The following is a 228,556-nucleotide window of genomic DNA, read 5'->3' as shown; positions in this document are numbered from 1 at the left end:
GGCCGCGTACCTCCCGGAGCTGTACGAGCCCCGCGTCCGCTGCACGGGTGCCGCCGTCGGCTACAACCTCGCGGGGGTCCTGGGCGGCGCGCTGACCCCGATCGTCGCCACCGCTCTCTCCGACGGGGGCTCGGGTCCGCCCTGGGGCGTCGCGGCCTATCTGACCGTGGTCGCCCTGGTCAGCCTCGGCTGCTTCGCGCTCCTTCCGGAGACGCTGCCGTCCAAGGCCGGGGCCGAGCGGCGGGCGGAGCCCGAGCCGGCCTCGGCCTGAGGACGGGGACCCGGCTGACGGGCGAAGGAGAGACGGCGACGAGAGACGGCGACGGCCGGCCAGGGAGTCCCCGGCCGGCCGTCGCCGTCTGCGTGCCGCGTGTCGTGCGGGTCAGGCGCCGATGCTGTCCTTCTTGGCATCGTCGACGCCGTCGGCGTCGGTCACGCCCTCGGCCGCGGCTCGCTCCGCCTGCCTCTTCGAGGCGATCAGGCTGGTGATCGTGGTGATGACCAGCACACCGCCGATGAAGGCGAGCGAGAACGGGATGCTGATCTCCGGGACGTGCACCCCGGACTCGTGCAGGGCGTGCAGCACGAGCTTGACGCCGATGAAGCCGAGGATCACCGACAGGCCGTAGCTGAGGTGGACCAGCTTCTTGAGCAGGCCGCCGATCAGGAAGTACAGCTGCCGCAGACCCATGAGGGCGAAGGCGTTCGCCGTGAAGACGATGTACGGGTCCTGGGTGAGGCCGAAGATCGCCGGGATGGAGTCGAGGGCGAAGAGGATGTCGGTGGTGCCGATGGCCAGCATGACGACCATCAGCGGAGTCATGATCCGCTTGCCGTTGTTCCGGATGAAGAGCTTGGTGCCGTGGTAGCGGTCGGCGACGCCGAACCTCTTCTCGGCCATCTTGAGAAGGCGGTTCTCCTCCCAGTCCTCCTCGTCCTCGTCCGCGCGCGCCTCCTGGATGAGCTTCCAGGCGGTGTAGATCAGGAACGCGCCGAAGATGTAGAAGACCCAGGAGAAGCTCGCGATGATCGCGGCGCCCGCGGCGATGAAGATCGTGCGGAGCACCAGGGCGATCACCACACCCACGAGCAGCACGCGCTGCTGGAGGTGCGAGGGAACCGCGAACTTCGCCATGATCAGGACGAAGACGAACAGGTTGTCGACACTGAGCGACTTCTCGGTGATGTAGCCGGCGAAGAACTCTCCGGACGCCTGGCTGTTGCCGAAGAACAGCAGGCCGAGACCGAAGAGTGCGGCCAGCACGACCCAGACGACCGTCCAGATTCCGGCTTCCTTGACCGACACGTCATGGGGCTTGCGCCCGATGAAGAAGTCGGCAGCGATCAGGGCGGCGAGACCGAGAATGGTCACTACCCACAGGGTGGTTGAAACGTCCACTGCGCCTCCGGCGTCGTACGGCTACTGATCAGCGTCGTCGCTGCCGGAGGTCTCTTCCACCCGGGCGACGGAGTCGCCACCGGGCCGACGCCCCGGGATCGGATCATGGATGATCCGTCCGTATTGACGGGTACGCCGCGCATGGGGAGTACTCCCCTCCGCACGAAGAAGACTACCCGAAAACCCAAGAGAAGGTAAAGGGAAGGGTAAAGGGCCGCCAAGAGGCCAGGTCAGAGCTGTCGGTCCGTCAGGGCTCTCAGGGCCGCTTCCCGTGGCGCGCCGCCGCCACCTGGCCGAGGACCTGGCGGAGCACCGCGCTGCCCGGCGGGAGCATCGGAGGCTCGTACGACCAGGCGTGGCCGACCCACGGGTCGGCGAGGTGGTCGTCCGGGACGGGGGTGAGCCGGAGCAGCGAGCGCCACAGCGGGTCGAGCAGCGGCCCGTACGCGGACGCGTCCTCCCGGTCCGCCACCATCAGCAGATGGACGCCGACCGACGGTCCCTCGTCGGCGAGGTACCGGAGGCGGGTGACCGCCCGGTCGTCGAAGCCGTGCGGGAAGTCGTGCACGAGCAGCAGCTGCCGGGCCGCGTCCAGACCGGGCGGCAGGGCGTCGGAGGCTCCCGCCCGCACCGCCATCTGCAGCAGGTCGACCCGCTCGGTCAACTGCTCCAGGACCGCCGAGACCCCTGCCGCGCCCCTGGCCGGCGGGGCCGCGAGGACACCCGACTCCACGAGGGGCGCGAGCGCGGCGGTGCCCGCGCCGGCCGGGTCGACGACATGGACGGTGAACGCGCCTGCCGGGTGCGCCGCGAGCAGCCGCGCCGCGTGCGCGACCGCGCAGTCCAGGGCGAGCCGCCGCAGTTCGACCTCGTCGAGGAGGCCGGCGGCCTCGGAGTGCCCTCGGCCGCTGTCCACCCAGAGCCCCCGCTCCAGCGGCAGCCGGACGAGCATGGGGATCCGCAGATCCGTCCGCTCGGGGAGGTGGAGGTCGCCGAGGCGGACGGCCATCGGCTCCTCGGCCGGGGCGCGGTAGGCCTGCCAGACGGGGTTCTCCCAGCGGGCGAAGGCGACGGGCAGGGCGGGCTCGACGACCTCGGACTCGGCCGCGAGCTGGGCGAGGTCCCGGTCCAGGACCTCCTGTGCCCGCGCCACCAGCTCGTCGTGCCGGGCACGGGCGGCGGCCCGCGCGGCGTCGTTGGCGCCGTCGGCTCGGGCACGGTAGTCGGAGAGCGTCTGGTCGAGCTCCCGGTCGAGCCGGTTCTCGGCGAACTCGCAGGCGCTGCGATAGGCGGCGGCGGTCCGCGCCAGGTCCTCGAACATGCCCCACACCTGGTTGTACAGGCGCTCGTCCATGGACCAGCCCGCCGCGTCCCCGGCGACCGGCGCGGGTGGCCCCTGCCGGGGCTCGGACTCGGGTACGGGCGCGGGGCCGGGGGCCGGGGCGGCCTGGCGACGGGGGTGGGCGTAGTTCACCGGACCGCCGCTCGGCGCCGGGGCGGGCGTGCCGGTGCCCGACGGCGGGGTCGGCGGCGGGCTCGCCGGGCCGGCCGGAGCGGCCGGAGCGGTCGGAGCGGGCGGGGCCGGGTCCGTCACCGGTGCCGGTGCCGGTGCCGTGTGGCGTACGCGGTCCGCCTCGGCGGCGTGCTGGGCCGGAGCGGCGACCGGGGCGGGCCCCGGCGCGACGGTCTCCAGGATCGCCGCGGCCAGGTCGGCGGGGCGCTCCAGGCCCTGGTCGCCCAGGAGGGCGGCGAGCCCGCCCTCGTACCCCTGACCCATGGCGCGGACCTTCCAGGCGCCCTGGCGGCGGTACAGCTCCAGGGCGACGACGGCGGACTCGCTGTCGAGCCCGGTGATCGTGAAGGTGGCGATCTCGGCGCCGTCGGGGCCGGCGACGGCCACGAACGGGGCGGCGACCGTGCCGAAGCGGGCGGCTCCGCCCGCGCGCGGGCCGGGCAGCGCGAGGAGCACCGTGACCCGGTGGACGGCGCCGGGGACGGCCTCCAGGTCCACCGCGAGGCGGTGGTCGGCGGCGGCCTGCCCGGGGACGGCGATGCCGGGCAGGGAGGGCGCTCCGGGGTGGGCGATCCACTCCACGCCGGGGACCCTGCCCTGCTCGTCGCCGAGGGTGGCGCCGGCGAGGACAGGGTGACCGGCCGACACCCGGATCTCCAGTCGGGTGTCGGGCAGGGGGTGGTTCTGCCCCCGGACCAGCTCGGCCGTCATCGACTCTGTCCCCTCGGCTTTTCGGCGTGTGCGACTGTTCGGCGTTCTCGGCTGTTCGGCGTTCTCCGCGTTTCACCGGTGCGGTTCATGCGGGACAGCTCCCGGTGGCCTGCCGCCGCCGGGAGCTGTGGGTGGGTGCGGTGCGCTCCTGCCTACAGGTGCGGCAGGATCGCGGGCATCAGGTCCTGGAAGGTGCGGCCGTTGGCCGGGTTGCCCAGGGCGGTCATCTGCCAGCCGGAGCCGACCCGGTGCACCTTCGCCATGATCTGCGCGGTGTAGTTGCCGCCACCGTCGAGGGTGTAGCGCGCGAGCTCCTGGCCGTTCGTCTCGTCGACGATGCGGCAGAACGCGTTCTGCACCTCCTGGAACGTCTGGCCGGTGAAGGAGTTCACCGTGAAGACGATCTGGTCGATGTGGACCGGGACCCGCTGGAGGTCGACGAGGATCGCCTCGTCGTCCCCGCCCTGGCCCGCGCCGCCGACCAGGTTGTCGCCGGTGTGCTTGACCGAGCCGTCGTCGCTGACCAGGTGGCGGAAGAAGACCACGTCGACCGGCTGCTTGTCCGCGAAGAGGACGGCCGAGGCGTCCAGGTCGATCTCCTGGGTGCGCTTGCCGAAGAGGCCGCGGCGCGGCGCGGCCTGCCAGCCGAGGCCCATCCGCACCTGGCTGAGGCTGCCCCCACCCTGCTTCTCCAGGCTGATGGCCTGACCCTTGGTCATGTTGACCGACACGCGTTGCCCCTCTCGTTAGCGTTCCCCGCGACCGCCGTTCCGGTGCGTGCGGTTGCCGAGCACATTACGCAGCACCACTGACAGCGCGGAGGTGCGGTCCGGTTTTGTGTCGGTCTTGCAACACACCGGACCGCGTGCCGGACCCCACCCCCGATCCCCCGCCGGACCGCGTCCGGTCAGGCGAGTCCCGCCTCCTTCATCTGGCGCAACTCCTTCTTCAGCTCTCCCACTTCGTCACGGAGCCGGGCGGCCACCTCGAACTGCAGCTCGGCGGCCGCGGCGCGCATCCGGTCGGTCATCTCCTCGATGATCGCGGCCAGTTCGGTGGCGGGCCGGTCCCCGAGTTCGACCGTCGAGCCGGCCTTGCCCTTGCCCTTGACGCCGTGCGCGGCGAGCGAGGGGACGGGGGCCTTGGCGCCCTTGCCCTCCTTGCCCTGGCGGTAGCCGGTGCCGAGGAGTTCCTCGGTGTCGATCTCCTCGCGCGCGATGGTCGCGACGATGTCGTTGATCTTCTTCCGGAGCGGCTGCGGGTCGATGCCGTGCTCCGTGTTGTACGCGATCTGCTTCTCACGGCGCCGGTTGGTCTCGTCGATGGCCTGCTCCATCGCCGGGGTGATCCGGTCCGCGTACATGTGGACCTGGCCCGAGACGTTTCGCGCGGCACGGCCGATCGTCTGGATGAGGGAGGTCCCGGAGCGCAGGAAGCCCTGCTTGTCGGCGTCGAGGATGGCGACGAGGGACACCTCGGGGAGGTCGAGGCCCTCGCGGAGCAGGTTGATGCCGACGAGGACGTCGTACTCGCCGGCGCGCAGCTCGCGCAGCAGCTCGATCCGGCGCAGGGTGTCGACGTCGCTGTGCAGGTAGCGCACCTGGATGCCGAGTTCCAGGAAGTAGTCGGTGAGGTCCTCGGCCATCTTCTTGGTGAGGGTGGTGACGAGGACGCGCTCGTCGCGCTCGGTGCGCAGTCTGATCTCGTGGACCAGGTCGTCGATCTGCCCCTCGGTGGGCTTGACGACGACCTCGGGGTCGACGAGTCCGGTGGGGCGGATGATCTGCTCGACGAAGCCGTCGCCGCGGGAGAGTTCGTACGTTCCGGGTGTCGCGGAGAGGTAGACCGTCTGGCCGATGCGCTGCTGGAACTCCTCCCACTTCAGCGGGCGGTTGTCGAGGGCGGAGGGAAGACGGAAGCCGTGGTCGACCAGGGTCCGCTTGCGGGAGGCGTCGCCCTCGTACATGGCGCCGATCTGCGGCACGGTGACGTGCGACTCGTCGATGACGAGCAGGAAGTCCTCGGGGAAGTAGTCGAGGAGGGTGTTGGGCGCGGAGCCGGGCTCGCGGCCGTCGAAGTGCATCGAGTAGTTCTCGATGCCGGAGCAGGAGCCGATCTGGCGCATCATCTCCAGGTCGTACGTGGTCCGCATGCGCAGGCGCTGGGACTCCAGGTGCTTGCCCTGCTTGTCGAGCTCGGCGAGGCGGCCCTCCAGCTCGCGCTCGATGTCGTTGACCGCGCGCTCCATGCGCTCGGGGCCGGCGACGTAGTGGCTGGCGGGGAACACGTAGAGCTCGCGGTCCTCGCTGATGACCTCGCCGGTGAGCGGATGGAGGGTGGAGAGGGCCTCGATCTCGTCGCCGAACATCTCGATGCGGACGGCGAGCTCCTCGTAGACCGGGAAGATCTCGATGGTGTCGCCGCGGACGCGGAAGGTGCCGCGGGTGAACGCCAGGTCGTTCCGGGTGTACTGGATGTCGACGAAGCGGCGGAGCAGCTGGTCGCGGTCGAGCTCCTCGCCGACCTTGAGCGGGACCATCCGGTCCACGTACTCCTGGGGCGTGCCGAGGCCGTAGATGCAGGAGACGGAGGCGACCACGATGACGTCCCTGCGGGTGAGCAGGGAGTTCGTCGCGGAGTGGCGGAGCCGCTCCACCTCCTCGTTGATGGAGGAGTCCTTCTCGATGTACGTGTCCGACTGCGGGACGTACGCCTCGGGCTGGTAGTAGTCGTAGTACGAGACGAAGTACTCGACCGCGTTGTTCGGCAGGAGCTCCCGGAACTCGTTCGCCAGCTGGGCGGCCAGGGTCTTGTTCGGCGCCATCACCAGGGTGGGGCGCTGGAGCTTCTCGATCATCCACGCGGTCGTGGCGGACTTTCCGGTGCCGGTGGCACCGAGGAGCACGACGTCCTTCTCGCCCGCGCGGATACGCCGCTCCAGGTCGGCGATGGCCGCGGGCTGGTCGCCGCTGGGCTGGTACTCACTGACGACCTCGAAGGGCGCCACCGAACGTTCGATCTTGGAAACGGGCCGCATGCAACCACCGTACGACCCGGCACTGACACTCGGGTGGTGATCGGCCCGGCAGCCGGCCCTCCGTCACCAGTCCTGGGAGCGGTGGCCGCCCCTCGGGACGCTCCTGCGGGCCCCGCGCCCGGCGGGCCGGGCCGTCCAGTTCGCGGGCTCGCCGTAGGACGGCACGTGGCGCGGGGCGGGCACGCCGGGGCGGTGCGGGCGGCGGGCGGCGGGGCCCTGCCAGTCAGGGTCGCCCATCACGAGCAGCGGGTCGAACATGACGACGACGGCGGCGAGGATGAGGAAGACCGCCGGGCCGATCAGCATAGGCAACAGCAGCGAGGTGGCGGTGTCGCCGGTGCCCTTGACGGGTTCCGCGCCGTGCAGGTGGACGCTGACCGCCGACATGGCGGTGTAGTGCATACCACTGACGGCGACGCCCATCACCAGGCTCGCACCGAGGCTGGCCAGAAATCCATGTACGGAGACGGCCGCCCAGAGGGCCGTCGTGGCCGCCACGACGGCGATGACCACGGACGTCGCGACGGTGAGCGTGTCGTACTCGATGCGCCCCTGGAGACGCATCCCGGCCATGCCCAGATAGTGCATGGTGGCCACGCCGAGGCCGGTGATGGTGCCGCCGGTGACCAGGGTGAGGGCGGTCGCCCCCCGGTAGCCGACGATGAAGATCCCGATGCCGACCATCAGGACGGCCACGCCCAGGCTGGCGAAGGTGATGGGCAGGTCGTAGTGGATGGGGGCCTGCTGGACCGAGAAGCCCATCATGGCGATGAAGTGCATGGTCCAGATGCCGGTGCCGATCGACGTGGCGCCGAGGGCGAGCCAGCCCGCCTTGAAGCTGTCACGGTGGCGGAGCGATCTCGTGGTGCAGCGCAGGCCGAGGGCGCCGCCCAGGCACGCCATGAGAAAGGCCGCCACCGGAGTGACGATCCCGTAGCTGAATCCGTCGACCGTGCCCTGCATGAGCGTGTGTCCTCCACCCCTGGTGCCACGTCGTCCGAAAACAGTCGGCACCGCTGGGTAGTACTACCGGGGCGAGATTATGGCGCGCCGCGAGCCACGCGACCACGTGACCGGGGAATTTCCGCTCGTGAGACCTGAGCGAGACCGGTTCGTGACCTTGCGCCGGTCTTCCGGGCCCCGTTGTCGGTGGCGGGTCGTACCGTGGGCGGCATGGACATCGAAGCGGGGCCGGAGTGCGCCGGGCGGGCCGTCCCGGTGGAGTGGACGGTCATGGAGTGCCCCATCGGGCCGCTCTTCCTCGCCGCGACCGAGCGCGGGCTCGTGCGGGTCGAGTTCCACGCGGACGCGGCGCGGCGGGACCGCATGCTCGACCGGCTGGCGGCGCAGCTCGGCGCGGAGCCGGTGGAGCGCGCCTCCGGGCTGCTCGCGGGCGCGATACGCCGGCTCGACCGGTACTTCGCGGGCGAGCCGGGCGAGCTCGACCTGCCCCTGGACTGGAGCCTGACCGCCGGCTTCAACCGGCAGGTGCTGCGCGAGCTGGCGAGCGGTGTGCCGTACGGCACGGTCGTCGGGTACGGGGACCTGGCCCGACGCGTGGGGCAGCCGGGGGCGGCACAGGCGGTCGGCGCGGCGATGGGCTCCAATCCGCTGCCGGTCGTGGTGCCGTGCCACCGTGTGGTGGAGAGCGACGGCGGTCTGGGCGGCTTCGGGGGCGGTTTGGAGACCAAGCGGCAGCTCCTCGCGCTGGAGGGCGTGCTGCCGACGCCACTGTTCTGACGGCCTCTCCCGAACGGCGGGGCCGGGGGGGCCGGGGGCGCCGACCTCGGGGCCGGGGGCCCCGACCTCGGGGCCGGGGCGCCGACCCCGGGCCGGGGCTCGGCGGCCTCGCCCGGGAGGCGTTCCCATCAGGTGGGACGGCTGGCACACTCACGTAAGTGACCCACACCCCCGGTGCCCCTGACGCCACCCTGCCCGGACACATACCCGGCCCCACCCCCGTCACCGACGCCGAGCTCCCCGCGCTGCGCCGGCGCGTCCAGGCCGTGCTCCTCGCCACCCAGATCCTCGGGGGCCTCGGCATCGCCACCGGCGTCGCGCTCGCCGCCGTGCTCGCCAGGGACGTCAGCGGTTCCGAGGCGCTGTCCGGTCTCGCGTCCACGGCGACCGTGGCAGGGCCCGCGCTGCTCGCCATGCCGCTCGCCGCCCTGATGGCCTCGCGGGGCCGCCGGGCCGGTCTCGTCCTGGCGTACCTCATCGGCGCGGTCGGCGCCGGCGTCGCCGTGCTGGGGGCGGTCGCCGAGAGCTTCCCACTGCTGCTCCTCGGCCTCGTCGGCTTCGGTGCCGGCTCCTCGGCCAATCTGGCGGCCCGCTTCGCCGCCGCCGACCTCGCCGAACCGGACCGCAGGGCGCGGGCCATCTCCACCGTGGTGTGGGCGACGACGATCGGGGCGGTCCTCGGCCCGAACATCGCCGCGCCGGCCGGGAGGAGCGTGGCCGGTCTGGGCATACCCGCCACCGCGGGCCCCTTCGTCTGGGCCGCCGGAGTCTTCGTGATCGCGGCGGCCGTGGTGGCCGTGCTGCTGCGCCCCGACCCCCTCCTCACCGCCCGCGCGCTCGACGGGACGGGCGCGGGCGAGGCACCGGAGGAACGCTCCCTGCGGGCCGGGATGAAGGCCGTGCGGGAGTCCCCGAAGGCCCGGCTCGCGGTGGTCACCGTCGCCGGCTCGCACACCGCGATGGTGTCGATCATGTCGATGACCCCGGTGGCCCTCACCCACCACGGGGCGGACATCCAGCTGATCGGGCTCGTCATCAGTGGGCACATCGCGGGCATGTACGCCTTCTCGCCCCTGATGGGCTGGCTCTCCGACCGGCTGGGGCGGCTGTCGGTGATCGGGCTCGCGGTCGGCCTCATCGGCGTGGCGGCGCTCGTCGCGGGCACCGCGGGGCCCAGCCACGGCCGTACCGCCCTCGGCCTGTTCATTCTCGGCCTGGGCTGGTCGGCGGGTCTGGTGTCCGGCTCGGCACTGCTCACGGACTCGGTGCCGCAGGCCGCGCGGGCGGCGGTCCAGGGGCTCTCCGACTTCATCATGAACACCGCCGCCGGCGTCGGCGGTCTCGCGGCGGGCCTGATCGTGGCGCAGGCGGGCTACGGGCCGCTGAACGCGATCGCCGCCTGCCTGCTGCTGCCGATGGCGGCGCTCGCGATCCGGGGCTCGCTCCGGAAGGCGTGAGGCTCCGCCCGGGCGGCCGGTGCGTCACCGCGCCGGTGCGTGCGGAACCGCCGTCGGCCGGTGCGGCACCTCCGTACGTCCGTCGGCCGGTGCGTCACCTCCGTACGGCCGGCGGTCCGTGCGGCACCGCCGTCGGTCAGTGCGGCGCCGCCGGGGAGGACGCCCCGCTCGCCAGTCGGCGCGGGGCGCCCGTGCCGTCGGCCGGGACCGACCAGACCGCTCCCCCGTAGCCGTACGCGAGGGTGCTCCGGTCCGTCCAGAGCGCCTGGTCGTCGATGCCCCGCCGCTCGGCGACCGCGTGCTCGCGTCCGGTGCCCAGCTCGTACACGTACAGCCGCCACGGCTCGCTCGGGCCGTCGGAGACCCGCTTCTTGAAGGCGAGCCGGGTGCCGTCCGGGGAGAGCGACGGGCATTCGACGTTCTCCCGCAGGGCCTTGGCGGACCAGTTCCGCATGTCGCCCTCGACGAGATGGGTGCGGCCGTCCGTCGAGACGGTCGCGTAGAAGCGGTTGTCGTCGGCGGCGAAGCTGACGCCCCAGTAGTTGACGTCGGGGGCGTGGTACCGGCGGCCGCCGAGGGTGAGCGGGATCTGCTCGATGTTCTTCACCAGGTAGCCGGTGCGCAGGTCGAGGATCGAGGTCCGGGTGGAGAAGGACGAGCGGGCGTACGAGTCGCCGGTCGCGAACATGGTCCAGGCGAGCATGTTCCCGGAGGCCGAGACCCGGGCCCGGCTGGGGATGCCCGGCAGACCGATCCGGCGGACCTCGCGCAGCCGCCTGTCGAGCACGAGGACGTACGAGCGGGCCGGAACGCCCGGCCTGCGCTGGAGGCAGAGGGCGGTGGGCCCGGCCGCGTGGAAGCGGTCGCAGGTGGGGCCGCCCACCTCCCGGCCGCCGGGCGCGGACGGGTCCACGCGCGCGACGCGGCCGCTGGCGGTGTCCCGCGCGTAGAGCGCGCCGGTGGCGCGTTCGAGGGTGAAGCCGGGGTCGGCGGTCCCGGCGACCGCGGCCTCGCGGCCCGAGGCCGCGCGCAGCGTGTAGGCGGTGGCGCCGCCGCCGAGCAGCAGAAGGGCGAGTACGAGGATCCACACGCGCGTACGGGTGGACGGGCGGGCACCGGTCGGTTCGGACATGGGTCAGTCGCTCCTCTCGGAGGGCTCGGAAGGAGTCGTGGGCAGCAGCCGCGCGGCGCAGCACAGCGCCGCCGTGAGGGCGAGCAGCGCGGCGACGAGCGCGGTCTCCGGCCCGCTCGCGGTCCAGGCGGCGCCGAACGCGACGGCGGCACCGAGCCGGGCCAGCGCCTGCGCCGTCTGGACCACGGCGAGGCCGCTCGCCTGCCGGCCCTCGGTCAGGAAGGGGCCCGCCAGGGCCATCAGGACGCCGTCGGTGGCGGCGTAGAAGACCCCGAGCAGGAGGAGGACGCCGAGGAGCACCACGGGGTCGGGCAGCGGGGCGAGGAGCAGTCCGTAGGCGAGGAGCAGGGCTCCGTGCCCGTACAGGAGCGGTGCTCGCCGACCGATCCGGTCGGCGAGGCGTCCGGCGGGGACGGCGAGCAGCAGGTAGACGGCGGCCGCGCCGAGCGGCAGGAACGGGAACCAGGTCGCGTCGAACGCGAGCCGTCGCTGGAGCAGCAGGTAGAGGAAGGCGTCGCCGATGGTGGCCGCGCCGAGGATTCCGGCGCAGATCACGATCCGTCGGTAGCCGGGCGAGCGCAGCCCGCCGAGCAGCCCGTCGAGCAGCCCGCTGAACCTCCCGCCGCGGAACCCGCCCCGCGCGCGTGGTTCCGAGACCTCCCCACGCGCGCGTGGCTCCGCCGGGACGGCGGGTGCCTTCCGGTCGCCGCGTGTCCGCCCGGGAACGAGCAGCATCCACAGCAGGACGCCGAACGCGCCGACGCTGAAGCTGACGGCGAAGACGGCGTCGTACGCGTCGGCCGTCGCCCACAGCAGGGCGAAGGCGGCCAGGGGGCCGAGGAGGGCGCCGGTGGTGTCCATGGCCCTGTGCGTACCGAAGGCGCGGCCCAGCTCCTCGGGCGGGCTGTGCAGGGTGATGAGGGCGTCGCGCGGGGCGGTCCGGACACCCTTGCCGAGCCGGTCGGCGGCGATCGCGGTCGCGATCCAGCCGGTCGCGCCGCCGGCGAGGAGGAGGCCGAGCCGGGAGCAGGCGGACAGGGCGTAGCCGAGCCCGCCGACCTGCTTGTGGCGTCCGCCGCGGTCGGCGGTGGCGCCGCCGAGGAGCCGTACGAGCGCGGTGGCGCCGGTCGAGAGGCCGTCGAGCAGCCCGAACTGGAGCGGGGAGAGACCGAGTCCGAGGACCAGGTAGAGCGGCAGGACGGCGGTCACCATCTCCGAGGAGACGTCGGTGACCAGGCTGACCGCGCCGAGCGCGAGGACGGTGCCGGGGACGCGCCGCCGGACCCCCGAAGGGGCGGGCGGCGCGTCGGGGCGACCGGTGGTCGCGAGGTACATCAGTGGCAGGTGTAGGTCGGGCCGGAGTCCTTCACCTGGTTGTCGGTGCCGACGTACTGCCAGGTGTAGGTGGTGTCGGTGAGGTCCAGCTTCAGGACGCCGTACGGACCGCTGATCCGCTTCTGGCTGTTGGGCTGGACGGTCTCGATGTCGTAGGGCTCGGCGCCGCCCATGCCGCCGACGATCTCGACGATGCCGTCGGCGGTGGCCCGCCCGTTGGGGTCCTGCGGGGCGAAGCGCTCGTAGTGGTGGTCGTGCCCGTTGAGCACCAGGTCGGCCTTGGCGTTGTAGAGGATCTGCCAGACGGGTTTGGAGACGGGGTCGTTGCCGTGGCCGCCGGAGGAGTACAGCGGGTGGTGGAAGTAGGCGGCGACGCAGCCCTTGGTGTTCCGTGCGAGGTCGTCCTTGAGCCACTGGATCTGGGTGGCGTCGTCGAAGGAGTTGGAGTCGAGGGCGACGAAGTGCCAGTTGCCCTGGTCGTAGCTGTAGTACGGCTTGCCCTGCGGGTAGGCGATCGCGCCGAAGTACGACTTGTAGCCGGCGAGCGGGCCGGCGGGGTCGTAGGTCTCGTGGTTGCCGGGCACGGGGCGGGTCTTCGCCTTGAAGGCGCCCCAGGACTTGTCGTAGTAGTTGCGGAAGTCGGAGAGCAGGGCGTCGTCGTACTGGTTGTCGCCCATCGTCAGGTAGAAGGACGGCGCGATCCGCTGCGCCAGGGCCGCGGTCTTGGGGTGGGCGCAGGAGCTGCTGGAGGCCGTGCACTGGGCGGCGATGTCGCCGGCCGCGACGACGGTGAAGGCGCCGGTGGGCGGCTCCGTGGTGCCGGTGGTGCCGTAGACCTCCGCCGAGAAGAGCGAGTAGCCGTACGAGGTGCCGCGCGCGGTCCCGTACACGCGGAGGTAGCGGCCCTGGCCGGTGAGTCCGGTCCAGTCGTCCGTGCCGCCGTTCCCCGCGGTCTCGTTGGCGAGGCGGGTCCAGGTGGTGCCGTCGGTGGAGATCTCGACGCGGTAGGCCTTGGCGTACGCGGCCTCCCAGACGAGCTTGACGCGGGAGACGGTGGCCGAGGGGCCGAGGTCGACCCGGATCCACTGGGGGTCGACGCCTTCGGCGCTGGCCCAGCGGGTGGTGGAGACGCCGTCGAAGGCCTTCTCCGGGCCGAAGGTGCTGTCCTCGACGGAGGATGAGGTGGCCGGTCGGCCCTGGGATATCAGGACGTCGGCGGCGGCTCCTGCCCGGTCCGGGAGGGCGAGCAGGAGCCCGCCGACGAGCAGCAGCACGGCGGCGAGGACGAAGGGGAGTGGGGTGGTGGTGCGGCGTGGTGGGGCGGAGGCGTTCAGGCGCATACCTGGGCTCCCTGGCCTGGAGGGTCGGCGAGAGCTGGACACCGGTGCGGCGCACCACGGACCTGCCGGGCGGCGGCGGGCCGGGGCGCCCGTGCCGTGGGGTACGGACACGGGCGACCGGCCGGGTGGCGATTCGGGCGCCACACGGCGGGGTGGTGCTCGGCGGCCGGGTCAGAGCTCTCGCTGAGCGCGTCACGCCCCTTGGGGTGGGGCGCCGCGCCAAGCCGCTGCCGGGATGCTAGCGGATAGGAAGGTTTCCTACCAGACCTCGACTCGGGCCCGCACGACGCGACTTCGCAGGCGCCAGAGCCGTCAGAGGCTGATGTGGTACGCCTTGCGCAGGGTCTCGTGGACGGTCCAGGTCGTCCGGTCCCCCTCGCGCAGCACACAGGCGTCGCCGGGCCCGATCTGCAGGGTGTCCCCGCCCTCGACGGCGACGGTCGCCCGGCCGGAGACCACCACGAAGAGCTCGTTGGCCTCGGTGTCGGTCACGACGCCGGGCGTGATCTGCCAGATGCCGCGCAGCTGCTTTCCGTCGGCGGACTCCCACAGCACCTTGCCCGTCACCTCGGGCGTACCGGAGATGATCTGGGCGGGGTCGAGCGGCTCCGCTTCCAGCTCCGCGTCGGGGATGTGCACGGCGAAGGAGGGCTGGTCATGTGTCGTCATGGGCGGTGACTGTAGCGGGGGTGCAGGGCCGCTCCGAGGCCGGGACCGGATGGACGGAGCCCCTCCGCTTCGCCTCCCACCAGGCGCGATGCCCGGAACCCGACGCGTCGACGAAATCCGCACGACCCCTTCGGCGCAGCGCCGGACGGGTGGCGCGGCCGCCCCGGACGCCCCTCCGGGCAGCCCGTGACGGAATCCGAAGGCGCTCCCGCGGTGTGGCCGGAGCTCGCCAACGAGGTTTGCGGGGCCTGTGGTCGCGCCAGGAATGGGACATGTCCACACAGGTGTCCGAAGAGGTACGCGAGGCGCTCCACGAGGGGCGTCCCGTGGTCGCGCTGGAGTCGACGATCATCGCCCACGGCCTGCCGCGCCCGCGGAACCTGGCGGTGGCCCTGGAACTGGAGGAGCTGGTGCGGGCCGGGGGCGCCGTCCCCGCCACCATCGCCGTGGTCGACGGCACGGCCAGGATCGGCCTGGACCGGGCGGCCCTGAAGCGGATCGCCGAGGACCCGGCGGTACGGAAGCTGGGGCACCGCGACCTCGCCCCGGCCCTGGCGACCGGCGTGACCGGGGCGACGACGGTGTCGGCGACGGCCTGGCTCGCGGACTCCGCCGGCATACGGGTGTTCGCGACCGGAGGCCTGGGCGGCGTCCACCGCGCGTGGACCGACACCCAGGACGAGTCCGCCGACCTGCGGCTGCTCGCTCGTGTCGGCACCACCGTGGTGTGCGCCGGGGTCAAGTCGATCCTGGACGTGCCCGCGACGCTCCAGCGCCTCGAGACGCTCGGTGTGACGGTCGTCGGGTACGGAACGGACCACTTCCCCGGCTTCTACCTCGCCTCGTCGGGCGAGCCGGTCGACTGGACCCTGCGGAGCCCGGAGGCGGTGGCCGGGGTGATACGGGCCCAGGACCGGCTCGGCGGGCCCCGGGCGGCGCTGATCGTGGCCAATCCGGTTCCGGTGACGGAGCAGTTGGATCCCGCGCTGCACGACCGGGTGCTCGCGGGCGGACTGGCGGCGGCGAAGGAGAAGGGGATCACCGGGCAGGCGGTGACGCCGTTCCTGCTCGAATACCTGACGGTGCACACGGAAGGGGCGTCCCTGGAGGCCAACCTTGCCGCGGTACGGGGCAATGTGCGGCTCGCGGCGAGGATCGCGGCGGCGTACGGCGCGGGGACGGACGGCGCGGACGAGACGGGGACGGGCGGCGCGGGGACGGCGCCCGGGCCCGAGCCCTCGCGCGGCTCCGGATCCGCGCCCGGCCTGGGCGGCCGGTGAGCCGGGCGGCGGGTGCGCTGCTCGTCGTCGGGGACGTGGTCACGGACGTCGTCGCCCGGCACCGGACCCCGCTGGCGCCCGCGACCGACACGGCGGCGGAGATACGGACCCTCCCGGGTGGCGCAGGGGCCAACGCGGCCTGCTGGGCGGCACGTTCCGGGTGCGCCGACGTGCGCATCCTCGGGCGGGTGGGGACGGACGCGGCCGACTGGCACGAGCGGGCACTGCGACGCGCGGGCGTGCGTCCCCTGCTCGTACCGGACGCGGAGGCGGCGACGGCCAGCGTGATCGCCCTCGTGGACTCCTCGGCCGAGCGCACCTTCCTCACCGACAGCGGCGCCGCCCTGCGACTCTCCCCCGGCGACTGGTCGGCAGGCCTGCTCGACGGCGTGGCCCGGCTGCATCTCTCCGGCTACCTGTTCTTCGCCGCGCCCAGCCGCGAGACGGCCCGGCTGGCGCTGAGGGACGCCGGGGAGTCGGGGGTGCCGGTGAGCGTGGACCCGGCGTCGGCGGGGTTCCTGGCGGAGCTCGGGGTGGACCGGTTCCTGGCGGCGGCCGACGGCGCGGAGGTCCTGCTGCCCAACGCCGACGAGGCCAGGTCGCTCACCGGGCACGACGAACCGGAACGGGCGGCGGCCCAGTTGAGCCGCCGGTTCCCGCTGGTCGTGGTCACGCTCGGGGCGGCGGGCGCGCTGGTCGCCGAGGACGGCTCGGTGACCGCGCGGGTGACGGCTCCCGCGGTCCGGCCGGTGGACTCGACGGGCGCGGGCGACGCGTTCACCGGGGCCTTCCTGGCGGCCCGGCTCGCGGGCGCGGACCCGGCGAAGGCCGCCGAGGCGGGCTGCCGCGCGGGCGCGGAGGCGGTCACGGTGGTGGGCGGGAGACCGCCGGCCGCCCCACTGGGCGACTGACACGAGGAGAGCGGCGAAGCCCCCTCGCCCGTCCGACCCTGATCAGGGGGTGTCGCCGAACCCCGTCCAGGCCGGGTGGCGCGGGTCGTCCGCGCGGACGACCACGTCCGCCGCGTCGCCGGGGCCGACCTCCGTCTCGTACCGGGCGAAGGCCGGCAGCGTCCAGGCCTCCTCGGTGCGCCGGGCGAGGGCGGCGGCCGAGAGCCGCAGGTGCACGGTGAGGTCAAAGGGGAACCAGTGGCCGAGCAGGAACGGGCCGTGCAGCACGAGCACCCCGCCGGGCGGCAGCGTCACGTACGGGCTGCGGGTCGCACGGTCCTTCACCGGGTCCCAGAGGTCGGGCAGCACTCGCCCGGTGCCGCCCGGCTCCAGCGGCCCGAAGACCTCCCGCCACAGCGCCCCGTTGTCGGTCCACCCGTCGTAGTACGCGTCCGGGTCCTGCTTCCCGTACTCGTACCGCAGCGACGCGGGCCGCAGGAAGCCGCCGGTCCCCGCGACGAGGACGGAGCGCCCGCGTGTCCGCAACGCCCCGGCGAGCTGTTCGGCGAACTCGCCGCCGGGCGCGGCGGGCGGCCCGTCGACGGCGACCTTGAGCCGGCTGCTCCCGTCGGCCGGTGTGGTGCCGTCGAGCCGGCGGGCGAGCGCCTCCGCCAGCCGTTCCCAGGTGATCGCCTCGTATCGCATCCCGCTCATCCCGCTCGACCCGCGTCTCCCGACCATCCTGCCCGCATGTCCGGCGGCCCGTCGTCGCCTGGGCCGCGGAGGGGTACTCCGAACCGGTCGGCCAGGGCCCGTGCGGTGGCGAGGGGCTCCGCCCAGTCGACCTGCTGCCACTGGGCCAGTGGGTGCGGCCGTTCCGCAGGGCCGGGGAGGACGGCGCCGAGCAGCAGGATCCAGCCCCAGGTGTCCCCGTCCCACTCCAGTTCGAGGGCGACGGGCGGACGGGGCAGCTCCGAGGCCCGCCCGGCGAGCGCGTCCACGTCCTGGCGCGGGAGCGGTACGAGCCGGTCGGCGAGGATCTCCTCGCGTACGGCCCCGAGGACGACGCAGTCGTTCAGGTCGGGCCGGGGGAGAACGCCCGCCTCCCGGATCTCGCGGACCGCCATGATCCGTCTCCGCCGGATCACCAGGGCGTCCACCCGTTCGCGGGTCTCCCACGGCAGGGCCAGCCACAGTTCGTGCGCCTTCTCGTACACCACGGCTTGACCTTGTCACTGGCGTCACTGTTTGACCATCGGATTCATGAACACCACCACAGCCACCAGGGTCGTCGTCGTCACCGGTGCGGGCAGCGGCATCGGCCGGGCCGCCGCCCGCGCCTTCGCCCGGCAGGGGGCGACGGTCCTCGCCGTCGGCCGCAGGGCCGAGCCGCTGCGGGAGACCGCCGAGGGGCATCCCGGCATCCACCCGTACGTCGCCGACGTCACAGCGGAGGGCGCGGCCGAGGACATCGCCCGCGCCGCCGTGACCGGCCACGGCCGTCTCGACGTGCTCGTCAACAACGCCGGGATCTCCCTCGGCGGCCCGCTCGGCACCCTCGACCGCTCCGTGATCACGCCGCTCCTGGAGACCAACCTCGTCGCCCCCGTCCTGCTGACGCAGGCCGCCCTCCCTTCGCTCAGGAGGTCGCGGGGCGTCGTGGTGAACGTGACGACGACGATCGGCCAGCGCGGCTGGCCGGCCAACTCCGTCTATCCGGCGACCAAGAGCGCCCTGGAGACGCTGACCCGCTGCTGGGCGGTGGAGCTCGCGCCCGCCGGCGTCCGGGTGGTGGCGGTCGCCCCCGGTCCGATCGAGACCCCGATCGCGGACCACATGGGCCTCTCCCCCGAACAGTCGAAGGCCTTGCGGGCCTGGCAGCTCGCGCACGTTCCGCTGGGCCGGATCGGCCGTCCCGAGGAGGTCGCCTGGGCGATCACCTCGCTCGCGGCGCCGGACGCCTCCTTCCTGACCGGCACCGTCCTGCCCGTCGACGGGGGTGCGCTGGTCGCGTGATAGGAGTGGTCGGGGAGGTGGCGTCCTTGCGCATCGGTGAACTGGCCCGGCGGACCGGGGTGTCGCCGCGCGCCCTGCGCCACTACGAGGCGGCGGGCCTGATCGCGTCGACCCGCGCGGCCAACGGATACCGGGTGTACGGCGAGGACGCCGTGACGCGCGTGTCGAACATCCGGTACCTCCTGGACGCCGGCCTCACCCTGGACGACGTGTCCGCGTTCCGTCCCTGCCTGGACGGTGACATGCCATCGGCCCCGCCGTCCGCCCGCGGCCTGGAGATCGCCCGCGATCGGCTGGCCGTGCTCGACGCCCGGATCGCGGCACAGACCGAGGCCAGGAACCGGCTGGCCCGACGCCTGGGCATGGGGTGGGACCGGGCCTGACGCCCGCGAAAGACCGATGCCCGGGGGGCCGATGCCCGGTCACGGCGGATACCCGGGCACGGCGGAACCCCGGTCACGGCGGATACCCCGGTCACGGCGGGACCCCGGGACGGACCGACGCCCGGGGAAGGACCGACGCTCGGGGACTGGCTCATCCCTGGTCCGGCTACGACCGGCCCGCCCGCACAGGCCGTTCCAGCACCGCGCGCCCCGACTCGATCGCCTCGGCGAGCGTCGACTCCCCGCCCGCGAGGGCCCGGCACGTCGCCCCATCGGTCCGCAGCCGGGCGTCGGCCACCTCGGCCGTACCGGCGCCGTACACCCCGTCCCCGTACGACACCGTCCCGTCGCCCCCGACCCGTACGAAGAACTCGCCCTCGTCCAGGGTCACCTGGACGACGCCGGCGCCCAGCCCGGCGAGCGCGCCGAGGAGCGGGATCGCGTACCAGTGGGCGCGGACGGCGTCGGTGGGCCGAGGTTCGCCCAGGTCGGGCGCCCCCCAGGCGGCGAGGGTGCGCAGCACGGGCAGCAGGTCGCGGCCGCGCGGGGTGAGCTCGTACACGAACGCCGAGGCCGGCGGCGGCAGTCGGCGGCGGGTGACCAGCTCGGCGCCCTCCATGTCCTTGAGACGGCCGGCGAGCATGTCGGTGCTGACGCCCGGGAGATCGGCGTGGAGGTCGGTGTAGCGGCGCGGCCCGGCGAGGAGTTCGCGGACGACGAGCAGGGTCCAGCGGTCGCCGACGAGGTCGAGGGCGCGCGCGGCGGCGCAGTGCTGGTCGTAGCTGCGGCGGCGTGGCTGACGTGGCATGCGACGCAGTCTAGACATGTTGTTGGACTTTCCAAGCTCGAACTTGGTAAAACCAAGCAACACTGATTCCGGGGACTTGGGGAGGTCGGACATGGAGTTCCGGCAGTCGAGCAAGCTGAGCGAGGTCTGCTACGAGATCCGGGGCCCGGTGATCGAGCACGCCAACGCGCTGGAGGAGGCGGGCCACAGCGTCCTGCGCCTCAACACCGGCAACCCGGCGCTCTTCGGCTTCGAGGCGCCCGAGGAGATCGTCCAGGACATGATCCGGATGCTCCCCAAGGCCCACGGGTACACCGACTCGCGCGGCATCCTCTCCGCCCGCCGCGCCGTCGCCCAGCGCTACCAGTCCATGGGCCTGCAGGACGTGGACGTCGACGACATCTTCCTCGGCAACGGCGTGTCCGAGCTGATCTCGATGGCCGTCCAGGCCCTCCTCGAGGACGGCGACGAGGTCCTCGTACCGGCCCCGGACTACCCGCTGTGGACGGCGGTGGTCACGCTCGCGGGCGGCAGGCCCGTGCACTACCTGTGCGACGAGTCCGCCGACTGGTACCCGGACCTCGACGACATGGCGTCGAAGATCACCGACCGCACCAAGGCCATCGTGGTCATCAACCCCAACAACCCCACGGGCGCCGTCTACCCGAAGGAGATCCTGGAGGGCATCTTCGCGCTCGCCAGGCGCCACGGCCTGATGGTCCTCGCCGACGAGATCTACGACCAGATCGTCTACGACGAGGCCGTCCACCACCCGGCCGCCTCCCTCGCCCCCGACCTGGTCGTCCTCACCTTCGGCGGGCTCTCCAAGACGTACCGGGTGGCGGGCTTCCGCTCCGGCTGGCTGGTCGTCACCGGGCCGAAGGAGCACGCCAGGAACTATCTGGAGGGTCTCACCATGCTGGCCTCCATGCGGCTCTGCCCCAACGCCCCCGCGCAGTACGCCATCCAGGCCGCGCTCGGCGGCCGGCAGTCGATCCACGAGCTGACCGCACCGGGCGGCAGGCTGCGCGAACAGCGCGACCGGGCCTGGGAGAAGCTCAACGAGATCCCCGGCGTCTCCTGCGTGAAGCCCAAGGGAGCGCTGTACGCCTTCCCGCGCCTCGACCCCGCCGTGCACAAGATCCACGACGACGAGAAGTTCGTCCTCGACCTGCTGCTGCGCGAGAAGATCCAGGTCGTCCAGGGCACCGGCTTCAACTGGCCCCGCCCGGACCACTTCCGCATCCTGACCCTGCCGTACGCCGACGACCTCGACGCCGCGATCAGCCGCATCGGCCGCTTTCTGAGCGGCTACCGGCAGTGACGTGACAGCCCCTCGACTGTCATGATCTGAAGGCCTGAAGATCCTTCGGGCCGATGACAGGACGGCAGGACGGGAGGGGGCGCCCGGTCATGGATGTGGCGCTGATAGCGGTGGCGGGAACCCTCTTGGGCGTCATCGCCACGCACTGGTTCCAGGGGCGGGCCACCGAGCGCACCGCCTCGCTGGCCCGGACCGAGCAGCTCCGCCAGGAGCGGATCACGACCTACAGCGCCTACGCGGGCGCGGTCGTCGACTACCGGCACAGCCAGAACGACCGCTGGTTCCGGGCGGCCGAGGAACCGGGCTCCGAGGAGGCGGAGGAGTCCCGGCACGCCTCCTACCGCCGGCGCACCGCCGCCCGGCAGGCCCTCTTCCGCGTGCAGTTGGTGTGCGACGACCCGCACGTCCGACAGCTGGCCGAGGCCGCCTTCGAGCAGACCCACTCCATGCACGAGGCGCGGGGCGAGTCCGAGCGCGCCCGCCGCTCGGCGGAGGCGAAGGAAGCGCTCGCCGAGTTCATCGCCGCGGCCGCGCCCGGCGTGCGCTGAACGGGACCCGGATGGACCTCGTCGCACCCGTGGTCGTCGAGCCGCTCAAGCGCCGCCGCTGCTCGGAATGCCGGCAGGGGCCCCTGGAGCGGATGATCGTCGAGTTCAACGCCCCCGTCTGCCTCGACTGCGCCGACCTCGGACATCTCGTCTTCCTGCGGCGGGGCGACACCGCGCTCACCCGCCGGGCCCGTGAGGGCAGCACGCTCTGGGCCGTGGTCGTACGCCACAACCGCCGCCGCACCCGGTACGAGCGCCAGGGCCTGCTCGTCGAGGAGGCGGCCCTCGCCGCGGCGGAACTGTCCTGCCTCGCGGACGCGGAGGCCCGGGCCAGGCGCCGGGCGCGGGACGCCGTACGGCGCGCGGCGCTCGACGTGGAGATCACCGAGGTCCTCCGGGCGGAGATCCTGCGGCTCTTCCCGTCCATCCCGGCGGACCGGGCCACGGAGGTCGCCGTCCACGCCTCGGCGAAGGGCAGCGGGCGGGTGGGGCGCACGGCCGCGGGCCGCTCCCTCGACCGCGGCGCCGTCACGGCCGCGGTGCGCGCCTCCGTACGCCATCTCGACACGCCGTACGACACCTTGCTCATGCAGGGTGTTCCCCGGCACCAGGCCCGGACGAGGGTGGCGCCCGCCATCGAGGCGGTGCTCCGGGCCTGGCGTCGCGGCGGCGGGGACGCCGACGGCCGGGGGCGGCGCGGCTGACAGCTCGGATGTCAGCCCGTGTCGGCCCGGCCGTGGGAGCGGAACCGTCAGGCCTGGTCCCCGGCGCGGCGGGCGCGACGGTACAGCAGGGCTCCGCCGAGCAGCAGCGCGGCGCTCGCGGCGCCGGTGTACCCGATGCTCTCGGAGCCGGTGGAGGCCAGCGCGACGGTGCTCGTCTCGCCCTGCGGAGCGGGGAGCGGGACGGGCTTCGCCGTCTCGGTCTCGGTCTCCGGCTGCGGAACCGGCACGTTCCGGACGGGGGTCTGCGGGCGCGGCGTCGGCGTCTCGACCGGCGGCGTGGGCTTCGAGGGGCCGTTGACCGACGTGTTGCCGAAGACCGGGTTGAGGATGCCCACCACGTTGACCGAGTTGCCGCTGATGTTCACGGGGAGGTCGACGGGCAGCTGGATGCCGTTCCCGGAGAGCACGCCGGGAGAGCCCGCGACGTGGGTCTCGGCCGTGGACCCGCCGCCGTCGGCGGAACCGCCGTCGGAGGACCCGCCGCCGTGCGAACCGCCCGCCTGCTCTCCACCGCGCGGGGTGCCGGGCTCGTCCTTGTGGGTGCGGCCGCCGTCCTCCGAGCCGTAGCCGTCGGGCTCCTTCTCGGCGGAGCGGTTGGCACAGCCGTTGCCGAAGGCCGGATTGAGCAGGCCGACGACGCTCACCGTGTTGCCGCAGACGTTGACCGGCACGTGCACCGGCAGCTGAACCGTGTTGCCGGAGCCGACGCCCGGCGAACCGACCGCGGCGCCCTGCGCGCCGGAGTCGGCGTGCGCGGCGCCGGCCGAGAGGGCGATCGCCCCACCCGTGACCAACAGTGTGGCCAGACCACTTCGGCGAATCTGCCTCATGGCTTCCTGCCTTCCGGAGGTGTGCGGGCAAGTGCCCGTACCGGAATCAACGCGACAAACGCACGTGCCGGATCCGGCCGTTGACGGGTTTCACTCCATCGAGTGGGACCCGTTCGAGTGTGGGTCAGCGCCCCAGAAGATCGGTGAGGGCGCCGACCGGGTCGTGATCGGGGGCACCGTGCGGCCACCAGTCCTCGCGGCCGGCGTCCGACTCGTAGCCGTACCAGAGGCCGTCCCGGCCGAGGCGGAGCTGGAGGGAGTCGGTGGAGAGCCGGTTGCGCCAGGGACGGAAGGCGGGGAAGTCGGCGGCGATCAGGGCGGGTCTGGCACGGTCGAACGGACCCGCCGGGGGATCCCACGGCTCCTCGAGTACGGCGAGACCGGCGGCACCGCCCTGCCGCCAGGCGGCGACGGCCCGGGCGAGGTCGGTGGGAGTGCGGTCCAGCGCGTACGCCAGGTCCCGGTAGAGGGCGCGGGTCGAGGCGGTGAGACCGGAACCGGGATGCGCGGCGGCCAGCCGTACGGCGTCCTGCCACGGCGTGAGCGCGGCGACCGGATCGTGCCCGGTGGTGAGGAACACGTGGGCCCGGACGGCGGCTTCGGAGGCGAGGAGGTCGAGAGCGAGCGGGTCGGGGGCATCGGGGTCGGGCGGGAACACGGCCGGGCGGCCGGGCCGGTCCGGAGCCGGCAGCGGAGGGGGCAGCGGCAGCCCGGCCCGCTCCGCCGCGTCGAACACCGCGCGGGCGGGGACGGTGGGCATCGGGGGTGCGGCGGCGGTCGTCTCGGCGGCGGACAGGGCGGCGTTGCGCCGGGTCAGCTCGGCGAGCAGTTCCTGCTCCCCGCGGCCGCGCATCAGGAAGAGGACGAACGGGTCCTCGTCGAGGAGGCGGGCGGCCTGGTAGCAGAGGGCGGCGGCGTGCTTGCAGGGGTAACCGTCGTCCGGGCAGGAGCAGTCGGGGACGAGGTCGCCCGGTGCGGGCAGCAGTCCGGTGACCGCCTCGAGGGCGTGCGGCACGTCCTTGTCGAGCAGGGCGGCGATGTGGTCGGGGCGGGCGGTCGCCTCGTCGAGGACCCGCTCCCAGCCGTCGTCGCCGAGGGTCCGCATCCTGATCTCGGTGCGGTACGGGCGGGGCCGGCTGCCGTGGACGTAGGCGACGACCCGGCCCGGGGTGACGGTGATCGCGTCGACGTGGCCGCGCCTCGCGTACGCCTTGCCGCGGGCGAGGCGGGCCGGGTCGAGGGCGGTGCCCTCCAGAGCCTCCACCCAGGCGTTGCCCCACCAGGTGGCGGCGAACCGCCCGTCGGGGGCCTCCCTGGGCGCGACCTGCGGGAAGCTGCGGCGGCGGTCGTCGTGGCGGGGCGCTGCTCCGCGCGCGCCCCGTGGGGTGGTCACGAGGGCCTCCTCAGGGACACCAGGTCGGCGAGCTCCCGGTCGGTCAGTTCGGTGAGGGCCGCCTCGCCGGAGCCGAGGACGGCGTCGGCCAGCGCCCGCTTGGCGCGGAGCATCTCGCCGATCCGGTCCTCGACGGTGCCCTCGGCGACGAGCCGGTGGACCTGCACCGGCTGGGTCTGCCCGATGCGGTAGGCCCGGTCGGTGGCCTGCTCCTCGACGGCCGGGTTCCACCAGCGGTCGTAGTGGACGACATGGCCGGCCCGGGTGAGGTTGAGGCCGGTGCCCGCGGCCTTGAGGGAGAGCAGGAAGACGGGGACCTCGCCGGCCTGGAAGCGGTCGACCATCCGCTCCCGCTCGGCCACCGGGGTGCCGCCGTGGAGGAGTTGGGCCTGGATGCCGCGCGCGGCCAGATGGTCGGCCAGGAGCCGCGCCATCGTCACGTACTGGGTGAAGACGAGCACCGAGCCGTCCTCGGCGAGGATCGTGTCCAGGAGCTCGTCGAGCAGGGCGAGCTTCCCCGAACGGCCGGCGAGGCGCGCGGTGCCGCTGCCGCGTGGCGCCTCCTCCTTCAGGAACTGCGCGGGGTGGTTGCAGATCTGCTTGAGGGAGGTCAGCAGCTTCATGACGAGACCGCGGCGGGCGATGCCCTCGGCCTCCTCGATCCGCGCCATGGTCTCGCGGACGACCGCCTCGTACAGCGAGGCCTGTTCCCGGGTGAGGGAGACGGGGTGGTCGGACTCCGTCTTCGGCGGCAGCTCGGGGACGATGCCGGGGTCGGATTTGCGGCGGCGCAGCAGGAAGGGCCGGACGAGCCGGGCGAGCCGCTCGACGGCCTGCTCGTGCTCGATCTCCTCGTGGTTCTCCACGGCGCGGGCGTGCCGGGAGCGGAAGGCCTTGAGCGGGCCGAGGAGACCGGGTGTGGTCCAGTCGAGGAGCGCCCAGAGTTCGGAGAGGTTGTTCTCCACGGGGGTGCCGGTGAGGGCGACCCGGGCGGGCGCGGGGATCTCGCGCAGCGCCCTCGCGGTCGCGGAGAACGGGTTCTTGACGTGCTGGGCCTCGTCGGCGACGACCATCCCCCATTCCCGTCCGGCCAGTTCGGCGGCGCTCGTCCGCAGGGTGCCGTAGGTGGTGAGGACGAATCCGCCCTCGGCGCCGTCGAGGTCGCGCTCGGCGCCGTGGAAACGCCGGACGGGCACGTCGGGAGCGAACTTCCCCACCTCCCGCTGCCAGTTGCCGAGCAGCGACGCCGGGCAGACGACGAGGGTGGGGGCTCGCCGGGCGCGGCGCAGGTGGAGGGCGATGAGGGTGACGGTCTTCCCGAGGCCCATGTCGTCGGCGAGGCAGCCGCCGAGGCCGAGCGAGGTCATCAGGTCCAGCCAGGCGAGTCCGCGCAGCTGGTAGTCGCGGAGGGTAGCGGTGAGGCCGGGCGGGGCCTGCACGTCCTCGGGGCCGGCGAGGAGCCGGTCGCGGAGCGCGGCGAGCGCCCCGACGGGGACGGCGGGCACGATCTCGCCGTCCACCTCCGCGGTGCCGGTGAGGGCGACCGCGAGGGCGTCGACCGGTTCGAGCAGGCCGAGTTCCCGCTTGCGGGCCTTGCGGACGAGGTCGGGGTCGACGACGACCCACTGGTCACGGAGACGCACGATCGGCCGGTGGGCCTCGGCGAGGTGGTCCATCTCCCGCTCGGTGAGCGGGTCGCCGTCGAGGGCCAGCTGCCAGTTGAACCGCAGGAGTTCCTCGCTGTCGAAGAACGCGGTGCCGTCGGTCGCCGAGCCCGGCGCGGCGTGGCCGGCGCTGACGACGGCGGAGGCACTGAGGGAGCGGGCGAGCTCGCGCGGCCAGTGGACGGCGACCCCGGCGTCGGCGAGCCGGGCCGCGGCCGGGCCGAGCAGCTCGTACAGCTCGTCCTCGGTGACCGCGAGGACGTCGGGCACGTCCCGCTCCAGGAGCCGGGCGAGCGGCGGCCAGACGCGGGCGGCCCGGCGCAGGGCGAGGACCGCGTCGATCCGGGCGCGGGGCCCGAAGTGCTCGCCGTCGCCCGCCCAGAGGGCCGTGGCGTCGATGACGAGGGTGGGGTCGGCGAGGCTGTGGACCTGGAGGAGCGCGGCGGCCGCGTGACGCTCACCGCGCGGGGTCCGGCCGGCGCCGTCGGCATCGTCCGCTTCGTCGCCGGAGGCGACGTCGAACAGTTCGTAGGGGGAGAAGTCCAGGCGGAGCGAGACCCGCACACCCGCGTCCATCCCGGCCGCCGCCTCGGCGGCCCAGGCACGCGCGCGGGGCAGATGCTGCGGGGCACGGGCGGCGAACGGCGCGCCCACCGCGTGGGCGGCGGCCGGGGTCCTCGGCAGGGTGTCGGCGACCGCGTCGAGGAAGGCGCGGACGAGGGCCTCGGGGTCGGGCAGCCGCAGCGGCCCCCGCCCGGGGACGGGCACGGCGTGCGCCTCGTACGGCAGGGCGGCGGCCACGGCCCGCAGATGGGCGATGTCGTCGGCGTCCAGGGGGCCGGCCCGCCAGGCGTCCAGGTCGTCGGCGGTCAGACCCGGCAGCATGCGGCCGCGGGCCACCAGATGCAGGGCGTGCAGGGCGGCGGCGCCCCAGCCGGCGGTCGCGGGGTGGGCGGCCGGGTGGCGTCGGGCCGCGACGAGAAGGGGCAGCGCGGCGTCGACCGGGAGGACCAGGGCGGGGACGGACCGGCTCCGGGCGCCGCTGCCGTGCCGTCGGGCGACGGTCAGCTCGACGCGCTCCGCGCCGCTGTCCGCCGGGTCCGGCAGCGCACCGCCGTCGGGGGCCCAGAAGGCCACCCGGCCCTCACGGGGCAGGGCGGCCGGCAGGAAGACGGCGGCGCTGGTCGTCCAGGTGTGTGCCACGGCTCCGCGCTCCTTCCTACTGGGTGACGAGTGTCGACTGGATCTCCGACCTTACGGCGGGGGTCTGACAACGGCCGCCAGTCGGGTTCGCCCGAGCGGCCCAGCAGCGGATGACAGGGGGCGTCGGGCGCGCGAGGGTGGCGTGAACCGGGTGCACCGGAGCTGCCGCCGGAACACCGACCCGGACTCCGACAGAAGAGGAACCGCCATGTCCGTTCGCCGGCGTCTCACGACCGCCACCGGGGCCGTGCTGCTCACCTTCGCCGTCGCCGGCTGTTCGAGCCTGGGCCGCACCATGGTCGGTACGCTCTCCTACGAGACGGAGCGTGATGTCGTGGTAACCGTGACGAGCCCCTCGGTGAACGGCTGCCACCGCCTCCTCGCCCCGAGCGGGGTGCACCGGGTCGAGAACAACACCCTGGTCGACATCAGGCTGTTCCCGACGCCCGACTGCCAGGGGAAGCACAACATCTACCTCCCCATGAACACCAGCTACCGGGTCGCTCCGGGCGCCCTGCCGTGGCGCAGCTACAGCGTCATCCACTAGCCGGTTCCCTCCGGCCCGTCGCAGGGTCCATCCTGGAAGAGCCCTTCGGGGCTCGGACGGAGGTGGACCGCCATGCGTTCCGGGAACGAACCGGCGACCGCGCGCAGTCCCCTGCGCATGCGCTTCTGGCTGGGCCTGTGGGGACTGCTCTGGGCCGCCTTCGGCACGACCGTCTTCTCGCTGCTCGGCCAGCCGGGATGGGCCGCGGCCTGCGGCGTGCTGTTCCTCGTCGTCCTGATCGACCTGGCGATGGTCGTGCGCCACATCCGCCAGGGCCCCCACTGGCAGCCGGGCCGGAACATCCCGCCGTACGAGCCGGATCACGGCGGTAGGAAGCGCTGAGCGGCCGCGTCGAGCCGACTCCCCGTCGAGCCGACGCCAGGCTTCCGACTCCCGGCGTCCGCTCTCCGCTCTTCCCGCTCCGCGCCTACTTCTCCGTGTCGAACCCGGCGGCCTGGAGGTATTCAGGCTTCGGGTCCAGCGCGGCCGCGAGGCGGAAGTGCCGGGTCGCCTGGGCGGTCAGGCCCGAGCGCTCGAAAGTGCGGGCGAGGGCGAAGTGCGCGAACGCGTTGTCCGGCTCGCGCTCCAGGACCAGCTCGAACTCCAGCTGCGCGGGTCGCAGCTGCGCGGCGGCGAAGAAGGCGCGGGCCCGCAGCAGGCGCGCCGCCGTGTTCTCGGGATGGGCGGCGATCACCGAGTCCAGGAGCTTGACGGCGCCACGCGGGTCCTTCGCGGCCAGCAGGTGCTCGGCTGCGCGGAAGTCGATGACGTGCGTTTCCGGGTTTCTGTCGGCCACCATGGCATCCTTCCCCTCGATCCGGTGGTTGAACACCGGACCGGGCACCCTCATTCCACCGACGCGCGGCGCTCCAGCTCGTCCCAGACCTTCCGTACCTGCGGTTCGAGCGCGTCGAGCGGCCCGTCGTTGTCGATGACGAGATCCGCGACAGCCAGCCGCTGCGGACGCGTGGCCTGCGCCGACATCCGGGCCCGCGCCTCGGACTCGGCCATGCCCCGGAGCCGTACGAGCCGGTCGAGCTGGGTCTCCGGGGAGGCGTCCACCACCACGACCAGGTCGTACAGCGGCGCGAGCCCGTTCTCGGTGAGCAGGGGCACGTCGTGGACGACGACGTCCCCCGTGTCCGCCCGGCTCTCCAGCTCCGCCGACCGGGCCCCGACCAGCGGGTGCACGATGGCGTTGAGGGCGGCGAGCCGGTCCGCGTCGGCGAAGACGACGGAGCCGAGCTTCGGCCGGTCGAGCGTCCCCTCCGCGGTGAGGACGTCCTCCCCGAAGGCCTCCACGACGGCCGCGAGCCCCGGCGTACCGGGCTCGACGACCTCGCGGGCGATCCGGTCCGCGTCGATCAGCACGGCCCCGTAGGAGACGAGCAGCCGTGACACTTCGCTCTTGCCGGCGCCGATCCCGCCGGTCAGGCCCACCTTCAGCATGAGCGGCAGCTTAGGGCCTGCCCCGGGCGGGTCAGGAGTCGCCCTCCCGCTCGGCGAGGAAGCGCTCGAACTCGCGGCCCAGCTCGTCCGCCGACGGCAGGTCGACGGGCTCGGCGACCAGGCTGCCGCGGGTCTCCGCACCGGCCGCCGCGTCGTACTGGTGCTCAAGGCCCTGCACGAGCGCGACCAGTTCCTCGTCGCCCTCGCCGATCTGGCGGTCGATCTCGGTCTGGGTGCGACGAGCCTCGGTCCGCAGCGCGTGCGCGACCGCGGGGAGGACGAGCCCGGTGGCGGCCGTCACGGCCTCGAGCGCGGTCAGCGCCGCGTCCGGGTACGGGGAGCGGGCGACGTAGTGCGGGACGTGCGCCGCGACACCGAGGGTGTCATGGCCGGACTCGGTGAGCCGGTACTCGACGAGGGCCTCGGCGCTGCCGGGGACCTGTGCCTCGTCGAAGGGGCTGCGGTGGCCCGGCATGAGGTCGGTGCGGCTGCCGTGCGGGGTGAGGCCGACGGGCCGGGTGTGCGGCACTCCCATGGGGATGCCGTGGAAGTTCACGGAGAGGCGCACGCCGAGGCGCTCGATGATCTGCCGGACGGCGGCGGCGAAGCGCTCCCACTCGACGTCCGGCTCCGGGCCGGAGAGGACGAGGAAGGGGGCGCCGGTGGCGTCCTGGACGAGGCGGACCTCGATGGACGGCGTCTCGTACGCGGTCCAGCGGTCACGCCGGAAGGTCAGCAGCGGGCGGCGGGCGCGGTAGTCCACGAGTCGGTCGTGGTCGAAGCGGGCCACGAGCTGGTGAGGCAGGGTGTCGAGCAGGCCCTCGATGATCTGCTCACCGGTCTCCCCCGCGTCGATGTAGCCGTCGAAGTGGTACAGCATGACCAGCCCGGCCGACTCCTGCGCCAGTGCCAGGTCGACGACAGCCAGGCCTTTGGCGTCCCATTCGTACAAATCCTGGGGATCAAGCACGATTACCGCTCCTCCTCGTGTTCTCTCTGGAAACGTCTCGCGCGGCGGCGCCATTCCCGGACGGCGCGATCTTCCCGCACGGGCGCGGCCTTCTGGGCGAGGAACAGGGCCTTCGGGACAAGGCCTTCGGGACGGGCCATGTGGGGCGAGCCCTGGCGGACGAGGCCCGTAGGGCGAGGCCCGTGGAGGAGGAGGAGGAGGGGCGTCGAACGCCCCGGACCATGACCGAGGCCCGCTCCCCCGAAGGGAAGCGGGCCTCGATTCGCTAGCGGCTAGCGCTCAGCGGAGAGCCTGTTCAGCTCTGGCCGCCGGCGAGCTTCTCGCGGAGGGCGGCGAGCGCCTCGTCCGACGCCAGGGCGCCGGAGTTGTCGTCCGACTCCGAGGAGTACGAACCACCCGAGATGCCCGCACCGGCGTTGCCACCGGCGGCCGGGGCGGCAGCGCCCTCGGCAGCGGCGGCCTCGTCGGCCTCGCGGGACTTGATGACCTGAGCCTGGTGCTGCTCGAAACGAGACTGCGCCTCGGCGTACTGGGTCTCCCAGGCCTCGCGCTGGGTCTCGAAGCCCTCGAGCCAGTCGTTGGTCTCGGGGTCGAAGCCCTCGGGGTAGATGTAGTTGCCCTGGTCGTCGTAGGACGCGGCCATGCCGTACAGGGTCGGGTCGAACTCGACCGAGGCCGGGTCGGCACCGAAGGACTCGTTGGCCTGCTTCAGCGAGAGGCTGATGCGACGACGCTCGAGGTCGATGTCGATGACCTTGACGAAGATCTCGTCGTTGACCTGGACGACCTGCTCCGGGATCTCCACGTGGCGCTCGGCCAGCTCGGAGATGTGGACCAGACCCTCGATGCCCTCGTCCACGCGGACGAACGCACCGAACGGAACCAGCTTGGTGACCTTACCCGGGACGACCTGACCGATCTGGTGGGTCCGGGCGAACTGCTGCCACGGGTCCTCCTGCGTCGCCTTCAGCGACAGGGAGACACGCTCGCGGTCCATGTCGACGTCGAGAACCTCGACGGTGACCTCCTGGCCGACCTCGACAACCTCGGAGGGGTGGTCGATGTGCTTCCAGGACAGCTCGGAGACGTGCACGAGGCCGTCGACGCCACCCAGGTCCACGAAGGCACCGAAGTTGACGATCGAGGACACGACGCCGGAGCGGACCTGACCCTTCTGGAGGGTCGTGAGGAAGGTCTGGCGAACCTCGGACTGGGTCTGCTCCAGCCAGGCACGGCGGGACAGGACCACGTTGTTGCGGTTCTTGTCCAGCTCGATGATCTTCGCCTCGAGCTCCTTGCCCACGTAGGGCTGGAGGTCGCGGACGCGACGCATCTCGACGAGGGAGGCCGGCAGGAAGCCACGGAGGCCGATGTCGAGGATGAGACCACCCTTGACGACCTCGATGACGGTACCGGTGACGATGCCGTCCTCTTCCTTGATCTTCTCGATGGTGCCCCAGGCGCGCTCGTACTGGGCGCGCTTCTTCGAGAGGATCAGGCGGCCTTCCTTGTCCTCCTTCTGGAGAACCAGGGCCTCGATCTCGTCGCCGACCTTGACGACCTCGTTCGGGTCGACGTCGTGCTTGATCGAGAGCTCGCGGCTCGGGATGACACCTTCGGTCTTGTAACCGATGTCGAGCAGGACCTCGTCCCGGTCGACCTTCACGATGACGCCGTCGACGATGTCGCCGTCGTTGAAGTACTTGATCGTCTCGTCGATCGCGGCGAGGAAGGCTTCCTCGTTACCGATGTCGTTGACCGCAACCTGCGGGGTGGTGCTGGTGGCGGTGGTCTCGGTGCTGCTCGTCATGTGGGAAAGGGCTCCGGTTACGGACAGAAAGTCGTAGGTACTGCTACGCCGAGAGCCCGTATCGCACCAAGAAGCCGGACAGCCAATGAGGCCCCCATCCCGCGAAGGGGAGGAGCCTCGAAAACCGAGGGGACATACAACAGGTACGAGCGCGGCCTGCTCCGTCTGAGGCGCGCAGGCCCGCAGCGCAACCTTTAGCATACGGGGGCGGCCGGACAGGGTCAATGCGCGAAGCGCGCACCCGGGGCAGATCCACTCAACTCCGGCACCAACTTGTGTCCTTCCACGCCTCATCGGCGGGATCCGCGCACTGCGGCACTGAGCGCAAACTACATCGGCGGGCGAGATGAACCAAGAGTACGAACACGAAGTCCCCTCCGACTCGGCCGAGGAGGAGGCGGAGGCGACCCGGCGTGACGCCGGGGACGCGGAGAGCAGTCGGGCGAGCCGCGGCTGGTGGGACAGGAACGCCGACGAGTACCAGAGCGATCACGGATCGTTCCTGGGCGACGACCGGTTCGTCTGGGGTCCGGAGGGGCTCGACGAGGCCGAGGCCGGACTCCTCGGGCCGGCCGCCTCGCTGAAGGGCCTCGACGTCCTGGAGATCGGGGCGGGCGCGGCGCAGTGCTCGCGCTGGCTGGCGGCTCAGGGGGCGCGGCCGGTGGCCCTCGACCTCTCGCACCGACAGCTCCAGCACGCGCTGCGGATCGGCGGGGACGTGCCGCTGGTGGAGGCCGACGCCGGTGATCTGCCCTTCAGGGACGGCTCCTTCGACCTGGCGTGCTCGGCGTACGGCGCGGTGCCGTTCGTCGCGGACCCGGTGAAGGTGTTCCGGGAGGTGCGGCGGGTGCTGCGGCCGGGCGGCCGGTGGGTCTTCTCGGTGACGCATCCGATCCGCTGGGCGTTCCCGGACGAGCCCGGTCCCGAGGGCCTCTCGGTCGCGGCCTCCTATTTCGACCGCACCCCTTATGTGGAGCAGGACGAACAGGGGAACGCGGTGTACGTGGAGCACCACCGGACGATCGGCGACCGGGTGCGGGACGTGGTGGCCGGCGGGTTCCGTCTGCTCGACCTGGTGGAGCCGGAGTGGCCGGCGTGGAACAGCCAGGAGTGGGGTGGCTGGTCCCCGCTACGGGGGAATCTGATCCCTGGCACGGCGATCTTCGTCTGCGAGCGCGCGGAGTAGGGGCACGGAGTGAAGGCACGGACTAGGGACTCGGAGTAGAGGCACGGAGTAAGGGCAAGGGGGCAAGCGGCACCACCACGCTTGTCCTATTAATAGGTGGGTCCTGTGGATGACGGGACCCACCTTTCTCGCGCCTCGTACGAGACTGAGTGCGTGATCCGAAACGACGCTCTCGACCGTCTCCCCGTCCGCCATGCCGTCCCCGAGCTGCTGGCCGCGCTCGACCGGCGCGGTACGGCCGTGCTGTCCGCGCCTCCCGGCACGGGCAAGACGACGCTGGTGCCGCTCGCGCTCGCGGGTCTCATAGGGGAGGGACCGCGGCGTCGGGTCCTGGTGGCCGAGCCACGGCGGATGGCGGTGCGGGCGGCGGCCCGGCGGATGGCGTGGCTGCTCGGTGAGGAGGCCGGCGGCACGGTCGGCTTCTCGGTGCGCGGCGAGCGGCGGACCGGCCCCTCGACCCGGGTCGAGGTGGTGACCACGGGCATTCTGCTCCAGCGGCTCCAGCGCGACCCGGAGCTCGCGGGTGTCGACGTGGTGCTGCTCGACGAGTGCCACGAGCGGCATCTGGACGCCGACACGGCGATGGCCTTCCTGGTGGACGTGCGGGCCGCCCTTCGGCCGGAGCTGAAGCTGATCGCGGCGTCGGCGACGAGCGACGCGGCGGCCTGGGCTGATCTCCTCACGGTCCTGGACGGCGGCGGGCCCGCGCCGGTGGTGTGGAGCAGGGGCGAGGGGCACGGCTGCCGGGTCTTCTTCGAGGCGCCGCCGTCGCGCATCCGGCCCGCCCACGGCACCTGGGTGGATCCGGCGCTGCTCCGGCATGTCGCCGCGACGGTCCGGCTCGCGCTGGAGCGGCACGAGGGGGACGTCCTCTGCTTCCTTCCGGGGACGGGGGAGATCGCGCGGACGGCCGGGATGCTGGCCGGCGTCGACGCGGAGGTGCTCCAGTTGCACGGGCGGGCTCCGGCGGCGGTGCAGGACGCGGTGCTGCGCGGTACGGAGCCGGGCGGGCTGCGGCGGGTGGTGCTCGCGACCTCGGTGGCGGAGTCCAGCCTGACGGTGCCGGGGGTGCGGATCGTCGTGGACTCGGGTCTGGCCCGAGAGCCCCGGATGGATCACGCCCGCGGTCTCGGCTCGCTGGCGACGGTGACCGTCTCGGAGGCGACGGCGACCCAGCGCATGGGCCGGGCGGGCCGTGAGGCCTTCGGTTTCGTCTACCGCTGCTGGGCGGAGGCGAGCGACGGGGGGAGGCCGCGCTTCCCCTCGCCGGAGATCAAGGTCGCCGACCTGGCGGACTTCGCCCTGCGGGCGGCCTGCTGGGGCGACCCGACGGCGGAGGGGCTCGCGCTGCTCGACGCGCCGCCCGCCGGCGCGATGACGGCCGCACGATCGGTCCTCGGCTCGATCGGAGCCGTGGACGAGGCCGGGCGGGCCACCGATCGAGGGGTACGGATGTCCCGGCTCGGTCTCCATCCCCGGCTCGGCCGTGCCCTCCTGGACGGTGCGCCGGAGGTCGGGGTGCGGCGGGCGGCGGAGGTGGTGGCCCTGCTCAGCGAAGAGCCGCCGCGCGACTACGGGGACGACCTGGCGGCGGCCTGGCGCGCCGCCCGCCGGGGCGCGGACGGGTACGGCGCCCGGTGGAAGGCGGAGGCCCGCCGACTGGAGCGGTCGGCGGCGGAGGCGGTGAGCGGCGGCGCCTCGGGGGCTTCGGGTGAGGCTGCGGGGGCGGCGGGCCCCTCTGGGGGTTCGGGTGAGGCTGCGGGGGCTGCGGGCCCCTCTGGGGGTTCGGGGGCTGCAAAGGCAGCAGGGGGTTCGCGGGCTTCAGGGGCCTCGGGTGCTTCTGCGGCTTCGGCGCGCCACGGCGCCGCCGGTGTTCCGGCGGGGCCGGCGACCGGGGACGACGCGGTGGCCGGGCTGGTGACGGCGCTCGCCTTTCCCGAGCGGGTGGCGAGGGCGCGGGAGCAGGGCGGCTATCTGATGGTGTCGGGGAGCGGGGCCCGGCTCGGTGAGGGTTCCGCGCTGCGGGCCACCCCGTGGCTGGCCGTGGCGGTGGCGGACCGCACGGCGCGGGACGCGACGGCGCGGGTGCGGCTGGCGGCCGTGGTGGACGAGGACATGGCGCGGCGGGCGGCCGGGCATCTGCGGGCCACCGGCGAGGAGGTCCACTGGGAGGACGGGGACGTGGTCGCGCGGTCGGTGGACCGGCTCGGCGCGGTCGAGCTGACGGTCCGGCCGCTGGGTGCGAAGGCGGATCCCGCGCTCGTGCGGGAGGCGCTGCTCGAAGGGCTGCGGCGCGAGGGGCCCGGGCTGCTGCGGTGGAGCCGGGAGGCCGGGGAGCTGCGCGCCCGGCTCGCCTTCCTGCACCGGGAGGTGGGGGAACCCTGGCCGGACGTGGCGGACGAGGCGCTGGTCGAGCGGGCCGGGGAGTGGCTGGAGCCGGAGCTGTCCCGGGCCGCGCGGCGCGCCGATCTGGGGCGGGTCGACGCCGGTGAGGCCCTGCGGCGGCTGTTGCCCTGGGCTTCGGGCGAGGCGGGCCGGCTGGGGGAGCTGGCGCCCGAGCGGATCGAGGTGCCGAGTGGCTCGCGGATCCGGGTCGAGTACGGCGGCGAGCGGCCGGTGCTCGCGGTGAAGCTGCAGGAGATGTTCGGGCTCGCGGAGACGCCCCGGGTGGCGGGGGTCCCCGTGCTCGTCCACCTCCTCTCCCCCGCGGGCCGGCCGGCGGCGGTCACCGCCGACCTGGCGTCGTTCTGGCGGGACGGCTACCGGTCCGTGCGGGCGGAGCTGAGGGGGCGGTATCCGAAGCACCCGTGGCCCGAGGACCCCTCCGCGGCGGAGGCGACCCGGTTCACGAGCGCGCGGCTCAGACGGGAGGGGTGAGCGGGGCGGTGGCGGGTTCCGCGGCCGGGCGGCGGGAGCGGGCCTCCAGCCAGAGCGCGAGGGCGAGGAGGAGCAGCGCGAGGAAGGTGAGGCTCCAGGGGACGTAGGAGACGAGCAGAAGGACCGTGAGGCGGTTGGAGGCGACCATCTCGCCGACGCTCTTGATGTAGTCCTCGCGCATCTTCACATGGCCCTCGAAGACGGTGAGGGTGTCGACGCCCATCAGCGCCTTGGCGTTGCGGAGCTCCTCCTTGTGGATCTCCTCGCCGTTGACGGGGGCGCCGGTGACGGGCTCGATCCAGAACATCCGCTTGGTGGTGTACCAGCGGGTGAGTCCGGATTCGGCGATGACCTCCGGGGGGATCTTGACCGGCATGGACTTGGGCATGGGGACCTTGGTCCAGGGGATGGTCTGCTCGAAGTAGTAGACCTCCATGCCGCGGAAGGTGCGGGTGCCCTTGTAGTGGATGGGGGACGAGGTGCGGGTCTGGGCGTCGAAGTACTGGTAGTCCCGCTTCTCGGTGAGGAAGGGCCATTTGAACTCGATGCCCTCGCGCCGGACCGGGTCGCCGTCGACGGACTCGCCGGTGGCGTTGACCGGGTCCTGGGTGTGGGCGTCGAAGATGTACCGCTCGGGGACCTTGGAGACCATCTTGCCGTCGGGGCCCGTGATGTAGGCGAGGGCGTCCCAGACGACGACGTCGCGCCCGGCGTCGCGTTCGATGCGCCGCGACTCCTCCACGTTGCCCTTGAGGGTCTGGATGATCGTGATCTTGTCGACCTTCTCCGCCTTGAGCGTGGAGTAGTCGAGCAGGGTCGCGGGCTGCGCCTCCAGGACGGTCTCCTGGTACTGGTTCGGCGGGATCTTCGCCAGCCGGGGGAAGGCGTACCAGCGCAGGGTCGGGGCCATCGCGACGCAGAAGACGGCGAGGGCGAGGAGGACGAGGCTGGCTCGGCGGCGCACGGTCGCCCCCTACTTCTTGGGGCCGGGATCGGCGGTCAGCAGGGGTTTGGGCGAGGTGGGCCCGTCGGGCGGCAGATCGACCACGGAGACGAGGAGGATGAAGAGGAGGACTGGGGCGAGTCCGATGGCGGCGGCGACGAGGGCACGCATGGTCGGCCTCCCGGGGTGCGATCTGATAGGTCGTCAGGGCGGGGGCACCGTAGCAACGCGACCGCGAGATGAGAACACGTTGCACCGCCCTGCCCGGGGATCCCGGTGGCGCTCCCCGGCCCCGGCATCCCGAAGGCCCGCTCGCCCTCCCGGGGAACGCGAAGCGCCGCTCCGCCGCCCGGTGGGGGCGGAGGAGCGGCGCGTGGGGAGGAGGGGGATGCGCGGGCGGGTCAGGCCGAGGGCGAGGGGGAGGCCTCGGGCGAGCCGGTGCCGGAGGAGGTCGGCTCCGGCGTCGGGCTCGGGCTCGGGGTCGGGGTCGCGGTGGGCGCGGTGACCGTCAGCTTGATCTCCGTGGTGCCGCCGCCGGGCGCGGTGAGGCGGAGCACGTACTCGCCGGCCTTGTCGCCCGCGAGGATCGCTGGCAGCGCGATGAGGCCGTTCTCATCCGTCTTCAGGACGAGCGTACGGACCCCGTCCTTGAAGGACGGGCCGTCGGCGCTCTCCTTGGTGCCCGCGGCGTCGGCGATCACGGCCGTGACGAGCACACCGGGGGCGAGTACGCCCTTGTCGGTGGCCTTCACCTGGACGGACTGGGCGAACGTGGTGCCGGTGGTGGCCGCCAGCGGGTCGCCGCCGACCCGGGCGAGGGCGTCCGCCTGTCGTTCGGTGACGGTCGCGGTGAACGTGGCCGCGTCCACGCCGCGGCCCACGACGGTGGCTTTGACCGTGAACGACCCGGTCTTCTCGCCCGCCCGCAGGGCGGGGGCGGCGGCGAGGCCGGCCGAGCCCGTGGTGACGGTCGCGGTCGTCGCGCCGCCGGAGAAGCGGGTGCCGGTGGTGCCGGTGATCTCGAAGCGGATGCTCACACCGGTGATCGGCGCGCCCGCGGCGTCGAGCGCCGCGACGGTCGGGGTCTTGGTGAAGGCGTTGCCGGTGGTCGCGGTGAGGGGACCGGAGGAGACGGCCGCGAGACGCGCGACCTTGACGGCCGGCGGAACGGTCGGCGGAACGGTCGGCTTCGTCGGCGGCGTGACCGGGGGCTTCACCGGCGGGGTCGGCTTCGTCGGCGGCTTGGTGACCTCCGAAGGCCCGCCGGGCTTCGTGGGGTCGGGCTTCGGCTCGGACGGCTTCGGGGCGGGGGTCGTCGGGGCCGGCGAGAGGGGCGACGTGGGGAGGGGGCGGTTGTCCTGGCCCCGGTCGTCGCTGCGGTCGACCGGCAGCACTCCCGTGCCGTCCGGGACCTGGTGGGTGCCGCGCCGGTAGTACTCGAACCACGACGTGACCGTGTTCAGGTACTCCGTCGAGCGGTTGTAGCTGAGGATCGCGCGGTCGAGGTCGGCCTTGAGCGCGAGGTTGCGGTCGTTGGCGCAGAGGTAGAGACCGGCGGCCTGCGCGGCGTCGTAGATGTTGTTGGGGTCCTTCTTCCCGTCGCTGTTCGCGTCCTGGCCCCAGGTGGCCCAGGTGGACGGGATGAACTGCATCGGGCCGACGGCGCGGTCGTGGGTGCGGTCGCCGTCGAAGGCGCCGCCGTCGGTGTCGGAGATGTTGGCGAATCCGACGCCGTTGAGGATGGGGCCGAGGATCGGCGAGAGGGTGGTGCCGTTCGCGTCGACCCGGCCGCCGCGCGCCTGTCCGGACTCGACCTTGCCGATGCCGGCGAGCAACTGCCAGGGCAGGTTGCAGCCGGGGGCGGTGGAGCGGATCGACTGCTCGGCGCGCTGGTAGGCGGCGAGCACGGACGCGGGTATGCCGGCCTGGGCGGGCCCGGTGATCACCGGCAGCTTGACGGGGGGCAGTCCGGGCTTGTTCGGCGTGTTCAGCGGCGGCAGCTCGGTGTAGTACGGCGAGTTGCCGGTGGCGGAGCCGTCACCGGCCGGCGGCGCGGTGTCCCCGACGCCGATGGCGCGGTCACCGCCGGCGTTGTCGGTGGGCGGCGGGGTCATCTCCGGCGCCTGTGAGGCGGCGAGCGCGGCGACCGCCGCGGCCACCACCGCACCACTGGTTGCCCCCTTGCGCAGCCTGCGGCTCAAGTGCGCTGACATGTCCGTGGTCCCTTCCCCCTCGACTGGGGTCCCGTGCTCCCCGCGCGAGACCTCTGGCGACCCTATGCCAACTCCGGCCCGCCGGGCACCGGCGCCTGACCGCCTTTCACGCTTTCGTCACCTCTCGGCCGCCTGACGACTTCCCAGGTCGGACACGGAGAGCGACGGGGCGGGGGGCCGGCGCCGCCGGGCGGGAACCGGGCGGAGGGTCGAACACCTCTTGCACTGCGGCCGGTGATGTACTGCGGCCGTCGCCACCGGAACCTGGGGGAACACCCGTTGCCGTTCACGCTGAGCCATGCCGCTGCCGTGCTGCCCGGACTGCGGCGGGACGGGACGGCGCGCGGACCGCTGGTCGCGTCCGCTCTCGTCGCGGGCTCCTTCGCGCCCGACATGACCTACTTCGCGGCGACGGCCGTCCCCGGGGCGATGGTCTTCGGGGACGTCACCCACTCCCCCGTCGGGATCGTCACGGCCGACGTCCTGATCACCGCCGTGCTGGTGGCCCTGTGGCTGACCGTCCGTGAGCCGCTCGTCGCGCTGCTGCCCGCCCGGTGGCGCGGGCGGGTGTACGGGTTCGTCCGGGGCGCCGTCTGGCGCGACCGGCACCCGGCCGTGCTCGCCGGGTGGTTCGGCCTCTCGGCGGTCGTCGGCTCGACCACCCATGTCGTGTGGGACTCCTTCACCCACCTTGACCGCTGGGGGACCCGGATGATCCCGTTCCTCGGTGATGTCGTGGCCGGGTTCCCCGTCTATCTCTATGCGCAGTACGGGGGTTCGGCGCTGGCGCTCGGACTCCTGGTCCGGTTCACGGCGCGGGCGCTCCGCTCCGCCGCGGGCGTGGAGCTGCCGGCCGGGGTACGGGTCCCGGGCCGACGCGGGCGGCTGCTCGCGGCCGGGCTCATCGGCGGCTGCGTCCTCGCCGGGACGGCCCACCGGGTGCTGCGCTGGGCCGCGTACTGGGGCTGGGGCCGGATCGAGACGCCCCTGGACGTCATTCCGACGGCCTGCTTCGGGGCCGGTGCGGGGCTCGCCGTCGGGCTCGTGCTGTACGGGACGGGGGCCCGGCTCCTGGGTTCGCCGCCCCCTGCGCGGCCGGAGGCTCCGGCGCCCCCTCCCCTCGTGTCGGGAGAATCGGGAGAATCGGGAGAATCGAGAGAAGGGGACCGCAGCACGTGTGACGTGCGGTCAGGCGCCGAGGGCCAGAGCTAGGCCCGGCAGGGGGCGCCGGGCGCCCCCTGCCGGGGTGGGTCAGTGGGCCGCCGAGTCCCAGTCGTGGCCCACGCCCACCGAGACGTCCAGAGGGGCGCGCAGGTCGGCCGCGGCCGACATCTGTTCGCGGACCAGGGTCTCGACCTGCTCGCGCTCGCCGGGGGCGAGTTCGAGCACGATTTCGTCGTGGACCTGGAGGAGCATCCGGGAGGCGAGGCCCGCCTCGGTCAGCGCCCGGTCGACGCCCAGCATGGCGACCTTCACGATGTCGGCGGCCGTGCCCTGGATCGGGGCGTTGAGCGCCATCCGCTCGGCGGCCTCGCGGCGCTGGCGGTTGTCGCTGTTCAGGTCGGGCAGGTAGCGGCGGCGGCCGAGCATGGTCTCGGTGTAGCCGGTGGCGCGGGCCTCGTCGACGACCCGGCGCAGGTAGTCCCGTACCCCGCCGAAGCGCTCGAAGTAGGTGTCCATCAGGCCGCGGGCCTCGCCCGGGTCGATGTTCAGCTGCTGCGAGAGACCGAAGGCGGAGAGGCCGTAGGCGAGGCCGTACGACATGGCCTTGATCTTGCGGCGCATCTCGGCGTCGACGGCGGACCGCTCGACGCCGAAGACCTGGGAGGCGACGGTGGTGTGGAGGTCCTCGCCGGAGGTGAAGGCCTGGATGAGGCCCTCGTCCTCGGAGAGGTGGGCCATGACGCGCAGCTCGATCTGGCTGTAGTCGGCGGTCATGAGGGCCTCGAAGCCCTCGCCGACGACGAAGCCGTGCCGGATGGCGCGGCCCTCGTCCGTCCGCACCGGCACGTTCTGCAGGTTGGGGTCGGTGGAGGAGAGGCGCCCGGTGGCGGCCACCGTCTGGCTGAAGGTGGTGTGGATGCGCCCGTCGGCGGCGATCGTCTTGATCAGGCCCTCGACGGTGGAACGCAGCCGGGCCTGCTCGCGGTGCCGGAGCATGATCACGGGCAGGTCGTGCTCGGTCTGGCCGGCCAGCCAGGCGAGCGCGTCCGCGTCCGTGGTGTACCCGGTCTTGGTCTTCTTGGTCTTCGGCAGGTTCAGCTCGCCGAAGAAGACCTCCTGGAGCTGCTTGGGCGAGCCGAGGTTGAACTCGTGGCCGACGGAGGCGTGCGCCTCCTTCACGGCCTGCTGCACGGCGCCGGCGAACTGCTGCTCCATGGCCTCCAGGTGGTCGCGGTCGGCGGCGATGCCGTGCCGCTCCAGACGGGCGAGGAGGGCGGAGGTGGGCAGCTCGACGTCGTGGAGGAGCTCGCGGGCGCCGACCTCGCCGAGCTTCTCCTCGAAGGCCGCGGCGAGGTCGAGGACGGCCCGCGCCTGGGTCATGAGCGCCTCGGCCTCGGCGGTGTCGTCGGCGCCGAAGGCGAGCTGGCCGTCGGCGGCGGACGCGGGGGCGAGCTCGCGGTGGAGGTACTCGACGGACAGCGCGTCGAGCGCGAAGGAGCGCCGGCCGGGCTTCACGAGGTAGGCGGCGAGGGCGGTGTCCATGGTGACGCCCGCGATGCTCCAGCCGTGCTCGGGGAAGACCCGCATGGCGGCCTTGGCGTTGTGCATGGCCTTCGGCCGGTCGGGGTCGGCGATCCAGGCGGCCCAGGCCTGCTCGTCGGCCTCGTCGAGCGCGCTCGGCTCGAACCACGCGGCGGCGCCTCCGGCGGCGGCGAGGGCGATCTCCCCGACGTTCCCCGTGCCGAGGGCCCAGCTGTCGACGGTGGCGATGCCGAGGGTCTCGGTGCCGTGCTCGGCGAGCCAGGGGGCGAGCTCGCCGGCGCCGAGGACGGTGCCGTCGATCTCGACGCCCGCCTCGGGGGCGGGGGCGGTGTCCTCGGCGGCGCCCGGGTCGACGGCGAGGAGCCGCTCGCGCAGCGAGGGGTTGCGGATCTCCAGGGTGTCGAGGACGAGGGCGACGGCCCCGCGGTCGTACGGCTCGCGGGCGAGGTCCGTGACGCCCTTCGGCAGCTCGACGTCCGTGACCATCGCGGTCAGGCGGCGGTTGAGCTTGACCGACTCCAGATGGTCGCGGAAGTTCTGGCCGGCCTTGCCCTTGACCTCCTCGGCGCGCGCGACGAGCTCGTCGAAGGAGCCGAACTGGTTGATCCACTTGGCGGCGGTCTTCTCGCCGACGCCGGGGATGCCGGGCAGGTTGTCCGACGGGTCGCCGCGCAGGGCCGCGAAGTCGGGGTACTGCGAGGGCGTGAGGCCGTACTTCTCCTGGACCTTCTCCGGGGTGAAGTGGGTGACCTCGGAGACGCCCTTGGTGGGGTAGATCACGGTGGTGCGCTCGGAGACCAGCTGGAAGGAGTCCCGGTCGCCGGTGAAGATCCGGACGTCGAAGCCCTCGGCCTCGGCCTGAGTGGTGAGGGTCGCGATGACGTCGTCCGCCTCGAAGCCGTCGACGGCGAACCGCGGCACGTTCATGGCGTCGAGGAGCTCGCCGATCAGCTCGACCTGCCCCTTGAACTCGTCGGGGGTCTTGGAGCGGTTCGCCTTGTACTCCGGGAACTCCTCGGACCGCCAGGTCTTGCGGGACACGTCGAAGGCGACCGCGAAGTGCGTGGGCGCCTCGTCGCGCAGCGTGTTCGCCAGCATCGAGGCGAACCCGTAGATCGCGTTCGTCGGCTGCCCGGTCGCGGTGGTGAAGTTCTCCGCGGGCAGCGCGAAGAACGCCCGGTACGCGAGCGAGTGCCCGTCCATGAGGAGCAGGCGGGGGCGGGTGTCTGCGGGGTTCTTCGATGCTGTCTCGGCCACATGACGATCCTGCCACGGACGACTGACAATCCCGCCCACTCCTCCCGTCCGCACCGGCGGGGTGCCGGGCTGTCACCGCCGCGTGACAGGATCGGAGACGTACGCCGCAGGATTACCGCTCAAGGGAGAGCGCGATGGTCAGCAAGCCGCCGGTCGGCGACCCGGTCCAGGACGCACCGCAGGTCACGCCGCCGCAGCACGCCGCCGCCGGGCTGCCCGCCATCGGGCACACCCTGCGGATCGCCCAGGAGCAGATGGGGCTGCGGCGCACCGCGCGGACCCTGCTCAAGGTCAACCAGAAGGACGGCTTCGACTGTCCCGGCTGCGCCTGGCCCGAAGAGGACAAGCGGCATGTGGCCGAGTTCTGCGAGAACGGCGCGAAGGCGGTCGCCGAGGAGGCGACGCTGCGCCGGGTCACTCCGGAGTTCTTCGCCGCGCACCCGCTGGCCGACCTGGCGACCCGCAGCGGGTACTGGCTGGGGCAGCAGGGCCGGATCACCGAGCCGATGCTGCTGCCGGAGGGCGGCGACCGGTACGAGCCGGTGAGCTGGGAGCGGGCCTTCGCGATCCTGGCGGAGGAGCTCCGGGCGCTCGCCTCCCCCGACGAGGCGCTCTTCTACACCTCGGGGCGGACGAGCAACGAGGCGGCGTTCCTGCTCCAGCTCTTCGCCCGCGAGTTCGGCACGAACAACCTGCCGGACTGCTCCAACATGTGCCACGAGTCCTCGGGGTCGGCGCTGACGGAGACCATCGGCATCGGCAAGGGCAGCGTCTCCCTGGAGGACCTGCACCGGGCGGACCTGATCATCGTGGCCGGGCAGAACCCGGGGACGAACCATCCGCGCATGCTGTCGGCCCTGGAGAAGGCGAAGGCGGGCGGCGCGCGGATCATCTCGGTCAATCCGCTGCCCGAGGCGGGCCTGGAGCGGTTCAAGAACCCGCAGACCCCGCGGGGCATGCTCAGGGGCGCCGCGCTCAACGACCTCTTCCTCCAGATCCGGATCGGCGGCGACCAGGCCCTCTTCCGGCTCCTGAACAGGCTGGTCCTGGAGACGGCCGGGGCGGTCGACGAGGAGTTCGTCCGCGAACACACCCACGGGTACGAGGAGTTCGCGGCGGCGGCCAAGGAGGCCGACTGGGACGAGACGCTCGCCGCGACCGGTCTTGACCGTGCCGAGATCGAGCGGGCCCTGGAGATGGTGCTCGCCTCGGAGCGGACCGTGGTGTGCTGGGCGATGGGCCTCACCCAGCACAAGCACTCGGTGCCGACCATCCGCGAGGTGGTCAACCTCCTTCTCCTGCGCGGCGCCATCGGCCGGCCGGGCGCCGGGGTGTGCCCGGTGCGCGGCCATTCGAACGTGCAGGGCGACCGCACGATGGGGATCTTCGAGCGGCCCGCGCCCGCCTTCCTCGACGCCCTGGACAAGGAGTTCGGGATCGTCTCGCCGCGCCACCACGGCTTCGACGTGGTCCGGTCGATCCAGGCGCTGCGGGACGGCGAGGCGAAGGTGTTCTTCGCGATGGGCGGCAACTTCGTGGGGGCCACGCCCGACACGGAGGTGACGGAGGCGGCGATGCGCCGGGCCCGGCTGACCGTCCACGTCTCGACGAAGCTGAACCGCTCGCACGCGGTGACGGGCACCCGCGCGCTGATCCTGCCCACCCTGGGCCGTACCGACAAGGACGTGCAGGCGGGCGGCAAGCACTTCGTGACGGTCGAGGACTCGATGAGCCAGGTGCACGCCTCCCGGGGCAACCTGCCGCCCGCGAGCCCGCACCTGCTGTCCGAGCCGGCGATCGTGGCGCGGATGGCCCGCGCCGTCCTCGGCGGCGGATCGGCCACGCCCTGGGAGGAGTTCGAGGCCGACTACGCCACGATCCGGGACCGCATCGCGCGTGTGGTGCCCGGCTTCGAGGACTTCAACGCCCGTCTCGCGGCGAACCCGGGCGGCTTCCGCCTGCCGCACGGCCCGCGCGACGAGCGCCGCTTCCCGACGAAGACCGGCAAGGCGAACTTCACGGCGGCGCCCGTGGAGTACCCGAGGGTGCCGGAGGGGCGGCTGCTCCTGCAGACGCTGCGCTCGCACGACCAGTACAACACCACGATCTACGGCCTCGACGACCGCTACCGGGGCATCAAGGGGGGCCGTCGGGTCGTCCTGGTCCATCCAGAGGACGCGGCGGCGCTGGGCTTCGCGGACGGGTCGTACGCGGATCTGGTGAGCGAGTGGACGGACGGCAGCGAGCGGCGGGCGCCCGGCTTCCGGGTGGTGCACTACCCGACGTCCCGGGGGTGCGCGGCGGCCTACTACCCGGAGACGAACGTGCTCGTGCCGCTGGAGTCGACGGCGGACGTCAGCAACACCCCCGCGAGCAAGTCCGTGATCGTCCGTCTGGAAGAATCCGCATCCGCCTAAGCGTTTGCTCAGGCAGCTCAGGAAGACCAGCCGTACGAAGACGTACGCAACGAACGGAGCCGGGCATGGGTGAGCAGCAGCACGTGAAGTTCCCGCAGGAGGTCCTCGACGAGTACGCGGCGCTGGGTGTCGACCTCCCGGCGCTCTTCTCGGCCGGGCACCTCGGCAACCGGATGGGCGTCCAGATCCTGGAGGCCTCCGCCGAGCGGGTCGTCGGCACCATGCCCGTGGAGGGCAACACCCAGCCGTACGGTCTGCTGCACGGCGGCGCCTCTGCCGTGCTCGCCGAGACGCTGGGTTCCATCGGCTCGATGCTGCACGGCGGGGTGTCGAAGATCGCGGTGGGCGTCGACCTGAACTGCACCCACCACCGCGGGGTGCGCAGCGGTCTGGTGACCGGTGTGGCGACGCCGGTGCACCGCGGGCGGTCGACGGCCACGTACGAGATCGTGATCACCGACGAGCACGACAAGCGGGTGTGCACGGCACGGCTGACGTGTCTGCTGCGTGAGGTCACCGCGAAGGACGCGTCCAACATTCCGGACACCTCGAACGCCTGAGCGGTGACATACGGGGCCTGACCAGCCACGCACGACCAGGGGGCGGCACCCGCGGGTGCCGCCCCTTCGGCGTTTCCACCCTCACCCCGCCCCGCGTTTCGTCACGCTGTGTCACATACACAAGGGGCCCCGCCGACCGAACCGGAGGGGCCGGTTCGTCCGCTCAGGTTTCTGCCGTTGTCCGATATCCGGAGAGTCCGCTGAGCGGACCGTCAGTACCAAGAATCGCTCAAGCCCCTTAGCGGAACTGCGCGTTCTCACTATGTGAACACCGCATTACAGCCCCCTATGCCCCGGTTTTCCCACCCGACGCGCACACTCTTTCCCCGTCGGCATAACAAGACAGTCACATCCTGACCTCGGCGCTCCCCGACCCTCCCCACCTGCGCTTAGAGTCACCGCCAGTCACCGCGCCGCCGGGCGCGTTCTACTGCACGGCCCTGTACCAACCCCAGTACGGCCCGGCGTTCCAAAACGGCACCCCTCGCTCCGCAGCTTCACGGCACCGCCTCATCCGAGGGGGCCGCGCCAGGGAAAGGACCCTTCGTGCGAAACCGTTCGATGCTCATACTCACCACCGCGGTCACCGCGGGAGCACTCACCCTCACCGCCTGTGGTTCGCGCGACGACAAGGGCGCCGAAAAGGGCGGCGGCGACAGCGGCAACGTCACCGTGACCATCGGTCTCGACGCGCCCCTCACGGGCGAGCTGTCCGCCCTCGGCCTCGGCATCAAGAACTCCGCCGACCTCGCGGTCAAGACCGCCAACGAGAAGGCCTACGTCAAGGGCGTGACCTTCAAGCTGGAGTCCCTCGACGACCAGGCGCAGCCCTCCGCCGGCCAGCAGAACGCCACCAAGTTCGTCGCCGACAAGAGCGTCCTCGGCGTCGTCGGCCCGCTGAACTCCTCCGTCGCCGAGTCGATGCAGAAGGTCTTCGACGACGCGAAGCTGGTGCAGGTCTCCCCGGCCAACACCAACCCCGCGCTGAGCCAGGGCATCAACTGGAGCACCGGCGACAAGAAGCGGACCTACAAGTCCTACTTCCGCACCGCGACCACGGACGCCATCCAGGGCCCGTTCGCCGCCCAGTACGTCTACAACGAGGCCAAGAAGACCAAGGCCTTCATCATCGACGACAAGAAGACCTACGGCGCCGGCCTCGCGGGCACCTTCAAGGGCGAGTTCGAGAAGCTCGGCGGCAAGGTCCTCGGCACCGAGCACATCAACCCCGACACCAAGGACTTCTCCGCGGTCGCGACCAAGGTGAAGAGCTCCGGCGCCGACGTCGTCTACTACGGTGGCGAGTACCCGGCCGCCGGCCCGCTGGCCAAGCAGATCAAGGAAGCCGGCGCGAAGGTCGTCGTCGTCGGCGGCGACGCGATCTACAGCCCCGAGTACGTCAAGCTCGGTGGCGCCGCCGCGACCAACGGCGACATCGCCACCTCCGTCGGCGCGCCGATCGAGTCCCTCGCCTCCGCCAAGGACTTCCTGGCCAACTACAAGGCCAAGGGCTACAAGGAGGCCTACGAGGCCTACGGCGGCTACGCGTACGACTCCACCTGGGCGATCATCGAGGCCGTCAAGAAGGCCACCGAGGACAACGGCGGCAAGGCCCCCGAGCGCGCCAAGGTCGTCGAGGCCATGCAGGGTGTCTCCTTCGAAGGCGTGACCGGCAAGGTCTCCTTCGACGAGTTCGGTGACACCACCAACAAGCAGCTGACCGTCTACAAGGTCGAGGGCGGCGCGTTCAAGCCGGTCAAGTCCGACACCTTCGGCGGCTGATCAACCTCTCCACTCCGCACCACCAGCACCACTCAGCACCACTTTCACCGCGCGGGGGGCCGCACCTGGCTCCCCGCGCGGTGTCACATCCGTCGAAAGTCTCGGAGGACAATGCGGTGAACGAACTGCCGCAGCAGCTGGTCAACGGCCTGCTACTGGGATCCATGTACGGGCTCGTCGCCGTCGGCTACACGATGGTCTACGGCATCGTCCAGCTCATCAACTTCGCCCATGGCGAGATCTTCATGACCGGCGGCTTCGGGGCGCTCACGGTCTGGCTCATCCTGCCCGGCGGCACCAGCATGTGGGTCGCGCTGCCCGTCATGATCATCGGTGCCGTGATCGTCGCGACCACCATAGCCGTCGGAGCGGAACGGTTCGCCTACCGCCCGCTCCGCGGCGGCCCACGCCTGGCCCCCCTCATCACGGCCATCGGTCTCTCGCTCGCCCTGCAGTACGCGGTGTGGGTGTGGTACCCCGAGGCGAAGTCCGCCCGGACCTTCCCGCAGATCCCCGGCGGTCCGATCGAGCTCGGCCCGGTCACCATCCAGACCGGCGACGTCTTCCTCCTCATCGCCGCCCCGATCTGCATGGCCGTCCTCGCCTTCTTCGTCATGCGCACCCGCGTCGGCCGCGGCATGCAGGCCACCGCGCAGGACCCGGACACCGCCAAGCTCATGGGCGTCAACACCGACCGCATCATCGTGATCGCGTTCGCCCTCGGCGCCGCGATGGCCGCCGTCGGCGCCGTCGCCTACGGCCTCAAGTACGGCGTCGTCGACTACAAGATGGGCTTCCTCCTCGGCCTCAAGGCCTTCACAGCCGCCGTCCTCGGCGGCATCGGCAACATCTACGGAGCCATGATCGGCGGAGTCGTCCTCGGTATCGCCGAGACCATGGCGACGGCGTACATCAGCCACATCCCCGGTATGGAGCAGCTCGGCGGCCAGTCCTGGGCCGACGTCTGGGCCTTCGTACTCCTCATCGTCGTACTCCTCGCCCGGCCCCAAGGCCTCCTGGGCGAGCGCGTCGCGGACAGGGCGTGAGCACCATGACCACCATCTCCGAGAACCCCCAGGCAGCACCGGTCTCCAAGCAGGACGAGGCCACCGGCCTCATCGGCTTCGTGCCGGCCAAGGCCGCCCGCGCCCTCACCCTGGGCGGCGCCGTCCTCACCGTCGCCAGCTGTTTCCTCTCGTGGACCTGGACGCCCACGTTCCCCGGCGACCTCACGTACTACGGCTCCCCCGCCGGCCTCCAGCTCCAGGTCCTGGTCCTGGGCCTGCTCACCACCCTCTTCGCCCTCTCCTCCTACGGCGTCAAGGGCACCCGCTGGCTGACCCCGGCCGGCGCCGACGCGGCCCTCAAGTTCGCCGCGCTCGCCGCCTTCGGCACCACCTGGTACACCGTCGCCGCCATCAGCATCTCGCTCGGCGGCCCCGTCAACCTGGAGCCGGGCGGCGCCATCGTCGCGCTCGCCACCCTCCTCACCCTCCTCGGCGCCCTCGCCCTCCCCTTCGAGCGGCCCAAGGTCCACCCCGTGGACCCCGAGGACACCGCCTGGGACCAGTTCAAGCACCGCGCCGGCAACGGCTGGACAGTCTTCAAGGGCGCCTTCGCCACCACCGGCACCGCCCGCAAGCTGCCCCCGATGCACTCCTCCGTCGAGATCCTGATCATCACGGGCATCCTCGCCGTGGCACTCGGCGTCTTCACCTACGGCGTCGGCACCGAATACGACGAGCTGTTCCTCGGCTTCCTGATCACCGCCGGACTCGGCTTCGCCGCGGTCAACAAGTCCGGCCTCACACAGCAGGCCACCCAGCTCACCAAGAAGCACCAGAACCTCACCATCGCGGGCGCGTTCACCGCGGCGGCGCTCTTCCCCTTCACCCAGACCGACGACCAGTACGCGACGCTCGGCGTCTACATCCTGATCTTCGCCACGGTCGCCCTGGGCCTCAACATCGTCGTCGGCCTCGCCGGTCTCCTCGACCTCGGCTACGTCGCCTTCCTCGGCGTCGGCGCCTACGCGGCCGCCCTCGTCTCCGGCGCCCCGACCTCGCCGTTCGGCGTCCACTTCCCCTTCTGGGCCGCCATCCTGGTCGGCGCCGGAGCCTCCCTGGTCTTCGGCGTCCTCATCGGCGCCCCGACCCTGCGCCTGCGCGGCGACTACCTCGCCATCGTGACGCTCGGTTTCGGTGAGATCTTCCGCATCGCCGTCATGAACACCGACGGCACCTCCGGCCCGGACATCACCAACGGCTCCAACGGCATCGCGTCCATCCCGAACCTCAACATCTTCGGGTTCGACTTCGGCGCCGAGCACTCCATCGCCGGATTCACCATCGGCCGCTTCGCGAACTACTTCTTCCTGATGCTGCTGATCATGGCAGTCGTCGTGCTGGTCTTCCGGCGCTCCGGCGACTCCCGCATCGGCCGCGCCTGGGTCGCCATCCGCGAGGACGAGACCGCCGCCCTCGCCATGGGCATCAACGGCTTCCGCGTCAAGCTCATCGCCTTCGCCCTCGGCGCCTCACTCGCCGGCCTCGCCGGCACCGTGCAGGCCCACGTGACCTACACCGTGACCCCGGAGCAGTACCTCTTCGCCGGTCCGATCCCGCCCAACTCCGCCTTCCTGCTCGCGGCCGTCGTCCTCGGCGGCATGGGCACGATGAGCGGTCCGCTGGTCGGCGCCTCGCTCCTCTTCCTCATCCCCAACAAGCTCCAGTTCATGGGCGAGTACCAGCTCTTCGCCTTCGGCGTCGCGCTGATCCTGCTCATGCGCTTCCGCCCGGAAGGCATGATCGCCAACCGGCGCAACCAGCTGGAGTTCCACGAGAACGACGAGACGCCCGCCACGCTCGCCAAGGCAGGTGCCTGAACCATGACGACCACCACGAAGACCGCCGACGCCACCGCCGCGCCGACCGCCGGCGAGGCCGTGCTCGACGCACGCGGGGTCACCATGCGATTCGGCGGCCTCACCGCCGTACGCGACGTGAACCTGACCGTCAACAGCGGCGAGATCGTCGGTCTCATCGGCCCCAACGGCGCCGGCAAGACCACCTTCTTCAACTGCCTCACCGGCCTCTACGTCCCCACCGAGGGCGAGGTCCGCTACAAGGGCCAGGTCCTGCCGCCCACGTCGTACAAGGTCACCGACGCCGGCATCGCCCGCACCTTCCAGAACATCCGCCTGTTCCACAACATGACGGTCCTGGAGAACGTCCTCGTCGGACGCCACACCCGCATGAAGCAGGGCCTCTGGTCGGCACTGCTCCGCCTCCCCGGCTTCAAGAAGGCCGAAGCCGAGGCGACGGACCGGGCCATGGAGCTCCTGGAGTTCATCGGCCTCCAGGACAAGGCGCAGCACCTCGCCAAGAACCTCCCCTACGGAGAGCAGCGCAAGCTCGAGATCGCCCGCGCCCTCGCGAGCGACCCCGGTCTCATCCTGCTCGACGAGCCCACCGCCGGCATGAACCCGCAGGAGACGCGGGCCGCGGAGGAACTCATCTTCGCCATCCGGGACATGGGCATCGCCGTGCTCGTCATCGAGCACGACATGCGGTTCATCTTCAACCTCTGCGACCGGGTCGCCGTGCTCGTCCAGGGCCAGAAGCTGATCGAGGGCGACAGCCAGACCGTCCAGAGCGACGAGCGGGTCATCGCCGCGTACCTCGGCGAGCCCGTCGCGGACACGCCGGCGGAGGAGGCCCCCGCGAAGGAGGCTCCCGCGAAGGCCGCGCCCGCCGAGGACACGCCGTCGGAGGACGACGCCCCCGAGGCCCCCGAGGCGACCGAGACCCCCGAGGCCACCGCCGACAAGGCACCGGCCACCGAGGAGACCTCCTCGCAGGACACCACGCAAGACCCTGCTTCGGGCAAGGAGAACGACGCATGACCGCACTGCTCGAAGTCGAGGACCTGCGCGTCGCCTACGGAAAGATCGAGGCCGTCAAGGGCATCTCCTTCTCCGTCGAAGCCGGTGAGGTCGTCACCCTCATCGGCACCAACGGCGCCGGGAAGACCACCACCCTGCGGACCCTCTCCGGGCTCCTCAAGCCGGTCGGCGGCCAGATCAAGTTCGAGGGCAAGTCCCTCCGCAAGATCCCCGCACACAAGATCGTCTCGCTCGGCCTGGCCCACTCCCCCGAAGGCCGCCACATCTTCCCCCGCATGACGATCGAGGAGAACCTCCTCCTCGGCGCCTTCCTCCGGAAGGACACCGCGGGCATCGCCAAGGACGTCCAGCGCGCCTACGACCTCTTCCCCATCCTGGGCGAACGTCGCAAGCAGGCCGCCGGCACGCTCTCCGGCGGCGAGCAGCAGATGCTCGCCATGGGCCGGGCCCTGATGTCCCAGCCCAAACTGCTCATGCTCGACGAGCCCTCCATGGGCCTCTCCCCGATCATGATGCAGAAGATCATGGCGACCATCGCCGAGCTCAAGGCCCAGGGCACCACCATCCTGCTCGTCGAGCAGAACGCCCAGGCCGCGCTCGCCCTCGCGGACCACGGCCACGTGATGGAGATCGGCAAGGTCGTGCTCTCCGGCACCGGCCAGAACCTGCTCCACGACGAGTCCGTCCGCAAGGCGTACCTCGGCGAGGACTGACCCACCCGGCCGGTCCGCACCGAGAACAGAAGGCCCGCCCCACAGTGACGTGGGGCGGGCCTTCTTCGTACGTGTACGGGGGCGGGCGGGGCTACTGCCCCTTGGCCGCCTTCTTCTCCTCGGCGTCCTCGATCACGGCCTCGGCAACCTGCTGCATGGACATCCGCCGGTCCATGGAGGTCTTCTGGATCCAGCGGAACGCGGCCGGCTCCGTCAGCCCGTACTGGGTCTGCAGGATCGACTTGGCGCGGTCGACCAACTTGCGGGTCTCCAGCCGCTGCGAGAGGTCGGCGACCTCCTGCTCCAGAGCGCGCAGTTCGGAGAAACGGGAGACGGCCATCTCGATGGCCGGCACCACGTCGCTCTTGCTGAACGGCTTCACGAGGTACGCCATGGCGCCGGCGTCCCTGGCCCGCTCGACGAGCTCGCGCTGCGAGAAGGCGGTGAGCATGAGGACCGGGGCGATGGACTCGCCGGCGATCTTCTCGGCCGCCGAGATGCCGTCGAGGACGGGCATCTTCACGTCGAGGATGACGAGGTCGGGGCGGTGCTCGCGGGCCAGCTCGACGGCCTTGGCGCCGTCTCCGGCCTCGCCGACGACCGTGTAGCCCTCTTCCTCCAGCATCTCTTTGAGGTCGAGGCGGATGAGGGCCTCGTCCTCGGCGATGACGACGCGGGTCGTCAGCGGCGGGACGTGCGACGCGTCGGCGTCGTCGGCGGGCTGGGGCGACTCGGGGGCGGTCACGGGGGCTCCTCGTTCAAGGCCTCTTCCAGGCGGATACAGCTCACCAAGAGCCTACCTAGCTGCGGTATGGTGGACGCGCAGAGGGTCAGGGGAAACCTTTGATTCCGCGGGCCCCGGTAGCCCAATTGGCAGCAGGCAGTGGATTCAAAACCCACACAGTGTCGGTTCGAGTCCGACCCGGGGCACTTTTCCTTCGATTCGAAGGTCGACGAGCAGTCAGTGATCGTCACCCACACGCGTGAACCCTGTCGATCCCCACGCAACCACACACGCGAATCAGCAACCCTCGACCGTGTGTACGACATCGGAACGCACCAACGGGCACTCACTCTTCTGCGAAGCGGCGCAGCGAACGCGGCTGTCGCCCGGACACTGAACATCCCACCCGGCACGATCAGCTCCTGGAAGCACGCGGACCGCGCGAAGCGCGGCGAGTGCCCGGGCAGGGTTTACCGACCCCTCTGCCCACGGTGCGACGGACGCCGGCTCGATGAAGCCGCGTACGCGTATCTTCTCGGGCTGTACCTCGGTGACGGGTACATCAGTCACCCCCGGCAGCACCGGGTGCCGAGCCTGCGGATCACACTCGACGACGCCTGGCCCGGAGTGCAGCAGGAAGCCATGACGGCCGTACGTACGGTGTTCCCCGACAACACGGCCTCCTGGGCACGGAAGACCGGGTGCAGCGACGTCAAGGTGCACTCCAAGCACCTGACCTGCCTCTTCCCGCAGCACGGCCCCGGCCGGAAGCACGAACGGGCCATCGTCCTCGAACAGTGGCAGCAGGAGATCGTCGACGCTCACCCATGGTCGTTCATCCGAGGACTGATCCATTCCGACGGGTCGCGCATCGTGAACTGGACGGAGAAGACCATCGGCGGGCGGATGAAGCGGTACGAGTACCCCCGCTACTTCTTCACCAACACCTCGGACGACATCGTTCAGCTCTACACCGACACGCTGGAACGTGTCGGTGTGGCCTGGCGGAGCAGACGCCGAGCAACCGGGGCACACGATGTCTCCGTCGCCCGCAAAGCCTCCGTCGCCCTCATGGACGCGCACGTCGGCCCCAAGCACTGACCCCTACGTCAGCGGGTCCCCGATGTGGTGGACCCGTACCAGGTTCGTCGAGCCCGCGACTCCCGGCGGGGAGCCGGCCGTGATCACCACGATGTCGCCCGGCCGGCAGCGGCCGATGCGGAGGAGCTCCTCGTCCACCTGGGCCACCATCGCGTCCGTCGAGTCGACGTGCGGGCCGAGGAAGGTCTCGACGCCCCAGGTGAGGTTGAGCTGGGAGCGTGTCGCCGGGTCCGGGGTGAAGGCGAGCAGGGGGATGGGTGAGCGGTAGCGGGAGAGGCGCTTGACCGTGTCGCCGGACTGGGTGAAGGCGACGAGGAACTTGGCGCCGAGGAAGTCGCCCATCTCGGCGGCCGCGCGGGCCACGGCGCCGCCTTGGGTGCGGGGCTTGTTGCGGTCGGTGAGGGGCGGGAGGCCCTTGGCGAGGACGTCTTCCTCGGCGGCTTCGACGATGCGGCTCATGGTGCGGACGGTCTCGATGGGGTAGCGGCCGACGCTGGTCTCGCCGGAGAGCATGACGGCGTCGGTGCCGTCGATGACGGCGTTGGCGACGTCCGAGGCCTCGGCGCGGGTGGGGCGGGAGTTGTCGATCATGGAGTCGAGCATCTGGGTGGCGACGATGACCGGTTTGGCGTTGCGCTTGGCGAGTTTGACGGCGCGCTTCTGGACGATCGGGACCTGTTCCAGGGGCATTTCGACGCCGAGGTCGCCGCGGGCGACCATGATGCCGTCGAAGGCGGCGACGATCTCCTCGATGTTCTCGACGGCCTGCGGCTTCTCGATCTTGGCGATGACGGGGAGCCGGCGGCCCTCTTCGTCCATGATCCGGTGGACGTCGTCGATGTCGCGTGCGCTACGGACGAAGGAGAGTGCGATGACGTCGGCGCCGGTGCGCAGGGCCCAGCGGAGGTCTTCGATGTCCTTCTCGGAGAGGGCGGGGACGGAGACGGCGACGCCGGGGAGGTTGAGGCCCTTGTTGTCGGAGACCATGCCGCCTTCGATGACGACGGTGTTCACTCGGGGTCCGTCGACGGAGGTGACTTCGAGGGTGACGCGGCCGTCGTCGACGAGGATGCGTTCGCCGGTGGTGACGTCGTCGGCGAGGCCGGAGTAGGTCGTTCCGCAGGTGTGGCGGTCGCCTTCCATGGGCTCGACGGTGATGGTGAACTCGTCGCCGCGTTCAAGGAGTACGGGGCCTTCGCGGAAGCGGCCGAGGCGGATCTTCGGGCCTTGAAGGTCGGCGAGGACGCCGACGCTGCGGCCGGTCTCGTCGGAGGCTTTGCGTACGCGCTGGTAGCGCTCCTCGTGCTCGGTGTAGGAGCCGTGGCTGAGGTTGAGGCGGGCCACGTCCATTCCGGCCTCGATCAACGACTTGATCTGGTCGTATGTTTCGGTGGCGGGCCCAAGGGTACAAACGATTTTCGCTCGGCGCATGGGTCGAGCCTAGGCCTTACCCACCAGTAGCGAGTTGGCGGGACATGACTACTCAACAACCTTTCCGTGAAAGGCTGTTGACAAGTCTTGAATCTGTGCGCCGGGGTGCTCCGATGAGCGATTTCGGCGCCCCGGCGCCCCCTGTCTCAGAGTGCGGGCGGCCTCATCGTGAAGCGCGCCACGACCTCGGCGGTCACTGTCTGGCGCTGCGGTTCGAGGTCGAGCGGCGGGGCTTCTCCGACCCCCTCCGCCGCGTACGCGACCGCGGCCGAGCCGAAGGCGGCCCGTCGCGGCATGAGCGGCTCGGCGACGCCCGCGTCCGACAGTTCGAGGAGTGAGGAGAGCGAGGTGCCGAGCGCCTCCGCGTAGGCCCGTGCCCGCTGGACCGCCTCCGTCACCGCGAGCCTGCGGGCCTCCGCGTAGGCCGGGGAGGCCGGGCGGAGGAACCACCACGGGCCGTCGACGCTGGTCAGTTCCAGGTCGGCGAGCCGGGTCACCAGCTCCCCGAGCACGGTGAAGTCGGTCAGTTCGGCGGTGACCCGCACCCGCCCGTGGAAGGCGTGGACCCGCTCCCCCCGTCCCTTGCGGGTGAGCTCGGGGGAGATCGAGAAGCTGCCCGTCTCCAGTTTCTCGACCGCGGAGCCCTGTGCCTTGATGAGGTCGAGCACCAGGGCGTTGCGGCGGGTGAGGTCGGTGAGCGTCGCGGACCGGTCGGGTCCTCGGGCGGAGACGGCCACCCAGATGCGGGCGAGCTCCGGGTCGACCTCGAGCCGTCCTTCTCCGCGAACCGTCACCTGGGGTGCTTCCGGGGTCGCGTGTTCCTGCGTCACGTCCTGACTCCTCCGTGTTCGGCAGCGATCGTCCACCGAACACTTTCCCACTCCGTAACCCGAAAGCTCTGTCGCCGACGTGGCTGTCCGGGTCAGAATCTACGCGCGTTGTGCGCCACGGTCGGCGCCGACGGCACAGAACCACAAGGGGAGAGAACACATGCCGCTGAACCGCAGGACGTTCCTGGAGCGCTCGGCCGCCGCCGGGGCCGGAGTGGCCGTCGCCGGAGCCGTCGCCGTTCCCGCCGAGGCCCACGGGGGCCACGGCCGGCCGCGTCCGCGGAAGCGGTACTCGTTCACCGTGATGGGCACCACCGACCTGCACGGCAACGTCTTCAACTGGGACTACTTCACGGACAAGGAGTTCGACGACAAGGCGCACAACGACGTCGGCCTCGCCAAGATCTCCACCCTGGTCGACCAGGTCCGCAGGGAGAAGGGCCGCCGCAACACCCTCCTCATCGACGCGGGTGACACCATCCAGGGCACGCAGCTGTCGTACTACTACGCCAAGGTCGACCCGATCACCGCCCGCCGCGGTCCGGTCCACCCGATGGCCCAGGCCATGAACGCCATCGGCTACGACGCCGCCGCGCTGGGCAACCACGAGTTCAACTACGGCATCCCGGTGCTCCGCAAGTTCGAGGAGCAGTGCGACTTCCCGCTGCTCGGCGCCAACGCGCTGGACGCCAAGACGCTGCGCCCTGCTTTCGCCCCGTACAGCATGCACCGGCTGCGCACCCCGCACGGCAAGGACGTCAAGGTCGCGATACTGGGTCTGACCAATCCCGGCATCGCCATCTGGGACAAGGCGAACGTCAGCGGCAAGATGGTCTTCCCCGGACTTGAGGAGCAGGCCGCGAAGTGGGTGCCGAAGCTGCGCTCGATGGGTGCGGACGTGGTCGTCGTCTCGGCGCACTCCGGGTCCAGCGGCACCTCCTCGTACGGTGACCAGCTCCCTCACATCGAGAACGCGGCCGGGCTGGTCGCCGAGCAGGTGCCGGGCATCGACGCGATCCTCGTGGGTCACGCGCACACCGAGATCCCCGAGTACCGGGTGAGGAACAAGGAGACCGGCAAGGACGTCGTCCTGTCGGAGCCGCTGAAGTGGGGCCAGCGCCTCACTCTGTTCGACTTCGACCTGGTGTGGGAGAAGGGCCGCTGGACGGTCGAGAAGGTGGCCGCGCAGGTCCTCAACTCCAACACGGTGGCGGAGGACCCGGAGATCACCGGGCTGCTGGGGGACGAGCACAAGAAGGTCGTGGCGTACGTCAACCAGATCATCGGCACTTCCACGGCGGCCATGACCACGGCCGACGCGCCGTGGAAGGACGAGCCGATCATCGATCTGATCAACGTCGTCCAGGCCGAGACCGTGAAGGCGGCTCTCGCGGGCGGTGCGCACGCGGCCCTGCCGGTCCTCTCGCAGGCCTCCTGCTTCTCCCGCACGGCCCGTATCCCGGCCGGCCAGGTCTCCATCAAGGACGCCGCCGGTCTGTACCCCTTCGAGAACACCCTGGAGGCCCGTCTGATGACGGGCGCCCAGCTGAAGGACTACCTGGAGTTCTCGGCGCGGTACTACGTCCAGACCCCGGCGGGTGCTCCGGTCGACACCGCGAAGCTGACCAACGCGGACAGCATCCCGGACTACAACTACGACGCCGTCTCCGGGCTCACGTACGACATCGACATCGCGAGGCCGACCGGTTCCCGGATCGTGAACCTGTCCTTCGAGGGCAGGCCTCTCGACCCGGCGGCGAAGTTCGTCCTCGCGGTCAACAACTACCGGGCGAGCGGCGGCGGCGCGTTCCCGCACGTCGCCGGCGCCCAGCAGCTGTGGGCCAATTCTGACGAGATCCGCAACACCATCATCCAGTGGGTGAAGGCGAAGGGGACAGTCGATCCGTCCCTGTTCGCGTCGGTGGGCTGGAAGCTGACGCGGGACGGCGTCCCCGTCTTCTAGGGTCGACCGGTTCTCACTGCTGTACGAGAGGCGTCAGCTTCTGGCCCTGGGCCGGGATGCTCGGCGCCTCTCGTGTCTCCAGGCCGAAGCTGGTGAAGGCCGTGCGGCGCGGCAGCGGGTAGGGCTCCTTGCCGGTGATCGAGTTGAGGATGGTCGCGCTCCGCCAGGCCGCGAGGCCGAGGTCGGGGGCGCCGACGCCGTGGGTGTGCCGTTCGGCGTTCTGCACGTGGACGGCGCCGGTCACCGACGGGTCGAGGACGAGCCGGTACCGCTCGTCGATCCGGGGGCGCCCGGCGGAGTCGTGGCGGAGGTACGGGTCGAGCCCGGCGAGCATCCGGTCGACCGGGCGTTCCCGGTAGCCGGTGGCGAGGACGACGGCGTCGGTGGTGAGCCGGGAGCGGGTGCCCTGTTGGAGGTGTTCCAGGTGCAGTTCGACCTGGGTGGTGGCGACCCGGCCGGCCGTGCGGACCCGGACGCCCGGGGTGAGGACGGCTTCCGGCCAGCCGCCGTGCAGGGTGCGGCGGTACAGCTCGTCGTGGATGGCGGCGATCGTGTCGGCGTCGATGCCCTTGTGCAACTGCCATTGCCGGGGCAGGAGTTCGCCGCGTACCGGCTCGGGCAGGGCGTGGAAGTAGCGGGTGTAGTCCGGGGTGAAGTGTTCGAGGCCCAGCTTCGAGTACTCCATCGGCGCGAAGGCCTCGGTGCGGGCCAGCCAGTGGATGCGCTCGGCCCCGGCGGGGCGGGCCCGGAGCAGGTCGAGGAAGACCTCGGCGCCCGACTGGCCGGAGCCGATGACGGTGACGTGCCCGGCGGCGAGGAGTGTCTCGCGGTGCGCGAGGTAGTCGGCCGAGTGGAAGACGGGGACGCCGGGGGCGTCGGCGAGCGGCTTGAGGGGTTCGGGGACGTACGGTTCGGTGCCGACGCCGAGGACGACGTTGCGGGTGTACGCGCGTCCCAGGGCCTCGGCCTCGCCGGCCGGGTCGATCTGGGTGAAGTCGACTTCGAACAGGCGGCGTTCGGGGTTCCAGCGGACCGAGTCGACCTGGTGGCCGAAGTGCAGGCCGGGGAGCCGCTCGCTGGCCCAGCGGCAGTAGGCGTCGTACTCGGCGCGCTGGATGTGGAACTTCTCGGCGAAGTAGAAGGGGAAGAGGCGCTCGCGGCTCTTCAGGTAGTTGAGGAAGGTCCACGGGCTGGCCGGGTCGGCGAGGGTCACCAGGTCGGCGAGGAAGGGGACCTGGAGGGTGGCGCCTTCGATGAGGAGGCCCGGGTGCCAGTGGAAGGCCGGCTTCTGCTCGAAGAAGGCGGTGGCGAGCCCGCCGGGGACACCGTGCGCGAGGGCGGCGAGCGAGAGGTTGAAGGGGCCGATGCCGACGCCCACGAGATCGTGGGGGCGGTCGAGGTCGTCCTGGGGGGTGCTGCCGGTGCTGCCGGTCATCGGTGCGCGCTGCCTTCCACGAGGGTGATGAGCTGAGCCAGGTCGCCGGGGGTGGCGTGGGGGTTGAGCAGGGTGGCCTTGAGCCAGAGGCGGCCGTCCGCCTCGGCGCGGCCGAGGACGGCGCGGCCCTCGGCGAGGAGGGTGCGGCGGATCGCGGCGACGGTCTCGTCGGTGTCGCCGGGGCCGTTCGGCCGGAACAGGACGGTGGTGAGGGTGGGGCGGGCGCGCAGGTCGAGCCCGGGCGCCTTCTCGACGAGGTCGGCCAGCTCCTGTGCCCGGTCCATGCAGGCGTCGACGAGGTCGCCGAGGCCGGTACGGCCGAGGGCGCGGAGGGTGACGGCGGTCTTGAGGACGTCGGGTCGGCGGGTGGTGCGCAGGGAGCGGCCGAGGAGGTCGGGGAGGCCGGCCTCGGTGTCGTCGTCGGCGTTGAGGTAGGCGGCGGTGTGTCCGAGCACGGCGAGGTCGGCCGCGTCCCGTACGGCGAGGAGTCCGGCGGCGGCCGGCTGCCAGCCCAGTTTGTGCAGGTCGACGGTGACGGTGCGGGCGCGGGCCAGGCCGTCGAGGAGGGGGCGGTGGGTGCGGCTGAAGAGGACGGGGCCGCCGTAGGCGGCGTCGACGTGGAGGTCGGCGTGCCGCTCGTCGCAGAGGTCGGCGAGGGCGGGGAGGGGGTCGATGAGGCCCTCGTCGGTGGTTCCCGCGGTGGCCGCGACGAGGACCGGGCCGGTGAGGGCGGTCAGTGCCTCGTGGACGGCGGCGGGGTCCAGGGTGCCGTGCGGGGTGGGCACCATGACCGGCTCGGGGAGGCCGAGGAGCCAGGCGGCGCGCTGGAAGGAGTGGTGGGCGTTCGCGCCGACGACGGTGCGGAGGGTGGGGCCGAGGCGTTCTCGCGCGAGCAGGAGGGCGAGTTGGTTGGACTCGGTGCCGCCGGTCGTGACGAGTGCGTCGGGGTGTGTGGCGTCGGGGAAGACCTCGGCGGCGAGGGCGGCCGTGACCCGGTCCTCGATCGCGGAGGCGGCGGGGGCCTGGTCCCAGGAGTCCATGGACGGGTTGAGGGCGGAGGCCGCGAGGTCGGCGGCGGCGGCGAGGGCGAGGGGCGGGGTGTGGAGGTGGGCGGCGCAGAGGGGGTGGGCGGGGTCGGCGGCGCCTTCGGCGAGGACCCGTACGAGGGTGTGGAGGGCCTCATGCGGGTCCTGGCCCGTCTCGGGCAGGGGCTCCCCCAGGGCCTCCCGCACCCGTCGTGCCACGGCCTGGGGACCGCCGGCCGGGAGCGGGCCGCCGCGGGTCCGCGCGCCTTCGCGCAGGGCGTCGAGGGTGGTGCCGAGGAGGCGGCTCAGGGCGGTGGGATCGGCGGCGAGGGGCGGGGGTTCGGCACGCATGGACGACAGAGTGCCGGGGGTTGTGGGGGTATGTCCGAGGAGTGGCCGGTTGTAACCCGATCGGGTGACCCGCATTGTGCGGGCTGCGCCCGCCGGCCCCGCCCACCGCCTGTGTGGGCAGTCGTCCCGCGGGGGCACCGCACCGGCGGCGCGGTGCCCACTGCGCGGGGTGTCAGGTGCGGGTCTTCAGGGCGCGGGTCACGTCGTCCAGCTGGTCCACCAGTTTGCGGTGGAGGGCCGGGATCATCTCGTCCGTCAGGTGGTGCTCGCCCAGGGTGAGGGACTCCTGGTCGATCGCGTACGCCGGGAAGGCGTAGCGGCCCGCCGCCTCGGCCATGGCCGCTCCCCGTCGGGCGCCGAGGGCGATGGCCGCCGGGTAGAAGCGGGGGACGTACTCCCGTACGAGCTCCGCCTGCTCCGGCTGCCAGAAGCCCTGGGCCGTGGCCGTGAAGAGGTAGTTGGAGAGGTCGTCCGTGTCGAAGAGGGCCGACCAGGCCGCCGCCTTCGCCTCCGCCGTGGGGAGTGCGGCCCGGCAGCGGGCCGCGCCCTCCTGGCCGGTGGCGCTCGGGTCCCGCGCCAGTTCGGCCGCGATCGTCGGCTCGTCGGTGGCGCCGAGGACGGCGAGGCGGGCCAGGATGCGCCAGCGGAGCTCCGGGTCGAGTTCGGGGCCGCCGTGGACGGTGCCCTCGTCGAGCCAGGAGGCGATCTGGTCGGGGGTGGTGGCGCTGTCGATGAGGGCGCGGACGGCGGTGAGGCGCAGGCCGGGCGCCTCGCCGTCCTCGGTGCGGCGCAGCAGGGCGCGGGCGATCTGCCGGATGGTGGAGAGGGCGGCGGGGCGCTCCTCGTCGGTGACGTACCGGTCGGCGATCTGGGTGCGGGCGAAGCCGAGGACGCCCTGGACGAGGGCGAGTTCGGTCTCCTCGGTGAGGTGCGCGAGGGCGACCTCCAGGTAGTCGGCGGGGCGGAGGTCGCCGTCGCGGACCATGTCGCGCAGCGCGTTCCAGATCACCGCGCGGGTCAGCGCGTCGGGGATGCGGGAGATGCCGCGCAGGGCGGATTCGGCGGACGTCTCGTCGAAGCGGAGCTTGGCGTAGGTGAGGTCCTGGTCGTTGAGGACGACGAGGGCGGGGCGCGGGCCGGTGAGTGCGGCGGGTTCGGTCTGGGGTACGTCGAGTTCGCGGCGCTCGCGGAGGACGAGTTCGCCGGAGGGGTCGCGGTCGTAGAGGCCGACGGCGACCCGGTGCGGTCGGCTGCCGTCGCGGTCGACGGCGAGGTTCCAGCGGAGGCCTTCGCCGGTGAGGGCGGGGGTGAGGGTGTCGACGCCGGTGGTGCGGAGCCATTGGTCGGCCCAGGCGTGGACGTCGCGGTCGGTGGCGGCGGCGAGGTTGTCGATGAAGTCGGCGAGGGTGGCGTTGCCGAACTTGTGGCGCTTGAAGTGGATGTTGATGCCGGCGAGGAAGTCCTTCTCGCCGAGCCAGGCGACGAGCTGGCGGAGGGCGGAGGCGCCCTTGGCGTACGAGATGCCGTCGAAGTTGAGGAGGGCGGAGGCGGTGTCGGGGACGGCTTCCGGGTCGGGGGCGACGGGGTGGGTGGAGGGTCGCTGGTCGGCCTCGTATCCCCAGGCCTTCCTGGTGACGCCGAAGTCGACCCAGGTGTCGGGGAAGAGGTCGGAGCAGGCTTCGTTGACGGTCTGGTAGCCCATGTACTCGGCGAAGGACTCGTTCAGCCAGATGTCGTCCCACCAGCGCAGGGTGACGAGGTCGCCGAACCACATGTGGGCCATCTCGTGGGCGATGACCATGGCGCGGGTCTGCCGCTCGGTGACGGTGACGGCGGAGCGGAAGACGAACTCGTCGCGGAAGGTGACGAGGCCGGGGTTCTCCATGGCGCCCGCGTTGAACTCGGGGACGAAGGCCTGGTCGTAGGAGTCGAAGGGGTACGGCTCGTCGAACTTCTCGTGGAAGCGGTCGTAGCAGGCCTTGGTGACGGCGAGGATCTCGTCGGCGTCGGCGTCGAGGTGGGCGGCGAGGGAGCGGCGGCAGTGGATGCCGAAGGGCAGCCCGGCGTGCTCGGTGCGGACGGAGTGCCAGGGGCCGGCGGCGACGCACACGAAGTAGGTGGAGAGCGGCGGGGTGGCGGCGGAGCGCCATGTGCCGTCGGGGTGCTGCTCGGTGATGCCGTTGGCGAGGACGGTCCAGCCCTCGGGGGCCGTGACGGCCAGCTCGAAGACGGCTTTGAGGTCGGGCTGGTCGAAGGCGGCGAAGACGCGCTGGACGTCCTCCATGAAGAGCTGGGTGTAGACGTAGGACTCGCCGTCGCTGGGGTCGGCGAACCGGTGCATGCCCTCGCCGGTACGGGAGTACCGCATGGTCGTACTGATCCGCAGGACGTGCTCGCCCTCGCTCAGGCGCAGTGGGAGGCGGTTGCCGTCCAGGGCGGTGACGTCGAGGGGCTCGTCGTCGAGGTGGGCGGAGTGCAGGGTTTCGGGCTTCAGCTCGACGAAGGTGTCCCCGGCGGTGCGGGCGGTGAACCGGATGAGGCTGGTCGATTCGAAGGTCTCGTCGCCGGTGGTGAGGTCGAGGTCCACGGTGTAGTGCTGGACGTCGAGGAGCTGGGCACGGGTCTGCGCTTCGTCGCGCGTCAGTACGGACATGGCCCTATGCTGCCCGATGCCTTCGGCGTCGGGCAGGGGTGGTGGGGTCCGGGCCTGGTCCGGGTTCGTCCTCCGGGGTGTTTGCCGCCGTTCTCGGGCGAGTCCTGAGCCGTTCAGGTGGGCGAAGGACCCGTCGTTGTCAGGCGAGTCCCGAGCCGTTCAGGTGGGCGAAGGCGGCGGTGATCCGGGGGCGGTCGTAGCCGGCGGGGCCGGCCGCTCCGCTGGAGAGCAGGGTGTGGAGCAGGATCCGGGCCTTGGCGGGGTCGAGGGGGCCGGCCGGGATGAGTCCGTGGTGCAGCAGGTCGTACTCGGATCCGGGGCCGCGGTAGGTGTCCGAGAGGGTGGGGCCGCTGCCCGTGCGGGAGGCGAGGACGACCGGGATGCGGCGGGCGATCTCGGCGAGCGGTTCGACGAGCCGGGCGGGGGCGTGGCCGGCGCCGAAGGCGGCGACGACGAGGCCCTGGAAGCGGTGGTCGACGGCGTCGAGGAGTTCGCCTCGGTCGCCGAGGGAGAGGGTGACGAGGGCGACCCGTACGTCGGGGTCGAGCTTCAGCGGGCAGAACGCGGCCTGGGCGGCGGGGCGGAGCAGGATGCGGGGTTCGCCCTCGACGACGGTGCCGAGCGGCCCGGCGCCGGGTGAGGTGAAGGTGGCGACGGAGGTGGTGTGGGTCTTGCGGGCGAGGCGGGCGGCGTGGATCTCGTCGGCGAGGACGACGAGGACGCCGAGGTTCCGGCAGGCGGGGTGGCCGGCGACCGCGAGCGCGGCGGCCAGGTTGGCGGGGCCGTCGGCGCCCGGCAGGTCGGGTCGGCGCATGGCGCCGGTGACGACGATGGGCTGCTCGGTGGTGCAGAGCAGGTCGAGGAGGAAGGCGGTCTCCTCCAGGGTGTCGGTGCCCTGGACGACGACGACGCCGGAGCCCGCGGCGACGGTGGTGCGGACCTCGGCGGCGAGCGCGGCGAGGTCGGCGTGGGTGAGGGTGGAGCTGGGGACGCGGCGGAAGTCGTTCAGGACGACGTCGTGGTCGCCGCCGAGTTCGGCGAGGACCTCCTGGCCGCTCATGCGGGTCGCGTCGCCGCCTCGTGCGGAGATGGTCCCTCCGAGGGTGAACACCGTGACGCGGGCCATCAGCGTGCTCCGTCCGCAATCGTCTCGTGGTGGCGGATGACCTCGGCGATGATGAAGTTCAGCAGTTTCTCCGCGAAGGCCGGGTCCAGTTTCGCGCTCCCGGCGAGTTCCCGCAGCCGGGCGATCTGCCGGGCCTCGCGGGCCGGGTCGGCGGGCGGCAGCTGGTGCTCGGCCTTGAGGACGCCGACCTGCTGGGTGCACTTGAAGCGCTCGGCGAGCATGTGCACGACCGCCGCGTCGATGTTGTCGATGCTCTCGCGCAGCCGGGTCAGCTCGGCCCGTACGGCCTCGTCGGGCTGGGAGGGGGCGGGGGCCTGCGACGGGGTGGGCTGGTGGGGGCGCGGGGACTCACTCATGATCTGCGAGCTTAGACGGATCTCGGGGGGATCGTGGGCGGGTGTTCGGGATCCGGAACGGTGTTGCTCCAGCCGCCGTGCACCGACCGTCCCTGTTGCTCGCGGAAGCGGATGGGGGCGGTGCCGACGCGGCGGGTGAAGAGGCGGGAGAAGTAGGCGGGGTCGTCGTAGCCGACGCGGCGGGCGACGGCGGCGACGGGGAGCTCGGTGGCGGCGAGGAGTTCCTTGGCGCGGCCGAGGCGCACGGTGAGCAGGTAGTCCTTGGGGCTGCATCCGGCGGCCCGTCGGACGGCCGTCCGCAGTTCGGCGGCGGTCATGCCGTGCCGGGCGGCGTGTTCGGCGACGGAGAGCGGCTGGAAGGCGTCGCGGGAGAGGGCGGCGAGGACGGGGTCGCCGTCGGCGTTGGTGTCGGCGCGGGCCCGGCGGAGCGCGACGAGGAGTTCGTGGACGGCGGCGCCGGTCTCGACCTCCAGGAGGGGGTTGCCGGCGCGGGCGGCGCGGGCGATCCGGCTGATGGCGGCGCGGGCGGGTGCGGCGTCGGCGAGGGGGACGACGGGCCGGTCGGGTTCGATGTAGCCGAGTTCGGTGTAGGTGGTGGTGGCGGGGCCTGAGAAGTCGACGAAGGCCTCGTCCCAGCCGGTGCCGGGGTCGGCGCCGTAGTGGTGGGGGGTGCCGGGTGTCAGCCAGAGGAGGGCGGGTGCGGTGACGGTGGTGCGGCGGCCGTCGGGGCCGCGGTACCAGCCGCTGCCGGCGGAGACGACGACGGCCACGTGGTGGTCGAGGGTGCGGGGTCCGACGGTGGGCAGGGTGCCGTGCTGGAGTCCGACGCCGAGGCAGACGAGGCCGAGGCGGTGGTGGACGGGGCTGGGCGTGAAGTAGCGCATCCAGGTGTGGTACATGCGGTGGTGCCCCTCCCCAGGCCCCTCCGGCGGGTCGGGGCCGGGCGGGCTCTAACGTCCAAACTGCGACGATCTTTGTCCATGGACCGCTTCGCCGCCAGAGGGTGAGGGTGAGGCCATGAGCACGTTCGCTGTGGGTGACGAGGACTTTCTGCTCGACGGGCGGCCGGTGCGCCTCCTGTCGGGGGCGCTGCACTACTTCCGGGTGCACGAGGGGCAGTGGGAGCACCGGCTCGGGATGCTGCGTGCGATGGGCCTCAACTGCGTCGAGACGTACGTCCCCTGGAATCTGCACGAGCCGGAGCCGGGGCGGTACGCGGACGCGGACGCCCTGGGGCGGTTCCTTGACGCGGTGGAGCGGGCCGGGATGTGGGCGATCGTGCGCCCGGGGCCGTACATCTGCGCCGAGTGGGAGAACGGTGGTCTGCCGCACTGGCTGACCGGCCCGCTGGGGCGGCGGGTGCGGACGCTCGACCCGGGGTTCCTGGCGCCGGTGGAGGACTGGTTCCGGCGGTTGCTTCCGCAGGTGGTGGAGCGGCAGATCGACCGGGGCGGGCCGGTGGTCCTGGTGCAGGTGGAGAACGAGTACGGCAGTTACGGCAGTGACCTGGGCTATCTGGAACGGGTGGCGGAGCTGTTGCGCGGCTGCGGGGTGAGTGTTCCGCTGTTCACCTCGGACGGTCCCGAGGACCACATGCTGACGGGCGGCTCGGTGCCGGGGGTGCTGGCGACGGCGAACTTCGGTTCGGGCGCGCGGGAGGGCTTCGCGACGTTGCGGCGCCACCGGCCGTCGGGGCCGCTGATGTGCATGGAGTTCTGGTGCGGCTGGTTCGACCACTGGGGCACGCAGCACGCGGTGCGGGACGCGGGGGACGCGGCGGAGGCGCTGCGGGAGATCCTGGAGTGCGGGGCGTCGGTGAACGTCTACATGGCGCACGGGGGCACGAACTTCGGCGGTTGGGCCGGTGCGAACCGGGCCGGTGACCTGCACGACGGCCCACTGCGGGCGACGGTTACCTCGTACGACTACGACGCGCCGGTGGACGAGGCGGGGCGGCCGACGGAGAAGTTCTGGCGTTTCCGCGAGGTGCTCGCGGCGTACGCGGAGGGGCCGCTGCCGCAGGTCCCGGAGCCCCCGGCCGGGCTGGCGGGCCCGGTGTCCGGCGCGTTCGACGGGTGGGCTCCGCTGGACGCGGTTCTGGAGGTGCTCGGCGACGAGGAGGCGGTGACGCCAGTGCCGCCGACCTTCGAGCAGCTGGGCGTGGACCGGGGCCTGGTCCGTTACCGGGTGGCGGTGCCGGGTCCGCGGCAGCCGTATCCGCTGGGGGTGACGGGGCTGCGGGACCGGGCGGTGGTGTACGTGGACGGGGCCGCGGCGGGGGTGCTCGACACGACGGACGGGGAGGACGTGTCCCTGGCCGACCCGGTGGCGGGTCCGGCGGTCGTCGACCTGTGGGTGGAGTCGCTCGGCCGGGTCAACTACGGGCCGCGGCTCGCGGAGCCGAAGGGGATCACCGGGGGCGTGCGGCACGAGCGGCAGTATCTGCACGGGTTCCGGTCCCGGGCGCTGCGTCTCGACGCGTTCGAGGCGGCGGCCGTGGACAAGGTGCGCTTCGAGCCGGTGGCGGACCGGAGCGGTCCGGGCCTGTGCCGGGGGACGGTCGAAGTGGCCGGGGCGGGGGACGCGTGGCTGCGGGTGCCGGGCGGGGCCCGGGGCTTCGTGTGGGTGAACGGCTTCTGCCTCGGCCGGTACTGGTCGGCCGGGCCGCAGGACGCGCTGTTCGTGCCGGGTCCGGTGCTGCGGGAGGGCGCGAACGAGGTGTGGGTGCTGGAGCTGGAGGGGGACGGGGAGCCGGGCGTCGAGCTCGGCGTTTGTTGAGGACGCACCGCACGGGAGGGCGTCGAGCTCGGCGTCCGCTGAGGACACACCGGGCCGGCGGGCGTCGAGCTCGGCGTCCTGGGGAGCACGCAGCGCACAGGAGGGCGTCGAGCTCGGCGTGTGTTGAGCCCGGCCGCATGACGGCGTCGAGCACGCGACGGTGCCCCGGAGCCGAGGCCGCTCCGGGGCACCTGGTCGTACGATCCGCTACAGCGTGGCCGCGGCCGACTTGATCGCGGCGGCGAAGGTCGAGACCTCCGTGTAGACGCCCGGGTAGCCGGCGCGGGCGCAGCCCTCGCCCCAGCTCACGATGCCGACCTGGACCCACGCTCCGGCGTTGTCCTTGCGGAACATGGGGCCGCCGGAGTCACCCTGGCAGGTGTCGACGCCGCCCTGGCTGTAGCCGGCGCAGATCTCCTCGGCGGGGACGAGGTCGCTGCCGTACGAGCTCTGGCAGGAGGCGTCAGAGACGAACGGCACGTTCGCCTTGAGCATGTAGCGCTGCTGCCCGCCGCCCTCTCGGGCGGCGCCCCAGCCGGCCACCGTGAACGTGCCGCTGTTGTACGCGGTGGTCTCGGCGATCTTCAGGTTGGGCAGCGAGGTGATCGGGCTGGCGAGCTTGATCAGCGCCCAGTCCTTGCCCTTGCCGTTGTAGCCGGGGGCCTGGAGGACCTTGGTGGACCTGACCTTGATCGCGCTGCTGCTCTGCAGGTCCACGACTCCGGCGGTGGCGGTGATGCTGGTGTTGTTGCCGGAGCCGCTCACACAGTGGGCCGCGGTGAGGACGACCTGCGGGGTGATCAGCGAGCCGCCACAGCCCATGGAGAGCCGGACCATCCAGGGGAACTCGCCCTGGGCGGCGCGGGTGCCTCCGACGACGGGGGCGGGGGCGGCGGAGGCGGTGGTGGGCTGGAGGCTGACGGCCGCCAGGACGACGGCGCCGGCCGCGGCGAGCTTCTGGAGCGCACGGACCATTCGGTTCTGATTCACGTGTCTGCCTTCTCTCATGGGGGGTTGGCCCGACAGGTGATGACGTGCACCCGTCAAGTCATGTCCGGATTATGGACAACTCTCAACTGCCCCCACAAGGAAGCCTTTTCAGCCACACCGCAGGAGACCGTAAAATACGCCGGAGGGGGGGCCTTTATGCCGAACCGTCAGGAGGGCGACCGCGTCGCCCACGGCTTTCCGCACCGCGCCGCCGTCGGGGCCTCGCTCACCGCGCTCTACCGGCGCCTCTCCCCCGACGGCGTCCACCGCCACCCGACGAGCGTGCCGCCCGCCGACGTGGCCCTCGGGGACGACGAGGACCTGCATCTGGGCACCCAGCGGGTGGCCCGCGCCCTGGTCCGGCACCTGCGGCTGCCCGAGGCGCGCCTGGTGGTGAGTTTCCGGCCGATGGAGCACGCGGCGACCGTCGAGCTCGCCGCGGGGCCCGAGTACTTCGTGGAGCTGAACGACCGCTTCCGGACCCGCCGCCGGGACATCGGCGCGGCCCTCGCCCACGAGATCACCCACGTCCTGCTGCACCGGCTCGGCCTCGGCTTCCCCGGGACCGCGGAGAACGAGATCCTCACCGACGTCGTCACCACGTACCTGGGCGCCGGGTGGCTGCTGCTCGACGCGTACCGGCAGGACGGCGTGGAGAGCCAGAAGCTCGGCTATCTGACACCGGAGGAGTTCGGCTACGTCCTCGCCAAGCGGGCCGAGGTGTTCGGCGAGGACCCGTCACCGTGGTTCACCAGCGCCGTGGCGTACGAGGCCTGGATACGGGGCCGGGCCGAGGCCGACCGGGAGCGGGCGGCGCCGCCGCTCGCCGGGGCGGGGTGGGCCGAGCGACGCCGGTACGGCTGGGAGCGGCGCCGGGGCCGGGCCGGCGAGGGCGCCCCGTACGCCTTCACGGGCGGGGCGCCGGCGACCGGTGTCTCGTTCCTCTGCCCGGTCTGCCGGCAGCGCCTGCGGATCCCGGCGGGCCGGGCGCTGAAGGCCCGGTGCGGGGTGTGCCGGTCGGTGCTGGAGTGCGCGGGTTAGCCCTGGTGCCCCGGCGGGGCCTGGATCAGGCTCTTGTGGAAGTGGACATCCTCGGCGCCGCCGGGGATGCCGAGCACCCGGCCGGTCTCGACGTAGCCGTGCCGCCGGTAGAAGTCCGGGGCCTGGAAGGTGAACGACGAGACGGTGGCGCGGTCGCAGCCGCGCCGCCGCGCCTCGCCCTCGGCCGCGCGCAGGAGGCGGCTCCCCCAGCCGTCCTGCCGGCTGCCCTCGCGGACCCACAGCATGTCGATGCCGAAGAGGCCGCTCCAGGTCCAGCCGGTGAGCCCGCCGATCAGCTCGCCGTTCTCGTCGACCGCCTTCACGGACAGCTCGCCCTGGTCCTCGGGGGTGGTGTGCGTGGCCGCGAAGTTGAAGGCGTCGAGCCCCTGCTCCAGGGCTTTCGCGAGTGCGGTGTCCCCGTGGCCGACGCTGAGCGTCGCGCCGTCCCGACCGTGATCGTGATCGTGATCGTGCGTCATGCGACCCGATTCTGGCACAGGCGTACGAGCGGGCCCACGGCACCGGAAGCGGGACGGGAGCCGGGTGGGGAAACGGGACAGGCGCCGGGGCGGGGAGTGAGGCCGGCCCGGGAGTCGGACGGGGGAGTGAGGCACAGGAGGCGGGCGGGGAGCGGGGCGGCGCGCGGGAGGGGAGGGTGGGAATCGATTTGCGCCAGGACCGGACGGCGGGTCAGGGTCGGCGCATGAGCACGCTGTTCGACGCCATCCGTGACGGGGACGAGGACGGGGCCGTACAGGCCCTGCGGGACGGGGCCGACCCCGAGGGCCGGGAGGACGGGGAGACCGCGCTGTACCGGGCGGCCGTCGGCAACGAGGCCGGAATCGTACGGGTGCTGCTGGCCGCCGGGGCGGATCCCGGCCGGGGCAGCGGCGCGGACGGCGACGATCTGCCCCTGTGCGGGGCGGCCGTCGGCGGGCACACCGAGGTGGTACGGGCGCTGCTCGCGGCGGGCGCCGCGCCCGACCAGGAGGAGGCGTACGGCTTCACGGCCCTCGCCTGGGCCCTACGGCTCGGGCACACCGACACGGCCCGGCTGCTCCTCGAGTACGGGGCCGACCCCGACCGGCGCGGGCCCGACGGCATCCTGCCGCTGGTGGCCGCCGCCCGGCGCGGCTCCACCGGCTGCGTACGGGCGCTGCTCGACCACGGGGCGAACTCCCGGGAGGCCGCGCTGCGGGAGGCCCGGCGCTGGATCGGCGTCGACATGGCGGCCGAGCTGCGGCGCGGACTCGTCGCGGGGAACGAGGGCGGCCAGACGTACGAGGCGGTGGTCCGCCGGGTCCGTGAGGACGGCGGGGTGACGGTGGTCGTCGAACTGCTCCGGGAGGACGGCGCGCCCGGCCGGGGCGACGACCGCCAGACCGGGCACGCGGCGATCGCCACGCTCGTCGAGGCGGCGCTCGGGCTGCACACCTCGCACGAGGAGCTGGCGGCGCGGGCCCTGCGCTGCGGCGATCCGGAGCTCGACGACTGGACGACGGCGGTGGCCGAACTCGCCGGCCGGGCCGACGAGGAGACGTTCGTGGCGGCGGCCGCGTGGTGCGCGTACCGCGACCCGCTGCGCCGGGCGCTGGGCGCGCGGGTGCTCGGCGCGCTGCCGGGCTTCGCGCCGAGTGCGGTCCCGGTGCTGCGCCGGCTCGCGGCGGAGGTGACGGTGGCGGGACCGCCGCGGGAGGCGGGACCCGCGGGGCGCGGGCGGATCCCCTCCGCGCGGGAGCCGGGGCCTTCGCCGGCGCCGGCGCGGGAGCCGGTCCTTTCGGTGGTGACGGCGCTCGGGGAGTGCGGGGACCCGGCGGCCGTACCCGAACTCCTCGCCGCGGCCGGGCATCCCGACGCGGCCGTCCGGCGGGCGGTCGCGGGGGCCCTCGCCGGGATCGTGCCGGCCGGGCACCTGGAGGCGCTCGGAGTGCTGCTCGCGCTCAGCCGGGACGGGGACGCGCGGGTGCGGGACTGGGCGACCCTGGCGCTCGCCGAGCTGCCCGACGACACCCCTCTGGTACGGGAGGGGCTCGCCGAGCGGCTCGGCGACACCGATCCGGAGACGGCGGCGGAGGCCGCGCGCGGGCTCGCGATCCGTCAGGACCCGCGCGCCGTCGACGCGCTGGCCTCGGCCCTGGCGGACGGCGACCCGGAGGGCGCGGCGCGGGAGACGGCGCTCGCCGCCCTGGAGTACGTCCACGATCCCCGGGTCAGGACCCGGCTGGAATGGACGTCCCCGCGCCGCGCCTGACCTGCTCGGGCGGACTCAGCAGCCGTAGTCGACCAGGTCGAAGGACGCGTAGTGGTCGGACGTGTAGTAGTCCTCCTGCGCCGAGTCGCCGGTCACGATCCGACGGGCGCCGCGGGTGGAGGACCCGGGGGTCTCGACCGTGTACTCGTGGTAGTAGCCGAGCGAGTGGGCCGGCAGGATCCGCTCCCGGTTCTGGAAGACGGAGCCGTCCTGGCTGTACGGGAAGGGGCCGCCCGCGTCGATCAGGCGCAGGGTCGTGTACGCCTGGCTGGGAAGGTCGGAGTAGCAGATGTCCCCGACGGCCGCGGGGGCCGCGGGGGCCGCGACCGAGGTCACGACGGTGGGCGCGGGGGGCGGGGCGGCGGCTGTGGCGGGGGCACCGAGGAGGAGGGAGGAGACGAGGGCGGCGGCGACACCGCCGGCGAGGGTGAATCGAGGGGGGATTCGCATGGCTGAGATCTTGACGCGCGTAGATCCGGCCGGGAAGGCCAACTCCCTTCAATTCGCCGGACGTTGACCTGTTGGCCGCGAACGTGTGGATCTGGTGTACGCGGGAGTGGCGGGGGGCCCGCGGGGAAGGCGGGCCGGCGGCCGGCGGCCGGGGTACGCGTCGCCGACGATCCGGGGAACGCCGGACGGCCGCCGAAGCCTCGCGGACTCCGACGGCCGGTGCGGGCGCTCGGGACCGTACACCGGGTGCGGCGGCTCAGGCTCCGCACACCGGATCCGGCGGCTCAGGCCCCGTACACCGGGTGCGGCGGCTCCGCCTGTGCCAGGAGTCGCCGGGCCGTCTCCCCCGCCTCCGCCGGGGTCCGGCGCGCGTCCTTGTCGGCCGTCGGACCCGGCCGCCAGCCCTCCATGACGGTGAGGCGGCCGCCCTCCGCCTCGAAGACCCTGCCGGTCACGCCGTCCGAGGCGGCCGAGCCCAGCCACACCACGAGCGGCGACACGTCCTGGGGCAGCGCGTCGAGACCGTCGAAGACCCGCTCGGTCATCCGAGTCCTGGCCGCCGGGGCGATCGCGTTGACCTGGACCCCGTACCGGGCGAGCTCGGCCGCCGCGACGAGGGTGAGGCCGACGATCGCGGCCTTGGCCGCCGCGTAGTTGCCCTGCCCGACACTGCCGAGGAGTCCGGCGCCCGAGGTGGTGTGGACGACCCGCGCCACCGGCGCCCGCCCGGCCTTCGCCTCGGCCCGCCAGTACGCGCCCGCGTGCCGCAGCGGCAGGAAGTGGCCCTTGCCGTGGACCCGCATGACCGCGTCCCAGTCGTCCTCGTCGAGGTTCACGAGCATCCGGTCGCGCAGGAAGCCCGCGTTGCTGACGAGGGTGTCGAGCCGGCCGTACGCGTCGAGGGCCGTCGCGACCAGCGAGGCGGCGCCCTCGGTGGTCGCGATGTCGCCGCCGTGGGCGACGGCCTCACCGCCGGCCGCCCGGATCTCCGCCACGACCGCGGCCGCCGGACTGTCCGGCCCGGGGCGGCCGTCCAGGCCGACCCCGAGGTCGTTGACGACGACCCGGGCGCCCTCGGCGGCGAAGGCGAGCGCGTGCGCCCGGCCGAGCCCCCGGCCCGCGCCGGTCACGATCACCACTCGCTCGTCACACAGACCCATCTCGACTCTCCTTGTCGGCGGTTGTGACACCGGTGGCGTCGGCCGCCGCGGAGTCGGCGGTCCCTGCGGCGGCGGTCGCTGCGTCGGCGGTCGCTGCGTCCAGGAAGGCGGGGCGCTCGCCGCCGCCGTGCACGAGCAGCGAGGCGCCCGACACATAGGCCGCCCGGTCGGAGGCGAGGAAGACGGCGGCCTCCCCGATCTCGTCCGGTACGGCGAGCCGGCCCAGGGGCACGGTCCGGCCGACGGCGGCGATCCCGGCCTCGTCGCCGTAGTGGAGGTGGGACAGTTCGGTCTCCACCATGCCCAGGACCAGGGTGTTGACCCGTACCTCGGGGGCCCATTCGACGGCCATCGAGCGGGCGAGGTTCTCCAGGCCCGCCTTGGCCGCGCCGTAGGCGGCCGTGCCCGGGGAGGGCCGGGTGCCGCTGACGCTGCCGATCATGACGACGGCGCCGCGCGAGGCCTTGAGGAGCGGGTGGGCGGCGAGGCTGACGGTGAGCGGGGCGGTGAGGTTCAGCTCGACCACGCGCGCGTGGCGTTCCGCGGCGCTCTCCCCCAGGAGGCGGTACGGGGTGCCGCCGGCGTTGTTGACGAGGGCGTCGAGCCGCCCGTACCGCTCGGCGAAGGCGGTGAGGAACTCCCGTACGGCGGTGGGTTCGCGCAGGTCGACGGGGTGGAACTCGGCGGGGCGGCCCGCCGCTTCGACCGGGGCGTCCGGGGGTCTGCGGGCGCAGACGGTGACCCGGGCGCCGGCCCGCAGAAAGGCGCGGGCGATACCCGCGCCGACGCCGCGGGTTCCGCCGGTGACGAGCACGACCCTCCCGTCCAGCTCCATCGGCTGCTACCTTCCTCCCGAGAGGGAATCTAACAAACGTTTGGTGGAAAGGTAGCTGATCCGCTCATGGGTGTCTGCACCTCGCGCCCCACTCCGGGCGTGGCCCTGGTCACCGTCGACTTCCCACCCGTCAACGCCCTGCCCGTGAAGGGCTGGTACGCGCTCGCCGACGCCGTCCGCGCGGCGGGCCGCGACCCCGAGGTCCGCTGTGTCGTGCTCACCGCCGAGGGCCGCGGCTTCAACGCGGGCGTCGACATCAAGGAGTTGCAGCGCGACCACGGGCACACCTCCCTGATCGGCGCCAACAGCGGGTGCGCCGAGGCCTTCGCCGCCGTGTACGAGTGCGAGGTGCCGGTCGTCGCCGCGGTCGCCGGGCACTGCCTGGGCGGCGGCATCGGGCTCGTCGGCAACGCCGACGCGATCGTCGCCGCAGAGGACGCCGTCTTCGGACTGCCCGAGCTGGACCGGGGCGCGCTCGGCGCCGCCACCCATCTGGCGCGGCTCGTGCCCCAGCACCTGATGCGGGCGCTCTACTACACCTCGCGGACCGCGACCGCCGCGGAGCTGCACACCCACGGCTCGGTGTGGCAGGTGGTGCCGCGCGCCGGACTGCTCGACGCGGCCCTCGGCCTGGCCGGGGAGATCGCCGCGAAGGACGGCAGCCTCCTGCGGCTCGCCAAGGCCGCGCTCAACGGCATCGACCCCGTGGACGTCCGGCGCAGCTACCGCTTCGAACAGGGCTTCACCTTCGAGGCCAATCTCAGCGGGGTCGCCGACCGGGTCCGCGACACCTTCGGGAAGGAGGGCTCCCCGTGAACCGGAGCAGGGAGAGGACGAGCGCGGAGCAGACGAGCGCGGAGCAGACGGGGGTGGAGACGACTGACAAGGTGCTGAGCCTCGATGACGTCGTGGGCCGGCTTCGCTCCGGCATGACGATCGGGATCGGCGGCTGGGGCTCGCGGCGCAAGCCGATGGCCCTGGTCAGAGCGCTGCTCCGGTCCGAGATCAGTGATCTCACGGTGATCTCGTACGGCGGCCCCGACATCGGCCTGCTCGCGGCCGCGGGGAGGATCCGGCGGCTCGTCGCGCCCTTCGTGACCCTGGACTCCGTCCCCCTCGAACCGCACTACCGGGCCGCCCGCGAGCGCGGTGCCTTCGAGCTCACCGAGCTCGACGAGGCGATGTTCATGTGGGGGCTGCACGCGGCCGCCAACCGGCTGCCGTTCCTGCCCGTGCGCGCCGGCCTCGGCTCCGACGTGATGCGGGTCAACCCGGGCCTGCGGACCGTCACCTCCCCGTACGAGGACGGCGAGGAGTTCGTCGCCGTACCCGCGCTGCGCATGGACGCCGCCCTGGTCCACCTCAACCGCGCCGACCGGCTCGGCAACGGCCAGTACCTCGGCCCCGACCCGTACTTCGACGACCTGTTCTGCGAGGCCGCCGACACGGCGTACGTCTCCTGCGAGCAGGTGGTGGACTCCTTCGGGCCGGACACCGTGCCCCAGACCCTGCTCGTCAGCCGCCACAGCGTCACCGGCGTCGTCGAGACCCCCAAGGGGTCCCACTTCACCTCCTGCGTCCCCGACCACGACCGCGACGAGCCGTTCCAGAAGCTCTACGCGACCACCCCCTGGACCGAGTTCGCCGAACGCTTCCTCTCGGGCAAGAGCGAGGACGACTACCAGGCGGCCGTCCAGGCCTGGCACAAGGAGCAGCGGAAGTGACGACGGACGCGACGACGACAGCGGCCAGCCGGGCCGACTACTGCGTGATCGCCTGCGCGGAGGCCTGGCGCGACAACGGCGAGGTGCTCGCCAGCCCCATGGGCCTGATCCCCTCCTTCGGCGCCCGCCTGGCCAAACGCACCTTCTCCCCCGACCTCCTCCTCACCGACGGCGAGGCCCTGCTCGTCGGCCTCGACGGGCGGCCCGAGGGCTGGCTGCCGTACCGCAGGCACCTCACCATGGTCACCGGCGGCCGGCGGCACGTGATGATGGGCGCCAGCCAGATCGACCGGTACGGCAACCAGAACATCTCCTGCATCGGCGACTGGGAGCAGCCCACCCGGCAGCTCCTCGGCGTCCGCGGCGCGCCCGCCAACACCCTGAACAATCCGGTGAGTTACTGGATCCCCAAGCACTCGGCCCGGGTCTTCGTCGAGCGGGTCGACATGATCTGCGGCGTCGGTTACGACCATGCCGTCGGGCCGTACCACCGCCTGCCCCGGGTGGTGACGGACCTCGCCGTGCTCGACTTCGAGACGCCCGACCACGCGATGCGTCTGGTGTCCGTGCATCCGGGAGCCACCGTCGACGAGGTGCGGGCGGCCACCGGCTTCGAGCTGGTGACCGGCGCGGACGTGCCGGTCACCCGCGAGCCCACCGCCGAGGAACTCCGGCTGATCCGCGAGGTCATCGACCCGGGCGGGCTGCGCAACCGCGAGGTCATCGACCCGGGCGGGCCGCGGAACCGCGAGGTCAGGTCCTGATGGAGACCGCCCTGACCAAGCTGGTCGGCGTCCGCCACCCCCTCGTGCAGACCGGGATGGGCTGGGTCGCCGGGCCGCGGCTCGTCTCCGCCACCGCGAACGCGGGCGCGCTCGGTGTCCTCGCCTCCGCCACGATGACCGTGGACGAACTGCGCGCCGCCGTCCGCGAGGTGAAGTCCCGCACCGACCGGCCCTTCGGGGTGAACCTGCGCGCCGACGCCGGGGACGCCCGCGAACGGGTCCGGATCATCGTCGACGAGGGCGTACGGGTCGCCTCCTTCGCCCTCGCGCCGTCCCGGGACCTGATCGCCGAGCTCAAGGACGCCGGGGTCGTCGTGATCCCCTCCGTCGGCGCCCGGCGGCACGCCGAGAAGGTCGCCGGCTGGGGCGCGGACGCGGTGCTCGTCCAGGGCGGCGAGGGCGGCGGCCACACCGGCGAGGTCGCGACGACCGTGCTGCTGCCGCAGGTGGTGGACGCCGTCGACATCCCGGTGATCGCCGCGGGCGGCTTCCGCGACGGGCGGGGCCTGGTCGCCGCCCTCGCCCACGGGGCGGCGGGCATCGCCATGGGCACCCGCTTCCTGCTGACCTCCGACTCGACCGTGCCGGAGGCCGTGAAGGCCCGCTATCTGGCGGCCACGGTCAAGGACGTCACCGTGACGACGGCCGTCGACGGGCTGCCGCACCGCATGCTCAGGACGGATCTCGTCGCGTCTCTGGAGAACGCGGGGCGGGTACGGTCCCTGGCCCGGGCGCTGCGGCGGGCGGCCGGCTTCCGCCGGATCTCCGGGCTCTCCTGGCCCGCGATGATCCGCGACGGCCTGGCCATGCGCCACGGCAGGGACCTCTCGTGGAGCCAGGTCCTGCTCGCCGCGAACACCCCGATGCTGCTGCGGGCGTCCATGGTCGAGGGCCGCACCGACCTCGGCGTCATGGCCGCGGGCCAGGTCGCGGGAGTCATCGACGACCTGCCCAGCTGCGAGGAACTGGTCGCCCGGATCATGACGGAGGCCGCGCGGGTCCTGCGGACGCTGCCGCACCCCGACGAGTGATCCCGCCGAGCGACCCGGAGGAGTGACCCGCCCAGCGACCCGGAGGAGTGACCCCGCCGGGTGGCGGTGCCGGCCACCGCCCCGGAGGGAGTACCCCACACGCCGCACCGCCCACCCTCGACCCTCGACCCTCAACCCTCAATCCCTTGAGCCGCAAAGGAGTCCGGCCGTGCACCTGTCTCGACGCGCGCTGCTCACCGCCACCGGCGCCACCGCCCTGCTCGGCGCCCTGCCCACGGAGGCGATCGCCCGCCCCCGGTCCCCGCAGGCGCCCCCGATCCGGCAGATCCCGCTCCAGGGCGCCGTCAACGTCCGCGACCTCGGCGGCTACCCCACGTACGACGGGAGCCGGGTCCGGTACGGCCTCGCCTACCGGGGCGACCACCTCGCCAAGCTGACCGACGCGGACCTGACCACGCTGGCCGGCATCGGCCTCGGCACCGTGGTCGACCTGCGGATCCCCCTGGAGGTCGGCTACGACGGCGCCGACCGGCTCCCGGCCGGTGCCGTCCCGGTCCCCCGGCCCGTCACCGACAACGGTCTGTTCGGGCAGCTGCTCACCGCGATCGGCTCCCGCGACCCGGTGCGGCAGGAGGAGATGCTGGGCGGTGGTCGGGCCGCCGCGTTCATGCGCGAGGTGTACCGGACGTTCGTCACCGACCCCGCGAACCGGGCCGCCTTCGCGGCGACCCTGCGGGACCTGGCCGATCGCCGCCGCGGGCCGCTGCTCCTGCACTGCACCTCGGGCAAGGACCGCACCGGCTGGACGAGCTGGCTGCTGCTCACGCTCCTGGGAGTGCCCGACTCCCTCGCCCGCGCGGACTACCTGGCCTCCAACACCTTCCGCGCCACGTACGACGCACGGGTGCGGGAGGGACTGAAACAGGCCGGGCTCATGCAGAACCCGGCCCTGATCATTCCGCTCCAGGAGGTGCGGGCGGAGTACCTCGACACCGCCCTGGAGCAGCTGCGCTCCTCGTACGGGAGCGTGTTCCGCTACGTGTCGGACGGCCTCGGCCTGGAGTTCCGCGAGCTGCTCGCACTGCGCGAACGGCTGGTGCCCGGGGCCTGACGCCCGGAGCGGGCGGCACCGGCTCCGGCGCCCGCGGCGGCACCGCGTCCGCCGCCCGTGCCGGAGCCCGCGCCCCGGCCACCGCCGGACGCGCGGCCCGAGCCACCGGAACCGGCGGTGCGGGCCGCGGAGCCCGCCGTACGGCCCGAGGAGCCGGCGGCGCGGCCCGAGGCCGTGCCCGCGGCTCCGGAACGGCCCGAGCCCGTGCCCGTGCCCGTGCCGGCCGTGCCTGCGGCCGAGGCGGGACGGCGGCGCCGGCCTGCGGAGCGGCCACCACCGGCACCGGACCCGGCACCCGAGCCGGCCGGCTTGCGCGGCGGGGTCGGCTGCGGGGTCTCGACGACGACCGGGACGCCCGAGGGCTCCCGCGCGCCGGTCAGCTCGGCGAGCTGCTCGTCGCTGGACTTGATCTGCGCCATGCGGGGGCTGATGCCCGCGTTCGACATCAGACGGCCCATGTCGCGCTTCTGCTCGGGCAGGACCAGCGTGAAGACGCTGCCGGACTCACCGGCGCGGGCGGTGCGGCCGCCGCGGTGCAGGTAGTCCTTGTGGTCCATCGGCGGGTCGACGTTGACGACCATGTCGAGGTCGTCGACGTGGATGCCGCGCGCGGCCACGTTCGTGGCGACGAGCGTGGTGACCTGACCGCTCTTGAACTGGTCGAGGGTCCGGTTGCGCTGCGGCTGCGAGCGGCCGCCGTGCAGGCCGGAGGCCCGTACTCCGTTGGCGAGGAGCCGCTTGACCAGCCGGTCCACGGACCGCTTGGTGTCCAGGAAGAGGATCGTCCGGCCGTCGCGGGCCGCGATGCGCAGCGTGACGGCCTTCTTGTCGGTCTCGTCCGCCACGTACAGGACGTGGTGCTCCATGGTGGTGACCGCGCCGGCCGACGGGTCGACCGAGTGCACGACCGGGTCGTCGAGGAACATCTTGACCAGGCGGTCGATGTTCCGGTCGAGGGTGGCCGAGAACAGCAGGCGCTGCCCGCCCGGCTCGACCTGCTTCAGCAGCTTCGTGACCTGGGGCAGGAAGCCCATGTCGGCCATCTGGTCGGCCTCGTCGAGGACGGTGACGGCGACCTGGTCGAGACGGCAGTCGCCGCGGTCGATGAGGTCGTGGAGCCGGCCGGGCGTGGCGATGAGGATCTCGGCGCCGCGCCGCAGCGCGGACGACTGCCGGCTGATCGACATGCCGCCGACGACGGTGGTGATGCGGAGCCGCAGCGCGGAGGCGTACGGGGTGAGCGCGTCGGTCACCTGCTGGGCGAGCTCGCGGGTGGGCACCAGGACGAGCGCGAGCGGCGCGCCGGGCTCGGCGCGGCGGCCGGCCGAGCGGGCCAGGATCGCGAGTCCGAACGCGAGGGTCTTGCCGGAGCCGGTACGCCCCCGGCCGAGCACGTCACGGCCGGCCAGCGAGTTCGGGAGGGTCGCGGCCTGGATCGGGAACGGCTCCGTGACGCCCTGCTCGCCCAGGGTCCGCAGCAGGCCCTCGGGCATGTCGAGGTCGGCGAAGGCGGCCACCGCGGGCAGGGCGGGCGTCACCGTCTCCGGCGGCGTGAACTCGCTCGGCGGCGGGGGCGCGGAGGGACGGCGCCCTCCACGGGAGGCCTTCGGCTGTGACGTGGACTTCGCCTGGGCGATGCGGGGGCTGCGCTTGTGGGGGCGCTCGGAGCGGGTCATGCGTGCCTTTCTGGCCGGTGCTCGCGGCACAGCCAGGGCCCGCACCTGCACGGTGCGGGCCCCGGCTGCTCTACCCGGAACACGCGATACGGGCCCCGGCTGTTTTCCCGGAACGCGCGGTGCGAGCCCCGGATGTCTCTACCGGAACAATAGTGCGCCCCGGAACCTTCCCGCCCCTCCCGACCGATGCCCGGACGGATCAGACCTGACCAGGAGGGTGTGACGTGGGCGACCTCACAGCCGTCCGGTGACCGTCACAGCCTTTCGACGATCGTGACGTTCGCCTGGCCGCCGCCCTCGCACATGGTCTGGAGGCCGTAGCGGCCTCCGGTCCGTTCCAGTTCGTGGAGGAGTGTCGTCATCAGTTTCGCGCCGGTCGCGCCGAGCGGGTGACCGAGGGCGATCGCGCCGCCGTTGACGTTGACCCGGGCCGGGTCGGCGCCGGTCTCCTTCAGCCAGGCGAGGACGACCGGCGCGAAGGCCTCGTTGATCTCGACGAGGTCGATGTCGTCGATGGTCAGGCCGGTCTTCTTGAGCGCGTGGGCGGTCGCGGGTATCGGCGCGGACAGCATCCGGATCGGGTCCTCGCCGCGGGCCGAGAGGTGGTGGATCCGGGCCCGGGGGGTGAGTCCGTGCTCCCGTACGGCCCGCTCGCTCGCCAGGAGCAGGGCCGCCGCCCCGTCGGAGACCTGGGAGGAGCAGGCGGCGGTGATGGTGCCGCCCTCGACGACCGGCCGGAGCCCGGCCATCTTCTCGGCGCTGGTGTCGCGGCGCGGCCCCTCGTCGACGGTGACGTCGCCGTACGCCACGGTCTCCCGGGCGAAGCGGCCGCCGTCGATCGCGCGGAGCGCCCGCTCGTGTGAGCGGAGGGCGAACTCCTCCTGGTCCCGGCGGGTGATCCGCCACTTCTCCGCGATCAGCTCGGCGCCGTGGAACTGGTTGACGGGCGCGTCGCCGTACCGGGCGCGCCAGCCCTCGCTGCCGTGGAAGGGTCCGCCGGTGAGGCCGAGGGGTTCGGCGGCCTGCCGGGAGGCGAAGGCGATGGGGATCATCGACATGTTCTGTACGCCGCCGGCGACGACGAGGTCCTGGGTGCCGGACATCACCGCCTGGGCGGCGAAGTGCACGGCCTGCTGGGACGAGCCGCACTGGCGGTCGACGGTCACCCCGGGGACCTCCTCGGGGAGGCCCGCGGCCAGCCAGGCCGTACGGGCGATGTCGCCGGCCTGCGGTCCGACGGTGTCGAGGCAGCCGAGGACGACGTCGTCGACGGCTGCCGGGTCGATCCCCGCCCGGATGACGAGGGCCTTCAGGGCGTGGGCGCCGAGGTCCGCGGGGTGGACGGCGGAGAGTCCGCCCCCTCGGCGCCCCACGGGTGTGCGGACCGCTTCGACGATGTAGGCCTCGGGCATGGCGACTCCTCCGGTGGGTCGGGTGGGGCGCACGGGCCGGTGCCGGGACCGTGCGCGGTTACGTACGTACGGCGATTCCGTCCAGGACCATGGACAGGTACTGGCGGGCGATCTCCTCGGGGCTGTGCAGGCCGCCCGGCCGGTACCAGGACGCGGCGACCCAGACGGTGTCGCGGACGAAGCGGTAGGTCAGGCGGACGTCCAGGTCGGCGCGGAAGGCCCCGGCGGCGACTCCGCGCTCCAGGGTGCCGAGCCAGGCCTTCTCGAACCTGCGCTGCGATGCGGTGAGGTAGTGGAAGCGGGGCTGGTCGGTGAGGTGCCGGGACTCCTTCTGGTAGATGGCGACGGCGGCGCGGTGCCGGTCGATCTCGCGGAAGGACTCGGTGACGAGGGCCTCGATGGTCTCGCGGGGCCCGAGTCCGGCGTCGAGGACGGCGTCGTACCCCTCCCACAGCTCGTCGAGGAAGGTGGAGAGGATCTCGTCGAGCATCGACTCCTTGGAGTCGAAGTGGTAGTAGAGGCTGCCGGCGAGCATGCCGGCGGCGTCCGCGATCTTGCGGACGGTGGTGGCGTTGTACCCCTGGGCGGCGAACACCTCGGCCGCCGTGTCGAGGAGTTCACGGCGCCGCTCGGGCCCGCCGCTCACCGGGGTCTTCTTCTTGCTTGCGCTCTGCGGAGTGTTCGGCACACGTCCATTCTGGTCCTACGGATGCTGGCTGCTGACGGAGACCGTCTCGCCGGTCATGTAGGAGGAGTAGTCGCCGGCGAGGAAGACGATGACGTTGGCGATCTCCCAGGGTTCGGCGTGGCGGCCGAAGGCCTCCCGTGCGGTCAGCTCGTCGAGGAGTTCGGTGGTGGTGACCTTGGCCAGGTGGGGGTGCAGGGCGAGGGACGGCGAGACGGCGTTGACGCGGACGCCGTACGCGGCGGCCTCGACGGCCGCGCAGCGGGTGAGGGCCATGACGCCGGCCTTGGCGGCGGCGTAGTGGGCCTGGCCGGCCTGGGCGCGCCAGCCGACGACGGAGGCGTTGTTGACGACGACGCCTCCGGTGCCGGAGCCGTCGCCGTCGCCGGTGGCCGCTGCGCGGAAGTGGCGGAGGGCGGCGCGGGTGCAGCGGAAGGTGCCGCCGAGGGTGACGTCGAGGACCCGGTTCCACTGCTCGTCGGTCATGTCGGCGAGCTCCGCGGTGCCGCCGAGGCCGGCGTTGTTGACAGTGATGTCCAGGCGTCCGTGGAGGCGTACGGCGGTGTCGTACAGGGCCTGGACCTGGGCCTCGTCGGTGACGTCGCAGGGCTGGGAGGCGACCGCGTCCGCGCCGAACTCGGCGGCGAGCGCGGTCTCGGTCTCCTTGAGGCGCCGGGTGTGGGCGTCGCTGACGAGGACGCGGGCGCCCTCCTCCAGGAAGCGGCGGGCGGTGGCGCCGCCGATACCGGCTCCGGCGGCGGCGGTGATGACGGCGGTCCGCCCGGCGAGGAGGCCGTGGCCCTTCACGTAGGGCGGCGCGGGGGTACGGGTCATGGGCGCGGCTCCTTCGGGAGGCCGAGCACCCGCTCGGCGATGATGTTCCGCTGGATCTCGCTGGATCCGGCGTAGACGGTGTCGGCGCGGGAGAAGAGGAACAGCCGCTGCCAGTCGTCGAGTTCGTACGGGGCTCCGGCGGCCAGCGTGGCGGCGGGTCCGCCCACCTCCAGGGCGAGTTCGCCGAGGTCGCGGTGCCAGTGGGACCAGTACAGCTTGGCGGCGGAGGGGTCGGTGCCGCGCAGGGCGCCGGCGCGGAGCGCCTGGAGGCCGGCCCAGGCGCGGGTGAGGCGGTCGCGGATGTCGGGGTCCGCGGCGGCGCCGTTGCGGCGGGCGAGGGCGACGAGGGCGTCGAGTTCGCGGCGGAAGCCGACCTGCTGGCCGAGGGTGGAGACGCCGCGTTCGTAGCCGAGGGTGGCCATGGCGATCCGCCAGCCGTCGCCGGGCGCGCCGACGACGTTCGCGGCGTCGGTGACGGCCCCGTCGAAGAACACCTCGTTGAACTCGCTGGTGCCGGTGAGCTGGACGATGGGCCGGATCTCGACGCCGGGCCGGTCGAGGGGGACGAGGAGGTACGAGAGCCCCGCGTGGCGCCGCGAACCCGGCTCCGTCCGGGCCAGGACGAAGCACCACTGGGACTCGTGGGCGAGGGAGGTCCAGATCTTCTGTCCGTTCACCACCCACCGGCCGTCCTCCAGGGAGGCGCGGGTGCGGACGGCGGCGAGGTCGGAGCCGGCGCCGGGTTCGCTGTAGCCCTGGCACCAGAGTTCCTCGACGGCGCGGATCGGGGGCAGGAAGCGGGCCTTCTGCTCCTCGGTGCCGTGGTCGATGAGTGTGGGGCCGAGGAGTTGTTCGCCGATGTGGTTGACGCGGGCGGGGGCGTCGGCGAGGGCGTACTCCTCGTGGAAGGCGATCTGCTCCTCGATGCTCGCGCCGCGCCCGCCGTACTCCTCGGGCCAGCCGACACAGGTCCAGCCGTGGGCGGCCAGGTGCCGTTCCCAGGCGAGGCGTTCGGCGAAGGCCTCGTGCTCGCGGCCGGGTCCCCCGCGTCCCTTGAGGGCGGCGAAGGAGCCGCTGAGGTGGGTCTTCAGCCAGCCCCGTATCTCCGCCCGGAACTCCTCGACGCTGCTCATGGCCGTACGTTAACCTACCAAACACTTGTTAGGGAACGGGTGAGGGGCGGGGTGACCGATGGATCTCTCGTACGCGCGGAGCGAGGAGGCCTTCCGGGCGGAGGCCCGGGAGTGGCTGCGGGACCACGTCCCCGCCGAGCCGCTGCCCTCCCTGGAGACGGCCGAGGGCTTCGCCGCCCACCGCGCCTGGGAGGCCGAACTGGCCGCCGCCCGCTGGTCGGTGGTCTCATGGCCCGAGGAGTACGGGGGCCGGGGCGCCGACCTCGACCGGTGGCTGGTCTTCGAGGAGGAGTACTGGGCGGCGGGGGCACCCGGCCGGGTCTCGCAGAACGGCGTCCAGCTCCTCGCGCCCACCCTCTTCGACCACGGCACGGCGGAACAACGCGCCCGCGTGCTGCCGTCGATGGCTACCGGCACGACGATCTGGGCACAGGCCTGGTCCGAGCCCGAGGCCGGTTCCGACCTCGCGTCCCTCACCTCGCGCGCGGTCCGCACGGACGGCGGCTGGCTGCTCTGCGGGCAGAAGACCTGGTCCTCCCGGGCCGCCTTCGCCGACCGGGCCTTCGGCATCTTCCGCAGCGACCCCGACGCGGACCGGCCCCACCGGGGCCTGACCTACCTGATGTTCGACCTGCGGGCACCGGGGGTGACCGTCCGGCCCATCGGCCGGCTCGACGGCAGACCCGCCTTCGCCGAGCTGTTCCTCGACGACGTGTTCGTCCCGGACGAGGACGTGATCGGGGAGCCGGGCCAGGGCTGGCGGATCGCGATGTCCACGACGGGCAACGAGCGCGGACTGATGCTCCGCTCCCCCGGCCGCTTCCTCGCCGCCGCCGACCGGCTCGTACGGCTCTGGCGGACGGAGGGCGATCCGGCGGACTCGGCGCTGCGGGACCGGGTGGCGGACGCGGTGATCGGGGCACGGGCGTACCAGCTCTTCACGGCGGGCGCGGCGGCCCGGCTGGCGACGGGGGCGCCGTCGGGGGCCGAGTCCAGCCTCAACAAGGTCTTCTGGTCGGAGTACGACCTGGCCCTGCACGAGACGGCGCTGGACCTGCTGGGCCCGGAAGGCGAGCTCGCGGACGGCGCGTGGGCGGAGGGGTACGTCTTCTCCCTCGCGGGCCCCCTCTACGCGGGCACCAACGAGATCCAGCGCGACATCATCGCCGAGCGGCTGCTCGGCCTCCCGAAGGGGCGCCGCTGATGACCTTCCTGCCGACCGACGAACAGCGCGCCTTCGCCCGCTCCCTGGACGCGCTGCTCACCGCCTCGGACACCCCGGCGGCCGCTCGGGCCTGGGCGGGCGACGACCCCGGCCCGGGACGGGCGCTGTGGGGACGGCTCGCGCAGGCCGGTGTGTGGGCGCTCGCGGTCCCGGAGGAGTACGACGGAGTGGGCCCGCTCCCGGTCGAACTCGCCCACGCCTTCGTCGAAGTGGGCCGCCACGCGGTGCCGGGCCCGGCGGTGGAGACGGTGGCGACGGCTGCGCTCCTCGGGGAACTGGCGCGCCTGGGCGACCCGGACCCGGCGAAGCGCCTCCTGCCGGCCCTGGCGGCGGGCGAACGGACGGCGACGCTGGCGCTCACCGGGACGGAGGCCGTACGGCACGCCGCCCCCTACGCCCTGGACGCCGACCGGGCGGACACGGTGCTCGTCGTACGCGGGGAGCAGCTGTGGCGGGCGCCCGGGCACGGGCCGGTCCGGGTCTCCGCCGACCCCGCGCGCCGGCTCGCCCGCCCGGCATCCGGCGGGGAGTTGCTCGCCGAGGGCCCCGCGGTGGCCGCCGCGGCCGGGCGGGCCCGGCACTGGGCGATGCTGGCGACGGCCGCGCAGTCACTGGGCGTGGGTCTTGCGCTGCTCGACCGCACGGTGGCGTACGCCCGGCAGCGCTCCCAGTTCGGCACCCCGATCGGCGCGTTCCAGGCGGTCAAGCACCGGCTGGCGGACACCCTCCTCGCCCTGGAGTTCGCGCGGCCGCTGCTGTTCGGGGCGGCGGTGACGATGACGGCCGGGGACCTGGCCGCGGCCAAGGTGGCCACGGGCGAGGCCGGGTACACGGCGGCGCGCACCGCCCTCCAGATCCACGGCGCGATCGGCTACACGGAGGAACTGCCGCTGTCCGTGTGGCTCCGCAAGGCCCGCCCCCTGAGGGACGCCTGGGGCGACCCGGCCACCTGCCGGGCGGCGGTCCTCGGCGCGTACTCCTGACGGGGTCGGGACGCCCGACAGCTCGGGCTCACGGCACCCGGCGGGGCGGGCTGTCGTCGTTGCCGCGGCGCAGGGTGCGCGCCGGGCGCCCGGGGACCAGGTGCGGACGACGAGTTCGTCGCCGTCCACCCAGGTCCGCACGACCTCGGTCGGGTCCACCCGGAAGAGGTGGAACGGCTGGGGCTCGCCCGCGTCGGCGACGTACCGGGCGACGGTCTCCGGGTCGGTGACCTCGACCGCCCGCCCCGCGACGCGGACGTCCCCGCCGCCCATGCCGGTGCCCTCGCCCAGGTTGGCGAGGAGGCTGAGCCGGGGGTCGCGGCGCAGGTCGCGGGCCTTGCGGGAGCCGGGCATCATGCCGAGCCAGAGCTCACCGAAGCGGAAGCCCACCTCGATGCCGCTGAGCCGGGGCGAGCCGTCCTCGCGCACGGTGGCGAGGGCGTGGTGGGTGTACTGCCCGAAGCGCTCGCGCACGGTCTCGGCGAACGCGGGTTCGGCGGCCTCGAAGGCCGACCAGGTGGTTCCGGTTCCGGTGTCTCCCATGCGTCCAGGAAACACCGGATACCCGACACCTACGGTCCGGATTACTCCGTACGTCCCAGGACCGGGCCGGGACCAGGGCCAGGGCCAGGGCCAGGGCCAGGACCGGGGCCCGGACCGGGACCGGGACCAGACCGGGGCCGGGGTCAGGCCCGGGGCCAGGCCCCAGGTCAGGCCCCAGGTCAAGCCCGGGTCAGGAGGTGGCGGCGCGTTCGGCGACGCTGCGCTCGACGCAGAACTCGTTGCCCTCCGGGTCGCCCAGGGTCGCCCAGCCGGTTCCGTCCGGGTTCCGGCGGTCGTCGAGGAGGGTCGCGCCGAGGCCGAGCAGCCGCTCGACCTCCTCGTCACGGGTGCGGTCCTGCGGCTGGAGGTCGAGGTGGACGCGGTTCTTGACCGCCTTCGCCTCGGGGACCTGGATGAAGAGCAGGCCGGCCCCGGGCGTCTCGACGAGCGCCTCCTCGTCGCCCGGCTTGTCCTCGTCGGAGACCTTGGAGTCCAGGACGTTCGCCCAGAAGGTGGCGAGGGCGTAGGCGTCGGCGCAGTCAATGGTCACGTGTCGTACCAGAGAAGTCATGGGCGTCATGATCGCCCACGGCCACGTCCGCGGCCACCGGATTCACGCTCGCTCAGTCAGCGGTGGCCGGTTCCCGGCCCTCGGTCGCCGCCACGAGCGCGGCGAGCGAGGAACGGGCGCCCTGGAGGTCGTGGATCTGCTCGTCGATCGCGTCGAGCCGGGCGACCAGCATCGGGCTGAGGCAGGGCTCGATCTCCGCCTCGCTGCCGCAGACGCAGTCGAGGACCTCGGCGATGACCCGGGTCGGCAGTCCGGCACCGAGCAGGGCCCTGATCCGGCGCACGACGGCGGGGGCGCCGGGGCCGTACACCCGCTGCCCGCCGGGGGTGCGCTCCGAGGCGAGAAGGCCCTGCTCCTCGTAGTAGCGGAGCAGCCGGACGCTCACCGCGGTCTCGCGCGCCAACTCACCGATCTTCATATGACCCCCCTCACATCCGCCCGTGCGTGCTTGAACCTCACATCCGTGTGAGCTCCTACGGTCCGAGCATGACGAACGACACGAACTCCTCGGACACGACGATATTCCAGCTCGGCGGCGACCTCCCGGTCCGCCGGGTCGGATACGGCACGATGCGACTCGCCGACGGCCCCGGCGACCCGGCGGGACCGGAGGCCCGCATCTGGACGGCCCCGGCCGACCGGGCGGCGGCGGTCGCGCTGCTGCGGACGGCCGCCGAGGCGGGCGTCACCCTCTTCGACACGGCCGACGCGTACGCCCTCGGGGCCGGGGAGGAGCTGCTCGCCGAGGCCCTGCATCCCTACGGCGACGGAGTCGCGGTGGCCACCAAGGTCGGCGTGGTCCGGCCCTCCCCCACCGAGTGGGTGCCGCTCGGCCACCCCGCCTATCTGCGCCAGCAGGCCGAGCTGAGCCTGCGCCGGCTGCGCACCGAGCGGATCGACCTGCTCCATCTGCACCGTCTCGACGAGAACGTCCCGGTCGCCGAGCAGATCGGCGCCCTGCGGCAGCTCCAGGAGGAGGGCAAGGTCCGGCACATCGGCCTGTCGGAGGTGACGGTCGCCCAGCTGACGGAGGCCGAGGCGGTCGCGCCGATCGCGGCCGTGCAGAACCTCTACAACCTGGCGAACCGCGACCACGAGGCCGTCGTCGAGCACACCGCCGGGCGCGGGATCGCGTTCGTCCCCTTCTTCCCCGTCGCCATGGGCGGACACGCGGGCCCTGAGGGACCGGTCGCCCGGGTCGCCCGGGAGATCGGCGCCACCCCTGCGCAGACGGCCCTGGCCTGGCTGCTGCACCGGGCTCCGCACATCCTCCCGATCCCGGGTACGACCTCGGCCGCGCATCTCGTGGAGAACCTGGGCGCGCTCGACGTCACCCTCACCGAGGAGCAGTTCGCGCGGCTCGACGAGGAGGTGGGGGAAGCCGCCTCATGACCGGACGATGCCCTGGCGTCGCGCCGCCTCCAGCCAGACCGGGAACTCGGAGACGAGCCTGTCGTACAGCTCCGCGTCCGGAACCCTGCTCGGGTCCTGACCCGCGTGGAAGAACCCGGAGTTGTCGACGGGCCGCCTCGCCGGCACGGCCGGCTCGTCGAGCCGGCGCAGGAACTCGAACTGCCGGCTGTCCGGGTCGCCGAACCCGACGAACTGACGGCGCCGCTGGAGTAGTACGGCTTCATCGACCCGGAGTAGTCGACGACGAGGTGGACGGCGACGCGCTGCCCGTCGAGTCCGTGCCGTCGCAGCGACTCGCCCGCCTGCCGGTAGAGACCGACCAGCGCGGGCGCGGTCTCCTCGACCTTCCGCAGACTCAGTGCCATGGGTTCCCTCCCTCGGGGAGCTCCGTCCGCTCCACCTGCCCGATGTCCGCGAGCATGGCGTCGGCCAGGTCCCGCTCGGCGGTGTAGTACCGCTCGGCCCAGGTGAGGGTCAGCCGGGGGTACGCCCAGGCCTCGTCGGCCGCCGCGTCCGCCACGTCGGCCTCGGCGCGCAGCCGCATGGTCTCGGAGTGGTCCCGGTGCGCGGTGAGGACCTCCCGCATCCGCTCGGGTTCGAGGAGGTGGCCGAGCCAGAGCCGCAGCATCGGCCCGTGCTTGAGGACCGGCGGGTCGAGCGGCGCGGTGCGGGCCCAGGCCCTGACGGCGGCGAGGCCCTCGTCGGTGATCCGGTAGACGCGCTTGTCGCGCGGGCCGGCCTCCGGGGCGACCAGGCGCGAGGCGGCGTATCCGGCCTTCTCCAGGCGCTTGAGCTCGCTGTAGATCTGGCTGAAGGACGGGCTCCAGTAGAAGAGCCCCAGGGACCGGTCGGACCACTTCTTGAGGTCGTAGCCGGACAACTCCCGCCCGAAGGAGAGCAGTCCGAGCACGGCCCAGCTGGTCGCCGGCAGCGCCGGCACGGTCTCTTCGTCCGCCACGGGCCGCAGTCTACGGCCCTTCCCTCCTTCACCTATGCCTGCTAGAAGTATTTCGATTAGGCATATACGCCGTATCCTCTCCGGGAGGAGCGCCCCGTGAAGTTCTCCATGATCTTCGAAGCACAGCTCGTCGACCCGACCCCCGCCCGCGAACACCGCGTCATCCACGACTGCGTCGAACAGGCCGTCCTCGCCGAGGAGATGGGCTTCGACCGGATCTGGGCGGTCGAACACCACTCCCTCACCCGGTACGCCCACATGAGCGCGTCCGAGATCTTCCTGACCTGGGTCGCCGCCCGCACCCGCACCATCCGCGTCGGCCACGGCGTGGTCACCATGCCCTTCGGCTACCAGCACCCCGTCCGGGTCGCCGAACGCGCCGCCATGCTCGACGTGCTCTCCGGCGGCCGGGTCGACATCGGCGCCGGACGGGGCGCGACCCGCCAGGAGATGCGGATGTTCGGGGTGCGCCCCGAGGACACCGCACCGCAGACGGAGGAGGCCCTGCGGATCCTCGCCGCCGCGTGGCGCGAACCGGAGTTCGAGTGGCACGGCACGCTGGACATCGGCCCCGGCGCGATCCTGCCCCGCCCGGTCCAGCATCCGCACCCACCGCTCTTCATGGCCTGCTCGCAGCACGCGTCGCTCCGGCAGGCGGCCGAACTCGGCATCGGGGCACTGGTGATGGGGTTCGCGGGCGCCGAGGACGTCCGCGCGATGCGCGCGGTGTACGACGGGGCGCTCGCCGACCGGGACGGGTCGCGGTTCGTCTCCACCGAGGTCAACGACCACTTCTCCGCCCTGTGCCCGACCGTCGTCCTGGACGACGCCGACCGCGCGCTCCGGCTCGGCACCCGGGGCCAGCGCTTCTTCGCCGAATCGATCGCCCACTGGTACGGCGGCGCGCCCGCGCCCACCGGCTACGCGGAGGACGAGGACCACGCCGGCGCCCTCGCCCGCGAACGGGACGAGCTGATCGCCCGGCTGCACGAGGCGAACGTCCCCGCCCGGCCGGTCGACACCGGCACCTACAACACCGACCACGCCTACGGGGACGCCGCCACGGCGATCGCGTACGTCGAACGGCTCCGGGAGATCGGCGTCGACGAGGTCATGTGCCTGATCCAGATGGGAACCGTGCCGCAGGAGGCCTGCCTGGAGACCATCCGCCAGTGGGGCACGAAGGTCATCCCGCACGTCCGGGCCCTGGACGCCGCCGCGTGAGCGCCCTGGACGGCAAGGTCGTGGTCGTGACGGGCGCGGCCCGGGGCCAGGGCGCCGCCGAGGCCCGGCTCCTGGTGGCGGCCGGGGCGCGGGTGGTCCTCACCGACGTACGGGAGGAGGAGGGCCGGTCGGTGGCGGCGGACCTCGGCGGGGCGGCGGTCTTCGTCCGCCACGACGTGACGTCGGCGGACGACTGGCGGACGGTGACGGACGCGGCGGTCGCCGCGTTCGGCGGGATCGACGGTCTCGTCAACAACGCGGCCCTCTGGCGGACGGCCCCGGTCGGGTCGGAGACGTACGAGAACTTCGAACTCCTCCTCCGGGTCAACCTGTTGGGTCCGTTCCTCGGCATCCAGGCCGTGCTGCCCGCGCTCCGCGGGGCGGGCGGCGGCTCGATCGTGAACGTGTCGTCCACGGCCGGCCGCGTGGGCGTGCCGGGCCATGCGGCGTACGGGGCGGGCAAGTTCGGCCTGCGCGGCCTCAGCCGCTCGGCGGCCCGCGACCTCGCGCCGTACGGCGTCCGGGTCAACTCGGTCCACCCCGGCGCCGTCGACACCCCCATGACGACGGCGGTCGCGGACAGGGACTGGTCGCACGTCCCGCTCGGCCGGATGGGCCGTCCGGAGGAGGTCGGGGAGCTGGTCGCGTTCCTGCTCTCGGAGGCGTCGTCGTACGTGACGGGCGCCGAGTTCACGATCGACGGAGGCCTCACCGCATGACGACGACCGACGCACGGCCCGCCGACCCCCTCACCCCGGCCGCCCGCGCGCTCTGCGACGCGATGTCGGCGGCCTTCCCGCACCCCGAGGCGGGCGTGGCGGCGCTGCGGGCGGCGGCAAGGGCACACCTCGGCGACGTCCCGCCGACCCCGACCGTCTCGGCGAACGGCGTTCCCGTACGGCTCTACGAGGGGCGGGAGGAGCTCGTCGTCGTCTTCGCCCACGGCGGTGGCTGGGTCCTGTGCGACCTGGACACCCATGACCGCACGTGCCGCGCGCTCGCCGCCCGTACCGGCGCCACCGTCGTCTCCGTCGACTACCGGCGGGCGCCGGAGCACCGCTTCCCGGCGGCCGAGGACGACGTGTGCACGGCCCTGGGGTGGGCGGCCGGCCGGTACCCGGGTCGCGCGCTGGTCCTGGCGGGCGACAGCAGCGGCGGGAACCTGGCAGCGGCGGCGGCCCTCCGCGCCCGCGACGGTGGCGGCCCTCCGCTGGTGGGCCAACTCCTCGTCCACCCGGCCCTGGACCACCGCCTGGAGGGCCGGTCGGCCCACGACTTCGCGGAGGGCCACTTCCACACGACGGCGCACATGCGCTGGTACTGGCAGCAGTACACGGGCCCCGGGGGCGACCCGGCCGCCGCCTCCCCGGGCCTGACGCCCGACGTCTCGCGCCTCCCCCCGACCCTGCTCGTCCTCGCCGACTGCGACCCCCTCCGCGACGAGGGCCTCGCCTACGCACGCCGCCTCTCCGCCGCGGGCGTCCGGGCCGAAGTCCACCTGCACACGGGGATGTTCCACGGCTTCCTCGGCGGAGCGGGGGTGCTGCCCGAGGCGGACGCGGCGCTGGACGGGGCGGCGTCCTGGCTAAGGGCCCTCCGCCCGTGAGAGCCCTCCTGCGATGCGAGGGCAGTCCACCGGGGCGGGCCGCGTCGGGGCCGTCTCGGCCGGCCGTCCCCGCAGGTGTCCGGACGCGCGACAGCGCCCGCCCAGTCGTCCGGTCGGGGACATTCGGGGGGCGCCGCGCTCAGTTCCGTACGTCGTTGTACGGGACGTTCTCGGGGGTGATCCGGTCGGATCAGACCATCAGCGAGCGGTCCGTCGGGCGGATCGGGGCCGGCAGGGAGCTGGCGCCGGTCAGGTAGCGGTCCACGCCCCGGGCTGCCGAGCGGCCCTCGGCGATGGCCCAGACGATGAGCGACTGACCGCGACCGGCGTCGCCGGCGACGTACACGCCATCGACGTTGGTGGCGAAGTCCGCGTCTCGGGCGACATTACCCCGCTCGTCGAGGTCCAGACCGAACTGGGCGACCAGGCCGTTCTCCACGTCCGTGCCGGTGAAGCCCATCGCGAGCGTGACCAGCTGGGCGGGGATCTTCCGCTCCGTGCCCGGCTTCTGGGTCAGCCTGCCCTCGACGAACTCGACCTCGACGAGGTGGAGGAACTGGACGTTGCCGTCCTCGTCGCCCTCGAAGTGGGTGGTGGAGACGGAGTAGACCCGCTCGCCGCCCTCCTCGTGCGCGGAGGTGACCTTGTACAGCATGGGGAAGGTCGGCCAGGGCTGGCCCGGGTTCCGCTCCTCGCCCGGTCGGGGCATGATCTCCAGCTGCGTGACCGAGGCCGCGCCCTGGCGGTGGGCCGTACCGACGCAGTCGGCGCCGGTGTCGCCGCCGCCGATGACGACGACGTGCTTGCCCTCGGCGGTGATCGGCGGGGCGACGAAGTCACCCTCGACGACCTTGTTCGCCAGCGGCAGGTACTCCATCGCCTGGTGGATGCCGTTCAGCTCACGGCCCGGGACGGGCAGGTCGCGGGCGGTGGTGGCGCCGGCGGCGATGACCACGGCGTCGAACCGCTTGCGCAGGTCCGTCGCCGTCATGTCGCGGCCGATCTCGATGCCGGTGCGGAACTTGGTGCCCTCCGCGCGCATCTGCTCGATGCGGCGGTTGATGTGCCGCTTCTCCATCTTGAACTCGGGGATGCCGTAGCGCAGCAGGCCGCCGATGCGGTCGGCACGCTCGTACACGACCACGGTGTGGCCGGCCCGGGTCAGCTGCTGGGCGGCGGCGAGACCCGCCGGGCCCGAGCCGATGACGGCGGCGGTCTTGCCGGACAGGCGCTCGGGCACCTGCGGCTTGACGTCGTTCGCGTCCCAGGCCTTGTCGATGATGGAGACTTCGACGTTCTTGATGGTGACGGCCGGCTGATTGATGCCGAGCACACACGCGGACTCGCACGGCGCCGGGCAGAGGCGGCCGGTGAACTCCGGGAAGTTGTTGGTGGCGTGCAGGCGCTCCTGCGCCGCCGACCAGTCCTCGCGGTAGGCGTAGTCGTTCCACTCGGGGATCAGGTTCCCGAGCGGGCAGCCGTTGTGGCAGAACGGGATGCCGCAGTCCATGCAGCGGCCGGCCTGCTTGCTGATGATCGGCAGCAGGGAGCCGGGGACGTAGACCTCGTTCCAGTCCCGGACGCGCTCGGCCACGGGGCGGGTCTCGGCGACCTCGCGACCGGTGGTCAGGAAGCCCTTGGGGTCAGCCATGGGTCGCCGCCTCCATCATCTTCTCGGTGGTCTCGGCCTCGGAGAGACCGGCGAGCTCAGCGGCGTCCTTGGCGGCGAGCACTGCCTTGTACGTGGTGGGGATGATCTTGCTGAACCGGTTCGCGTGCGCGTCCCAGTCGGCGAGGAGCTTCTCGGCGACCGTGGAGCCGGTCTCCTCGTGGTGGCGGCGCACGACATCGTGCAGCCACGCCTTGTCGGCGTCCGACGGGGCCTCGATCGCGCCCAGGTTGCCGGAGTTGACGTTGTCCCGGTCGAGGTCGACGACGTAGGCGACACCGCCCGACATGCCGGCCGCGAAGTTGCGTCCGGTCTCGCCGAGGACGACCGCCGTACCACCGGTCATGTACTCGCAGCCGTGGTCGCCCACGCCCTCCGAGACGACCAGGGCGCCGGAGTTGCGGACGCAGAAGCGCTCGCCGGTGCGGCCGCGGAGGAACAGTTCGCCGCCGGTCGCGCCGTACCCGATCGTGTTGCCCGCGATCGTGGAGTACTCGGCGAGGTGGTCGGCGCCCCGGTCGGGGCGGACGATCACGCGGCCGCCGGAGAGGCCCTTGCCGACGTAGTCGTTGGCGTCGCCCTCCAGGCGGAGGGTGACACCGCTCGGCAGGAAGGCGCCGAACGACTGGCCCGCGGAGCCGGTGAAGGTGATGTCGATGGTGTCGGCCGGGAGGCCGGCGCCACCGAACCGCTTCGTCACCTGGTGGCCGAGCATGGTGCCGACCGTGCGGTTGATGTTGCGGATGGCGACCTGGGCGCGGACCGGCTGGGCCTCCTCGGCGGAGGCGGCGTTCAGCGCCTCGGCGGCGAGCTGGATCAGCTCGTTGTCGAGGGCCTTCTCCAGACCGTGGTCCTGCTCGATCAGGGCGTGGCGGACCGCGCCCTCGGGCAGCTCCGGCACGTAGAAGAGCGGCTCCAGGTCGAGACCCTGCGCCTTCCAGTGGGTCACGGCGCGGCTGGTGTCGAGCAGCTCGGCGTGGCCGACGGCCTCTTCGATGGTGCGGAAGCCCAGCTCGGCGAGGAGCTCGCGGACCTCCTCGGCGATGAACTCGAAGAAGTTGACGACGAACTCGGGCTTGCCGGAGAAGCGGTCGCGGAGGACCGGGTTCTGGGTGGCGATGCCGACCGGGCAGGTGTCCAGGTGGCAGACGCGCATCATGACGCAGCCGGAGACGACGAGCGGCGCGGTCGCGAAACCGAACTCCTCGGCGCCGAGCAGCGCGGCGATGACGACGTCGCGGCCGGTCTTGAGCTGCCCGTCGGTCTGGACGACGATCCGGTCGCGCAGGCCGTTGAGCAGCAGCGTCTGCTGGGTCTCGGCGAGGCCGAGCTCCCAGGGGCCGCCCGCGTGCTTGAGCGAGGTGAGCGGCGAGGCGCCCGTACCGCCGTCGTGGCCGGAGATGAGGACGACGTCCGCGTGGGCCTTGGAGACACCGGCGGCGACCGTGCCGACGCCGACCTCGGAGACCAGCTTCACGTGGATGCGGGCGACCGGGTTGGCGTTCTTGAGGTCGTGGATCAGCTGAGCCAGGTCCTCGATGGAGTAGATGTCGTGGTGCGGCGGCGGCGAGATGAGGCCGACGCCGGGCGTCGAGTGACGCGTCTTGGCGACCCACGGGTAGACCTTGTGGCCGGGCAGCTGGCCGCCCTCGCCGGGCTTGGCGCCCTGGGCCATCTTGATCTGGATGTCGTCGGCGTTGACCAGGTACTCGCTGGTGACGCCGAAGCGGCCGGAGGCGACCTGCTTGATCGCGGAGCGGCGGGCCGGGTCGTAGAGGCGGTCCGGGTCCTCGCCGCCCTCACCGGTGTTGGACTTGGCGCCCAGCTGGTTCATGGCGACGGCGAGGGTCTCGTGCGCCTCGCGGGAGATGGAGCCGTACGACATGGCGCCGGTGGAGAAGCGCTTGACGATCTCGGCGACCGGCTCGACCTCGTCGATCGGGATCGCGGGGCGGTCGGAGGTGAAGCCGAAGAGGCCGCGGAGCGTCATGAGGCGCTCGGACTGCTCGTTCACCCGGTCCGTGTACTGCTTGAAGATGTCGTACCGCTTGGTGCGCGTGGCGTGCTGCAGGCGGAAGACGGTCTCCGGGTCGAACAGGTGCGGCTCGCCCTCGCGGCGCCACTGGTACTCGCCGCCGATGTCCAGGAGGCGGTGCGCCGAGGGGACGCCGGAGACGGGGTACGCCTTGGCGTGGCGGGCGGCGACCTCCTTGGCGACGACGTCGAGGCCGGCGCCGCCGATCTTGGTGGCCGTGCCGTTGAAGTACGTGGCGACGAAGGTCTCGTCGAGGCCGACGGCCTCGAAGACCTGGGCACCGCGGTAGGAGGCGACGGTGGAGATGCCCATCTTGGACATCACCTTGAGGACGCCCTTGCCGAGCGCGTAGATCAGGTTCCGGATGGCCTGCTCGGGCTCGATGCCCTCGATGAAGGTGCCGGCGCGGACCAGGTCCTCTACGGACTCCATGGCGAGGTACGGGTTGACCGCCGCGGCGCCGTAGCCGATCAGCAGGGCGACGTGGTGGACCTCGCGGACGTCACCGGCCTCGACGAGCAGACCCACCTTGGTGCGCTGCTTGGTGCGGATGAGGTGGTGGTGGACGGCCGCGGTGAGCAGCAGCGAGGGGATCGGCGCGTGCTCGGCGTCGGAGTGCCGGTCGGAGAGCACGATGAGGCGGGCGCCGCCCTCGATGGCGGTGTCGGCCTCGGCGCAGATGGCGTCGAGGCGGGCGGCGAGGGCGTCGCCGCCGCCGGAGACCCGGTAGAGGCCGGAGAGGGTCGCGGCCTTCATGCCGGGCATGTCGCCGTCGGCGTTGATGTGGATGAGCTTGGCCAGCTCGTCGTTGTCGATCACCGGGAACGGCAGGGTGACGCTGCGACACGTCGAGGAGGTGGGCTCGAGCAGGTTGCTGCCGGGGCCGAGCGAGGACCGCAGCGAGGTCACGAGCTCTTCGCGGATGGCGTCGAGCGGCGGGTTGGTGACCTGCGCGAACAGCTGGGTGAAGTAGTCGAAGAGGAGCCGCGGGCGGGCGGACAGGGCCGCGATCGGCGAGTCCGTGCCCATGGAGCCGAGGGGCTCGCCCGCGGTGCGGGCCATCGGCGCGAGGATGACGCGGAGCTCTTCCTCGGTGTAGCCGAAGGTCTGCTGGCGGCGGGTGACCGAGGCGTGGGTGTGCACGATGTGCTCGCGCTCGGGGAGGTCGGAGAGCTCGATCTCGCCGGTCTCCAGCCACTCCTCGTAGGGGTGCTCGGCGGCGAGGGCGGCCTTGATCTCGTCGTCCTCGACGATGCGGTGCTCGGCGGTGTCGACCAGGAACATCCTGCCGGGCTGGAGGCGGCCCTTGCGGACGACCTTGGCGGGGTCGATGTCGAGGACGCCGACCTCGGACGAGAGGACGACGAGGCCCTCGTCGGTGACCCAGTAGCGGCCGGGGCGCAGTCCGTTGCGGTCGAGGACCGCGCCGACCTGGACGCCGTCGGTGAAGGTGACACAGGCCGGGCCGTCCCAGGGCTCCATCATCGTGGAGTGGTACTGGTAGAAGGCGCGGCGGGCCGGGTCCATCGTCTCGTGGTTCTCCCACGCCTCCGGGACCATCATCAGGACCGCGTGGGGCAGGGATCGGCCGCCGAGGTGGAGCAGCTCGAGGACCTCGTCGAAGGAGGCCGAGTCGGAGGCGTCCGGGGTGCAGATCGGGAAGATCCGGTCCAGCGAGCCCTCGCCGAAGACGGTGGAGTCGAGCTGGGCCTCGCGGGCGGTCATCCAGTTCCGGTTGCCCTTGACGGTGTTGATCTCACCGTTGTGGGCGACGAAGCGGTACGGGTGGGCCAGGGGCCAGCTCGGGAAGGTGTTGGTGGAGAACCGGGAGTGGACCAGGGCCACGGCGGTGGCGCAGCGGCGGTCCGACAGGTCCGGGAAGAAGGGCTCCAGCTGGCCGGTGGTCAGCATGCCCTTGTAGACGATGGTGCGGGCGGAGAGCGACGGGAAGTACGTCGCGGCCTCGCGCTCGGCGCGCTTGCGCAGGACGAAGGCCTTGCGGTCGAGCGCGATGCCGGTGTTCTCGCCGTCGGCGACGAAGAGCTGGCGGAAGACCGGCATGGTGGAGCGGGCGGAGGCGCCGAGCAGCTCGGGGGCGACGGGGACCTCACGCCAGCCGAGGACGTTCAGGCCTTCTTCGGCGGCGATCGCCTCGATCTTCGCGGCGGTCTCGTCGGTGCCCTCCTCGGGGAGGAAGGCGATGCCGACGGCGTACGCGCCGGTCTCGGGGAGCTCGAATCCGGCGACCTCGCGGAGGAAGGCGTCCGGGACCTGGAGCAGGATGCCGGCGCCGTCACCGGAGTCGGGCTCGGAGCCGGTGGCGCCGCGGTGCTCGAGGTTGCGCAGTACGGTCAGCGCCTGCTCGACCAGCGCGTGGCTGGCTACACCGGTGAGGGTGGCCACGAACCCGACACCGCAGGCGTCGTGTTCGTTACGGGGGTCGTACATCCCCTGCGGAGCAGGGCGACCGTCCATGGGCGACCAGGCGTCGGAACGCATCGGCTCTCCCGTCGTCGTCGTGGCTGGGGGCACCTCCCAGACCACGTCTGGGGGAGCTCTGCTGCCGAGGGACGACGTTGGCCCTCCGCGAAATTTCGTGCAGGTTACATGATGGCTGGTTTCTCGCTAAGTGGATAGCGCATTCCAACATGCGGACACCACCGATACGGAGCGGTGGTGTGGGTTCACCTGTGGTTTGCGGGGTCAGAGGCCTGCCTCGCGGGGACGGATCGGGGTGATCCGGAGGATCTCCGGGTCGTCGGCGACCCGTCACTGTGTGGGCTTCGTTGCCCAGCGACGCTCAGGCCTCATTCCCGTTGGTCACGGGTTCGAAACCGCCGAGTAACCGGCTACATATGTGGCGTCATGCATAGTGTCTCATCGCTGCGGCGGATCGGGCCAGGGATATACGTCACAGCCGACATGAGGCTTACGTCCCGAAAAGGCGCCCCGAAAAGACCGAGAGGCCCCTTTGGGGAGCCTCTCGGTCTTCTGTGGGGGTACGGATTCCGTACCCGGTCTTCGGCCCTCGCGGGCGGGCTACAGGGCGGCCCCGAAGAGCATGCCGAGCCCGTACGTGACGGCCGCGGCGGCGCCGCCCAGGACGAGCTGGCGCATACCGCTGAAGAGCCAGCCGCGCGCGGTCACCCGGGCCACGAGCGCGCCGCAGGCGAAGAGCCCGACGAGCGCGAGCAGCACGGCCGGCCAGAGCGCGGTCGCCCCGAGCAGGAACGGCAGTACGGGGAGGAGCGCGCCGAGCGCGAAGGAGCCGAAGGACGAGACCGCGGCGACCATCGGCGACGGGAGGTCGTCGGGGTCGATGCCGAGCTCCTCGCGGGCGTGGATCTCCAGCGCCTGCTCGGGGTCCTTCGACAGCTGCATCGCGACCTCGCGGGCCAGCGCGGGCTCGACGCCCCGGGAGACGTAGAGCGCGGCGAGCTCCTCCATCTCGTCGACGGGGTGCTTGCGCAACTGGCGGCGCTCGACGTCCAGTTCCGCCTGGACGAGTTCGCGCTGCGAGGCGACGGAGGTGTACTCGCCGGCCGCCATGGAGAAGGCGCCGGCCGCGAGCCCGGCGAGACCGGTGATGACGACGGTCTGGGTGGAGACCGCACCGCCGGCGACACCGGTCATCAGGGCGAGGTTGGAGACGAGTCCGTCCATCGCGCCGAACACCGCCGGGCGCAGCCAACCGCCGTTCACGTCACGGTGCGTGTGGTTGTCGCGGTGGGCCTCGTGCAGTGGCGCCTGAGCTTCGATGATGGACATGGCTCTCCCCTCGTTCCGGCGGGCCGGGTTGCTCCCGCCGCTCCCAACACCCTCGAAAATACGCGCGATGTAAGGGGCGCGCCAGCAAGGCAGGCCGTACTTACTAAGGCGTACCTTGCTGCGGAGCCGGGGTTCTGGCGAGGTGTCAGGCGGGTGACAGAGACGTTTCTTCGGCGAGTTCGCGGCCCGCCGTGGCACAGATCCAGGCATCGGGGCGCCGTCGATGCGCCCCCACCGAGGAAGGGGCCACGGACATGGCGACCACCACGGCATGCGATACGCGCGAACGGGCGAGAGGGGCGCTCCTCGGCCTCGCCGTCGGCGACGCGCTCGGCGCGCCCGCCGAGAACATGCGCCCCTCCGAGATCCGCCGCCGCTGGGGCCGGATCGAGGGTTTCGTGACGGACAGCCCTGCGGGCACGGACGACACCGAGTACGCCATCTTCTCGGCGCTCCTCCTGGCCCGGCACGGCTCGGCCCTCACCGTCCACCACGTCGAACGGGCCTGGCACCACTGGATCGCCGATCTCGACGAAGGCCCGTTCCGCGGAGCGGGCTTCTCGGAGCGCGGCACCCTGGAGAACCTCCGCCGAGGCCTCGCCGCACCGATCTCCGCGCAGCACCGGCACGCCTGGAGCGACGGTCTCGCCATGCGGGCGGCGCCGTTCGGGGTGTTCGCGGCGGGCCGCCCGGCGGAGGCGGCCCGGCTGGTCGCGATCGACGGCAGCGTCAGCCACGACGGCGAGGGCATCTACGGCGGCCAGGCGGTCGCGGCGGGCGTCGCGGCGGCGATGGCGGGAGCGGGGGTGACCTCGGTGATCGCGGCGGCCCTCTCGGCCGTCCCGATGGACTCCTGGACGGCCCGCTCGCTGCGCCGCGCGGTCGTCGCCGCCCAGCGCGTCCAGCCGGACCCGCTGACCCGCGAGCGCCAGGTCCGCTCGGCGGTCGTCATCGGCGGCTACCCGTGGACGGACCTGGCCCCGGAGGCGGTGGGCCTGGCCTTCGGCGCCTTCGCGGCGGCGCGGGGCGACTTCCGTACGGCGGTCCTGACGGCCGTCAACATGGGCCGCGACGCCGACACCACGGCGGCGGTGGCGGGCGCGCTGGCAGGCGCGGCCGGCGGAGTGCGGTCGATCCCCGAGGAATGGGCCTCGGCCATCACCCCGGTCACGGGCAGCTGCCTCCCCTCGATGCGCGGCTACCACGTCCTGGACGTGGCGGACCTCCTGACCCCGGAGGGGGAATCCTGATGAGCGGCGACACGACCACTCCTCCCGCTGCCGTGGGCGACGCCCCCGCCGCTGTGGGCGATCGTCCCGCTGGGCCGTGGGGGCACCCCCAGAAGGAGTCCGGGGGAGGGTGGGCACAGCGCCCATGGCCGGGTTCCGGCCCCCTGCTCGACGCGCACCAGGGCCTGGCGCCGCCCCCGCTGCCGGGCACCGACGCGCTGGACCTCGTTCCCCTGGACCCCGCTCCTCCCCACGGCACGGGTTCATGGGGCGGCGCCCACGAGGCCCCGCGACAGGACGTCCCCCGCAGGGCCACGCGCGACGCGGTCGAAGGCCTCCTCCTCGGCCTCGCCGCAGGCGACGCCGCAGGATGGCCCGCCGCACGGCACCGCGCCGCCCGCATGCCCGAGTGGACCCGCCGTCTCACCCGTGAGCTCGACACCTTCGCCGAGCAGAACGCCACGACCACCCTCCCCGTCCCCATCGCCCTCAACCAGCCCCCCGAGCCCCTCCGCCTCGGCCCCTCCGACGACGCCGAATGGGCGGTCTTCACCGCCGAGGCGATCCTCACCGCCTCGGGCCCGCTCTTCACCGGCATCCCCGAGGAACGCCGGCTCCGCGCCGCCGTCGACCTCGCCTGGAACGCCCTCGCCGGACAGGTCGCCGCCGCGGCCGCACGCGCTCCCGAGGTCGAGTCCGCCGTGCTCCCGCTCCGCGCCCGTATCTCCGTCCGCGCGGGCCTCGGCAATCTCGCCACCGGCCTGCGTCCGCCCGCGACCGGCCACGACAACCCGCACTTCTTCGACGACGCGGCCTGCGTCCGGGCCGCCGTCCTGGCCGTCGTCCACCCCGGCGACCCCCGCGCCGCGGCCGAACTCGCCGAGTTCGACGCCCGGTACACCCAGGACGGCGACGGCGTCCACGGCGCCCGCGCGACGGCGGCTGCCGTCGCCGCGGCCCTCGGCGGGGCGACGGTCGACGAGGCCGTCGAGGCGGCGCTCGCCGAGCTGCCGCCCGTCACCGAGATCGGCCGCAACGCCCGGTACGCGGTGAAGCTGGCCCAGACCGCCGCCTCGGCCTTCGAACTGGTCCCGCTCCTCGAGCACCAGATCGTGGACCACGTCTACAGCTACGGCATCGCCGCCGCCGAGACCGTGCCGGTGGCGCTCGCCCTCGCCACCGCCGCCCGGGGCGAGATGACGGCCGCGGTCCCGGCCGCCGTCTGCCTCTCCCGGGTCGCCGACTCCGCACCCGCGCTGGCCGGAGCGCTCACCGGTGCGCTGGGCGGGGGCCGTTCGGTGCCGGCGACCTGGCGCGAGGCGTGCCGGACCCTCGCGGGCTGCGCGCTGCCCCGCCTCGCGGGAACGGATCTGGTCGAACTCGCCGGGCTGCTCGCAGCCACGGAACCACCCTCCCCGGGTAGACAATCCCGACATGACACCCACAACACCCCCGGCAGTGACGCCCGCGCTGGATGACCGGATCACCGGCAGTCTCCTCGGGGCCGCCGTCGGCGACGCGCTCGGCGGCCCCGTCGAGGGCTACACCCCCCAGCAGATCCTGGAGCGCCACGGCGGCCGCGTCACCGGGATCGTCGGCCCGTGGAACGGCGACGCATGGCGCACCGCCCGCCCCATCGCCCCGTACCACAAGGGCGACGGGCACGTCACCGACGACACCTTGATGACCCATGCGCTGATCCGGGTGTACGAGAGGGTCCGCGGCCACCTCGACGCGTACGCGGTCGCGGACCACCTCGTCCCGGACCTCATGGGCAGCCCCGTCTGGATCCCGGAGCTGGAGGCGGAGGCACTCCCGCTCCAGCGGATCTTCCTCGCCGAGAAGTGGCTGGTGGCACGCCTCCACTACGGCCATGTGGACCCGCGCGAGGCCGGCAGCGGCAACATCGTCAACTGCGGCGCCGCGATGTACATGGCGCCGGTCGGGCTCGTCAACGCGGCCCACCCGGAGGCCGCGTACGCCGAGGCCCTCGACGTCGCGGGCGCCCACCAGTCCTCGTACGGCCGCGAGGCGGCGGGAGTGTTCGCGGCGGCGGTGGCGGCGGCGTGCGCGCCCGGCGCCACGCCGGCATCCGTGGTCGACACGGCCCTGTCGCTCGCGAAGGACGGGACGCTGGCGGCGATCGAGGCGGTGGCGGAAGTGGCGTCCAGGCACCGGGACTTCGAGTCGGCGCTGACGCCGCTCCGCGCGGCGGTCGCCCCGTTCGACTCGGTGGGCCCCGACTACCGCTCCCCCTCCCTCGGCGCCCGCCGCCCGTCCCGTCTCCACGCGATCGAGGAACTCCCGATCGCCCTCGGCATGCTGCTCGTCGGAGAGGGCGACTACCGGCGTACGGTGCTGGGCTCCGTCAACTACGGCCGCGACTGCGACTCGGTCGCCACGATGGCGGGCGCGATCGTGGGCGCGCTGCACGGGGAGCAGGCGGTGCCGGCCGACTGGGCGAAGCGGGTGGCGGAGGCGAGCCGGCTGGACCTGCACGCCCCGGCGAGGGCCCTGACGGAGGTGACCCACGAGATCTTCGCCCAGGACAGGAGACGCCGGCGGGCCCACGAGCAGGCGTTCGCGGCTCTGACGGGCACGGCCGCCCGATGAACCTCCGCCTGACCTGGGTCCAGCCCGAGGACCTGGTGGGCCACGAACTCCGCCAGGCGGCGGAGGACGGCCGCGACGCCCGCGCCCTCGCGGCCCGCTGGGCGGCGGCGGGCGGCCCGCCGGCCCCGGAGACGGCCGGTGCCTCCGTCACCCCCCGCCCGGACCTCCGCCCCCTGGCGGAGGAACTCCTGGACGCCCTGACGACCCTCCCCACCCCCCTGTCGGACGACGAACCGACCCCCCTGCCCGAGATCAGAGCTCTGACGCCGCCCCGCGCCGCCCCTCCCCCAGACCCTGACGGGGCCGCCGGCTCCGCCGCCGCTGTGGGCAGTCGTCCCGCGGGACGGTGGGGGCGCCCCCGGCCCGGCTCCGGGACAGCGTGTGCACAGCCCCCGTTGCCGGGCGCCGCATCCCTGCGCGGCGCCATCCAGGAGCAGCCCGCGCCCCCGCCGCCAGGCACCCCGCGCGAAGCGCCCGTGCTCCAGGGGTTCGGTGGCGAAGCCCACGGTGCTCTCCTGCACCGCCTGCACGCCGCCTGGCTCGGCCGAGCCGCCGGCTGTCTCCTCGGCAAGCCCGTCGAGAAGCTCGGACTCCACGCCATCCGCGCCCTCGCCCGTGCCACCGGCGACTGGCCGCTCTCGACCTGGTTCACCGCCCGCGGCGTCCCGCCCGAGCTGCTCGCCGCCCACCCCTGGAACCGCCGCTCCGCCGCCACCTCCCTCGCCGAGAACATCGACGGGATGCCCGAGGACGACGACCTCAACTACCCCCTCCTCAACCTGCTGCTCCTCCAGCGCCACGGCCGCGGCTTCACCACCGCCGACGTCGCCCGCCTCTGGCTCGACGAGCTTCCCGCCGGCCGCACCTTCACGGCCGAACGCGTGGCCTACCGCAATCTCCTCGACGGGATCGAACCCCCGCTGACCGCCGCCCACCGCAATCCGTTCCGCGAGTGGATCGGCGCCCAGATCCGCGCCGACGTCCACGGCTGGACCCACCCCGGCGACCCGGTCGCCGCCGCCGAGCAGGCGTACCGGGACGCCACCCTCACCCACACGGCGAACGGCGTCTACGGCGCCATGTTCGTCGCCGCCACCCTCGCCACCGCCGCGACCGGCACCGCCGACGTCCACCGGTCGCTCGCCGAAGGCCTCGCCGTGATCCCACCGCGCTCCCGCCTCGCGCGGGCGGTCCGCCGAGGGATCGGACTCGCCCGCGACACCCCCGACTTCGACACCGTCGTCGACCGTCTGCACGCCGAACTCGGCGGGTACCACTGGGTGCATGCCGTCCCCAACGCCGCCCTGCTCGCCGCCGCCCTCACCCACGCCGACGGCGACTTCACCCGCTCCCTCTGCGCGGCGGTCTCCGGCGGCTGGGACACCGACTCCAACGGCGCCACCGCGGGTTCGGTCGCCGGTCTGCTGGCCGGGCACCCCGACCGGCTGCCGGAGCGCTGGACCTCCCCCCTCAAGAACCGTCTCGCGACCTCCGTCCCGTCCTTCGACGGCATCGGCTTCGACACCCTGGCCGAACTGACCCACCTGGAGGCAGTACGCCCATGACCAGCATCGTCGTACTCGGCAGCACCAACATGGACCTCGTCGCCTACGTCCCGAGGGCCCCGTCCCTCGGCGAGACCGTCACCGGCCGCGCCTTCCGCACGATCCCCGGCGGCAAGGGCGCCAACCAGGCCGTCGCCGCCGCGCGCGCCGGCGGCGAGGTGTCGATGATCGGCGCGGTCGGCGCCGACGACTTCGGCACCCGGCTCCGGGCCGGCCTCGAACACTGCTCGGTGGACACCGATCTCCTGCGCACCGCCGAGGGCCCCTCCGGCACCGCGCACATCGTCGTCGACGACGAGGGCGGCAACGCGATCGTCGTCATCCCCGGCGCGAACGGCACCGTCACCTCCCTCGACCACGGCGACGAGGCCCTCATCGGCACCGCCGACGTTCTGCTCCTCCAGCTCGAACTCCCCCTCTCCGTCGTCGTGGAGGGCGCCGCGACCGCCCGCCGCCTCGGTGTCCGTACCGTCCTCACCCCCGCGCCCGCCCAGCCGCTTCCTCCCGAACTGCTCGCCAGCATCGACCTGTTGGTGCCCAACGAGCACGAGGCCACCGCGCTCACCGGCCTGTCGGACCCGCGCGAGGCCGCCCTCGCCCTGCTCCGGGACGTCCCCGAGGTCGTCGTCACCCTGGGGGCGGCCGGCAGCCTGTACGCGGTCCGGGGCGCCGATCCGGTGACGGTGCCCGCGCCCCGCGTCCGGGCCGTGGACACCACCGCCGCCGGTGACACCTTCGTCGGCGCGCTGGTGGTCGCCCTCGGCGAGGGCCGTCCCGCACCCGAGGCACTCGCCTGGGCGGGAACCGCCGCCGCGCTCTCCGTCCAGCGCGAGGGCGCGTCCACGTCGATGCCCTACCGCACCGAGATCGAGGCCGCCTTCGGCTCCCACGGCGAGACCGAGGACCAGGGCGAGAAGGAGACCGACCCCGTATGACCCCCACACCCCGAGCGCCCCTCCACGGCCTGCGCGTCCTGGATCTGGCGACCCTCTTCGCCGGCCCGCTCGCCGCCACGATGCTCGGCGACTTCGGCGCCGACGTCGTCAAGATCGAGCACCCCCGCAAGCCCGACCCGTCCCGCGGCCACGGCCCCGCCAAGGACGGCATCGGTCTCTGGTGGAAGGTCCTCGGCCGCAACAAGCGGGCGATCACCCTCGACCTGTCGTCACCGGGCGGCCGTGACACCCTGCTCGCGCTGGCCGCCGACGCCGACGTGATCGTGGAGAACTTCCGCCCCGGCACCCTGGAACGCTGGGGTCTCGGCTGGGAGGAGCTCTCCACCGCCAACCCGCGCCTGGTCCTCGCCCGGGTCACCGGCTTCGGCCAGTTCGGCCCGTACGCCCACCGCCCCGGTTTCGGCACCCTCGCCGAGGCGATGAGCGGGTTCGCCGCCCTCACCGGCGAGCCCGAGGGCCCGCCCACCCTGCCCCCCTTCGGCCTGGCCGACTCGATCGCCGCCCTGGCCACGGCGTACGCGGTGATGACCGCGCTCACCGCGAGGACCACGACCGGGCGCGGCCAGGTCGTCGACATGGCGATCATCGAACCGATGCTCGCGGTCATCGGGCCCCACCCCCTCTGGTACGACCAGCTCGGCTATGTCCAGCCCCGCACGGGCAACCGCTCCCGCAACAACGCCCCCCGCAACACGTACCGCACCTCCGACGGCTCCTGGGTCGCCGTCTCCACCTCCGCCCAGTCCATCGCCGAACGCGTCATGGTCCTGGTCGGCCGCCCCGATCTGATCGACGAGCCGTGGTTCGCCGACGGCACGGGACGGGCCGAGCACGCGGACGTCCTGGACGAGGCGGTCGGCTCGTGGATCGCCCGCCGCACCCGGGACGAGGCGATGGCGGCGTTCGAGAAGGCCGAGGCGGCGATCGCCCCGGTCTACGACATCCGGGACGTCGTCGACGATCCCCAGTACCAGGCGCTCGGCACCGTCACCGAGGTGGAGGACCCCGAACTCGGCACGATCAAGATGCAGAACGTCCTCTTCCGCCTCTCCGAGACGCCCGGAGCCATCCGCTGGGCCGGGCGCCCCCACGGCGCCGACACCACCGCCGTCCTCTCCGAACTCGGCCTCACGCCCGCCGAGATCGGCAGCCTCCGCGAGCAGGGAGCGGTATGAGCGACATCAGCGAGACCCCGACCCGCGCCGGCGGCACGACGCGCCGCCGGCCGTCCACGCCCGCCCTCACCTGGCTGTACGCCCCGGGCGACCGCCCCGAGGTGGTCCGCAAGGCCCTGGTCTCCGGCGCCGACGTCGTCATCGTCGATCTGGAGGACGCGGTCGCCCCGCACCGCAAGGCGTACGCCCTCGAGGCCACGGCCGATCTGCTCACGGACCCGCACCCCGTCCCGGTGCACGTCCGCGTCCACACCCCGCGCGACATCCCCACCCTGGCCCTCCTCCCCGGCCTCCACGGTCTTCGTGTTCCCAAGGTGACACACGCCACTGACATCCACCGGCTCGTCGAGCTCGCCCCGGGGCTCCCGCTCTACCCGCTCCTGGAGAACGCCCTGGCCGTGGAGCACGCGTACGCCATCGCCACCGCCCACCCCGCCGTCCGCGGCATCGCGCTCGGCGAGGCCGATCTCCGCGCGGACCTGGGGGTGCGGGAGGACTCCGCTCTGGACTGGTCGCGCGGCCGGGTGGTGGTCGCGGCCCGCGCGGCCGCCCTCCCGCCCCCGGCCCAGTCCGTCCATCCCGACATCAGCGACCTGGACGCGCTGGCCGCGGGCTGCGCCCGGGGCAGGGCCATGGGCTTCTTCGGCCGGGCGGCCATCCACCCCCGCCAGCTCCCGGTCATCGAGCGCGCCTACCTCCCCACCCCGGAGGAGGTCGACGCGGCGCGGGAGGTGGTCGAGGCCGCCGGTCCCGAGCCGGGGGCCCTGGCCCTCCCGGACGGGCGCTTCGTGGACGCGGCGGTGGTGGCGGGCGCCCACCGGACCCTCGCCCTCGCGGCCCGCACGTCCTGACTCCGGCACCGGGGCATGAGCGCCCTCCCCGTACCCGGGCATGCGAAAGGGCCGCCGGGACCTCTCGGTCCCGGCGGCCCTTTCGACCGGCTGGAGGGGGATCAGCTCTTGGCGGCGGACCCGGCGCCGTTGCCGGCGCCGTGCTCCACGTCCCCGTCGGAGCCGTCCCGGTCGGCGGCGTCCTTCCCGGTGTCCGTGAGCGGGTCCGTCAGCGGGTCCGTGACGGAGTCCGCGGCAGCGTCCTCCGCCGACGCGTCCTCGTCGTCCGCCGTGACGGCCGCCTTGTCGGCGGCCTCCTTCGCGGCCTTCGGCTCGACGATCTCCTCGCGGCCCGGGCGGACCCGCGCCGAGACCACCATGTAGACGACGGCGAGCACGAAGACGCCGATCGCGGTCCACACGTTCAGGCGCAGGCCGAGAATGTGGTGGGCCTCGTCGACGCGCATGTACTCGATCCAGGCCCGGCCCACGCAGTACGCGGCGACGTACAGCGCGAAGGCGCGTCCGTGGCCGAGCTTGAAGCGGCGGTCGGCCCAGATGACGAGGAAGGCGACACCGACGCACCAGAGCGACTCGTACAGGAAGGTCGGGTGGTAGAGCCCGGCCTCGCGGTTCGCGCTCTCGGTGATCTTCAGGCCCCAGGGCAGATCGGTCGGCTTGCCGTACAGCTCCTGGTTGAACCAGTTGCCCCAGCGGCCGATGGCCTGGGCGAACGCGATTCCGGGAGCGATGGCGTCGGCGTACGCCGGGAGCGGGATGCCCCTCCGGCGGCAGCCGATCCAGGCACCCACCGCGCCGAGCGCGATGGCGCCCCAGATACCGAGGCCGCCCTCCCAGATCTTGAAGGCGTCGACCCAGTTCTCACCCTCGCTGAAGTACAGCTGGTAGTCGGTGATCACGTGGTAGAGGCGTCCGCCGACGAGGCCGAAGGGCACCGCCCAGACGGCGATGTCGGCCACGGTGCCGGCGGTGCCGCCCCGGGCGATCCAGCGCTTGTTGCCGTACCAGACGGCGACGAAGACACCGATGATGATGCAGAAGGCATAGCCGCGCAGCGGGATCGGTCCGAGGTTGATCACGCCGGTCGACGGGCTGGGAATGTAGGCAAGGTCCATGGCAGGACCGACGCTACCCTGCCGGGCGGGCGGGACGGCAGCCCACCCGGCAACGTATGGGTAACTAACCCGGGCCGGAGGCCGCGGCTCAGCCCGCCGAGGGAGAGCCCGGGGAGGCGGCCGGGGCGGTCGTCGGAGCCGCCGTGCCGGGCTTCTTGCCCTTGTTGGCCTCGGCGACCCACTTCTTCAGGTTGTCCGGGGAGATCTGCTCGTTCCCCTTCTGCGGGAAGATCGATTCTCCGTTGAGCAGGACGGACGGCGTGCCGCGGAAGCCGCCGTTCTGGAAGGCCTCGTTGGACTTGGCCACCCAGGTGTCGTGCGTGCCGTCGTTCACACAGCTGCGGAAGGCGGGCGTGTCGAGCCCGGGCACCTTCGCCGCCAGCTCGATCAGCTTGGCGTTGTCGCCGAAGGTGTCGTCCGTCTCCGGCGGCTGGTTGATGTAGAGCGTGTCGTGGTACGCGGTGAACTTTCCCGCGTCCTGGGCGCACGCGGCGGCGTTCGCCGCGCGCAGGGAGCCGCTGCCGCCCATGTTCCCGTCGATGAGGGTGGCGAGGTGGTACTCGGTCCTGATCGCGCCCGCGGCCTCCAGCTCGTGGATGGTGTCCCGGAACGCGTTCTCGAACTGGGCGCACGCCGGGCAGCGGAAGTCCTCCCAGATCGCCAGGGTCGACGGGGCGTCCGCCTTCCCGGTGGGAATGGCGGGCTTGCCGTCCTCCTCGGTCGCTCCCGTGGGCGCGACGACCGGGCCCGCCTTGTCGGAACCGCTGTCCTTGTCGCCGCCCGCGGCGATCACCCCGACGACCGCGGCCAGTCCGAGGACGCCGACCACCGCCGCCGACACGATCAGGATCCGCCGCTGCCTCTCGCGGGCCTTCTCGCGCTCGCGCTGCTGCTGGAGACGCTCCCGCGCACTCCGATTACCGTCACCACTGTTCTTCTGGCTCACGCCTCGGAAACGAACCGGGGAGGCACGTGCGTGCCTCCCCGGTCGCAGATCCACCCAAATGGGTTACGAAACGCGCCGGACACCCTCGGCGAGTTCGGCCGCCAGTTCCCTTACGGCGGCGAGTCCCGCGGCCTCGTCGCCGTCGGCGTCGAGGATCCGCTTCACGAAGGCGGAGCCGACGATGACGCCGTCCGCGAAGGCGGCGACCTCCTTGGCCTGGGTGGCGTCGGAGACGCCGAGGCCGACGCAGACCGGGAGGGCGGGGGCGGTGGCGCGGGTACGGCGGACCAGGTCGGCCGCCTGCTCGCCGACCGACTCGCGGGTGCCGGTGACACCCATGAGGGAGGCCGCGTAGACGAAGCCGGAGCCGGCCGCGGTGATGGTGGCGAGGCGCTCGTCCTTGCTGCTGGGCGCGACGACGAAGACGGTCGCGAGACCGTGCTTGTCGGCGTTCGCGCGCCAGACCTCGGACTCCTGGACCGGCAGGTCGGGCAGGATGCAGCCCGCGCCGCCTGCCGCGGCGAGCTCCTCGGTGAAGCGCTCGACGCCGTACCGGTCGATCGGATTCCAGTACGTCATGACGAGGACCGGCTTGCCGGTGGCCTCGTGGGCCTCGCGGACCGTCCGCATGACGTCGGCGATCTTCACGCCGCCGCGCAGGGCGATGTCGTCGGCGGTCTGGATGACCGGCCCGTCGAGGACCGGGTCACTGTGCGGGAGGCCGACCTCGACCACGTCCGCGCCGCCCTCGAAGACGGCCTTGATCGCCGCGATGCCGCCGTCGACGGTCGGGAAGCCGGCCGGGAGGTACGCGATGAGCGCGGCCCGGTTCTCCGCCTTCGCCTCGGCGAGGGTGTCGGTCAGCAGCTGGATGTTCCCACTCACTTCGCGTCCCCCTCGATCTCCGCGGTGTCGTCGGCCCCGGCGTCCGCGGCGACCTCGGCGTCGGTCTCGTACAGGCCGAAGTAGCGGGCGGCCGTGTCCATGTCCTTGTCGCCGCGCCCGGAGAGGTTCACGAGGAGCAGGGCGTCCCTGCCGAGCTCCTTGCCGACCTCGATCGCCCCGGCGAGGGCGTGCGCCGACTCGATCGCGGGGATGATCCCCTCGGTACGGGAGAGCAGCCGCAGCGCCTGCATGGCGGCGTCGTCGGTGACGGCGCGGTACTCCCCGCGCCCGCTGTCCTTCAGGTACGCGTGCTCCGGGCCGATGCCCGGGTAGTCGAGGCCCGCCGAGATCGAGTAGGGCTCGGTGATCTGGCCCTCCTCGTCCTGGAGGACGTACGACCGCGAGCCGTGCAGGATGCCCGGCTCGCCGGCGGTGAGGGTGGCCGCGTGCTCGCCGGTCTCGACGCCGTGGCCGGCCGGCTCGCAGCCGATCAGGCGGACGTCCGCGTCGGGGACGAAGGCGTGGAAGAGGCCGATGGCGTTGGAGCCGCCGCCGACGCAGGCGATCGCCGCGTCGGGGAGGCGGCCGGCGCGCTCCAGGATCTGGCGGCGCGCCTCCACCCCGATGACCCGGTGGAAGTCGCGGACCATGGCGGGGAAGGGGTGCGGGCCCGCCACGGTGCCGAACAGGTAGTGCGTCCGGTCCACGTTGGCGACCCAGTCGCGGAACGCCTCGTTGATGGCGTCCTTGAGGGTGCGGCTGCCGGACTTCACGGCCACGACCTCGGCGCCCAGCATCCGCATCCGGGCCACGTTGAGGGCCTGGCGCTGGGTGTCGACCTCGCCCATGTAGATGGTGCAGTCGAGGCCGAAGAGGGCACAGGCGGTGGCGGTGGCCACGCCGTGCTGACCGGCGCCGGTCTCGGCGATGACGCGGGTCTTGCCCATGCGCTTGGTGAGCAGGGCCTGCCCGAGCACGTTGTTGATCTTGTGCGAGCCGGTGTGGTTCAGGTCCTCGCGCTTGAGGAAGATCCGGGCGCCGCCGGCGTGCTCGGCGAACCGGGGCACCTCGGTGAGGGCGCTCGGGCGGCCCGTGTAGTCGACCATCAGGTCGTTGAGCTCGCGGGCGAACTCGGGGTCGGACTTGGCCTTCTCGTACTCGACGGCGACCTCGTCGACGGCGGCGACGAGGGCCTCGGGGATGAACTTGCCGCCGTAGGCACCGAAGTAGCCCTCGGGGGTGGGGACCTGACCTTCCAGGTCGGGGATGAAGAACTCGCTGGACATGCGGATGCTCCTCGCGGGGCGGGTGCCCCGTGTTCTCACGTGTGGTCGATGGTCACGTTATGCGCACACCCCACTCCCCTCCGCCGACGCCGGGCTCACGCCCGTGCCGGGCCGCCCGCCTGGGCTGAGCCCGCCTCGGGCCGCCGGCCGCTCGCCCCGCCCCGTTGGGGGCAGTCGTCCCGCTGGGGTCCCCCCTGGACGAGGTCCTTGGGGGAGGGACGGGTGGGCACGACGGACGGTGCCCCTTGCCGGGCCCGGGCTACCGCGCCCTGGCCCCACCCCTCGCGCGATGCGCTCGCGGTGCGGGCTCAGGCACAGGGGGCGGAGGCGCCGCCGAGGGCGCCGTCCCGTGCACCCCCACCACGGGGTGGGGGTGGGGAACGGAACGACTGCCCGCAGCGGGTGCGGTGCCGGGGGGCGGGGCCACGGACCGGAGGGCTCGGTGGCTGAGTGGCGTCAGTTCGTGGAGGTGCGCGCAGGGCGCCGACGCCATCGCATGCCGTTGACCTGGCCGGGCTCGTCCCCGATGACGTACCGCACCCGGCGGCCGTGGACACGGCGGGCGGGCGCGCGGCAGCCACGCGGTCGGCAGCCCCGGGCCAGCGGGGCGTGCGGCGCGGGTACGGACGCGGCTGCGACGCGCAGCCTGCCGCCGGGCACGCCGACGGTCCCCCGGGCGGTGCCCGGAGGGGTCGGCGTGGCGTGGCGGCGGGTCATGACTCGGTCAGCTCCGGCCGTGCCGGAGTGCCGGGTGGGCGCCGGCGGCGACCAGGTCGGCGACGGCGGCCTTCGGGTCGCGGCCGGTGACGAGCGACTCGCCGACCAGGACCGCGTCGGCGCCGGCGTTGGCGTAGGCGATGAGGTCGTGCGGGCCGCGGACGCCGGACTCGGCGATCTTGACGATGTGCGCGGGGATCTCGGGGGCGACGCGCTCGAAGGTGGAGCGGTCGACCTTGAGGGTCTTCAGGTTGCGCGCGTTGACGCCGATGATGCGGGCGCCCGCGTCGACGGCGCGCTCGACCTCGTCCTCGTCGTGGACCTCGACGAGCGGGGTGAGCCCGATGGACTCGGCGCGCTCGATGAGGGAGACGAGGGCCTCCTGCTCCAGGGCGGCGACGATGAGGAGCGCGAGATCCGCCCCGTACGCGCGTGCTTCCCAGAGCTGGTACGCGGTGACGATGAAGTCCTTGCGCAGGACCGGGATGTCGACCTTGGCCCGGACCGCCTCCAGGTCCGCGAGCGAGCCGCCGAAGCGGCGCTGCTCGGTGAGGACGGAGATGACGGCCGCGCCGCCCGCCTCGTAGTCCGCGGCGAGTCCGGCGGGGTCGGCGATCGCGGCGAGCGCGCCCTTGGACGGGCTGGAGCGCTTGACCTCGCAGATCACCTTGACGCCGTCGCCGCGCAGTGCGGCGACGCCGTCCTTGGCCTGCGGCGCCTTGGCGGCGCGCTCCTTGAGCTCGTCGAGGGTGACCCGCGCCTGCCGCTCTGCGAGGTCGGCGCGTACGCCTTCGATGATCTCGTCGAGCACACTCACGCGAGGGGCCCCCTTCCGGGACGGTGATGGTGATGATGAACCAGGTTCAGCCACATCGATCCTATCCGCAGGACGGCCCCGGACTCGCATCGGCCGGAGTCGCGTCCCATCTGCTGGGACTCCCGTAGGGGTCCTCGCGGCGCCGTAGGCGGCCCTCAGGGGGCCAGCGCGGAGCCGAAGGGGAGGTTCCGGACCAGGGTGAAGAGGGCGAGGACGGCCCCGATCCCCCACCACAGGACCGGGGACACCGCGAGGCGCATGGGCACCCCGCGGATGGCACGATTCAGCCAGATGACCATGAGGACGCCGAAGAGTCCGTAGCCGATGACGGCGAGGGCGTTGGCGCCGAGGGCGGCCGGGAGGTCGCCGTGGACGAAGGCGTGGGCACTGCGGAGCCCGCCGCAGCCGGGGCAGTAGATGCCGGTGAAGCGCAGCAGGGGGCAGACGGGGTAGTGCCCGGGTTCGTTGGGGTCGACGGTCCCGACGTACGCGAAGGCGGCCGCCACCCCGGCGAGCGTGGCGGCGGGGGCGAGCAGCCGCCGCGCGAGCGACCGGGCCGGCGGCGGTGCCGGTGCTGTCACGGGCCCGCCGGTCCAGCCGGGTCCCCAGGACCCGTGTGCGTGCGGTGCGGTGACGGGCCGCTCCCCCGCCGCCCCGGGAGCCTTCGGTGCCGCCTCGGGAGCCTCAGGCGCGGGAGCCTCCTGGGGGGCCGGTTCGGCCGGTGGGACAGGTTCACCCGGTCGGGTGCTGGATGCGTCGGTCACGGCTCCGGCCGTCGGCTGGGGGTCCACCCGGTGATTCTCGCCCCGGACGCGCGAGAGCGCAGCCCGGCACGGCCGGGCTGCGCTCTCGAATGTGTCGTGGCGCGTCAGGAACGGGCCTGCGCGGTCGCGGCCTCGCGGGCGGCGGCGACGGCCGCCGACTCCTTCGGCATGCCGAGGCCCGCGGCCTTCATCGCGCCGCCGACGATGCCACCGAGCACGATGACACCCATGCCGGCCCAGAATCCGGCGATGTTGGCGGCCACCATGAAGACTCCGGCGATGCAGAAGCCGATGAAGGAGATGATGACACCGGTCCAGGCGGCCGGGGTGTGTCCGTGGGCGCTGCCCGCCATGAGTTGCTCCTCGTTGCAGTTGCTCGATGGTGAGGTCTCGCGTGCGCGGACTCTCGGCGCTCATTGTCCCGCACGCGGGCGCGCGAGGGTGAATCGGGGGTACCGGGACGATCACGCGTCGCGGTCGGCGGCGCCGTCGGGCGCCGCCGGCCGGGCCGTCACACCCCGTGCGTGGGGTCCTCGCCGCGGTCCAGGGCCTTCCACAGGTCCTCGGGCCGGTCCGGGTCGGTCGTGGGGGCCTTGCGGGCGGCCCGCGGGGTGCCGGAGCGCTCGTAGCGGCCGCCCATGGCGGGCCAGCTCTTGCCGAAGCGCAGCGCGAAGAGGCCGGCGAGCAGGATGAGGACGGCGCCCGCGGCGGTCACGTACGGCCAGACGGTGTGGCTCAGACCGGCCACGGCGGCGGCGGTGTCGCCGCTGATGCGGGCGGCCTCGGCGTCCAGCGCGGCGCGGTCGGAGGCGCCGAGGACCGCGGCGAGCGCGGCGCCCGCGCCGCTGAGGGTGAGGAGCGCGGCGACGAGGGTGCGGCCGGTGCGGCGGACGGCGAAGACGGCGAAGAGCGCGGCGAGGCCGACGATCGCGAGGGCGGTCGGCACACCGGTGACGGTGCCTCCGTCGGCCTCGACGGGGACGCTGCCGCCGCCGACGGACGCCGTGCCCTCCGCCCAGATCTGGCCCGCGGAGAGCAGGACGACGGTGGCGCCGAGGGCACCGAGGAAGAGGGCCGCGGCCAGGCTGCGGCGGCCGCCGCCGGGGACGGCCGCGCGGGCGGCGCGGGGCTGGGGTACGGGTACGGCACTCACGTACCCCACTATCCCCTACGTGGTCAGGCGCCGTTCATCCGGTTGGCGGTGTGGACGGCGCGGAGGACGGCCGCGGCCTTGTTCCGGCACTCGTTGTCCTCGGCCACGGGGTCGGAGTCGGCGACGACACCCGCTCCGGCCTGCACATACGCGGTTCCGTCGCGGAGCAGGGCGGTGCGGATGGCGATGGCCGTGTCCGCGTCGCCGGCGAAATCGAGATAACCGACACATCCGCCGTACAGGCCACGCCGGGAGGGTTCGAGCTCCTCGATGATCTGCATCGCACGGGGCTTGGGCGCGCCGGAGAGCGTGCCGGCCGGGAAGCAGGCGGTGAGGACGTCGAAGGCGGTCCTGCCCTCGGCGACCTCGCCGGTCACGGTGGAGACGATGTGCATGACGTGCGAGTAGCGCTCGACGGACATGAAGTCGACGACCTCGACGGAGCCGGGCGCGCAGACGCGGCCGAGGTCGTTGCGGCCGAGGTCGACGAGCATGAGGTGCTCGGCGCGCTCCTTGGGGTCGGCGAGCAGCTCCTCGGCGAGGTCGTGGTCCTCCTGCGGGGTGGCGCCGCGGTGCCGGGTGCCCGCGATGGGGTGGAGCAGCGCGTGGCCGTCCTCGACCTTGACGAGGGCCTCGGGGCTGGATCCGACGACGTCGAAGCCGTTCTCGAAGCGGAAGAGGTACATGTACGGGGACGGGTTGGTGGCCCGCAGGACCCGGTAGACGTCGAGCGCGGAGGCGGTGCAGCGGATCTCGAAGCGCTGCGAGGGCACGACCTGGAAGGCCTCGCCGGCCCGGATGCGCTCCTTGATGTCCTCGACGGCGTCCTGGTAGGCCGGTCCGCCCCAGAGCGCGGAGACTGTGCCGTCGTCGAAACCGGGGAGTTCGGAGGCGGGCAGGGCGGTGGGGGCGGTGGCGACCGGGCGGGCCAGGTCGGCCTCCATGGCGTCGAGGCGGGCGACGGCGTGCGCGTACGCCTCCTCGATGCCGGTCTCCAGGTCGTTGTGGTTGATCGCGTTGGCGATCAGCAGGACCGAGCCGTCCCAGTGGTCCAGGACCGCGAGGTCGCTGGTGAGGAGCATGGTCAGCTCGGGGAGTTCGAGGTCGTCCCGGGTGGAGTCCCCGATCTTCTCCAGGCGGCGGACGATGTCGTAGCCGAGGTAGCCGACCATGCCACCGGTGAACGGCGGCATCCCGGAGGCGAGGTCGCCGCCAGGCGTAGGGGGGGTGTGGAGGGTCTCGACGGTGGCGCGCAGGGCCTGGAGCGGGTCGCCGCCGGTGGGGACGCCGACGGGCGGAGTGCCCAGCCAGTGGGCCTCGCCGTCCTTCACCGTCAGGGTGGCGTCGCTGCGGACGCCGATGAAGGAGTACCGGGACCAGGAGCGGCCGTTCTCCGCGGATTCGAGGAGAAAGGTGCCGGGCCGTTCGGCGGCGAGCTTGCGGTAGAGCCCGACCGGGGTGTCGCCGTCCGCGAGCAGCCTGCGGCTGACGGGGATGACGCGGCGGTCGGCCGCCAGCTTGCGGAAGGTGTCGAGATCCATGGCGCCAGACCCTACTCGGATACGGGGTCCGGGTCGGACCCGGATGCGGGGAGCACGTCGGCGTCGAAGCAGGTCCGGTCGCCGGTGTGGCAGGCGGCTCCGACCTGGTCGACCTTGACGAGGACGGTGTCGGCGTCGCAGTCGAGGGCGACGGACCTGACGTGCTGGACGTGGCCGGAGGTGTCGCCCTTGACCCAGTACTCCTGGCGGCTGCGGGACCAGTAGGTGCAGCGCCCGGTGGTGAGGGTGCGGTGGAGGGCCTCGTCGTCCATCCAGCCGAGCATCAGCACCTCGCCGGTGTCGTACTGCTGGGCGATGGCGGGGACGAGCCCGTCGGGGCCGCGCTTGAGGCGGGCGGCGATGGCCGGGTCGAGGTCGCTGGGGGTCCGGGGCGTGCTGCTCATGGCGCCATTGTGCCGCGCCCGGGGTGGTGTCCCGCGGGGCGTCCACTGGGCGGACCGGCGGCACCCGCCGTACGCTGGCGGTCATGTCGACCCATGCCAAACGTGAACGGCTTCTGCTCGCCGACCTGTTGGAGGCGGCGGGTCCCGATGCGCCGACGCTCTGCGAGGGCTGGCGGACCCGGGACCTCGCCGCCCATGTGGTGGTGCGGGAGCGGCGCCCGGACGCGGCGGCCGGTTCGCTCGTACCGGCCCTGAAGGACCGGCAGGAGCGGGTGCAGGCGGAGTTCGCCGACAGGCCGTACGAGGAGCTGATCCAGCTCATCCGAACGGGGCCGCCGCGGTTCTCGCCGTTCACCGTCAAGCAGGTGGACGAGGGGGCGAACGTCGTCGAGTTCTACGTCCACGCCGAGGACGTACGCCGTGCCCAGCCCGACTGGTCGGCGCGGGAGCTCGACCCGGTCTTCGCCGACGCCCTCTGGTCCCGCCTGGAGCGCGGCGCCCGCCTGCTGGGCCGCAAGGTCCCGGTGGGCCTGGTGCTGCGCCGTCCGAACGGCCAGACGGTGGTGGCGCGCCGGGGCACGCCGGTGGTGACGGTCTCCGGGGAGCCGGGCGAGCTGACGATGTACCTGTTCGGCCGCCAGGCCTCGGCCAAGGTGGAGCTGGACGGGGAGCCGGAGGCCATCGAGCGGCTGAAGCAGACGAAGCAGCTGGGGCTCTGAGCGAGGCGGCGGGGGCGCGAGCCGGGGCCGCCGGACCGGTAAGCGCCCGGGTCGCGGTGCCGGACCGGTAGGGCCCGGGTCGCGGTGCCGGACCGGTAGGGCCCGGGTCGCGGTGCCGGACCGGTGGCGGCCGACCGGTGCTAGCCGGGGAGTCCGGTGCTAGCCGGGCAGTTCCGCCCGGCGTACGGCCCTGACCGAGAGGCCGTAGACACCCGCGAGCGCGCAGACCGCCGCGCTGACGGTGAAGACCGGGCCGACGCCCCACAGGCCGATCGCGGCGCCCGTGAGCGGGAAGCTGAGCGGGGCGAGGCCCAGGCTCACCAGGCTGGAGACGGCCGAGACGCGGCCGAGGTAGGCGGGGTCGCACTCGGTCTGGACGAGGGCCCCGCAGAGCGCTCCGGAGAGGCCGGCGAACAGGCCGATGGCGAGGGCGACGGCCACGGCCGCGGGCAGCTGCGGGACGAAGGCGAGCGCGCCGATCGAGACGGCGCCGACAGCCATGGTCCAGCCGAGGACGGCTCCGGCGCGCGGCACCCGTCCCCTGACGCTGAGCAGCAGCGAGGCGCCGCCTGCACCGACGCCGAATCCGGCGAGGACCCAGCCGATGCCGGAGGCTCCCCAGCCGCGCTGGTCGGAGAGGAGCGCGAGGCCGACGTTGAGGGGGCCGACGAAGCCGAGGTCGCTGAGGGCGATGACGATCATGAGCGGCCCGAGGACCCGGTGGCCGCGCAGATAGCGCAGTCCGTCCACGAGGTCGCCGAACGCGGTGCCGTTCTGCTTCCGCGCCTCGCCGGTGAGCGGGCGGATCCGGAGGGCGAGCAGCAGCGGCAGGGAGAGCGCGAAGAGCCCTCCGGCCACGGCGAAGGCGGCGCCCGGCCCGCCGAGGGCGACGGCCAGGCCGCCGAGCGGGGCGCCGAGGACGGCTCCCGAGCGGTAGGCGAGGCCGCGCATGCCCTGGACGCGGGCGAGCTGGTCGTGCGGGGCGATCCGGGGTGGCAGGGCGCCGACGGCGGGCATGAAGAGCGCGTCGACGATGCCGAAGACGAGGGCGACAGCGGCCAGCGTCCAGAGGGTGGGCGAGGTGACGAGGACGAGCGCGGCGACGCCGAGGACGACGAGGCAGCGGACGGAGTCGGAGGCGATGACGACCCGGCGCGGGCCGAAGCGGTCGGCGACCACTCCCCCGCCGAGCATGAGCAGCGCGCGCGGTACGGCGCTGACCGCCATGACGAGTCCCGCCTCGGCCGGAGTGCCGCCGCGGACGGCGGCCCAGGAGAGTGCGAGGTGGTAGACGCTGTCGCCGAGGGTGGAGGCCGTGTAGGCGCCGAGCCAGCGCAGGACCTGGGGGTCGCGGTGGGCGGGCCGCTCGACGGCGGCGGGCGCCGGGGCGGGGACGGTGGCGGTCATGACCGGTAGGGGAAGCCGTGGAGGTGGATGGCGACGTTCTCGCGGCCCTCGTTGTCGCCGGCGGCCTCGGCGGCGCGGGCCTGCTGGTCGTACTTGCGCAGGACGGCGTCGAGTTCGGCGCCGAGTGCGGTGAGCTCCTCGGCGGTGAGGCGGGGCAGCCACTCGGCGCTGAGGGAGGCGGAGCGCCAGGTGTCGGACCAGGTGTGCCGCTCGTCGAGGAACCGGGCGTACATCCGGGTGCGCTGTTCGTCGACCGTACGGCCGAAGGCGGCGCTCGCGGCGGCGAGCTCGGGGGCGTCGCGGAGGTCCTCGTCGTGGATGCTGAAGCCGTACGAGCTCGGCTGCCACCAGCGCTCCCGGGCGTCCGTCGACCGGCTCTCGGCCTCTTCGATGAGGCCGTGCTCGGCGAGCTTGCGCAGGTGGTAGCTGACCAGCGAGACCGCCTCGTCGACCTGGTCGGCGAGCTGGGACGCGGTGGCGGTGCGGGCCACGAAGAGGGCGCGGTAGAGGCGCATGCGCAGGGGGTGCGAGATGGCTTTCAGGGTGCCGAGATCGGTGATCCGGCGGTGCTCCGGCGAGGTCATGACAACGACCCTAGATACGAAGGAAAACTTGCGCAACGAAAAATTGCGCAATGAATCCTGTGTATCTGGGGAAGAGGAAGGGCCCCCGAAGGAGCCCTTCCCCGGACGGAACGCCGGATCAGCGGACCGGGTGGCCCGCCGCCCGCAGCTCGTCCTTGACCTGGGAGATCCGAAGATCACCGAAGTGGAAGACGGAGGCCGCGAGCACCGCGTCCGCGCCCGCCGCCACCGCCGGCGGGAAGTCGGCGAGCTTGCCCGCTCCCCCGCTCGCGATCACCGGCACGGTCACGTGCTTGCGCACGGCCGCGATCATCTCCGTGTCGTAGCCGTCCTTGGTGCCGTCCGCGTCCATCGAGTTGAGCAGGATCTCGCCCGCGCCCAGCTCGGCGGCCCGGTGCGCCCACTCGACGGCGTCGATGCCGGTTCCCTTGCGGCCGCCGTGCGTCGTCACCTCGAAGGAGCCGGAGGCCGTCCGCCGGGCGTCGACCGACAGGACGAGCACCTGGCGGCCGAAGCGCTCCGCGATCTCCTGGATCAGCTCGGGGCGCGCGAGGGCGGCGGTGTTGACGCCCACCTTGTCGGCGCCGGCCCGCAGCAGCTTGTCGACGTCCTCGGCCGCGCGGACCCCGCCGCCGACCGTGAGCGGGATGAAGACCTGCTCGGCGGTGCGGCGCACCACGTCGTAGGTGGTCTCCCGGTTGCCCGACGAGGCGGTGATGTCGAGGAAGGTCAGCTCGTCGGCGCCCTCGGCGTCGTACAGCTTGGCCATCTCGACGGGGTCGCCGGCGTCCCGCAGGTTCTGGAAGTTGACGCCCTTGACGACCCGGCCGTTGTCCACGTCCAGGCAGGGGATCACCCGTACGGCGAGGCTCATGCGGCACCGCCCCTCTGGCCCTCTGGGCGGAAGGCCTCGACCTCGACCTCGACGACCAGGCTGGGGTCGACGAAGCCGGAGACGATGATCATCGAAGCGGCCGGGCGGACGGCGTCGAACAGCTCCTTGTGGGCGCGGCCGACCTCCTCCACGTCCCGGGCGTGGGTGATGTACATCCGGGTGCGGACGACGTCCTCCGGGCCCAGACCGAGCTTCTCGAGCGCGCCGAAGGCCACGTTGAAGGAGTTGACCGCCTGCTCGTACGGGCCTCCGCCGGCGATCTGGCCGCCGACCACCGAGGTGCAGCCGGCGACGAGGACCAGGCCGTTCGGCAGCTCCACGGCGCGGGAGTAGCCGAACTGCTCCTCCCAGGGGGCGCCGGTGACGACCTTCTTCACGCCGTCGGTCATACGGAAGCCACCGCCTCCAGCGCCTCTTCGAGGGTGAACGCCTTGGCGTACAGCGCCTTGCCGACGATCGCGCCCTCGACGCCGAGCGGCACCAGGCCGGACAGGGCCCGCAGGTCGTCCAGGGACGACACGCCGCCGGAGGCGACGACGGGCTTGTCGGTGGCCGCGCAGACGTTCTTCAGGAGCTCCAGGTTGGGGCCCTGGAGGGTGCCGTCCTTGGCGATGTCGGTGACGACGTAGCGGGAGCATCCCTCGGAGTCGAGGCGGGCGAGCGTCTCGTAGAGGTCGCCGCCGTCGCGGGTCCAGCCGCGGCCGCGCAGGGTGGTGCCGCGGACGTCGAGGCCGACGGCGATCTTGTCACCGTGCTCGGCGATGACCTTGGCGACCCACTCGGGGGTCTCCAGGGCCGCGGTGCCCAGGTTGACGCGGGTGCAGCCGGTGGCGAGGGCGGCGGCGAGCGAGGCGTCGTCGCGGATGCCGCCGGAGAGCTCGACCTTGATGTCCATGGCCTGGGCGACCTCGGCGATCAGCCGCCGGTTGTCACCGGTGCCGAAGGCGGCGTCGAGGTCGACGAGGTGCAGCCACTCGGCGCCGGAGTTCTGCCAGGCGAGGGCCGCTTCGAGCGGGGAGCCGTAGGAGGTCTCGGTGCCGGACTCGCCGTGCACGAGGCGGACGGCCTGGCCGTCGCGGACGTCGACGGCGGGGAGGAGTTCAAGCTTCTGAGCCATGATCAGAGGGTCTCGATCCAATTGGTGAGGAGCTGGGCTCCGGCGTCGCCGGACTTCTCGGGGTGGAACTGGGTGGCCCACAGGGCGCCGTTCTCGACGGCCGCGACGAAGGGCTCGCCGTGGGTGGCCCAGGTGACCTTGGGGGCGCGGATGTTCTTGTTGCCGACCTCCAGGGTCCACTCGCGCACCGCGTAGGAGTGCACGAAGTAGAACCGGGCGTCGGCGTCGAGGTCCGCGAACATCTCGGTGTCCTGCGGCGCGTCGACCGTGTTCCAGCCCATGTGGGGGACGACGGGGGCGTTCAACGCCTCGACCGTACCGGGCCACTCGTCGAGGCCCTCGCTCTCCACGCCGTGCTCGAAGCCGTGCGCGAAGAGGATCTGCATGCCGACGCAGATGCCCATGACGGGGCGGCCGCCGGCGAGCCGGCGGCCGATGATCCAGTCGCCGCGCGCGTCCTTCAGCCCCTGCATGCAGGCGGAGAAGGCGCCGACGCCGGGGACCAGGAGTCCGTCGGCGTTCATCGCCGTGTCGTAGTCGCGGGTGATCTCGACGTCGGCGCCGACCCGGGCGAGGGCGCGCTCGGCCGAGCGCACGTTGCCGAAGCCGTAGTCGAAGACGACGACCTTCCTGGGGGTGCTCGCGGTCATGCCCACACGTCCAGCCGCAGCACACCGGCGGCGAGGCACATCACGGCGCCGAAGGCGACGAGCGCGATGAGGCCCTTGGGCATCTGCTGCTTGACGAAGGAGTAGATGCCGCCGAGCAGGAAGAGACCAACGACGATGAGGATGGTGGAGAGGCCGTTCACGGTCAGAGCGCGCCCTTCGTGGAGGGGAGGATTCCGGCGGCGCGCGGGTCGCGCTCGGAGGCGTAGCGGAGGGCGCGGGCGAAGGCCTTGAACTGGCACTCCACGATGTGGTGGGCGTTGCGCCCGTACGGCACGTGGATGTGCAGCGCGATCTGGGCCTGGGCGACGAAGGACTCGAAGATGTGCCGGGTCATCGTCGTGTCGTACGAGCCGATCATCGGCGCCATGTTCTCGGGCTCGGTGTGCACGAGGTACGGGCGGCCGGAGAGGTCGACGGTCACCTGGGCGAGCGACTCGTCCAGCGGGACGGTGCAGTTGCCGAAGCGGTAGATGCCGACCTTGTCGCCGAGGGCCTGCCGGAAGGCGGCGCCGAGGGCGAGGGCGGTGTCCTCGATGGTGTGGTGCGAGTCGATGTGCAGGTCGCCGTCGGTCTTGACGGTGAGATCGAACAGACCGTGCCGGCCGAGCTGGTCGAGCATGTGGTCGTAGAACCCGACCCCGGTCGACACGTCGACCTTTCCGGTGCCGTCGAGGTCGATCTCGACGACGACGGAGGTCTCCTTGGTGGTGCGCTCTACGCGGCCTACGCGGCTCATCGTTCCTGCTCCTTCATCAATTCACGGACCGCGTCGAGGAACGCGTCGTTCTCTTCGGGGGTGCCGGCGGTGACCCGCAGCCACCCCGGTACGCCGTTGTCCCGGACCAGGACGCCCCGGTCGAGGATCCGCCGCCAGGTCGCGTGCGTGTCGGGGAACTTCCCGAACTGCACGAAGTTGGCGTCCGAATCGGTGACCTCGTAGCCGATCCCGCGCAGCTCGGTGACGAGCCGGTCGCGCTCGGCCTTGAGCTGCTCGACGTACCCGAGGAGGGTGTCGGTGTGCTCCAGGGCGGCGAGCGCGGTCGCCTGGGTGACGGCGGACAGGTGGTACGGCAGCCGGACCAGCTGGACGGCGTCGACCACGGCCGGGTGGGCCGCGAGGTAGCCGAGCCGCAGTCCGGCGGCGCCGAAGGCCTTGGACATGGTCCGGGAGACCACCAGGTTCGGGCGGCCCTCGATGAGGGGCAGCAGCGAGTCCCGGTGGCTGAACTCCACGTACGCCTCGTCGACGATCACCATGGAGGGCTTGGCCGCCTGGGCCGCCTCGTACAGGGCGAGGACGGTCTCGGCCTCGACGGCGGTGCCGGTGGGGTTGTTGGGCGAGGTGATGAACACGACGTCCGGCGCGTTCTCCGTGATCGCCGCGACGGCCGCCGCCACGTCGATGGTGAAGTCCTCACCGCGCGGCCCGGAGATCCAGCCGGTGCCGGTGCCGCGGGCGATCAGGGCGTGCATCGAGTACGAGGGCTCGAAGCCGATCGCGGTACGGCCCGGGCCGCCGAAGGTCTGCAGCAGCTGCTGGAGGACCTCGTTGGACCCGTTGGCCGCCCAGACGTTCTCGACGGCGACCGGGTGCCCGCCGGTCCGGGTGAGGTAGCGGGCGAGCTCGGTGCGGAGCTCGACCGCGTCCCGGTCGGGGTAGCGGTTGAGGGTACGGGCGGCCTCGGCGACGCGCTCCGCGATGCGGGCGACGAGCGGCTCGGGCAGCGGGTACGGGTTCTCGTTGGTGTTCAGCTGGACGGGGACGTCGAGCTGGGGCGCTCCGTAGGGGGACTTGCCCTTCAGTTCGTCCCGGACGGGGAGCTCGTCCCAGGGGGATCGATCGCTGATTCCGGTCACTTGGTCTCCGGTACCTTCCATCCGAACCTTGCCTTGATCGCCGCGCCGTGGGCGGGGAGGTCCTCCGCCTCGGCGAGGGTCACCACGTGGTGGGCGACGTCGGCGAGCGCGTCGCGCGTGTAGTCCACGATGTGCACCCCGCGCAGGAAGGACTGCACGGAGAGGCCCGAGGAGTGGCAGGCGCAGCCGCCGGTGGGCAGGACGTGGTTGGAGCCCGCGCAGTAGTCGCCGAGGGAGACGGGCGCCCAGGGGCCGACGAAGATCGCGCCGGCGTTGCGGACGCGGTCGGCGACGGCCGCCGCGTCGCGGGTCTGGATCTCCAGGTGCTCCGCGCCGTACGCGTCGACGACCGTGAGGCCGTCGGCCAGGTCGCGGACGAGGACGATCGCGGACTGGCGTCCCGCCAGGGCCGGGACGATCCGGTCGTCGACGTGCTTGGAGGCGGCGACCTGGGTCTTCAGCTCGGCCTCGGTGGCGGCGGCCAGCTCGTCCGAGTCGGTGACGAGGACGGAGGCGGCCATCGGGTCGTGCTCGGCCTGGCTGATGAGGTCGGCGGCGACGTGCACGGGGTCGGCGGTGGAGTCCGCGAGGATCGCGATCTCGGTCGGGCCGGCCTCGGCGTCGATGCCGATCCGGCCCTTGAGGAGGCGCTTGGCGGCGGCCACGTAGATGTTGCCGGGGCCGGTGACCAGGTTGACCGGGGCGCAGCCCGGCTCGCCGGCCGTCCCCTCCGTGCCGTACGCGAACATCGCGATGGCCTGGGCGCCGCCGGCGGCGTACACCTCGTCGACGCCGAGCAGGGCGCAGGCGGCGAGGATCGTCGGGTGCGGAAGCCCCCCGAACGCCTTCTGCGGGGGCGAGGCGATGGCCACGCCCTCGACGCCGGCCTCCTGGGCCGGGACGACGTTCATCACGACGGAGGACGGGTAGACCGAGCGGCCGCCCGGCACGTACAGACCGACGCGCTCGACCGGGATCCACTTCTCGGTGACCGTGCCGCCCGGGACGACCTGGGTGGTGTGGGTGGTGCGGCGCTGCTCGCGGTGGACGAGGCGGGCGCGCCGGATGGACTCGTCGAGGGCGGCGCGGACGGCCGGGTCGAGCTCGTCGAGGGCGCGGGCGATCGCCTCGGCGGGGACGCGCAGGCCCGGGACGCGGACGCCGTCGAACTTCTCCCCGTAGTCGATCACCGCGGCCGCGCCATGATGCCTGACGTCCTCGCAGATCGGCCGCACCGTCTCCAGGGCGGCTTCCACGTCGAACTCGGCACGGGGCAGCAGGTCGCGCAGGGCGGAACCCTCGGGGAGGGCCTCGCCGCGCAGATCGATTCGAGAGATCACGGGTCAATTCTCGCAGACGGCCCACAGCGCCGGTCGCCCGTATCAATGGCTGATACGGGCCACACTGGCGTCTTGTCGCCACTCCTGACCGTTAGCGTTCAGCCCGTCACTCAGCGGGAAGAACGGCTGTACGAATCCACGGGACACCGGAAACCGATCGAAACCGGAATCGCGGAATCGTGCGAGCGGATCGTGGACAGCGAGGGGGGCGGCAGTGACCGAGCCGCACGAGGACGGGATGCCGGAGGGTCTCACGGGCCCGGAGCGGGCCGTGTGGCGGGCGTTCGTCGTCGGCAGGACGTGCGATCTGACGGAGGGGATCGCGGAGCGGGACGACCCCTTCGGGGGACGGGACTGGGGGGAGGAGCGCAGCGTCCGCGCCGACGTGGTGGCGCTGCTGCTGCTGGCCGGGCCGCCGGCCCGGTCCGGGCGGGTGGCCGCGCTCAAGCTGCGCGGCGTGCGGATCACCGGTGTGCTGAACCTGGCGGGCGGGACGATAGGTCCGTACGTGGAGCTGCACGGCTGCCGGTTCGACGGCGAGGTGGTGCTGCCGGAGGCCAGGTTCGGCACGCTGCGGATGGTCGAGTGCGCGCTGCCGCGCCTGGAGGCGGCCCGGCTGCACACCGAGGGGGACCTGCATCTGCCGCGCTGCCGGGTGCGGTGGGGCATCCGGCTCACCGACGCGCAGATCGGCACGGACCTGCTCGTCAACCAGATCCAGGTGTGGCCGGACCGGCGCGGCCGGGCCATCACCGCGGACGGCCTGGTGGTCGCCCAGGACCTCCAGGCCGAGCTGATCGAGACGCACGGGGAGCTGAGCCTGCGCGGGGCGAAGATCGGCGTGTCGCTCAGTCTCCGGGGCAGCGTGCTGCGCGGCGCGCAGGGCCGCCGCGCGCTCAACGCGCCGCAGCTGACGGTGGAGCGCTCGCTCTATCTGAACGCGGCCTGGGTGTACGAGGAGTCGGGCACCGCGGGACAGGCGGGGCAGAGCACGGCCACCCCGCCGTACGGGGTGACGCCCGCCCAGGGCGCCCACCGCAAGCCGGTCGAGTTCCACGGCGGGGTGCGGCTCGACGACGGCCGCTTCGGTGACGCGGTGGACCTGCACCACGCCCGGTTCCTGCTGAGCGGGGCGCGCCGGGAGGAGGTCTCGCTGCGCCGGATCGTCACCCCGGAGCTCCGGTTCAACGGCGAGCGGCCGGAGGAGGGCCGCGTCGTGCTCAACGGCGCGAAGGTCGTCACCCTGATCGACCTGTCGACCAGCTGGCCGGGGCCCGGCGGGCTCGCGATGGGCGGCTTCGGCTACGAGAACCTCGTGCCGTACGGGCACTTCCCGCTGGCCCGGCGCCTGGAGTGGGTGGCGGCGGCGACCCCGGAGTACGCCCCCGAGCCGTACGAACGCCTGGCGACCGTCCTGCGCAACAGCGGGGAGGACGCCGACGCCCGCGTGGTGCTGCTGGCCAAGCAGCGGCGCAGACGCGAGACCCTCCCGATGGCGGGGAAGCTCTGGGGGTACCTCCAGGACTGGACCGTGGCCTACGGCTACCGGCCGGGCCGGGCGGCGCTGTGGATGGCGGTCCTGTGGGCGGCGGGCACGGTGGCCTTCTCCCACTACCGGCCGATACCGCTGAAGGCGGAGGAGGCCCCCGCGTGGAACGGTCCGCTGTACGCGCTCGACCTGCTGCTCCCGGTGATCAATCTCGGCCAGGACGGCTACTGGCGCCTTGAGGGGATCTGGCAGTGGGCGGCGGCGGTGCTGATCCTGCTGGGCTGGATCCTGGCGACGACGGTGGCGGCGGGGGCGACCCGGCTGCTGAGCAGGGGGTGAGGCGGCACGGCGGAGGATTCGTGTACGCGGCGGGCTGCGGCGAAGGTTTGGTGAGCGGGCCGTGGGACCGGCTGCCGCGGAGGCGGGGGTCGGGAGACAATACGTCGCACCATGTCCTTGCTCCGTGCCCTGAGGGGCGTCGTTCGTTCGGCCCGGCACGCCCCGCGGCTCGCCGCCGGGTTCGTGCCGGACGACGACGTGCTGCTCGACGCCCCGGACGAGCGGCTCGCCCCCGCCCTGGTCGCCGCCGCCCTGGCCGACCCGGAGCCCGCGGCGAAGCTGCTCGCCACCACCCGGGGCGCCGGCGAGTGGGAGGACCGCGACCGGTACGTCATCCGGCTCGCCACCTTCGCGTACAGCAGGGACGACTGGCTGACCCACTGGCTCTCCGCCACGCCCCGCGATCCCGACGCCCTGCTCGTCACCGCGCAGCTCGCGGTCCGCCGGGCCTGGGAGTCGCCCGCGCGGGCCGAGCGGCTGCGCGAGCTCACGCCGCTGGTCCAGACGATGGCCGAGGCGGCGCCGCACGACCCGGTGCCGTGGCGGCTCGCCCTGGACCACGCGCGCGGGGCGCACGCCGGGCCCGCCGTCTTCGAGTCGCTCTGGGAGCAGGCGGTCCGCCGCTCCCCGCACCACTACGGCTGCCATGTCGCGGCGCTCAAGTACCTGTCGGCGCAGTGGTACGGCTCGCACCGGGCCGCCGTCGACTTCGCCGAGCAGGCGGCCGACGACGCCGCTCCGGACTCGCTCGTACGGGCGCTGCCGGTCCGCGCCGCCTACGACCTGCTCCGGGTGGCACCGGACCGGGACCCGTCCGTGCCGGAGGCGTGGACCGACCGGGCGGCGGACCGGGCCCTGACCCTGTCGGCGGTCTTCCCGACCGGCGACCCGTGGCCCGCCGAGGTCCGCAACCTGCTGGCGTACGTGCTGGTGGAGCGGGCTCGGTGGGAGGAGGCGCGGGCGGAGTTCGGCCGGATCGGGGTCCACGCGACCTCCTTCCCGTGGGGAGCCGGGCGGGGAGCCGTACGGGAGGATCCGCTGCGCCGGTTCCTCGCCGCGCGGGACACGGTCAGGACCGAGCTGGCCCGCCGTACCCCGCTCTGGGACACCGGAGGGGGACGGGCCGGACGGGGCGGGCCCGGCGGCCATTAGGCTGACCGCTGTGACCACCGCTCGCCTGCCTCTCTTCCCGCTCAACGCGGTGCTGTTCCCGGGCCTCGTGCTGCCGCTGAACGTCTTCGAGGAGCGTTATCGCGCCATGATGCGCGAGCTGCTCACGATCGACGACTCGGAGCCGCGCCGCTTCGCCGTCGTCGCCATCCGCGACGGCCGCGAGGTGGCCCCGACGGCCCCCGGCATGCCGGACCAGACGGCGCTGCCGGAGAAGGGCCCGGCCGCGGGCTTCGGCTCCGACCCCATCCAGTCCTTCCACCGGGTCGGCTGTATCGCCGACGCGGTGCAGATCCGGGAGCGCGCCGACGGCAGCTTCGAGGTGACGGCCACCGGCACGACCCGGGTGAAGCTGCTGTCCGTCGACGCGAGCGGGCCGTTCCTGGTCGCCGAGGTCGAGGAGATCCCGGAGGAGCAGGGCGAGGAGGCCGGCAGCCTCGCCGAGGGGGTGCTGCGGGCCTTCCGCAGTTACCAGAAGCGGCTGGCCGGGGCGCGCGAGCGTTCGCTGACCACGAGCGAGCTGCCGGACGATCCCTCCGTGGTGTCGTACCTGGTCGCGGCGGCGGCGGTGCTCGACACGCCGTCGAAGCAGCGGCTGCTCCAGGCCCCCGACACGGCGACCCGGCTGCGCGAGGAGCTGACGCTGCTGCGCGCGGAGACGGCGGTCATCCGGCATCTGCCCTCGCTGCCGGTGGTGGACCTGACGCAGGCCCCGACGTACCCGAACTGAGGAGGAGCGCGCGTGGCGAAGAAGCAGAAGAAGAACGGCGGGGGCACTCCGGCGACGGTGGCCCTGACGGCGGCCGGCACCTCGTTCACCCTGCACGCGTACGAGCACGACCCGGCCTCCCCCTCGTACGGCGAGGAGGCGGCCGAGGCCCTCGGGGTCTCCCCCGACCGGGTCTTCAAGACCCTGGTGGCGGACGTCGACGGCGAGCTGACGGTCGCGGTGGTCCCGGTCGCCGGCCAGCTCGACCTGAAGGCCCTGGCCTCGGCGGTCGGCGGCAAGCGCGCGGCGATGGCGGACCCGGCGGCGGCCGAGCGCACCACGGGCTACGTGCGGGGCGGCATCTCCCCGCTGGGCCAGCGCAAGCGGCTCCGTACCGTCCTCGACGCCTCGGCCTCGGACCACGCGTCCATCTGCATCTCGGCGGGTCGGCGCGGCCTTGAGGTGGAGCTCTCCCCCGCGGACCTGGCCGCCCTCACGTCGGCGGTCGTGGCCCCGATCGGCCGCGCCTGACGATCGGCCGCGCCCGACGATGGGCCGCGGCCGCCGTCGAAGCCGCAGCGGCCGGGGTCGTCAGCTCCGGCCCGGTCCCCGGGTGTACGCCTTCGGCTGGTCCCACGCTTCGGGTTCCGGGTCGCGCGGGCCGAAGAGGGCCGTGAGCGCCAGGTGCACGATCATCGCGGCGAGCGGCCAGGCCAGCATCGCGGCGGCCCCCAGGTTCAGTTCGAGCGGTGCCTCGAAGGCGACGTTGGGGCCGACGGCCTTCGCGTGGGCGACGACGTCGCTCGTCGGGCCGAAGTACGTCCCGAGGCCCCAGGCGAGCAGCGAGCCCAGGACGCCGCCGAGCGCGAGGCCGATCACCAGTGGGACACCGCCCTTGCGGCGCGCGAGGAAGACGACGAGCGCGGCGACCGCGCCGAAGGCGAGTGCGAGCAGGACAAACGTTCCGTCCGAGCCGATCGCCGCCTCCCCCTCCGAGTTGCGGAGGTAGACGCCCTTGCCGTCCGAGATGAGCAGGACCCGCGGGGCCAGGTTCAGCCACAGCACTCCGAGCACCGCCCCGGCGACCGCCGAGACGAGGGTCACCAGGACACCCTGAAGGACCTCGGCCGCCGTGATCGGGTCCCCGGCCGGGCCGAGCATCGGCGGGGGCGGCGGGGGCCAGTCGGGGTCGTGCGGCGGTGGCTGGTGAGGCGGAGTCAGGGGTGCGGTCACCCCGCCATCGTGCCAGGTGTGTCCGTGGCCCGCCTCAGCGGACGGCGGCCCGCCGGTACGCCCAGGTGGCGAGGGCCAGCGAGACCACGCCGACCACCCCGCACACGGCGAGGTCCAGGGCGACGGCCGCCCAGTCGGGATTCCGGTCGAAGGTGCGGGCCAGGGCCTCCACGCCGTACGTCGAAGGCAGCAGGTCCCGTGCCCAGCCGATGGGCTGCGGCAGCCGCTCCGCCGGCAGCACGCCGAGGAGCAGCGCCGCGGACATGCCGAGCTGGCCGAGGAGGGTGGCGAGCTCCTGCCGGGGCGCGAGGAGCCCGAGGGCCGCGCCGAGGCCGGCGAGCGCGGCACCCGCGAGCGGGACGACGGCGGCGAGGATCCAGAGGTTGCTGAGCGGCAGCCCGAAGAGCACGGAGCCGGCCACGGCGGTGAACGCGGTCCCCGGCACGGTGAAGGAGGCGTACGCACCCGCGGCGCCGAGCACGACGGCGGCGGGCGGCACGGGCAGGGTGGCGTAGTGGTCGAGGCCGCCGGTGGCCCGCAGCTGCCCGAAGTACTGGGCGAGCAGGTTGAGCGCGACGAAGGCGACGACGAGGACGGTGGAGCCGGCCACGACGGCGCGGGCCTCGGAGCCCCCGTCGACGACCCCGCGCATCAGGACCATGATCCCGATGGACTGGAAGGTGGCCACGAAGAGCAGCGGGATGCGGGCGACCCGGGCGCGGGAGAGCTGCGCGCGGTAGACGGCTGCCAGGGCCGGCAGCAGCCGGGCGCGCGGGGCGAGGGGGGCGGCCTCGTCGTCGGCGGTGGCGCCGGTCCGGACGGCAGGCACGCCGGTCGGCAGGGCCTCTGCGGGCACGGTGCTCACTGCGTACAGCTCCTGGGGGTGACGTGCGGTACGGGCAGCACGTGCGGGACACGGCTTCGGCGAGGTGCACGGTGTGCGTGCGGTACGGGTCGGATGGTCATGCCTTCACCAGTCCCTCGGTCGCGCCGCCCAGCGCCAGGTACACGTCCTCCAGGCTGGGCGTGGCGAGGGTGAAGTCGTCGAGCGCGGCGAACGCGGCCCCGCCGGTGACGGTGGCGACGGCGGTGCGGGCGGCGTCGGGGGCGAGCCGGAGGATCCAGCGCCGGCCCGTCTCCTGGGCGTGGTCGCGCAGCGCGGCGACCTCGGGCAGGTGGAGCGGGGCGGACTCGCGCCAGACCAGCTCGACGCGGACCTCGCCCGCGACGCGCTCCTTGAGTCCGGCGGGCGTGTCGCAGGCGATGACCCGTCCGTGTTCGAGGACGGCGACACGGTCGAGGACGGTCTCGGCCTCGATGACGTTGTGGGTGACGAGCAGCACGGTGGCGCCGTGTTCGGCGCGCCGGCGGTCGACGGCCGCCCAGACGGCGCGGCGGGCGACGGGGTCCATGCCCGTGGTGGGCTCGTCCAGGACGAGGACGGGGCGCTCGCCGACGAGGGCGGCGGCGACGCAGGCGAGCCTGCGCTGGCCGCCGGAGAGCTTCTTGAGGGGCCGGGAGGCCAGCGCGCCCAGGCCGAGCTCGTCCAGGACGGCGTCCCGCTCGGCGCGCGCGTCGCGGGCGGTGAGGCCGCGCAGCCGCCCGGTGGTCTCGGCGGCGAGGGCGACGGTCAGCTCGTCGAGGGCGGTGGACTCCTGGCCGAGGTACGCGAGGAGGCGGGACGCCCGCTCGGGGTGGCGCACCAGGTCGTGGCCGAGGAGCCGGACGCTGCCGGAGTCGGGGCGCATGAGCCCGGTGAGCTGGCGGACGAGGGTCGACTTGCCCGCGCCGTTGGGGCCGAGCAGCCCGAAGATCTCGCCGCCGCGCACGTCGAGGCTGATCCCGTCGGTGGCCCGCACCTCGGGTGTCGCCGGCGCACCGCGCCCGCCGCGCGTGGCGGGGTACGTCTTGACCAGATCCCGCACCACGCACACCGTACTCACGGGGGAAGAGCCTACGGGGTCGCCGGGCCCGCTCCGGGCGCGGGGGCGTGTTCGGCGGCGGCCCTGACGTCGATCTCGCGCCAGAATCCCGCCCGGATCGCATACCGGTCGTGCTCGTCGATCTGGTCGTCCTTGTGGGCGAGCAGCCCGAACCGTGCCGCGTACCGGAGGAGTTCGCCGTCGATGCGGTGCGGGATGCGGGGGTAGAGGGTGGACAGCTTCTGGACGTGGCTCTGCTCGGGGAGCCGTTCCATCCACCGCCGGGCGAACACCTGCCCCACCTCGAACGGGTCTCCGCCGACGGTGGTGATGTCCTCCTCGCGGTCCGCCCAGCGCTGCTCGGCGCTGGTGAGGGCGGCGAGGGTGGGCAGGGAGGCGGTCTCGGCCGGTTCGCCGAGGGGGGCGGCGGGCCGCTCGACCCAGCCCCGGTCGGAGGACCAGCGAAGTGCGCTGGCGCCCTGGGGCACGGGGGCGCCCGGGGAGGCGGCGGCGGTGCCGGGGGCGCGCAGTCCCGCCAGGTCCTTGGGGGTGGGGACGCCCTTGCCGGGGGCCGGGGCGGGGACGGCGGTCCCGCGGTCGTGGTCGTCCTCGCGGAGGTGGCCGTTGGCGCCCGCGTGCCCGTTGCCGTGGTGGGCGTGACCGTTGGCGCCCGCGTGCCCGTCGGCGCCGTCGCCGTTGGCGTGGGAGACCTCGCCGGAGGCCCTGGCGGCGGCCGCCTCGGCGGCCCGTTCGGCGGAGGCGGCGAGGGCCGCCTCGGGCAGCGGCGCGGAGAGGATGGCGGCGATCTCGGGGCGTGGGGCGGGCGGGGGCGCGCAGATCCCGGTGAGGTCCTTGGCGCGGACGGCCCGGGTGATCCAGGTCCGGTCGAGGACCCGCCGTTCGTCGGCCTCGGCGACCAGGTCCTCGGACTGGTTGTAGTCGCCGTCGGCGGCCTGGACCGCCCAGAGGTGGACGGCGACGCCGTGCTCCTTGGCGGACATCAGTCCGGGCAGCAGGTCGCCGTCGCCGGTGACGAGCACGATGTCGGAGCAGGCCCGGTTCCTGGCGAGCTCGGTCAGCTCGGTGTGCATCGCCGCGTCGACGCCCTTCTGGGCCCACCGTCCGTCGCTCCGCGTCAGCGCGCCCAGCCGGACGGTGACCCGGGGCATCACGCGCAGTCTCCGGTGCTCGGGCTGGGGCACCCGGTCGGGCGCTCCGTCGAACCAGTAGATCCGCAGGAGGGGCAGCGCGGTCTCGGCCTCGGCGCGCTGGCGCAGCTGCTGGATGAGCCCGGCGTGATCGACGGTGATCCTGGAGCGGGCCGGTTCCCCGGCCAGAAGACTGGCGGCAGCTCCCAGCAGGTAGCCGGCATCCACCAGGACGACGCAGCGGTCCACGTGTTCCACCCTCTTTCGGGAACCTCGGGATCGGAAGTTGCTTCGGATTTCCTTCGAGTCTGCCCGAAGGGCGGGGGCTCGACGGTCGGAACTGGATCATCGGCGTGGCGGATGTCACGCTCCCCCGGGCCTTACGCTCCGTAATGATCCAACATGCGGCGGTTCGTGCCGTATGTGAGTCTGACAGCGGCCCTGGCCCCTAGGTCCCTTTGAGGAGGCATCCCCATGGCCAAGAACCGCAACCAGAACCGCGGTCAGAAGCAGCAGTCGCCGGCCGAGCGCGGCGCCCAGCAGGCGCAGCAGTCGGCGATGGAGTCCGAGGCGTCGCAGCGCGCGTCTCAGGTGCTGCCGAGCGATGTCGCCCGCAAGGGCCGTCAGAAGCGCTTCGGCCACAACTGACGGCCTTCGCGTACGGCAAAGGGGCGCGCCCGTGACGACGGGCGCGCCCCTTGCGCGTGTGCGGGAAGCCGGCCCCTTCGCGTGCGGGGATCCCGCCCCTCGCGCGTGTGCGGGAGGTCCCGCCCGGCCGGGCCGGGCGGGACGGAGGGTCAGCCGGCCAGGCAGGACGGGCCGAGCAGCACCTTCAGGTCGCCGAAGAGCGCCGGATCGGCCTGCACCCGGTGCCGGTCGAGGCGCAGCACGGTCGTGGTCCGGGGTCCCTGGAGCTTGATCCGTACCTCGGTGTTGCCCTTGTGGTGGCCCAGGATCTCGCCGAGGCGGGTGACCATCGGCGGGGTCACCTTGACCGTGGGGATGGTGAGGATCACCGGTGCGTTGGTCCCGGCGTTCGACAGGTCGGGGACCATCAGCTCCATGGCGACGAGCCGGGGCACGTCCTCGCGCTTGTCGAGCCGGCCCTTGACGAAGACGACCGTGTCCTCGACGAGCTGGGTGGAGACCAGCTGGTAGGTGGCCGGGAAGAACATGCACTCGATGGAGCCGGCGAGGTCCTCGACGGTGGCGATGGCCCAGGCGTTGCCCTGCTTGGTCATCTTCCGCTGGAGGCCGGAGATGATGCCGCCGATGGTGACGACCGCGCCGTCGGAGTGCTCGCCGCCGGTGAGCTGGGAGATCGCCGCGTCGGTCTTGTCGGACAGGACGTGCTCGATGCCGAAGAGCGGGTGGTCGGAGACGTACAGGCCGAGCATCTCGCGCTCCTGGGCGAGCAGGTAGGACTTCTCCCACTCGACGTCGGAGAACTCGACGTCCAGGCCGAAGCCGGGCTCGTCGGCGGACTCGTCGCCCATGCCGCCGAACAGGTCGAACTGTCCCTCGGCCTCCTTGCGCTTGACCGCCACCACGTTGTCGATCATCGGTTCGTGGTGGGCGACCAGGCCCTTGCGGGTGTGTCCCATCTCGTCGAACGCGCCGGCCTTGATCAGCGACTCGACGGTCCGCTTGTTGCAGACGACGGCCTCGACCTTGTCGAGGAAGTCGGGGAAGGAGGAGTACTTCCCCTTCGCCTTGCGCGACTTGATGATCGACTCGACGACGTTGGTGCCGACGTTGCGGACGGCGGAGAGGCCGAAGAGGATCACGTCGTCGCCCTGGGCGGCGAAGTTCGACTCGGACTCGTTCACGTTCGGCGGGAGCACCTTGATGCCCATGCGGCGGCACTCGTTGAGGTAGATCGCGGACTTGTCCTTGTCGTCCTTGACCGAGGTGAGCAGTCCCGCCATGTACTCGGCGGGGAAGTTGGCCTTGAGGTAGGCGGTCCAGTAGGAGACCAGGCCGTACGCGGCCGAGTGCGCCTTGTTGAACGCGTAGCCGGCGAAGGGGACCAGGACGTCCCAGAGCGCCTTGATGGCCTCGTCGCTGAAGCCCTTGCTCTTGGCTCCGGCCTCGAAGATGACGAAGTTCTTCGCCAGCTCGTCGGGCTTCTTCTTGCCCATCACGCGGCGCAGGATGTCGGCCTCGCCGAGGGAGTAGCCGGCGATGATCTGGGCGGCCTTCTGCACCTGCTCCTGGTAGACGATGAGGCCGTAGGTGACCGCGAGCACCTCTTCGAGCGGCTTCTCCAGCTCGGGGTGGATCGGGGTGATCTCCTGCTGCTTGTTCTTGCGCAGGGCGTAGTTCGTGTGCGAGTTCATGCCCATCGGGCCCGGCCGGTACAGGGCGGACACGGCGGAGATGTCTTCGAAGTTGTCGGGCTTCATCAGCCGCAGCAGCGAGCGCATGGGGCCGCCGTCGAACTGGAAGACACCGAGGGTGTCACCGCGCTGGAGCAGTTCGAAGGTCTTCGGGTCGTCGAGCGGCAGGGCCAGGAGGTCGAGGTCGATCCCCTTGTTGGCCTTCACCATCTTGACGGCGTCGTCCATGATCGTGAGGTTGCGCAGGCCCAGGAAGTCCATCTTGAGCAGGCCGAGCGACTCGCACTGCGGGTAGTCCCACTGCGTGATGGTGACGCCGTCGGTGTGCCGCACCCAGATCGGCGCGTGGTCGACGATCGGCTCGCTGGACATGATCACGCCGGCCGCGTGCACACCCATCTGGCGGACCAGGCCCTCGACGCCGCGGGCGGTGTCGATGACCTTCTTGACGTCCGGCTCGTTCTCGTACATCGCGCGGATCTCGCCGGCCTCGCTGTAGCGCGGGTGCGAGGGGTCGGTGATGCCGTTGAGGTCGATGCCCTTGCCGAGGACGTCGGCGGGCATGGCCTTGGTGAGCCGGTCGCCCATGGCGTACGGGTAGCCGAGGACGCGCGCGGAGTCCTTGATGGCGTTCTTGGCCTTGATCTTGCCGTAGGTGCCGATCATGGCGACCTTGTCGGAGCCGTACTTCTCCGTCACGTACCGGATCACCTCGACGCGCCGACGCTCGTCGAAGTCGATGTCGACATCGGGCATCGAGATGCGCTCGGGGTTGAGGAAGCGCTCGAAGATCAGTCCGTGCGGGATCGGGTCGAGGTCGGTGATGCCCATGGCGTACGCGACGATCGAGCCGGCCGCGGAGCCTCGGCCGGGGCCCACGGCGATGCCCTGCTTCTTCGCCCACATGATGAAGTCGGCGACGACGAGGAAGTAGCCGGGGAAGCCCATCGAGATGATCGTGTCCATCTCGTACTCGACCTGCTTCATGCGGTCGTCGGGGATGCCGTCGGGGAAGCGGCGGTGCATGCCCCGCATGGTCTCCTCGCGGAACCAGGTGACCTCGGTGTAGCCCTCCGGGATGTCGAACTTCGGCATGAGGTTCTTCTCGACGAACATGCCGTCGGTGGAGACCTGCTCCGCGACCAGGAGGGTGTTGCGGCAGCCCTCCTGCCAGGCGTCCGAGGAGTCGATCGCGTACATCTCGTCCGTGGACTTGAGGTAGTAGCCGGTGCCGTCGAAGCGGAAGCGGTCCGGGTCGGAGAGGTTCTTGCCGGTCTGGATGCAGAGCAGCGCGTCGTGCGCGGCCGACTCGTGCGCGTACGTGTAGTGGGAGTCGTTGGTGACCAGCGGCGGGATGCCGAGCTTCTTGCCGATCTCCAGGAGCCCGTCGCGGACCCGGCGCTCGATCTCGATGCCGTGGTCCATCAGCTCCAGGAAGTACCGCTCCTTGCCGAAGATGTCCTGGTACTCGGAGGCCGACTTGAGGGCCTCGTCGAACTGGCCGAGCCGGAGGCGGGTCTGCAGCTCGCCGGAGGGGCAGCCGGTGGAGGCGATGAGCCCCTCCGACCACTGGGAGATGGTCTCCTTGTCCATCCGGGGCCACTTCTGCAGCCAGCCCTCGGCGTAGGCGTCGGAGGAGAGCCGGAAGAGGTTGTGGAGTCCGGTGGCGTCGGCCGCCCAGATCGTCTTGTGGGTGTAACCGCCGGAACCGGAGACGTCGTCCCGCTTCTGGTGCGGCTGCCCCCACTGGATCTTCCGCTTGTTCCGCCGGGACTCGGGGGCGACGTACGCCTCGATGCCGATGATCGGCGTCACCCCGGCCTTCTTCGCCGAGTGGAAGAAGTCGTACGCACCGTGCAGGTTGCCGTGGTCCGACATCGCGATATGGGTCATGCCCATCTCGTTGCACGCGTTGAACATGTCCTTCAGCCGCGCGGCACCGTCCAGCAGCGAGTACTGGGTGTGGACGTGGAGGTGCGTGAAGGGCGGCTTGGTCACGGCGGGAGGCCTCCGGAAAACAGGAGTCGACAGGCTGCGGACAGTCTGGGGGGACAGCGTGGAAGTCTACGTCTCCGGACTGACAGGCGTCGGGCACTCGCGGCTAGGGTCGCGCGTTGAGAGACACGGAACACGTGTCCAAATTGTCATGAACAGTCTTGCAGTACGTCCGGTACCAGGAGGCACCTCGATGTCGGTCCCCCAGCCCACCGCCACGGAGCGCGGTGAGCACATCCTCGCCGTCTTCGACACCGCCTTCGGCGAGCTCCTCGCCGCCGACCCCGCGGCCTTCCGCGTCAAGTTCCGGAAGATGGCCGGCTCGGCCTTCGCCTTCTACCGGGGCACGGCCTGCCTGTTCTACGCCGACCTGGAGCAGGAGGCCCACGGCGGCCCCTATCTGGACGAGCGCACCGGCCGGGTCTGGATACACGGCGATCTGCACGCCGAGAACTTCGGCACGTACATGGACGCCACCGGGCGGCTGATCTTCAACGTCAACGACTTCGACGAGGCGTACGTCGGCCCCTTCACCTGGGACCTCAAGCGGCTCGCCGCCTCGCTCGCCCTCGTCGGCTACGCGAAGGCGCTCAGCGACGAGCAGATCAGCCACCTCGTCCGGATCTACGCCGCCTCCTACCGGGAGCGCATCCACGCCCTCGCGACCGGCGCGAAGAACGACGAGCTGCCCCCGTTCACGCTGGACACGGCCGAGGGCGCGCTGCTCGACGCGCTGCGCGACGCCCGTTCCATGACCCGCTTCGGGCTCCTCGATTCGATGACGGAGATCCGGGACTACGAGCGCCGCTTCTCCCCGGGCGGCGGCGCGATCGAGCTGGACGCGGCCGCGCGGTACAAGGTCCTGGCGGCCTTCGACGGCTACCTGGAGACCCTGCCGGAGTCCAGCCTGGCCCGCCCCGACTCGTACCGGGTCAAGGACGTGGTCGGGCGGCGCGGGATCGGCATCGGATCGGCCGGCCTCCCCTCGTACAACATCCTCCTGGAGGGGAACAGCGACGCCCTGGAGAACGACGTCGTGATCTACCTCAAGCAGGCGCAGACCCCGGCGGTCTCCCGCCATGTGAAGGACGCGGCGGTGCGGGAGTACTTCCAGCACGAGGGCCACCGCACCGTGATCTCGCAGCGGGCGCTCCAGGCGCACGCCGACCCGTGGCTCGGCTGGACCGAGCTGGACGGCGCCGGGCAGCTCGTCGCCGAGGTCTCGCCGTACGCGGTGGACCTCGACTGGTCGGACATCGACGACCCCCAGGACATCGCCGCCACGGTCGCCGACCTGGGCCGGGCGACGGCGACCATGCACGCGGCGGCGGACGACTCCAGCGGGCACTCGCTGGTGCCGTTCTCGACGGAGCGGGCCATCGACGCGGCGATCGCCGCCGACGAGGACGGTTTCGCGGAGCTCCTGGTGGACTTCGCCCACAGCTACGGGGCACGGGCGCGGGCCGACCACCAGACCTTCGTGGACCTCTTCCGCAACGGCCGGATCCCGGGGCTGTAGCGGACTCCGCTGTGCAGCAGGGGACTCTGGGGGCCGGCGGGCCTCCCGGGGTCTCCGGGATCGTTCACAGACTCCCTTTAAGGGCGTTTTACGGACCGGCATGGCACACTCCACGACGATGGACATGGCAGGGACGCAGCTGAGAGCGCTGCGGGCGGCGTTCTTCACGGCACTGGTCGTGACGCTGTCCGTGGCGTCCCACGTGCTGCTCTCCCGCGTGCCGCTGCCGCTCGGGACGGTCGTCCCGGTCGCCGTCGGCGTCTTCGCCGTGGCGTACGCCCTCGCGGGCCGCGAGCGGGGTCTCGGCCCGATCACCGGGCTCCTCGTGCCGCTGGAACTGGCGGCCGACACGCTCTTCACCAGCGGCCAGGCGGTCTGCTACGGCGCCGCGGGCGGCCCGGTCGCCGGGTCGCTGCGCGCGGTCGGCGTGGAGGTGTTCTGCGGCGGCGCCGTCGGCACCCCGCTGCCGGGCGTGGCCGCCCCCGAGAGCGGCACGGCCGCCGCGCTCCTCGACTCCCCCGACCCGGCGCTGCCCTGGCTGCTGCTTCTGGCCCATGTGGGCGTCGGGCTCTTCGCGGCGGTCTGGCTGCGCGGCGGGGAGCGGGCGCTCGCCCGGCTGCTCGGCGCGGTGTCGGCCTTCGCGTTCCGGCCGCTGCTCCTGGTGGCGGCCCTCTTCCGTACCGGTGGTCCGGCGCCGCGGCGCGCCGGGCGCCCCGCGGGGCGGCCGCAGCCCTCCCGCACCCGGCTCCTCACCCACTCCGTGGGACGGCGGGGACCGCCGTGCCCGCGCCTCGCTCTCGTCTGAGCGACGCGCCCCCAGGCACGCGGTACCCCTTCCTTCCTCACCGTCACGGAGATCACGATCATGAGTGCACGCAACAACCAGGCCAACAAGGCTGCCGCCCGCGAGCGTCTGCGCGTCGAGCGCGAGCGTCAGGCGAAGAAGGACCGGGCCCGCCGGCAGCTCGTCGTCGGCGTCTCGGCCGTGGCCGTCCTCGCCGCCGCCGGCGGCATCGGCTACGCGGTGGTCCAGTCGAACCAGCCCTCCGCGTGGGAGTCGGCCGCGAAGGCGACCACCGTGACGGCCCCGAAGAACACCTCGGGCACGAACGGCACCACCGTCGTCGTCGGCAAGCCGACCGCGAAGAAGACCCTGGAGCTGTACGAGGACTCGCGCTGCCCGGTCTGCGCGACCTTCGAGCAGTCCGTGGGCTCCACGGTCGAGAAGGACGTCGAGGCCGGCAAGTACAAGATCAAGTACGTCGGTGCCACGTTCATCGACGACGCCGCCACGGGCGAGGGCTCGAAGAACGCCCTCTCGGCGCTCGGCGCGGCCCTAGACGTGAGCCCCGAGGCCTTCCTGACGTACAAGTCGGCGCTCTACTCGGCGAAGTTCCACCCGGAGGAGAACGACGACAAGTTCGCCAAGGACTCCTACCTCCTGGAGGTGGCGGACTCGGTGCCGGCCCTGAAGGGCAACGCCGCGTTCAAGAAGAACGTCGAGGACGGCACGTTCGACGCCTGGGCGATGAAGATGTCGAAGGCCTTCGACGACAGCGGCGTGACGGGCACCCCGACGCTGAAGATGGACGGCAAGCCGGTCACGGTGGCGGGCTCCGACAACCCGCCGATGACCGTGCCGGAGTTCGACACGGCGATCGCCACGGCCCTCAAGGGCTGACCCGGACCGTACGGAACGTCGCCTTCGCCCCCTGACCCGCCCCGGCGGGCCGGGGGGCGCAGCCGTATGCGGGGGTGGGTCCCTCCCAGTGGCGAGCGGTCTCCCCCGGAACCGCCCCGCGGAGAGCGGTTCTGATCCCGGGTCAGGTCACGACCGCCGGAAAGGCGCCACCGCCGCGGGGGCGGATGCGGCCGGGGGGCGACGATCCGGCGAACTTTCCCGCAAGCCCCTCCCCACCCACCGTACCCACCAGTAATCTGACTGCCCGTGACCAGTCGTTTCATATCCTCCGCCCCCACGCGGCGTACGGTCGTCAAGGCCGCCGCCGTCACCGCCGTCACCGCGCCCGCCCTCCTCGGCGCGGTCGGCACGGCCCACGCGGCCCCCGGGGCGCCCGCGTTCCTCCACGGCGTCGCCTCCGGCGACCCGCTGCCCGACGGCGTCCTGCTCTGGACGCGCGTCACCCCCACCCCCGAAGCCGTGCCCGGCTCCGGCCTCGGCCCCGACGTCCAGGTCGGCTGGGAGCTCGCCGAGGACCGCGGCTTCGCGCGGATCGTGGCCTCCGGCACGAGCACCGCGAGCGCCGGCTCCGACCACACGGTGAAGGCGGACGTCCGGGGCCTGCGCCCGGCCACCTCCTACTGGTTCCGCTTCACCGCGGGATCCACCGTCTCCCCCGCCGCCCGCACCCGCACCACACCGGCTCTCGACGCCGCGGCGCCCGGCGTCCGCTTCGGTGTGGTCTCCTGCGCCAACTGGGAGGCCGGCCACTTCTCCGCGTACCGCCACCTCGCCGCCCGCGCCGACCTGGACGCGATCCTGCACCTCGGCGACTACGTGTACGAGTACGGCAGTGGCACCTACCCGGAGGCGAAGTACACCGTCCGGCAGCACGAGCCGCGCCACGAGATCGTCTCGCTGGCCGATTACCGCACCCGGCACGGGCACTACAAGACGGACGCCGACCTCCAGGCGCTGCACGCGGCCCACCCGGTCATCGCCATCTGGGACGACCACGAGTTCGCCAACGACGCCTGGGAGGGCGGGGCCGAGAACCACACCCCCGGCGCCGAGGGCGACTGGGCGGCCCGGGTCGCCGCGGCCAAGCAGGCCTACTTCGAGTGGATGCCGGTCCGTACGTCCACCGAGGGCACGGTCTTCCGGCGGCTGCGCTTCGGCAAGCTGGCCGATCTGCACCTCCTCGACCTGCGTTCGTTCCGCTCCGCGCCGGCGAAGACCGGCAGCGGTTCGGTCGACGACCCGGCGCGCAGCATCACCGGACGCGCACAGCTGGACTGGCTGAAGTCCGGGCTCGCGGGCTCGGACGCGACCTGGCAGCTGGTCGGCACCTCGGTGATGATCTCGCCGATCGCCTTCGGCTCCCTGCCCGCCCACCTCCTGGAGCCGCTCGCCGAGCTGATGGGCCTGCCGAAGGAGGGGCTCGCGGTCAACGTCGACCAGTGGGACGGCTACACGGACGACCGCAAGGAGCTGCTCGGACACCTCACCTCGCGGGCGATCCGCAACACGGTCTTCCTGACCGGCGACATCCACATGGCCTGGGCCAACGACGTTCCGGTGAAGGCGGCGACGTACCCCTTCTCGGCGTCCGCCGCGACCGAGTTCGTGGTCACCTCGGTGACCTCGGACAACCTGGACGACCTGCTGCACGTGGCCCCGGGGACGCTCTCGGTGGTGGCCGCCGGCGCCGTCAAGGCCGCCAACCGGCACGTGAAGTGGGTGGACATGGACCACCACGGCTACGGCGTGCTCGACGTGACCGCCGAACGCTCGCAGATGGACTACTACACGGTCTCCGACAAGGCGGACCCGGCCGCGACGACGTCCTGGGCGCGCTCGTACCGGACGCTGAGCGGAACGCAGCGTGTCGAGCGGGTGTACCAGCCGGTCCGCTGACGCTTCCCTGACGGCTCATTAGCGATGCTTTTCAGCCATGATCCCTTCTGTTAACGGAAGATCACATCGCTACGGCGGGTGGCTGGTTTCGGAGATCGAATCCGGACACACCACCCGCCTCCGTCACCCCAGCTGTTACGTCGAGATCTCAAACTCCGGAAACAGCACAAGAACTTCTTCCCGATGACCCGAATTGCCCCCTGAATGATTGGGCTTGATCACTCCTCAACGGTGGCTGACATGGACGCGTAATCTCCCCGGCGTGGCGGAGGAAGTTCCTCCCCCCACCCCCCACGAGGAGTCACCATGCGTGCTCTTGTCCGTATATCCCCGCGTATGTCACGTCGGATGATCGGTACGGCCGTCATGGCCGGAACCCTGGCCCTTGCCCCGCTCTCCGCCCCGGTCGCGAGCGGCACCACCACCCTCGCCGGCGCCACCGCCGAGGAGTGCGCCGACGACGCCGGCGCCCTCTCCGGCGCCCGCAAGGCGCGCGGCGCCGACGGCCACGCCGCCGAGCCGAACGAGGTCACGGCCGCCAAGGCCGCGGCCATGGACGCCGATTTCAAGAAGAAGCTGTCCGCCGCCCGTTCCGAGGCCCGCCTCAGCGGCTCCGCCGACAGAGCCGCCGCGGTGGTGAACATCCCCGTCTACTTCCACGTCATCCACTCCGGTACGACGGGCAAGCTCTCCGCGACCGCGATCACCAACCAGATGAACGTCCTGAACGCGGCCTACGCGGGCCAGGGCACCGGCAACGTGAACTCCAACTTCCAGTTCACCCTGGCCGGTACCGACTACACGGACAACGCGTCCTGGTACAACCTGTCCTCCGGCTCCACCGCCGAGAAGCAGATGAAGCAGACCCTCCGCAAGGGCGGCGCGGGCGCGCTGAACTTCTACACCGCCAACCTGGGCGGCGGCCTCCTGGGCTGGGCGACCTTCCCGTCCTCGTACGCCTCGAACCCGTCCATGGACGGCGTCGTCGTCCTCGACGCGTCGCTCCCGGGCGGCTCCGCCGCCAACTACAACCAGGGCGACACCGCCACCCACGAGGTCGGCCACTGGATGGGCCTCTACCACACCTTCCAGGGCGGCTGCAGCGGCAGCGGCGACGGCGTGGCCGACACCCCGGCCGAGAAGAGCCCCGCCTACGAGTGCCCGACCGGCCGTGACACCTGCACCAACAAGGCCGGCGTGGACCCGATCCACAACTTCATGGACTACACGTACGACGCCTGCATGTACCAGTTCACCTCGGGCCAGGTGACCCGGATGAACGACTACTGGACGGCGTACCGCGCCTGATCCGGCCTCACACGGGTGTGGCCCCCGGGGGAACTCCCCCGGGGGCCACACCCGTTCACCGCGGTCCTACAGGCTGTCCAGGAAGGCCAGCGCCACCGACCACGTCCGGTCGGCCGACTCCTCGTCCCAGTCGGGCAGCTCCGGGTCCGTGTACACGTGCCCCGCGCCCGGGTAGCGGTAGACCTCCACGTCCGCCCCGGCCCTGCGCATCTGCAGGTACCAGGAGGACAGCCAGTCGTGCGTCTCGAACGGGTCGGGATCGGCCACGTGCAACTGCACGGGCAGCTCGTCCACCGACACGTTGGGCGCGAGGTCCGACGTGCCGTGGAGCAGCAGCAGACCGCGCGCCTTCTCGTCGCCGAGGGCCAGGGTCTGCGCTACGGAGGCACCGAAGGAGAAGCCCGCGTAGACCAGACCGCGCTCCGAGTACGGGGCGGCGGCCAGGATCGCGCGCTTCAGCAGCTCGTCCTTGCCGATCTCGTCCCGCTTCGCCATGCCCTCCTCCACCGAATCGGTGGTCCAGCCGTCGAACAGGTCCGGCACCCACACCTGGTGCCCGGCGGCCCGCAGCCGGTCGGCCGCGTCCCGGACGGCCGGGCGCAGCCCGTACACCGAGTGGAAAAGCATGATGTCCATACCCGCCATCCTGCCACCCCCCGCCGACGGTCACCGAACCCGCCGACACGACCCTCACCGCATGCTGCGCACGTCCAGCTGACGCAGCACCCGGTCCACCACCTCCGGGTCGGCACCCGGCTCGCTGCGGGCCGCGAGCACCTCGTGCCGGGCGGCCGACATCAGCTCCCGCTGGATCCGCTGCACCGCCTTGAAGCGCTTCGTCCGCTCGACGAACGCCGCCCGCCGCTCCTCGTCGACCATGTCGGGACTGATCCGCGCCCCGATGTCGTAGGCCCCGCGCAGCAGCCGCTCCTGGACCTCCTCCGGCAGCTCCTCGACCTCCTCGATCTCCTTGAGCCTGCGCCGGGCGGCCTTCGCCGCCCGGATGGCGAGATCCCGCTCGAGGACCCGCTCGGCGTCCGCGTCGGCCCGTACGCCGAGCCGCTTCACCAGCCAGGGCAGCGTCAGCCCCTGGACGACCAGCGTGGCGATGATCACGCAGAAGGCGATGAAGACGATCTCGTCCCGGCCGGGGAAGGGCGCGCCGTCGTCGGTGCGGAGCGGGATGGCGAGCGCGAGCGCCACCGAGGCCACGCCGCGCATCCCCGCCCACCACATGACGATGGTCTCCCGCCAGCTGGTCGGGATCTCCTCGTCGACGTCCCGGCGGGTGTGCAGCCGTTTCGCCAGCCAGGTCGCCGGCAGCAGCCACAGCAGCCGGACGCCGACGACCACCCCGACGACGGCGGCGCCCCAGCCGAGCATCTGCCGGCCGCGTCCCTCCGCCACCCCGAAGACATGGACGAGTTCGAGGCCGATGAGGCCGAAGGCGATGCCGGTGACGAGGGTGTCGACGATCTGCCAGAAGGTCTGCCCGGCGAGCCGGCCCATCACGTCGTCGGCGTCGGCCGCGTGCTCGGCGAGGAAGAGGGCGGTGACCAGGACCGCGAGGACGCCGGAGCCGTGCAGCTCCTCGGCGAGGACGTAGCTCACGAAGGGCACGAGGAGGGTGAGGCCGGTCTGGAGGGTGGCGTCGCCGAGCACCCCGATGAGCTTGTTGGAGAGCCAGCCGAGCGCCAGGCCGATCGCCACCGCGACCACCGCGGAGAGGACGAACTCGCCGAGCGCGTCGGGCCAGGAGAAGGAGCCGCTGACCGCGGCGGCGATGGCCACGTGGTACAGCACGATCGCGGTGACGTCGTTGAAGAGGCCCTCGCCCTCCAGGATCGACACCAGCCGCCGCGGCAGCCCGAGCGAGCCGGCGACGGCGGTCGCCGCGACCGGGTCGGGCGGGGCGACGAGGGCGCCGAGCGCGATCGCGGCGGCCAGCGGAAGGCCGGGCACGAGGGCGTTGGCCACGGCGCCGACGGCGGCCGTGGTGACGAACACGAGGGCGACCGCGAGCAGGAAGATCGGCCGTCTGTTGGCCGCGAACTGGCGCCAGGAGGTCCGCTGCACGGAGGCGTAGAGGAGCGGCGGCAGCACCAGCGGAAGGATGAGCTCCGGCGGCACCTCGACGTTCGGTACGAAGGGCAGGACCGCCAGCCCGATCCCGACGAGGGTCATCAGGACGGGCGCGGGCAGTCCGAGCCGCTCACCGAGCGGGACCGTCAGCAGCGCGCCGAGCAGCAGCAAGAACAACAGGGCCAATTGATCCACGGACACACCCTGTCACGTATGTCCGTTTTAACGATGACTGCCCCCTGTGTACGCCCGCTCGCGGCGGGCGGGACAAGGGGCGGTCGAGCACTCCTGGTGCCGCGCGGGCCCTACAGAGCCCTGCGCATGGCCCGGTGCGGCATGTCCGCGTCCGGGAACTCGGGGCCGTACGCCTCGTAGCCGAGGCGCTCGTAGAAGCCGAGCGCGTGGGTCTGCGCGTGCAGGTCGACGGCGGTCAGCCCGCGTTCGCGCGCCACGTCCTCGATGCCCCGCACGAGCGCGGCGCCGACGCCGAGGCCGCGCGCGGCCTTGGACACCGCGAGCCGGCCGAGCGAGCCCACCGAGGTGTCGGCGCCGGTCTTGCCGACCGCGTCCGCCCCGAAGAGGAGCCGGCCGGTGCCCAGCGGCAGCCCGTCCTCGCGCACGGCGAGCACGTGCACCGCGCCGGCGTCGTACGTGTCGTACTCCAGCTCGGGCGGGACGCCCTGCTCGCCGACGAAGACCTCTCGGCGGACGGCGAAGCAGGCCTCGCGGTCCTCGGGGCCGGCCGCCTCGCGGACGCTGTACGCGCGGTGCGGGGCACTCACTGGCTCTCCGCCGCGATCCGGTCCAGGGCCTTCTGGAGGTCCTCGGGGTAGGTGCTGGCGAACTCGACCCACGAGCCGTCGCCCGGGTGCTCGAAGCCCAGCCGGACGGCGTGCAGCCACTGCCGGGTGAGACCGAGGCGCTTGGCGATCGTCGGGTCGGCGCCGTACGTGAGGTCACCGACGCAGGGGTGGCGGTGGGCGGACATGTGCACCCGGATCTGGTGGGTGCGGCCCGTCTCCAGCTTGATGTCGAGCAGCGACGCCGAGCGGTAGGCCTCGATGAGGTCGTAGTGCGTGACGGACGCCTTGCCGTCGGCGGTGACCGCCCACTTGTAGTCGTGGTTCGGATGCCGGCCGATGGGGGCGTCGATGGTGCCGCTCATCGGGTCGGGGTGGCCCTGCACCAGCGCGTGGTAGCGCTTGTCGACCGTGCGCTCCTTGAACTGGCGCTTGAGCGAGGTGTACGCGTACTCCGACTTGGCGACCACCATCAGACCGGAGGTGCCGACGTCGAGGCGGTGCACGATGCCCTGGCGCTCGGCGGCGCCGGAGGTGGAGATGCGGTAGCCGGCGGCGGCCAGGCCGCCGATGACCGTGGTGCCGGTCCAGCCGGGGCTGGGGTGCGCGGCCACCCCGATCGGCTTCATGATCACGACGATGTCGTCGTCGTCGTGGACGATCTCCATGCCCTCGACGGGCTCGGCGACGATCTGCACGGGCGCGGCCGCGCCCGGCATCTCGACCTCGAGCCACGCGCCGCCGCTCACCCGCTCGGACTTGCCGACGACGGAGCCGTCGACCTGGACCTTCCCTGCGGCGGCCAGCTCGGCCGCCTTCGTACGGGAGAACCCGAACATTCGGGCGATGGCGGCGTCGACGCGCTCGCCCTCCAGGCCATCGGGAACGGGCAGCGTGCGGATCTCGGGACTCGTACTCACTCGTCGAGTATGCCTTGCCCCGAGGTGCTCGGGTCTCGCGGCCGGATCCGCTCAGTCCTTGTGGACGGTGCCGTCGGGGTCCAGACCCCGGAACGACAGGATCACGATGAGGATGCCGCCGCAGACGATCGCCGAGTCCGCGAGGTTGAAGACGGCGAAGTGCGCGGGGGCGATGAAGTCGACGACCGCGCCCTCGAAGACGCCCGGGGAGCGGAAGATCCGGTCCGTGAGGTTGCCCAGCGCACCGCCGAGCAGGAGACCGAGCGCGATCGCCCAGGGCAGGCTGTAGAGCTTCCGCGCCAGCCGGATGATCACGACGATCACGGCGGCCGCGATGCAGGTGAAGATGATCGTGAAGGCCTCGCCCATGCCGAACGCGGCGCCCGGGTTCCGGATGGCGTCGAAGCGCAGCCAGTCGCCGATCACCCGGATCGGCTCACGGCCCTCCAGCTTCGCGACCACGAGCATCTTGCTGCCCAGGTCGAGCAGGTAGGCGAGGACGGCCACGACGAACAGGGCGAGGATCCGGCGCCTGCCCTTCGGCCGCTCCCCGGGAGCGGCCGCACCGTCGGCGGGCGTGGCCGTACCGTCGGCGGCCACCGTCTCGTCGGAGGCGGCCGGCTCCTCGGCCCCTGCTGAATCCGGCGTACCGATGATGCGCTCCGCCTCTGCCACGTGAGTGAGTCCCTCGACCTCGATGCCTGACCGTGCACCGAGGGTACGGCACAGGCGTACGAGACCGGCAGCCGAGATGACCGGCCGCGCGGCGTCCGGCAGGGCGGCGGCGCGGCGCCGGCGCACCGCGCGGGCCGCTCCCGGCCGCGGCCCGCGCGGTCCCCGGCGGTCAGCCGCGCCGCTCCTGCCGCTGCTTGTCCTCGACGCAGAGCGTGGCCCGGGGGAAGGCCTGCATCCGCGCCTTGCCGATCGGCTTCCCGCACACCTCGCAGAGGCCGTAGGTGCCCGCGTCGAGCCGTTCCAGGGCGTGCTCGGTCTGTTCCAGCATCTCCCGGGCGTTGGCGGCCAGGGCGAGCTCGTGCTCGCGGGTGATGTTCTTGGTGCCGGTGTCGGCCTGGTCGTCCCCGGCGCCGTCGCCCGAGTCCCGCATGAGGCCGGTGAGCTCCTCCTGGGAGTGCGCGAGCTCGCTGCGGAGCCGCAGCACCTCGGACTGGAGCTCGTTGCGGGCCTCGGTCACCTCGGCCGGGGTCCACGGGTCCTCCCCGGGACGTACCGCGAGCTCGCCGGTCCGGGCGGGAGGCACGGCTGCCTCGTCCCCGGCGGTCGTGAGGCCACCCGCCGTCTTCTTCGCTGCCACCGTCCTGGCTCCTGTCTGCTTCTTCGCGGCGGGCGCCGTGGCGGCCGCCTTCTTCGCCGCGGCCTTCTTGGCGGGCGTCTTCCTGGCGGCGGCCTTCGGGGCAACCGTCTCCTCGGCGACCGCGTCCTCCCCCGCGCTCTTCTTCACGGCGGTCTTCTTCACGGCGGCCTTCTTCGCGGTGGTCTTCCTCGGGGTGGTCTTCTTCGCGGTGGTCCTCTTCGCGACCGTCGGCGGCTCCGCGACCGTCGTCTTCTTCCCGGCCACGTCCTTGGCACCCTCCGCCGAACCGGTGGAACCGGCGGCCGAGGGCTTCTTCGCGGCGGTCTTCTTCGCCACCATGTCGCGGCCCCTTCACATTTTGTGATCTTGCTCGCGAATCGTGCTGGGACGATAAATCGGCCCAAGGCCCGCGGCAACGGGGCACGCCGCCGTTCCCACCCGCCCCCGCACCCCTCGGGGCAGGCCTGCCTCCGTTGTGCCCAGCTCCCCGCCGGGTAATCCGTCCCGCCCCTCCCCCACATGGCCGCACACCAAGTCCGCGCCGCCCCGTATGGCCATTCGGGTCACGGGAAAACCGGTCTGCCACCCCACCGCGGGGCCCGTACACTGGTCCTGCGAAAGGCTTGGATGGGGACGAGTAGCGTCGTACGCAGCCATGAGCGACCCGGGGACGGTGAGAGCCCGGGGGCGAGCCCGATGTGAAGCATCACCCCGGAGCCGTCGGAAGAAAGCCGCAGGACACTGCGGTGACTAGACCCGGCGTCGCGACCCCAATGAGGGGGCTCAGGGCGTGCGCGCCCCGGGCCAAGGAGGGTGGTACCGCGGGAGCAGCGCTCTCGTCCCTCCGACGGAACGACGACAGTCCGCCGGAGGAACTCGATGACACCGCCGCAGTACCGCCAGGTGCCCGCCCAGGTCGACCTGCCCGCGATGGAGCACGCCGTGCTCGATCTCTGGCGCGAGAACAAGGTCTTCGCCAAGACCCTCGAACAGTCCGAGGGACGCCCCGAGTGGGTGTTCTACGAGGGCCCGCCGACCGCCAACGGCATGCCGGGCGCCCACCACATCGAGGCCCGCGTCTTCAAGGACGTCTTCCCCCGCTTCCGGACCATGCGCGGCTACCACGTGGCCCGCAAGGCCGGCTGGGACTGCCACGGCCTCCCGGTCGAGCTCGCCGTCGAGAAGGAGCTCGGCTTCTCCGGCAAGAAGGACATCGAGGACTACGGCATCGCCGCGTTCAACGACAAGTGCCGCGAGTCGGTGACCCGGCACACCGACGCGTTCGCCGAGCTCACGACCCGCATGGGCTACTGGGTCGACCTGGACGACGCGTACCGGACGATGGACCCCTCGTACATCGAGTCGGTCTGGTGGTCGCTGAAGCAGATCTTCGACAAGGACCTGCTCGTCCAGGACCACCGGGTCGCCCCCTGGTGCCCGCGCTGCGGCACCGGCCTCTCCGACCACGAGCTGGCCCAGGGCTACGAGACGGTCGTCGACCCCTCGGTCTACGTCCGCTTCCCGCTGACCTCCGGCCCGCTGGCCGGCAAGGCGGCGCTCCTGGTCTGGACGACGACCCCGTGGACCCTGGTGTCCAACACCGCGGTCGCCGCCCACCCCGAGGTCACCTACGTCGTCGCCACCGACGGCGACGAGCGGGTCGTCGTCGCCCAGCCGCTGGTCGAGAAGGCCCTCGGCGAGGGCTGGGTCACCACCGGCGAGTCCTTCACGGGCGCCGAGATGGAGCGCTGGACCTACCAGCGCCCCTTCGAGCTGGTCGAGTTCCCCGAGCCGGCGCACTACGTCGTCAACGCCGAGTACGTGACGACCGAGGACGGTACGGGTCTGGTCCACCAGTCCCCCGCCTTCGGCGAGGACGACCTCAAGGTCTGCAAGGCGTACGGCCTGCCGGTCGTGAACCCGGTCCGCCCCGACGGCACCTTCGAGGAGGACGTGCCGCTGGTCGGCGGCGTCTTCTTCAAGAAGGCCGACGAGGCGCTCACCGCCGACCTGGACGCGCGCGGACTGCTCTTCAAGCACATCGCGTACGAGCACAGCTACCCGCACTGCTGGCGCTGCCACACGGCGCTGCTGTACTACGCGCAGCCGTCCTGGTACATCCGCACGACCGCGGTCAAGGACCGCATGCTCGCGGAGAACGAGCGGACGAACTGGTTCCCCGACTCGGTCAAGCACGGCCGCTTCGGCGACTGGCTGACCAACAACGTCGACTGGGCCCTCTCCCGGAACCGCTACTGGGGCACCCCGCTGCCGATCTGGCGCTGCGAGGAAGGCCACCTGACCTGTGTGGGCTCCCGCGCCGAGCTGACCGAGCTGACGGGCACCGACCAGTCGCAGCTCGACCCGCACCGCCCCTACATCGACGCGGTGACCTTCGGCTGCCCGACGGAGGGCTGCTCCCTGGAGGCCACCCGGGTGCCGGAGGTCATCGACGCCTGGTACGACTCGGGATCGATGCCGTTCGCGCAGTACGGCTACCCGTACGAGAACAAGGAACTCTTCGAGTCCCGCTACCCGGCGCAGTTCATCTCCGAGGCCATCGACCAGACGCGAGGCTGGTTCTACACGCTGATGGCCGTCGGCACGCTGGTCTTCGACAAGTCGTCCTACGAGAACGTGGTCTGCCTGGGCCACATCCTCGCCGAGGACGGCCGCAAGATGTCCAAGCACCTGGGGAACATCCTCCAGCCGATCCCGCTGATGGACCAGCACGGCGCCGACGCCGTCCGCTGGTTCATGGCGGCCGGCGGCTCGCCGTGGGCGGCCCGCCGGGTGGGCCACGGCACGATCCAGGAGGTCGTCCGCAAGACCCTCCTGACGTACTGGAACACGGTGGCCTTCCAGGCGCTGTACGCCCGCACGTCCGGCTGGGCCCCGTCGGCCGCGGACCCGGCCCCGGCCGACCGCACGGTCCTCGACAGGTGGCTGCTCTCCGAGCTCAACACGCTGGTCGCCGAGACGACCGAGGCGATGGAGTCGTACGACACCCAGCGCACCGGCAAGCTGATCTCGGCCTTCGTCGACGATCTCTCCAACTGGTACGTGCGCCGCTCGCGCCGCCGCTTCTGGCAGGGCGACAAGGCGGCCCTCCGCACCCTCCACGACGTGGTGGAGACGGTCACCCGCCTGATGGCCCCGCTGACCCCGTTCATCACCGAGCGGGTCTGGCAGGACCTGGTGGTGCCGGTGTCGCCGGACGCCCCCGAGTCGGTCCACCTGGCGACGTGGCCGGAGGCGGACACGACGGCGATCGACAAGACGCTCTCGGAGCAGATGCTCCTCGTCCGGCGCCTGGTGGAGCTCGGCCGGGCGACGCGCGCCGAGTCGGGCGTGAAGACCCGCCAGCCGCTCTCCCGGGCCCTGGTGGCGGCGACGGGCTTCGCGGCCCTCTCCACGGACCTCCAGGCCCAGATCACGGAGGAGCTGAACGTCTCCTCCCTGGCCTCCCTCTCCGAGGTGGGCGGCTCCCTGGTGGACACCACCGCCAAGGCGAACTTCCGCTCCCTCGGCAAGCGCTTCGGCAAGGGCGTCCAGGACGTGGCGAAGGCGGTGGCGGCGGCGGACGCGGCGGCGCTGTCCCTGGCCCTCCGCTCGGGCGAGGCGACCCTCTCGGTGAACGGCGAGGAGATCACCGTCACCCCCGAGGAGGTCATCATCACGGAGACCCCCCGCGAGGGCTGGTCGGTGGCCTCGGACGCGGGTGCGACGGTCGCCCTGGACCTGGAGATCACCCCTGAGCTCCGCAAGGCGGGCCTGGCGCGTGACGCGATCCGCCTGATCCAGGAGGCCCGCAAGAACAGCGGCCTGGACGTGGCGGACCGGATCGCCCTGCGCTGGGTGACGGACTCCCCGGAGACGGCGGAGGCGCTGACGGCGCACGCGGGTCTGATCGCGGACGAGGTCCTGGCGACGGACCACGGGCAGGGCGAGGCGGACGAGACGTACGGCGAGCCGTTCACGGACGAGTCCCTGAACCTCACGTTCCGCCTCCGCAAGGCCTGACCACCCACGAAGGGCCCGGCACCCCAGGGGGCGCCGGGCCCTTCGCCTTCCCCACTCCGCTGCACCGACGCCCACCCCACGCCCTCGTGGTGGGCAGTCGTTCCGCAGGGGCGACGCACCCCGCGCCCGCCGGGGGCGACGCCCCCCGCGCCCGCCGCCGCCCCCCGTCGCACGGCATTTGTTCCGCCCCGCGAGACCCTGGCCCTCACGAGGGCGGCCGCGCGGGCGGCCCTCACGTGGGCGGCCGTCCGCGGGCGGGTACGGCAAAGGGCCGGGGCCCGGTTTCCCGGGGCCCGGCCCTTTTGCCTGCCGACGGCTACGCGCTCATCGCGCGAGACCGCGCCGTCAGTTGTCGTCCTCGTCGATCAGGAAGCCACGCATCGGCGCCGGCGCCTGCTGCATCGGCTGCGGAGCCTGCGGACGGACCGGAGCCATCGGCTGGGTCATCGCCGGAGACATCTGCTGCTGGCCGCCGTAGGACGGTGCGCCGCCCATGGACGGTCCACCGCCCATGCCGCCGTTGTTGCCGTAGGACGGCGCACCGGCGCCGGCCGAGGCCATCGACGGGGCCGGCGGCAGCGAGGCCGTGGCCGGGGTGCGCGGCGGGGCGAGCGAGTCGTCGGCCTGGGTCTCCAGCTGACGCAGCTGCGACTCCAGGTACGACTTCAGACGCGTGCGGTACTCGCGCTCGAAGCCGCGCAGGTCCTCGACCTTGCGCTCCAGCGTCGCGCGGGCGGACTCCAGGGAGCCCATCGCGACGCGGTGCTTCTCCTGCGCGTCCCGCTCAAGAGCGTCCGCCTTGGCGCGGGCGTCCCGCTCCAGGCCCTCGGCGCGCGAACGCGCCTCGCCGACGATCTTGTTGGCCTCGGAGCGGGCCTCGGCGATCGCCTGGTCGGCGGTCTGCTGGGCCAGCGAGAGGACACGCGCGGCGCTGTCGCCACCGGGACCCTGCTGCTGCTGCATCTGCGGCGGCATCTGCTGCTGCATCTGCTGCTGCTGCGGGTGACCCATGGGGCCGCCCTGCATCGGACCGCCCTGCATGGGGCCACCCTGCATCGGACCGCCCTGCATCGGGCCGCCCTGCATGGGGCCACCCTGCATGGGGCCGCCCTGCATCGGGCCGGCGGGAAGCTGCGGGGCACCGGACGGAAGCTGCGGCGGGCCCATCTGCGGCGGCTGCTGCTGGACCGGCGGTCCGGATATGGCGGCGGGCACGGGCGCGCCGGGACCGACGGGACGATCCTGCTGCTCCGGGGGCTTGCGCATCCCCTGCTGCTGCTGGTTCTGCGCGGCGGCACGGGTCGCGGCGGCCAGCTTGGCGCGCAGGTCCTCGTTCTCGCGGAGCAGGCGGGTCAGCTCGGCCTCGACCTCGTCGAGGAAGGCATCGACCTCGTCCTCGTCATAGCCTTCTCGGAGGCGGACGGTCGTGAACTGCTTGTTCCGCACGTCCTCGGGGGTCAGCGGCATCTCTTCTTCACCTCTACGTAGTCGTCGGCAGTCGGCAAGACCGTATCGTCCACATTCACCTCGCGAAGCTGCTCACGATGGAGATCAGGATGTAGACAATGATCATCAGAACGAAGAAGGACAGGTCGAGTGCCACGCCCCCGAGACGCAGCGGCGGGATGAGTCGCCGCAGAAGCTTGAGCGGTGGATCGGTGACAGTGTAGGTGGCCTCAAGAGCGACCACCATCGCCTTACCGGGTTGCCATGAACGGGCGAACTGGAAGACGTAGTCCATGACAAGTCGGACGATCAGGAGGACGAGGAAGCACATCAGAACGATGTAGACCACCTGTAGTGCGACGCCCATCCCGCGTTTCCCTCTCCCCTGACTTACGTGCTCTCACTTGTTCCGGCCGCTTCGCGACCGGTCCGTCCGGTTCTCGTGTTCTCAGCTCTGGTTGAAGAATCCGCCCTCTGCGATCCGGGCCTTGTCCTCCGCCGTGACATCGACGTTAGCAGGCGACAACAGGAACACCTTCTGCGTCACGCGCTCAATGCTGCCATGGAGCCCGAAGACGAGTCCGGCGGCAAAGTCGACAAGTCGCTTCGCGTCCGTGTCGTCCATCTCCGTGAGATTCATGATCACCGGGGTGCCCTCGCGGAAGTGTTCCCCGATGGTACGGGCCTCGTTGTAGGTCCGGGGGTGCAGCGTGGTGATGCGGTAGGGCTCCCGCTCGGACACGACCTTGGGCATGATCACGGGTGCGTTCTTCTCCATGCTGGGACGTTCGGGTGTGATGGATGCCACGGGGGCAATTCGGGCCGGACGTCCGCTTTCGGCGAGTACCGGAACAGAATGGGACATCGGCTCGCGGGGGGCCGGGGGCTGCACCACTCGCACCGGTTCCTCACGCTCCACCTGTCGCGGGGGGGCGATGTGGCGCCGGTCGCGCTCGGGCTCCGGCTCCAGCTCGGGTTCGAAGTCGTCGTCGGGGTCGAAGCCCCGGCCGTCGTACCCATCGTCCTCCACGAGGCCGAGGTAGACCGCCATCTTGCGCATCGCGCCGGCCATTCTCTGAGTCCTCCGCTCTGTGGTGGATCGCCATACCGGCCGATGTCGCAGCGTCACCAAGTGCCCGCGATCCACGGGTCGTCCCGCCGTTCTGCGGAATGACCATATTTTCTGCTGTGGTCCGACTTGCTTCGCGACGTTACCCGAGCTTCGGGCGGACTCCGAGTACCGCCGTACCGACGCGTACGTGTGTCGCCCCGGCAGCGACGGCCTCCTCGAGGTCCGCGCTCATCCCTGCTGACACCATGTTCGCAGCCGGACGGGTCGCGCGCAGGGCAGTCGACAAATCCATCAGCCGGTCGAAGGCGGCGCGTTGCCGTCCCGCGTACGGACCGGAGAGCGGGGCGACGGTCATGAGTCCGTCGAGCCGCAGCCCCGGGGCGGCGTCCACCGCGTCCGCCAACTCCTCGATCCCGTCGGGCGCGACGCCGCCGCGGTCGCCCCGCTCGCCCGACTCGGCGTCGAGCGCGACCTGCAGGAGGCAGCCGAGTTCGCGGCCCTCCTTCTCCGCGGCCGCGGAGAGCGAGGAAACGAGCTTCAAGCGGTCGACAGACTGCACCACATCGGCATAACCCACCACGGATCTGACCTTGTTGGTCTGCAACTGACCCACGAAGTGCCAGGTCAGATCAAGGTCGGCGCAGGCGGCCGCCTTCGGGGCGGCGTCCTGGTCGCGGTTCTCGGCGACGTGCCGTACGCCGAGTCCGTGGAGGATTCCCACATCGCTCGCGGGGTAGGTCTTGGTGACCACGACGAGCGTCACCTCTTCCCGCGGGCGCCCGGCGGCCGCGCAGGCGGCTGCGATGCGCGCCTCCACCCGGGCCAGGTTCTCGGCGAGTTCAGACGTGCGGTCCGTCATGTCTCTTCTCAGTCCAACCAGACATATCCCGCGAGTCGCCCCGTGGTGCGATCGCGGCGGTACGAGTAGTGGTCAACGGATTCCCGGGTGCAGACCGTACTGGCCTGCCGGTCCGCGACGCCGAGCCGTTCGAGCTGGGCGAGGACTCCGGCGGTGACGTCGACGGCCGGGGTGCCCCAGCTCGTCTCGGCCCAGGCGGCGGGTTCGGTCCCGGCGACCTCGGCCCGCATGGCCTCCGGCACCTCATAGCAACGCCCGCAGACGGCGGGGCCGGTGCGGGCGACGATACGGGCGGGGTCGGCGCCGAGATCGATCATGGCCGCGACCGCGGCGGGAACGACGCCCGCCACCATCCCGGGCCGCCCGGCGTGGGCGGCGGCCGCGACCCCGGCGACCGGGTCGGCGAGGAGGACGGGGACGCAGTCCGCGGTGAGGACGGCGAGGGCGAGCCCGGGCCGGGAGGTGACGAGGGCGTCCACCGACGGAATGCCGTCGGTGCCCCAGGGTCCTTCGACCTCGGCGACGTCCGCGCCGTGCACCTGGTTCATCCAGACCACCGACGCGGGGTCGAGCCCGAGGGCTCCGGCCGCGAGCGCCCGGTTGGTCCGCACCGCCTCGGGGGTGTCCCCCACCGCGCCGCCGAGGTTGAGCTCCTCGTACGGAACGGCGCTCACCCCGCCCCACCTGTCGGTGAAGGCGAAGTGCGCGCCGTTCGCGTCGAAGCGCTGTCCTATCACTTCAGGAAGTCCGGGACGTCCAGCTCTTCGGCCTGGCTGTCCGCGTACGGACGGGCCGGCGGGACGACCGGAGGGGCGGACGGCAGCGGGGTCTCGTTGACCGCCGGCGCGGGCTCGGCCGGAGCCTGGACCGGCTCCTCGCGCGGGGCGACCGTGCCGAGGCCGCCCAGCGGGCGGGAGGTCTCGACGTGGCGGGGCGCCGGGGCCGGCTCCTCGCGCTTGGCGGAGACCGAGCCGATGATGTTGTCCCGGCGGGCCGGCGGCTGGCCGCCGTCGAAGCCGGCCGCGATGACGGTGACCCGGACCTCGTCGCCGAGGGCGTCGTCAATGACGGCGCCGAAGATGATGTTGGCCTCCGGGTGGGCGGCCTCGCTGACCAGCTGCGCGGCCTCGTTGATCTCGAAGAGACCGAGGTCGCTGCCGCCGGAGATGGAGAGCAGCACGCCGCGGGCGCCGTCGATGGAGGCTTCGAGGAGCGGCGAGGAGATCGCCATCTCCGCCGCCGCCACCGCGCGGTCGTCGCCGCGGGCGGAGCCGATGCCCATCAGGGCCGAACCGGCCTCGGACATGACCGACTTGACGTCGGCGAAGTCGAGGTTGATCAGACCCGGGGTGGTGATGAGGTCGGTGATGCCCTGCACACCGCTCAGCAGCACCTGGTCGGCCGACTTGAAGGCGTCGAGCACGGAGACCTGGCGGTCCGAGATCGACAGGAGCCGGTCGTTGGGGATGACGATGAGGGTGTCGACCTCTTCGCGGAGCTCGGCGATGCCGTCCTCCGCCTGGTTGGCGCGACGGCGGCCCTCGAAGGTGAACGGCCTGGTGACCACACCGATCGTCAGGGCGCCGAGCGAGCGCGCGATGTTGGCGACGACGGGTGCGCCGCCGGTGCCGGTGCCGCCGCCCTCTCCGGCGGTGACGAAGACCATGTCGGCCCCCTTGAGGACCTCCTCGATCTCCTCACGGTGGTCCTCTGCCGCCTTGCGACCGACGGCCGGGTTCGCCCCGGCGCCGAGGCCACGGGTGAGTTCACGGCCGACGTCGAGCTTGACGTCGGCGTCGCTCATCAACAGCGCTTGCGCGTCGGTGTTGATGGCGATGAACTCGACGCCCTTGAGACCGACCTCGATCATTCGGTTGATGGCATTGACACCACCGCCGCCGACACCGATGACCTTGATGACTGCGAGGTAGTTCTGCGGTGCTGCCACGTCGAAGGCCTCTCGCCTCGAGTTACGTGTCGTCGCTGCGCGGTTGGTCGCGCGGCTCCGACGGATGCCGATTGGGACGGTCCGAAACGCCGACCCAAACCCTAACGTTGAAGTTTAGGGTTACCAGTGTCTCTGTTCGCTGGACTCTTCCGAACAGGACACTAAGTCGACAAGTGGCGCACGTTCAACGAACACGCCGAACCTCCCGTTTTTCTTTTCACCCTATGTGATCACCCGTAGCGCTGGCCAACCAGGGGGCTGGCCAGGGGTGATTCCCGTCAACTCCCGGACGAGGCGGGCGCTGTGGGGGCACTTACATCGAAGTGCCCCGCTTTGGGAGTGGCTTTCAGGAGCGCGGCGAGAACGCGGGCCTTGACGGGACCGTGTTCACCGCTGCCCCAGAAGACGGTGCGCCCCCTGGTCAGCTCCAGAGTGACGGAGTCGTACGAGGTGACGCGTACGACACGAGTGTTCCGGGCGATTTCGGCCGGGAGTTCACCCCGGACGCGCACCGCCTCCCGGAGGAGCCGGTCCGCGCCGAAGCGGCGCAGGCTCGGCGAGGAGGCGCTGTCGAGGACGAGCAGGGGGACGCCGCGGGGAGCGGTGTCGACGGTGGCGAACCGCATTCCGGTCGCGTCCACTTCGATGAACTTTCCGCCCTTTTCCATCAGAAGAACGGGCTTCCGTTCCGTCACTTTCAGCCCGATTCCGTGCGGCCAGGACCGTACGACGTCCACCGACTCGATCCGCGGGAGCCCCTCCCGCAGCCGCGCCTCGATGGCCTCGGTGTCCACGGTGACGAGCGGGGCGCCCATGGGGACGGCGGCGACGGCCTCGACCTCACGCGGGGTCAGGACCGAGGTGCCGGAAGTCTTCACACGTTCTACACGGAACCAGTTCGAGCCGTAGAACGCCCAGATCCCGCCGACGGCGAGGAGGAGAACGGCGAGGGCGATGAGGAGCGCCCGGGTGCCGGGCACCCGGAACTTACGGTTCCGGGTGCCCGTGCGGGACGGACCGTCCGACGAGCCCTTCGACGACCTCTTCGACTCGCTCGCGCCGCTCTTCTCCGCGGTCGTCGGTCCGGCTGCCACGTGGCGTCTCCTGCCCTCAGCCGCCGCGCTACGCCTGGCGGCGCGCGGCGATCGCCTCGTACACCATGCCGACGAGCAGATCGTCGGCGTCCCGGCGGCCGAACTCGGCGGCGGCGCGGGACATCTCGTACAACCGGTGCGGATCGGCCAGTACGGGCAGGACGTTGCCCTGCACCCACTGCGGCGACAGCTCCGCGTCGTCGACGAGGAGTCCACCGCCGGCCTTGACCACCGGCTGGGCGTTGAGCCGCTGTTCGCCGTTGCCGATCGGCAGCGGTACGTACGCGGCGGGCAGCCCGACGGCGGAGAGCTCGGCGACGGTCATGGCGCCCGCACGGCAGAGCATCATGTCGGCCGCGGCGTACGCCAGATCCATCCGGTCCACGTACGGTACCGGCACATAGGGCGGCATTCCGGGCATGTTGTCGACGCGCGGCATTTCGTTCTTCGGGCCGACCGCGTGCAGGATCTGGATGCCGGAGCGCTGGAGCACCGGGGCGATCTGCTGGATCACCTCGTTGAGCCGCCGGGCGCCCTGGGAGCCGCCGGAGACGAGGAGCGTCGGCAGGTTCGGGTCGAGCCCGAACGCGGCGCGCGCCTCGGGGCGCACCCGCGCCCGGTCGAGGGTCGCGATGGTGTGCCGCAGCGGAATGCCGATGTAACGGGCGTTGCGGAGCTTGCTGTCCGGGGTCGCGACGGCGACCCCGGCCGCGTACCGCGAACCGATCTTGTTGGCCAGGCCGGGCCGGGCGTTGGCCTCGTGGACCACGATGGGCACCCCGAGGCGCTTGGCCGCCAGATAGCCCGGCAGCGCCACGTAGCCGCCGAAGCCCACCACGCAGTCCGCCTTGGTGCGCTCCAGGATCTGCTCGGCCGCCTTGATGGTGCCGCGCAGCCGCCCGGGAACGGTGATCAGCTCGGGGGTGGGCTTGCGGGGCAGCGGTACGGCGGGGATGAGGGCCAACTCGTAGCCCCGCTCGGGCACGAGCCGGGTCTCCAGACCCTTCTCCGTGCCGAGCGCTGTGATTCCCACGCTGGGGTCCTGCCTGCGCAGGGCGTCCGCGAGGGCCAGCGCGGGCTCGATGTGGCCGGCGGTCCCCCCGCCGGCGAGTACGACATGCACCGAAATTCACCGCTCTCCGGACGGGCGCTTCTTGACGCGCCGTCGCATCGACTTCCATCTCACCCCGGCCCGCTTGCCCCAGCCGGGGCGGCGCATGGCCAGGGCCGCTTTCGCGGCGGGTTCCTGTCGCGCGAAGGCGATGAGGAGCCCGACGGCGAACATGGTCGGCAGCAGGGCCGACCCACCGTAGGAGAACAACGGGAGCGGGACACCGGCGATCGGCAGCAGACCGAGCACCGCACCGATGTTGATCACGGCCTGAGCCGTGATCCAGGTGGTCACACCTCCCGCGGCGAACCTCACGAAGGGGTCCTCCGTGCCTCCGGCCACGCGGATACCCGCATAGCCTAGAGCCGCGAACAGGGCGAGTACCGACAGCGTCCCCGCCAGACCCAGTTCCTCACCGGTGACCGCGAAGATGAAGTCGGTGTGCGCCTCGGGCAGTTGGCCCCATTTCTCGATGCTCGCACCGAGTCCGGAACCGAACCATCCGCCCGACGCCAGAGCGTAGATTCCGTGCGCGGCCTGCAGACAGGGGGCTCCCTCGCCGCCGGGGTCGGAGGCTCCGATGCACTGGAACCGGTCCATCCGGTGCGGGCTCGTCTTGATGAGCAGCGCCCCGAGGGCGCCGGCCACCGCGAGCACCCCGACGAAGAGCCGGGTGGGCGCTCCGGCGGTCCACAGCAGGCCGAAGAGGATCGCGGTGAGGATGATCGCGGTGCCCATGTCACCGCCGAGCATGATCAGTCCGAGCAGCATGAAGGCACCCGGGACCAGCGGCACCAGCATGTGCTTCCACTGGGTGAGCAGCCGCATGTCGTTCTTGCGGGCGAGCAGGTCCGCGCCCCAGAGGATCAGCCCCAGTTTGCCGAACTCGCTGGGCTGGAGCATGAACGGGCCGCCCAGCGAGATCCAGTTCTGGTTGCCGCCGACGGAGTGCCCTATCCCCGGGATCTGGACGAGCACCATCAGGAAGACCGCACCGACCAGGATGGGGTAGGCGAGGGCCCGGTGGAGCTTCACCGGCATCCGTGAGGCGACCAGGAGCAGCCCGGTGCCCAGGAGCGCGGCGAAGAACTGCTTCCGGAAGAAGTAGGAGGGCACCAGCTCGTAGCGGAGTGCCGTGATCATCGAGGCGGAGTAGACCATCACGAGGCCGAGCGCGGTGATGAGCATGCCCGCGCCGATGATCACGTAGTACGCCGTGAGCGGCCGGTCCCAGGCCTTCCGGGCCCGCTCGTGGAGCCGTCGCAGGCCCCCGCCGCGGGGTCGCCGCGGGGTCGCGGGGGCCCGCCCTCCGCCGCGTACGGCGGAGGGCCCGCGTGTCCCTGCGATCTTGCTCGGCATGGTCGCTGCCCCCTCCGGTCGTGCCCGGTCCTGCCGGACCCTCCCACGGGTCGGGTCAGGCGTCCCCGGTGGCGGCGAGGGCGCGGACCGCGTCCGCGAAGGCCTCGCCGCGCTTGTTGTAGTTGGTGAACATGTCCATCGAGGCACAGGCCGGGGCGAGGAGCACCGTGTCCCCCGCGTGGGCGAGCCGGGTCGCCTCGCGGACCGCCTCGGACATCGCCCCAGTGTCGGTCCGGTCGAGGTCCACCACCGGTACTTCCGGGGCGTGTCGCGCCAGGGCTTCGCGGATCAGGGCCCGGTCGGCGCCGATCAGGACGGCCCCGCGCAAGCGCTTCGCCGACTTCTGGACGAGCTCGTCGAAGGTCGCCCCCTTGGCGAGGCCGCCGGCGATCCAGACGATCGGGTCGTAGGCGGCCAACGAGGCCTCCGCGGCGTGGGTGTTGGTGGCCTTGGAGTCGTCGACGTACGCGACCCCCTGGACCTCCTCGACCAGTTCGATGCGGTGCGGGTCGGGCCGGAAGGCCTTCAGACCGTCGCGTACGGCCTTGGCGTCGACGCCGAAGGCGCGGGCCAGGGCGGCCGCGGCCAGGGCGTTGGCGATGTTGTGCGGGGCCGGCGGCTGGACGTCGGAGACCTCGGCGAGCTCCTGGGCGTTCTTCTGCCGGTTCTCGACGAAGGCCCGGTCGACGAGGATGCCCTCGACGACGCCGAGTTCGGACGGGCCGGGGGTGCCGAGGGTGAAGCCGATGGCACGGCAGCCCTCCTCGACGTCGGCCTCGCGGACCAGGTCCTCGGTGGCCTTGTCGGCGACGTTGTAGACGCAGGCGACCTGGTTGCCCTCGTAGATCCGGCCCTTGTCGGCGGCGTACGCCTCCATGGAGCCGTGCCAGTCGAGGTGGTCGGGCGCCAGGTTGAGCACGGCGCCCGAGTGGACGCGGACGGACGGCGCCCAGTGGAGCTGGTAGCTGGAGAGCTCGACGGCGAGCACGTCGTACCGCTCCTCGCCGAGGACGGCGTCGAGGAGCGAGACCCCGATGTTGCCGACGGCGGCGGTCCGCAGTCCGGCCGCCTCCAGGATGGAGGCGAGCATGCGGACGGTCGTGGTCTTGCCGTTGGTGCCGGTGACCGCGAGCCAGGGGGCCGCGTCGGGGCCCCTGAGCCGCCAGGCGAGTTCGACGTCGCCCCAGATCTCCACGCCCGCCTCCGCGGCGGCCGTGAAGAGGGGCTTGTCGGGCCGCCAGCCGGGGGTGGTGACGATCAGCTCGGTGCCGGACGGCAGGGTCGCCCCGTCGCCGAGGCGGACGGTGATGCCCTCCGCCTCCAGCTCGGCGGCCTGGGCCCGGGAGCGCTCGTCGTCGCCGTCGTTGACGACGGTGACGAGCGCGCCGCGACCGTGCAGGACGCGGGCGGCGGGGATGCCGGACACCCCGAGTCCCGCGACGGTGACCTTCTTGCCGTGCCAGTCGAGCTGTTCTGTCACTTGTCCGCTGCCCATCCCGCGTAGAAGAGGCCCAGGCCCACGATCACGCACATGCCCTGGATGATCCAGAACCGGACGACGACCAGGACTTCGGACCACCCCTTGAGTTCGAAGTGGTGCTGGAGTGGCGCCATCCGGAAGACGCGCTTGCCGGTCATCTTGAACGAGCCGACCTGGATGACCACGGACATCGTGATCAGGACGAACAGGCCGCCGAGCAGGGCCAGCAGCAGCTCCGTACGGGAGCAGATGGCGAGGCCGGCGAGGGCGCCGCCGAGGGCGAGGGAGCCGGTGTCACCCATGAAGATCTTGGCGGGCGAGGTGTTCCACCACAGGAAGCCGAAGCAGGAGCCCATGAGCGCGGACGCGACGACGGCCAGGTCGAGCGGGTCGCGCACCTCGAAGCAGGCGTTGGGGTTGGTCAGGGTCATGGCGTTCGCACAGGACTCCTGGAACTGCCAGAGCCCGATGAAGGTGTACGCGCCGAAGACCATCACGGAGGCGCCGGTGGCCAGGCCGTCCAGACCGTCCGTCAGGTTCACGCCGTTGGACATGGCCAGGATCATGAAGAGCGCCCAGACCACGAAGAGCACCGGGCCGATGGTCCAGCCGAAGTCCGTGATGAAGGAGAGCTTCTCGGAGGCCGGGGTGAGCCCGCGCGAGTCGGAGAACTGGAGCGCGAGCACCGCGAAGGCGATGCCCACGATCAGCTGCCCGGCCATCTTCGCCTTGGCCCGCAGACCGAGCGACCGCTGCTTGACGATCTTGATGTAGTCGTCGAGGAACCCGACGAGGCCCATGCCGGCCATCAGGAACAGCACCAGGACGCCCGAGTACGTCGGGTCCTCACCGGTGATGACCTTGGCCAGGGCGTACGCGATGAGCGTGGCCAGGATGAAGGAGATGCCGCCCATGGTGGGCGTGCCCTTCTTCCCGGCGTGGCCGCGGGGGCCGTCGTCGCGGATGAACTGCCCGTACCCCTTGCGGGCGAGGAGCTTGATCAGCAGCGGGGTGCCGATCAGGGTCAGGAAGAGCCCGATGGCCCCCGCGAAGAGGATCTGCCTCATCGGACGGCGACCTCGCCCTCGGTGTCGAGGAGCGCCAGGGCGACCTTTTCGAGGCCGACCGACCTGGAAGCCTTCACAAGGACGACGTCCCCCGGGCGCAGCTCACTGCGCAACAGGTCGACAGCCGCCTGCGCGTCGGACACGTGCACCGACTCCTCACCCCACGAACCCTCGTTATATGCGCCCAGTTGCAGCCAGGACGCTTCCCTGTCCCCGACCGCCACGAGCTTGCTGACGTTGAGCCGGACGGCGAGCCGTCCGACCGCGTCGTGCTCGACGAGCGATGCGTCACCGAGCTCGGCCATCTTGCCGAGCACCGCCCACGTACGAGCCCCTCGGGCCTGTGCGGCCCTGCCCATGGCCGCGAGCGCGCGCAGGGCGGCTCGCATGGACTCGGGGTTCGCGTTGTAGGCGTCGTTGACGATCGTCACGCCGTCCGGACGCTCGGTGACCTCCATGCGCCAGCGCGACAGGGTGCCCGCCTCGGAGAGCGCGGTGGCGATCTCTTCGACAGGCATGCCCAGCTCGTGCGCGACGGCGGCCGCTGCGAGCGCGTTCGACACGTGGTGCTCACCGTACAGGCGCAAGGTCACGTCACTGCACCCGGTGGGTGTGTGAAGCCTGAAAGAAGGCTGTCCGGACGCTGTGAGGTGGACGTTCTCGGCCCGTACGGCCGCTTCGTCCGCTTCGCCGAAGAAGGTCACGCGGGCCTTGGTGCGGCTCGCCATCGCGCGGACCAGCGGATCGTCGGCGTTGAGGACCGCGACACCGCCGTCCGCTGCCGACGGAAGCGCTTCGACGAGCTCGCCCTTGGCCTGGGCGATCTGCTCCCGGCCGCCGAACTCGCCGATGTGGGCGGTGCCCACGTTGAGGACGAGGCCGATACGGGGTGGGGTGAGGCCGGTGAGGTAGCGGATGTGCCCGATGCCGCGGGCGCCCATCTCCAGGACCAGGTGCCGGGTCTCGTCGCTCGCGCGGAGCGCCGTGAGCGGCAGGCCGATCTCGTTGTTGAGCGAACCGGGCGTCCAGACGGTGGGCGCGTGCCGGTCGAGGACCTGGGCGATCAGGTCCTTGGTGGACGTCTTGCCGGCCGAGCCGGTGAGGGCGACGACATCGGTGCCGAGCTTTTCGACGACGGCTCGGGCGAGGGCCCCGAGCGCCGCCTGGACGTCGTCGACGACGAGGGCGGGGACGCCGACGGGGCGGGCGGCGAGGACGGCCGTCGCACCCGCCGCGACGGCGCGTTCCGCGTAGTCGTGGCCGTCGACGTGCTCACCGGCGAAGGCCGCGAACAGGCTGCCGGCCCGCACCTCGCGGGAGTCGATGACGACGGGCCCGGTGATCCGGGCGGCCGGATCCGGTATGTCGTGCGCCTGCCCGCCGACGATTTCGGCGATCTCGGCGAGGGAGAGGGCGATCACTGCTTCATCCCTGACTGTTCTGGTGGCTGGCTGTTCCGCCCGGCGCGGAAGCCCGGGTGTGCGAGCGGTCGGCGATGGCCTCGCGCAGGACCTGGCGGTCGTCGAAGGGGCGTACGACCCCGGCGATCTCCTGGCCCTGTTCGTGGCCCTTGCCCGCGACGAGGACGGTGTCGCCCGGCTGCGCGCGGGCGACGGCGGCCGCGACGGCCGCGGCGCGGTCGGCGAGGACGAGCACCTCGCCGCGTTCCTCCGCGGGCACCTCTGCGGCGCCCGCGAGCATGGCGGCGAGGATCTTGAGCGGGTCCTCGGAGCGGGGGTTGTCGGAGGTCAGGACGGCGGTGTCGGCGAGCCGGGCCGCGGCGGCGCCCATCGGGCCGCGCTTGGTGGTGTCCCGGTCCCCGCCGCAGCCGATGACCACGTGCAGCTTGCCCTCGGTGACCTCGCGCAGGGAGCGCAGGACCGATTCGACGGCGTCCGTCTTGTGCGCGTAGTCGACGACGGCGAGGTACGGCTGGCCCGCGTCGACCCGCTCCAGACGGCCCGGTACGCCGGGGACGGCGGCGACGCCCTCGGCGGCGCTCTTCGGGTCGATGCCCGCGGTGGCGAGGGTGGCGATGGCGGCGAGGGTGTTGGCGACGTTGAACGGGCCGGGCAGCGGGGCGGTGGCGGAGATCCGCTCCCCCGCGGGGCCGACGGCGGTGAACGTCGAGTCGTGGGAGCCGAGGACGAGGTCCTCGGCGCGCCAGTCGGCGTCGGCGCGGCCCTCGGCGGAGAAGGTGACGACCGGGACGGTCGCCTCGCCGACCAGCCTGCGGCCGTAGGCGTCGTCGAGGTTGACCACGCCGATGCGGCTGCGCTCGGGCGTGAAGAGCCCGGCCTTCGCCCGGAAGTAGTCGTCCATGTCGGAGTGGAACTCCATGTGCTCCGGGCTGAGGTTGTTGAAGACGGCGACGTCGAAGACGCAGCCGTCGACCCGGCCGAGCACGAGGGCGTGGCTGGAGACCTCCATGGCGACCGCGTCGACGCCCCGCTCGCGCATGACCGCGAAGAGCGCCTGGAGGTCGGTGGCCTCCGGGGTGGTGCGCTCCGACTTGATGCGCTCGTCGCCGATCCGCATCTCGACGGTGCCGACGAGCCCGGTGTGGTGTCCGGAGCCGCGCAGGCCGCCCTCGACGAGGTAGGCGGTGGTGGTCTTGCCGGAGGTGCCGGTGATGCCGATCTGGAGGAGGTCGGCGCCGGGCCTCCCGTAGATCTCGGCGGCGAGTTCGCCCATCCGGCCGCGCGGGTTCTCGACGACCAGGACCGGCAGGCCGGTGGCGGCGGCGCGCTCGGCGCCCGTCGGGTCGGTGAGGATCGCGGCGGCGCCGAGTCCGGCGGCCTGGGCGACGTAGTCGGCGCCGTGGGCGCGGGCACCGGGCAGGGCCGCGTACACGTCGCCGGGCCGCACGGCCCGGGAGTCGTGGGTGATGCCCGAGATCTCGGCGGTTCCGGGGGCGTCGACCCCCAGCTGCGCGGCCAGGTCGCCCAGGGGTGTCGGGCGGGCCTGCTCCGGCCGGGGCGGGGCGGTTCGGTACTGATCAGCGTGTGGCACGGCGGTGAGCGTACCGGGCGCACCCTGCAGGGGGCCAAAAGAGCCCGGGGCCTCGCCGGAGTTCGATTTCCGGTTCCCGGAATGGGGGGTGATCGTTGTCACTGGTGCTCCCGGAGTGTCACGGGGTGGGGACGAACATGACCGGCAGTCGGGCGGGCTCGCTGCCGGTGGGGGCGACGTGGAGGGTCTTGAGGGCGAACTCCATGACCTTCTTGTAGATGGGGCCGCAGATCTGGCCGCCGAAGTAGCTGCCCTTGGTGGGGTTCTGGATGGCGCAGTAGACGGTGATCTGGGGGTCGTCGGCGGGGGCGAACCCGGCGAAGGAGGCGGTGTAGCCCTTGTAGCGGCCGAGCTCGGGGTCGACGCGGTTGGCGGTGCCGGTCTTGCCGGCGACGCGGTAGCCGGGGATGGCGGCCTTGTTGCCGGTGCCCTCCCGGTCGTCGACGACGGACTCCAGCATCCGGGCCAGGGTCTTGGCGGTGTCCTCGCTGACGACCCGGGACTCCTCGGGCTTGGGCGCCGGGGTGAAGCGCCCGTCGGGTCCCTTGGTGCCGCGGACCAGGGTCGGTTCGACGCGTACGCCTCCATTGGCGATGGTCGAGTACACGGAGGCGGCCTGCATCGCGCTGACGGAGAGGCCCTGGCCGAAGGGGATCGTGTACTGCTGCGAGGTGGACCAGTCCTGCGGCTTGGCGAGGATGCCCGCGGTCTCGCCCGGGTAGTCGAGGCCGGTGGGGCTGCCCATGCCGAACTTGCGCAGGTAGGAGTGGAGGACCTTGTTCGACTCGGCCTGGGTGGCGCCCAGCTGGCCGGTGGCGAGGATGGTGCCGATGTTGCTGGACTTGGCGAGGACGCCGTTGAGCGTCAGGTACCAGGTCGGGTGGTCGATGTCGTCCTTGAAGAGCCGGTCGCCGCGGTGGAGCCGGTTGGGGACGGTGACATGGGTGTCGGGGGTCGCCTTGCCCTCCTCCAGGACGGCGGCCATGGACATGACCTTGCTGGTGGAGCCGGGCTCGTAGGCGTCCTGGAGGGCCGCGTTGCCCATCGAGGCGGCGTTGGCGGCGGAGAGGTCGTTGGGGTCGAAGCCGGGGGCGTTGGCCATGGCGAGGACCTCTCCGGTCCTCGTGTTCTGCACGATGACGTAGCCCCGGTCGGCCTTGGACTTCGTCACCTGCTCGGTGATGGCCTGCTGGGCGGCCCACTGGATGTCCCGGTCGATGGTCAGCTCGATGTCGGAGCCGGGGACGGCGGGGGTGCCCTGGGAGCCCGCGGTGGGCACCTGGCGGCCGCCGGACTGGGTGAAGCGGATCTTGCCGTCCTTGCCGGCGAGCTCCGGGTCGAGCATGGACTCCACGCCGCCTGCGCCCTTGCCCTCGGCGTTGACGTAGCCCAGTATCCCGGCGGCGAGCTCGCCGTTCGGGTACACGCGCTTGGTGCTGGGCTCGCTGAGGATGCCGCCGAGGAGGTTGGCGCCGGTGCCGCCGGCCGAGCGCTGGGCCTTCTGCCCGTAGACCCGCCGCAGGTCCTTGATCTGGTTCCAGACCTGCGGGGTCTGCTTGCGGGCGAGCAGCGTGTACCGGGACTTGGGGGTACGGAGCTTCTTCGCGATCTCCGCGGGCTCCTTGCCGAGCAGGGGGGCCAGGAGGGCCGCGGCCTGCTCGGGCGCGTCCGGGACCTTGGACACCTCGGGCGTGAACAGCTGCGGGTCGGCGGTGATGTCGTACGCGTCGACGCTGGCGGCGAGCGCGATGCCGTTGCGGTCGGTGATCTCGCCCCGCTCGGCGGAGAGCGTGTACTCCTGGAAGCGGTACTTGTCGGCCTTGGCCGCGTACGCGCTGGCGTCGACGGCCTGGACCTGGAGCAGCCGCACCACGAAGGCCGTCATGACCAGGGTCAGGCCGAGGGAGACGAGCCGCAGCCGGGGCCGGGGGCTGCCGAGCCGGATGGTGCGCGGCCGGCGGGCCGGCGGCCGGGGCGCGGTCCGCTTCGCGGCCGGGCGCGGGGCGGGGCGGGACGTGCGGGCCCCGGCGGAGGCGGGCCGGGGGCGCGCGGGCCGGGCGGGTCCGGGGACGCGGCGGCGCGGGGGCTCCTTGGGGGGCACTTGCGGGTCACCTGCCGGGGGTCGTCGGGTCGGGTGGCGGTGCGGGTGCCGTCTGCGCGAAACCGGTGGGGGCGGCGCCCGCGCCGGTGGCCGTCCCCGGCTTCGGGGAGCCGGTGGCGCCGGACGGCGCGGGCTTCTCGCCCGCCGCCGGCTTCCGGCCGGGCGTCGGGGTGGGCTTCGGGGCGACGGCCTCCGAGGGCTCGCCGAGCACCTTGCCGTCCGCGCCCAGGAAGGCCGGGCTGCCGCCCGGGACCATGCCGAGCTCGCGGGCCCGGCGCTCCAGGGCGTCGGGGGCCGCGTAGTCGTCGACGTCCCGTTGGAGCGCCTGCTCCTCGTCGGTGAGCTCGGTGGTCCTGTCCTTGAGCTCGTTGAGCTGGAAGGACCCCTGGTTGAGGGCCGAGTTCAGCAGGAGCAGGCTGATCAGACCGCCGCCGAGCAGCACGACGACCAGCAGGACGAAGGGGGTGCGGGCGGCCGAGCTCGGCCCCGACGGCATGAGCCGTCCGAGCCGCGCGGCCCGCCCTTTGAGCGGCCCCTTCGCCGTGCTCACAGGACGTCTTCCCGGATCCGCTCGGCGCCCCGGAGCCGGGCCGGGGCGGCGCGCCGGTTCTCGGCGACCTCCTCCTCGGTGGGCAGCTCGGCGCCGCGGGTGAGCAGCTTCAGCCGCGGCTGGTACTTCTCGGGGACGACGGGCAGGCCGGGCGGGGCGGTGGTGGCCGCGCCGGCCGCGAAGACCTGCTTGACGATCCGGTCCTCCAGGGACTGGTACGAGAGGACGACGACCCGGCCGCCGACGCCGATGGCCTTCACGGCCGCCGGAATGGCCTTCTCGACGCTGTCGAGTTCGCGGTTGACCTCGATGCGCAGGGCCTGGAAGGTGCGCTTGGCCGGGTTGCCGCCGGTGCGCTTGGCGGCCTGCGGCAGGGAGTCGCGGATGAGCTCGACGAGCCGGGCGCTGTTGCTGAACGGCTCCTTGGCGCGCTCGCGGACGATCGCCGACACGATCCGCTTGGCCTGCTTCTCCTCGCCGTACGCGCGGAGGATGCGGACCAGCTCGCCGGGGGCGTAGGTGTTGAGGACCTCGGCCGCGCTGATGCCGGTCGTCTGGTCCATGCGCATGTCGAGCGGGGCGTCCTGCGCGTAGGCGAAGCCGCGGTCGGCCTCGTCCAGCTGCATGGAGGAGACGCCCAGGTCGAAGAGGACGCCGTCGACGGCGGGGAGGCCGAGCCTGTCGAGGACCTCGGGCAGCTCGTCGTACACGGCGTGGACGAGGGTGGCGCGGTCCCCGTACGGGGCGAGCCGCTCGCCGGAGAGCCGCAGGGCCTCCTTGTCCCGGTCGAGGGCGACGAGCCGCACCTCGGGGAACTGCTGCAGGAGTGCCTCGCTGTGGCCGCCGAGGCCCAGGGTGCAGTCGACGACGACCGCGCCGGGGCGCCGCAGGGCGGGGGCCAACATGTCCAGGCACCGCTGGAGCATGACCGGGACGTGTCGGTCGTTGCTCAATGCGCCCTCTCAGATCCGGCGCGGAGGTACGGGCGAGCGGGTAAGAAGGCCGAGCCGTAGGTACCGCCGCACACACGGGGGGAGAAACCGCGGAAGTCGCTCGTTGTCTCCGTGAACTTCGCGTCACTTTAGTCCACGGGACCCGCCGGTCAATCAACCGGCTGGCGCGTCGCACGGCACCGGAGAGCCGGCGGGACATTCCGGACGGCTCACCCGTTCGGGGCGGAGCCGTCCAGGCCTGTGGGTTACCTCACAACAAGGCTCATTGAGGTTCTTTGTCCCCTCTCACAGCAGGCCCGGAACGCCTGTGACCCTTAACGTCGGAACCATGTCGACCTCCGCGCACCTCCCTGCCGACGCCATACGCACCGGCGGTACGGTCACCGACCGTCTCGTCGACGCGAACGCGCGTTACGCCGCCGACTTCACCGACCCGGGCATGGACGCGCGTCCCGTGCTGCGCGTCGCCGTCGTCGCCTGCATGGACGCCCGTCTCGACCTGCACGCCGCGCTCGGCCTCGAACTCGGTGACTGCCACACCATCCGCAACGCGGGCGGCGTGGTCACGGACGACGTGATCCGGTCCCTCACCATCAGCCAGCGCGCCCTCGGCACCCGCAGCGTGATGCTGGTGCACCACACCGGCTGCGGCCTGGAGTCGCTGACCGAGGACTTCCGGCACGAGCTGGAGGACGAGGTCGGCCAGCGTCCGGCCTGGGCGGTCGAGGCCTTCCGCGACGTCGACCAGGACGTACGGCAGTCGATGCAGCGGGTGCGGACCTCTCCCTTCCTGCTGCACGCCGACGACGTCCGGGGCTTCGTCTTCGACGTGACCACCGGCCTCCTGCGGGAGATCGATCCCACGACCGGCGCCGAGACCGACCCGGCTTAAACACCCAAAGCCCGGCATTTCCCTCGCACTTGTCCGCGGGCAAGTGACACGACCCGGCCACGCGAACAAGAATGCTGGGGTGCGACACCCTCCGACGATTCCACGGGGGCAGGTGTCCGTGTTCCGGAAGGCCGAGGAGGGCCGGGTGACGACCTATGACGATCGAGCGAGCCTCACTGATCTGACCACCACTGTGGAGCGGGTGCGCAGATCGGTGGAGAGTGTGATCGAGGGCAAGCCCGAGGTCGTACGGCTTTCGCTGACCGTGCTGCTCGCCGAGGGACACCTCCTCATCGAGGATGTCCCCGGCGTCGGCAAGACCATGCTGGCCAAGACCCTCGCGCGGTCCATCGACTGCTCGGTGCGCCGCATCCAGTTCACCCCGGACCTGCTGCCCTCGGACGTCACCGGCGTGTCGATCTTCGACCAGCAGCGCCGGGACTTCGAGTTCAAGCCGGGCGCGATCTTCGCGCAGATCGTGATCGGCGACGAGATCAACCGCGCCTCGCCGAAGACCCAGTCCGCGCTCCTGGAGTCCATGGAGGAGCGCCAGGTCACCGTCGACGGCCAGACCTACGAGCTGCCCAGCCCGTTCATGGTGGTCGCCACGCAGAACCCGGTCGAGATGGAGGGCACCTACCCGCTGCCCGAGGCCCAGCGCGACCGCTTCATGGCCCGGGTCTCCATCGGCTACCCGAGCGCCGAGGCCGAGCTCCAGATGCTCGACGTGCACGGCTCGGTCTCCCCGCTGGACGACCTCCAGCCGGTCGCCCACGCGCACGACATCCTCAAGCTGATCGAGGCGGTCCGCGCGGTCCACGTCGCCGACGCCGTACGCCGCTACGCGGTCGACATCGTCTCCGCCACCCGCACCCACACCGACCTGCGGCTCGGCGCCTCCCCGCGGGCCACCCTGCACCTGCTGCGGGCCGCCAAGGCCTCCGCCGCGCTCAGCGGCCGCGAGTACGTGCTGCCCGACGACCTCCAGGCACTCGCCGCGCCCGTCCTCGCCCACCGGCTGCTGCCGACGGCGCAGGCCCAGCTGAACCGCCGCACCGCCGAGCAGGTCGTCCAGGACATCCTGCAGCGCACCCCCGTCCCGGCCGCGGCCCCGCCCGCCGGCCCCGTCTACGGCCAGCAGCCCGGCGCCCGGCGGCTGTGATGACCACCGCTGCCGTGCCGGACGGACAGCGGGGCGACGAGGACGACCGGGGCGGTCTGCGGGCCGCCCTCGGCGGTCTCACCACCCGTGGCCGTTCCTTCCTCGCCGCCGGAGTGGCCGCCGCCGCCTGCGCGTACGTCCTCGGCCAGGCCGATCTGCTGCGCGTCGGGCTGCTGCTCGCCACACTGCCGCTGATCTGCGTCCTCGTGCTGCACCGCACCCGCTACCGCGTCGCCGCCTCCCGCCGGCTCACCCCGCAGCGGGTGGAGGCCGGCTCCGAGGCCCGGGTCCAGCTGCGGATGGAGAACGTCTCCAAGCTCCCCACCGGGCTGCTGATGCTCCAGGACCACGTGCCGTACATGCTGGGCCCCCGCCCCCGCTTCGTCCTCGACCGGGTCGAGGCGGGCGGCCGGCGCGAGGTGTCCTACCGGGTCCGCTCCGACCTGCGCGGCCGCTTCCCGCTGGGCCCCCTCCAGCTGCGGCTCAACGACCCCTTCGGGATGTGCGAGCTGACCCGCTCCTTCAACGCCTACGACACCCTCACCGTCGTCCCGCGGACCGAGGCGCTGCCGCCGGTCAAGCTCGCCGGCGAGGCCTCGGGGTACGGCGACGGACACCAGCGCTCGCTCGCCCTCGCCGGCGACGACGACATCATTCCGCGCGCCTACCGCCACGGCGACGACCTGCGCCGGGTGCACTGGCGCTCCACCGCCCGCTACGGCGAGCTGATGGTCCGGCGCGAGGAGCAGCCGCAGCGGGCCCGCTGCACCGTCCTCCTCGACACCCGCCGGATCGCCTACCAGGGCTCCGGCCCCGACTCGGCCTTCGAGTGGGCGGTCTCCGGCGCCGCGTCGGCCCTGATCCACATGCTGGAGCGCGGCTACGCGGTCCGGCTCGTCACCGACACCGGCACCTCGGTGCCCGGCGAGGGCACCGAGGGCTTCGCCGGCTCGGCCCAGGACTCGGCCGAGTCGGCCGGTCTGATGATGGACACCCTCGCGGTCGTCGACCACTCCGACGGCGGCGGCCTCTCCCGCGCCTCCGACCTGCTGCGCGGCGGCGACGAGGGACTGCTCGTCGCCTTCGTCGGCGATCTCGACGAGGAGCAGGCGGCCCTCACCGCCCGGATGCGGAACCGCAGCGGCGCGGCCGTCGCCTTCGTCCTGGACTCCGGGACCTGGCTGACCGGCGGCGCGGTCGCCGGGGCCGTCGAGGACCGGGTACGGCAGCTGCGCGAGGCGGGCTGGACGGCGCTGGCCGTACCGCCCTCCGCCAAGCTCGCCGACCTGTGGCAGCAGGCGGCCGGCGCCCGCGCGGAGTCCGCCGCCGACACCTACGGAGGATGGTCATGAGCGGGCGCGCACGGCTGACCCTGGCCGCCTGGGGCGCCACCCTGATGGCGTCCGGAGCACTGCTTCCCCTGGTCAAGCCGGCCACCTGGATCTTCACGGCCGCCTTCGTCCTCGCCCTGGTGAGCGGCGTCGGCACGCTGGCCCGGCGGGCACCGCTGGCCCGGCCGCTGACCCTGCTCGCCCAGCTCGCCGTCGCGCTCCTCGCGCTGACCGTGATCTTCGCCCGCGAGCAGGCGATCCTCTGGTTCCTGCCCGGCCCGCAGGTCCTCACGCACGCCGCCGACCTGTTCGCGGCGGGCGCCGAGGACGTCGGCCGGTACGCGATCCCCGCCCCGGACACCGAGGGCATCCGGCTCATGCTGGTCGGCGGCGTGGTCGCCATCGGCCTCATGGTGGACACCCTCGCCGTCACCTTCCGCAAGGCGGCCCCGGCCGGTCTTCCGCTGCTCGCCCTGTACTCGGTGGCGGCCGGTCTCTCCGGCGGCGGCGCCGGCTGGCTCTGGTTCCTCCTCGCCGCCTCCGGCTATCTGCTGCTCCTCCTCGCCGAGGGCCGCGACCGGCTCTCGCAGTGGGGCCGGGTGTTCGGCGGCGCCCAGCGCTCCGCCCGGCCCGGCTCGTCCGTCGCGGGCGGCGGCAACCCCACCTTCGCCCCGGCCCGCACCGGTCGCCGCATCGGTGCGGTGGCCATGGGCGTCGCGATGGTCGTCCCGTTCGCGCTGCCCGGCTTCACCGGCGGCCTCATCGGCGACGGCGACGGCGAGGGAACCGGCGGCGAGGGCCGGGGCGGCACGATCTCGGCCGTGAACCCGCTGGTCTCCCTCCAGGACAACCTCCGCCAGCCGGAGGACCGGGAGGTGCTGCGCTACCGGACCAACGCCCGCGACACCTCCGGGCTGTATCTGCGGCTCGTCGCGCTCGACCAGTTCGACGGCACCTCGTGGAAGTCCTCGGCCCGCCCCATCGAGACCGTGCCCAAGCAGCTGCCCTGGCCGGACGGACTCTCCCAGAGCGTCCGGATCACCGAGGTGACCAGCAACTTCGTCGCCTCCGAGGGATACGAGCAGAAGTGGCTGCCGATGCCGTACCCGGCCGGCCGGGTCGACATCGACGGCCGCTGGCGGTACGAGCCGGCCGGCCGGATGCTCGTCGGCGACGACAAGCAGACCACCAGGGGCGCCCGCTACACCGTCTCCAGCCTGGACGTCCAGCCGACGTCCGAGCAGCTGGCCGCGGCCGGCGACGCCCCGGAGAAGCTCCTCCGCGAGTACACCAGGATCCCGGCCTCGCTGCCGGCCGACGTGAAGGCGACCGCGCTCCAGGTCACCAAGGGCGCGCGCAACGACTACGAGCAGGCGGTGAAGCTCCAGGAGTGGTTCGCCCGGGACGGCGGCTTCCGCTACGACGTGGACGTCGAGTCCGGCACCGGTGTGCAGGCGATCTCCCGCTTCCTGAAGGACAAGGAGGGCTTCTGCGTCCACTTCTCCTTCTCCATGGCGGCGATGGCCCGCTCCCTGGGCATCCCGGCCCGCGTGGCCGTGGGCTTCATGCCGGGCACCACACAGACCGACGGCTCGGTCTCGGTCGGCATCCGGGACGCGCACGCGTGGCCCGAGCTGTACTTCGAGGGCGCGGGCTGGACACGGTTCGAGCCGACCCCCTCGCGGGGCTCCACCCCCTCGTACACCCGGGACAGCACGCCCTCGGGTACGGCCACCGGTCCGGCCCAGCCGGAGCGGAGCGCCTCGGCGCAGCCGTCCGCCGCGCCCAGCGCCTCGGCGAGCTGCACACCGCAGGAACGCCGGCTCGGCGACTGCGGCCCGGAGGAGGCGGTGGCCGGCGCGGACTCGTCCGGCGGGGGCCCGAACCCCCTGACGGTGGTCCTGATCGTCGTCGGCGTCCTGGCGGTCCTCGCCGTCCCCCTTCTGCCCCTCCTGTGGCGGACCCGGGTACGGGCACGACGGCTGGGTGAGGCCGGGGCGACGCTCGCGGTCTGGCAGGAGATCCTCGACACGGCCTGGGACCACGGGGTCGAACCGGACGAGTCGCAGACCCCGAGGCGCACGGCGGCCCGGATCGTCCGCCTCGGCGAACTGGGCGACGAGGCGGCGGACGCGGTGCACCGGGTGGCCCGGGCGGTGGAGGAGACGCTGTACGCGCCGAACCCGCGGCCGGCCTCGGGCCTGGCGGAGGACGCGGCCCGGGTCCGGGCGGGCTTCCACGCGTCGGCGGACCGCGGAACGCGCCTGCGCGCGCTGCTGGCGCCGCGGTCGGCCGCGCGGCTGCGGTGGTCGGCGGCGGCGCGGTGGGCGGAGACGACGACGCGCTGGTCGACCCGGCGCGACGCGCTCCTGACCCGAGCGATCCCCCGCCTCCGCCGCAACTGACCCCGCCCCGGAGGCCCGGGCCCCCGGCGCCCGGGCCTCCGCTGCATCCGCCCGGGCCCCGCTCGCGTGCTGCCGCCCTCAGAGTCGGCGGGCGCGGGGGTGGGCGGCGCCCCGGCGGAAGCCGGTGCCCACCAACGGGGTGGGCGGCGCCCCGGCGGAGCGGAGGGCCGTAACGGGGTGACGGCGGGCTCCGACCCTCAGCGGGGTGGGCCCTGACACGACGGAGCCCCGTGGGTGGCGCGATCGCGCCACCCACGGGGCTTCGTCGGATTCGTTGCGCGGGGCCTCCGCTCAGGGGGCCGTCAGTGGCCGCCACCCTGCTGCTCGTCGCGGCGGCGCTGCCACCGCTCTTCCATCCGGTTCATCATGGAGCGTCGCTGCCGGGTCTGACGGCCACCGGCCGTCGTCCCACCCCTGGTGGCCTGCTGCTGCTCACCCGGCTTCGGCGCCTTGCGCCATCCGGTGACCGCCAGGACCGCGCAGCCCAGCATGACGAGGAATCCCACCACGCTGATCCAGATCTGCTGTGCGACCATTCCGGCCATGAGGAGCGCGATACCCACCAGGAAGCCGGCGACTGCCTGGTAGACCCGTCGCCGGGTGTACGTACGCAGTCCGCTTCCCTCGAGCGCTGTCGCGAACTTGGGATCTTCGGCGTACAGCGCTCGCTCCATCTGCTCGAGCATTCGCTGCTCGTGCTCCGAGAGCGGCACGGAGTCCTCCTAGTCGTCGGTCGCGGGGGCGACCGGTTTGCGGCCCTTTCAGGATAGGCAGGGAATCGCCCCCGTGAAACCCGCCCTCAATGCCGAATAGCCAATCCGGGCCGCCATGCGGATCGGTTGCTGAGGCGTTGATTCCCCAGGCCCTCCTCCGTCATGCCGGATGCTGTCCCCCGATCATACGGGGCAGAGCCCGTTATCGGGCGGGCTGTGGCGTACTCCATGGAGTGCCGCGCCCCGCACCGCCGAACGGGTGGCCGTCCAGCTCAGGCCCGCTTCTCGCCCAGCACGTGCAGCTGCGTGGCGATGGCGTGGAAGGAGGGCAGCTCGGCGGCGGCCGCTTCCAGCTTGAGCAGGGCCTCGGCCGCGCCGGGTTCGGTGTCGACGAGGACGCCCGGAACGAGGTCGGCGAAGACCCGGACACCGTGGACCGCGCCGACGTCCAGACCGGCCCCGTCGGCCAGTTCGGCGAGCTGCTCGGCGGTGAAGCGCCGGGGTACGGGGTCGCCCGCGCCCCAGCGGCCGGCCGGGTCGGAGAGCGCGTGCCGGGCCTCGGTGAAGTGTCCGGCGAGGGCGCGGGCCAGGACCGCGCCGCCGAGTCCGGCGGCGAGCAGGCTGAGGCTGCCGCCGGGCCGGAGCGCGGCGACCGCGTTCCGTACGCCTTCGGCGGGGTCGTCGACGTACTCCAGGACCCCGTGGCAGAGCACCGCGTCGGAGCTCTCGCGCCCGACCACGTCGAAGAGGCCGCTGATGTCGCCCTGGACGCCGGTGACGAGGTCGGCGACCCCGGCCTCGGCGGCCCGGCGCTCCAGCGCGAAGAGCGCGTTGGGGCTGGGGTCGACGACGGTGACCCGGTGGCCGAGGCGGGCGACCGGCACCGCGAAGTTCCCGGAGCCGCCGCCGGTGTCGAGGACGTCGAGGCTGTCCTTCCCGGTGGCCTCGACCCGGCGGTCGAGGGCGTCCTTGAGGACGTCCCAGACGACGGCGGTACGCAGGGAGGCGCGCGACGGGCGCGAGGTCGCCTCTCGACCGAAGACAGGGGAAGGGTCCGGCACGGCTGTTGACTCCTCGGTGACGGGTACGGACGCCCCCACCCTATGGCCTGGGGGGTGGCTTGCCGATCACGCCGCGGGGGCCCGGCCCGCTCGGCGACGCACCGGCCGGGCCCGCGCCGCGGTCAGTCGGCCGCCTCGTCCGCACCGGGCTGGCGGGGCAGCACCGGCTGGAGGACGAGCAGCCGCTCGACCAGGCGCAGGAAGTACGCGGCGTCCCTGAGCAGGTCGTCCGCCTCGCGCCGGGTCGCCGCGCCGGCGATCCCGGCCTCGGCGCGGGCCCTGCGCTCGGCTCCGGAGGCGAAGAGCGAGGACCACTCGGTCAGCTCGGGCGCCAGCTCGGCCAGGAGCTCCCAGGCGCTCCGTATCCGCTGCCTGCGGCGGGGCCCGGTCTCGGGCCTGGCCCGGGCCGCCAGCACGGCGGCGGCGGCCCGCAGGGCGGCGAGGTGGGCCGCGGCGTACCGCTCGTGGGGGCGGTCGAGCGCGGCGGCCTCGTCGAGTCCGGCACGCGCCTTGGCGAGGAGGTCGAGGGCGGCCGGCGGAGCGGCGGCGGCGCGCGGGACGGGGTGGATGTCGGACGCGGGTCCCGTCTGGGCGGGGGCGGGGCGTCGGCGGGGCGCGGCTGCTGCGGAAGGGCTTGCCATGACGAGTCCTCCTGTCGTCGCGTGACGGCTTCGTGGCCGTATGTGTCCATCGTGCCCGCCCCCACTGACAATCCCCCTCTGGCGCCCCTGGCCTGGGGTTTTGCGGGAGAAGCCGACTCGGGGGTAACTTTTGCACTGACCAGTCAGTTCAAAAGGGGAATCGGGGGGTGGGCCCGTTGGGAGCGGAAGCCGATGAGCGACCGCACGGCGCCGCCGTCGTCGTGGACGGATTCGGACTGAAGGGGCCGCGCGGCTGGGCCTTCCGGGAGGTCTCGTTCCGGGCCGGCCCGGGCACGCTGGTGGCGATCGAGGGGCCCTCGGGCTCGGGCCGCACCTGCCTGCTGCTCGCGCTCACCGGCCGGATGAAGGCCAAGGAGGGCACCGCCGAGGTCGGCGGCCTGCCGCTGCCCAAGAAGATGGCCGCGGTGCGCCGGATCAGCGCCCTCGGTCACGTCCCCGGCGTCAGCGAGCTCGATCCCGCCTTCACGGTGGCCGAGCACCTGGGCGAGCGGGCGATGCTCCAGCGCCGTTTCGACGGCTCCGTGCGGACCTTCCTGCGCCGTCCGTCCGAGCGGCGGGCGGCGGCCCGGGCCCGGATCGACGAGGCCGTGGCGGCCGCGGGGCTCGACCTGGCCGCCCTGCCGAAGGGCGAGCGGACCTCCGTACGGGATCTGGAGCGACTGGAGGGCCTGCGGCTCTCGATCGCCCTGGCCCTGATCGGCCGGCCCCGGCTGCTCGCCGTGGACGACACGGACCTGAAGCTCTCGGACGCCGACCGCGCCGAGGCCTGGGCGCTGCTGCGCTCGGTGGCCGACTCCGGGACCACCGTCCTCGCGGTCTGCAGCGAGGCCCCCGAGGACGCCCTGCGCATCACCACGCGCGACGCCGTCGCAGCCGACGCCGACGCAGCCGACGCCGTCGACACCGCCGCCGAGACCGAGGCCGACGGCGACGCCGGGACCGACACGGACGGGGACGGGGCCAGGACGCCCGACAAGGCTCACCAGGCCGACCAGGCCGACCAGGCTCACCAGTCCGACAAGGCCGACCAGGCCGCCGGCGATCTCACCGAAGACACGACCGAGGAGGGGGCGGCCGATGCGCTCGCCGAAACTGGCCGCGCTTGAGCTGAAGCGCTTCGGCAGGGGAAAGCTGCCGCGCGCCGCGCTCGTCGCGATCCTGCTGCTGCCGCTGCTGTACGGCGCCCTGTACCTGTACTCGTTCTGGGATCCGTACAGCAGGCTCGACAAGATCCCCGTCGCCCTCGTCAACGAGGACCGGGGCGCCACCGCCGACGGCAAGAAGATCAACGCCGGTGACGACATCACCCAGGGGCTGCTGGACAGCAAGACCTTCGCCTGGCACCGGGTGAGCGACGCCGAGGCCCGCAAGGGCGTCGAGGACGGCACGTACTACCTGTCCCTGACCATGCCCGGCGACTTCAGCTCGCGCATCGCCTCCAGCTCGGGCGACTCCCCCGAGACCGGCGCCCTGCGGGTGCGGACGAACGACGCCAACAACTACATCGTCGGGCAGATCTCCCGGACGGTGTTCTCCGAGGTCCGCACCGCGGCCTCCACCAAGTCCTCCCGTACGTTCCTCGACAAGATCTTCATCTCCTTCTCCGACATCCACGACGCGACGGCGAAGGCCGCCAAGGGCGCGGGCGACCTCAAGCAGGGCGTGGACAAGGCGAAGAAGGGCTCTAAGGACCTGGCGAACGGCCTGAAGGACGCCAAGACCGGCAGCGGCGACCTGGCCGCCGGCCTGAAGAAGCTCGACAAGGGCGCCAAGGACCTGGAGAGCGGCTCCCGCAAGGTCGCGAACGGCACGCAGTCGCTCGCCGACAAGGTGAACGGCACCGCCGACAAGGTCCGCCCCTATCTGGCGAACAACGGCAGGTCGATCCGCGACACCGCCCGGCTCGTCTCGGACTCCGCCACCGCGGTCCGCCACAACCTCGACGACCTGGTGAAGCGCGCCCCGGTGATCCGCGGCGCGGCGCACCTCGCCGACGACGAGCTGGCCAAGGCCCACCAGGAGGAGTGCGTGGCGAAGCCGGAGGCCGCCGCCGAGTTCCCCACCGTCTGCGCCAAGCTCAAGGAGGCCTCGGTCACGGCCGGCGACGTCGCCACGATCGCGGACGACGTCCACGAGCTGACCAAGGGCAGCACGGGCGACCTCAAGACCCTCGACGCGCGGCTCGTGAAGCTCACGCGGCAGGCCGACGAGCTGGCCCGCCGGGCCCCGCACCTCGACGAGGACGTCGAGGACGCCATCCGGAAGATCAACGAGCTCAACGCGGGCGCGAGGAAGGTCGCCGCCGGCGCGGAGAAGCTGCACACCGGCATCTCCGGCGCCAAGACCGGATCCGTGAACCTCGACACCGGCGTCGGCAAGCTCAAGAAGGGCGCGGGCGACCTCGACGGCGGTCTGTTCAAGCTGGCCGACGGCTCGGGCACCCTCGCCTCCGGCCTGAAGGACGGGGTCGACCGGATCCCCGACTACGACGAGCAGGACCGCGACCGGCGTACGGAGGTCATGGCCGATCCGGTGCAGCTGGCCTCCCAGTCGCTGCACAAGGCGCCGAACTACGGCACCGGTTTCGCCCCGTACTTCATCCCGCTCTCCCTCTGGGTCGGCGCGATGGTCGCGTACATGATCATCCAGCCGCTGAACCGGCGTGCCCTGGCCGCCGGCGGGTCCGCCTGGCGGATCGCCCTCGCGGGCTGGCTCCCGGTGGCGGCGATCGGCGTCCTCCAGGTCGCGGCCCTCATGTCGGTCCTGCACTGGGGCCTCGGTCTCCAGATGGACCGCGCGGCCGGAACCGTCGGCTTCCTGGCCCTGGTCACCTGCTGCTTCTCCGCGATCATCCAGTGGCTCAACGCCCGCTTCGGCGCGGCCGGCCGGATCCTGGTCCTCGCGGTCCTGATGCTCCAGCTGACCTCGGCGGGCGGCACGTACCCCGTCCAGACCAGTCCGGGCTTCTTCAACGCCGTCCACCCGTTCCTGCCGATGAGCTACGTGGTCGAGGCCCTGCGCCGGCTGATCTCGGGCGGCGGGATCGGGCCCGTCTGGCAGGCCTGCGCGGTACTCGCCGCGTTCACCCTGGGCGCCCTGGCGCTGACCGCCGTGTCCGCCCGCAGGAAGCAGGTCTGGACGCTCGACCGGCTCCACCCCGAACTGACCCTGTGAGACGGGGCCTGTGACACCCGCGACACCTGTGAGAATCGACCCCATGGACAGCAGCAGCACCCGACGCCAGGCCACGCGCGCGAAGCTCTACGAGGCGGCCGTCACCCTCATCGCGGAGCAGGGCTTCTCCGCGACGACGGTGGACGAGATCGCCGAGCGGGCCGGCGTGGCCAAGGGCACGGTCTACTACAACTTCAAAAGCAAGACCGAGCTCTTCGAGGAGCTGCTGCGCCACGGGGTGTCGCTGCTCACCGCCTCGCTGCGGACGGCGGCCGAGGAGACCGCCGGGCGCGGCGGGAGCCGGGTCGACGCGCTGGACGCGATGATCCGGGCGGGTCTCGTCTTCATCGACCGCTACCCGGCCTTCACCCAGCTGTACGTGGCCGAGCTCTGGCGCACCAACCGGGCCTGGAACTCGACCCTCCTGGTGGTCCGCCAGGAGGCGGTCGCGGTGGTCGAGGGGGTGCTGCGGGAGGCGGTCGCCGCCGGTGAGCTGAGCGACGAGATCGACGTGCAGCTGACGGCGGCGGCGCTGGTCGGGATGGTGCTCGTGGCGGCGCTCGACTGGCAGGCCTTCCAGAGCGAGCGTTCGCTCGACGACGTGCACGCGGCGCTCTCGCGACTGCTGCACGGCCGGGTGGGCGGCCGCTAGGCCCTGTCGTCAAACTCCCGTCGTCGCCCGGCGGGGCAGACGGGAGTCTGACGACAGGGCCTAGGGGGTGTCTTGTCGATCATGTGTCGAGCCAGATGAGTGTGCTGGCGAGGGTGATGGCGGCGAGGTAGCGGTCGGGGTGTTTGTCGTAGCGGGTGGCGATGCCGCGCCATTGCTTGAGGCGGTGGAAGCAGCGTTCGACGACGTTGCGTCGTCGGTAGGCCCTCTTGTCGAAGCCGCAGGGCCGTTCACGGCGCCGTCTGCGGCCGGCGAGCTGGTCGACGCGTTCGGGAATCGTGGCCTTGATCCCGCGCCGGCGAAGGTAGGCGCGGAAGGTGCGGGCCGAGTAGCCCTTGTCCGCGACCACGTGGTCGGGCCGGGTCCGGGGCCTTCCCGGACCTGGCCCGGGAACGCGGATGCGGCCGATGACAGCTTCGGCCTGGGTGCAGTCGTTGCGGTTGCCGGCGGTGAGAAGGAAGGCCAGAGGCCGGCCCCGGCCGTCGCAGGCGAGGTGAATTTTGCTGGTCAGCCCGCCTCGGGAGCGTCCCAGTCCGCGTTCCTCGAGCCCCCTTTGGCAGCCGCGTGCTGGTGGGCCCGGACAATGGTGGAGTCGATCGCGACCAGCCAGTCCACCTCCGCCCGCGTCTGGGCCGCGGCCAGCAGGCGGTCGAAGGTGCCGTCGGCGGCCCAGCGGGCGAACCGCCCGTGGACGGTCTGCCACGGGCCGAACCGCTCGGGCAGGTCCCTCCACGGCAGGCCGGTGCGGAACTTGAACACGATGCCCTCAAGCACCTGGCGGTGATCCCGCCACCGGCCACGAGCCCGGGCCACGGGCGGCAGCAACGGCGCGATCACCGCCCACGCGGCGTCGGAAATCTCCCCATCCCTCACGACCGGACCAACGATCCGATGATCGGAAAGACACCCCCTAGGCCCCGCAGCACGGTACGGCGAAGGCCGGTCCGTCGAGGCTCGATCCCCCCGAGCCTCGCCGGACCGGCCTTCGCCGTACGTCCCCCGTGACACCCCCGTGCCCCGTTACGGCAGACACGCGGCCCCGGTTCCGCCGCCCCGTGTCGGCGGTTCCCGGGGCCGCGCCCCTTCCGTGGACTCCACTCTTCCGTCTCCGCGTCCGTGGCTCATCCGCGCACCTACTCATCTCGCCCCCTAGGTACGGATACTCAGACTGGTTACGATCGCGGGCGTGTCCGTACTCCCCCTGGTGTTCACCAGCGGCTGGGCGAGCGGGATCAACGCGTACGCGGTGGTCCTGCTGTTCGGCGTATTCGGCGCGACCGGGCTCACCGACGAGGTGCCCGAGTCGCTGCAGCGCACCGACGTCCTCGTCGCGGCCGGCGTGCTCTTCCTGTGCGAGGCGGTGGCGGACAAGATCCCGTACGTCGACTCGATATGGGATTCCGTCCACACGGTGATCCGGCCGATCGCGGGGGCCGTGGTCGGCGCCCTGCTCGCCGGGCAGAACGGTTCGCTGCCGGAGCTGGCGGCGGGTGCGGTCGGCGGTACGACGGCCCTGCTGAGCCACTTCGTCAAGGCCGGGACGCGCATGGCGGTCAACACCACGCCCGAGCCGTTCTCCAACGTCGCGCTGAGCCTGGCGGAGGACCTCGGCGTGGCGGCCGTCGTCACCTTCGCGCTCTTCCATCCCGTGGCGGCGGCGAGCATCGCGGGCGTGCTGCTCATCGGCGGCCTGGTGATACTGATCTTCCTCGCCCGGCGGATCCGCCGCTTCCTGCGCCGCAGGTCGCAGCGGCGCGAGGAGCGACGGCTCGCCGACGCGGAGGCCCGTGCCCGCGCCCGGCCGCCGTCGGGCGACGGTTCGGAGCACTTCTGAGCCCGTTCGGGACGGGTCCGGGGCGCCGGATAGGGTCGCTGACATGGCACGGATTGTGGTGATCGGCGCGGGACTCGGCGCCATGGCGGCGGCGGCCCGGCTGGCCGTGGCGGGCCACCGGGTGACGGTGTACGAGCGGGGGGCGACGTACGGCGGGGCGGTCGGCCGCTTCACGCGCGACGGGTTCGCGTTCGACACCGGCCCGGGGCTGCTGCATCTGCCCGCCGTGTACCGGGACCTGTTCGTGAAGACCGGCAGGGAGCCGCTGGAGGAGTGCGTCACGCTGACGCAGGTCGACCCGGCGAGCCGTCACGTCTTCGCCGGCGGCACGCGCGTGGACCTGCCGAACGCCTCCCGGGCCGGCACGGTCGCCGCCCTGGACACCGCTCTCGGCGCCGGCGCGGGCGAGCGCTGGGGCGACTTCCTGGTCCGGGCCCGCGAAGCCTGGGACCGCACCCGCCGCCCGCTCCTGGAGGAGCCGCAGCCCGCCGACCCGGCGCCCCTGGCACGTGAGCCGTACCCGGCGCTGAAGGCGGGCCTGCTGCGGCGTCCGACGACGACCCTCGCGCAGGTCGGGGCGCGGGAGCTGCGCGACCCCCGGCTCGCCGCCCTCCTCGACGCGTACGCGTGGTCGTACGGCTTCGACCCGGCGACGGCCCCGGCCTCGGCCGCCGTCCTGCCGTACATGGAGCAGACCTTCGGCAGCTGGTACGTGGGCGGGGGCCTGCGGGCGCTCGCCGACGCGGTGTACGAGCGCTGCCGGAAGCGGCGGGTCGAGTTCGTCTTCGACACGCCCGTGGCGGAGGTCCTGGAGAAGGACGGCCGGGCGGTCGGTGTGCGCCTGGCGGGCGGCGAGACCGTCGAGGCCGACCATGTCGTCTCGGGCGCCCCGGTGCCCGCGCTCCACCGCGATCACGTCGTCGAGTGGGGCCACGGCGACGACCGGCCGCGCCACCAGGTCACCGGGACCGGCCGGGTGACGGTCTGTCTGGCGCTGCGCGGCCGCCGGGAGGCGGAGGCGGTCCACCGCACCGTCGTCCACGCCGCGGGCGAGCGGCCGACGGTGACGGTACTGCGCCCGGACGACCCGGCGCTGCGCCCGGACGCGGGCCACGAGTCGGTGACGGTCACGGCGACCGTGGGTACGTCTCCGGAGCGGGACGCGGCCGGGTGGGAGGCCGTCGCCGACCGGATGGTCGAGGCGGCCGGGCACGCGGTCCCGGGGCTGCGGGAGCGGCTGTTGTGGCGGCACGTCCGCACCCCTGAGGACGTACGGCGGGACACGGGCGTCGCCGAGGTGCCGGGGCCCGCGCTCGCCGGGGCAGGCGGACGGCTGCTCCCGGCCGGCAACCGCTCCGCGCTGCCGGGCCTCTGGTTCGCGGGCGGCTGGTCCCACCCGGGCGGCGGGCTCGCGCACGCGGGCATGTCGGGCGCGCTGGTGGCGGGGTTCATCGTGGAGGGCGCGGACTTCCGCGGCTCGCGGTAGGCGGACGCGCGGCGGGACGCACGTGGGGCCCGGCGGACGCGCCGGGCCCCACGGTCGGTCAGTACCGGTACTGCTGCTGGTCGTCCGGGTGCGCCTCGTAGCCGTACTGGCCCTGTCCCTGCGGCTGCTGGGGCGGCTGGTCGGTGTCGCGCTGCTGCGGGACCCACACCCCGCCGGGCGGGGTGTCGTAGGTGTACGAGGGGGCGTACGGGTCGCCGTAGTACGAGCCGTACTGCTGGCCGTCCGTACCGGGGCCGATGTACGGGTCGGAGTAGGCGGCGTACTGCTGCTGCCCGGCGGCCTGGCCGTAGTCGTAGGCGGGCTGCTGCTGGTCGTACGCGGGCGCGTAGGGCTCGTACCCGGTCGGGTAGCCCGTCTCGTAGCCGGTGCCGGGGGTCTGGGCGGCACCGTGGGCCTGGTCCTGGCCCAGGTTGTAGACGCCGTACTGGCCGGTGTCCTCGGGCATGGGCAGGGGCTCGTAGACCGCGGTGGTCTCGGCGGCGGACGGAGCCTCGGCCCCCTCGGGCCCGGTGTACGGGGCCTCCTCGGCCTCGTAGGAGAGTTCGGTGACCTCAAGGGTGGGTCCGGCCTGCGGCGGAACGGCGGACCTGCGGCGACGGCTGGCGCCGGGGCTGCCGCCGAGCGCCCAGCCGGTGGAGAAGCCGCGGCGGAAGGAGAGCGTCACATAGGTCTGGCCGACGGCGAAGGCGACCGCCCCGACGATGATGACCACCACCAGGGACATCAGGACGCCGAGGACCACGCCGAGGAAGCCGCAGAAGGCGAGCACGCGCCAGCGCAGTCGCGCCTTGTACTGGAGGAGCACCTCCCCCAGCAGCCACAGCGCGACCACGCCGAATGCGATGTAGAGGACCGTCCACCCCATGCCCCGCCGCCCCTCTCCACGGTCACCGCCGCGGGTCCGGGGCGGGTACGACCGGTCACGACTGCTGGTGCAGTCCGAGATTCTCGTAGATCTCGATCGCGGTGGAGCTGTTCAGCGTGATGAAGTGCAGTCCGGGGACACCCTCGGAGAGCAGCCGCGCGCAGAACTCCGTCGCGAACTCGATACCGATGGAGCGTACAGCGGCGGGATCGTCCTTGACGGCGAGGATGCGCTCTTTCACATCCGCCGGGAAGTGGGCGTTGCTCAGCTGGGGCAGTCGGCCGAGGGTCTTCACGTTCACAACGGGCATGACTTCGGGGATGATCGGGGTCTCGCAGCCCGCCTTGGCGACGCTGTCGCGCAGCCGCAGATAGTTCTCGGGGTCGAAGAACATCTGGGTGATCGCGTAGTCGGCGCCGGCGCGGCACTTGTCCACGAAGTGCCGGATGTCCGTGTCCCAGTCGACGGAGCGGGGGTGCATCTCGGGGAAGGCCGCGACGCCGACGCAGAAGTCGCCCGATTCCTTGATCAGCCGGACGAGGTCGGCGGCGTACTTGACGCCCTCGGGGTGCTCGACCCAGTCCCCCAGCGGGTCGCCCGGCGGGTCGCCGCGGACGGCGAGCATGTTGCGGATGCCGGCGTCGGCGTACTGGCCGAGGACGTTGCGCAGTTCGGCGACCGAGTGGTCGACGGCCGTCAGGTGGGCGACCGGGGTGAGCGTGGTGTCGGAGGCGATCTTCTGGGTGGCCTTGACGGTGCCGCCGCGGGTGGACCCGCCGGCGCCGTAGGTCACGGAGACGAAGCTGGGGCCGACCGCCTCGACGCGGCGCATCGCGTTCCAGAGGACCTGCTCGCCCTTCTCGGTCCGGGGCGCGAAGAACTCGAAGGAGTACGACGTGCCGCCGGAGGCGAGGATCTCGCGGACCGTGCGGGCGCGGTCCGAACGGACGGAAGCGGTACCAAGGGCCATACGGGCAGGTTAGACGGGCTGCGCGGAGGTGCGTGAACGCCGTCCGAGTGGTGGACACAGTTTTGGACAGCCGACGGGGCCGATCGCTGGACGAACCTCCGACGGACCCGGGCCGCCCCTGCGGGCCCCGAACCGCCGGCCGGAGGCCCCTACTCCCCCGCGCGCTCCCGGACCCGCTTGGCGAGGGCGGCCGTCGCGGCGGCCGGGTCGTCGGCCTCGGTGATGGCCCGGACGACGACGATCCGGCGCGCGCCCGCGTCCAGGACTTCGTCCAGATTCGTCTCGTCGATACCGCCGATGGCGAACCAGGGGCGGTCCTGGGCCAGGCCCGCCGCGTACCGCACGAGGTCGAGGCCCGGCGCGTACCGGCCGGGCTTGGTGGGGGTGGGCCAGCAGGGTCCGGTGCAGAAGTAGTCGACGCCGGGCTCGACGGCGGCCGCGGCCGCCTCGGTCTCGGCGTGGCAGGACCGGCCGATCAGGATGTCGTCGCCGAGGATCGCCCGGGCGGCGGGCACGGGCAGGTCGCCCTGGCCCAGGTGGAGCACGTCGGAGCCGATGGCGTGGGCGACGTCGGCCCGGTCGTTCACGGCGAGGAGCCTGCCGTGACGGCGGGCGGCCTCGGCGAAGACGGCGAGGTGCTCCAGCTCCTCACCGGCCTCCATGCCCTTGTCGCGGAGCTGCACGATGTCCACGCCGGAGGAGAGCACGGCGTCGAGGAAGGCGGGCAGGTCGCCCTGGCGCTTCCGGGCGTCGGTGCACAGGTAGAGCCGGGCGTCGGCGAGCAGCTCGCGAGGCGTGGGCATGGGTGGTTCCCCCCGTCGGTCTCACGGGGGCGCTCCCCGTGGGGTGTCGCGGGGCACTGCCCCGGTGGTGCGGCGCGGGGCGGTCCCGCGTCGGTGGCGCGGGACCGCCCGCATCGGCGGCGCGGGTGCTCCGCACAGGTGGCGCGGGCTCCCCGCACAGGTGGCGCGGGCTCCCCGCACAGGTGGCGCGGGCTTTCCGCGCCGGTGGCGCGAGGGCCGCGGCGGCCCGGCCGTGGGGCCGGTCGCCGCGACACCCGCTCATGGTGTCCTTCGGCGGCGCGTCAGATGGCGAGCGCCTGGGCGCGGCGCTTCACCTCCGTGCCGCGGTTCTCGTTGAGCGCCTGCGCGGGCGTGCCCGGCAGGCTCTCGTCCGGAGTGAAGAGCCACTCCAGCATCTCCTCGTCGGTGAAGCCGTCGTCCCGCAGCACGGTCAGCAGCCCGACAAGCCCCTTGACGATCTTGTCGCCCTGGATGAAGGCGGCGGGGACCTGCAGGGCGTTGTTCTCTCCACGGCGCACGGCGATGAGCTGACCGTCCTTGATCAGCTGCCGCACGCGCGTCACCTCGACATCGAGCATCTCCGCGATGTCGGGCACATAGAGCCAGGCGGGGACGAGCGCATCGATCTTTACGTCAATCTCGGTCACAGGACAAGCCTGCCATCCCGGACTGACAGCCGGTAGTCGGGCCCTAGACCACTGCCGCCTTGAGGGGGACGGAGGGGTCCGCCGCGCGGGCGGGGTCGACCGCGGTGGCCGTCTCGATGAGCTTGCGGCCCTGGGCCAGGTCGCGGGGGCGGCCGACCGCGAGCAGGGCCACCGGGACCCCGGCCCGCAGCCACAGCACGGACCAGCTCTTCTCCGCCGGGTCGCCGCGCCGGATCAGCCGGTCCGCGTCCGCGTGGTGCCCGGCGTACTGGACGAAGCGGCCGAACTGCTCGGACCAGAAGTACGGGACGGGGTCGTACGGCCCGGAGTCCGCCTCCGCACCGGCCCCGGTGATCGTCGCGGCGACCGTGCGGGGGCCCTGGAGCGCGTTGTCCCAGTGGTGGACGAGGAGGCGCCGCCCGTAGCGGACGGAGGGGAAGGAGGCGCAGTCCCCGACGGCGTACACATCGGGCAGGCTGGTGCGCAGCCGCTCGTCGGCGGTGACGGCGCCGCTCGGGTCGAGGGTGATCCCGGAGCCGGTGAGCCATCCGGTGGCGGGGACGGCGCCGATGCCGACGACGACGGCGTCGGCGGGCAGCTCGCGGCCGTCGGCGAGGACGACCCTGCCCGGCGCACCGGGCTCGACGGTGCGGACGCGCGCGTGGGTGAGGAGCTCGGCGCCGTTCTCGCCGTACCACTCGGCCATGGGGGCGGTGACCTCGGCGGGCAGGGCTCCGGCGAGGGGGCGGTCGGCCGCCTCGACGACGGTGACGGCGCAGCCGGCCTCGCGGGCGGCGGTGGCGAACTCGGCGCCGATCCAGCCGGCTCCGACGACCACGACGCTGTGCCGGCGCTCCAGGACGGGGCCGAGGCGGACGGCGTCGTCGAGGGTCCGCAGCAGATGGACCCCGGGGACGCCCTCGGTGCCGGGCAGGGTGATCGGCTGGGCGCCGGTGGCGACGACCAGGACGTCGTACGCGACGGGCCCGGCCTCGGTGTCGATCTCGTGGTCGTCGGCGCGCAGCCCGGTGACGTCGAGGCCGAGGCGGAGTTCGACGCCGAGCTCCTCGAAGTCGATGTCGAAGGCGGAGCCCTCGGCCTTGCCGAGAAGGACGGCCTTGGAGAGCGGGGGCCGGTCGTAGGGCTGGTGGGGCTCGGCCCCGATGAGGGTCACGGGGCCGGTGAAACCCCGTTCGCGCAGGGCGACGGCGGTCTGGACGCCCGCCATCCCGGCGCCGACGATCACGACGTGCTGCTGTGCCTGCTTCTGCTCGCTCACCCGACCACCTTACGCATCTGACGGATCGTCAGGAAGGGAGGGGTCTGCGGCCCCCGGAGGCGGAAGCTAGTGTGTCGGGCGTAAAGCACTCGCGGGAGCCCGGACGCACCGGGCTGAGAGGGAGGCTGGGACGGCCTCCGACCGTACGAACCTGATCCGGGTCATGCCGGCGAAGGGAGGGGCTGGACGCCCATGCGTTCTTCCGAAGTCCATGTGTCCGAGGACCCCGCGTCCGGAGCGGACGTGCCGGACGCCGCCGCGCCGGAAGCGGGTCCGCCCGAAGCGGGTCCGTCCGCCGTCCGCGGCGCCGGTGCCCGCGGCGCCGACGTCCTCGTCGTCGGGGGCGGCATCATCGGCCTGGTCACGGCCTGGCGGGCCGCGCGACGCGGTCTGCGCACCGCCGTGATCGATCCGGCACCGGGCGGCGGCGCCGCCCGCGTCGCGGCCGGGATGCTCGCCGCCGTCACCGAACTCCACTACGGCGAGGAGACCCTCCTCGGGCTCAACCTCGCCTCCGCCGCGCGCTATCCCGCGTTCGTGGCCGAGCTGCAGGAGGCCACCGGCCACGACGTCGGTCACCGCGCCTGCGGCACCCTCGCCGTCGCCCTCGACGCCGACGACCGGGCCCACCTGCGCGAACTGCACGCCCTGCAGACCCGCTGCGGGCTCACATCGGAGTGGCTCAGCGGCCGCGAGTGCCGCCGCCTCGAACCGATGCTGGCCCCGGGAGTGCGCGGCGGGCTCCGAGTGGACGGCGACCACCAGGTCGATCCGCGCCGGCTCGCCGCCGCGCTCCTCGTCGCCTGCGAGCGGGCCGGGGTGGTCTTCCACCGCGACCTCGCGCGGAGCCTGACGGTGGTACGGGACCGGGCGCGCGGTGTCGTGCTCGCCGGGGGCGGGGAACTGACGGCCGACCAGGTCGTCCTCGCCGCAGGCAGCCTGAGCGGCCGTCTCGCGGGCGTGCCGGACGAGGTGGTTCCGCCGGTGCGCCCGGTGAAGGGCCAGGTGCTGCGGCTGCGCGTACCGGCCCCGTACGCCCCGTTCCTCTCCCGGACGGTCCGGGCCGTCGTCCGCGGCAGCCACGTCTACCTGGTGCCCCGCGAGAACGGCGAACTGGTCGTCGGCGCCACCAGCGAGGAGCTCGGCTGGGACACCACGGTGACGGCGGGCGGGGTGTACGAGCTGCTGCGCGACGCCCACGAGCTCGTGCCCGGGCTCACCGAGCTCCCGCTGACCGAGACCCGGGCGGGTCTGCGCCCCGCGTCGCCCGACAACGCGCCGCTGCTCGGCCCCACCGCCCTGCCCGGCCTGCACCTGGCCACCGGCCACTACCGCAACGGGGTCCTACTCACCCCGATCACCGGCGACGTCATGGCCGCGGTGCTCACCACGGGGGTCCTCCCCGACGAGGCCCGCCCCTTCACCCCCCGCCGTTTCTCCCCCGCGCCCGCGCCCGTACGTCAGGAGCAGCCCGCATGAACGTGTCCGTGAACGGAGAGGCCCGTGTGCTCTCCGGCCCCGTCTCCCTCGACGCCCTCGTGGCGACCCTGACCCAGGCCCGCTCCGGGGTCGCCGCCGCCCTCAACGAGACGGTCGTCCCGCGCGGCGAATGGGAGACGACACTCCTCGGCGAAGGCGACCGGGTGGAAGTCCTGACCGCGGTCCAGGGAGGCTGAGCGCGATGTCCGACGACGTGTTCACCCTCGGCGGTACGGAGTTCTCCTCGCGGCTCATCATGGGCACCGGCGGGGCGCCCAGCCTCGACGTCCTGGAGCGCTCGCTGGTCGCCAGCGGCACGGAGCTGACGACGGTCGCGATGCGGCGCCTGGACCCGACCGTGCAGGGCTCGGTCCTCTCCGTCCTGGAACGGCTCGGCATCCGGGTCCTGCCCAACACGGCGGGCTGCTTCACGGCCGGCGAGGCGGTCCTCACCGCCCGCCTGGCCCGCGAGGCGCTCGGCACCGACTGGATCAAGCTGGAGGTCGTCGCCGACGAGCGGACGCTGCTGCCCGACGGGGAGGAGCTCCTCGTGGCGGCCGAGACGCTGGTCGACGACGGCTTCACCGTCCTCCCCTACACCAACGACGACCCGGTCCTCGCGCGGAAGCTGGAGGACGTGGGCTGCGCGGCGATCATGCCGCTCGGCTCCCCGATCGGCTCGGGCCTCGGCATCCGCAACCCGCACAACTTCCAGCTGATCGCGGAACGGGCGGGGGTGCCGGTGATCCTCGACGCGGGGGCAGGCACGGCGTCGGACGCGGCGCTCGCGATGGAGCTGGGGTGTGCGGCGGTGATGCTGGCGTCGGCGGTGACCCGCGCGCAGGAGCCGGTCCTGATGGCTTCGGCGATGCGGCACGCGGTGGAGGCGGGGCGGCTCGCCCACCGGGCGGGGCGGATCCCCCGGCGGCACTTCGCGGAGGCGTCGTCCCCGAGGGAAGGCCGCCCCGCCCTGGATCCGGAGCGCCCCGCCTTCTGACCCCCGGGGCCGTGCCCGCGCCTCCACCTCCACACGGGCAGCGGCCCCCGCGCGTGTGGGCAGCGTCCCGCAGTCCGGCGCCCACCTGCGGGTCAGGGCGCGGCGGGCCCGGCGCGGCCCCGGGTCGTGCGGGGCTCGTCACAGGTGGGTCGCAGTCGGGGGCGCACGGCCGACCCCCCACCCGCCCCCTCGTAGACTCGACGCCGTGGACACGACCCTTCAGGACCCCCTCGTCGGGCGGCTGCTCGACGGCCGCTACCGCGTCGACGCGCGCATCGCCGTCGGCGGGATGGCCACCGTCTACCGGGCCGTGGACACCCGCCTCGACCGGGTCCTCGCGCTCAAGGTGATGCACCCCGCCCTCGCCACCGACGCCGCGTTCGTCGAGCGCTTCATCCGCGAGGCCAAGTCCGTCGCCCGCCTCTCGCACCCCAACGTCGTCGGGGTCTTCGACCAGGGCGCCGAGGGCGCGTACGTCTACCTGGCGATGGAGTACGTCGCCGGCTGCACCCTCCGCGACGTCCTGCGCGAGCGCGGCGCCCTCGCGCCCCGGGCCGCCCTGGACATCCTGGAGCCGGTGCTCGCCGCGCTCGGCGCCGCGCACCGGGCCGGGTTCGTGCACCGGGACATGAAGCCGGAGAACGTCCTGATAGGGGACGACGGCCGGGTCAAGGTCGCCGACTTCGGTCTCGTGCGGGCCGTGGGCTCGGCGACCGCCACCACCGGTTCGGTCCTCGGGACCGTCTCGTACCTGGCGCCGGAGCAGATCGAGCTCGGCACCGCCGACACCCGCGCCGACGTGTACGCCTGCGGTGTCGTCCTCTACGAGATGCTGACCGGCGGCAAGCCGCACTCCGGCGACACCCCCGCCCAGGTGCTCTACCAGCACCTCAGCACGGACGTGCCCGCCCCCTCGGCGGCCGTTCCCGGGCTTGCCGTGGAGCTGGACGAGCTGGTCGCCGCGGCCACCGCCCGCAACCCCGAGGTCCGCCCGTACGACGCCGTCGCCCTGCTGGCCCGGCTGCGGGAGGCCCGCGCCGCGCTCGGCGAGGACCAGCTGGACGCCCTGCCCCCGCAGGCCAGGTCCGGGGCACGGGACACCACGGACGACCGGACCAGCGTGATCCCCCGGGCCGTACCGGTCGAGGCCGGGACCGGAACCGGAACCGGAACCGGGAACGGGAACGGGACCGGGAACGGGACCGACGCGCACCAGGTCCTGCACACCAACCGGCTGCCGGCCCCCGAGCCGCCGCCCGCGCCCGGCTTCCGTCGCCGGCCCCCGCGCGGCCCGCTGCTCCTCGTCCTGGGCGTGCTGCTCGCCCTCGGCCTGGGCACCGGCGTCTGGTACATCAATTCCGGCCAGTTCACCCGGGTCCCCGCCGTGCTCGGCCAGACGGAGACCGAGGCGACCAAGCGGATCACCGACGCCGGCCTCGACGTCGCTACGACGAAGCGCGCGTTCAGCGACGTGTACGAGCGCGGCACCGTCATGGCCGTCGATCCGGCTCCCGGCGAGCGCCTCCGGGGCAACGGCACGGTCACGCTGACCCTCTCCCGCGGTCCCGAGATCGTGAAGGTGCCCAACCTCAAGAACAAGCCGCTCGCCGAGGCCAGGCGCGTCCTCGAGGAGGAGGGCCTGGCCGCCGGGGTGATCACCCAGAAGTTCAGCGACACCGTCGCCCGGGGGGCCGTGATCGGCTCCGACCCCGAGCCCGGTACCGAGCGGACCCCCGACTCGGCCGTCGCCCTGGTGGTCAGCAAGGGCTCCCCCGTCGACGTGCCCGACGTCACCGGTGAGACCGTCGACGACGCCACGGCCCTGCTCCAGGACGAGGGGCTCAAGGTGCTCGTCGCCCCGGAGCGGATCAACTCCCCCGAGGCCGCCGGATCCGTCGCCGCCCAGTCGCTCGCCGAGGGCAGCCGGGCCGCCGAGGGCGACACCGTCACCCTCACCGTCTCCAAGGGCCCCCGGCTCGTCGAGGTCCCGGACGTCGTCGGCGAGTCGGTCGACGACGCGCGTACGGCCCTGGAGGACGAGGGCTTCGAGGTGGAGGTCAAGAAGTCCTTCCCCTACCTGGGCAGCGAGGTCACGGGCCAGTCCGTGGAGGGCGGCTCGACCGCGCCCGAGGGCTCCACCGTCACGATCACGATCAAGGGACTGTAGAAACTGATGCGCAACCCCGTCGGCGGCCATGTCCCCGTGGCCGGTGGCCTGGCCAAGACCGGCCTGGGCTACGCCCGTGAGCTCGGCGCCGAGACCGTACAGGTCTTCGTCGCCAACCCGCGCGGCTGGGCCACCCCGCCCGGGAACCCCGCCGAGGACGAACGGTTCCGCGCCGAGTGCGCCGCCGAGTCGATCTCGGCCTGGGTCCACGCCCCGTACCTGATCAACTTCGGTTCCCACACCGAGGCCACCGCGGAGAAGTCGGTGGAGTCGATGCGGCACTCGCTGCGGCGGGGCCGGGAGATCGGCGCGAAGGGCGTGGTGGTGCACACCGGCTCTGCGACCGGCGGCCGCCCGCGCGCGGAGGCGCTCGCGCAGGTCCGGGAGCTGCTGCTGCCGCTGCTCGACGAGCTGACGCACGAGGACGACCCGGATCTGCTCCTGGAGTCGACGGCCGGGCAGGGGTTCTCCCTCTGCTCGCGCGCGGAGGACTTCGGGCCGTACTTCGACGTGCTCGACCGGCACCCGAAGCTGGGGATCTGCCTGGACACCTGCCACATCTTCGCCGCGGGCCACGACCTGACCGGTCCGCAGGGCGCCGCGCAGACGCTCGACCAGCTGGTGGCGACCGTGGGCGAGGGACGGCTGAAGCTGATCCACGCCAATGACTCCCAGGACGTCGTCGGCGCCCGCAAGGACCGGCACGCGAACATCGGCGTGGGCCACATCGGCGAGGACGCGTTCCGCAACCTCCTCCGTCACCCGGCGACCGAGGGCGTGCCCCTGATCATCGAGACGCCCGGCGGCACGGCGGGGCACCTCGCGGACGTGGAGCTGCTCAAGAAGCTGAGGGACTGACACGACTCCCCGTTGAGGAATACCCCAGGGGGGTATACGGTTCCAGTGACGGCAGGAACCGCTACCCGACCCTGGGGGCACCCATGCAGCACGACGCGCACGCCCATCACGAGCACGGCACCGACAGCACCCACGCCGGCCCCGACAGCCACGAAGGGCACAAGGGCCACGAGGGCCACGAAGGCCACCAGGAGCAGCACGGCGGGCGCCACGAGGGCCACGGCGGGCACCACGGCAAGGCCTCCTGGTCCATGGCGGCCAAGGCGACGCTGCACTGCCTCACCGGCTGCGCCATCGGCGAGGTCCTCGGCATGATCATCGGCACCGCGCTCGGCTGGGGCAACATGGAGACGATGATCCTCGCGATCATCCTGGCCTTCTTCTTCGGCTACGCGCTGACCCTGCGCGGAATCCTGGCCGCCGGTGTCGACTTCAAGACAGCCTTCAAGGTCGCGCTCGCCGCCGACACCCTGTCCATCGCGGTCATGGAGATCATCGACAACGGCGTGATCGCCCTCTGGCCCGGCGCCATGGACGCCCACCTGTCGGACCCGGTCTTCTGGATCGTGCTGGCCATCGCGCTCGCCGCCGCCTTCGTGATCACCGTTCCGGTCAACAAGTGGATGATCGGCCGCGGCAAGGGGCACGCGGTGGTCCACCGGTACCACCACTGATCCGCGGCACCACACCGAAGGACGGTCCGGGAGCGCTACAGCTCCGGGCCGTCCCCCGGTTCCTCCTGGTACGAGTACCGCTGCTCCGTCCAGGGGTCGCCGATGTTGTGGTACCCGCGCTCCTCCCAGAAGCCACGCCGGTCGGCGGCCATGTACTCCACGCCGCGGACCCACTTGGGGCCCTTCCAGGCGTACAGGTGCGGGACGACCAGGCGCAGCGGGAAACCGTGCTCGGCGGTGAGCAGCTCGCCGTCCATGTGGGTGGCGAAGATCGAGCGCTCGTCGGCGAAGTCGGCGAGCCGCATGTTGGCGCTGTAGCCGTACTCGGCCCAGACCATCACATGGGTGACCTGCGGTGCGGGCGGGGCGAGCTCCAGGACCGTACGGGCCGGGACGCCGCCCCATTCGGCCCCGAGCATGCTGAATTTCGTGACGCAGTGCAGATCGGCCACGACCGAGGAGAAGGGAAGGGCCGAGAACTGCTCGTGGTTCCAGCACCGCTTGTCGCCGTCGGCCGTCGCGCCGAAGACGCGGAACTCCCAGCGGTCCGGCTTGAACTTGGGGACGGGCCCGTAATGGGTGACCGGCCAGCCGCGCTGGAGCCGCTGACCCGGCGGAAGGTCCGGCTGCCCTGCTTCCCGGTGCACTCCGCTCTCCGTCCGACCCATGCCATCCATGGTGACAGACGGCGAGGGGTGGTCATGACCAGGAGACCTCCGGCCTGGCCCGATTCGGGCAACTCCCACTAAGCCTGCACTTACTGGACGCCCCCCATTCGGGGTGCGAGGATGCGGCCATCCTGCCCAGTGACGGCGTAGACACGCAACGTGGAAGGAGCCTCTGCGATGCAGGGCGACCCCGAGGTCCTCGAGTTTCTCAACGAGCAGCTGACCGGCGAGCTGACGGCCATCAACCAGTACTGGCTGCATTACCGCATCCAGGACAACAAGGGGTGGACGAAGCTCGCCAAGTACACGCGCGAAGAGTCCATCGATGAGATGAAGCACGCGGACAAGCTGACCGAGCGCATCCTGATGCTCGACGGCCTGCCCAATTACCAGCGACTCTTCCACGTACGTGTCGGTCAGACCCTCACCGAGATGTTCCAGGCGGACCGCCAGGTCGAGGTCGAGGCCATCGACCGCCTGAAGCGCGGGATCGAGGTCATGCGGGCCAAGGGCGACATCACGTCCGCCAACCTCTTCGAGGAGATCCTGGCCGACGAGGAGCACCACATCGACTACCTGGACACGCAGCTGGAGCTGATCGAGTCCCTGGGTGAGGCCCTCTACATCTCGACGCTCATCGAGCAGCCGAGCTGAGGTCCCCCTAAGCGGCTTCCCCGAGTTCGGTGACGGTCTCCGCCGCCAGCGCGGGCATGCCCTGGTCCAGGAGGTCGCGCCGCGGGCAGTTGCCGCGGCCGAGGATGGCCTGGATGCGACGGACGCAGGAACCGCAGTCCGTACCGGCCTTGCAGGCCGAGGCGATCTGGCGGGGCGTGCAGGCGCCCGCGTCGGCATGCGCTTTGACCTGCTTCTCCGTCACTCCGAAGCATGAGCAGACGTACATCGCGGTTCACCTCCCGCCGTGATCGATTAGGCTAACCTAACCTTACCCGGCGCCGAGGAACCGTAAAAGCCCCGGCTACGACGATGGGGCGCGGATCACATGGATCCGCGCCCCATCGTCGTAGGTATCTCCCTACTGATCGCGGTACATCTCCGCGACCAGGAAGGCCAGGTCGAGGGACTGGCTGCGGTTGAGACGCGGGTCGCAGGCCGTCTCGTAGCGCTGGTGCAGGTCGTCGACGAAGATCTCGTCGCCGCCGCCCACGCACTCGGTGACGTCGTCACCGGTGAGCTCGACGTGGATGCCGCCCGGGTGGGTGCCCAGCGCCTTGTGGACCTCGAAGAAGCCCTTGACCTCGTCGAGCACGTCGTCGAAGCGGCGCGTCTTGTGGCCGGAGGCCGCCTCGAAGGTGTTGCCGTGCATCGGGTCGGTGACCCAGGCGACGACCGCACCGGACGCGGTGACCTTCTCGACCAGCTCGGGGAGCTTGTCGCGGACCTTGTCGGCGCCCATGCGGACGATGAAGGTCAGCCGGCCCGCCTCGCGGTTCGGGTCGAGACGGTCGATGTACGTCAGCGCGTCGTCCACCGAGGTGGTCGGGCCCAGCTTGATGCCGATCGGGTTCGCGATCTGCGAGGCGAACTCGATGTGGGCGTGGTCGAGCTGGCGGGTGCGCTCACCGATCCAGACCATGTGGCCGGAGGTGTCGTACAGCTTGCCGGTGCGCGAGTCCGTACGGGTCAGGGCACCCTCGTAGTCGAGCAGCAGCGCCTCGTGGGAGGCGTAGAACTCGACGGCCTTGAACTCGGCCGGGTCGGTGCCGCAGGCCTTCATGAAGTTCAGCGCGTTGTCGATCTCCCGCGCCAGCTGCTCGTAGCGCTGGCCCGAGGGGGACGACTTCACGAAGTCCTGGTTCCAGGCGTGGACCTGGCGCAGGTCGGCGTAGCCACCCGTGGTGAAGGCGCGCACCAGGTTGAGCGTGGAGGCGGAGGCGTTGTACATCCGCTTCAGGCGCTCGGGGTCCGGGACGCGGGACTTCTCGTCGAAGCCGAAGCCGTTGACCGAGTCGCCGCGGTACGTCGGCAGGGTCACGCCGTCACGGGTCTCGGTGCCCTTGGAGCGGGGCTTCGAGTACTGGCCGGCGATACGGCCGACCTTCACGACGGGCACGGAGGCCGCGTAGGTGAGGACGGCGCTCATCTGGAGCAGCGTCTTGAGCTTGGCCCTGATGTGGTCGGCGGACACGGCGTCGAAGGCCTCGGCGCAGTCGCCGCCCTGGAGCAGGAACGCCTCGCCACGGGCGACGGCTCCCATCCGGGCGCGCAGCTGGTCGCACTCGCCGGCGAAGACGAGCGGAGGATACGACTCGAGGTCCGCGATCACATCGCGCAGAGCCTCGGCATCGGGGTACTCGGGCTGCTGCGCCGCGGGCAGGTCTCGCCAGGTCGCCTTGGCGACGGCGTGGGAATCAGCGTTCACGGTCACACGCACCACATTACGGGGTTCTTCGTCCGGTCCTGTCCCCCTGCCCAGTGACTGAGACGCGCGCCCGGAATGTCCCCTGCCGATCTTCATGCCGTCGAGTGGTGTTACCCTCTGGCCCGTTTCACTTTGAACAGCCGAATCACAGGGGTGGGCGTGACCCAGAGGCACCGCAGGGACCGTAAGAAGAAACGACTCTTGTACGGCGCGGCGGCGGCCGTCGTGGCCACCGCCACGATCGGCAGCATCGCGATCGCCTCTCCCGGCCTCCTCGGCGCGGCGGGCGACGACAAGACTGCTCGTGACGCTACCCTCCAGTCGCAGTTCGCAAACGCGGCGCGCGAGTTCGACGTGCCGCAGAGTGTGCTGATGGCGGTGTCGTACCAGCAGACCCGCTGGGAGTCGCACGACGGCGAGCCGAGCACGACCGGCGCGTACAACGTCATGGGTCTGACGAAGGTCGACCCGGAGGACGTGCCGCAGAAGGTCACCGACGAGCAGATCGATCACTTCAACGGCTCCGGCCGGCCGGAGATCGAGAAGACCTTCGACCGCGCGAAGGTCCGGCAGATCCTGGAGAAGGCGCTCGTCGACACCGACGACCCCCGGCTCCACACCCTGGACAAGGCCGCCGAGCTGATCGACAGCTCCAGCGAGGCCGTCCAGAACGACACCGCCGCCTCCATCCGGGCCGGTGCCGCACTGCTCGCCGACTACCAGAAGCAGGCCGGCGCCGAGCTGTCCGACGACGCGGGCGACTGGTACCCGGCCGTGGCCCGCTACAGCCAGTCCCCCGAGAAGAAGGGCGCCGACCTCTTCGCGAAGCGCGTCTTCGAGTCGATCCAGGAAGGCGAGCGGGCGGTCACCCTCGACGGTGAGCAGGTCGCCCTGCCGGCCGACCCGTCGGTCGAGCCGGTCAAGCCGTCGAACGTGCCGCTCGCGGCGACCTTCGCGAGCACGAGGGCGGCCGCCGCGGTCCCCGAGTGCCCCGCCGGTCTGAACTGCGACGTGAAGCTGACCGTCCCGAACGCCGCGGGGAAGAAGAACTACACCGCGGCCGACCGCCCCAACCAGGGCGTCGACATCCGCCAGATCGTGATCCACGACACCGAGGGCTCCTACGAGGGCTCGCTCAAGGTCCTGACCGATCCGAACGGCGGGGGCAGCGCGCACTACCTGATCAGGGCCCAGGACGGCCAGGTCACCCAGATGCTCGAGAACAGGAATCTGGCGTGGCACGCGGGCAACTGGACCCACAACATGCACGCCATCGGCGTGGAGCACGAGGGCTACGCCATCAAGGAGGGGAGCTGGTACACCGAGCAGCAGTATCGTTCCTCCGCCGAACTGGTGAAGTTCCTGGCGAACCAGTACGGCGTGCCGATCGACCGTGAGCACATCATCGGCCACGACGAGGTGGCGCTCCAGACGGACACCGGCCTCGCCAACCTCCACTGGGACGCCGGCCCGTACTGGGACTGGAACTACTACATGTCCCTCCTGGGCGCCCCGCAGGGCGACAAGGGCGCGGGCGGCCTGCTCCGGGCCGGCCAGGTGGTCCGTGTGGTGCCGCCGTTCACCACGGCCAACCAGCCGAAGCTGACCGTCGGCGGCACGGACGTGCCCGCGCGCCCGGCCAACTTCGGGTACCTGTACACGACGCCGTCCGCGAGCGGGACGACGCTGAAGGACCCGTACTTCACCTCGGGAGCGAACGAGGGCTCGAACTACGGCAACAAGGTCCGCGCCGGCGGCACGTACGTCGTGGCGGAGGCCCAGACCGACTGGACGGCGATCTGGTTCGCCGGCCAGAAGGCCTGGTTCCACAACCCCGGCGGCCAGTACACCGCGCCGGTGGACGCCACCACGGTGAAGGCGAAGTCCGGCCTGGCCTCGCTCAAGGTCTACGGCCGCTCCTTCCCGGAGACCGCCGCCTACACCGCGGCCGGGCTCTCCGCGCCGGGTGACGAGAACGCCTCCCTGTCGAAGTTCTCCCTCCCCGCCGGCCAGGCCTACGTGAAGGCCGGCCCGGCGGTGAAGGGCGACGACTGGTTCGGCTCGGCCCAGAAGAACGTCATCGGCAGCACGCTGTTCGTGCCGATCCGCTACCACCACAAGATCGTCTGGGTGAAGCAGAGCGACATCGCGGAGGCCGCGGGCGCCGCTCCCGTCGCGACGAACGACCGCTACAACCTCATCGCCCGCGACGCCTCCGGCGCCCTCTGGCAGTACCAGGGCTCCGGGACCGGCAGCACGCCGTTCCTGACGCGCTACCGCGTCGGGCCCGGGTGGCAGGACTACGACGCCGTCACGCCGATGACCGCGCTGCGGGCCGACGGGACCGGGGACATGGTCGCGCGCGGCAAGGACGGGGTGCTCTGGTACTACAAGGGCACCGGCAAGCCCTCCGCGCCCTTCGCGGGGCGGCTGCGGGTCGGGGCCGGATGGGGCGTCTACGACAAGCTCCTCGGCGCGCGGGACATGAACGCCGACGGGCGGCCGGACCTGATAGCCCGGGACAGGACCGGCGTCCTGTGGCTGTACAAGAACACCGGCGCCTCCCCCAACCCCTTCGCCACCCGGGTCCGGGTCGGCGGCGGCTGGAACATCTACAACGAGCTGATCAGCACCGGTGACATGACCGGTGACGGCAAGCCGGACCTGATCGCGCGCGACAAGACCGGCGTGCTGTGGCTGTACAAGAACACCGGCGGCTCGCCGAACCCGTACGCCACCCGTGCCACGGTCGGCGGCGGCTGGAACGCGTACGACATCATGGTCGGTCCGAGCGACCTCGACCGGGACGGCAAGCCGGACCTGATCGCCCGCGACAAGACCGGCGTCATGTGGTTCTACAAGAACACCGGCGGCTACCCGAACCCGTACGCCACCCGCGTCCGCGTGGGCAGCGGCTGGAACACCTACAACCTGATCGTCTGACCGGGAATCGCTCCGTCTCGGGGCCCGGTCCGCACCGTCCACGGTGCGGACCGGGCCCCGTTCCCGTGCCGGGCTGGGTTACAGTGCTCGCATGTACGCCTCGCAGATCCAGAACTGGTGGTGGACCGCTCATCCGGCGGCCCACTGATTGCGCGTACACCGACAGACACGCGAAGGCCGCCCGAGGGGCGGCCTTTCTCGTACCCGGGGCCGTTCCTCTCCGTACTCCACCCGGAAGGAACGACACACCTCATGGACCTCTCCAGGCTCCTCGACCCCTCCTGCCCGCCCTTCGCCCTGCTGCGCCGCCGTACCCCCGGCCGCGACCACGACACCGTCGAGGTCCTGATCGGCCGGGTCCACGAGGCCGACCACCTCGCGGAGCTGCCCGTGGGCCCGCGGCCGACACTCGCCCTGGTGCCCTTCCGGCAGATCCGGGAGCGCGGCTTCGACGTCCGCGACGACGGCACCCCGCTCTCCGTGCTCGTCGCCGACGAGGCCCACGAGCTGCCGCTCACCGAGGCCCTCCAGCAGCTCCCGGCGCATGACGTACGCGTCGAGAACGGCGGGTTCGACGTCTCGGACGAGGAGTACGCCGGGATCGTGCGGCGGGTCGTCGACGAGGAGATCGGCTCCGGCGAGGGCGCGAACTTCGTCATCCGCCGGACGTACACCGGCGAGATCCCGGGCTTCGGGCGGGCCGACGCGCTGGCCCTGTTCCGGCGGCTGCTCGGCGGTGAGCGGGGCGCGTACTGGACCTACGTCGTGCACACCGGCGACCGGACGCTGGTCGGGGCGAGCCCCGAGGTGCACGTGCGGATGTCGGGGGGCACGGTCGTCATGAACCCGATCAGCGGCACGTACCGCTACCCGGCCGGGGCCGCCCCGACCACCGAGGGCCTGCTCGCCTTCCTCGCCGACCGCAAGGAGACCGAGGAGCTGTCGATGGTGGTCGACGAGGAGCTCAAGATGATGTGCACGGTCGGCGACATGGGCGGGGTGGTGGTCGGTCCGCGGCTGAAGGAGATGGCCCATCTCGCGCACACCGAGTACGAGTTGCGGGGCCGTTCCAGCCTGGACGTGCGGGAGGTGCTGCGGGAGACGATGTTCGCGGCGACCGTGACCGGTTCGCCCGTGCAGAACGCCTGCCGGGTGATCCAGCGTCACGAGGTGGGCGGTCGCGGCTACTATGCGGGGGCCCTCGCCCTCCTCGGTACGGACGAGAGCGGCGCCCAGACCCTGGACTCCCCCATCCTGATCCGTACGGCCGACATCGCGGCGGACGGGCGGCTCCGGGTACCGGTCGGCGCCACGCTCGTACGGCACTCGGACCCGGCGGGCGAGGTCGCCGAGACCCACGCCAAGGCGGCCGGGGTGCTCACCGCGCTCGGGGTACGGGAGGGCAGGCCAGCCGCCGGTGCGGCGCCGGCCTCCGCGCCGCTCGCCGACGATCCCCGGGTACGGGCCGCCCTGGACGCGCGCCGGGCCGACCTCGCGCCGTTCTGGCTGAAGATGCAGGTCCGCTCGGCCGAACTGTCGGGCCACGCCCTGGTGATCGACGCCGAGGACACCTTCACGGCGATGCTCGCGCACGTCCTGCGCTCCTCGGGCCTCGACGTGTCCGTGCTCCGCTACGACGAGCCGGGGCTGCGCGGACTCGCGCTCGCCCACGAGGGTCCGGTGGTCCTCGGCCCCGGCCCCGGGAACCCCTCCGACGCCGCCGATCCGAAGATGCGCTTCCTGCGCGCGCTGACGGCCGAGCTGGTCCGGGGGCACCGGCACGGCGTCCTCGGTGTCTGCCTCGGGCACGAGCTGATCGCCGCCGAGCTGGGCCTGGAGATCGTCCGCAAGCGGATCCCGTTCCAGGGGGCCCAGATGCGGATCGACCTCTTCGGGCAGCAGCGGAGGGTGGGCTTCTACAACAGCTTCACCGCCGTCTGCGACGACCGGACGGCGACGGAGCTGGCCCTGCACCGGATCGAGGTGAGCCGGGACGCGGAGACCGGCGAGGTCCACGCGCTGCGCGGGCCGGGCTTCGCCGGGGTGCAGTTCCACCCCGAGTCGGTGCTGACGACGGACGGCGCGGCCCTGACGGCCTCGCTCCTCGCCGGCGTGCTGGTCTAGGCGGGCGGGTCCAGGCGTGCGGGTCTGGGCGGGCAGGTCTGGGGGGGCGGGTCCGGGAGGGCAGGCCTAGGAGTGCAGGTCTAGGACATCCTCGGGACGAGGACGTTCTCGCTGCGCCGGCCCGCGGTGTAGTCGAGGACGTTCCGGACCGTGGTGTCGATGATCTGGCCGACGGCGTCCTCGGTGTAGTACGCCTGGTGCGAGGTGACCACCACGTTCGGGAAGGTCACCAGGCGGGCCAGGGTGTCGTCCTCGACGACCTCCAGGGACTTGTCGAGGAAGAAGAGCCCGGCCTCCGCCTCGTACACGTCGAGGCCCACGCCGGCGAAGCGGCCGGCCCGGAGCTCGGCGACGAGCGCCTCGGTGTCGATGAGGCCGCCGCGGCTGGAGTTGACCAGGATGGCGTCGTCCTTCATCGACCGGAGGGCGGCGGCGTCGATGAGGTGCTGGGTGGACGGGAGCAGCGGCACGTGGAGGCTGATGAGGTCGGCCTCGGCGAAGAGCCGCTCCTTGTCGACGTACTTCATGCCGAGGTCGACGCAGGCGGCGTTCTCGGCGACGTCCCAGCCGAGGAGGTTCATGCCGAAGCCGTGCGCGATCCGGGTGAACGCCGCGCCGATCTTGCCGGTGCCGAGGACGCCGACGGTACGGCCCCGCAGGTCACGGCCCATCAGTCCGTCGAGCCTGAAGTCGAAGTCGCGGGTCCGGTTGGAGGCGCGGACGATCCGGCGGTTGACGGCCGTGGCGAGGGTCCAGGCGAACTCGGCGACGGAGTACGGCGAGTAGTACGAGACCCGGGCGACGGTGAGGCCGAGACGCTCGGCGACCTCCAGGTCGATGTTGTTGAAGCCGGTGGAGCGCTGGGCGATCATCTGCGTCCCGCCGGCGGCGAGGGTCTGCAGGACGCGGTGGTCCAGGCTGGCGTTGACGCTGGTGGAGACGATCTCGTAGCCGGCGGCGATGGGTGCGGTGTCCTGGCTGAGGAAGACGCTCAGACAGCGGACGTCGTGGTGCCCCTCGAAGGCCTTCTCGATGAGGGGCTTCTCGTCCGCCTGCACGCCGAATGCCAGGATCTCCACGGGATTCCCCTCAAGGTGACGAATGGGCCGTATGTCCGCAATACGTGCGAATATACGGCCCCTCGTGGCGCCGTGCCCGGCACACGGGGCGCACCGTGTGCCGGGCGCGTCAGGCGTCGTCGAGGCCGCGCTCGATGGCGTACCGGACGAGCTCCACCCGGTTGTGCAGCTGGAGCTTGCCGAGGGTGTTCTGGACGTGGTTCTGCACCGTGCGGTGCGAGATCACCAGGCGCTCGGCGATCTGCTTGTAGCTGAGGCCCTTGGCGACGAGCCGCAGGACCTCCGTCTCGCGCTCGGTCAGCTGCGGGGCCTTCGGCTCGTGGGCGCCGGCCGCCGGGGCGGGCTCGGTCGCGAGCCTGCGGTACTCGCCGAGGACCAGTCCGGCGAGGCCGGGGGTGAAGACGGGGTCGCCGACCGCCGTCCGCCGTACGGCGTCGATCAGCTCCTCCGTGCTCGCCGACTTGAGGAGGTAGCCGGTGGCGCCGGACTTGACGGCCTCCAGGACGTCCGCGTGCTCGCCGCTCGCCGAGAGGACCAGGACCCGCAGCCCCGGCCGGCCGCCGACGAGTTCCTTGCAGACCTGGACGCCCGGCTTCACCGGCAGGTTCAGGTCCAGGACGAGGACGTCGGGCAGGACCGCGAGGGCGCGGCGTACCGCCTGCTCGCCGTCGCCCGCCGTGGCGACCACGTCCAGGCCCGCCTCGGCCAGATCGCGGGCGACCGCGTCCCGCCACATCGGATGGTCGTCCACGACCATCACTCTGATCTGCTGCTGCTCGCTCATCTTCCTTGTCCTGCCTTCCCCCGTGGGACCTTCAACTCGACTTCCGTGCCCTGCCCGGGGACCGAGATCAGCTCGGCCGAGCCGCCCAGATCCCGCAGTCTCCCCCGGATGGAGAGGGCGACGCCCATCCGGCCCTCGCCCCACGCCTCCGCGAGGCGGCCCTCCGGGATGCCGGGGCCGTCGTCCCGGACGGTGACGATCACCTCGTCCGGCCAGTCCTCGACCAGGATCCACGCGTTCGCGTCCTCCCCGGCGTGCACCCGCACGTTGTCCAGGGCGGCGCCGACGGCGGCGGCCAGCTCACGGGCGGCGGGCGGCGTGAGGAGGACGGGTGCGCCCGGCTCGGAGAGGGTGACCTTCGCCCCGGCGCGCGGGGCGAGCAGCAGCCTCAGGTCCACCGGGGAGTCGTCGTCGTGCTCCTCCTCCACCTCGACGACCCGGACGACGGCGCCCTCGGACTCGTCCTCGGAGACCAGGCTGGGCCGGCTGAGGCCGCCTGCCACGAGGGTCCGGAGGGCCACCTCCTGCTCACCGGCCATCCGTCCGAGGTCGGCGGCCTCGCCGCCGAGGGCGGTGCCGCGCCGCTGCACCATCGCGAGGACCTGGAGGACGCTGTCGTGGATGTCGCGGGCGAGGCGCTCCCGCTCGCGGGTCGCGGCCTCGATCTCCAGGGCGCGGGCGAGGGTGCGCTCGGAGGCGCGGGCGACCTCGACGACGTAGCCGATGGCGATGGAGGCCACCCAGACGAGGAGGACGTTGTGGAGGGTGTCCCGGGTGGGGTGGCCGCGTTCGACGATGTTGGCGACGGCGACGAGGGAGGAGGCGACGCCGGCCCAGCGCCAGCCGCCCTTGATCGCGTACGCGAGGACGGATCCGGCGGTCCATATCGACGGCAGGGTGGGGCCCTCGACGGTCTGGGCGTGGGCGTCGGCGAGCGGGGTGAGGAGGATGCCGACGAGGGCGACCGTGAGGTCGGCGCCGAGGAAGCGCTTGGTGCAGCTGGCGGCGTTCGCCACCTTGGGGAGGGTCGCGAGGGTCCAGACGCACATCACCGCCAGGAAGGCGACGGCGATCCAGGGGCGCTCGTACCGGTCACGGCCGAACGCGAACAGCAGGACCGCGTAGACCATGGTCAGGACGCGGTAGCCGGTCAGTGCCCGCCACAACGGCTGCTCGACCGACATGCGCACGACACGCTCGCGCTTGGCCATCTCCCCCACCCCCGGCCGTCCCGTACGGGACGGCTGACCGCCGGTCGCCTACGCGCCGGACTCTTCCCGAGCCGCGATCTCGGCCTTCACGGCCTCCTTGGCCGCCTTCTCCGCGTCCGCGATCTGCCGCTTGGCGGCGGTCGCGTAGATGTCGACGTACTCCTGGCCGGACAGCTTCATGATCTCGTACATGACCTCGTCGGTCACCGAGCGGAGGATGAAGCGGTCCCCCTCCATGCCCTGGTAGCGGGTGAAGTCCAGCGGCTTGCCGATCCGGATCCCCGGGCGCATCAGTTTGGGGACGACCTTGCCGGGCGGCTGGATCTTCTCGGTGTCGATCATGGCGACCGGGATCACCGGCGCGCCGGTGGCCAGGGCCACGCGCGCGAGGCCGCCGGGCTTGCCGCGGTAGAGGCGGCCGTCGGGCGAGCGGGTGCCCTCGGGGTAGATACCGAAGAGTCCGCCCTTCTCGATGACCTCGATACCGGCCCTGATCGCCGCCTCGCCCGCGCCGCGGGCACCCGAACGGTCCACCGGAAGCTGGCCGACGCCCTTGAAGAAGGCGGCCGTGAGCTTGCCCTTCACACCCGGCGAGGTGAAGTACTCCGCCTTGGCGATGAAGGTGACCTTGCGGTCGAGCACGGCGGGCAGGAAGAAGGAGTCGGAGAACGACAGGTGGTTGCTCGCCAGGATCGCGGGCCCCTCGGCGGGAATGTTCTCCAGACCCTCCACCCAGGGCCGGAAGGCAAGCTTCAGGGACCCTCCGAGGGAGAACTTCATTGCGCCGTAGATCAACTCGCCATGCCTTCCGTGTGCCGTGGCGACGACTTTATCCCGTACCGGCGTACGCCCCCCGCTACGGCCCTGGTCGGTGTCGGTCCGGTCGCGTACCGTGAAGGTCCTTCCCCATCTTTCCGTCGCTTCGGCGCACCCAGGGCGCACCCGAAGGCGAACGCGAAGTCGAGCGAACAGGAGACCCCGGTGCCGGTCCTTCCCGGAGCCGAGCCGTACCGCCATGAAGGCGGAGAGGTCGGCGTCCTTCTCTGTCACGGATTCACCGGTTCCCCGCAGTCGCTGCGCCCGTGGGCCGAGTTTCTGGCCGCGCGCGGCCTGACGGTGTCACTGCCGCTGCTGCCCGGTCACGGCACCCGCTGGCAGGACATGCAGCTCACCACGTGGCACGACTGGTACGCCGAGGTCGACCGGGCGCTGAGCGAGCTCCTGGAGCGGTGCGCGACCGTCTTCGTCTTCGGCCTCTCCATGGGCGGGGCGCTGACCCTGCGGCTCGCCGCGCGGCACGGGGACGCCGTGAAGGGCATCGTCCTGGTCAACCCGGGCAACAAGGTGCACGGTCTGGCGGCGTACGCGCTGCCGGTCGTCCGTCATCTGGTCCCCTCGACCAAGGGCATCGCGAGCGACATCGCCAAGGAGGGCGTCACCGAGGTCGGCTACGACCGGGTGCCGCTGCACGCGGCGCACTCCCTGCGCCGGTTCTTCCGGACCGTGGACGCGGAGCTTCCGCAGGTCACACAGCCGGTGGTGCTGCTCCACAGCCCCCAGGACCATGTCGTGCCGCCCGCCGACTCGGCCCGGATCCTCTCCAGGATCTCCTCGACGGACGTCAAGGAGATCCTGCTGGAACAGAGCTACCACGTGGCGACGTTGGACCATGACGCGGAGCGGATCTTCGACGAGAGCCTGGCCTTCGTCGAGCGTCTCGCGCCGGGTCTGGTCGACGAACAGGGGAGCAGGAGCGGTGGCTGAGGAGCAGGACGGCGGCGGGCGCGAGCCGCAGCCCATCGACGAGGAGGCGGCCTGGGCCGCGATCGTCGCGGGGTACGGCGAGGAGCCCGCGGACCCGCCGGGCGCGAAGCCGTACCGGACCGTCGAGAACCTGTCGCTCCCGGAGCCGGAGGACGACGGCGAGGACGAGGACGCGGGGGAGGTCCGGCCGGTGAAGCCGGCGCCGGCCGCGGGGAAGGGCACGCCCTGGAAGCCGAGGCCGACGACCGGCGGGACGTCGCCGGAGGCCGAGGCGGACGAGGAGCCCGGCGCGGAGGAGGAGCCCGAGGCGGGTCCCGAGCGGCCCGCACTCGGCAGCTCCGTCGTCTTCGCGCCCGGCGTCCGCTCCGCCGGCCCCCGCGACTACTCCCCCGCCGAACCTGACGACGCGCCCGACGGCTCCGACGAGGGCCACTTCGTGCCGCCCGAGCCGCCCCCGCTGCCCGATGCGGACGTGACGACCAGGTTCGCCTGGCTGGCCGTGGTCGGCGGCCCGGTGCTGATGCTGGTCGCCGTCCTGCTCAGCTGGGACATGACGTGGTGGTTGACCACGCTGTGCATCGGCGGCTTCCTCGGCGGCTTCGCGACCCTGGTGGGCCGTATGAAGCACGACGACGATGACGACGGCTTCGACGACCCGGGCCGCGGCGCGGTCGTCTGATCTTCCGACGCCGTCCTCGTACCGCTCGGCGCCAGGGGCGCCGAGCGGGCTTCGGGCGGCCGTGCCGGACTCCGCCGGCCGGGGGCGGTCTCCCCGGCCGACGGCGGTGCGGGCGTCAGGACGCGGCGGGCACCCGCACCGCCGCCAGCACCGGAAGGTGATCGGTGGCGGCCCGCAGATCCGCCGGGTCGAGGTCCGTCGGCACTCCGCAGCCGAGGAACTCGATCCCCGGGGTGGCGAGGATCGCGTCGATCCGCTGGTGCGGATCGGCGGGGGTCGAGGTGTACGCGTCCCCCCAGGGGCTGGCCTCCCAGCCGTCCCGGAGTTCCTTCGCGAGCCGCCGGAAGGCGGGCCCGTCGGGACGTTCGTTGAGGTCTCCGGCGACCAGGGTGTGCGGGGTCCCCAGGGCGGCGACCCGGTCGAGGACCATCCCGGCCTGCGCGTACCGCTCGTCCTTCCGCAGGCTGAGATGACAGCTGATGAGGCCGACCCGGGCCCCGGCGAAGCGGACGACGGCGGTCGCGAGACCGCGCCGGTGCAGGCCCGGGGTGAGGGGCAGCAGGACGTCCTCGGTGTGTTCCACGGTGGCCCGCAGGGAGCAGAGCAGCATCGGCCCGGCCGCGGTGGCGCCGCCGCTCAGCACGACGAGCTCGCTCTTGGCGGCGAGCCGGGCCGCGTGTTTGCGCCAGCGGAAGAAGCGCGGGGCCTCCTGGAGGAAGACGACGTCCGGGTCGCAGGCCCGGATGACCCGGGCGAGGGCGTCCTCGTCGTCGCGCATCGAGCGGACGTTGTAGCTGAGGACCCGGAGGACGGCCGAACCGTCCTCCTCGGTGCGGGAGTTGGGCAGCTCACTGATCGCCATGGCACGTAACGTACGGCAACCGCCCGCCGCGTCCACAGGGACGCGACGGGCGGTTGCCGTACGAGGGACCGCTCAGCCCTGGCGGGCGAGGTCCGCAGCGCCGACCAGACCGGCCTTGTTGCCGAGCTGGGCCGCGAGGACCTGCGCGTGCGGGCGCCACTGGCCGCCGATCAGCCAGCGCCGGAAGGACTTCCTGATCGGGTCGAGGACCAGGTCGCCCTCGTCCGAGACACCGCCGCCGACGATGAACGCCGAGGGGTCGAACAGCGAGGCCAGGTCCGCGAGGCCGGCACCGGCCCAGCGGGCCAGCTCGCGGAAGGAGTCGACGGCGACCGGGTCGCCGGCGCGGGCGGCCTGGCTGACGTGCCGGCCCTCGATGCCCTCGGGGGTGCCGTCGCCGAGCCCGAGGAGGACCTGGGCCCGCTCGGGGGTGGCGTTGGCCCGCTGCTTGGCGTAGCGGACGAGCGCGCGGCCGGAGGCGTACTGCTCCCAGCAGCCCTGGCTGCCGCAGCCGCACAGGAGACCGTCCGGGACGACCCGGATGTGGCCGAACTCGGCGGCCACGCCGAAGCGTCCGCGGCGCAGCTTGTTTCCGATGATGATGCCGCCGCCGAGGCCGGTGCCGAGGGTGATGCAGATGACGTCCTCGTGGCCCTGGCCCGCACCGAACCTGTACTCGCCCCAGGCCGCCGCGTTGGCGTCGTTCTCGACGACGACGGGCAGGCCGACCCGCTGCTCGACCTTGTCCTTGAGCGGCTCGTGCCGCCAGTCGATGTTCGGCGCGAAGAGGACGGTGGCGCGCTTGTCGTCGACGTAGCCCGCGGCACCGATGCCGACGGCCTCGATCGTGTGGCCCTTGCCGGCCTCGGACACGGCCGCGCAGATCGCGTCGACGATGCCTTCGGGGGTCGGCGGGGTGGGCACCTTGTGCGTGTCGAGGATGTTGCCCTCCTCGTCGACCACGCCGGCCGCGATCTTCGTGCCGCCGATGTCGACGCCGATGGTGAGTCCCATGTGTCCCTCAGTTTTCGGTCGAGCCCCGCTAAGGCCCACCGTACCCGAGGGGGACGGGCGTCCCGATCAGTCGAGGTCGATGTGCTGGCCGGTTCCGGGCCCCTCGTCGTCCTTGCGGTCGTCGGCACCGGCGTCCCCGTCGGTGCCCTTGTCTGCCGTGCCGGCCGACCCGTCCGCGTCCCGGCGCGGGTCGCGCGGGTCGTCGGGGGTCACCTTCTCGTCGCGCGTCCACCGGGTCTCGTGGGACTCGACGGCGGAGCGGTAGGCGGCGAGCAGTTCGTTCCCGGCGGCGGCGAGGTGGTCGAAGACCTGCGGGTTCCGCTCGATGACGGGCTCGACGACCGCCTTCGCCTGGTTGACGAGCTGCTGCACGGTCTGCGCGGCCTGGCCCGCGAGCAGCGGGTTCCCCAGGCCACCGGAGACCTTGTCGGCGACGGCCTCGAAGAGCTTGCGGAACTCGTCGGCGGCGGAGCCGGTGTCCGCGCCGCGCTGGGCCCGGCGACGGGCCTTCTCCGCCTCCAGGTCCTCGGCGCACGCCTTGGCCCAGGCGTCCGAATCGCTCATGGCGTACTCCTCACTGGCTGGTACTTCGACGGTACACGCCCCCTCAGGGGGTGCGGGGCCAGAGTCCGGGGTCGGGCGTGAAGCGCACCCTGAGGTCGCCCTCGACGAGTCCCGCGCCGGTGACGGTGCAGCGGCGCAGGGCGGCCGGCAGGGGCACGTTGCGGCGGAAGGCGCCGACGGTGAGGAGCAGTTCGTCACCCCTGCGGACGAGGGACAGCTCCTCCTTGACGGCCCCGGGGAGGCCGATGTGCCACACCAGGACGCCGTCCTCCTCCCGGCGGTCCTCGACGGACCACGCCGCCACGGGCTCGGGGACGGCCGCCGGGCGCCGGGCGGGCGCGAGCAGGACGAGGTCCTCGGGTCCGCGGGGGTCCCGGCCGAGGTGCGGCAACGCGTCGATGACACCGACGACGTCGGCGGTGCCGGAGGCGGTACGGAGCTCTGCGAGGTGCCGGTGCTGCTGGGCGGTGAGTCCGGCGAGCCAGGGGTCCTCGGAGTCGGCGGGCAGCAGCCGGTTGGCGACGACGGAGTCGAGGGCGAGGCGCTGGAGGGCGAGTCCGAGCCGGGCGGTGCGCAGGGCGCGGACGGCGGCGGGGCCGGGTTCGAGGACGAGGCGGACGCTGGTGGTGGGGGCGTCGACGACGGCCTGGACGGCGGCCAGCTCGGTCTCCCAGCGGCCGGTGGTCTCGTACAGCCACTGCGCGGGCATCGGGACTCCGGCGAGCTGGGCGAGCATCGGGCGCAGGGCGCGGGCGGCCTGCCGTTCCGGCGGCAGGAGGCGGCGCAGATAGCGCCGGAGCTGCTCGGGCAGGGCGAGGAGGGCGAGGGCCTCGGCGAGCGGCGGCAGATCGACGACGGCGAGTTCGTGGTCGCCCTCGGCGGCGTCGCGCAGGGCGCGGAGCAGGGCGAACTGGCGGCTGCCGGGGAGTTCGGTGAGCTCGGCGTCCTCGAAGGGCGTGGTGCCCAGCAGGTCGAGGGCCGCGGAGGAGCGGGCCTGGAGGGCGAGGAACTCACGGCGGAAGTCGCCGGCCGGCCGGGGGCGCAGGACGCGGAGGCGGTCCTGGGCCGGCAGGGGCTCGACGTCCTCGGAGACGAGCAGGACCCGGCGGCCCGCCCGCGCCTCGGCGAGGGCGGTCGCGGCGGCGACGGTGGTGCGACCGGCGCCGCCGGACCCGGTGACAAGGATGATCCGCATGCGCAGGACGTTACCCGCGCGCTCCCGGCGCCCGGACGGGAGGACGTGACCGGCCCCCGGCGGGGTTCACGCGCCGGATTCGACGCGCTTCTTCAGGCCGGCGAGCGCCCGGTCGATGATGACCTTCTCCGCCTTGCGCTTGATCATGCCGAGCATCGGGATCTTCACGTCGACCGTCAGCTGGTAGGTGACCTCCGTGCGGTCACCGCCGCCGACCGCCGCCAGCCGGTACGACCCGTCGAGCGACCGCAGCATCTGGGACTTGACCAGCGTCCAGCTGACCTCGTTGCCGCCGGTCCAGGTGTACGCCAGGGTGTGGTCGTCCTTGATCGCGCCGGCGTCGAGCAGCAGGCGCACCTTCTCGGCGCGGCCGGCCCCGTCGGTCTCCAGGACCTCGGCCTCCTTCACCTCGCCCGTCCACTCGGGGTAGCGGGCGAAGTCGGCGATCACGCCCATGACGTCGGCCGGTGCCGCCTCGATGGTGATGCTCGAGCTGGTGTGTTCGGCCATCGTGGTGGCTCCTCCACTGTGCGGTCCGGCGGAAGTCAAAGGGGCACAGACGTGCCGACGGAAGGCTATCGCGCTGCGACCCGGGGCCCGTCACCACTCCAGGGCGAAGGGCCTGCCCGTCGAGGCGAAGTGGCCGACGTTCACGCACTCGGTCGACGCGATCCGCATCCGCCGGGCCAGCGGCTGGTGGACGTGGCCGAACAGGGCGTAGCGGGGCCGGGTGCGCCGGATGGCGTCGAGCAGGGCCCTGCTGCCGCGCTCGAAGCGGCGGGCGACGGTGTCGTACGTCAGGTCGGGCACGTCGGGCGGGATGTGGGAGCAGAGCACGTCGACGTCGCCGAGCGCCTCGACCTTCGCCGCGTACTCCTCGTCGGAGATCTCGTACGGCGTGCGCATGGGGGTGCGCAGACCGCCGCCGACGAAGCCGAAGACGAGGCCGCCGACCTCGACCCGCTCGCCGTCGAGGACGGTCGTACCGGGCCGGGCGAACTCGGGCCAGAAGCGGGGGATGTCGACGTTGCCGTAGGTGGCGTACGTGGGGGTGGGGAAGGCGGCGAAGAGTTCGGCGTACTGGCGGCGCACCGCGCCCTCGATCGCGGTCTCGCGGTCGACGTCGAGCTCGGCCCAGAGGCGTCGCCCCAGGTCACGGGCCTCGTCGAAGCGTCGGGCGGTGCGCAGCTCGACCAGCCGGTCGGCGTTCTCGACGCCGAAGAGGTCGGGGAAGATCCCGCGGCTGTGGTCGGCGTAGTCGAGGAAGAGGACCAGGTCGCCCAGACATATCAGGGCGTCGGCCCCGTCCCCCGCCCTGGCGAGGTCTCCGGCGTTGCCGTGCACGTCACTGACCACATGGACTCGCATGGGCCCACCTTAGGGGGTGTCACCTGCGGTTACTTCCGAGTCCGGAAACCTGTGGATTACTGTGCGGAGAGCACCGCCACACATGTGTGACGCACGGAACATCTGGCCGGAACCCCCTATCCGGAACCATGTACTGATGGGTAACGTCCGGGCAGTCCAGTCGTGCTCTCCCCCACGGAGCACCTGCCAGTTCTTGGACTTCACCGGTGCATCACACAGAGCCGTGGCGCCGGCGCCCGATGAGGAGCAGCAGTCTTGCGCGAGTTCAGCCTTCCGGCCCTGTACGAGGTCCCCGCGGACGGCAACCTGACGGATCTCATCCGCCGCAACGCCTCCCAGCACCCAGACGTCGCCGTCATGGGCCGCAAGGTCGACGGCGGGTGGACGGACGTGACCGCGACGCAGTTCCTCGCGGAGGTCCGCGGGGCCGCCAAGGGCCTGATCGCGGCCGGTGTCGAGCCTGGCGACCGGGTCGCGCTGCTCTCCCGTACGCGGTACGAGTGGGTGCTCCTCGACTTCGCGATCTGGAGCGCGGGCGGCGTGACCGTGCCCGTGTACGAGACCAGCTCGCCGGAGCAGATCCAGTGGATCCTCGGCGACTCGGGCGCGACGCTGGTGCTCGTCGAGAGCGGTGCGCACCAGGAGTCGGTGGAGTCCGTACGGGCGGAGCTGCCGGAGCTGAAGGGCATCTGGCAGATCGAGGACGACGCGGTCGCGCAGCTGACCGCGACCGGCCTCGACGTGTCCGACGAGCTGCTCGACGCGCGCATGTCCGCGGCGAACGCGGACGACCCGGCGACGATCGTCTACACCTCGGGCACGACGGGGCGCCCCAAGGGCTGCGTCCTGACCCACCGGGCCTTCTTCGCCGAGTGCGGCAACGTGGTGGCGCGGCTGAAGCCGCTGTTCCGTACCGGCGAGTGTTCGGTGCTGCTGTTCCTGCCGGCCGCGCACGTCTTCGGGCGGCTCGTCGAGATCGCCTCCGTGATGGCGCCGATCCGCCTCGGCTGCGTGCCCGACATCAAGAACCTCACGGACGAGCTGGCCTCGTTCCGGCCGACGCTGATCCTGGGCGTGCCCCGGGTCTTCGAGAAGGTCTACAACTCGGCGCGGGCCAAGGCGCAGGCCGACGGCAAGGGCAAGATCTTCGACAAGGCCGCGCACACGGCCATCGCGTACAGCAGGGCGCTGAGCACCCCGCAGGGCCCGTCCTTCGGCCTCCGGCTGAAGCACAGGATCTTCGACAAGCTGGTCTTCAGCAAGCTGCGGGCGGTGCTCGGCGGCCGCGGCGAGTACGCGATCTCGGGCGGCGCGCCGCTGGGTGAGCGGCTGGGTCACTTCTTCCGGGGCATCGGCTTCACGGTCCTGGAGGGCTACGGCCTGACGGAGTCGTGCGCGGCGACGGCGTTCAACCCCTGGGACCGGCAGAAGATCGGCACGGTCGGTCAGCCGCTGCCGGGTTCGGTGGTGCGGATCGCCGACGACGGCGAGGTGCTGCTGCACGGCGAGCACATCTTCTCGCGGTACTGGAACAACGAGGCGGCGACGGCCGAGGCGCTGGCGGACGGCTGGTTCCACACGGGCGACATCGGCACCCTCGACGAGGACGGCTACCTCGCGATCACCGGCCGGAAGAAGGAGATCCTGGTGACGGCGGGCGGCAAGAACGTCGCCCCGGCGGTCATCGAGGACCGGATCCGGGCGCACGCGCTGGTCGCGGAGTGCATGGTGGTCGGCGACGGCCGCCCGTTCGTGGGCGCGCTGGTCACGATCGACGAGGAGTTCCTGGGCCGCTGGGCCTCGGAGCACGGCAAGCCGGCGGGCTCGACGGCGGCCACCCTCCGCGACGACACGGACCTGATGGCGGAGGTCCAGCGCGCGATCGACGACGGCAACGCGGCGGTCTCCAAGGCCGAGTCGGTCCGCAAGTTCCGCATCCTCCCGGCGCAGTTCACGGAGGAGGCGGGCCACATCACCCCGTCCCTGAAGCTGAAGCGGAACGTGGTGGCGAAGGACTTCGCCGACGAGATCGAGGCGATCTACCGGGCCTGATGCGGTCCCGCGTACAGACGGCCGGAGGCCCGGGGCTGTGTCGCCCCGGGCCTCCGGCCGTTTCCTCCGTCCCACCGGGACGCTCGCTACAGGAGCTCCTCGAGACGCTCCGCGAGGAGGTCCCAGCGCCATTTCTCCTCGACCCAGGCGCGGCCCCGCTCGCCCATGCGGGCGCGGAGCTCGGGGTCGAGGAGGAGGGTGCTGACGCGGTCGGCGGTGTCCTCGGCGGACTCGCCGCGGACGACCCAGCCGGTCTCGCCGTCGAGGACCGCGTCGGGGGCGCCGCCCGAGTCGCCCGCGACGACGGGAAGGCCGGTCGCGGAGGCCTCCAGGTAGACGATGCCGAGGCCCTCGACGTCGAGGCCGCCGCGCCGGGTGCGGCAGGGCATGGCGAAGACGTCGCCCGCGCCGTAGTGGGCGGGCAGCTCCGACCACGGGACGGCGCCGGTGAAGCGTACGGATCCGGCCACCCCGGTCTCGGCGGCGAGGCGGTGCAGATCCTTCTCGTACGGGCCGCCGCCGACGATCAGGAGGACGGCGTCCGGCACCCGGCGCAGGATCTGCGGCATGGCCCTGATCAGGGTGTCCTGGCCCTTGCGCGGGACGAGCCGGGAGACGCAGACGACCACGGGGCGGTCGCTGAGCCCGAGGCGGGCGCGGACCTCGGCGCCGCCGGAGTCGGGGTGGAAGGTCTTCTCGTCGACGCCCGGCGGCAGCTGCCTCATGCGGTCCGCGGCGGCGGGCGTGAGGGCGGCCGCGATCCGGGAGCGGGTGTACTCGCCGAGGTAGGTGAGGGTGTCCGTGCCCTCGCCGATCCGGCGGAGCAGCTGCCGGGAGGCGGGCAGCTGGGCCCAGCCGGCCTCGTGCCCGTGCGTGGTGGCGACGAGTCGCCGTGCGCCGGCCCTGCGCAGCGCGGGGGCCATCAGGCCGAGGGGCGCGGCCGCGCCGAACCACACGGACTCGCAGCCGTGCTCGCGCAGGAGCGCGGTGGCCCGGGCCGTGACCCGAGGTGTGGGCAACAGCATGGTGGTGCGATCCCGGACGACCGTGAAAGGCTGTTCGGCGTCGAACGCGGCCGTCGCCTCGATCCCTTCGCGGCTGCGCTTCCAGGTGGAGGCGTAGACCACGATCTGGTCGGGATCCAGGCGGAGGGCCATGTTGTGCAGGAAGGCCTGGATTCCGCCCGGACGCGGCGGGAAGTCGTTGGTTACGATCAGGGTCTTGTGCATCGTGGCCGACAGTACCGCGAGCGCACCCACCGCCCAGCACCACCATCCCCCCGCGGCAGCGGGCCGACAGGACAAGGAACGGGACAGGTATGACGGGGGCAGTGGGCATCGGATCACGCGCGCGTCTCCGCCTCCCGCTCGGCCTCTGGGGGCTGACCCGGATCATCCTCCTGCTGTGCGTGTTCAGGGTCGTGGTGGTCCCCGGTCCCGACGCGACGGCCGAGGTCGGGCAGATCTACCAGGGCTGGTACGACGTCCTGCGGACCGGCGAGTATCCGCGGGACGACGTGACCTGGCAGTACCCGCCGGCCGCCGCCCTCGCGATCCTCTCTCCCGTGCTGCTGCCCTTCCTCGGCTACGCGTCGGCCTTCTTCGTCCTGGCGCTCCTCTGTGACGCCTTCGTCATGGGCCTCCTCCTGCACACGGGCCGCCGCGCCGGCCGTTCGATGCGGGGCGCCTGGCTCTGGCTGGCAGCGGTGCCGCTGCTCGGCCCGACCGCGTACGCCCGCTACGACGTCATGGTGACGGCCGTCGCCGTGGCCGCCCTGCTGGCCGTCGGCCGCGACCCGCGCGTTCTCGGTGTGCTCGCCGGTTTCGGCGCGGTCCTGAAGGTGTGGCCGGCGCTGCTGCTCGCGGGCACCCCGAAGGGCGGGGCGACCTGGCGCTCCTGGCCGGTCGCGGCGGGCGCGGCGGGCGCGGTGCTGCTGCTCTGCGTGGCCTGGATGCCGGGGTCGCTGGCCTTCCTCTCGTACCAGAGCGAGCGGGGTACGGAGGTCGAGTCGCTGGGGGCGATGGTGTTCCACGTGGCCCGGCACTTCGGCTGGGAGGGCGAGGCCCGGATGAACTACGGGTCCATGGAGTTCCTCGGCCCCTACGTCTCGTGGGTGTCGTCCGGTGCGATGGCGCTGACGATCGCCGCGTTCGCGTGGCTGGCGCTGTGGCGGTTCAGGGCGCGCCGGTTCTCCTCGTCGACGACGGCGGACGCGGCCTTCGTCGCGGTCCTGCTCTTCACCGTGACGAGCCGGGTGATCTCACCGCAGTACATGATCTGGCTGTTCGGTCTCGCCGCGGTCTGTCTCGCCTACCGGTCGACGTGCATGCGGCGCCCCGCCCATCTGGTGCTGTGGGCGACGGCCGTGACGCAGTTCGAGTACCCCGTCTGGTTCTCGCATGTGACGCAGAGCGATCCCCTGGGCATCGCCGTGCTGTTCCTGCGCAACGGCCTCCTGGTCGTCGCCACGTTCTCCGCCTGCCGCGCCTTGTGGCGGCACACGGTGACCGAGGCGGGCGTCGTGCGCATCCCGGGGCAGACGCGCCGGCCCGAGCGGGAAAGGGTTCTGGCCGGTTCGGCCTGAGCGGTAGTGGCCCGAACACCGATACGCACGGGTGCTACCCTGGGGCACCTTTGCCTTCCCGTTAGGTTCTTCTGCTGACATGAACAACTCGATTCTCTCGGTCGACACGCTTCAGCGGCACGGGAAGACCGGCGAAGGCGCCCCCGCAGAGCATGTACCGAAAGCCTCGGCAGGCATATCGGGGAAGCCTTTCCTCCTGGTTTCCCTCGCTTTCTTCCTGATCTATCTCCTCCTGTCGGCACGGCGCCACGCGGCGAACCTCACAACGGGGTACGACCTGGGCATCTTCACCCAGATCGTGAGGTCCTACTCCGAGTTCTCCGCGCCGTACTCCGATCTCAAGGGGCCCGCCTACAACACACTCGGGGATCATTTCCATCCGATCCTCGCGCTCCTCGCCCCGATATACAGGGCATTCCCGTCCAGCTATACACTGCTCGTCTGCCAGGCAGCCCTCGTGGCGTTCTCCATAGTTCCCCTGATGAAATGGGCCGACAAAGCAGGGGGACGCAAGTTCGCCTATTGGATCGGAATTTCGTACGGCGCTTCCTGGGGAATTGCCGCACTCATCTCTTTCGACTTCCACGAAGTCTCCTTCGCGGTGCCGCTCCTGTCCCTCTCGCTCTGCGCCGCCGGCCGGAAGAACTGGCGCGCGGCGGCCCTCTGGTCGCTGCCGCTGGTGCTGGTCAAGGAGGACCTGGGGCTCACGGTCGCGGCGATCGGCGCCTATGTGGCGTGGAAGGGGCCGCGGGTGACGGGGCTCGCCGTCGCCGCCTTCGGGGCCGGCGCCACGGCGCTGGAGATGCTGGTGGTCCTTCCGTACTTCAATCCCCTCGGGCAGTTCGCCTATCTGCCGCCCGAGACCGCCGAAGAGGTCGGCATGCTGGCGCAGGCCGCCGGCGCCCTCTGGCCCCCGGTGAAATGGCTGACGCTCTTCATGATCGTCGCCCCGACCGGCTTCCTGGCCCTCCGGTCGCCGCTCCTGCTGGTCGCGCTGCCGACGCTGGCCTGGCGCTTCACGGGATCGAACCCCTTCTACTGGGGGATGGACTTCCACTACAGCGCGGTCCTCATGCCCATCGCCTTCGCCGCCGCCGTCCACGCGGTCGCGAACGGAGTGAGCGCGCGCAGACTCGTGCCGGCCTGCGTCGTCGGCGCGGTGGCCACGAGCGTCACGCTCTTCACCCATCCCCTGCACGAGGTCGTGCTGCCACGGACGTGGAGCGACTCCGCCTACGTCAGGACCTCGGACGCGCTGCTGGAGAAGATCCCCGACGGCGCGACCGTGGCCGCCTCGAACCGCCTGGCCGCCCAGCTCGCCGACCGGGCCTCCGTCAGCGAGGTGTGCCTGTTCCCCCGCTCCTTCCCCCCGAAGGAACGACCCGAGTGGCTGATCTACGACGTCGCCGACAACTCCGACCCGGAGTGCCCGACCGGCAAGGCCCTGGAGTCGGCCGACCCGGGCGTGCCCGGATACCGGATTGTCGAGGCGCGGGACGGCATCACCCTGCTCCGGCTGGCCGACGACGGGAAGAACTCCCGGTAGACGCGCCCGGAAGGGCGGTCGCCGGATCAACCGCGTCGGCCGTCGGCTCCCGCCGGCGGCCGCTGAGCCGCCGAGATCACCGACGGCCGGCGCTTCTTCACGCCGCTCTCCTTCGGCAGGCCCGGCGGGCCCGGAGGCCCGGCAGACCCGGCAGGCCCGCCAGAACCGGCAGACCCGGAGGCCTGGAGGCCCGGAGGCCCGGCAGGACCTACCCCAGCCGCTTCCCCAGGTACTCCCGCCAGTCGGCGGTGAACTCCTCCGGGGTGGTGCCGAGCACCTCCTGGAGGGCCTTCTCCACGGCGCCCTCCCGGCCCGGGTGCGCGCCCACCGCGCGGTAGAAGTCGGTCAGCTTCGTGTCGCCCCAGCGGTCCGCGATCAGCTCGCAGGCCAACCAGCCGCCCTCGTACGCCCTGGCCAGCGCCTCCGCGTCGGCGCCGAAGGCGAAGTCAGGGTCCTCCGGGAGCCGGGCGGGCAGCTCCCCCGAGTGGACCGCGCGGCGCAGTTCGGGGGCGGCCTCGGCGGCGGTGCGGTCGGCGTCCCGGTAGGCGACCCAGTCGGCGAAGCCCTCGGAGAGCCAGACCGGGGTGGACGGGGTGGTGGCGGCGCGGGTGGCGACATGGACGGTCTCGTGCGTGAGGACGAGCTGCCGTCCGAACTCCCCGAGGACCCCGTACGCCTCCGGGTTCACGATCACCCGGTCCGCGGGGGCGTCCGCGCCGCCCCGGGTCTCCCCCGTGGTGACGGCGGCGATGCCCCGGTAGGAGTCCCCCGGCGCCCCGAGGAGCTCGCCCATCCCCGCGAGCGACCCGGGGACGAGGACCACCACGTCACGGGCCCACCCGACGGGCCACGCGGCGGAGACGGCGGGAACGGCCCGGTCCGCCGCCGCGGCGATCTCCCGGAGCCGCTCGGGCCTCTGGCCGACACCGAGGACGAGCGAACGGGTGCCCCGGACGGTCACCACGTCGCCCTGCTCCCAGAGGTGCCGGGGCGCCCCCCGCGCCGGACGGTCACCGGTCACGTACCAGCGTCCGTCCCGCTCGGTCAGGTCGAGGACCCGGGCGCCGGTGAGGGGCCGCCTGTCGTGGCCCTCGAGCCGGTAGCCGAGGTCGGCGCGGGCGGTGACGCGGTCGGCGGCCGTGCGGTCGACCCCGGTGAGCCGGTAGGTCCAGCCGTCGACGGGCACCGTCGCGAGCCGACGGAAGACGGCGAGGGCGGTCGGGGCGTACGAGGGGTCGACGGCGGCGAGGTAGCCGGGCTGGTCGCGGTCGAGGAGCGCCCTGGCGTGCCGGTCGAGGAGTCCCTGTATCTCCCGGGCGGCCGTGTCGGCGGGCCGGTCGGCGCGCGCACCGCAGCCGACGAGTCCCGCGAGCACGAGCAGCAGGGCCGCCAGGCAGGCCGTCGCCGGCCTCCGCGCTCCACACCCCTGACCCGCCACGCCTCCGATCGTACGGTCGGATCGGCGGGAACTGCTCCCGGTACGGCCCCGGCCCCGGCCGGAGGCGCCCCCGGGCCCGGACCGCAATTCGTTTCAGACCCGGGTCACCGTCACGTGCGACATCATGTTCACCGGGTCGTAGCGGACCCGCGCGCCCGGGTAGGGGGCGTGGATGACCTGGCCGTTGCCGGCGTAGATCCCCACATGACTGGCGTCGCCGCGATACGTGACGAGGTCGCCGGGCTGTGCCTGGGAGAGCGGCACCTGCCGGCCCGCGTACCGCTGGGCGGAGGAGGTCCGCGGCAGGCTGATCCCGGCCTTCCCGTACGACCAGACCATCAGGCCCGAGCAGTCGAAGGCGGAGGGTCCGGTCGCCCCCCACACATAGGGCTTGCCGACCGCGCTGCGGGCGGCGATCACCGCGGCGGCAGCCCGTGACGAACCCGGGGCCGCCGCCTCGGGCATCGGCGGCAGCTCCTCCGCGCGTCCGCCGGAGCGCGAGGCCCGGTCGAAGTCGGCGCGCTCCTCGACGGTGAGGCCGGCGAGGACCCGGCGGGCCTCGGCGAGCTTGCCCTCGACGACGCGCTTGTGACGGGCCACCTCGGCCCGGCTGCGCTCCAGCTCGACCAGGGCCGTGCGGGCCTCGGAGCGCTTCTGGCTCAGCCGGCGCTGCTCCCGCCGGAGCTCGCCGAGCGCCGCTCCCTGGCGGGCGGTGATCCGGTCGAGCGCGGAGGCGCGGTCGAGGTAGGTGTCCGGGTCGGAGGAGAGCAGCAGGGCGAGGGCGGGGTCGATGCCGCCGGAGCGGTACTGGGCGCCGGCGACCGAACCGAGCGCGCCCCGCATGTGGTTGATGCGCTCCTGGCCCCGGGCGAGGCTGTCCTGGGCCTGGGAGACCGTCCGGCGCAGCGCGTCCGCCTTCTCGTCCGCCCGGTTGTAGCCCTCCGTGGCCTTCTCGGCCTCCTCGAAGAGGCGGTCCACCGTGGCACGGGTGGCCGCGGCCCCGGCGCCGGGTTCGGCGCTCGCGGGGACGGCCCCGAGGGTCGCCGCGGCGGTGGCCGCGGCGGCGGTGAGGACGGTGACCCGGGCGGGTCGGCGGTGGGACGCCACGAATCGCGCTCCGTTCGGCTCGACGCTGACTGGCGCGGCAGACAGTAGCCGCTGATCACTCCGCGTCCAACGAAGGCGCCGGGCACACAAAGTGACGCCCCGCCGGAGATCACAGGTCACCGGCGGGGCGTCAGGTCAGCTCGCGTCGCGGCGAACCACCCGATTGGGCGGTACGGCTGCGCGGGTCGCGTCGTGGCGGGTCAGCCTCCGATGCGGACACCGAACTGGAAGGAGCCCAGGGTGTTCATGGACTCGTAGCGGACGTTGACGCCCGAGTACGGGGCGTGCAGGACCGTGTTGTTGCCCGCGTACAGACCCACGTGCGACAGGCCGTTGAAGAAGACCAGGTCGCCCGGCTTGAGCTGGCTGCGGCCGATCTTCGTACCGTCGTTCTGCTGGGTGTACGTGGTGCGGGTGAGGTCGACGCCGGCCTTGCCGTAGGCCCACTGGGTCAGACCGGAGCAGTCGAACGAGTTGGGGCCCTCGTGGCCGGAGGCGTACGGCATGCCGACCCGGGTGGCGGCCGCGGCGAGCGCGGCGGCGCCGAAGCCGGAGGCGGGGGCCTCGTTGCCGAGGTCGATCCGCTCGCCGGCGGCGCGGCTGGCGCGCTGCGCCTGCTCCTGCTCCTTCTGCCGGATCTTGGCCCGCTCGGCCTCGGTCAGCGTGTTGAGGAGCTTGCGGGCCTCGGCCAGCTTGCCCTGGAACTTCTTCTTCTTCTCGCCGAGCGTCTTGCGGACGTCCTGGAGGTCCTCGAGCTTCGTGGTGGCCTCGGCGCGCTGCTGGGCGAGGCTGCGCTGCTTGGCCTGGATCGAGGTGAGGACGTCGGCCTGCTGGGCACTCAGCTGGTCGATCGCGGACGCCTTGTCGAGGTAGGTGTCCGGGTCTGCGGAGAGGAAGAGCTGGAGGGCCGGGTCGATGCCGC

At 72.6% G+C, this 228,556-nt stretch carries 202 protein-coding genes, 1 tRNA gene, 3 pseudogenes and 1 riboswitch (2 of these 207 only partly in view); of the genes and pseudogenes, 82 read left to right on the top strand and 124 right to left on the bottom strand.

What is annotated here, in order from left to right; genetic code table 11:
• On the top strand, positions 1–271 hold the final stretch of the coding sequence (locus tag ACIP84_RS18260; RefSeq protein WP_401798820.1) for an MFS transporter. Its footprint begins 1,025 nt before the window's first position; only the last 271 of its 1,296 coding nucleotides appear in the window; its start codon lies beyond the left edge, outside the window; its stop codon occupies positions 269–271.
• A gap of 111 nt (positions 272–382) precedes the next feature.
• Here ACIP84_RS18260 and ACIP84_RS18255 read toward each other — a convergent pair whose 3' ends face one another.
• From ACIP84_RS18255 to ACIP84_RS18235, 5 genes are all read right to left on the bottom strand, one after another.
• Positions 383–1,399, bottom strand: a complete 1,017-nt coding sequence (locus ACIP84_RS18255; RefSeq protein WP_401798644.1) for a TerC/Alx family metal homeostasis membrane protein — start codon at positions 1,397–1,399, stop codon at positions 383–385.
• 256 nt (positions 1,400–1,655) lie between these two features.
• Positions 1,656–3,623, bottom strand: a complete 1,968-nt coding sequence (locus ACIP84_RS18250; RefSeq protein ID WP_401798643.1) for a TerD family protein — start codon at positions 3,621–3,623, stop codon at positions 1,656–1,658.
• A gap of 152 nt (positions 3,624–3,775) precedes the next feature.
• Positions 3,776–4,354, bottom strand: coding sequence for a TerD family protein (locus ACIP84_RS18245; RefSeq protein WP_030325289.1), 579 nt, complete (start codon positions 4,352–4,354; stop codon positions 3,776–3,778).
• A 176-nt stretch (positions 4,355–4,530) separates the two neighbouring features.
• A complete protein-coding gene (gene uvrB / locus ACIP84_RS18240) occupies positions 4,531–6,660 on the bottom strand; it encodes an excinuclease ABC subunit UvrB (RefSeq protein ID WP_355956395.1) in 2,130 nt (709 codons plus the stop codon).
• Between the two features lie 63 nt (positions 6,661–6,723).
• On the bottom strand, positions 6,724–7,623 hold the full coding sequence (locus tag ACIP84_RS18235) for an MHYT domain-containing protein (protein WP_355956397.1): 900 nt from the start codon (positions 7,621–7,623) through the stop codon (positions 6,724–6,726).
• A 210-nt stretch (positions 7,624–7,833) separates the two neighbouring features.
• Here ACIP84_RS18235 and ACIP84_RS18230 point away from each other — a divergent pair, with 210 nt between their 5' ends.
• Both ACIP84_RS18230 and ACIP84_RS18225 read left to right on the top strand, forming a co-directional pair.
• Entirely contained in the window at positions 7,834–8,400 is a 567-nt protein-coding gene (locus tag ACIP84_RS18230) for a methylated-DNA--[protein]-cysteine S-methyltransferase (RefSeq protein ID WP_401798640.1), read from the top strand.
• 158 nt (positions 8,401–8,558) lie between these two features.
• Positions 8,559–9,857: an MFS transporter gene (locus tag ACIP84_RS18225; protein ID WP_401798638.1), complete on the top strand. Its 1,299-nt coding sequence runs from the start codon at positions 8,559–8,561 to the stop codon at positions 9,855–9,857.
• Between the two features lie 136 nt (positions 9,858–9,993).
• Here the strand turns inward: ACIP84_RS18225 and ACIP84_RS18220 are convergent, their stop codons facing one another.
• From ACIP84_RS18220 to ACIP84_RS18205, 4 genes are all read right to left on the bottom strand, one after another.
• Positions 9,994–10,989 (bottom strand): hypothetical protein, encoded by a 996-nt coding sequence (locus tag ACIP84_RS18220; RefSeq protein ID WP_355956401.1) that lies wholly within the window; start codon positions 10,987–10,989, stop codon positions 9,994–9,996.
• Positions 10,990–10,992: 3 nt separating this feature from the next.
• The gene (locus ACIP84_RS18215; RefSeq protein WP_401798636.1) at positions 10,993–12,324 is read right to left on the bottom strand and encodes an MFS transporter; all 1,332 of its coding nucleotides are present in this window, start codon (positions 12,322–12,324) and stop codon (positions 10,993–10,995) included.
• Positions 12,324–13,664 carry a discoidin domain-containing protein gene (locus ACIP84_RS18210; RefSeq protein WP_355956405.1) on the bottom strand — a complete coding sequence of 447 codons (1,341 nt, stop codon included), beginning with the start codon at positions 13,662–13,664 and terminating at the stop codon, positions 12,324–12,326. The genes ACIP84_RS18215 and ACIP84_RS18210 overlap by 1 nt, the downstream gene beginning before the upstream one ends.
• Before the next feature lie 312 nt (positions 13,665–13,976).
• Positions 13,977–14,333, bottom strand: coding sequence for a cupin domain-containing protein (locus ACIP84_RS18205; protein ID WP_401798634.1), 357 nt, complete (start codon positions 14,331–14,333; stop codon positions 13,977–13,979).
• Between the two features lie 272 nt (positions 14,334–14,605).
• Between ACIP84_RS18205 and ACIP84_RS18200 the strand changes: the two genes are divergently transcribed.
• The gene (locus tag ACIP84_RS18200) at positions 14,606–15,613 is read left to right on the top strand and encodes a pseudouridine-5'-phosphate glycosidase (RefSeq protein WP_401798633.1); all 1,008 of its coding nucleotides are present in this window, start codon (positions 14,606–14,608) and stop codon (positions 15,611–15,613) included.
• The gene (locus ACIP84_RS18195; protein WP_401798632.1) at positions 15,610–16,524 is read left to right on the top strand and encodes a carbohydrate kinase family protein; all 915 of its coding nucleotides are present in this window, start codon (positions 15,610–15,612) and stop codon (positions 16,522–16,524) included. The genes ACIP84_RS18200 and ACIP84_RS18195 overlap by 4 nt, the downstream gene beginning before the upstream one ends.
• A 42-nt stretch (positions 16,525–16,566) precedes the next feature.
• Here the strand turns inward: ACIP84_RS18195 and ACIP84_RS18190 are convergent, their stop codons facing one another.
• Positions 16,567–17,208, bottom strand: a complete 642-nt coding sequence (locus tag ACIP84_RS18190; RefSeq protein ID WP_401798818.1) for a uridine kinase — start codon at positions 17,206–17,208, stop codon at positions 16,567–16,569.
• 5 nt (positions 17,209–17,213) lie between these two features.
• The gene (locus ACIP84_RS18185) at positions 17,214–17,723 is read right to left on the bottom strand and encodes a hypothetical protein (RefSeq protein WP_401798631.1); all 510 of its coding nucleotides are present in this window, start codon (positions 17,721–17,723) and stop codon (positions 17,214–17,216) included.
• Between the two features lie 43 nt (positions 17,724–17,766).
• Between ACIP84_RS18185 and ACIP84_RS18180 the strand changes: the two genes are divergently transcribed.
• Entirely contained in the window at positions 17,767–18,519 is a 753-nt protein-coding gene (locus ACIP84_RS18180; protein ID WP_401798629.1) for an SDR family NAD(P)-dependent oxidoreductase, read from the top strand.
• Positions 18,520–18,545: 26 nt separating this feature from the next.
• Positions 18,546–18,902, top strand: coding sequence for a MerR family transcriptional regulator (locus ACIP84_RS18175; protein ID WP_401798628.1), 357 nt, complete (start codon positions 18,546–18,548; stop codon positions 18,900–18,902).
• Positions 18,903–19,068: 166 nt separating this feature from the next.
• On the opposite strand, the gene ACIP84_RS18170 is transcribed toward ACIP84_RS18175, so the two are convergent.
• Positions 19,069–19,710, bottom strand: a complete 642-nt coding sequence (locus ACIP84_RS18170) for a helix-turn-helix domain-containing protein (RefSeq protein ID WP_355956417.1) — start codon at positions 19,708–19,710, stop codon at positions 19,069–19,071.
• A 91-nt stretch (positions 19,711–19,801) separates the two neighbouring features.
• Between ACIP84_RS18170 and ACIP84_RS18165 the strand changes: the two genes are divergently transcribed.
• The 3 genes from ACIP84_RS18165 to ACIP84_RS18155 all read left to right on the top strand — a co-directional run bounded on the left by ACIP84_RS18165 (position 19,802) and on the right by ACIP84_RS18155 (position 22,265).
• Entirely contained in the window at positions 19,802–21,013 is a 1,212-nt protein-coding gene (locus ACIP84_RS18165) for a pyridoxal phosphate-dependent aminotransferase (protein WP_319308512.1), read from the top strand.
• A gap of 89 nt (positions 21,014–21,102) precedes the next feature.
• Positions 21,103–21,561 carry a hypothetical protein gene (locus ACIP84_RS18160; RefSeq protein WP_401798626.1) on the top strand — a complete coding sequence of 153 codons (459 nt, stop codon included), beginning with the start codon at positions 21,103–21,105 and terminating at the stop codon, positions 21,559–21,561.
• Between the two features lie 11 nt (positions 21,562–21,572).
• On the top strand, positions 21,573–22,265 hold the full coding sequence (locus tag ACIP84_RS18155) for a DUF2293 domain-containing protein (protein ID WP_401798624.1): 693 nt from the start codon (positions 21,573–21,575) through the stop codon (positions 22,263–22,265).
• 47 nt (positions 22,266–22,312) lie between these two features.
• Here the strand turns inward: ACIP84_RS18155 and ACIP84_RS18150 are convergent, their stop codons facing one another.
• The 3 genes from ACIP84_RS18150 to ACIP84_RS18140 form a co-directional block, all read right to left on the bottom strand.
• Positions 22,313–23,116: a chaplin gene (locus tag ACIP84_RS18150; RefSeq protein ID WP_401798622.1), complete on the bottom strand. Its 804-nt coding sequence runs from the start codon at positions 23,114–23,116 to the stop codon at positions 22,313–22,315.
• Between the two features lie 124 nt (positions 23,117–23,240).
• Positions 23,241–24,509: an SWIM zinc finger family protein gene (locus ACIP84_RS18145; protein ID WP_401798620.1), complete on the bottom strand. Its 1,269-nt coding sequence runs from the start codon at positions 24,507–24,509 to the stop codon at positions 23,241–23,243.
• Complete coding sequence (locus tag ACIP84_RS18140) at positions 24,506–27,376, bottom strand: SNF2-related protein (RefSeq protein WP_401798618.1); 2,871 nt, start codon at positions 27,374–27,376, stop codon at positions 24,506–24,508. Before ACIP84_RS18140 ends, ACIP84_RS18145 begins: the two co-directional genes overlap by 4 nt.
• 208 nt (positions 27,377–27,584) lie before the next feature.
• Here ACIP84_RS18140 and ACIP84_RS18135 point away from each other — a divergent pair, with 208 nt between their 5' ends.
• A complete protein-coding gene (locus tag ACIP84_RS18135) occupies positions 27,585–27,923 on the top strand; it encodes a hypothetical protein (protein ID WP_401798616.1) in 339 nt (112 codons plus the stop codon).
• Between the two features lie 72 nt (positions 27,924–27,995).
• Entirely contained in the window at positions 27,996–28,265 is a 270-nt protein-coding gene (locus tag ACIP84_RS18130) for a DUF6343 family protein (protein WP_355956429.1), read from the top strand.
• A gap of 85 nt (positions 28,266–28,350) precedes the next feature.
• Here the strand turns inward: ACIP84_RS18130 and ACIP84_RS18125 are convergent, their stop codons facing one another.
• The 4 genes from ACIP84_RS18125 to rpsA all read right to left on the bottom strand — a co-directional run bounded on the left by ACIP84_RS18125 (position 28,351) and on the right by rpsA (position 32,152).
• On the bottom strand, positions 28,351–28,719 hold the full coding sequence (locus ACIP84_RS18125; RefSeq protein ID WP_073917378.1) for a tetratricopeptide repeat protein: 369 nt from the start codon (positions 28,717–28,719) through the stop codon (positions 28,351–28,353).
• Between the two features lie 50 nt (positions 28,720–28,769).
• Entirely contained in the window at positions 28,770–29,372 is a 603-nt protein-coding gene (gene coaE / locus ACIP84_RS18120; protein WP_401798614.1) for a dephospho-CoA kinase, read from the bottom strand.
• A 31-nt stretch (positions 29,373–29,403) separates the two neighbouring features.
• Positions 29,404–30,342, bottom strand: a complete 939-nt coding sequence (locus tag ACIP84_RS18115; RefSeq protein WP_355956433.1) for a PAC2 family protein — start codon at positions 30,340–30,342, stop codon at positions 29,404–29,406.
• Between the two features lie 295 nt (positions 30,343–30,637).
• A complete protein-coding gene (rpsA, locus tag ACIP84_RS18110) occupies positions 30,638–32,152 on the bottom strand; it encodes a 30S ribosomal protein S1 (protein WP_073806662.1) in 1,515 nt (504 codons plus the stop codon).
• 346 nt (positions 32,153–32,498) lie between these two features.
• On the opposite strand from rpsA, the gene ACIP84_RS18105 reads away from it, so the two are divergent.
• On the top strand, positions 32,499–33,338 hold the full coding sequence (locus tag ACIP84_RS18105; RefSeq protein ID WP_401798612.1) for a class I SAM-dependent methyltransferase: 840 nt from the start codon (positions 32,499–32,501) through the stop codon (positions 33,336–33,338).
• A 153-nt stretch (positions 33,339–33,491) separates the two neighbouring features.
• Positions 33,492–36,215 carry an ATP-dependent RNA helicase gene (locus ACIP84_RS18100; RefSeq protein WP_401798610.1) on the top strand — a complete coding sequence of 908 codons (2,724 nt, stop codon included), beginning with the start codon at positions 33,492–33,494 and terminating at the stop codon, positions 36,213–36,215.
• Here ACIP84_RS18100 and ACIP84_RS18095 read toward each other — a convergent pair.
• The 3 genes from ACIP84_RS18095 to ACIP84_RS18085 form a co-directional block, all read right to left on the bottom strand.
• Positions 36,199–37,179 carry a DUF3068 domain-containing protein gene (locus ACIP84_RS18095; protein ID WP_401798608.1) on the bottom strand — a complete coding sequence of 327 codons (981 nt, stop codon included), beginning with the start codon at positions 37,177–37,179 and terminating at the stop codon, positions 36,199–36,201. The genes ACIP84_RS18100 and ACIP84_RS18095 overlap by 17 nt on opposite strands.
• A gap of 9 nt (positions 37,180–37,188) precedes the next feature.
• Positions 37,189–37,329, bottom strand: coding sequence for an SPW_0924 family protein (locus ACIP84_RS18090; RefSeq protein ID WP_106975930.1), 141 nt, complete (start codon positions 37,327–37,329; stop codon positions 37,189–37,191).
• Between the two features lie 230 nt (positions 37,330–37,559).
• Positions 37,560–39,371, bottom strand: a complete 1,812-nt coding sequence (locus ACIP84_RS18085; RefSeq protein WP_401798606.1) for a lytic transglycosylase domain-containing protein — start codon at positions 39,369–39,371, stop codon at positions 37,560–37,562.
• Between the two features lie 279 nt (positions 39,372–39,650).
• Between ACIP84_RS18085 and ACIP84_RS18080 the strand changes: the two genes are divergently transcribed.
• On the top strand, positions 39,651–40,583 hold the full coding sequence (locus tag ACIP84_RS18080) for a DUF4184 family protein (protein WP_401798604.1): 933 nt from the start codon (positions 39,651–39,653) through the stop codon (positions 40,581–40,583).
• Positions 40,584–40,622: 39 nt separating this feature from the next.
• Here the strand turns inward: ACIP84_RS18080 and polA are convergent, their stop codons facing one another.
• Positions 40,623–43,334, bottom strand: a complete 2,712-nt coding sequence (polA, locus tag ACIP84_RS18075; protein WP_401798602.1) for a DNA polymerase I — start codon at positions 43,332–43,334, stop codon at positions 40,623–40,625.
• Positions 43,335–43,468: 134 nt separating this feature from the next.
• On the opposite strand from polA, the gene ACIP84_RS18070 reads away from it, so the two are divergent.
• The 7 genes from ACIP84_RS18070 (at position 43,469) to ACIP84_RS18040 (ending at position 52,710) form a co-directional block, all read left to right on the top strand.
• Positions 43,469–45,751 carry an FdhF/YdeP family oxidoreductase gene (locus tag ACIP84_RS18070; protein WP_401798601.1) on the top strand — a complete coding sequence of 761 codons (2,283 nt, stop codon included), beginning with the start codon at positions 43,469–43,471 and terminating at the stop codon, positions 45,749–45,751.
• Between the two features lie 65 nt (positions 45,752–45,816).
• Positions 45,817–46,311: a PaaI family thioesterase gene (locus ACIP84_RS18065; RefSeq protein ID WP_401798599.1), complete on the top strand. Its 495-nt coding sequence runs from the start codon at positions 45,817–45,819 to the stop codon at positions 46,309–46,311.
• A gap of 561 nt (positions 46,312–46,872) precedes the next feature.
• Positions 46,873–48,093: a branched-chain amino acid ABC transporter substrate-binding protein gene (locus tag ACIP84_RS18060; RefSeq protein WP_401798816.1), complete on the top strand. Its 1,221-nt coding sequence runs from the start codon at positions 46,873–46,875 to the stop codon at positions 48,091–48,093.
• A gap of 116 nt (positions 48,094–48,209) precedes the next feature.
• Positions 48,210–49,139 (top strand): branched-chain amino acid ABC transporter permease, encoded by a 930-nt coding sequence (locus ACIP84_RS18055; protein ID WP_209494229.1) that lies wholly within the window; start codon positions 48,210–48,212, stop codon positions 49,137–49,139.
• 5 nt (positions 49,140–49,144) lie between these two features.
• Positions 49,145–50,977 (top strand): branched-chain amino acid ABC transporter permease, encoded by a 1,833-nt coding sequence (locus ACIP84_RS18050; protein ID WP_355956454.1) that lies wholly within the window; start codon positions 49,145–49,147, stop codon positions 50,975–50,977.
• A 3-nt stretch (positions 50,978–50,980) separates the two neighbouring features.
• Complete coding sequence (locus tag ACIP84_RS18045) at positions 50,981–51,997, top strand: ABC transporter ATP-binding protein (RefSeq protein WP_401798596.1); 1,017 nt, start codon at positions 50,981–50,983, stop codon at positions 51,995–51,997.
• Positions 51,994–52,710: an ABC transporter ATP-binding protein gene (locus ACIP84_RS18040; protein ID WP_209494232.1), complete on the top strand. Its 717-nt coding sequence runs from the start codon at positions 51,994–51,996 to the stop codon at positions 52,708–52,710. Before ACIP84_RS18045 ends, ACIP84_RS18040 begins: the two co-directional genes overlap by 4 nt.
• A gap of 91 nt (positions 52,711–52,801) precedes the next feature.
• Here ACIP84_RS18040 and ACIP84_RS18035 read toward each other — a convergent pair whose 3' ends face one another.
• Positions 52,802–53,455 (bottom strand): ANTAR domain-containing response regulator, encoded by a 654-nt coding sequence (locus ACIP84_RS18035; protein ID WP_015032844.1) that lies wholly within the window; start codon positions 53,453–53,455, stop codon positions 52,802–52,804.
• 110 nt (positions 53,456–53,565) lie between these two features.
• Between ACIP84_RS18035 and ACIP84_RS18030 the strand changes: the two genes are divergently transcribed.
• Together ACIP84_RS18030 and ACIP84_RS18025 are read left to right on the top strand one after the other, a co-directional pair.
• Positions 53,566–53,640: transfer RNA gene (locus tag ACIP84_RS18030), tRNA-Leu, on the top strand.
• A 109-nt stretch (positions 53,641–53,749) separates the two neighbouring features.
• The gene (locus tag ACIP84_RS18025; RefSeq protein WP_401798593.1) at positions 53,750–54,535 is read left to right on the top strand and encodes a helix-turn-helix domain-containing protein; all 786 of its coding nucleotides are present in this window, start codon (positions 53,750–53,752) and stop codon (positions 54,533–54,535) included.
• Positions 54,536–54,538: 3 nt separating this feature from the next.
• On the opposite strand, the gene pyk is transcribed toward ACIP84_RS18025, so the two are convergent.
• Together pyk and ACIP84_RS18015 are read right to left on the bottom strand one after the other, a co-directional pair.
• The gene (gene pyk / locus ACIP84_RS18020; protein WP_401798591.1) at positions 54,539–55,966 is read right to left on the bottom strand and encodes a pyruvate kinase; all 1,428 of its coding nucleotides are present in this window, start codon (positions 55,964–55,966) and stop codon (positions 54,539–54,541) included.
• Positions 55,967–56,112: 146 nt separating this feature from the next.
• Positions 56,113–56,796, bottom strand: a complete 684-nt coding sequence (locus tag ACIP84_RS18015) for an SIMPL domain-containing protein (RefSeq protein WP_355956462.1) — start codon at positions 56,794–56,796, stop codon at positions 56,113–56,115.
• 160 nt (positions 56,797–56,956) lie between these two features.
• Here ACIP84_RS18015 and ACIP84_RS18010 point away from each other — a divergent pair, with 160 nt between their 5' ends.
• Positions 56,957–58,759, top strand: coding sequence for a bifunctional metallophosphatase/5'-nucleotidase (locus ACIP84_RS18010; protein WP_401798589.1), 1,803 nt, complete (start codon positions 56,957–56,959; stop codon positions 58,757–58,759).
• 13 nt (positions 58,760–58,772) lie between these two features.
• On the opposite strand, the gene ACIP84_RS18005 is transcribed toward ACIP84_RS18010, so the two are convergent.
• The 6 genes from ACIP84_RS18005 to ACIP84_RS17980 all read right to left on the bottom strand — a co-directional run bounded on the left by ACIP84_RS18005 (position 58,773) and on the right by ACIP84_RS17980 (position 66,604).
• Positions 58,773–60,194 carry a lysine N(6)-hydroxylase/L-ornithine N(5)-oxygenase family protein gene (locus tag ACIP84_RS18005; RefSeq protein WP_401798587.1) on the bottom strand — a complete coding sequence of 474 codons (1,422 nt, stop codon included), beginning with the start codon at positions 60,192–60,194 and terminating at the stop codon, positions 58,773–58,775.
• Positions 60,191–61,570: a pyridoxal phosphate-dependent decarboxylase family protein gene (locus tag ACIP84_RS18000; RefSeq protein WP_401798585.1), complete on the bottom strand. Its 1,380-nt coding sequence runs from the start codon at positions 61,568–61,570 to the stop codon at positions 60,191–60,193. Before ACIP84_RS18000 ends, ACIP84_RS18005 begins: the two co-directional genes overlap by 4 nt.
• A gap of 172 nt (positions 61,571–61,742) precedes the next feature.
• Complete coding sequence (pepN, locus tag ACIP84_RS17995; protein WP_401798583.1) at positions 61,743–64,223, bottom strand: aminopeptidase N; 2,481 nt, start codon at positions 64,221–64,223, stop codon at positions 61,743–61,745.
• Positions 64,224–64,362: 139 nt separating this feature from the next.
• Positions 64,363–65,349 carry an asparaginase gene (locus tag ACIP84_RS17990; protein ID WP_355956471.1) on the bottom strand — a complete coding sequence of 329 codons (987 nt, stop codon included), beginning with the start codon at positions 65,347–65,349 and terminating at the stop codon, positions 64,363–64,365.
• A complete protein-coding gene (locus tag ACIP84_RS17985; RefSeq protein ID WP_401798581.1) occupies positions 65,349–65,705 on the bottom strand; it encodes a chorismate mutase in 357 nt (118 codons plus the stop codon). Before ACIP84_RS17985 ends, ACIP84_RS17990 begins: the two co-directional genes overlap by 1 nt.
• An 11-nt stretch (positions 65,706–65,716) precedes the next feature.
• On the bottom strand, positions 65,717–66,604 hold the full coding sequence (locus tag ACIP84_RS17980; RefSeq protein WP_355956475.1) for an AraC family transcriptional regulator: 888 nt from the start codon (positions 66,602–66,604) through the stop codon (positions 65,717–65,719).
• 118 nt (positions 66,605–66,722) lie between these two features.
• Between ACIP84_RS17980 and ACIP84_RS17975 the strand changes: the two genes are divergently transcribed.
• A complete protein-coding gene (locus tag ACIP84_RS17975) occupies positions 66,723–68,483 on the top strand; it encodes a beta-galactosidase family protein (protein WP_401798579.1) in 1,761 nt (586 codons plus the stop codon).
• Between the two features lie 207 nt (positions 68,484–68,690).
• Here the strand turns inward: ACIP84_RS17975 and ACIP84_RS17970 are convergent, their stop codons facing one another.
• Positions 68,691–69,458, bottom strand: a complete 768-nt coding sequence (locus tag ACIP84_RS17970; RefSeq protein WP_355956797.1) for a serine protease — start codon at positions 69,456–69,458, stop codon at positions 68,691–68,693.
• Positions 69,459–69,629: 171 nt separating this feature from the next.
• Between ACIP84_RS17970 and ACIP84_RS17965 the strand changes: the two genes are divergently transcribed.
• Positions 69,630–70,514: a hypothetical protein gene (locus ACIP84_RS17965; RefSeq protein ID WP_355956478.1), complete on the top strand. Its 885-nt coding sequence runs from the start codon at positions 69,630–69,632 to the stop codon at positions 70,512–70,514.
• Here the strand turns inward: ACIP84_RS17965 and ACIP84_RS17960 are convergent.
• Positions 70,511–70,993 carry a GNAT family N-acetyltransferase gene (locus ACIP84_RS17960; protein ID WP_401798577.1) on the bottom strand — a complete coding sequence of 161 codons (483 nt, stop codon included), beginning with the start codon at positions 70,991–70,993 and terminating at the stop codon, positions 70,511–70,513. The genes ACIP84_RS17965 and ACIP84_RS17960 overlap by 4 nt on opposite strands.
• A gap of 224 nt (positions 70,994–71,217) precedes the next feature.
• Between ACIP84_RS17960 and ACIP84_RS17955 the strand changes: the two genes are divergently transcribed.
• Entirely contained in the window at positions 71,218–72,765 is a 1,548-nt protein-coding gene (locus ACIP84_RS17955; protein WP_401798575.1) for an ankyrin repeat domain-containing protein, read from the top strand.
• A 15-nt stretch (positions 72,766–72,780) separates the two neighbouring features.
• On the opposite strand, the gene ACIP84_RS17950 is transcribed toward ACIP84_RS17955, so the two are convergent.
• The 3 genes from ACIP84_RS17950 to ACIP84_RS17940 all read right to left on the bottom strand — a co-directional run bounded on the left by ACIP84_RS17950 (position 72,781) and on the right by ACIP84_RS17940 (position 75,210).
• Positions 72,781–73,215, bottom strand: a complete 435-nt coding sequence (locus ACIP84_RS17950; RefSeq protein ID WP_401798573.1) for a ribonuclease domain-containing protein — start codon at positions 73,213–73,215, stop codon at positions 72,781–72,783.
• A gap of 284 nt (positions 73,216–73,499) precedes the next feature.
• Positions 73,500–74,375, bottom strand: coding sequence for an SDR family oxidoreductase (locus tag ACIP84_RS17945; protein ID WP_401798571.1), 876 nt, complete (start codon positions 74,373–74,375; stop codon positions 73,500–73,502).
• Positions 74,362–75,210 (bottom strand): SDR family oxidoreductase, encoded by an 849-nt coding sequence (locus ACIP84_RS17940; RefSeq protein WP_401798570.1) that lies wholly within the window; start codon positions 75,208–75,210, stop codon positions 74,362–74,364. Before ACIP84_RS17940 ends, ACIP84_RS17945 begins: the two co-directional genes overlap by 14 nt.
• A 66-nt stretch (positions 75,211–75,276) precedes the next feature.
• Here ACIP84_RS17940 and ACIP84_RS17935 point away from each other — a divergent pair, with 66 nt between their 5' ends.
• The 5 genes from ACIP84_RS17935 to ACIP84_RS17915 all read left to right on the top strand — a co-directional run bounded on the left by ACIP84_RS17935 (position 75,277) and on the right by ACIP84_RS17915 (position 79,822).
• The gene (locus tag ACIP84_RS17935) at positions 75,277–76,026 is read left to right on the top strand and encodes an enoyl-CoA hydratase family protein (RefSeq protein WP_401798568.1); all 750 of its coding nucleotides are present in this window, start codon (positions 75,277–75,279) and stop codon (positions 76,024–76,026) included.
• Between the two features lie 53 nt (positions 76,027–76,079).
• Entirely contained in the window at positions 76,080–76,934 is an 855-nt protein-coding gene (locus ACIP84_RS17930) for a CoA transferase subunit A (protein ID WP_401798814.1), read from the top strand.
• Complete coding sequence (locus tag ACIP84_RS17925; RefSeq protein ID WP_401798566.1) at positions 76,931–77,698, top strand: CoA-transferase subunit beta; 768 nt, start codon at positions 76,931–76,933, stop codon at positions 77,696–77,698. Before ACIP84_RS17930 ends, ACIP84_RS17925 begins: the two co-directional genes overlap by 4 nt.
• Positions 77,698–78,750: a nitronate monooxygenase gene (locus ACIP84_RS17920; protein WP_355956496.1), complete on the top strand. Its 1,053-nt coding sequence runs from the start codon at positions 77,698–77,700 to the stop codon at positions 78,748–78,750. The genes ACIP84_RS17925 and ACIP84_RS17920 overlap by 1 nt, the downstream gene beginning before the upstream one ends.
• A gap of 169 nt (positions 78,751–78,919) precedes the next feature.
• The gene (locus ACIP84_RS17915; RefSeq protein WP_401798564.1) at positions 78,920–79,822 is read left to right on the top strand and encodes a tyrosine-protein phosphatase; all 903 of its coding nucleotides are present in this window, start codon (positions 78,920–78,922) and stop codon (positions 79,820–79,822) included.
• Here the strand turns inward: ACIP84_RS17915 and ACIP84_RS17910 are convergent.
• The 5 genes from ACIP84_RS17910 to ACIP84_RS17890 all read right to left on the bottom strand — a co-directional run bounded on the left by ACIP84_RS17910 (position 79,747) and on the right by ACIP84_RS17890 (position 85,562).
• Positions 79,747–81,498 carry a DEAD/DEAH box helicase gene (locus ACIP84_RS17910; RefSeq protein WP_401798563.1) on the bottom strand — a complete coding sequence of 584 codons (1,752 nt, stop codon included), beginning with the start codon at positions 81,496–81,498 and terminating at the stop codon, positions 79,747–79,749. The genes ACIP84_RS17915 and ACIP84_RS17910 overlap by 76 nt on opposite strands.
• A 254-nt stretch (positions 81,499–81,752) precedes the next feature.
• The gene (locus ACIP84_RS17905; protein WP_355956502.1) at positions 81,753–82,910 is read right to left on the bottom strand and encodes an acetyl-CoA C-acetyltransferase; all 1,158 of its coding nucleotides are present in this window, start codon (positions 82,908–82,910) and stop codon (positions 81,753–81,755) included.
• 58 nt (positions 82,911–82,968) lie between these two features.
• A complete protein-coding gene (locus ACIP84_RS17900) occupies positions 82,969–83,598 on the bottom strand; it encodes a TetR/AcrR family transcriptional regulator (RefSeq protein ID WP_355956504.1) in 630 nt (209 codons plus the stop codon).
• Positions 83,599–83,613: 15 nt separating this feature from the next.
• Positions 83,614–84,429: an SDR family oxidoreductase gene (locus ACIP84_RS17895; RefSeq protein ID WP_401798560.1), complete on the bottom strand. Its 816-nt coding sequence runs from the start codon at positions 84,427–84,429 to the stop codon at positions 83,614–83,616.
• Complete coding sequence (locus ACIP84_RS17890; protein ID WP_401798558.1) at positions 84,426–85,562, bottom strand: acyl-CoA dehydrogenase family protein; 1,137 nt, start codon at positions 85,560–85,562, stop codon at positions 84,426–84,428. Before ACIP84_RS17890 ends, ACIP84_RS17895 begins: the two co-directional genes overlap by 4 nt.
• A gap of 58 nt (positions 85,563–85,620) precedes the next feature.
• Here ACIP84_RS17890 and ACIP84_RS17885 point away from each other — a divergent pair, with 58 nt between their 5' ends.
• Together ACIP84_RS17885 and ACIP84_RS17880 are read left to right on the top strand one after the other, a co-directional pair.
• Positions 85,621–86,766 carry an acyl-CoA dehydrogenase family protein gene (locus ACIP84_RS17885; protein ID WP_401798556.1) on the top strand — a complete coding sequence of 382 codons (1,146 nt, stop codon included), beginning with the start codon at positions 85,621–85,623 and terminating at the stop codon, positions 86,764–86,766.
• Positions 86,766–87,770 carry an acyl-CoA dehydrogenase family protein gene (locus ACIP84_RS17880; RefSeq protein ID WP_401798554.1) on the top strand — a complete coding sequence of 335 codons (1,005 nt, stop codon included), beginning with the start codon at positions 86,766–86,768 and terminating at the stop codon, positions 87,768–87,770. Before ACIP84_RS17885 ends, ACIP84_RS17880 begins: the two co-directional genes overlap by 1 nt.
• A 28-nt stretch (positions 87,771–87,798) precedes the next feature.
• Here the strand turns inward: ACIP84_RS17880 and ACIP84_RS17875 are convergent.
• From ACIP84_RS17875 to ACIP84_RS17865, 3 genes and pseudogenes are all read right to left on the bottom strand, one after another.
• Positions 87,799–88,313 (bottom strand): annotated as a pseudogene (locus ACIP84_RS17875) (pyridoxamine 5'-phosphate oxidase family protein).
• A gap of 190 nt (positions 88,314–88,503) precedes the next feature.
• Entirely contained in the window at positions 88,504–88,884 is a 381-nt protein-coding gene (locus ACIP84_RS17870) for a VOC family protein (RefSeq protein WP_401798553.1), read from the bottom strand.
• Between the two features lie 52 nt (positions 88,885–88,936).
• Positions 88,937–89,302, bottom strand: a complete 366-nt coding sequence (locus tag ACIP84_RS17865) for a MerR family transcriptional regulator (protein ID WP_355956520.1) — start codon at positions 89,300–89,302, stop codon at positions 88,937–88,939.
• A gap of 68 nt (positions 89,303–89,370) precedes the next feature.
• Here ACIP84_RS17865 and ACIP84_RS17860 point away from each other — a divergent pair, with 68 nt between their 5' ends.
• Positions 89,371–90,276, top strand: coding sequence for an aldo/keto reductase (locus tag ACIP84_RS17860; protein WP_355956522.1), 906 nt, complete (start codon positions 89,371–89,373; stop codon positions 90,274–90,276).
• On the opposite strand, the pseudogene ACIP84_RS17855 reads toward ACIP84_RS17860, so the two are convergent.
• Together ACIP84_RS17855 and ACIP84_RS17850 are read right to left on the bottom strand one after the other, a co-directional pair.
• Positions 90,271–90,662, bottom strand: a pseudogene (locus ACIP84_RS17855) (VWA domain-containing protein). The gene ACIP84_RS17860 and the pseudogene ACIP84_RS17855 overlap by 6 nt on opposite strands.
• Positions 90,653–91,255, bottom strand: coding sequence for a PadR family transcriptional regulator (locus ACIP84_RS17850; RefSeq protein ID WP_401798550.1), 603 nt, complete (start codon positions 91,253–91,255; stop codon positions 90,653–90,655). Before ACIP84_RS17850 ends, ACIP84_RS17855 begins: the two are co-directional and overlap by 10 nt.
• 96 nt (positions 91,256–91,351) lie before the next feature.
• Here ACIP84_RS17850 and ACIP84_RS17845 point away from each other — a divergent pair, with 96 nt between their 5' ends.
• Genes ACIP84_RS17845 through ACIP84_RS17835 form a run of 3 tightly spaced genes read left to right on the top strand, consistent with a single transcriptional unit; the run spans position 91,352 to position 94,085 of the window.
• Complete coding sequence (locus tag ACIP84_RS17845; protein ID WP_355956526.1) at positions 91,352–92,479, top strand: LLM class flavin-dependent oxidoreductase; 1,128 nt, start codon at positions 91,352–91,354, stop codon at positions 92,477–92,479.
• Positions 92,476–93,198 (top strand): glucose 1-dehydrogenase, encoded by a 723-nt coding sequence (locus tag ACIP84_RS17840; RefSeq protein WP_355956528.1) that lies wholly within the window; start codon positions 92,476–92,478, stop codon positions 93,196–93,198. The genes ACIP84_RS17845 and ACIP84_RS17840 overlap by 4 nt, the downstream gene beginning before the upstream one ends.
• Entirely contained in the window at positions 93,195–94,085 is an 891-nt protein-coding gene (locus tag ACIP84_RS17835; protein WP_401798548.1) for an alpha/beta hydrolase, read from the top strand. Before ACIP84_RS17840 ends, ACIP84_RS17835 begins: the two co-directional genes overlap by 4 nt.
• A gap of 190 nt (positions 94,086–94,275) precedes the next feature.
• Here the strand turns inward: ACIP84_RS17835 and ACIP84_RS17830 are convergent, their stop codons facing one another.
• The 3 genes from ACIP84_RS17830 to ACIP84_RS17820 all read right to left on the bottom strand — a co-directional run bounded on the left by ACIP84_RS17830 (position 94,276) and on the right by ACIP84_RS17820 (position 101,557).
• Complete coding sequence (locus ACIP84_RS17830; RefSeq protein WP_401798546.1) at positions 94,276–95,736, bottom strand: glutamate synthase subunit beta; 1,461 nt, start codon at positions 95,734–95,736, stop codon at positions 94,276–94,278.
• Positions 95,729–100,288 (bottom strand): glutamate synthase large subunit, encoded by a 4,560-nt coding sequence (gene gltB, locus ACIP84_RS17825; protein WP_401798545.1) that lies wholly within the window; start codon positions 100,286–100,288, stop codon positions 95,729–95,731. The genes ACIP84_RS17830 and gltB overlap by 8 nt, the downstream gene beginning before the upstream one ends.
• Before the next feature lie 540 nt (positions 100,289–100,828).
• Complete coding sequence (locus tag ACIP84_RS17820) at positions 100,829–101,557, bottom strand: VIT1/CCC1 transporter family protein (RefSeq protein WP_319308638.1); 729 nt, start codon at positions 101,555–101,557, stop codon at positions 100,829–100,831.
• 254 nt (positions 101,558–101,811) lie between these two features.
• Between ACIP84_RS17820 and ACIP84_RS17815 the strand changes: the two genes are divergently transcribed.
• Genes ACIP84_RS17815 through ACIP84_RS17785 form a run of 7 tightly spaced genes read left to right on the top strand, consistent with a single transcriptional unit; the run spans position 101,812 to position 109,946 of the window.
• Entirely contained in the window at positions 101,812–102,807 is a 996-nt protein-coding gene (locus ACIP84_RS17815) for an ADP-ribosylglycohydrolase family protein (protein WP_355956537.1), read from the top strand.
• Positions 102,807–104,264 carry an ADP-ribosylglycohydrolase family protein gene (locus ACIP84_RS17810; RefSeq protein WP_401798542.1) on the top strand — a complete coding sequence of 486 codons (1,458 nt, stop codon included), beginning with the start codon at positions 102,807–102,809 and terminating at the stop codon, positions 104,262–104,264. The genes ACIP84_RS17815 and ACIP84_RS17810 overlap by 1 nt, the downstream gene beginning before the upstream one ends.
• A complete protein-coding gene (locus ACIP84_RS17805) occupies positions 104,221–105,399 on the top strand; it encodes an ADP-ribosylglycohydrolase family protein (RefSeq protein ID WP_401798540.1) in 1,179 nt (392 codons plus the stop codon). The genes ACIP84_RS17810 and ACIP84_RS17805 overlap by 44 nt, the downstream gene beginning before the upstream one ends.
• On the top strand, positions 105,396–106,964 hold the full coding sequence (locus ACIP84_RS17800) for an ADP-ribosylglycohydrolase family protein (protein ID WP_401798538.1): 1,569 nt from the start codon (positions 105,396–105,398) through the stop codon (positions 106,962–106,964). The genes ACIP84_RS17805 and ACIP84_RS17800 overlap by 4 nt, the downstream gene beginning before the upstream one ends.
• Entirely contained in the window at positions 106,961–107,899 is a 939-nt protein-coding gene (gene rbsK, locus ACIP84_RS17795) for a ribokinase (RefSeq protein ID WP_401798536.1), read from the top strand. Before ACIP84_RS17800 ends, rbsK begins: the two co-directional genes overlap by 4 nt.
• Positions 107,896–109,095: a CaiB/BaiF CoA transferase family protein gene (locus ACIP84_RS17790; protein ID WP_401798535.1), complete on the top strand. Its 1,200-nt coding sequence runs from the start codon at positions 107,896–107,898 to the stop codon at positions 109,093–109,095. Before rbsK ends, ACIP84_RS17790 begins: the two co-directional genes overlap by 4 nt.
• The gene (locus tag ACIP84_RS17785) at positions 109,092–109,946 is read left to right on the top strand and encodes an aldolase/citrate lyase family protein (RefSeq protein ID WP_355956549.1); all 855 of its coding nucleotides are present in this window, start codon (positions 109,092–109,094) and stop codon (positions 109,944–109,946) included. Before ACIP84_RS17790 ends, ACIP84_RS17785 begins: the two co-directional genes overlap by 4 nt.
• A 101-nt stretch (positions 109,947–110,047) precedes the next feature.
• On the opposite strand, the gene lgt is transcribed toward ACIP84_RS17785, so the two are convergent.
• The 11 genes from lgt to hisI form a co-directional block, all read right to left on the bottom strand.
• Entirely contained in the window at positions 110,048–111,061 is a 1,014-nt protein-coding gene (gene lgt, locus ACIP84_RS17780; protein WP_401798532.1) for a prolipoprotein diacylglyceryl transferase, read from the bottom strand.
• 88 nt (positions 111,062–111,149) lie between these two features.
• Positions 111,150–112,007 (bottom strand): thioredoxin domain-containing protein, encoded by an 858-nt coding sequence (locus ACIP84_RS17775; RefSeq protein ID WP_355956553.1) that lies wholly within the window; start codon positions 112,005–112,007, stop codon positions 111,150–111,152.
• 63 nt (positions 112,008–112,070) lie between these two features.
• The gene (gene trpA, locus ACIP84_RS17770; RefSeq protein ID WP_401798530.1) at positions 112,071–112,892 is read right to left on the bottom strand and encodes a tryptophan synthase subunit alpha; all 822 of its coding nucleotides are present in this window, start codon (positions 112,890–112,892) and stop codon (positions 112,071–112,073) included.
• A complete protein-coding gene (trpB, locus tag ACIP84_RS17765) occupies positions 112,889–114,178 on the bottom strand; it encodes a tryptophan synthase subunit beta (protein WP_355956557.1) in 1,290 nt (429 codons plus the stop codon). The genes trpA and trpB overlap by 4 nt, the downstream gene beginning before the upstream one ends.
• A gap of 456 nt (positions 114,179–114,634) precedes the next feature.
• Positions 114,635–114,895, bottom strand: coding sequence for a tryptophan biosynthesis modulator TrpM (trpM, locus tag ACIP84_RS17760; protein ID WP_401798528.1), 261 nt, complete (start codon positions 114,893–114,895; stop codon positions 114,635–114,637).
• 7 nt (positions 114,896–114,902) lie between these two features.
• Complete coding sequence (gene trpC / locus ACIP84_RS17755; RefSeq protein WP_030314603.1) at positions 114,903–115,712, bottom strand: indole-3-glycerol phosphate synthase TrpC; 810 nt, start codon at positions 115,710–115,712, stop codon at positions 114,903–114,905.
• A gap of 155 nt (positions 115,713–115,867) precedes the next feature.
• Positions 115,868–116,476 (bottom strand): DUF2752 domain-containing protein, encoded by a 609-nt coding sequence (locus ACIP84_RS17750; RefSeq protein WP_401798812.1) that lies wholly within the window; start codon positions 116,474–116,476, stop codon positions 115,868–115,870.
• Between the two features lie 104 nt (positions 116,477–116,580).
• Positions 116,581–116,829: an HGxxPAAW family protein gene (locus tag ACIP84_RS17745; RefSeq protein WP_319308650.1), complete on the bottom strand. Its 249-nt coding sequence runs from the start codon at positions 116,827–116,829 to the stop codon at positions 116,581–116,583.
• Between the two features lie 158 nt (positions 116,830–116,987).
• Positions 116,988–117,638, bottom strand: a complete 651-nt coding sequence (locus ACIP84_RS17740) for a TIGR02234 family membrane protein (RefSeq protein WP_401798525.1) — start codon at positions 117,636–117,638, stop codon at positions 116,988–116,990.
• A gap of 14 nt (positions 117,639–117,652) precedes the next feature.
• Complete coding sequence (locus ACIP84_RS17735) at positions 117,653–119,170, bottom strand: anthranilate synthase component I (protein WP_401798523.1); 1,518 nt, start codon at positions 119,168–119,170, stop codon at positions 117,653–117,655.
• An 11-nt stretch (positions 119,171–119,181) separates the two neighbouring features.
• The gene (gene hisI, locus ACIP84_RS17730; protein WP_355956568.1) at positions 119,182–119,574 is read right to left on the bottom strand and encodes a phosphoribosyl-AMP cyclohydrolase; all 393 of its coding nucleotides are present in this window, start codon (positions 119,572–119,574) and stop codon (positions 119,182–119,184) included.
• 83 nt (positions 119,575–119,657) lie between these two features.
• Here hisI and ACIP84_RS17725 point away from each other — a divergent pair, with 83 nt between their 5' ends.
• Entirely contained in the window at positions 119,658–120,293 is a 636-nt protein-coding gene (locus ACIP84_RS17725; protein ID WP_401798521.1) for a TIGR03085 family metal-binding protein, read from the top strand.
• A 159-nt stretch (positions 120,294–120,452) separates the two neighbouring features.
• Here ACIP84_RS17725 and ACIP84_RS17720 read toward each other — a convergent pair whose 3' ends face one another.
• The 10 genes from ACIP84_RS17720 to hisD form a co-directional block, all read right to left on the bottom strand.
• Positions 120,453–121,700: an MFS transporter gene (locus ACIP84_RS17720; RefSeq protein WP_401798519.1), complete on the bottom strand. Its 1,248-nt coding sequence runs from the start codon at positions 121,698–121,700 to the stop codon at positions 120,453–120,455.
• Positions 121,697–122,284, bottom strand: coding sequence for a helix-turn-helix domain-containing protein (locus ACIP84_RS17715; protein ID WP_355956574.1), 588 nt, complete (start codon positions 122,282–122,284; stop codon positions 121,697–121,699). Before ACIP84_RS17715 ends, ACIP84_RS17720 begins: the two co-directional genes overlap by 4 nt.
• 118 nt (positions 122,285–122,402) lie before the next feature.
• The gene (gene hisF, locus ACIP84_RS17710) at positions 122,403–123,158 is read right to left on the bottom strand and encodes an imidazole glycerol phosphate synthase subunit HisF (protein ID WP_401798516.1); all 756 of its coding nucleotides are present in this window, start codon (positions 123,156–123,158) and stop codon (positions 122,403–122,405) included.
• Complete coding sequence (locus ACIP84_RS17705; RefSeq protein WP_355956577.1) at positions 123,155–123,568, bottom strand: RidA family protein; 414 nt, start codon at positions 123,566–123,568, stop codon at positions 123,155–123,157. The genes hisF and ACIP84_RS17705 overlap by 4 nt, the downstream gene beginning before the upstream one ends.
• Positions 123,565–124,296, bottom strand: a complete 732-nt coding sequence (priA, locus tag ACIP84_RS17700; protein WP_401798514.1) for a bifunctional 1-(5-phosphoribosyl)-5-((5-phosphoribosylamino)methylideneamino)imidazole-4-carboxamide isomerase/phosphoribosylanthranilate isomerase PriA — start codon at positions 124,294–124,296, stop codon at positions 123,565–123,567. Before priA ends, ACIP84_RS17705 begins: the two co-directional genes overlap by 4 nt.
• 2 nt (positions 124,297–124,298) lie before the next feature.
• Positions 124,299–124,946 (bottom strand): imidazole glycerol phosphate synthase subunit HisH, encoded by a 648-nt coding sequence (gene hisH / locus ACIP84_RS17695; protein ID WP_355956579.1) that lies wholly within the window; start codon positions 124,944–124,946, stop codon positions 124,299–124,301.
• Positions 124,943–125,107, bottom strand: coding sequence for a hypothetical protein (locus ACIP84_RS17690; RefSeq protein WP_401798512.1), 165 nt, complete (start codon positions 125,105–125,107; stop codon positions 124,943–124,945). The genes hisH and ACIP84_RS17690 overlap by 4 nt, the downstream gene beginning before the upstream one ends.
• Positions 125,108–125,109: 2 nt before the next feature.
• Positions 125,110–125,703 carry an imidazoleglycerol-phosphate dehydratase HisB gene (hisB, locus tag ACIP84_RS17685; RefSeq protein ID WP_351818962.1) on the bottom strand — a complete coding sequence of 198 codons (594 nt, stop codon included), beginning with the start codon at positions 125,701–125,703 and terminating at the stop codon, positions 125,110–125,112.
• Positions 125,700–126,815: a histidinol-phosphate transaminase gene (locus tag ACIP84_RS17680; protein WP_355956800.1), complete on the bottom strand. Its 1,116-nt coding sequence runs from the start codon at positions 126,813–126,815 to the stop codon at positions 125,700–125,702. Before ACIP84_RS17680 ends, hisB begins: the two co-directional genes overlap by 4 nt.
• A 5-nt stretch (positions 126,816–126,820) precedes the next feature.
• Positions 126,821–128,164 (bottom strand): histidinol dehydrogenase, encoded by a 1,344-nt coding sequence (hisD, locus tag ACIP84_RS17675; protein ID WP_401798510.1) that lies wholly within the window; start codon positions 128,162–128,164, stop codon positions 126,821–126,823.
• Positions 128,165–128,378: 214 nt separating this feature from the next.
• Between hisD and ACIP84_RS17670 the strand changes: the two genes are divergently transcribed.
• The 4 genes from ACIP84_RS17670 (at position 128,379) to ybaK (ending at position 132,402) form a co-directional block, all read left to right on the top strand.
• Positions 128,379–129,992 (top strand): oxidoreductase, encoded by a 1,614-nt coding sequence (locus tag ACIP84_RS17670; protein ID WP_355956584.1) that lies wholly within the window; start codon positions 128,379–128,381, stop codon positions 129,990–129,992.
• Between the two features lie 111 nt (positions 129,993–130,103).
• The gene (locus ACIP84_RS17665; RefSeq protein WP_401798508.1) at positions 130,104–131,144 is read left to right on the top strand and encodes a hypothetical protein; all 1,041 of its coding nucleotides are present in this window, start codon (positions 130,104–130,106) and stop codon (positions 131,142–131,144) included.
• 10 nt (positions 131,145–131,154) lie between these two features.
• Positions 131,155–131,892, top strand: coding sequence for an LON peptidase substrate-binding domain-containing protein (locus ACIP84_RS17660; RefSeq protein ID WP_355956588.1), 738 nt, complete (start codon positions 131,155–131,157; stop codon positions 131,890–131,892).
• A 12-nt stretch (positions 131,893–131,904) separates the two neighbouring features.
• Positions 131,905–132,402, top strand: a complete 498-nt coding sequence (gene ybaK / locus ACIP84_RS17655; RefSeq protein ID WP_401798506.1) for a Cys-tRNA(Pro) deacylase — start codon at positions 131,905–131,907, stop codon at positions 132,400–132,402.
• Between the two features lie 60 nt (positions 132,403–132,462).
• On the opposite strand, the gene ACIP84_RS17650 is transcribed toward ybaK, so the two are convergent.
• The 4 genes from ACIP84_RS17650 to ACIP84_RS17635 all read right to left on the bottom strand — a co-directional run bounded on the left by ACIP84_RS17650 (position 132,463) and on the right by ACIP84_RS17635 (position 136,432).
• Positions 132,463–133,104 carry a DUF2567 domain-containing protein gene (locus tag ACIP84_RS17650; RefSeq protein ID WP_355956592.1) on the bottom strand — a complete coding sequence of 214 codons (642 nt, stop codon included), beginning with the start codon at positions 133,102–133,104 and terminating at the stop codon, positions 132,463–132,465.
• Positions 133,105–133,138: 34 nt separating this feature from the next.
• The gene (locus tag ACIP84_RS17645) at positions 133,139–133,969 is read right to left on the bottom strand and encodes an ABC transporter permease (RefSeq protein ID WP_401798504.1); all 831 of its coding nucleotides are present in this window, start codon (positions 133,967–133,969) and stop codon (positions 133,139–133,141) included.
• A gap of 97 nt (positions 133,970–134,066) precedes the next feature.
• The gene (locus tag ACIP84_RS17640; protein WP_355956805.1) at positions 134,067–135,038 is read right to left on the bottom strand and encodes an ABC transporter ATP-binding protein; all 972 of its coding nucleotides are present in this window, start codon (positions 135,036–135,038) and stop codon (positions 134,067–134,069) included.
• Between the two features lie 20 nt (positions 135,039–135,058).
• Complete coding sequence (locus tag ACIP84_RS17635; protein WP_401798502.1) at positions 135,059–136,432, bottom strand: NYN domain-containing protein; 1,374 nt, start codon at positions 136,430–136,432, stop codon at positions 135,059–135,061.
• 216 nt (positions 136,433–136,648) lie between these two features.
• Between ACIP84_RS17635 and ACIP84_RS17630 the strand changes: the two genes are divergently transcribed.
• A complete protein-coding gene (locus ACIP84_RS17630; RefSeq protein WP_173861668.1) occupies positions 136,649–136,822 on the top strand; it encodes a hypothetical protein in 174 nt (57 codons plus the stop codon).
• Positions 136,823–136,971: 149 nt separating this feature from the next.
• On the opposite strand, the gene dnaE is transcribed toward ACIP84_RS17630, so the two are convergent.
• The gene (gene dnaE, locus ACIP84_RS17625) at positions 136,972–140,511 is read right to left on the bottom strand and encodes a DNA polymerase III subunit alpha (protein ID WP_355956597.1); all 3,540 of its coding nucleotides are present in this window, start codon (positions 140,509–140,511) and stop codon (positions 136,972–136,974) included.
• A 190-nt stretch (positions 140,512–140,701) separates the two neighbouring features.
• Between dnaE and ACIP84_RS17620 the strand changes: the two genes are divergently transcribed.
• The 5 genes from ACIP84_RS17620 (at position 140,702) to ACIP84_RS17600 (ending at position 146,933) form a co-directional block, all read left to right on the top strand.
• On the top strand, positions 140,702–142,027 hold the full coding sequence (locus ACIP84_RS17620) for a DUF2252 domain-containing protein (RefSeq protein ID WP_355956599.1): 1,326 nt from the start codon (positions 140,702–140,704) through the stop codon (positions 142,025–142,027).
• A 118-nt stretch (positions 142,028–142,145) separates the two neighbouring features.
• On the top strand, positions 142,146–142,832 hold the full coding sequence (locus tag ACIP84_RS17615; protein WP_355956807.1) for a hypothetical protein: 687 nt from the start codon (positions 142,146–142,148) through the stop codon (positions 142,830–142,832).
• Positions 142,833–142,892: 60 nt separating this feature from the next.
• A complete protein-coding gene (locus tag ACIP84_RS17610) occupies positions 142,893–143,708 on the top strand; it encodes a thioredoxin domain-containing protein (RefSeq protein WP_355956600.1) in 816 nt (271 codons plus the stop codon).
• Between the two features lie 267 nt (positions 143,709–143,975).
• A complete protein-coding gene (locus ACIP84_RS17605) occupies positions 143,976–145,625 on the top strand; it encodes an alkaline phosphatase D family protein (protein WP_401798498.1) in 1,650 nt (549 codons plus the stop codon).
• A 336-nt stretch (positions 145,626–145,961) separates the two neighbouring features.
• Positions 145,962–146,933, top strand: coding sequence for a zinc metalloprotease (locus ACIP84_RS17600; protein ID WP_401798497.1), 972 nt, complete (start codon positions 145,962–145,964; stop codon positions 146,931–146,933).
• A gap of 66 nt (positions 146,934–146,999) precedes the next feature.
• On the opposite strand, the gene ACIP84_RS17595 is transcribed toward ACIP84_RS17600, so the two are convergent.
• From ACIP84_RS17595 to ACIP84_RS17570, 6 genes are all read right to left on the bottom strand, one after another.
• Positions 147,000–147,569, bottom strand: a complete 570-nt coding sequence (locus ACIP84_RS17595) for a dienelactone hydrolase family protein (protein WP_355956605.1) — start codon at positions 147,567–147,569, stop codon at positions 147,000–147,002.
• A 54-nt stretch (positions 147,570–147,623) separates the two neighbouring features.
• The gene (locus tag ACIP84_RS17590; RefSeq protein ID WP_355956607.1) at positions 147,624–149,210 is read right to left on the bottom strand and encodes a Na+/H+ antiporter; all 1,587 of its coding nucleotides are present in this window, start codon (positions 149,208–149,210) and stop codon (positions 147,624–147,626) included.
• A 110-nt stretch (positions 149,211–149,320) separates the two neighbouring features.
• Entirely contained in the window at positions 149,321–149,797 is a 477-nt protein-coding gene (locus ACIP84_RS17585) for a GNAT family N-acetyltransferase (protein ID WP_355956609.1), read from the bottom strand.
• Complete coding sequence (locus ACIP84_RS17580; RefSeq protein WP_073916813.1) at positions 149,794–150,735, bottom strand: RluA family pseudouridine synthase; 942 nt, start codon at positions 150,733–150,735, stop codon at positions 149,794–149,796. Before ACIP84_RS17580 ends, ACIP84_RS17585 begins: the two co-directional genes overlap by 4 nt.
• Before the next feature lie 51 nt (positions 150,736–150,786).
• The gene (lspA, locus tag ACIP84_RS17575; RefSeq protein WP_355956611.1) at positions 150,787–151,410 is read right to left on the bottom strand and encodes a signal peptidase II; all 624 of its coding nucleotides are present in this window, start codon (positions 151,408–151,410) and stop codon (positions 150,787–150,789) included.
• 169 nt (positions 151,411–151,579) lie between these two features.
• On the bottom strand, positions 151,580–152,386 hold the full coding sequence (locus ACIP84_RS17570) for a TraR/DksA family transcriptional regulator (RefSeq protein WP_401798494.1): 807 nt from the start codon (positions 152,384–152,386) through the stop codon (positions 151,580–151,582).
• A 540-nt stretch (positions 152,387–152,926) separates the two neighbouring features.
• Between ACIP84_RS17570 and ileS the strand changes: the two genes are divergently transcribed.
• Positions 152,927–156,070 (top strand): isoleucine--tRNA ligase, encoded by a 3,144-nt coding sequence (gene ileS, locus ACIP84_RS17565; protein ID WP_401798492.1) that lies wholly within the window; start codon positions 152,927–152,929, stop codon positions 156,068–156,070.
• A 345-nt stretch (positions 156,071–156,415) separates the two neighbouring features.
• Here ileS and ACIP84_RS17560 read toward each other — a convergent pair whose 3' ends face one another.
• The 16 genes from ACIP84_RS17560 to rsmH all read right to left on the bottom strand — a co-directional run bounded on the left by ACIP84_RS17560 (position 156,416) and on the right by rsmH (position 174,122).
• Entirely contained in the window at positions 156,416–157,537 is a 1,122-nt protein-coding gene (locus ACIP84_RS17560; RefSeq protein WP_355956617.1) for a DivIVA domain-containing protein, read from the bottom strand.
• Between the two features lie 55 nt (positions 157,538–157,592).
• Entirely contained in the window at positions 157,593–157,883 is a 291-nt protein-coding gene (locus ACIP84_RS17555) for a YggT family protein (protein ID WP_189830615.1), read from the bottom strand.
• 81 nt (positions 157,884–157,964) lie between these two features.
• Positions 157,965–158,588, bottom strand: a complete 624-nt coding sequence (locus ACIP84_RS17550; RefSeq protein WP_030314526.1) for a cell division protein SepF — start codon at positions 158,586–158,588, stop codon at positions 157,965–157,967.
• A 139-nt stretch (positions 158,589–158,727) separates the two neighbouring features.
• Positions 158,728–159,447 (bottom strand): YggS family pyridoxal phosphate-dependent enzyme, encoded by a 720-nt coding sequence (locus ACIP84_RS17545; protein WP_401798490.1) that lies wholly within the window; start codon positions 159,445–159,447, stop codon positions 158,728–158,730.
• 8 nt (positions 159,448–159,455) lie between these two features.
• On the bottom strand, positions 159,456–160,184 hold the full coding sequence (gene pgeF / locus ACIP84_RS17540) for a peptidoglycan editing factor PgeF (protein WP_355956622.1): 729 nt from the start codon (positions 160,182–160,184) through the stop codon (positions 159,456–159,458).
• Complete coding sequence (ftsZ, locus tag ACIP84_RS17535; RefSeq protein ID WP_355956624.1) at positions 160,181–161,395, bottom strand: cell division protein FtsZ; 1,215 nt, start codon at positions 161,393–161,395, stop codon at positions 160,181–160,183. The genes pgeF and ftsZ overlap by 4 nt, the downstream gene beginning before the upstream one ends.
• Before the next feature lie 278 nt (positions 161,396–161,673).
• Positions 161,674–162,489 (bottom strand): cell division protein FtsQ/DivIB, encoded by an 816-nt coding sequence (locus ACIP84_RS17530; RefSeq protein WP_401798487.1) that lies wholly within the window; start codon positions 162,487–162,489, stop codon positions 161,674–161,676.
• 28 nt (positions 162,490–162,517) lie between these two features.
• A complete protein-coding gene (murG, locus tag ACIP84_RS17525) occupies positions 162,518–163,612 on the bottom strand; it encodes an undecaprenyldiphospho-muramoylpentapeptide beta-N-acetylglucosaminyltransferase (RefSeq protein WP_030314515.1) in 1,095 nt (364 codons plus the stop codon).
• Positions 163,613–163,618: 6 nt separating this feature from the next.
• Positions 163,619–164,959, bottom strand: coding sequence for a putative lipid II flippase FtsW (gene ftsW, locus ACIP84_RS17520; protein ID WP_401798485.1), 1,341 nt, complete (start codon positions 164,957–164,959; stop codon positions 163,619–163,621).
• Positions 164,960–165,014: 55 nt separating this feature from the next.
• On the bottom strand, positions 165,015–166,454 hold the full coding sequence (murD, locus tag ACIP84_RS17515) for a UDP-N-acetylmuramoyl-L-alanine--D-glutamate ligase (protein WP_401798483.1): 1,440 nt from the start codon (positions 166,452–166,454) through the stop codon (positions 165,015–165,017).
• Positions 166,436–167,506 (bottom strand): phospho-N-acetylmuramoyl-pentapeptide-transferase, encoded by a 1,071-nt coding sequence (mraY, locus tag ACIP84_RS17510; protein WP_319308688.1) that lies wholly within the window; start codon positions 167,504–167,506, stop codon positions 166,436–166,438. Before mraY ends, murD begins: the two co-directional genes overlap by 19 nt.
• Positions 167,503–168,927 carry a UDP-N-acetylmuramoyl-tripeptide--D-alanyl-D-alanine ligase gene (murF, locus tag ACIP84_RS17505; RefSeq protein WP_355956633.1) on the bottom strand — a complete coding sequence of 475 codons (1,425 nt, stop codon included), beginning with the start codon at positions 168,925–168,927 and terminating at the stop codon, positions 167,503–167,505. Before murF ends, mraY begins: the two co-directional genes overlap by 4 nt.
• Positions 168,928–168,931: 4 nt before the next feature.
• Positions 168,932–170,620: a UDP-N-acetylmuramoyl-L-alanyl-D-glutamate--2,6-diaminopimelate ligase gene (locus tag ACIP84_RS17500; RefSeq protein ID WP_401798481.1), complete on the bottom strand. Its 1,689-nt coding sequence runs from the start codon at positions 170,618–170,620 to the stop codon at positions 168,932–168,934.
• A 16-nt stretch (positions 170,621–170,636) separates the two neighbouring features.
• Complete coding sequence (locus ACIP84_RS17495) at positions 170,637–172,619, bottom strand: peptidoglycan D,D-transpeptidase FtsI family protein (protein WP_401798479.1); 1,983 nt, start codon at positions 172,617–172,619, stop codon at positions 170,637–170,639.
• Between the two features lie 7 nt (positions 172,620–172,626).
• The gene (locus tag ACIP84_RS17490; RefSeq protein WP_401798478.1) at positions 172,627–173,169 is read right to left on the bottom strand and encodes a septum formation initiator family protein; all 543 of its coding nucleotides are present in this window, start codon (positions 173,167–173,169) and stop codon (positions 172,627–172,629) included.
• Positions 173,166–174,122, bottom strand: a complete 957-nt coding sequence (gene rsmH / locus ACIP84_RS17485) for a 16S rRNA (cytosine(1402)-N(4))-methyltransferase RsmH (protein WP_355956640.1) — start codon at positions 174,120–174,122, stop codon at positions 173,166–173,168. The genes ACIP84_RS17490 and rsmH overlap by 4 nt, the downstream gene beginning before the upstream one ends.
• A 328-nt stretch (positions 174,123–174,450) precedes the next feature.
• Here rsmH and ACIP84_RS17480 point away from each other — a divergent pair, with 328 nt between their 5' ends.
• The 4 genes from ACIP84_RS17480 (at position 174,451) to ACIP84_RS17465 (ending at position 179,912) form a co-directional block, all read left to right on the top strand.
• Positions 174,451–175,014: a beta-class carbonic anhydrase gene (locus ACIP84_RS17480; RefSeq protein ID WP_401798476.1), complete on the top strand. Its 564-nt coding sequence runs from the start codon at positions 174,451–174,453 to the stop codon at positions 175,012–175,014.
• Between the two features lie 145 nt (positions 175,015–175,159).
• Positions 175,160–176,176: an AAA family ATPase gene (locus ACIP84_RS17475; RefSeq protein ID WP_401798475.1), complete on the top strand. Its 1,017-nt coding sequence runs from the start codon at positions 175,160–175,162 to the stop codon at positions 176,174–176,176.
• Complete coding sequence (locus ACIP84_RS17470) at positions 176,176–177,528, top strand: DUF58 domain-containing protein (RefSeq protein WP_401798474.1); 1,353 nt, start codon at positions 176,176–176,178, stop codon at positions 177,526–177,528. Before ACIP84_RS17475 ends, ACIP84_RS17470 begins: the two co-directional genes overlap by 1 nt.
• On the top strand, positions 177,525–179,912 hold the full coding sequence (locus tag ACIP84_RS17465) for a DUF3488 and DUF4129 domain-containing transglutaminase family protein (protein WP_401798472.1): 2,388 nt from the start codon (positions 177,525–177,527) through the stop codon (positions 179,910–179,912). Before ACIP84_RS17470 ends, ACIP84_RS17465 begins: the two co-directional genes overlap by 4 nt.
• Before the next feature lie 302 nt (positions 179,913–180,214).
• On the opposite strand, the gene ACIP84_RS17460 is transcribed toward ACIP84_RS17465, so the two are convergent.
• From ACIP84_RS17460 to ACIP84_RS17450, 3 genes are all read right to left on the bottom strand, one after another.
• Positions 180,215–180,625: a DUF3040 domain-containing protein gene (locus ACIP84_RS17460; protein WP_030314489.1), complete on the bottom strand. Its 411-nt coding sequence runs from the start codon at positions 180,623–180,625 to the stop codon at positions 180,215–180,217.
• A 272-nt stretch (positions 180,626–180,897) separates the two neighbouring features.
• Entirely contained in the window at positions 180,898–181,686 is a 789-nt protein-coding gene (locus ACIP84_RS17455) for a methyltransferase (RefSeq protein WP_355956650.1), read from the bottom strand.
• A gap of 122 nt (positions 181,687–181,808) precedes the next feature.
• The gene (locus tag ACIP84_RS17450) at positions 181,809–182,327 is read right to left on the bottom strand and encodes an SAV_6107 family HEPN domain-containing protein (RefSeq protein ID WP_355956652.1); all 519 of its coding nucleotides are present in this window, start codon (positions 182,325–182,327) and stop codon (positions 181,809–181,811) included.
• A 176-nt stretch (positions 182,328–182,503) separates the two neighbouring features.
• On the opposite strand from ACIP84_RS17450, the gene ACIP84_RS17445 reads away from it, so the two are divergent.
• The 3 genes from ACIP84_RS17445 to ACIP84_RS17435 are packed head-to-tail and all read left to right on the top strand — an operon-like array spanning position 182,504 to position 186,174.
• On the top strand, positions 182,504–183,454 hold the full coding sequence (locus tag ACIP84_RS17445) for an ATP-binding cassette domain-containing protein (RefSeq protein ID WP_401798471.1): 951 nt from the start codon (positions 182,504–182,506) through the stop codon (positions 183,452–183,454).
• Entirely contained in the window at positions 183,426–185,522 is a 2,097-nt protein-coding gene (locus ACIP84_RS17440; RefSeq protein WP_355956656.1) for a YhgE/Pip domain-containing protein, read from the top strand. Before ACIP84_RS17445 ends, ACIP84_RS17440 begins: the two co-directional genes overlap by 29 nt.
• A gap of 43 nt (positions 185,523–185,565) precedes the next feature.
• The gene (locus ACIP84_RS17435; protein WP_055604150.1) at positions 185,566–186,174 is read left to right on the top strand and encodes a TetR/AcrR family transcriptional regulator; all 609 of its coding nucleotides are present in this window, start codon (positions 185,566–185,568) and stop codon (positions 186,172–186,174) included.
• 79 nt (positions 186,175–186,253) lie between these two features.
• Here the strand turns inward: ACIP84_RS17435 and ACIP84_RS17430 are convergent.
• A pseudogene (locus ACIP84_RS17430) lies at positions 186,254–187,065 on the bottom strand (IS5 family transposase).
• 313 nt (positions 187,066–187,378) lie between these two features.
• Between ACIP84_RS17430 and ACIP84_RS17425 the strand changes: the two are divergent.
• Together ACIP84_RS17425 and ACIP84_RS17420 are read left to right on the top strand one after the other, a co-directional pair.
• Positions 187,379–188,026: a DUF4126 domain-containing protein gene (locus tag ACIP84_RS17425; protein ID WP_355956658.1), complete on the top strand. Its 648-nt coding sequence runs from the start codon at positions 187,379–187,381 to the stop codon at positions 188,024–188,026.
• Positions 188,027–188,069: 43 nt separating this feature from the next.
• Entirely contained in the window at positions 188,070–189,512 is a 1,443-nt protein-coding gene (locus tag ACIP84_RS17420; RefSeq protein WP_401798470.1) for a phytoene desaturase family protein, read from the top strand.
• Between the two features lie 58 nt (positions 189,513–189,570).
• Here the strand turns inward: ACIP84_RS17420 and ACIP84_RS17415 are convergent, their stop codons facing one another.
• The 5 genes from ACIP84_RS17415 to ACIP84_RS17395 form a co-directional block, all read right to left on the bottom strand.
• Positions 189,571–190,398: a hypothetical protein gene (locus ACIP84_RS17415; RefSeq protein ID WP_401798469.1), complete on the bottom strand. Its 828-nt coding sequence runs from the start codon at positions 190,396–190,398 to the stop codon at positions 189,571–189,573.
• 55 nt (positions 190,399–190,453) lie between these two features.
• Positions 190,454–191,368, bottom strand: coding sequence for a methylenetetrahydrofolate reductase [NAD(P)H] (metF, locus tag ACIP84_RS17410; RefSeq protein WP_266965113.1), 915 nt, complete (start codon positions 191,366–191,368; stop codon positions 190,454–190,456).
• A gap of 149 nt (positions 191,369–191,517) precedes the next feature.
• A complete protein-coding gene (gene thiE, locus ACIP84_RS17405) occupies positions 191,518–192,171 on the bottom strand; it encodes a thiamine phosphate synthase (RefSeq protein WP_401798468.1) in 654 nt (217 codons plus the stop codon).
• Between the two features lie 281 nt (positions 192,172–192,452).
• Entirely contained in the window at positions 192,453–192,818 is a 366-nt protein-coding gene (locus tag ACIP84_RS17400; protein WP_030314466.1) for an Rv2175c family DNA-binding protein, read from the bottom strand.
• Positions 192,819–192,861: 43 nt separating this feature from the next.
• A complete protein-coding gene (locus ACIP84_RS17395; protein ID WP_401798467.1) occupies positions 192,862–194,097 on the bottom strand; it encodes an NAD(P)/FAD-dependent oxidoreductase in 1,236 nt (411 codons plus the stop codon).
• A gap of 81 nt (positions 194,098–194,178) precedes the next feature.
• A riboswitch (TPP riboswitch) is annotated at positions 194,179–194,292 on the top strand.
• Between ACIP84_RS17395 and thiO the strand changes: the two genes are divergently transcribed.
• The 6 genes from thiO to ACIP84_RS17365 all read left to right on the top strand — a co-directional run bounded on the left by thiO (position 194,290) and on the right by ACIP84_RS17365 (position 200,272).
• Complete coding sequence (gene thiO, locus ACIP84_RS17390; protein ID WP_401798466.1) at positions 194,290–195,576, top strand: glycine oxidase ThiO; 1,287 nt, start codon at positions 194,290–194,292, stop codon at positions 195,574–195,576. (Overlaps the previous riboswitch by 3 nt.)
• Complete coding sequence (gene thiS / locus ACIP84_RS17385) at positions 195,573–195,773, top strand: sulfur carrier protein ThiS (protein WP_318211255.1); 201 nt, start codon at positions 195,573–195,575, stop codon at positions 195,771–195,773. Before thiO ends, thiS begins: the two co-directional genes overlap by 4 nt.
• Positions 195,774–195,778: 5 nt before the next feature.
• Positions 195,779–196,573, top strand: coding sequence for a thiazole synthase (locus ACIP84_RS17380; protein WP_355956671.1), 795 nt, complete (start codon positions 195,779–195,781; stop codon positions 196,571–196,573).
• A 205-nt stretch (positions 196,574–196,778) separates the two neighbouring features.
• Entirely contained in the window at positions 196,779–198,740 is a 1,962-nt protein-coding gene (gene pknB / locus ACIP84_RS17375) for a Stk1 family PASTA domain-containing Ser/Thr kinase (protein ID WP_401798465.1), read from the top strand.
• 6 nt (positions 198,741–198,746) lie between these two features.
• Positions 198,747–199,598 carry a deoxyribonuclease IV gene (locus tag ACIP84_RS17370; RefSeq protein WP_355956675.1) on the top strand — a complete coding sequence of 284 codons (852 nt, stop codon included), beginning with the start codon at positions 198,747–198,749 and terminating at the stop codon, positions 199,596–199,598.
• Positions 199,599–199,681: 83 nt separating this feature from the next.
• Positions 199,682–200,272 carry a DUF4396 domain-containing protein gene (locus tag ACIP84_RS17365; RefSeq protein WP_401798464.1) on the top strand — a complete coding sequence of 197 codons (591 nt, stop codon included), beginning with the start codon at positions 199,682–199,684 and terminating at the stop codon, positions 200,270–200,272.
• 35 nt (positions 200,273–200,307) lie between these two features.
• Here the strand turns inward: ACIP84_RS17365 and ACIP84_RS17360 are convergent, their stop codons facing one another.
• Positions 200,308–200,940 (bottom strand): sulfite oxidase-like oxidoreductase, encoded by a 633-nt coding sequence (locus tag ACIP84_RS17360; protein ID WP_355956679.1) that lies wholly within the window; start codon positions 200,938–200,940, stop codon positions 200,308–200,310.
• Between the two features lie 177 nt (positions 200,941–201,117).
• On the opposite strand from ACIP84_RS17360, the gene bfr reads away from it, so the two are divergent.
• Positions 201,118–201,594: a bacterioferritin gene (gene bfr, locus ACIP84_RS17355; protein ID WP_030314454.1), complete on the top strand. Its 477-nt coding sequence runs from the start codon at positions 201,118–201,120 to the stop codon at positions 201,592–201,594.
• 7 nt (positions 201,595–201,601) lie between these two features.
• Here the strand turns inward: bfr and ACIP84_RS17350 are convergent, their stop codons facing one another.
• Positions 201,602–201,841 carry a bacterioferritin-associated ferredoxin gene (locus ACIP84_RS17350; RefSeq protein ID WP_055598849.1) on the bottom strand — a complete coding sequence of 80 codons (240 nt, stop codon included), beginning with the start codon at positions 201,839–201,841 and terminating at the stop codon, positions 201,602–201,604.
• A 132-nt stretch (positions 201,842–201,973) separates the two neighbouring features.
• Complete coding sequence (locus tag ACIP84_RS17345) at positions 201,974–203,326, bottom strand: class II 3-deoxy-7-phosphoheptulonate synthase (RefSeq protein WP_374119742.1); 1,353 nt, start codon at positions 203,324–203,326, stop codon at positions 201,974–201,976.
• Between the two features lie 153 nt (positions 203,327–203,479).
• On the opposite strand from ACIP84_RS17345, the gene ACIP84_RS17340 reads away from it, so the two are divergent.
• From ACIP84_RS17340 to ACIP84_RS17330, 3 genes are all read left to right on the top strand, one after another.
• Complete coding sequence (locus ACIP84_RS17340; protein WP_401798463.1) at positions 203,480–206,263, top strand: N-acetylmuramoyl-L-alanine amidase; 2,784 nt, start codon at positions 203,480–203,482, stop codon at positions 206,261–206,263.
• 91 nt (positions 206,264–206,354) lie between these two features.
• Entirely contained in the window at positions 206,355–206,411 is a 57-nt protein-coding gene (locus ACIP84_RS17335) for a trp operon leader peptide (RefSeq protein WP_073917353.1), read from the top strand.
• 104 nt (positions 206,412–206,515) lie between these two features.
• Positions 206,516–208,387 (top strand): anthranilate synthase family protein, encoded by a 1,872-nt coding sequence (locus ACIP84_RS17330; RefSeq protein ID WP_401798462.1) that lies wholly within the window; start codon positions 206,516–206,518, stop codon positions 208,385–208,387.
• A gap of 80 nt (positions 208,388–208,467) precedes the next feature.
• Here ACIP84_RS17330 and ACIP84_RS17325 read toward each other — a convergent pair whose 3' ends face one another.
• The 4 genes from ACIP84_RS17325 to ACIP84_RS17310 form a co-directional block, all read right to left on the bottom strand.
• Positions 208,468–209,466: a 2-hydroxyacid dehydrogenase gene (locus ACIP84_RS17325; protein WP_401798461.1), complete on the bottom strand. Its 999-nt coding sequence runs from the start codon at positions 209,464–209,466 to the stop codon at positions 208,468–208,470.
• A gap of 109 nt (positions 209,467–209,575) precedes the next feature.
• Positions 209,576–210,250: a response regulator gene (locus ACIP84_RS17320; protein ID WP_401798460.1), complete on the bottom strand. Its 675-nt coding sequence runs from the start codon at positions 210,248–210,250 to the stop codon at positions 209,576–209,578.
• Entirely contained in the window at positions 210,247–211,461 is a 1,215-nt protein-coding gene (gene macS / locus ACIP84_RS17315) for a MacS family sensor histidine kinase (RefSeq protein WP_355956689.1), read from the bottom strand. The genes ACIP84_RS17320 and macS overlap by 4 nt, the downstream gene beginning before the upstream one ends.
• A 48-nt stretch (positions 211,462–211,509) precedes the next feature.
• Entirely contained in the window at positions 211,510–212,241 is a 732-nt protein-coding gene (locus ACIP84_RS17310) for a lysophospholipid acyltransferase family protein (RefSeq protein ID WP_355956691.1), read from the bottom strand.
• Between the two features lie 201 nt (positions 212,242–212,442).
• On the opposite strand from ACIP84_RS17310, the gene ACIP84_RS17305 reads away from it, so the two are divergent.
• Both ACIP84_RS17305 and ACIP84_RS17300 read left to right on the top strand, forming a co-directional pair.
• The gene (locus tag ACIP84_RS17305; RefSeq protein WP_401798459.1) at positions 212,443–213,225 is read left to right on the top strand and encodes an alpha/beta hydrolase; all 783 of its coding nucleotides are present in this window, start codon (positions 212,443–212,445) and stop codon (positions 213,223–213,225) included.
• Positions 213,218–213,904 carry a hypothetical protein gene (locus ACIP84_RS17300; protein WP_401798458.1) on the top strand — a complete coding sequence of 229 codons (687 nt, stop codon included), beginning with the start codon at positions 213,218–213,220 and terminating at the stop codon, positions 213,902–213,904. The genes ACIP84_RS17305 and ACIP84_RS17300 overlap by 8 nt, the downstream gene beginning before the upstream one ends.
• Positions 213,905–214,019: 115 nt before the next feature.
• Here ACIP84_RS17300 and ACIP84_RS17295 read toward each other — a convergent pair whose 3' ends face one another.
• From ACIP84_RS17295 to ACIP84_RS17270, 6 genes are all read right to left on the bottom strand, one after another.
• Positions 214,020–214,766, bottom strand: a complete 747-nt coding sequence (locus ACIP84_RS17295; RefSeq protein ID WP_355956697.1) for an endonuclease/exonuclease/phosphatase family protein — start codon at positions 214,764–214,766, stop codon at positions 214,020–214,022.
• A gap of 72 nt (positions 214,767–214,838) precedes the next feature.
• Positions 214,839–215,780, bottom strand: coding sequence for an ROK family glucokinase (locus ACIP84_RS17290; RefSeq protein ID WP_030314421.1), 942 nt, complete (start codon positions 215,778–215,780; stop codon positions 214,839–214,841).
• A gap of 66 nt (positions 215,781–215,846) precedes the next feature.
• Positions 215,847–216,344 (bottom strand): DUF5304 domain-containing protein, encoded by a 498-nt coding sequence (locus tag ACIP84_RS17285; RefSeq protein WP_355956700.1) that lies wholly within the window; start codon positions 216,342–216,344, stop codon positions 215,847–215,849.
• Positions 216,345–216,387: 43 nt separating this feature from the next.
• Positions 216,388–217,539 carry an ArsA-related P-loop ATPase gene (locus ACIP84_RS17280; RefSeq protein WP_401798457.1) on the bottom strand — a complete coding sequence of 384 codons (1,152 nt, stop codon included), beginning with the start codon at positions 217,537–217,539 and terminating at the stop codon, positions 216,388–216,390.
• 66 nt (positions 217,540–217,605) lie between these two features.
• On the bottom strand, positions 217,606–218,049 hold the full coding sequence (locus ACIP84_RS17275; protein WP_209494373.1) for an SRPBCC family protein: 444 nt from the start codon (positions 218,047–218,049) through the stop codon (positions 217,606–217,608).
• Positions 218,050–218,139: 90 nt separating this feature from the next.
• Positions 218,140–218,907 carry a metallophosphoesterase gene (locus ACIP84_RS17270; RefSeq protein WP_355956706.1) on the bottom strand — a complete coding sequence of 256 codons (768 nt, stop codon included), beginning with the start codon at positions 218,905–218,907 and terminating at the stop codon, positions 218,140–218,142.
• 255 nt (positions 218,908–219,162) lie between these two features.
• Between ACIP84_RS17270 and ACIP84_RS17265 the strand changes: the two genes are divergently transcribed.
• Positions 219,163–220,959: an AMP-dependent synthetase/ligase gene (locus tag ACIP84_RS17265; RefSeq protein WP_401798456.1), complete on the top strand. Its 1,797-nt coding sequence runs from the start codon at positions 219,163–219,165 to the stop codon at positions 220,957–220,959.
• Positions 220,960–221,045: 86 nt separating this feature from the next.
• On the opposite strand, the gene ACIP84_RS17260 is transcribed toward ACIP84_RS17265, so the two are convergent.
• Positions 221,046–222,188 (bottom strand): glycosyltransferase family 4 protein, encoded by a 1,143-nt coding sequence (locus tag ACIP84_RS17260; RefSeq protein WP_401798455.1) that lies wholly within the window; start codon positions 222,186–222,188, stop codon positions 221,046–221,048.
• Between the two features lie 89 nt (positions 222,189–222,277).
• On the opposite strand from ACIP84_RS17260, the gene ACIP84_RS17255 reads away from it, so the two are divergent.
• Positions 222,278–223,543, top strand: a complete 1,266-nt coding sequence (locus tag ACIP84_RS17255; RefSeq protein WP_355956712.1) for a glycosyltransferase family 87 protein — start codon at positions 222,278–222,280, stop codon at positions 223,541–223,543.
• Positions 223,544–223,622: 79 nt separating this feature from the next.
• Complete coding sequence (locus tag ACIP84_RS17250; protein WP_355956714.1) at positions 223,623–225,089, top strand: DUF2079 domain-containing protein; 1,467 nt, start codon at positions 223,623–223,625, stop codon at positions 225,087–225,089.
• Positions 225,090–225,297: 208 nt separating this feature from the next.
• Here ACIP84_RS17250 and ACIP84_RS17245 read toward each other — a convergent pair whose 3' ends face one another.
• The 3 genes from ACIP84_RS17245 to ACIP84_RS17235 all read right to left on the bottom strand — a co-directional run.
• Entirely contained in the window at positions 225,298–226,527 is a 1,230-nt protein-coding gene (locus ACIP84_RS17245; protein ID WP_401798454.1) for a hypothetical protein, read from the bottom strand.
• Between the two features lie 93 nt (positions 226,528–226,620).
• On the bottom strand, positions 226,621–227,634 hold the full coding sequence (locus ACIP84_RS17240) for an NlpC/P60 family protein (RefSeq protein ID WP_401798453.1): 1,014 nt from the start codon (positions 227,632–227,634) through the stop codon (positions 226,621–226,623).
• A gap of 200 nt (positions 227,635–227,834) precedes the next feature.
• Positions 227,835–228,556, bottom strand: the 3' portion of a protein-coding gene (locus ACIP84_RS17235; protein WP_355956720.1) for an NlpC/P60 family protein. 328 nt of this gene lie beyond the right edge of the window; the window shows 722 of its 1,050 coding nt (coding positions 329–1,050); the start codon falls outside the window, past its right edge — the gene reads right to left on this strand; it ends in the stop codon at positions 227,835–227,837.

Origin of the sequence: Streptomyces sp. NPDC088707 (assembly GCF_044752725.1) — a bacterium.
Lineage (GTDB): Bacteria > Actinomycetota > Actinomycetes > Streptomycetales > Streptomycetaceae > Streptomyces.
This window is presented reverse-complemented; position numbering and strand designations above follow the sequence as displayed.

Coding starts and splice junctions, on each gene's coding strand:
- ACIP84_RS17895 (WP_401798560.1), bottom strand. CDS start 84,429: ATGACCCGTACCCCCGCGCCGCCCTACGTGAAGGGCCACGGCCTCCTC.
- ACIP84_RS17955 (WP_401798575.1), top strand. CDS start 71,218: ATGAGCACGCTGTTCGACGCCATCCGTGACGGGGACGAGGACGGGGCC.
- ACIP84_RS17595 (WP_355956605.1), bottom strand. CDS start 147,569: ATGGACATCATGCTTTTCCACTCGGTGTACGGGCTGCGCCCGGCCGTC.
- hisF (WP_401798516.1), bottom strand. CDS start 123,158: ATGAGCCTCGCCGTACGGGTGATCCCCTGCCTGGACGTGGACAACGGC.
- priA (WP_401798514.1), bottom strand. CDS start 124,296: ATGGCTCAGAAGCTTGAACTCCTCCCCGCCGTCGACGTCCGCGACGGC.
- hisH (WP_355956579.1), bottom strand. CDS start 124,946: ATGACCGCGAGCACCCCCAGGAAGGTCGTCGTCTTCGACTACGGCTTC.
- ACIP84_RS18190 (WP_401798818.1), bottom strand. CDS start 17,208: ATGCGATACGAGGCGATCACCTGGGAACGGCTGGCGGAGGCGCTCGCC.
- rpsA (WP_073806662.1), bottom strand. CDS start 32,152: ATGACGAGCAGCACCGAGACCACCGCCACCAGCACCACCCCGCAGGTT.
- ACIP84_RS17910 (WP_401798563.1), bottom strand. CDS start 81,498: ATGACCCGCTCCGAGCGCCCCCACAAGCGCAGCCCCCGCATCGCCCAG.
- ACIP84_RS18000 (WP_401798585.1), bottom strand. CDS start 61,570: ATGCGTGCCGAACCCCCGCCCCTCGCCGCCGATCCCACCGCCCTGAGC.
- ACIP84_RS17420 (WP_401798470.1), top strand. CDS start 188,070: ATGGCACGGATTGTGGTGATCGGCGCGGGACTCGGCGCCATGGCGGCG.
- murD (WP_401798483.1), bottom strand. CDS start 166,454: ATGGGCAGCGGACAAGTGACAGAACAGCTCGACTGGCACGGCAAGAAG.
- ACIP84_RS17360 (WP_355956679.1), bottom strand. CDS start 200,940: ATGGGTCGGACGGAGAGCGGAGTGCACCGGGAAGCAGGGCAGCCGGAC.
- ACIP84_RS17545 (WP_401798490.1), bottom strand. CDS start 159,447: ATGACGGACCGCACGTCTGAACTCGCCGAGAACCTGGCCCGGGTGGAG.
- ACIP84_RS18160 (WP_401798626.1), top strand. CDS start 21,103: ATGGATGTGGCGCTGATAGCGGTGGCGGGAACCCTCTTGGGCGTCATC.
- ACIP84_RS18200 (WP_401798633.1), top strand. CDS start 14,606: ATGTCCACACAGGTGTCCGAAGAGGTACGCGAGGCGCTCCACGAGGGG.
- ACIP84_RS17705 (WP_355956577.1), bottom strand. CDS start 123,568: ATGACCGACGGCGTGAAGAAGGTCGTCACCGGCGCCCCCTGGGAGGAG.
- ACIP84_RS17950 (WP_401798573.1), bottom strand. CDS start 73,215: ATGCGAATCCCCCCTCGATTCACCCTCGCCGGCGGTGTCGCCGCCGCC.
- pepN (WP_401798583.1), bottom strand. CDS start 64,223: ATGTCCGTACTGACGCGCGACGAAGCGCAGACCCGTGCCCAGCTCCTC.
- ACIP84_RS17290 (WP_030314421.1), bottom strand. CDS start 215,780: ATGGGACTCACCATCGGCGTCGACATCGGCGGCACGAAGATCGCGGCC.
- ACIP84_RS17715 (WP_355956574.1), bottom strand. CDS start 122,284: ATGACCTCGCCGGAGCACCGCCGGATCACCGATCTCGGCACCCTGAAA.
- ACIP84_RS17965 (WP_355956478.1), top strand. CDS start 69,630: ATGCCGAACCGTCAGGAGGGCGACCGCGTCGCCCACGGCTTTCCGCAC.
- ftsW (WP_401798485.1), bottom strand. CDS start 164,959: ATGCCGAGCAAGATCGCAGGGACACGCGGGCCCTCCGCCGTACGCGGC.
- ACIP84_RS17960 (WP_401798577.1), bottom strand. CDS start 70,993: ATGACGCACGATCACGATCACGATCACGGTCGGGACGGCGCGACGCTC.
- ileS (WP_401798492.1), top strand. CDS start 152,927: ATGACACCGCCGCAGTACCGCCAGGTGCCCGCCCAGGTCGACCTGCCC.
- ACIP84_RS18210 (WP_355956405.1), bottom strand. CDS start 13,664: ATGCGCCTGAACGCCTCCGCCCCACCACGCCGCACCACCACCCCACTC.
- ACIP84_RS18235 (WP_355956397.1), bottom strand. CDS start 7,623: ATGCAGGGCACGGTCGACGGATTCAGCTACGGGATCGTCACTCCGGTG.
- ACIP84_RS17550 (WP_030314526.1), bottom strand. CDS start 158,588: ATGGCCGGCGCGATGCGCAAGATGGCGGTCTACCTCGGCCTCGTGGAG.
- ACIP84_RS17560 (WP_355956617.1), bottom strand. CDS start 157,537: ATGCCGCTGACCCCCGAGGACGTGCGGAACAAGCAGTTCACGACCGTC.
- ACIP84_RS17330 (WP_401798462.1), top strand. CDS start 206,516: ATGGACCTCTCCAGGCTCCTCGACCCCTCCTGCCCGCCCTTCGCCCTG.
- ACIP84_RS17280 (WP_401798457.1), bottom strand. CDS start 217,539: ATGCGGATCATCCTTGTCACCGGGTCCGGCGGCGCCGGTCGCACCACC.
- ACIP84_RS17785 (WP_355956549.1), top strand. CDS start 109,092: ATGAGCGACATCAGCGAGACCCCGACCCGCGCCGGCGGCACGACGCGC.
- ACIP84_RS17745 (WP_319308650.1), bottom strand. CDS start 116,829: ATGGCGGGCAGCGCCCACGGACACACCCCGGCCGCCTGGACCGGTGTC.
- ACIP84_RS17260 (WP_401798455.1), bottom strand. CDS start 222,188: ATGCACAAGACCCTGATCGTAACCAACGACTTCCCGCCGCGTCCGGGC.
- uvrB (WP_355956395.1), bottom strand. CDS start 6,660: ATGCGGCCCGTTTCCAAGATCGAACGTTCGGTGGCGCCCTTCGAGGTC.
- ACIP84_RS17725 (WP_401798521.1), top strand. CDS start 119,658: ATGTCGACCCATGCCAAACGTGAACGGCTTCTGCTCGCCGACCTGTTG.
- ACIP84_RS17610 (WP_355956600.1), top strand. CDS start 142,893: ATGAGTGCACGCAACAACCAGGCCAACAAGGCTGCCGCCCGCGAGCGT.
- ACIP84_RS17440 (WP_355956656.1), top strand. CDS start 183,426: ATGCGCTCGCCGAAACTGGCCGCGCTTGAGCTGAAGCGCTTCGGCAGG.
- trpM (WP_401798528.1), bottom strand. CDS start 114,895: ATGACCCGCCGCCACGCCACGCCGACCCCTCCGGGCACCGCCCGGGGG.
- ACIP84_RS17940 (WP_401798570.1), bottom strand. CDS start 75,210: ATGGAGCTGGACGGGAGGGTCGTGCTCGTCACCGGCGGAACCCGCGGC.
- ACIP84_RS18170 (WP_355956417.1), bottom strand. CDS start 19,710: ATGCCACGTCAGCCACGCCGCCGCAGCTACGACCAGCACTGCGCCGCC.
- ACIP84_RS17620 (WP_355956599.1), top strand. CDS start 140,702: ATGTCGGTCCCCCAGCCCACCGCCACGGAGCGCGGTGAGCACATCCTC.
- lgt (WP_401798532.1), bottom strand. CDS start 111,061: ATGGACCTTGCCTACATTCCCAGCCCGTCGACCGGCGTGATCAACCTC.
- ACIP84_RS17880 (WP_401798554.1), top strand. CDS start 86,766: ATGACCTTCCTGCCGACCGACGAACAGCGCGCCTTCGCCCGCTCCCTG.
- coaE (WP_401798614.1), bottom strand. CDS start 29,372: ATGCTGAAGGTGGGCCTGACCGGCGGGATCGGCGCCGGCAAGAGCGAA.
- ACIP84_RS18090 (WP_106975930.1), bottom strand. CDS start 37,329: ATGCGTGCCCTCGTCGCCGCCGCCATCGGACTCGCCCCAGTCCTCCTC.
- ACIP84_RS18135 (WP_401798616.1), top strand. CDS start 27,585: ATGTCCGTTCGCCGGCGTCTCACGACCGCCACCGGGGCCGTGCTGCTC.
- ACIP84_RS17480 (WP_401798476.1), top strand. CDS start 174,451: ATGTCGACCTCCGCGCACCTCCCTGCCGACGCCATACGCACCGGCGGT.
- ACIP84_RS17935 (WP_401798568.1), top strand. CDS start 75,277: ATGGGTGTCTGCACCTCGCGCCCCACTCCGGGCGTGGCCCTGGTCACC.
- gltB (WP_401798545.1), bottom strand. CDS start 100,288: ATGCGTTCCGACGCCTGGTCGCCCATGGACGGTCGCCCTGCTCCGCAG.
- ACIP84_RS17735 (WP_401798523.1), bottom strand. CDS start 119,170: ATGGATCTCGACACCTTCCGCAAGCTGGCGGCCGACCGCCGCGTCATC.
- pyk (WP_401798591.1), bottom strand. CDS start 55,966: ATGCGCCGAGCGAAAATCGTTTGTACCCTTGGGCCCGCCACCGAAACA.
- ACIP84_RS18045 (WP_401798596.1), top strand. CDS start 50,981: ATGACGACCACCACGAAGACCGCCGACGCCACCGCCGCGCCGACCGCC.
- ACIP84_RS17800 (WP_401798538.1), top strand. CDS start 105,396: ATGAACCTCCGCCTGACCTGGGTCCAGCCCGAGGACCTGGTGGGCCAC.
- ACIP84_RS18165 (WP_319308512.1), top strand. CDS start 19,802: ATGGAGTTCCGGCAGTCGAGCAAGCTGAGCGAGGTCTGCTACGAGATC.
- ACIP84_RS17905 (WP_355956502.1), bottom strand. CDS start 82,910: ATGCCCGAGGCCTACATCGTCGAAGCGGTCCGCACACCCGTGGGGCGC.
- ACIP84_RS18180 (WP_401798629.1), top strand. CDS start 17,767: ATGAACACCACCACAGCCACCAGGGTCGTCGTCGTCACCGGTGCGGGC.
- ACIP84_RS18040 (WP_209494232.1), top strand. CDS start 51,994: ATGACCGCACTGCTCGAAGTCGAGGACCTGCGCGTCGCCTACGGAAAG.
- ACIP84_RS17285 (WP_355956700.1), bottom strand. CDS start 216,344: ATGAGCGATTCGGACGCCTGGGCCAAGGCGTGCGCCGAGGACCTGGAG.
- ACIP84_RS18130 (WP_355956429.1), top strand. CDS start 27,996: ATGCGTTCCGGGAACGAACCGGCGACCGCGCGCAGTCCCCTGCGCATG.
- ACIP84_RS17805 (WP_401798540.1), top strand. CDS start 104,221: ATGACACCCACAACACCCCCGGCAGTGACGCCCGCGCTGGATGACCGG.
- bfr (WP_030314454.1), top strand. CDS start 201,118: ATGCAGGGCGACCCCGAGGTCCTCGAGTTTCTCAACGAGCAGCTGACC.
- ACIP84_RS18205 (WP_401798634.1), bottom strand. CDS start 14,333: ATGACGACACATGACCAGCCCTCCTTCGCCGTGCACATCCCCGACGCG.
- ACIP84_RS17615 (WP_355956807.1), top strand. CDS start 142,146: ATGGACATGGCAGGGACGCAGCTGAGAGCGCTGCGGGCGGCGTTCTTC.
- ACIP84_RS17810 (WP_401798542.1), top strand. CDS start 102,807: ATGAGCGGCGACACGACCACTCCTCCCGCTGCCGTGGGCGACGCCCCC.
- ACIP84_RS18010 (WP_401798589.1), top strand. CDS start 56,957: ATGCCGCTGAACCGCAGGACGTTCCTGGAGCGCTCGGCCGCCGCCGGG.
- ACIP84_RS17295 (WP_355956697.1), bottom strand. CDS start 214,766: ATGGCGATCAGTGAGCTGCCCAACTCCCGCACCGAGGAGGACGGTTCG.
- ACIP84_RS17275 (WP_209494373.1), bottom strand. CDS start 218,049: ATGGCCGAACACACCAGCTCGAGCATCACCATCGAGGCGGCACCGGCC.
- ACIP84_RS18220 (WP_355956401.1), bottom strand. CDS start 10,989: ATGTCCGAACCGACCGGTGCCCGCCCGTCCACCCGTACGCGCGTGTGG.
- ACIP84_RS17870 (WP_401798553.1), bottom strand. CDS start 88,884: ATGACTTCTCTGGTACGACACGTGACCATTGACTGCGCCGACGCCTAC.
- ACIP84_RS17320 (WP_401798460.1), bottom strand. CDS start 210,250: ATGAGCGAGCAGCAGCAGATCAGAGTGATGGTCGTGGACGACCATCCG.
- ACIP84_RS18250 (WP_401798643.1), bottom strand. CDS start 3,623: ATGACGGCCGAGCTGGTCCGGGGGCAGAACCACCCCCTGCCCGACACC.
- ACIP84_RS17255 (WP_355956712.1), top strand. CDS start 222,278: ATGACGGGGGCAGTGGGCATCGGATCACGCGCGCGTCTCCGCCTCCCG.
- ACIP84_RS18150 (WP_401798622.1), bottom strand. CDS start 23,116: ATGAGGCAGATTCGCCGAAGTGGTCTGGCCACACTGTTGGTCACGGGT.
- hisB (WP_351818962.1), bottom strand. CDS start 125,703: ATGAGCCGCGTAGGCCGCGTAGAGCGCACCACCAAGGAGACCTCCGTC.
- ACIP84_RS17380 (WP_355956671.1), top strand. CDS start 195,779: ATGTCCGACGACGTGTTCACCCTCGGCGGTACGGAGTTCTCCTCGCGG.
- ACIP84_RS17830 (WP_401798546.1), bottom strand. CDS start 95,736: ATGGCTGACCCCAAGGGCTTCCTGACCACCGGTCGCGAGGTCGCCGAG.
- ACIP84_RS17835 (WP_401798548.1), top strand. CDS start 93,195: ATGACGACGACCGACGCACGGCCCGCCGACCCCCTCACCCCGGCCGCC.
- ACIP84_RS18105 (WP_401798612.1), top strand. CDS start 32,499: ATGAACCAAGAGTACGAACACGAAGTCCCCTCCGACTCGGCCGAGGAG.
- macS (WP_355956689.1), bottom strand. CDS start 211,461: ATGGCCAAGCGCGAGCGTGTCGTGCGCATGTCGGTCGAGCAGCCGTTG.
- ACIP84_RS17890 (WP_401798558.1), bottom strand. CDS start 85,562: ATGAGCAGCGTCGAGGAGTTCCGGGCGGAGATACGGGGCTGGCTGAAG.
- rbsK (WP_401798536.1), top strand. CDS start 106,961: ATGACCAGCATCGTCGTACTCGGCAGCACCAACATGGACCTCGTCGCC.
- ACIP84_RS17815 (WP_355956537.1), top strand. CDS start 101,812: ATGGCGACCACCACGGCATGCGATACGCGCGAACGGGCGAGAGGGGCG.
- ACIP84_RS17865 (WP_355956520.1), bottom strand. CDS start 89,302: ATGAAGATCGGTGAGTTGGCGCGCGAGACCGCGGTGAGCGTCCGGCTG.
- mraY (WP_319308688.1), bottom strand. CDS start 167,506: ATGAGGCAGATCCTCTTCGCGGGGGCCATCGGGCTCTTCCTGACCCTG.
- ACIP84_RS18005 (WP_401798587.1), bottom strand. CDS start 60,194: ATGACCGGCAGCACCGGCAGCACCCCCCAGGACGACCTCGACCGCCCC.
- ACIP84_RS17555 (WP_189830615.1), bottom strand. CDS start 157,883: ATGGGCGTCGCACTACAGGTGGTCTACATCGTTCTGATGTGCTTCCTC.
- ACIP84_RS17630 (WP_173861668.1), top strand. CDS start 136,649: ATGGCCAAGAACCGCAACCAGAACCGCGGTCAGAAGCAGCAGTCGCCG.
- ACIP84_RS17720 (WP_401798519.1), bottom strand. CDS start 121,700: ATGACCGCCACCGTCCCCGCCCCGGCGCCCGCCGCCGTCGAGCGGCCC.
- ACIP84_RS17980 (WP_355956475.1), bottom strand. CDS start 66,604: ATGTACCACACCTGGATGCGCTACTTCACGCCCAGCCCCGTCCACCAC.
- ACIP84_RS17250 (WP_355956714.1), top strand. CDS start 223,623: ATGAACAACTCGATTCTCTCGGTCGACACGCTTCAGCGGCACGGGAAG.
- ACIP84_RS18155 (WP_401798624.1), top strand. CDS start 21,573: ATGGACCTCGTCGCACCCGTGGTCGTCGAGCCGCTCAAGCGCCGCCGC.
- trpB (WP_355956557.1), bottom strand. CDS start 114,178: ATGTCCAGCGAGTTCTTCATCCCCGACCTGGAAGGTCAGGTCCCCACC.
- ACIP84_RS17570 (WP_401798494.1), bottom strand. CDS start 152,386: ATGGTGGCGAAGAAGACCGCCGCGAAGAAGCCCTCGGCCGCCGGTTCC.
- ACIP84_RS17465 (WP_401798472.1), top strand. CDS start 177,525: ATGAGCGGGCGCGCACGGCTGACCCTGGCCGCCTGGGGCGCCACCCTG.
- ACIP84_RS17470 (WP_401798474.1), top strand. CDS start 176,176: ATGACCACCGCTGCCGTGCCGGACGGACAGCGGGGCGACGAGGACGAC.
- ACIP84_RS17665 (WP_401798508.1), top strand. CDS start 130,104: ATGTCCTTGCTCCGTGCCCTGAGGGGCGTCGTTCGTTCGGCCCGGCAC.
- ACIP84_RS18215 (WP_401798636.1), bottom strand. CDS start 12,324: ATGTACCTCGCGACCACCGGTCGCCCCGACGCGCCGCCCGCCCCTTCG.
- ACIP84_RS17370 (WP_355956675.1), top strand. CDS start 198,747: ATGCGCAACCCCGTCGGCGGCCATGTCCCCGTGGCCGGTGGCCTGGCC.
- ACIP84_RS18065 (WP_401798599.1), top strand. CDS start 45,817: ATGGGTGAGCAGCAGCACGTGAAGTTCCCGCAGGAGGTCCTCGACGAG.
- ACIP84_RS17790 (WP_401798535.1), top strand. CDS start 107,896: ATGACCCCCACACCCCGAGCGCCCCTCCACGGCCTGCGCGTCCTGGAT.
- ACIP84_RS17435 (WP_055604150.1), top strand. CDS start 185,566: ATGGACAGCAGCAGCACCCGACGCCAGGCCACGCGCGCGAAGCTCTAC.
- ACIP84_RS17945 (WP_401798571.1), bottom strand. CDS start 74,375: ATGGGTCTGTGTGACGAGCGAGTGGTGATCGTGACCGGCGCGGGCCGG.
- ACIP84_RS17990 (WP_355956471.1), bottom strand. CDS start 65,349: ATGGCCCGCGTCACGGTGTTCACCCTCGGAGGGACCATCTCCGCACGA.
- ACIP84_RS17985 (WP_401798581.1), bottom strand. CDS start 65,705: ATGAGTGAGTCCCCGCGCCCCCACCAGCCCACCCCGTCGCAGGCCCCC.
- ACIP84_RS18060 (WP_401798816.1), top strand. CDS start 46,873: ATGCTCATACTCACCACCGCGGTCACCGCGGGAGCACTCACCCTCACC.
- thiS (WP_318211255.1), top strand. CDS start 195,573: ATGAACGTGTCCGTGAACGGAGAGGCCCGTGTGCTCTCCGGCCCCGTC.
- ACIP84_RS18230 (WP_401798640.1), top strand. CDS start 7,834: ATGGACATCGAAGCGGGGCCGGAGTGCGCCGGGCGGGCCGTCCCGGTG.
- hisI (WP_355956568.1), bottom strand. CDS start 119,574: ATGAGCAGCACGCCCCGGACCCCCAGCGACCTCGACCCGGCCATCGCC.
- ACIP84_RS17970 (WP_355956797.1), bottom strand. CDS start 69,458: ATGGTCCGTGCGCTCCAGAAGCTCGCCGCGGCCGGCGCCGTCGTCCTG.
- ACIP84_RS17310 (WP_355956691.1), bottom strand. CDS start 212,241: ATGAAGTTCTCCCTCGGAGGGTCCCTGAAGCTTGCCTTCCGGCCCTGG.
- ACIP84_RS17885 (WP_401798556.1), top strand. CDS start 85,621: ATGGATCTCTCGTACGCGCGGAGCGAGGAGGCCTTCCGGGCGGAGGCC.
- ACIP84_RS17415 (WP_401798469.1), bottom strand. CDS start 190,398: ATGGGGTGGACGGTCCTCTACATCGCATTCGGCGTGGTCGCGCTGTGG.
- ACIP84_RS18070 (WP_401798601.1), top strand. CDS start 43,469: ATGGTCAGCAAGCCGCCGGTCGGCGACCCGGTCCAGGACGCACCGCAG.
- ACIP84_RS17450 (WP_355956652.1), bottom strand. CDS start 182,327: ATGGCAAGCCCTTCCGCAGCAGCCGCGCCCCGCCGACGCCCCGCCCCC.
- ACIP84_RS17820 (WP_319308638.1), bottom strand. CDS start 101,557: ATGTCCATCATCGAAGCTCAGGCGCCACTGCACGAGGCCCACCGCGAC.
- ACIP84_RS18085 (WP_401798606.1), bottom strand. CDS start 39,371: ATGTCAGCGCACTTGAGCCGCAGGCTGCGCAAGGGGGCAACCAGTGGT.
- ACIP84_RS17350 (WP_055598849.1), bottom strand. CDS start 201,841: ATGTACGTCTGCTCATGCTTCGGAGTGACGGAGAAGCAGGTCAAAGCG.
- thiO (WP_401798466.1), top strand. CDS start 194,290: ATGCGTTCTTCCGAAGTCCATGTGTCCGAGGACCCCGCGTCCGGAGCG.
- ACIP84_RS17270 (WP_355956706.1), bottom strand. CDS start 218,907: ATGCGAGTCCATGTGGTCAGTGACGTGCACGGCAACGCCGGAGACCTC.
- ACIP84_RS17860 (WP_355956522.1), top strand. CDS start 89,371: ATGACGAACGACACGAACTCCTCGGACACGACGATATTCCAGCTCGGC.
- thiE (WP_401798468.1), bottom strand. CDS start 192,171: ATGCCCACGCCTCGCGAGCTGCTCGCCGACGCCCGGCTCTACCTGTGC.
- ACIP84_RS17975 (WP_401798579.1), top strand. CDS start 66,723: ATGAGCACGTTCGCTGTGGGTGACGAGGACTTTCTGCTCGACGGGCGG.
- ACIP84_RS17600 (WP_401798497.1), top strand. CDS start 145,962: ATGTCACGTCGGATGATCGGTACGGCCGTCATGGCCGGAACCCTGGCC.
- ACIP84_RS17920 (WP_355956496.1), top strand. CDS start 77,698: ATGGAGACCGCCCTGACCAAGCTGGTCGGCGTCCGCCACCCCCTCGTG.
- ACIP84_RS18050 (WP_355956454.1), top strand. CDS start 49,145: ATGACCACCATCTCCGAGAACCCCCAGGCAGCACCGGTCTCCAAGCAG.
- ACIP84_RS17365 (WP_401798464.1), top strand. CDS start 199,682: ATGCAGCACGACGCGCACGCCCATCACGAGCACGGCACCGACAGCACC.
- metF (WP_266965113.1), bottom strand. CDS start 191,368: ATGGCCCTTGGTACCGCTTCCGTCCGTTCGGACCGCGCCCGCACGGTC.